The organism is Pararhizobium sp. IMCC3301, from assembly GCF_030758315.1.
Taxonomy (GTDB): Bacteria; Pseudomonadota; Alphaproteobacteria; order Rhizobiales.
The window spans coordinates 1,842,210-2,070,000 of the sequence record NZ_CP132336.1 but is presented as its reverse complement, the minus strand read 5'-3'; the positions used below and the strand labels follow the sequence as shown (position 1 = coordinate 2,070,000).

Annotated in this window: 223 protein-coding genes, 2 rRNA genes and 1 pseudogene (2 of these 226 only partly in view); 134 read left to right on the top strand and 92 right to left on the bottom strand. The window is 56.6% G+C overall.

Annotated elements, in window-relative coordinates; all coding sequences use genetic code 11:
* The 4 genes from RAL88_RS10035 to RAL88_RS10020 all read left to right on the top strand — a co-directional run.
* Positions 1 to 1,154, top strand: a 23S ribosomal RNA gene (locus RAL88_RS10035); it begins 1,599 nt to the left of the window's first position.
* Between the two features lie 121 nt (positions 1,155 to 1,275).
* A 5S ribosomal RNA gene (gene rrf / locus RAL88_RS10030) occupies positions 1,276 to 1,390 on the top strand.
* A 228-nt stretch (positions 1,391 to 1,618) separates the two neighbouring features.
* The gene (locus RAL88_RS10025) at positions 1,619 to 1,711 is read left to right on the top strand and encodes a transposase domain-containing protein (RefSeq protein ID WP_306269221.1); all 93 of its coding nucleotides are present in this window, start codon (positions 1,619 to 1,621) and stop codon (positions 1,709 to 1,711) included.
* Between the two features lie 248 nt (positions 1,712 to 1,959).
* Positions 1,960 to 2,901 (top strand): hypothetical protein, encoded by a 942-nt coding sequence (locus RAL88_RS10020; protein ID WP_306269219.1) that lies wholly within the window; start codon positions 1,960 to 1,962, stop codon positions 2,899 to 2,901.
* A 201-nt stretch (positions 2,902 to 3,102) separates the two neighbouring features.
* Here RAL88_RS10020 and RAL88_RS10015 read toward each other — a convergent pair.
* Positions 3,103 to 3,324, bottom strand: a pseudogene (locus tag RAL88_RS10015) (integrase core domain-containing protein); the annotation flags it as partial.
* A gap of 87 nt (positions 3,325 to 3,411) precedes the next feature.
* Here RAL88_RS10015 and RAL88_RS10010 point away from each other — a divergent pair.
* From RAL88_RS10010 to modC, 7 genes are all read left to right on the top strand, one after another.
* Positions 3,412 to 4,191, top strand: a complete 780-nt coding sequence (locus RAL88_RS10010) for an SDR family NAD(P)-dependent oxidoreductase (RefSeq protein ID WP_306269217.1) — start codon at positions 3,412 to 3,414, stop codon at positions 4,189 to 4,191.
* A gap of 79 nt (positions 4,192 to 4,270) precedes the next feature.
* A complete protein-coding gene (locus RAL88_RS10005) occupies positions 4,271 to 5,485 on the top strand; it encodes an acyl-CoA dehydrogenase (protein ID WP_306269215.1) in 1,215 nt (404 codons plus the stop codon).
* A gap of 35 nt (positions 5,486 to 5,520) precedes the next feature.
* Positions 5,521 to 6,672 (top strand): CaiB/BaiF CoA-transferase family protein, encoded by a 1,152-nt coding sequence (locus tag RAL88_RS10000; protein WP_306269213.1) that lies wholly within the window; start codon positions 5,521 to 5,523, stop codon positions 6,670 to 6,672.
* Between the two features lie 45 nt (positions 6,673 to 6,717).
* Positions 6,718 to 7,356, top strand: a complete 639-nt coding sequence (locus RAL88_RS09995; RefSeq protein WP_306269212.1) for a 2-dehydro-3-deoxy-phosphogluconate aldolase — start codon at positions 6,718 to 6,720, stop codon at positions 7,354 to 7,356.
* Positions 7,357 to 7,432: 76 nt separating this feature from the next.
* The gene (gene modA / locus RAL88_RS09990; RefSeq protein ID WP_306269211.1) at positions 7,433 to 8,167 is read left to right on the top strand and encodes a molybdate ABC transporter substrate-binding protein; all 735 of its coding nucleotides are present in this window, start codon (positions 7,433 to 7,435) and stop codon (positions 8,165 to 8,167) included.
* On the top strand, positions 8,164 to 8,868 hold the full coding sequence (gene modB, locus RAL88_RS09985) for a molybdate ABC transporter permease subunit (RefSeq protein WP_306269210.1): 705 nt from the start codon (positions 8,164 to 8,166) through the stop codon (positions 8,866 to 8,868). The genes modA and modB overlap by 4 nt, the downstream gene beginning before the upstream one ends.
* On the top strand, positions 8,861 to 10,453 hold the full coding sequence (gene modC / locus RAL88_RS09980; protein ID WP_306269208.1) for a molybdenum ABC transporter ATP-binding protein: 1,593 nt from the start codon (positions 8,861 to 8,863) through the stop codon (positions 10,451 to 10,453). Before modB ends, modC begins: the two co-directional genes overlap by 8 nt.
* Positions 10,454 to 10,478: 25 nt before the next feature.
* Here the strand turns inward: modC and RAL88_RS09975 are convergent, their stop codons facing one another.
* Complete coding sequence (locus RAL88_RS09975; RefSeq protein ID WP_306269206.1) at positions 10,479 to 11,666, bottom strand: pyridoxal phosphate-dependent aminotransferase; 1,188 nt, start codon at positions 11,664 to 11,666, stop codon at positions 10,479 to 10,481.
* A 166-nt stretch (positions 11,667 to 11,832) separates the two neighbouring features.
* Between RAL88_RS09975 and RAL88_RS09970 the strand changes: the two genes are divergently transcribed.
* Genes RAL88_RS09970 through RAL88_RS09960 form a run of 3 tightly spaced genes read left to right on the top strand, consistent with a single transcriptional unit; the run spans position 11,833 to position 14,957 of the window.
* Positions 11,833 to 13,635, top strand: a complete 1,803-nt coding sequence (locus RAL88_RS09970; RefSeq protein ID WP_306269204.1) for an IlvD/Edd family dehydratase — start codon at positions 11,833 to 11,835, stop codon at positions 13,633 to 13,635.
* A 10-nt stretch (positions 13,636 to 13,645) separates the two neighbouring features.
* The gene (locus tag RAL88_RS09965) at positions 13,646 to 14,395 is read left to right on the top strand and encodes an SDR family oxidoreductase (RefSeq protein ID WP_306269202.1); all 750 of its coding nucleotides are present in this window, start codon (positions 13,646 to 13,648) and stop codon (positions 14,393 to 14,395) included.
* Between the two features lie 43 nt (positions 14,396 to 14,438).
* Entirely contained in the window at positions 14,439 to 14,957 is a 519-nt protein-coding gene (locus RAL88_RS09960; RefSeq protein ID WP_306269200.1) for a hypothetical protein, read from the top strand.
* Between the two features lie 21 nt (positions 14,958 to 14,978).
* On the opposite strand, the gene RAL88_RS09955 is transcribed toward RAL88_RS09960, so the two are convergent.
* The 6 genes from RAL88_RS09955 to RAL88_RS09930 form a co-directional block, all read right to left on the bottom strand.
* The gene (locus tag RAL88_RS09955; RefSeq protein ID WP_306269198.1) at positions 14,979 to 15,947 is read right to left on the bottom strand and encodes a 2-hydroxyacid dehydrogenase; all 969 of its coding nucleotides are present in this window, start codon (positions 15,945 to 15,947) and stop codon (positions 14,979 to 14,981) included.
* A gap of 123 nt (positions 15,948 to 16,070) precedes the next feature.
* Positions 16,071 to 16,304, bottom strand: coding sequence for a hypothetical protein (locus tag RAL88_RS09950; RefSeq protein ID WP_306269196.1), 234 nt, complete (start codon positions 16,302 to 16,304; stop codon positions 16,071 to 16,073).
* A 182-nt stretch (positions 16,305 to 16,486) separates the two neighbouring features.
* Entirely contained in the window at positions 16,487 to 16,978 is a 492-nt protein-coding gene (locus tag RAL88_RS09945; protein ID WP_306269194.1) for a MarR family winged helix-turn-helix transcriptional regulator, read from the bottom strand.
* 199 nt (positions 16,979 to 17,177) lie between these two features.
* Positions 17,178 to 17,774, bottom strand: a complete 597-nt coding sequence (locus RAL88_RS09940; protein WP_306269192.1) for an NAD(P)H-dependent oxidoreductase — start codon at positions 17,772 to 17,774, stop codon at positions 17,178 to 17,180.
* Between the two features lie 95 nt (positions 17,775 to 17,869).
* Entirely contained in the window at positions 17,870 to 19,390 is a 1,521-nt protein-coding gene (locus tag RAL88_RS09935; RefSeq protein WP_306269191.1) for a malonyl-CoA synthase, read from the bottom strand.
* The gene (locus RAL88_RS09930; RefSeq protein ID WP_306269188.1) at positions 19,383 to 20,723 is read right to left on the bottom strand and encodes a malonyl-CoA decarboxylase; all 1,341 of its coding nucleotides are present in this window, start codon (positions 20,721 to 20,723) and stop codon (positions 19,383 to 19,385) included. The genes RAL88_RS09935 and RAL88_RS09930 overlap by 8 nt, the downstream gene beginning before the upstream one ends.
* 190 nt (positions 20,724 to 20,913) lie before the next feature.
* Between RAL88_RS09930 and RAL88_RS09925 the strand changes: the two genes are divergently transcribed.
* Positions 20,914 to 21,582, top strand: coding sequence for a GntR family transcriptional regulator (locus tag RAL88_RS09925; RefSeq protein ID WP_306269186.1), 669 nt, complete (start codon positions 20,914 to 20,916; stop codon positions 21,580 to 21,582).
* A gap of 26 nt (positions 21,583 to 21,608) precedes the next feature.
* On the opposite strand, the gene RAL88_RS09920 is transcribed toward RAL88_RS09925, so the two are convergent.
* On the bottom strand, positions 21,609 to 22,547 hold the full coding sequence (locus RAL88_RS09920; protein WP_306269184.1) for an HAD-IIA family hydrolase: 939 nt from the start codon (positions 22,545 to 22,547) through the stop codon (positions 21,609 to 21,611).
* A gap of 229 nt (positions 22,548 to 22,776) precedes the next feature.
* On the opposite strand from RAL88_RS09920, the gene RAL88_RS09915 reads away from it, so the two are divergent.
* Both RAL88_RS09915 and RAL88_RS09910 read left to right on the top strand, forming a co-directional pair.
* Positions 22,777 to 24,120 (top strand): 8-oxoguanine deaminase, encoded by a 1,344-nt coding sequence (locus tag RAL88_RS09915; RefSeq protein ID WP_306269182.1) that lies wholly within the window; start codon positions 22,777 to 22,779, stop codon positions 24,118 to 24,120.
* A 146-nt stretch (positions 24,121 to 24,266) separates the two neighbouring features.
* Entirely contained in the window at positions 24,267 to 24,560 is a 294-nt protein-coding gene (locus RAL88_RS09910) for a hypothetical protein (RefSeq protein ID WP_306269180.1), read from the top strand.
* A gap of 52 nt (positions 24,561 to 24,612) precedes the next feature.
* Here the strand turns inward: RAL88_RS09910 and RAL88_RS09905 are convergent, their stop codons facing one another.
* Together RAL88_RS09905 and RAL88_RS09900 are read right to left on the bottom strand one after the other, a co-directional pair.
* On the bottom strand, positions 24,613 to 25,224 hold the full coding sequence (locus RAL88_RS09905; RefSeq protein WP_306269179.1) for a MarR family winged helix-turn-helix transcriptional regulator: 612 nt from the start codon (positions 25,222 to 25,224) through the stop codon (positions 24,613 to 24,615).
* A gap of 128 nt (positions 25,225 to 25,352) precedes the next feature.
* Positions 25,353 to 26,339 (bottom strand): hypothetical protein, encoded by a 987-nt coding sequence (locus tag RAL88_RS09900; RefSeq protein ID WP_306269177.1) that lies wholly within the window; start codon positions 26,337 to 26,339, stop codon positions 25,353 to 25,355.
* A gap of 333 nt (positions 26,340 to 26,672) precedes the next feature.
* Between RAL88_RS09900 and RAL88_RS09895 the strand changes: the two genes are divergently transcribed.
* A complete protein-coding gene (locus tag RAL88_RS09895; protein ID WP_306269176.1) occupies positions 26,673 to 27,848 on the top strand; it encodes an MFS transporter in 1,176 nt (391 codons plus the stop codon).
* 52 nt (positions 27,849 to 27,900) lie between these two features.
* Here RAL88_RS09895 and RAL88_RS09890 read toward each other — a convergent pair whose 3' ends face one another.
* Together RAL88_RS09890 and RAL88_RS09885 are read right to left on the bottom strand one after the other, a co-directional pair.
* Positions 27,901 to 28,287: a DUF1761 domain-containing protein gene (locus RAL88_RS09890; RefSeq protein WP_306269174.1), complete on the bottom strand. Its 387-nt coding sequence runs from the start codon at positions 28,285 to 28,287 to the stop codon at positions 27,901 to 27,903.
* A 41-nt stretch (positions 28,288 to 28,328) separates the two neighbouring features.
* Positions 28,329 to 28,721 carry an SRPBCC domain-containing protein gene (locus RAL88_RS09885; protein WP_306269172.1) on the bottom strand — a complete coding sequence of 131 codons (393 nt, stop codon included), beginning with the start codon at positions 28,719 to 28,721 and terminating at the stop codon, positions 28,329 to 28,331.
* 78 nt (positions 28,722 to 28,799) lie between these two features.
* On the opposite strand from RAL88_RS09885, the gene RAL88_RS09880 reads away from it, so the two are divergent.
* Positions 28,800 to 29,195: a helix-turn-helix transcriptional regulator gene (locus RAL88_RS09880; protein ID WP_306269170.1), complete on the top strand. Its 396-nt coding sequence runs from the start codon at positions 28,800 to 28,802 to the stop codon at positions 29,193 to 29,195.
* The gene (locus tag RAL88_RS09875) at positions 29,192 to 29,671 is read left to right on the top strand and encodes an SRPBCC domain-containing protein (RefSeq protein WP_306269168.1); all 480 of its coding nucleotides are present in this window, start codon (positions 29,192 to 29,194) and stop codon (positions 29,669 to 29,671) included. The genes RAL88_RS09880 and RAL88_RS09875 overlap by 4 nt, the downstream gene beginning before the upstream one ends.
* A gap of 97 nt (positions 29,672 to 29,768) precedes the next feature.
* Here the strand turns inward: RAL88_RS09875 and RAL88_RS09870 are convergent, their stop codons facing one another.
* Positions 29,769 to 29,978 (bottom strand): cold-shock protein, encoded by a 210-nt coding sequence (locus RAL88_RS09870; protein ID WP_306269166.1) that lies wholly within the window; start codon positions 29,976 to 29,978, stop codon positions 29,769 to 29,771.
* 515 nt (positions 29,979 to 30,493) lie between these two features.
* Between RAL88_RS09870 and RAL88_RS09865 the strand changes: the two genes are divergently transcribed.
* The 5 genes from RAL88_RS09865 to RAL88_RS09845 all read left to right on the top strand — a co-directional run bounded on the left by RAL88_RS09865 (position 30,494) and on the right by RAL88_RS09845 (position 35,127).
* Positions 30,494 to 31,492, top strand: coding sequence for a Gfo/Idh/MocA family protein (locus tag RAL88_RS09865; protein ID WP_306269164.1), 999 nt, complete (start codon positions 30,494 to 30,496; stop codon positions 31,490 to 31,492).
* A 46-nt stretch (positions 31,493 to 31,538) separates the two neighbouring features.
* Positions 31,539 to 32,015, top strand: coding sequence for a YqaA family protein (locus RAL88_RS09860; RefSeq protein WP_306269162.1), 477 nt, complete (start codon positions 31,539 to 31,541; stop codon positions 32,013 to 32,015).
* 47 nt (positions 32,016 to 32,062) lie between these two features.
* Positions 32,063 to 33,376 (top strand): chromate efflux transporter, encoded by a 1,314-nt coding sequence (gene chrA / locus RAL88_RS09855; protein WP_306269160.1) that lies wholly within the window; start codon positions 32,063 to 32,065, stop codon positions 33,374 to 33,376.
* A gap of 63 nt (positions 33,377 to 33,439) precedes the next feature.
* Positions 33,440 to 34,252, top strand: coding sequence for a creatininase family protein (locus RAL88_RS09850; protein WP_306269158.1), 813 nt, complete (start codon positions 33,440 to 33,442; stop codon positions 34,250 to 34,252).
* Positions 34,249 to 35,127, top strand: a complete 879-nt coding sequence (locus tag RAL88_RS09845; protein ID WP_306269156.1) for an alpha/beta hydrolase — start codon at positions 34,249 to 34,251, stop codon at positions 35,125 to 35,127. The genes RAL88_RS09850 and RAL88_RS09845 overlap by 4 nt, the downstream gene beginning before the upstream one ends.
* A gap of 55 nt (positions 35,128 to 35,182) precedes the next feature.
* Here RAL88_RS09845 and RAL88_RS09840 read toward each other — a convergent pair whose 3' ends face one another.
* Positions 35,183 to 35,950: a GntR family transcriptional regulator gene (locus RAL88_RS09840; RefSeq protein ID WP_306269154.1), complete on the bottom strand. Its 768-nt coding sequence runs from the start codon at positions 35,948 to 35,950 to the stop codon at positions 35,183 to 35,185.
* Between the two features lie 164 nt (positions 35,951 to 36,114).
* Between RAL88_RS09840 and RAL88_RS09835 the strand changes: the two genes are divergently transcribed.
* The 7 genes from RAL88_RS09835 to RAL88_RS09805 all read left to right on the top strand — a co-directional run bounded on the left by RAL88_RS09835 (position 36,115) and on the right by RAL88_RS09805 (position 42,674).
* Positions 36,115 to 36,402, top strand: coding sequence for a UxaA family hydrolase (locus RAL88_RS09835; protein ID WP_306269152.1), 288 nt, complete (start codon positions 36,115 to 36,117; stop codon positions 36,400 to 36,402).
* A gap of 9 nt (positions 36,403 to 36,411) precedes the next feature.
* Entirely contained in the window at positions 36,412 to 37,581 is a 1,170-nt protein-coding gene (locus RAL88_RS09830) for a UxaA family hydrolase (RefSeq protein WP_306269150.1), read from the top strand.
* A gap of 15 nt (positions 37,582 to 37,596) precedes the next feature.
* Positions 37,597 to 38,523, top strand: coding sequence for a hydroxyacid dehydrogenase (locus RAL88_RS09825; RefSeq protein ID WP_306269148.1), 927 nt, complete (start codon positions 37,597 to 37,599; stop codon positions 38,521 to 38,523).
* Between the two features lie 11 nt (positions 38,524 to 38,534).
* Positions 38,535 to 39,530 (top strand): Ldh family oxidoreductase, encoded by a 996-nt coding sequence (locus tag RAL88_RS09820; RefSeq protein WP_306269147.1) that lies wholly within the window; start codon positions 38,535 to 38,537, stop codon positions 39,528 to 39,530.
* A gap of 590 nt (positions 39,531 to 40,120) precedes the next feature.
* Positions 40,121 to 41,014 (top strand): LysR family transcriptional regulator, encoded by an 894-nt coding sequence (locus RAL88_RS09815; protein ID WP_306269145.1) that lies wholly within the window; start codon positions 40,121 to 40,123, stop codon positions 41,012 to 41,014.
* A gap of 47 nt (positions 41,015 to 41,061) precedes the next feature.
* On the top strand, positions 41,062 to 41,694 hold the full coding sequence (locus RAL88_RS09810; protein ID WP_306269142.1) for a DUF1007 family protein: 633 nt from the start codon (positions 41,062 to 41,064) through the stop codon (positions 41,692 to 41,694).
* The gene (locus RAL88_RS09805) at positions 41,685 to 42,674 is read left to right on the top strand and encodes a nickel/cobalt transporter (protein ID WP_306269140.1); all 990 of its coding nucleotides are present in this window, start codon (positions 41,685 to 41,687) and stop codon (positions 42,672 to 42,674) included. The genes RAL88_RS09810 and RAL88_RS09805 overlap by 10 nt, the downstream gene beginning before the upstream one ends.
* 60 nt (positions 42,675 to 42,734) lie before the next feature.
* Here RAL88_RS09805 and RAL88_RS09800 read toward each other — a convergent pair whose 3' ends face one another.
* Positions 42,735 to 43,496, bottom strand: coding sequence for a gamma-glutamyl-gamma-aminobutyrate hydrolase family protein (locus tag RAL88_RS09800; protein ID WP_306269138.1), 762 nt, complete (start codon positions 43,494 to 43,496; stop codon positions 42,735 to 42,737).
* A gap of 117 nt (positions 43,497 to 43,613) precedes the next feature.
* On the opposite strand from RAL88_RS09800, the gene RAL88_RS09795 reads away from it, so the two are divergent.
* Positions 43,614 to 43,961, top strand: coding sequence for an ATPase inhibitor subunit zeta (locus RAL88_RS09795; RefSeq protein ID WP_306269136.1), 348 nt, complete (start codon positions 43,614 to 43,616; stop codon positions 43,959 to 43,961).
* A gap of 65 nt (positions 43,962 to 44,026) precedes the next feature.
* Here RAL88_RS09795 and RAL88_RS09790 read toward each other — a convergent pair whose 3' ends face one another.
* Positions 44,027 to 44,425, bottom strand: a complete 399-nt coding sequence (locus tag RAL88_RS09790; RefSeq protein WP_306269134.1) for a RidA family protein — start codon at positions 44,423 to 44,425, stop codon at positions 44,027 to 44,029.
* A gap of 185 nt (positions 44,426 to 44,610) precedes the next feature.
* On the opposite strand from RAL88_RS09790, the gene RAL88_RS09785 reads away from it, so the two are divergent.
* The 6 genes from RAL88_RS09785 (at position 44,611) to RAL88_RS09760 (ending at position 50,727) form a co-directional block, all read left to right on the top strand.
* Entirely contained in the window at positions 44,611 to 45,621 is a 1,011-nt protein-coding gene (locus RAL88_RS09785) for an ABC transporter substrate-binding protein (protein ID WP_306269132.1), read from the top strand.
* Between the two features lie 67 nt (positions 45,622 to 45,688).
* Positions 45,689 to 46,483 carry an ABC transporter ATP-binding protein gene (locus RAL88_RS09780; RefSeq protein ID WP_306269130.1) on the top strand — a complete coding sequence of 265 codons (795 nt, stop codon included), beginning with the start codon at positions 45,689 to 45,691 and terminating at the stop codon, positions 46,481 to 46,483.
* Positions 46,480 to 47,346, top strand: a complete 867-nt coding sequence (locus tag RAL88_RS09775; RefSeq protein WP_306269128.1) for an ABC transporter permease — start codon at positions 46,480 to 46,482, stop codon at positions 47,344 to 47,346. Before RAL88_RS09780 ends, RAL88_RS09775 begins: the two co-directional genes overlap by 4 nt.
* Positions 47,347 to 47,350: 4 nt before the next feature.
* Positions 47,351 to 48,697 (top strand): cytosine deaminase, encoded by a 1,347-nt coding sequence (locus tag RAL88_RS09770; protein ID WP_306269126.1) that lies wholly within the window; start codon positions 47,351 to 47,353, stop codon positions 48,695 to 48,697.
* 27 nt (positions 48,698 to 48,724) lie between these two features.
* Positions 48,725 to 50,146, top strand: coding sequence for an FAD-binding oxidoreductase (locus RAL88_RS09765; protein WP_306269124.1), 1,422 nt, complete (start codon positions 48,725 to 48,727; stop codon positions 50,144 to 50,146).
* Positions 50,146 to 50,727: an NAD(P)H-dependent oxidoreductase gene (locus RAL88_RS09760; RefSeq protein WP_306269637.1), complete on the top strand. Its 582-nt coding sequence runs from the start codon at positions 50,146 to 50,148 to the stop codon at positions 50,725 to 50,727. The genes RAL88_RS09765 and RAL88_RS09760 overlap by 1 nt, the downstream gene beginning before the upstream one ends.
* A 25-nt stretch (positions 50,728 to 50,752) precedes the next feature.
* Here the strand turns inward: RAL88_RS09760 and RAL88_RS09755 are convergent, their stop codons facing one another.
* The 12 genes from RAL88_RS09755 to RAL88_RS09700 all read right to left on the bottom strand — a co-directional run bounded on the left by RAL88_RS09755 (position 50,753) and on the right by RAL88_RS09700 (position 63,752).
* A complete protein-coding gene (locus tag RAL88_RS09755; RefSeq protein ID WP_306269122.1) occupies positions 50,753 to 51,568 on the bottom strand; it encodes a ferredoxin--NADP reductase in 816 nt (271 codons plus the stop codon).
* Positions 51,569 to 51,585: 17 nt separating this feature from the next.
* Positions 51,586 to 52,032 (bottom strand): DUF934 domain-containing protein, encoded by a 447-nt coding sequence (locus RAL88_RS09750; protein ID WP_306269120.1) that lies wholly within the window; start codon positions 52,030 to 52,032, stop codon positions 51,586 to 51,588.
* Positions 52,029 to 52,796, bottom strand: coding sequence for a phosphoadenylyl-sulfate reductase (locus tag RAL88_RS09745; RefSeq protein WP_306269119.1), 768 nt, complete (start codon positions 52,794 to 52,796; stop codon positions 52,029 to 52,031). Before RAL88_RS09745 ends, RAL88_RS09750 begins: the two co-directional genes overlap by 4 nt.
* Positions 52,780 to 54,453 carry a nitrite/sulfite reductase gene (locus RAL88_RS09740; RefSeq protein ID WP_306269117.1) on the bottom strand — a complete coding sequence of 558 codons (1,674 nt, stop codon included), beginning with the start codon at positions 54,451 to 54,453 and terminating at the stop codon, positions 52,780 to 52,782. The genes RAL88_RS09745 and RAL88_RS09740 overlap by 17 nt, the downstream gene beginning before the upstream one ends.
* Before the next feature lie 3 nt (positions 54,454 to 54,456).
* Complete coding sequence (locus RAL88_RS09735; RefSeq protein WP_306269115.1) at positions 54,457 to 54,819, bottom strand: DUF2849 domain-containing protein; 363 nt, start codon at positions 54,817 to 54,819, stop codon at positions 54,457 to 54,459.
* Positions 54,819 to 56,240 carry a siroheme synthase CysG gene (cysG, locus tag RAL88_RS09730; protein WP_306269114.1) on the bottom strand — a complete coding sequence of 474 codons (1,422 nt, stop codon included), beginning with the start codon at positions 56,238 to 56,240 and terminating at the stop codon, positions 54,819 to 54,821. The genes RAL88_RS09735 and cysG overlap by 1 nt, the downstream gene beginning before the upstream one ends.
* Before the next feature lie 304 nt (positions 56,241 to 56,544).
* Positions 56,545 to 57,774: a GNAT family N-acetyltransferase gene (locus RAL88_RS09725; RefSeq protein WP_306269112.1), complete on the bottom strand. Its 1,230-nt coding sequence runs from the start codon at positions 57,772 to 57,774 to the stop codon at positions 56,545 to 56,547.
* Between the two features lie 321 nt (positions 57,775 to 58,095).
* Complete coding sequence (locus RAL88_RS09720) at positions 58,096 to 59,151, bottom strand: ABC transporter ATP-binding protein (protein WP_306269110.1); 1,056 nt, start codon at positions 59,149 to 59,151, stop codon at positions 58,096 to 58,098.
* Positions 59,152 to 59,155: 4 nt separating this feature from the next.
* Positions 59,156 to 60,643, bottom strand: a complete 1,488-nt coding sequence (argH, locus tag RAL88_RS09715) for an argininosuccinate lyase (RefSeq protein ID WP_306269108.1) — start codon at positions 60,641 to 60,643, stop codon at positions 59,156 to 59,158.
* Complete coding sequence (locus RAL88_RS09710; RefSeq protein WP_306269106.1) at positions 60,640 to 61,533, bottom strand: carbohydrate ABC transporter permease; 894 nt, start codon at positions 61,531 to 61,533, stop codon at positions 60,640 to 60,642. Before RAL88_RS09710 ends, argH begins: the two co-directional genes overlap by 4 nt.
* 1 nt (position 61,534) lies before the next feature.
* Positions 61,535 to 62,428 carry a carbohydrate ABC transporter permease gene (locus RAL88_RS09705; RefSeq protein ID WP_306269104.1) on the bottom strand — a complete coding sequence of 298 codons (894 nt, stop codon included), beginning with the start codon at positions 62,426 to 62,428 and terminating at the stop codon, positions 61,535 to 61,537.
* Positions 62,429 to 62,498: 70 nt separating this feature from the next.
* Positions 62,499 to 63,752 carry an extracellular solute-binding protein gene (locus RAL88_RS09700; RefSeq protein ID WP_306269101.1) on the bottom strand — a complete coding sequence of 418 codons (1,254 nt, stop codon included), beginning with the start codon at positions 63,750 to 63,752 and terminating at the stop codon, positions 62,499 to 62,501.
* 149 nt (positions 63,753 to 63,901) lie between these two features.
* Between RAL88_RS09700 and RAL88_RS09695 the strand changes: the two genes are divergently transcribed.
* Genes RAL88_RS09695 through RAL88_RS09685 form a run of 3 tightly spaced genes read left to right on the top strand, consistent with a single transcriptional unit; the run spans position 63,902 to position 68,364 of the window.
* Positions 63,902 to 65,092 carry an ROK family transcriptional regulator gene (locus RAL88_RS09695; RefSeq protein ID WP_306269099.1) on the top strand — a complete coding sequence of 397 codons (1,191 nt, stop codon included), beginning with the start codon at positions 63,902 to 63,904 and terminating at the stop codon, positions 65,090 to 65,092.
* Between the two features lie 15 nt (positions 65,093 to 65,107).
* A complete protein-coding gene (locus tag RAL88_RS09690) occupies positions 65,108 to 67,498 on the top strand; it encodes a PIG-L family deacetylase (RefSeq protein ID WP_306269097.1) in 2,391 nt (796 codons plus the stop codon).
* Positions 67,495 to 68,364 carry a DMT family transporter gene (locus tag RAL88_RS09685; RefSeq protein WP_306269095.1) on the top strand — a complete coding sequence of 290 codons (870 nt, stop codon included), beginning with the start codon at positions 67,495 to 67,497 and terminating at the stop codon, positions 68,362 to 68,364. The genes RAL88_RS09690 and RAL88_RS09685 overlap by 4 nt, the downstream gene beginning before the upstream one ends.
* Here the strand turns inward: RAL88_RS09685 and RAL88_RS09680 are convergent.
* Genes RAL88_RS09680 through RAL88_RS09665 form a run of 4 tightly spaced genes read right to left on the bottom strand, consistent with a single transcriptional unit; the run spans position 68,353 to position 71,664 of the window.
* Positions 68,353 to 69,180, bottom strand: a complete 828-nt coding sequence (locus RAL88_RS09680) for a sulfite exporter TauE/SafE family protein (RefSeq protein ID WP_306269093.1) — start codon at positions 69,178 to 69,180, stop codon at positions 68,353 to 68,355. The genes RAL88_RS09685 and RAL88_RS09680 overlap by 12 nt on opposite strands.
* 53 nt (positions 69,181 to 69,233) lie before the next feature.
* Entirely contained in the window at positions 69,234 to 69,821 is a 588-nt protein-coding gene (gene phnN, locus RAL88_RS09675; protein WP_306269091.1) for a phosphonate metabolism protein/1,5-bisphosphokinase (PRPP-forming) PhnN, read from the bottom strand.
* The gene (locus RAL88_RS09670; protein ID WP_306269089.1) at positions 69,821 to 70,954 is read right to left on the bottom strand and encodes an alpha-D-ribose 1-methylphosphonate 5-triphosphate diphosphatase; all 1,134 of its coding nucleotides are present in this window, start codon (positions 70,952 to 70,954) and stop codon (positions 69,821 to 69,823) included. Before RAL88_RS09670 ends, phnN begins: the two co-directional genes overlap by 1 nt.
* The gene (locus RAL88_RS09665) at positions 70,951 to 71,664 is read right to left on the bottom strand and encodes a DUF1045 domain-containing protein (RefSeq protein WP_306269087.1); all 714 of its coding nucleotides are present in this window, start codon (positions 71,662 to 71,664) and stop codon (positions 70,951 to 70,953) included. Before RAL88_RS09665 ends, RAL88_RS09670 begins: the two co-directional genes overlap by 4 nt.
* Before the next feature lie 243 nt (positions 71,665 to 71,907).
* Here RAL88_RS09665 and RAL88_RS09660 point away from each other — a divergent pair, with 243 nt between their 5' ends.
* The 5 genes from RAL88_RS09660 to RAL88_RS09640 all read left to right on the top strand — a co-directional run bounded on the left by RAL88_RS09660 (position 71,908) and on the right by RAL88_RS09640 (position 77,963).
* Positions 71,908 to 72,705, top strand: coding sequence for an inositol monophosphatase family protein (locus tag RAL88_RS09660; protein WP_306269084.1), 798 nt, complete (start codon positions 71,908 to 71,910; stop codon positions 72,703 to 72,705).
* Between the two features lie 33 nt (positions 72,706 to 72,738).
* On the top strand, positions 72,739 to 73,413 hold the full coding sequence (locus RAL88_RS09655) for an HAD family phosphatase (protein WP_306269082.1): 675 nt from the start codon (positions 72,739 to 72,741) through the stop codon (positions 73,411 to 73,413).
* 213 nt (positions 73,414 to 73,626) lie between these two features.
* Positions 73,627 to 74,652: an ABC transporter substrate-binding protein gene (locus tag RAL88_RS09650; protein WP_306269080.1), complete on the top strand. Its 1,026-nt coding sequence runs from the start codon at positions 73,627 to 73,629 to the stop codon at positions 74,650 to 74,652.
* 9 nt (positions 74,653 to 74,661) lie between these two features.
* Positions 74,662 to 76,863 (top strand): ABC transporter permease subunit, encoded by a 2,202-nt coding sequence (locus RAL88_RS09645; RefSeq protein ID WP_306269078.1) that lies wholly within the window; start codon positions 74,662 to 74,664, stop codon positions 76,861 to 76,863.
* Between the two features lie 20 nt (positions 76,864 to 76,883).
* Complete coding sequence (locus RAL88_RS09640; protein ID WP_306269076.1) at positions 76,884 to 77,963, top strand: ABC transporter ATP-binding protein; 1,080 nt, start codon at positions 76,884 to 76,886, stop codon at positions 77,961 to 77,963.
* 14 nt (positions 77,964 to 77,977) lie between these two features.
* On the opposite strand, the gene RAL88_RS09635 is transcribed toward RAL88_RS09640, so the two are convergent.
* From RAL88_RS09635 to RAL88_RS09625, 3 genes are all read right to left on the bottom strand, one after another.
* Positions 77,978 to 78,313 carry a hypothetical protein gene (locus RAL88_RS09635; protein ID WP_306269074.1) on the bottom strand — a complete coding sequence of 112 codons (336 nt, stop codon included), beginning with the start codon at positions 78,311 to 78,313 and terminating at the stop codon, positions 77,978 to 77,980.
* Complete coding sequence (locus RAL88_RS09630; RefSeq protein ID WP_371932173.1) at positions 78,313 to 79,149, bottom strand: DUF6772 family protein; 837 nt, start codon at positions 79,147 to 79,149, stop codon at positions 78,313 to 78,315. The genes RAL88_RS09635 and RAL88_RS09630 overlap by 1 nt, the downstream gene beginning before the upstream one ends.
* Before the next feature lie 101 nt (positions 79,150 to 79,250).
* On the bottom strand, positions 79,251 to 80,414 hold the full coding sequence (locus RAL88_RS09625; protein ID WP_306269072.1) for a mandelate racemase/muconate lactonizing enzyme family protein: 1,164 nt from the start codon (positions 80,412 to 80,414) through the stop codon (positions 79,251 to 79,253).
* 185 nt (positions 80,415 to 80,599) lie between these two features.
* Between RAL88_RS09625 and RAL88_RS09620 the strand changes: the two genes are divergently transcribed.
* The 6 genes from RAL88_RS09620 (at position 80,600) to RAL88_RS09595 (ending at position 86,348) form a co-directional block, all read left to right on the top strand.
* Positions 80,600 to 81,340 (top strand): FadR/GntR family transcriptional regulator, encoded by a 741-nt coding sequence (locus tag RAL88_RS09620; protein ID WP_306269070.1) that lies wholly within the window; start codon positions 80,600 to 80,602, stop codon positions 81,338 to 81,340.
* On the top strand, positions 81,333 to 82,118 hold the full coding sequence (locus RAL88_RS09615; RefSeq protein WP_306269069.1) for an SDR family NAD(P)-dependent oxidoreductase: 786 nt from the start codon (positions 81,333 to 81,335) through the stop codon (positions 82,116 to 82,118). The genes RAL88_RS09620 and RAL88_RS09615 overlap by 8 nt, the downstream gene beginning before the upstream one ends.
* 105 nt (positions 82,119 to 82,223) lie before the next feature.
* Positions 82,224 to 83,474: a sugar ABC transporter substrate-binding protein gene (locus RAL88_RS09610; protein ID WP_306269068.1), complete on the top strand. Its 1,251-nt coding sequence runs from the start codon at positions 82,224 to 82,226 to the stop codon at positions 83,472 to 83,474.
* Positions 83,475 to 83,501: 27 nt separating this feature from the next.
* The gene (locus RAL88_RS09605; RefSeq protein WP_306269067.1) at positions 83,502 to 84,431 is read left to right on the top strand and encodes a carbohydrate ABC transporter permease; all 930 of its coding nucleotides are present in this window, start codon (positions 83,502 to 83,504) and stop codon (positions 84,429 to 84,431) included.
* Positions 84,432 to 84,448: 17 nt separating this feature from the next.
* A complete protein-coding gene (locus RAL88_RS09600; RefSeq protein ID WP_306269065.1) occupies positions 84,449 to 85,276 on the top strand; it encodes a carbohydrate ABC transporter permease in 828 nt (275 codons plus the stop codon).
* 34 nt (positions 85,277 to 85,310) lie between these two features.
* Positions 85,311 to 86,348 carry an ABC transporter ATP-binding protein gene (locus tag RAL88_RS09595; protein WP_306269063.1) on the top strand — a complete coding sequence of 346 codons (1,038 nt, stop codon included), beginning with the start codon at positions 85,311 to 85,313 and terminating at the stop codon, positions 86,346 to 86,348.
* Positions 86,349 to 86,356: 8 nt separating this feature from the next.
* Here the strand turns inward: RAL88_RS09595 and RAL88_RS09590 are convergent, their stop codons facing one another.
* The gene (locus RAL88_RS09590; protein ID WP_306269062.1) at positions 86,357 to 87,466 is read right to left on the bottom strand and encodes an ROK family transcriptional regulator; all 1,110 of its coding nucleotides are present in this window, start codon (positions 87,464 to 87,466) and stop codon (positions 86,357 to 86,359) included.
* Positions 87,459 to 88,106 (bottom strand): SGNH/GDSL hydrolase family protein, encoded by a 648-nt coding sequence (locus RAL88_RS09585; protein WP_306269060.1) that lies wholly within the window; start codon positions 88,104 to 88,106, stop codon positions 87,459 to 87,461. Before RAL88_RS09585 ends, RAL88_RS09590 begins: the two co-directional genes overlap by 8 nt.
* A 427-nt stretch (positions 88,107 to 88,533) precedes the next feature.
* Between RAL88_RS09585 and RAL88_RS09580 the strand changes: the two genes are divergently transcribed.
* The 6 genes from RAL88_RS09580 (at position 88,534) to RAL88_RS09555 (ending at position 95,092) form a co-directional block, all read left to right on the top strand.
* Positions 88,534 to 89,610, top strand: a complete 1,077-nt coding sequence (locus RAL88_RS09580; protein ID WP_306269058.1) for a substrate-binding domain-containing protein — start codon at positions 88,534 to 88,536, stop codon at positions 89,608 to 89,610.
* 80 nt (positions 89,611 to 89,690) lie between these two features.
* Positions 89,691 to 91,184 carry a sugar ABC transporter ATP-binding protein gene (locus tag RAL88_RS09575; RefSeq protein ID WP_306269057.1) on the top strand — a complete coding sequence of 498 codons (1,494 nt, stop codon included), beginning with the start codon at positions 89,691 to 89,693 and terminating at the stop codon, positions 91,182 to 91,184.
* Positions 91,185 to 91,219: 35 nt separating this feature from the next.
* The gene (locus tag RAL88_RS09570) at positions 91,220 to 92,182 is read left to right on the top strand and encodes an ABC transporter permease (protein WP_306269056.1); all 963 of its coding nucleotides are present in this window, start codon (positions 91,220 to 91,222) and stop codon (positions 92,180 to 92,182) included.
* Positions 92,183 to 92,184: 2 nt separating this feature from the next.
* Positions 92,185 to 93,138 (top strand): ABC transporter permease, encoded by a 954-nt coding sequence (locus tag RAL88_RS09565; RefSeq protein WP_306269054.1) that lies wholly within the window; start codon positions 92,185 to 92,187, stop codon positions 93,136 to 93,138.
* 29 nt (positions 93,139 to 93,167) lie between these two features.
* A complete protein-coding gene (locus RAL88_RS09560) occupies positions 93,168 to 93,839 on the top strand; it encodes an SGNH/GDSL hydrolase family protein (protein ID WP_306269052.1) in 672 nt (223 codons plus the stop codon).
* 74 nt (positions 93,840 to 93,913) lie between these two features.
* Entirely contained in the window at positions 93,914 to 95,092 is a 1,179-nt protein-coding gene (locus RAL88_RS09555) for an MFS transporter (protein ID WP_306269050.1), read from the top strand.
* A gap of 43 nt (positions 95,093 to 95,135) precedes the next feature.
* On the opposite strand, the gene nagA is transcribed toward RAL88_RS09555, so the two are convergent.
* Genes nagA through RAL88_RS09535 form a run of 4 tightly spaced genes read right to left on the bottom strand, consistent with a single transcriptional unit; the run spans position 95,136 to position 98,985 of the window.
* Positions 95,136 to 96,290 (bottom strand): N-acetylglucosamine-6-phosphate deacetylase, encoded by a 1,155-nt coding sequence (gene nagA / locus RAL88_RS09550; RefSeq protein WP_306269048.1) that lies wholly within the window; start codon positions 96,288 to 96,290, stop codon positions 95,136 to 95,138.
* Positions 96,287 to 97,318, bottom strand: coding sequence for an SIS domain-containing protein (locus tag RAL88_RS09545; RefSeq protein ID WP_306269046.1), 1,032 nt, complete (start codon positions 97,316 to 97,318; stop codon positions 96,287 to 96,289). Before RAL88_RS09545 ends, nagA begins: the two co-directional genes overlap by 4 nt.
* Complete coding sequence (locus RAL88_RS09540; protein ID WP_306269045.1) at positions 97,315 to 98,094, bottom strand: GntR family transcriptional regulator; 780 nt, start codon at positions 98,092 to 98,094, stop codon at positions 97,315 to 97,317. Before RAL88_RS09540 ends, RAL88_RS09545 begins: the two co-directional genes overlap by 4 nt.
* A complete protein-coding gene (locus RAL88_RS09535; protein WP_306269043.1) occupies positions 98,095 to 98,985 on the bottom strand; it encodes a BadF/BadG/BcrA/BcrD ATPase family protein in 891 nt (296 codons plus the stop codon). It lies immediately after the preceding gene.
* A 196-nt stretch (positions 98,986 to 99,181) separates the two neighbouring features.
* Between RAL88_RS09535 and RAL88_RS09530 the strand changes: the two genes are divergently transcribed.
* The 6 genes from RAL88_RS09530 to RAL88_RS09505 all read left to right on the top strand — a co-directional run bounded on the left by RAL88_RS09530 (position 99,182) and on the right by RAL88_RS09505 (position 105,361).
* Positions 99,182 to 100,081 (top strand): N-acetylmuramic acid 6-phosphate etherase, encoded by a 900-nt coding sequence (locus RAL88_RS09530; RefSeq protein WP_306269042.1) that lies wholly within the window; start codon positions 99,182 to 99,184, stop codon positions 100,079 to 100,081.
* Positions 100,082 to 100,132: 51 nt separating this feature from the next.
* Positions 100,133 to 101,392, top strand: coding sequence for an ABC transporter substrate-binding protein (locus RAL88_RS09525; protein ID WP_306269041.1), 1,260 nt, complete (start codon positions 100,133 to 100,135; stop codon positions 101,390 to 101,392).
* Between the two features lie 80 nt (positions 101,393 to 101,472).
* Positions 101,473 to 102,402: a carbohydrate ABC transporter permease gene (locus RAL88_RS09520; RefSeq protein WP_306269039.1), complete on the top strand. Its 930-nt coding sequence runs from the start codon at positions 101,473 to 101,475 to the stop codon at positions 102,400 to 102,402.
* A 12-nt stretch (positions 102,403 to 102,414) separates the two neighbouring features.
* A complete protein-coding gene (locus RAL88_RS09515) occupies positions 102,415 to 103,254 on the top strand; it encodes a carbohydrate ABC transporter permease (protein ID WP_306269038.1) in 840 nt (279 codons plus the stop codon).
* Positions 103,251 to 104,315, top strand: coding sequence for a Gfo/Idh/MocA family protein (locus RAL88_RS09510; protein ID WP_306269037.1), 1,065 nt, complete (start codon positions 103,251 to 103,253; stop codon positions 104,313 to 104,315). The genes RAL88_RS09515 and RAL88_RS09510 overlap by 4 nt, the downstream gene beginning before the upstream one ends.
* A gap of 41 nt (positions 104,316 to 104,356) precedes the next feature.
* Complete coding sequence (locus tag RAL88_RS09505) at positions 104,357 to 105,361, top strand: ABC transporter ATP-binding protein (RefSeq protein ID WP_306269035.1); 1,005 nt, start codon at positions 104,357 to 104,359, stop codon at positions 105,359 to 105,361.
* On the opposite strand, the gene RAL88_RS09500 is transcribed toward RAL88_RS09505, so the two are convergent.
* Genes RAL88_RS09500 through RAL88_RS09490 form a run of 3 tightly spaced genes read right to left on the bottom strand, consistent with a single transcriptional unit; the run spans position 105,348 to position 108,860 of the window.
* Complete coding sequence (locus RAL88_RS09500) at positions 105,348 to 106,679, bottom strand: mannitol dehydrogenase family protein (protein ID WP_306269034.1); 1,332 nt, start codon at positions 106,677 to 106,679, stop codon at positions 105,348 to 105,350. The genes RAL88_RS09505 and RAL88_RS09500 overlap by 14 nt on opposite strands.
* A gap of 1 nt (position 106,680) precedes the next feature.
* Positions 106,681 to 108,096, bottom strand: a complete 1,416-nt coding sequence (uxaC, locus tag RAL88_RS09495; RefSeq protein WP_306269033.1) for a glucuronate isomerase — start codon at positions 108,094 to 108,096, stop codon at positions 106,681 to 106,683.
* On the bottom strand, positions 108,093 to 108,860 hold the full coding sequence (locus RAL88_RS09490; RefSeq protein ID WP_306269032.1) for a GntR family transcriptional regulator: 768 nt from the start codon (positions 108,858 to 108,860) through the stop codon (positions 108,093 to 108,095). Before RAL88_RS09490 ends, uxaC begins: the two co-directional genes overlap by 4 nt.
* Positions 108,861 to 108,986: 126 nt before the next feature.
* Between RAL88_RS09490 and RAL88_RS09485 the strand changes: the two genes are divergently transcribed.
* The 18 genes from RAL88_RS09485 (at position 108,987) to RAL88_RS09400 (ending at position 126,464) form a co-directional block, all read left to right on the top strand.
* Positions 108,987 to 110,039 carry a Gfo/Idh/MocA family protein gene (locus RAL88_RS09485; protein ID WP_306269031.1) on the top strand — a complete coding sequence of 351 codons (1,053 nt, stop codon included), beginning with the start codon at positions 108,987 to 108,989 and terminating at the stop codon, positions 110,037 to 110,039.
* Positions 110,032 to 111,057, top strand: a complete 1,026-nt coding sequence (locus tag RAL88_RS09480; RefSeq protein WP_306269030.1) for a Gfo/Idh/MocA family protein — start codon at positions 110,032 to 110,034, stop codon at positions 111,055 to 111,057. Before RAL88_RS09485 ends, RAL88_RS09480 begins: the two co-directional genes overlap by 8 nt.
* Before the next feature lie 80 nt (positions 111,058 to 111,137).
* On the top strand, positions 111,138 to 112,349 hold the full coding sequence (gene uxuA, locus RAL88_RS09475) for a mannonate dehydratase (RefSeq protein WP_306269028.1): 1,212 nt from the start codon (positions 111,138 to 111,140) through the stop codon (positions 112,347 to 112,349).
* A gap of 352 nt (positions 112,350 to 112,701) precedes the next feature.
* Positions 112,702 to 113,133 (top strand): curlin, encoded by a 432-nt coding sequence (locus tag RAL88_RS09470; RefSeq protein ID WP_306269027.1) that lies wholly within the window; start codon positions 112,702 to 112,704, stop codon positions 113,131 to 113,133.
* Positions 113,134 to 113,219: 86 nt separating this feature from the next.
* Positions 113,220 to 113,618, top strand: a complete 399-nt coding sequence (gene csgH / locus RAL88_RS09465) for a curli-like amyloid fiber formation chaperone CsgH (protein WP_306269026.1) — start codon at positions 113,220 to 113,222, stop codon at positions 113,616 to 113,618.
* Positions 113,619 to 113,849: 231 nt separating this feature from the next.
* Positions 113,850 to 114,263, top strand: coding sequence for a curlin (locus tag RAL88_RS09460; protein ID WP_306269024.1), 414 nt, complete (start codon positions 113,850 to 113,852; stop codon positions 114,261 to 114,263).
* A 332-nt stretch (positions 114,264 to 114,595) separates the two neighbouring features.
* Complete coding sequence (locus RAL88_RS09455; RefSeq protein ID WP_306269022.1) at positions 114,596 to 115,837, top strand: ABC transporter substrate-binding protein; 1,242 nt, start codon at positions 114,596 to 114,598, stop codon at positions 115,835 to 115,837.
* Positions 115,838 to 115,932: 95 nt separating this feature from the next.
* Positions 115,933 to 116,955: a carbohydrate ABC transporter permease gene (locus RAL88_RS09450; protein ID WP_306269020.1), complete on the top strand. Its 1,023-nt coding sequence runs from the start codon at positions 115,933 to 115,935 to the stop codon at positions 116,953 to 116,955.
* 12 nt (positions 116,956 to 116,967) lie between these two features.
* A complete protein-coding gene (locus tag RAL88_RS09445) occupies positions 116,968 to 117,849 on the top strand; it encodes a carbohydrate ABC transporter permease (protein WP_306269019.1) in 882 nt (293 codons plus the stop codon).
* A gap of 5 nt (positions 117,850 to 117,854) precedes the next feature.
* Positions 117,855 to 118,907 carry an ABC transporter ATP-binding protein gene (locus RAL88_RS09440; RefSeq protein WP_306269018.1) on the top strand — a complete coding sequence of 351 codons (1,053 nt, stop codon included), beginning with the start codon at positions 117,855 to 117,857 and terminating at the stop codon, positions 118,905 to 118,907.
* A gap of 166 nt (positions 118,908 to 119,073) precedes the next feature.
* Positions 119,074 to 119,586 carry an ester cyclase gene (locus RAL88_RS09435; protein WP_306269017.1) on the top strand — a complete coding sequence of 171 codons (513 nt, stop codon included), beginning with the start codon at positions 119,074 to 119,076 and terminating at the stop codon, positions 119,584 to 119,586.
* The gene (hisD, locus tag RAL88_RS09430; RefSeq protein WP_306269016.1) at positions 119,583 to 120,890 is read left to right on the top strand and encodes a histidinol dehydrogenase; all 1,308 of its coding nucleotides are present in this window, start codon (positions 119,583 to 119,585) and stop codon (positions 120,888 to 120,890) included. The genes RAL88_RS09435 and hisD (RAL88_RS09430) overlap by 4 nt, the downstream gene beginning before the upstream one ends.
* Positions 120,891 to 120,947: 57 nt before the next feature.
* The gene (locus tag RAL88_RS09425) at positions 120,948 to 121,970 is read left to right on the top strand and encodes a LacI family DNA-binding transcriptional regulator (RefSeq protein WP_306269015.1); all 1,023 of its coding nucleotides are present in this window, start codon (positions 120,948 to 120,950) and stop codon (positions 121,968 to 121,970) included.
* Positions 121,967 to 122,935 carry a nuclear transport factor 2 family protein gene (locus RAL88_RS09420; RefSeq protein WP_306269014.1) on the top strand — a complete coding sequence of 323 codons (969 nt, stop codon included), beginning with the start codon at positions 121,967 to 121,969 and terminating at the stop codon, positions 122,933 to 122,935. The genes RAL88_RS09425 and RAL88_RS09420 overlap by 4 nt, the downstream gene beginning before the upstream one ends.
* 68 nt (positions 122,936 to 123,003) lie before the next feature.
* Complete coding sequence (locus RAL88_RS09415) at positions 123,004 to 123,969, top strand: cupin domain-containing protein (protein WP_306269012.1); 966 nt, start codon at positions 123,004 to 123,006, stop codon at positions 123,967 to 123,969.
* A gap of 24 nt (positions 123,970 to 123,993) precedes the next feature.
* Entirely contained in the window at positions 123,994 to 125,124 is a 1,131-nt protein-coding gene (locus tag RAL88_RS09410) for a cobalamin-independent methionine synthase II family protein (RefSeq protein ID WP_306269011.1), read from the top strand.
* 13 nt (positions 125,125 to 125,137) lie between these two features.
* Positions 125,138 to 125,848, top strand: coding sequence for an alpha/beta fold hydrolase (locus tag RAL88_RS09405; protein WP_306269010.1), 711 nt, complete (start codon positions 125,138 to 125,140; stop codon positions 125,846 to 125,848).
* Positions 125,849 to 125,903: 55 nt separating this feature from the next.
* Positions 125,904 to 126,464: a flavin reductase family protein gene (locus tag RAL88_RS09400; protein ID WP_306269009.1), complete on the top strand. Its 561-nt coding sequence runs from the start codon at positions 125,904 to 125,906 to the stop codon at positions 126,462 to 126,464.
* Positions 126,465 to 126,601: 137 nt separating this feature from the next.
* On the opposite strand, the gene RAL88_RS09395 is transcribed toward RAL88_RS09400, so the two are convergent.
* Positions 126,602 to 127,009 (bottom strand): cupin domain-containing protein, encoded by a 408-nt coding sequence (locus tag RAL88_RS09395; protein ID WP_306269008.1) that lies wholly within the window; start codon positions 127,007 to 127,009, stop codon positions 126,602 to 126,604.
* Between the two features lie 79 nt (positions 127,010 to 127,088).
* On the opposite strand from RAL88_RS09395, the gene RAL88_RS09390 reads away from it, so the two are divergent.
* Positions 127,089 to 128,285: an FAD-dependent monooxygenase gene (locus tag RAL88_RS09390; protein ID WP_306269007.1), complete on the top strand. Its 1,197-nt coding sequence runs from the start codon at positions 127,089 to 127,091 to the stop codon at positions 128,283 to 128,285.
* 28 nt (positions 128,286 to 128,313) lie between these two features.
* Here the strand turns inward: RAL88_RS09390 and RAL88_RS09385 are convergent, their stop codons facing one another.
* Positions 128,314 to 129,270, bottom strand: a complete 957-nt coding sequence (locus RAL88_RS09385) for a cyclase family protein (RefSeq protein WP_306269005.1) — start codon at positions 129,268 to 129,270, stop codon at positions 128,314 to 128,316.
* Between the two features lie 120 nt (positions 129,271 to 129,390).
* On the opposite strand from RAL88_RS09385, the gene RAL88_RS09380 reads away from it, so the two are divergent.
* Both RAL88_RS09380 and RAL88_RS09375 read left to right on the top strand, forming a co-directional pair.
* Positions 129,391 to 129,882, top strand: coding sequence for an OsmC family protein (locus RAL88_RS09380; protein ID WP_306269003.1), 492 nt, complete (start codon positions 129,391 to 129,393; stop codon positions 129,880 to 129,882).
* A gap of 2 nt (positions 129,883 to 129,884) precedes the next feature.
* Positions 129,885 to 130,571 carry a TetR/AcrR family transcriptional regulator gene (locus tag RAL88_RS09375; RefSeq protein ID WP_306269001.1) on the top strand — a complete coding sequence of 229 codons (687 nt, stop codon included), beginning with the start codon at positions 129,885 to 129,887 and terminating at the stop codon, positions 130,569 to 130,571.
* Between the two features lie 27 nt (positions 130,572 to 130,598).
* Here RAL88_RS09375 and RAL88_RS09370 read toward each other — a convergent pair whose 3' ends face one another.
* Positions 130,599 to 131,123, bottom strand: a complete 525-nt coding sequence (locus RAL88_RS09370) for a peroxiredoxin-like family protein (protein ID WP_306269000.1) — start codon at positions 131,121 to 131,123, stop codon at positions 130,599 to 130,601.
* Between the two features lie 250 nt (positions 131,124 to 131,373).
* Here RAL88_RS09370 and RAL88_RS09365 point away from each other — a divergent pair, with 250 nt between their 5' ends.
* Genes RAL88_RS09365 through RAL88_RS09355 form a run of 3 tightly spaced genes read left to right on the top strand, consistent with a single transcriptional unit; the run spans position 131,374 to position 135,132 of the window.
* Positions 131,374 to 132,273, top strand: a complete 900-nt coding sequence (locus RAL88_RS09365; RefSeq protein WP_306268999.1) for a xanthine dehydrogenase family protein subunit M — start codon at positions 131,374 to 131,376, stop codon at positions 132,271 to 132,273.
* 4 nt (positions 132,274 to 132,277) lie between these two features.
* Positions 132,278 to 132,757, top strand: a complete 480-nt coding sequence (locus RAL88_RS09360; RefSeq protein ID WP_306268997.1) for a (2Fe-2S)-binding protein — start codon at positions 132,278 to 132,280, stop codon at positions 132,755 to 132,757.
* A complete protein-coding gene (locus tag RAL88_RS09355) occupies positions 132,754 to 135,132 on the top strand; it encodes a xanthine dehydrogenase family protein molybdopterin-binding subunit (protein ID WP_306268995.1) in 2,379 nt (792 codons plus the stop codon). The genes RAL88_RS09360 and RAL88_RS09355 overlap by 4 nt, the downstream gene beginning before the upstream one ends.
* 75 nt (positions 135,133 to 135,207) lie before the next feature.
* Here RAL88_RS09355 and RAL88_RS09350 read toward each other — a convergent pair whose 3' ends face one another.
* Positions 135,208 to 136,284, bottom strand: coding sequence for a C4-dicarboxylate TRAP transporter substrate-binding protein (locus RAL88_RS09350; RefSeq protein WP_306268994.1), 1,077 nt, complete (start codon positions 136,282 to 136,284; stop codon positions 135,208 to 135,210).
* A gap of 260 nt (positions 136,285 to 136,544) precedes the next feature.
* On the opposite strand from RAL88_RS09350, the gene RAL88_RS09345 reads away from it, so the two are divergent.
* Together RAL88_RS09345 and RAL88_RS09340 are read left to right on the top strand one after the other, a co-directional pair.
* Positions 136,545 to 137,069: a TRAP transporter small permease gene (locus RAL88_RS09345; RefSeq protein ID WP_306268992.1), complete on the top strand. Its 525-nt coding sequence runs from the start codon at positions 136,545 to 136,547 to the stop codon at positions 137,067 to 137,069.
* Positions 137,070 to 137,088: 19 nt separating this feature from the next.
* Positions 137,089 to 138,405 carry a TRAP transporter large permease gene (locus RAL88_RS09340; protein ID WP_306268990.1) on the top strand — a complete coding sequence of 439 codons (1,317 nt, stop codon included), beginning with the start codon at positions 137,089 to 137,091 and terminating at the stop codon, positions 138,403 to 138,405.
* On the opposite strand, the gene RAL88_RS09335 is transcribed toward RAL88_RS09340, so the two are convergent.
* The gene (locus RAL88_RS09335) at positions 138,406 to 139,308 is read right to left on the bottom strand and encodes a LysR family transcriptional regulator (RefSeq protein ID WP_306269634.1); all 903 of its coding nucleotides are present in this window, start codon (positions 139,306 to 139,308) and stop codon (positions 138,406 to 138,408) included.
* Positions 139,309 to 139,457: 149 nt separating this feature from the next.
* Here RAL88_RS09335 and RAL88_RS09330 point away from each other — a divergent pair, with 149 nt between their 5' ends.
* Together RAL88_RS09330 and pcaD are read left to right on the top strand one after the other, a co-directional pair.
* Positions 139,458 to 140,567 carry an LLM class flavin-dependent oxidoreductase gene (locus RAL88_RS09330; protein WP_306268988.1) on the top strand — a complete coding sequence of 370 codons (1,110 nt, stop codon included), beginning with the start codon at positions 139,458 to 139,460 and terminating at the stop codon, positions 140,565 to 140,567.
* Positions 140,567 to 141,394 carry a 3-oxoadipate enol-lactonase gene (pcaD, locus tag RAL88_RS09325; RefSeq protein WP_306268987.1) on the top strand — a complete coding sequence of 276 codons (828 nt, stop codon included), beginning with the start codon at positions 140,567 to 140,569 and terminating at the stop codon, positions 141,392 to 141,394. The genes RAL88_RS09330 and pcaD overlap by 1 nt, the downstream gene beginning before the upstream one ends.
* Here the strand turns inward: pcaD and RAL88_RS09320 are convergent, their stop codons facing one another.
* The 4 genes from RAL88_RS09320 to RAL88_RS09305 are packed head-to-tail and all read right to left on the bottom strand — an operon-like array spanning position 141,395 to position 145,075.
* The gene (locus RAL88_RS09320; protein WP_306268986.1) at positions 141,395 to 142,516 is read right to left on the bottom strand and encodes a Gfo/Idh/MocA family protein; all 1,122 of its coding nucleotides are present in this window, start codon (positions 142,514 to 142,516) and stop codon (positions 141,395 to 141,397) included.
* Positions 142,513 to 143,589, bottom strand: coding sequence for a Gfo/Idh/MocA family protein (locus tag RAL88_RS09315; RefSeq protein ID WP_306268985.1), 1,077 nt, complete (start codon positions 143,587 to 143,589; stop codon positions 142,513 to 142,515). Before RAL88_RS09315 ends, RAL88_RS09320 begins: the two co-directional genes overlap by 4 nt.
* 51 nt (positions 143,590 to 143,640) lie before the next feature.
* Positions 143,641 to 143,958, bottom strand: a complete 318-nt coding sequence (locus tag RAL88_RS09310; RefSeq protein WP_306268983.1) for a MocE family 2Fe-2S type ferredoxin — start codon at positions 143,956 to 143,958, stop codon at positions 143,641 to 143,643.
* Positions 143,959 to 143,983: 25 nt separating this feature from the next.
* Positions 143,984 to 145,075, bottom strand: a complete 1,092-nt coding sequence (locus tag RAL88_RS09305; protein ID WP_306269632.1) for a fatty acid desaturase family protein — start codon at positions 145,073 to 145,075, stop codon at positions 143,984 to 143,986.
* A gap of 171 nt (positions 145,076 to 145,246) precedes the next feature.
* Between RAL88_RS09305 and RAL88_RS09300 the strand changes: the two genes are divergently transcribed.
* Together RAL88_RS09300 and RAL88_RS09295 are read left to right on the top strand one after the other, a co-directional pair.
* The gene (locus RAL88_RS09300) at positions 145,247 to 146,284 is read left to right on the top strand and encodes a LacI family DNA-binding transcriptional regulator (RefSeq protein WP_306268981.1); all 1,038 of its coding nucleotides are present in this window, start codon (positions 145,247 to 145,249) and stop codon (positions 146,282 to 146,284) included.
* On the top strand, positions 146,281 to 147,378 hold the full coding sequence (locus RAL88_RS09295; RefSeq protein WP_306268979.1) for a hypothetical protein: 1,098 nt from the start codon (positions 146,281 to 146,283) through the stop codon (positions 147,376 to 147,378). Before RAL88_RS09300 ends, RAL88_RS09295 begins: the two co-directional genes overlap by 4 nt.
* Here RAL88_RS09295 and RAL88_RS09290 read toward each other — a convergent pair whose 3' ends face one another.
* The 14 genes from RAL88_RS09290 to RAL88_RS09225 form a co-directional block, all read right to left on the bottom strand.
* Positions 147,379 to 148,359 (bottom strand): ABC transporter permease, encoded by a 981-nt coding sequence (locus tag RAL88_RS09290; RefSeq protein WP_371932154.1) that lies wholly within the window; start codon positions 148,357 to 148,359, stop codon positions 147,379 to 147,381.
* The gene (locus RAL88_RS09285) at positions 148,356 to 149,330 is read right to left on the bottom strand and encodes an ABC transporter permease (protein ID WP_306268977.1); all 975 of its coding nucleotides are present in this window, start codon (positions 149,328 to 149,330) and stop codon (positions 148,356 to 148,358) included. The genes RAL88_RS09290 and RAL88_RS09285 overlap by 4 nt, the downstream gene beginning before the upstream one ends.
* A 7-nt stretch (positions 149,331 to 149,337) precedes the next feature.
* Positions 149,338 to 150,855: a sugar ABC transporter ATP-binding protein gene (locus tag RAL88_RS09280; RefSeq protein WP_306268976.1), complete on the bottom strand. Its 1,518-nt coding sequence runs from the start codon at positions 150,853 to 150,855 to the stop codon at positions 149,338 to 149,340.
* Between the two features lie 83 nt (positions 150,856 to 150,938).
* Positions 150,939 to 151,967, bottom strand: a complete 1,029-nt coding sequence (locus RAL88_RS09275; RefSeq protein ID WP_306268974.1) for an ABC transporter substrate-binding protein — start codon at positions 151,965 to 151,967, stop codon at positions 150,939 to 150,941.
* 73 nt (positions 151,968 to 152,040) lie between these two features.
* Positions 152,041 to 152,955, bottom strand: coding sequence for a sugar phosphate isomerase/epimerase (locus tag RAL88_RS09270; RefSeq protein WP_306268972.1), 915 nt, complete (start codon positions 152,953 to 152,955; stop codon positions 152,041 to 152,043).
* 15 nt (positions 152,956 to 152,970) lie between these two features.
* Positions 152,971 to 154,170 carry a Gfo/Idh/MocA family protein gene (locus RAL88_RS09265; RefSeq protein ID WP_306268971.1) on the bottom strand — a complete coding sequence of 400 codons (1,200 nt, stop codon included), beginning with the start codon at positions 154,168 to 154,170 and terminating at the stop codon, positions 152,971 to 152,973.
* Complete coding sequence (locus RAL88_RS09260; protein ID WP_306268969.1) at positions 154,142 to 154,870, bottom strand: SDR family NAD(P)-dependent oxidoreductase; 729 nt, start codon at positions 154,868 to 154,870, stop codon at positions 154,142 to 154,144. The genes RAL88_RS09265 and RAL88_RS09260 overlap by 29 nt, the downstream gene beginning before the upstream one ends.
* Positions 154,871 to 155,002: 132 nt before the next feature.
* Positions 155,003 to 155,878 carry a MurR/RpiR family transcriptional regulator gene (locus RAL88_RS09255; protein ID WP_306268968.1) on the bottom strand — a complete coding sequence of 292 codons (876 nt, stop codon included), beginning with the start codon at positions 155,876 to 155,878 and terminating at the stop codon, positions 155,003 to 155,005.
* Positions 155,879 to 155,918: 40 nt separating this feature from the next.
* Positions 155,919 to 156,704 carry an SDR family oxidoreductase gene (locus RAL88_RS09250; RefSeq protein ID WP_306268965.1) on the bottom strand — a complete coding sequence of 262 codons (786 nt, stop codon included), beginning with the start codon at positions 156,702 to 156,704 and terminating at the stop codon, positions 155,919 to 155,921.
* Between the two features lie 107 nt (positions 156,705 to 156,811).
* A complete protein-coding gene (locus RAL88_RS09245; RefSeq protein WP_306268964.1) occupies positions 156,812 to 157,561 on the bottom strand; it encodes an ATP-binding cassette domain-containing protein in 750 nt (249 codons plus the stop codon).
* A 4-nt stretch (positions 157,562 to 157,565) separates the two neighbouring features.
* Positions 157,566 to 158,546, bottom strand: coding sequence for an ABC transporter permease (locus RAL88_RS09240; protein ID WP_306268962.1), 981 nt, complete (start codon positions 158,544 to 158,546; stop codon positions 157,566 to 157,568).
* A gap of 120 nt (positions 158,547 to 158,666) precedes the next feature.
* Positions 158,667 to 159,605 (bottom strand): substrate-binding domain-containing protein, encoded by a 939-nt coding sequence (locus RAL88_RS09235; RefSeq protein WP_306268961.1) that lies wholly within the window; start codon positions 159,603 to 159,605, stop codon positions 158,667 to 158,669.
* Between the two features lie 368 nt (positions 159,606 to 159,973).
* Positions 159,974 to 160,348: a rhodanese-like domain-containing protein gene (locus RAL88_RS09230; RefSeq protein WP_306268959.1), complete on the bottom strand. Its 375-nt coding sequence runs from the start codon at positions 160,346 to 160,348 to the stop codon at positions 159,974 to 159,976.
* A gap of 81 nt (positions 160,349 to 160,429) precedes the next feature.
* Positions 160,430 to 161,557, bottom strand: a complete 1,128-nt coding sequence (locus RAL88_RS09225; protein ID WP_306268958.1) for a LacI family DNA-binding transcriptional regulator — start codon at positions 161,555 to 161,557, stop codon at positions 160,430 to 160,432.
* A 369-nt stretch (positions 161,558 to 161,926) separates the two neighbouring features.
* Between RAL88_RS09225 and RAL88_RS09220 the strand changes: the two genes are divergently transcribed.
* From RAL88_RS09220 to RAL88_RS09190, 7 genes are all read left to right on the top strand, one after another.
* Positions 161,927 to 162,139, top strand: a complete 213-nt coding sequence (locus RAL88_RS09220) for a hypothetical protein (protein WP_306268956.1) — start codon at positions 161,927 to 161,929, stop codon at positions 162,137 to 162,139.
* A 22-nt stretch (positions 162,140 to 162,161) separates the two neighbouring features.
* Positions 162,162 to 163,316, top strand: coding sequence for a TRAP transporter substrate-binding protein (locus RAL88_RS09215; RefSeq protein ID WP_306268954.1), 1,155 nt, complete (start codon positions 162,162 to 162,164; stop codon positions 163,314 to 163,316).
* A gap of 112 nt (positions 163,317 to 163,428) precedes the next feature.
* Positions 163,429 to 163,935 carry a TRAP transporter small permease gene (locus RAL88_RS09210; protein WP_306268952.1) on the top strand — a complete coding sequence of 169 codons (507 nt, stop codon included), beginning with the start codon at positions 163,429 to 163,431 and terminating at the stop codon, positions 163,933 to 163,935.
* Positions 163,936 to 163,946: 11 nt separating this feature from the next.
* Entirely contained in the window at positions 163,947 to 165,278 is a 1,332-nt protein-coding gene (locus tag RAL88_RS09205; RefSeq protein ID WP_306268950.1) for a TRAP transporter large permease, read from the top strand.
* Between the two features lie 8 nt (positions 165,279 to 165,286).
* Positions 165,287 to 166,591 carry a histidinol dehydrogenase gene (hisD, locus tag RAL88_RS09200; RefSeq protein WP_306268948.1) on the top strand — a complete coding sequence of 435 codons (1,305 nt, stop codon included), beginning with the start codon at positions 165,287 to 165,289 and terminating at the stop codon, positions 166,589 to 166,591.
* 4 nt (positions 166,592 to 166,595) lie between these two features.
* Positions 166,596 to 167,348, top strand: coding sequence for an SDR family NAD(P)-dependent oxidoreductase (locus RAL88_RS09195; RefSeq protein WP_306268946.1), 753 nt, complete (start codon positions 166,596 to 166,598; stop codon positions 167,346 to 167,348).
* Entirely contained in the window at positions 167,345 to 168,334 is a 990-nt protein-coding gene (locus RAL88_RS09190; protein WP_306268945.1) for a zinc-binding dehydrogenase, read from the top strand. Before RAL88_RS09195 ends, RAL88_RS09190 begins: the two co-directional genes overlap by 4 nt.
* Before the next feature lie 49 nt (positions 168,335 to 168,383).
* On the opposite strand, the gene RAL88_RS09185 is transcribed toward RAL88_RS09190, so the two are convergent.
* Positions 168,384 to 169,808 carry a sensor histidine kinase gene (locus RAL88_RS09185; RefSeq protein ID WP_306268943.1) on the bottom strand — a complete coding sequence of 475 codons (1,425 nt, stop codon included), beginning with the start codon at positions 169,806 to 169,808 and terminating at the stop codon, positions 168,384 to 168,386.
* A 298-nt stretch (positions 169,809 to 170,106) separates the two neighbouring features.
* On the opposite strand from RAL88_RS09185, the gene RAL88_RS09180 reads away from it, so the two are divergent.
* Positions 170,107 to 171,906, top strand: a complete 1,800-nt coding sequence (locus RAL88_RS09180) for a tetratricopeptide repeat protein (RefSeq protein WP_306268941.1) — start codon at positions 170,107 to 170,109, stop codon at positions 171,904 to 171,906.
* A 278-nt stretch (positions 171,907 to 172,184) separates the two neighbouring features.
* On the opposite strand, the gene RAL88_RS09175 is transcribed toward RAL88_RS09180, so the two are convergent.
* Together RAL88_RS09175 and RAL88_RS09170 are read right to left on the bottom strand one after the other, a co-directional pair.
* Positions 172,185 to 172,955 carry an SDR family NAD(P)-dependent oxidoreductase gene (locus RAL88_RS09175; protein WP_306268939.1) on the bottom strand — a complete coding sequence of 257 codons (771 nt, stop codon included), beginning with the start codon at positions 172,953 to 172,955 and terminating at the stop codon, positions 172,185 to 172,187.
* Positions 172,956 to 173,007: 52 nt separating this feature from the next.
* Positions 173,008 to 174,096 (bottom strand): mandelate racemase/muconate lactonizing enzyme family protein, encoded by a 1,089-nt coding sequence (locus RAL88_RS09170; protein WP_306268938.1) that lies wholly within the window; start codon positions 174,094 to 174,096, stop codon positions 173,008 to 173,010.
* 573 nt (positions 174,097 to 174,669) lie between these two features.
* Between RAL88_RS09170 and RAL88_RS09165 the strand changes: the two genes are divergently transcribed.
* Entirely contained in the window at positions 174,670 to 175,752 is a 1,083-nt protein-coding gene (locus tag RAL88_RS09165; RefSeq protein ID WP_306269629.1) for an aldo/keto reductase, read from the top strand.
* 25 nt (positions 175,753 to 175,777) lie between these two features.
* On the opposite strand, the gene RAL88_RS09160 is transcribed toward RAL88_RS09165, so the two are convergent.
* The 6 genes from RAL88_RS09160 to RAL88_RS09135 all read right to left on the bottom strand — a co-directional run bounded on the left by RAL88_RS09160 (position 175,778) and on the right by RAL88_RS09135 (position 182,001).
* A complete protein-coding gene (locus tag RAL88_RS09160; protein WP_306268937.1) occupies positions 175,778 to 176,392 on the bottom strand; it encodes a dihydroxyacetone kinase subunit L in 615 nt (204 codons plus the stop codon).
* Positions 176,389 to 177,390, bottom strand: coding sequence for a dihydroxyacetone kinase subunit DhaK (locus RAL88_RS09155; protein ID WP_306268934.1), 1,002 nt, complete (start codon positions 177,388 to 177,390; stop codon positions 176,389 to 176,391). Before RAL88_RS09155 ends, RAL88_RS09160 begins: the two co-directional genes overlap by 4 nt.
* Positions 177,391 to 177,422: 32 nt before the next feature.
* Positions 177,423 to 178,442 carry an ABC transporter permease gene (locus RAL88_RS09150; protein WP_306268932.1) on the bottom strand — a complete coding sequence of 340 codons (1,020 nt, stop codon included), beginning with the start codon at positions 178,440 to 178,442 and terminating at the stop codon, positions 177,423 to 177,425.
* 9 nt (positions 178,443 to 178,451) lie between these two features.
* Positions 178,452 to 179,453, bottom strand: a complete 1,002-nt coding sequence (locus RAL88_RS09145; RefSeq protein ID WP_306268930.1) for an ABC transporter permease — start codon at positions 179,451 to 179,453, stop codon at positions 178,452 to 178,454.
* Positions 179,450 to 180,946, bottom strand: coding sequence for a sugar ABC transporter ATP-binding protein (locus tag RAL88_RS09140; protein ID WP_306268928.1), 1,497 nt, complete (start codon positions 180,944 to 180,946; stop codon positions 179,450 to 179,452). Before RAL88_RS09140 ends, RAL88_RS09145 begins: the two co-directional genes overlap by 4 nt.
* A gap of 65 nt (positions 180,947 to 181,011) precedes the next feature.
* Positions 181,012 to 182,001: an autoinducer 2 ABC transporter substrate-binding protein gene (locus RAL88_RS09135; protein ID WP_306268927.1), complete on the bottom strand. Its 990-nt coding sequence runs from the start codon at positions 181,999 to 182,001 to the stop codon at positions 181,012 to 181,014.
* Between the two features lie 320 nt (positions 182,002 to 182,321).
* Here RAL88_RS09135 and RAL88_RS09130 point away from each other — a divergent pair, with 320 nt between their 5' ends.
* The 12 genes from RAL88_RS09130 (at position 182,322) to RAL88_RS09075 (ending at position 194,964) form a co-directional block, all read left to right on the top strand.
* Complete coding sequence (locus tag RAL88_RS09130; protein WP_306268925.1) at positions 182,322 to 183,278, top strand: sugar-binding transcriptional regulator; 957 nt, start codon at positions 182,322 to 182,324, stop codon at positions 183,276 to 183,278.
* A gap of 14 nt (positions 183,279 to 183,292) precedes the next feature.
* Positions 183,293 to 184,141, top strand: a complete 849-nt coding sequence (locus RAL88_RS09125; protein WP_306269627.1) for a sugar phosphate isomerase/epimerase — start codon at positions 183,293 to 183,295, stop codon at positions 184,139 to 184,141.
* Complete coding sequence (locus RAL88_RS09120) at positions 184,138 to 185,175, top strand: thiamine pyrophosphate-dependent dehydrogenase E1 component subunit alpha (protein WP_306268923.1); 1,038 nt, start codon at positions 184,138 to 184,140, stop codon at positions 185,173 to 185,175. The genes RAL88_RS09125 and RAL88_RS09120 overlap by 4 nt, the downstream gene beginning before the upstream one ends.
* Positions 185,176 to 185,184: 9 nt before the next feature.
* The gene (locus RAL88_RS09115) at positions 185,185 to 186,159 is read left to right on the top strand and encodes an alpha-ketoacid dehydrogenase subunit beta (protein WP_306268921.1); all 975 of its coding nucleotides are present in this window, start codon (positions 185,185 to 185,187) and stop codon (positions 186,157 to 186,159) included.
* Positions 186,156 to 187,403 (top strand): acetoin dehydrogenase dihydrolipoyllysine-residue acetyltransferase subunit, encoded by a 1,248-nt coding sequence (locus RAL88_RS09110; protein ID WP_306268919.1) that lies wholly within the window; start codon positions 186,156 to 186,158, stop codon positions 187,401 to 187,403. Before RAL88_RS09115 ends, RAL88_RS09110 begins: the two co-directional genes overlap by 4 nt.
* Positions 187,404 to 187,424: 21 nt before the next feature.
* Positions 187,425 to 188,918 (top strand): ribulokinase, encoded by a 1,494-nt coding sequence (locus RAL88_RS09105; protein WP_306268917.1) that lies wholly within the window; start codon positions 187,425 to 187,427, stop codon positions 188,916 to 188,918.
* Between the two features lie 219 nt (positions 188,919 to 189,137).
* Positions 189,138 to 189,611, top strand: coding sequence for a DUF3830 family protein (locus RAL88_RS09100; RefSeq protein ID WP_306268915.1), 474 nt, complete (start codon positions 189,138 to 189,140; stop codon positions 189,609 to 189,611).
* Between the two features lie 73 nt (positions 189,612 to 189,684).
* Positions 189,685 to 190,728 carry an ABC transporter substrate-binding protein gene (locus RAL88_RS09095; protein WP_306268912.1) on the top strand — a complete coding sequence of 348 codons (1,044 nt, stop codon included), beginning with the start codon at positions 189,685 to 189,687 and terminating at the stop codon, positions 190,726 to 190,728.
* Positions 190,729 to 190,821: 93 nt separating this feature from the next.
* Positions 190,822 to 191,643 carry an ABC transporter permease gene (locus RAL88_RS09090; RefSeq protein ID WP_306268910.1) on the top strand — a complete coding sequence of 274 codons (822 nt, stop codon included), beginning with the start codon at positions 190,822 to 190,824 and terminating at the stop codon, positions 191,641 to 191,643.
* Positions 191,636 to 192,439 (top strand): ABC transporter permease, encoded by an 804-nt coding sequence (locus RAL88_RS09085; RefSeq protein WP_306268908.1) that lies wholly within the window; start codon positions 191,636 to 191,638, stop codon positions 192,437 to 192,439. Before RAL88_RS09090 ends, RAL88_RS09085 begins: the two co-directional genes overlap by 8 nt.
* Before the next feature lie 3 nt (positions 192,440 to 192,442).
* Positions 192,443 to 193,498 carry an ABC transporter ATP-binding protein gene (locus tag RAL88_RS09080; RefSeq protein WP_306268906.1) on the top strand — a complete coding sequence of 352 codons (1,056 nt, stop codon included), beginning with the start codon at positions 192,443 to 192,445 and terminating at the stop codon, positions 193,496 to 193,498.
* Positions 193,499 to 193,533: 35 nt separating this feature from the next.
* Entirely contained in the window at positions 193,534 to 194,964 is a 1,431-nt protein-coding gene (locus RAL88_RS09075; protein WP_306268904.1) for an aminobutyraldehyde dehydrogenase, read from the top strand.
* A 13-nt stretch (positions 194,965 to 194,977) separates the two neighbouring features.
* On the opposite strand, the gene RAL88_RS09070 is transcribed toward RAL88_RS09075, so the two are convergent.
* The 11 genes from RAL88_RS09070 to RAL88_RS09020 form a co-directional block, all read right to left on the bottom strand.
* Positions 194,978 to 195,898, bottom strand: a complete 921-nt coding sequence (locus RAL88_RS09070; protein ID WP_306268902.1) for a LysR family transcriptional regulator — start codon at positions 195,896 to 195,898, stop codon at positions 194,978 to 194,980.
* Positions 195,899 to 196,057: 159 nt separating this feature from the next.
* Positions 196,058 to 196,660, bottom strand: a complete 603-nt coding sequence (locus tag RAL88_RS09065) for an ANTAR domain-containing response regulator (RefSeq protein ID WP_306268900.1) — start codon at positions 196,658 to 196,660, stop codon at positions 196,058 to 196,060.
* A gap of 8 nt (positions 196,661 to 196,668) precedes the next feature.
* Positions 196,669 to 197,823, bottom strand: a complete 1,155-nt coding sequence (locus tag RAL88_RS09060; RefSeq protein ID WP_306268898.1) for a transporter substrate-binding domain-containing protein — start codon at positions 197,821 to 197,823, stop codon at positions 196,669 to 196,671.
* Complete coding sequence (locus tag RAL88_RS09055) at positions 197,816 to 198,943, bottom strand: AAA family ATPase (protein ID WP_306268896.1); 1,128 nt, start codon at positions 198,941 to 198,943, stop codon at positions 197,816 to 197,818. The genes RAL88_RS09060 and RAL88_RS09055 overlap by 8 nt, the downstream gene beginning before the upstream one ends.
* A 94-nt stretch (positions 198,944 to 199,037) precedes the next feature.
* Complete coding sequence (locus RAL88_RS09050; protein WP_306268894.1) at positions 199,038 to 200,081, bottom strand: aliphatic amidase; 1,044 nt, start codon at positions 200,079 to 200,081, stop codon at positions 199,038 to 199,040.
* Positions 200,082 to 200,136: 55 nt separating this feature from the next.
* Positions 200,137 to 200,832, bottom strand: a complete 696-nt coding sequence (gene urtE, locus RAL88_RS09045; RefSeq protein WP_306269625.1) for an urea ABC transporter ATP-binding subunit UrtE — start codon at positions 200,830 to 200,832, stop codon at positions 200,137 to 200,139.
* A gap of 9 nt (positions 200,833 to 200,841) precedes the next feature.
* Positions 200,842 to 201,570, bottom strand: coding sequence for an urea ABC transporter ATP-binding protein UrtD (gene urtD / locus RAL88_RS09040; protein ID WP_306268892.1), 729 nt, complete (start codon positions 201,568 to 201,570; stop codon positions 200,842 to 200,844).
* Positions 201,571 to 202,677: an urea ABC transporter permease subunit UrtC gene (urtC, locus tag RAL88_RS09035; protein WP_306268889.1), complete on the bottom strand. Its 1,107-nt coding sequence runs from the start codon at positions 202,675 to 202,677 to the stop codon at positions 201,571 to 201,573.
* A gap of 9 nt (positions 202,678 to 202,686) precedes the next feature.
* Positions 202,687 to 203,556, bottom strand: coding sequence for an urea ABC transporter permease subunit UrtB (gene urtB / locus RAL88_RS09030; protein ID WP_306268888.1), 870 nt, complete (start codon positions 203,554 to 203,556; stop codon positions 202,687 to 202,689).
* Between the two features lie 78 nt (positions 203,557 to 203,634).
* Entirely contained in the window at positions 203,635 to 204,879 is a 1,245-nt protein-coding gene (locus RAL88_RS09025) for a transporter substrate-binding domain-containing protein (RefSeq protein WP_306268887.1), read from the bottom strand.
* 648 nt (positions 204,880 to 205,527) lie between these two features.
* Positions 205,528 to 206,250, bottom strand: coding sequence for a DeoR/GlpR family DNA-binding transcription regulator (locus RAL88_RS09020; protein ID WP_306268886.1), 723 nt, complete (start codon positions 206,248 to 206,250; stop codon positions 205,528 to 205,530).
* A gap of 59 nt (positions 206,251 to 206,309) precedes the next feature.
* On the opposite strand from RAL88_RS09020, the gene RAL88_RS09015 reads away from it, so the two are divergent.
* The 5 genes from RAL88_RS09015 to RAL88_RS08995 all read left to right on the top strand — a co-directional run bounded on the left by RAL88_RS09015 (position 206,310) and on the right by RAL88_RS08995 (position 211,134).
* The gene (locus RAL88_RS09015) at positions 206,310 to 206,948 is read left to right on the top strand and encodes a TIGR00725 family protein (protein ID WP_306268884.1); all 639 of its coding nucleotides are present in this window, start codon (positions 206,310 to 206,312) and stop codon (positions 206,946 to 206,948) included.
* Between the two features lie 47 nt (positions 206,949 to 206,995).
* Positions 206,996 to 208,087, top strand: a complete 1,092-nt coding sequence (locus tag RAL88_RS09010; RefSeq protein WP_306268882.1) for an ABC transporter ATP-binding protein — start codon at positions 206,996 to 206,998, stop codon at positions 208,085 to 208,087.
* On the top strand, positions 208,087 to 208,986 hold the full coding sequence (locus RAL88_RS09005) for a carbohydrate ABC transporter permease (RefSeq protein WP_306268880.1): 900 nt from the start codon (positions 208,087 to 208,089) through the stop codon (positions 208,984 to 208,986). Before RAL88_RS09010 ends, RAL88_RS09005 begins: the two co-directional genes overlap by 1 nt.
* Positions 208,983 to 209,810 (top strand): carbohydrate ABC transporter permease, encoded by an 828-nt coding sequence (locus RAL88_RS09000; protein WP_306268878.1) that lies wholly within the window; start codon positions 208,983 to 208,985, stop codon positions 209,808 to 209,810. The genes RAL88_RS09005 and RAL88_RS09000 overlap by 4 nt, the downstream gene beginning before the upstream one ends.
* 73 nt (positions 209,811 to 209,883) lie before the next feature.
* Positions 209,884 to 211,134 carry an extracellular solute-binding protein gene (locus tag RAL88_RS08995; RefSeq protein ID WP_306268876.1) on the top strand — a complete coding sequence of 417 codons (1,251 nt, stop codon included), beginning with the start codon at positions 209,884 to 209,886 and terminating at the stop codon, positions 211,132 to 211,134.
* 179 nt (positions 211,135 to 211,313) lie between these two features.
* Here the strand turns inward: RAL88_RS08995 and RAL88_RS08990 are convergent, their stop codons facing one another.
* Positions 211,314 to 211,703, bottom strand: a complete 390-nt coding sequence (locus RAL88_RS08990) for a response regulator (protein ID WP_306268874.1) — start codon at positions 211,701 to 211,703, stop codon at positions 211,314 to 211,316.
* 11 nt (positions 211,704 to 211,714) lie between these two features.
* Entirely contained in the window at positions 211,715 to 214,270 is a 2,556-nt protein-coding gene (locus tag RAL88_RS08985) for a GAF domain-containing protein (RefSeq protein WP_306268873.1), read from the bottom strand.
* A gap of 420 nt (positions 214,271 to 214,690) precedes the next feature.
* On the opposite strand from RAL88_RS08985, the gene RAL88_RS08980 reads away from it, so the two are divergent.
* Positions 214,691 to 215,482, top strand: a complete 792-nt coding sequence (locus tag RAL88_RS08980) for an IclR family transcriptional regulator (RefSeq protein WP_306268871.1) — start codon at positions 214,691 to 214,693, stop codon at positions 215,480 to 215,482.
* Here the strand turns inward: RAL88_RS08980 and RAL88_RS08975 are convergent.
* Both RAL88_RS08975 and RAL88_RS08970 read right to left on the bottom strand, forming a co-directional pair.
* Entirely contained in the window at positions 215,479 to 216,369 is an 891-nt protein-coding gene (locus RAL88_RS08975; RefSeq protein ID WP_306268869.1) for a 3-keto-5-aminohexanoate cleavage protein, read from the bottom strand. The genes RAL88_RS08980 and RAL88_RS08975 overlap by 4 nt on opposite strands.
* Entirely contained in the window at positions 216,366 to 217,706 is a 1,341-nt protein-coding gene (locus RAL88_RS08970) for an aspartate aminotransferase family protein (RefSeq protein WP_306268868.1), read from the bottom strand. Before RAL88_RS08970 ends, RAL88_RS08975 begins: the two co-directional genes overlap by 4 nt.
* A 101-nt stretch (positions 217,707 to 217,807) precedes the next feature.
* On the opposite strand from RAL88_RS08970, the gene RAL88_RS08965 reads away from it, so the two are divergent.
* From RAL88_RS08965 to RAL88_RS08910, 12 genes are all read left to right on the top strand, one after another.
* Positions 217,808 to 218,971: a CaiB/BaiF CoA-transferase family protein gene (locus tag RAL88_RS08965; protein WP_306268867.1), complete on the top strand. Its 1,164-nt coding sequence runs from the start codon at positions 217,808 to 217,810 to the stop codon at positions 218,969 to 218,971.
* Positions 218,968 to 219,858, top strand: coding sequence for an SMP-30/gluconolactonase/LRE family protein (locus tag RAL88_RS08960; protein ID WP_306268866.1), 891 nt, complete (start codon positions 218,968 to 218,970; stop codon positions 219,856 to 219,858). Before RAL88_RS08965 ends, RAL88_RS08960 begins: the two co-directional genes overlap by 4 nt.
* Before the next feature lie 8 nt (positions 219,859 to 219,866).
* A complete protein-coding gene (locus tag RAL88_RS08955; protein ID WP_306268864.1) occupies positions 219,867 to 220,766 on the top strand; it encodes a dihydrodipicolinate synthase family protein in 900 nt (299 codons plus the stop codon).
* Positions 220,763 to 221,065, top strand: a complete 303-nt coding sequence (locus tag RAL88_RS08950; protein ID WP_306268862.1) for a (2Fe-2S)-binding protein — start codon at positions 220,763 to 220,765, stop codon at positions 221,063 to 221,065. Before RAL88_RS08955 ends, RAL88_RS08950 begins: the two co-directional genes overlap by 4 nt.
* Positions 221,058 to 222,479 carry an FAD-dependent oxidoreductase gene (locus RAL88_RS08945; RefSeq protein WP_306268860.1) on the top strand — a complete coding sequence of 474 codons (1,422 nt, stop codon included), beginning with the start codon at positions 221,058 to 221,060 and terminating at the stop codon, positions 222,477 to 222,479. Before RAL88_RS08950 ends, RAL88_RS08945 begins: the two co-directional genes overlap by 8 nt.
* Positions 222,476 to 223,576, top strand: a complete 1,101-nt coding sequence (locus tag RAL88_RS08940; RefSeq protein WP_306268858.1) for an FAD-binding oxidoreductase — start codon at positions 222,476 to 222,478, stop codon at positions 223,574 to 223,576. Before RAL88_RS08945 ends, RAL88_RS08940 begins: the two co-directional genes overlap by 4 nt.
* On the top strand, positions 223,573 to 224,358 hold the full coding sequence (locus RAL88_RS08935; protein ID WP_306268856.1) for an SDR family NAD(P)-dependent oxidoreductase: 786 nt from the start codon (positions 223,573 to 223,575) through the stop codon (positions 224,356 to 224,358). The genes RAL88_RS08940 and RAL88_RS08935 overlap by 4 nt, the downstream gene beginning before the upstream one ends.
* 33 nt (positions 224,359 to 224,391) lie before the next feature.
* A complete protein-coding gene (locus RAL88_RS08930) occupies positions 224,392 to 224,529 on the top strand; it encodes a hypothetical protein (protein ID WP_306268855.1) in 138 nt (45 codons plus the stop codon).
* 147 nt (positions 224,530 to 224,676) lie between these two features.
* Positions 224,677 to 225,645, top strand: a complete 969-nt coding sequence (locus RAL88_RS08925; RefSeq protein ID WP_306268853.1) for a tripartite tricarboxylate transporter substrate binding protein — start codon at positions 224,677 to 224,679, stop codon at positions 225,643 to 225,645.
* 6 nt (positions 225,646 to 225,651) lie between these two features.
* Positions 225,652 to 226,122 carry a tripartite tricarboxylate transporter TctB family protein gene (locus RAL88_RS08920; RefSeq protein WP_306268851.1) on the top strand — a complete coding sequence of 157 codons (471 nt, stop codon included), beginning with the start codon at positions 225,652 to 225,654 and terminating at the stop codon, positions 226,120 to 226,122.
* 4 nt (positions 226,123 to 226,126) lie between these two features.
* Positions 226,127 to 227,629 (top strand): tripartite tricarboxylate transporter permease, encoded by a 1,503-nt coding sequence (locus tag RAL88_RS08915; RefSeq protein WP_306268849.1) that lies wholly within the window; start codon positions 226,127 to 226,129, stop codon positions 227,627 to 227,629.
* An 8-nt stretch (positions 227,630 to 227,637) separates the two neighbouring features.
* Positions 227,638 to 227,791, top strand: the 5' end (the start) of a protein-coding gene (locus RAL88_RS08910) for an SDR family oxidoreductase (RefSeq protein WP_306268847.1). It continues 665 nt past the right edge of the window; 154 of the gene's 819 nt are visible here — the first part of the coding sequence; its start codon is at positions 227,638 to 227,640; its stop codon lies off the right edge, out of view.

Here is a 227,791-nt window from a genome sequence, read left to right as displayed (position 1 = left end):
CCGGTCTTTGGGCAACCAGAGGCCGGGGGCACAGACCAGGGGGTTGCGACTGTTTATCAAAAACACAGGGCTCTGCGAAGCCGCAAGGCGACGTATAGGGTCTGACGCCTGCCCGGTGCTGGAAGGTTAAAAGGAGAGGTGCAAGCCTTGAATTGAAGCCCCAGTAAACGGCGGCCGTAACTATGACGGTCCTAAGGTAGCGAAATTCCTTGTCGGGTAAGTTCCGACCTGCACGAATGGCGTAACGACTTCCCCGCTGTCTCCAGCATAGACTCAGTGAAATTGAATTCCCCGTGAAGATGCGGGGTAACTGCGGTTAGACGGAAAGACCCCGTGCACCTTTACTACAACTTTACACTGGCATTTGTAACGGCATGTGTAGGATAGGCGGTAGACTATGAACCTTGGGCGCTAGCTTAGGGGGAGTCATCCTTGAAATACCGCCCTTATCGTTATGACTGTCTAACCGCGGCCCGTTATCCGGGTCCGAGACATTGTATGGTGGGTAGTTTGACTGGGGCGGTCGCCTCCTAAAGAGTAACGGAGGCGCGCGATGGTGGGCTCAGACCGGTCGGAAATCGGTCGTTGAGTGCAATGGCATAAGCCTGCCTGACTGCGAGACTGACAAGTCGAGCAGAGACGAAAGTCGGTCATAGTGATCCGGTGGTCCCGAGTGGAAGGGCCATCGCTCAACGGATAAAAGGTACGCCGGGGATAACAGGCTGATGATGCCCAAGAGTCCATATCGACGGCATTGTTTGGCACCTCGATGTCGGCTCATCACATCCTGGGGCTGGAGCAGGTCCCAAGGGTTTGGCTGTTCGCCAATTAAAGTGGTACGTGAGCTGGGTTCAGAACGTCGTGAGACAGTTCGGTCCCTATCTGCCGTGGTCGTAGGAGAATTGATAGGATCTGCCCCTAGTACGAGAGGACCGGGGTGGACGTACCTCTGGTGGACCTGTTGTTGCGCCAGCAGCATTGCAGGGTAGCTATGTACGGTCGGGATAACCGCTGAAAGCATCTAAGCGGGAAACCCACCTAGAGATAAGTTCTCCCTTGAGAATCGTGGAAGACCACCACGTTGATAGGCTGGGTGTGGAAGTGCCGTAAGGCATGAAGCTTACCAGTACTAATAATTCGATTGGCTTGATTACTCTCATTAATCAATGCTCATCCCTGCCGGATTGATCTGGACTGATCCTGATTGATTTGGCACAGGATGCGACATACGCATCAAGACCAGTTTTCATACATCAAGTGACTGCATTTTGTCGGTCTGGTGGTTATGGCGTGGAGCCTAAACCCGATCCCATTCCGAACTCGGCCGTTAAACTCCACAGCGCCAATGGTACTTCGTCTTAAGGCGCGGGAGAGTAGGACGCTGCCAGACCTGCAAAATGCAGTCGCTTCATGAGATGTCTTCTTTTACAGTATCGAAAAACCCCGCGCCTTGCCTTTCCGGCAGGCGCGGGGTTTTTTGTGTTTTGAATTCCGGTTAGAGCATCAGGCAGGCGATGCTTGCCATTTTGTCGGCCGGGAAAACGATAACGTAAAGTATCTTGCGCAGATATGTCCTGGACGATTGCTTTCGCTCTCGGCAGGAAAAAACCATCGCTTCATGAGTTCGGAAGGCGGGGTCAAATCAGGCGCAATTGCCTATATTCTGATCGAAACCGCAAAACTGAATGGCGTTGAACCGCAAGCATGGTGAACTGGCACCCTCGCCAGCATCGTCGATCACAAAATTAGCCATATCGATGATCTGCTTCTTTGGCGTTAGGCTGGCAGTGCAACTGGCGAAGCCAACGCTACAGCCTTGGAGGGTTACGTCGCTCAGATATCACCAAACAGATAAAGCAGAATTACCGAAAACAACGGATAGCGGTAATTTTAACACATACAACTGAATTCGGGAATGATAGGCCTGAAGACTATCTGAAAACCCGATTCGGAGCATTTATGAACCGGTACGCCTTAAGCGGATTTTTAATCGCACTTTCGACCTCCCTGGCATTTTCTGAAGAAATGCCAAGCATGGATTATCAATTGACCGAGGATGCTCCTCACCAACGCGACATAAAGTGGGATGCTTATTTCACGACCTTTGGCGGCTACAATTGGTCGATATTTGAGGACGGTGGATATAATGAAAATTTTGAGGATTTCAGCTACGGCGCGCGTGCATCCGGTGCTTATAATTTTGAAAATGGTGTGAGTGTACAGAAGGACCTTGTCTACAATCGCGATGATTGGGGTATTGACGCTGACCTGGGCTTTTTCGGGAATGGGGGCGTAAGTTCAACGGATATGGATGCGGCAACCCACATTTATACCCAGACAGACACTTACCTGTTCGGCGCAATAGGACAGATTGGAAAGACAAACTTCGACTTTGGTGTGTTGAGCCAGGAGACAAATCGCTTCTATTTGGGCGGTGAGGCTCAAGGGTATTTTGGTGCCTTCACAATTTATGGCCAGGCTGGCTACGAGAAGACAAAGACAGATGGCATAGGTTTCTTTGGCTCCGGTGGTTTTTCCAGCGATGGTATCGTCGCGTCACTGGAAGGAAGGTACTTTTTTACCGACAACTGGCGTTTTGATGTAAAGGGTGCTTACACGTTTCAGAAATTTGATATTGCGGACCTGGAGTTGGATGCCTGGACCTTCTCAGCCGGTACTGAATACAAGTTTACTGACACGCCATTCAGCCTCACCAGTGATGTGTCCTGGTCGCTGCAGGACAATGAGGGTCTTGTATCAGAGCGCATGACGGCTCTCGTAGGCATTAAAATGAACCTTGGTGCCGAAACCCTCAAATCCCGTGATAGAAGTGGCGCAACTCTGGATCCTTTCGAAGCGCAACAACCGATTGAAGCATTTTTCGGTTTTGGTCCGATCTAGTCATAGTGCTCCCAGTGGGCTGCCCGGGCTGAAAATTGTCATCTCTGAACCGGACCCGCTACGGCGGGTCTTTTCGTATGAAAATACGGCAACCACAGACGCAGTTTTGGATGTATCATGCGCATCGCCGCAGCCAGAAAACGAAAACTGCCTCGAAAAGGTAATCATCCCAAGTTTCATGGGGTTTGTTTCCGGGCTTAACGCGGGCTGTTTCAGTTTCATGGCAGGGGTTTTACCGCCGATTGCCACGTTGGGTCGTTGGTTGCTGTATTTCCATCACCAGAGCGTGGCGGAGTTCTGCGTCTTCTTGAATGTCTGGAAGATGTATCGACCGCGCCACTCGTGGCGAACCATGCGATTGTAACACTTGATGTGAGCATTCTGCTGCGGCCTTCCCGGTTGGATGTAGCACAGCCCGACAGAGCCGTGACAGTCAGGAATACATTGACATCGCCTTGTTGTTGCCGCACCAGAATTTCATTCCAACGACACCACATCACGGATTCATTCATGACCTCATTGCCAAAAACACCCTCCTTTCGGCTTGATGGCCGCCGCGCGCTCGTAACGGGGGCTTCCCGTGGCATCGGACTGGGGGCGGCTGTGGCGCTGGCGGAAGCCGGGGCGCATGTGGTTCTGGCGGCGCGCGGTGCGCAGCAATTGCAGGATGTTCTGGCGGCGCTTCAGGCGGACGGTCGTTCAGTCAGCAGTCTTGTTCTTGATGTCGCTGATGCATCGGCGGCGCAATTGGCGATAGAGGCAGAAATGGCCGCTAACGGCCCGTTTGATGTACTAGTCAACAATGCCGGTCTTGCCAGGCATTCGCCCTTTCTGGAGACAAAGGCCGAGGATTTTGATGCTGTATTCGATGTGAATGTGCGCGGTACCTATTTTGTCGCTCAGACCATCGCCCGCGCTATGGTGGCGCATGGCATTGCCGGCTCTATCATCCAGACATCGTCGCAGATGGGGCTTGTCGGTGGCCAGGACCGGGCGGTTTATGCTGCCACCAAACACGCCATCGAAGGACTGACAAAATCCATGGCGATTGAACTGGGTCCGCATAATATCCGCGTCAACACGCTGGCCCCGACCTTTATCAAGACACCGCTGACGGAGCAGACCTTTTCCAATCCGGAGCGTGTCGCCTGGATTAAATCAAAGATCAAACTCGACCGCATCGGCGAAATCGAAGACATTATGGGCGCTGTGCTGTTTCTCGCCAGCGACGCCTCTGCCATGGTGACCGGGATTCCGCTGCTGGTGGATGGCGGATGGACTGCGGACTGAGCGCGCTTTGCGCTGCAGCAAAAGCAAGCTATACCAGCGCTCTCGATTTATGCTCCCGTCACCAGGTAACAGGTGCTTCATGAATGCTCCACTTTCCAAAAAGGACGCGCCGGCGCAGGCTGGGTTCACTTGGGAGGATCCCTTCCTGCTCAGCGAACAACTGAGCGAAGATGAACGGCTTATCAGCGAAGCGGCACGGGCTTTTGCCGCCGAAAAACTTCAACCGCGCATTGTCGATGCTTATGCACGCGAAGAGAGTGATCCGGCGATTTTCACCGAAATGGGCGCCATGGGGCTGCTTGGTCCGACCCTTCCGGAAGCTTATGGCGGCTCCGATGCGGGATATGTTAGCTATGGGCTGATAGCGCGCGAGGTGGAGCGGGTCGACAGCGGATACCGCTCGATGATGAGCGTGCAATCCTCTCTGGTGATGTATCCGATCTTTACCTATGGCTCGGAGCAGCAGAGGCAGAAATTTCTGCCAAAGCTGGCCAGCGGTGAGTGGATCGGCTGCTTCGGCCTTACCGAACCGGATGCCGGATCAGACCCCGGGGCGATGAAAAGCCGGGCCGTCCGGACGGCCGATGGCTATCGCCTCAACGGCACCAAAATGTGGATCTCCAATTCCCCGATTGCCGACGTGTTTGTGGTCTGGGCAAAGTCGGAAGCCCATGACAATGCAATCCGCGGATTTGTTCTGGAAAAGGGCATGGCCGGGCTGAGCGCACCCAGGATCGGCAATAAATTGTCGTTGCGCGCCTCAATTACCGGCGAAATCGTCATGGATAATGTCGAAGTGACAGAGGCAGCACTGCTGCCCAATGTGTCCGGTCTGAAAGGGCCGTTCGGCTGTCTCAACCGGGCGCGTTACGGCATTGGCTGGGGGGTGATGGGGGCAGCGGAAGATTGCTGGCACCGCGCCCGCAACTACGGGCTTGAGCGCAAGCAGTTCAACCGGCCTTTGGCGGCAACTCAATTGTTCCAGAAAAAACTGGCAGACATGCAGACCGAAATTGCTCTTGGACTGCAGGCTGCTTTGCGTGTTGGCCGGTTGATGGATGAGGGCCGCAGCACGCCGGAAATGATCTCGCTGATCAAGCGCAACAATTGCGGCAAGGCGCTGGACATTGCCCGTCAGGCGCGGGACATGCATGGCGGCAACGGAATTTCGGGCGAGTATCATGTCATGCGACACGCCCAGAATCTGGAAACCGTCAACACTTATGAAGGCACTCATGATGTGCATGCCCTGATTCTGGGACGCGCCCAGACAGGATTGCAGGCATTTTACTAGAGCCTGGCTTATACCCTCCCGAAAAAGGCTTCTGCATGTCTGAAAAACCGCTTTCCGGCCTGAAGGTCCTGGATCTGTCCCGCGTGCTGGCCGGACCGTTTGCTGGACAGTTGCTGGCCGATCTTGGTGCGATTGTCGTCAAGGTGGAAAGCCCGCAGGGCGATGATACGCGCGGCTGGGGACCGCCATTTATCGACCGGCAGGACGGTAGCCGGGATGCCGCCTATTTTCACAGCTGCAACCGCGGCAAACACTCACTGGTGGCGGATTTGCGTAACAGTGATGATCTTGCCAATGTTCATGCGCTTGCGGCCAAGGCCGATGTTGTCATTGAAAATTTTAAAGTTGGCGGGCTGAAGAAATTCGGTCTTGACCATGCGACGCTCTGCAACCGCCATCCGGCTCTGATTTACTGCTCGATTACCGGGTTCGGCCACAGCGGGCCTAAATCCCATCAGGCTGGTTATGACATCATGATTCAGGGCCTTTCGGGGATCATGTCGATTACCGGAGAAGCGTCCGGCCCGCCGCAGAAAATTGGTATGGCCTTTGCCGATATTTTCACCGGACTTTATTCTGTGATCGCCATCCAGGCTGGGCTGGCGGCGCGGGCGCGGTCCGGCAAGGGCGAGTTTATCGATATGGCGCTGTTCGATTGCATGACAGGTGTGCTGGCCAATCAGGCGATGAATTATCTGGCCTCTGGCATTGTCCCGGCGCGCATGGGCAACGCGCATCCGAATATCGTGCCGTATCAGGCGTTCGCGGTGGCCGATGGTTATGTCATTGTGGCCGTCGGCAATGACGGCCAGTTCAGACGTTTTTGCCGGGTTCTGGGACGGGACGAGCTTGCGCAGGATGCCCGGTTTGCGACCAATCCGGATCGTGTCCGCAACCGTGTCGAACTGATCGCGATGCTTGAAGCGGAATTGCAAAAATGTTCGCGCGATGACTTACTGGCAGCGCTTGAAACCGCGACAGTGCCGGCCGGCCCGATCCACGATGTCGGCGAGGCGCTGAATGATCCCCAGCTGTTGCATCGCGGAATGGTGGTGGAGCGACAGGGTATCCCCGGTGTTGCCAGTCCGATTCATCTGAGCGGTCAGGCGATGGCCGCTGATCTGGCGTCGCCGACCCTTGGCAATATCAGCTTCGAGGAGGCCGGCAAACTGTTCGCCGCGGTTTGAAAAACCCTCTCGACGGGTGGCGCCGGACTGCGCTAGAAGAAGCGCATGACACAAAATATTGATCTCCTTTGCCCGGTTCTGACCCGCGCTCCCGTCGTCCCGGTTCTCATTATTGAAGATGCGAACACGGCTGTTTCCCTTGCGCGTGCGCTTGTAGCCGGCGGTCTGACCGCGCTGGAAGTGACCCTGCGCACGCCAGCGGCACTGGATGCGATTCGCGCCATCGCCGATGAAGTCGAAGGCGCTGATATCGGCGCGGGCACGGTTCTGACGCCAAAGCAGCTGGAGGCTTGCGTCAAAGCCGGCGCCAGATTTCTGGTCAGCCCGGGTTGCGCGCCCAATTTGCTGGATGCTGCCAAAGACAGTCCTGCGCCGCTGCTGCCAGGGGTGGCAACCGCCAGCGAAGCGATGCAGATCATGGAACGCGGCTATACTTATATGAAATTTTTTCCCGCTGAGCAGGCGGGCGGGGCGCCCTATCTGAAAGCCCTGTCCTCACCATTGGCGGATCTGCGGTTTTGCCCGACCGGTGGTGTGTCGCTGAAGAATGCCAGCGATTATCTGGCCCTGCCGAATGTGATTTGTGTCGGTGGATCATGGGTTGCGCCGAAACAGTCCGTTATCGACGGTGACTGGCAGACGATTGAGAATCTGGCGCGGGAAGCAGCCAAGCTCGGACAGTAAGCGGTGCGGGGCAAAACAAATGGTCAAGACCTGGCAAACAGTGCTGCAGGCTGGTTTAAATGCCTTGCTGCCAGCAATGATTGCCGTCTTCGCAGCCGATGCCAGCGCGGCAATTGAGCCCCCGGTCCCGTTTACGGTTTTTGCCGCCTCCAGCCTGACCAATGTCCTGGAGGAGATTATTTCCGATTATCACAATGAGTATCACCCGGGCCTTGTCACCCTGTCTGTTGCAGGAACCGGCACTCTGGCGCGGCAAATCGAGGCCGGTGCCCCGGCGGACGTCTTTGTATCGGCGGACCGGGAATGGATTGATTATCTGATCAGCAAACAGCTGATCGAAAAGAGTGCAGCCACACTCGTTGCCAGTAACCGGCTGGTGCTGGTTACCAAGGCCGACAGGCAACTGACCGGAACGCTGGATGAGCGGCTTGTGCAACTGGCTCAAACCGGGCGTATCGCCATCGGCGATCCTGAGGGTGTGCCGGCGGGGCGCTATGCCAAAGCTGCGCTTCAATCGCTGCAGATATGGACGGATATGGAGCCAGCTCTTGTGCCGACCGATAATGTGCGGGTGGCACTGTCGCTTGTGCTTCGGGGGGAAGTTGAAGGCGCGATTGTCTATGCGACAGATGCCGCCCTCGTCCCGGAACTGGCTGTTCAGGCGGTGTTTCTGCCGGGCCTGCATCCGCCGATCAGTTACTGGGCGGTGGTGGTGGGAAATGCGCCCTGGAGCGCGTTTGATTTTGTCTCCAGCCTGCACAGTGCCCGGACTGCCGGTATCTGGACAGCGCACGGGTTTATCGCACCGTGACCGCTGCCGAACTCAGTGCCCTGCTTCTGTCTCTCAAAGTAGCCACGCTGGCGCTGGCCGTGATGCTGCCGATTGCGGTTTTTGTCGCCTATGTGTTGTCGCGCAAGCGATTCCGGGGACACGGACTGCTGAATGCGCTGGTGTTTCTGCCCCTTGTCATGCCCCCGGTTGTGACCGGTTATGTGCTGTTGCTGACTTTCGGCCGTAACGGTCCTGTCGGCCTGGTTCTGGAAAATCTATTCGGAGTTCGGCTGGCTTTCACCTGGATTGGCGCGGCAATCGCCGCCGGAGTCATGGCGTTTCCGCTGATGGTGCGGCCGCTGCGGCAGGCGTTTGATGCGGTTGATCCGGGTCTTGAAGTGGCTGCCATGACGCTGGGCGCAAAGCCGTTCCGGCGCTGGCTGACTGTGACGCTGCCATTGGCGGCCCCCGGCCTTGTGGCCGGTGCTGTGCTGGGATTTGCCAAGGCGCTGGGCGAATTTGGCGCAACGATTACGTTTGCCGCCAATATTCCCGGGGAAACCCGCACTCTGGCTCTGGCGATTTTTACAGAATTGCAACGGCCCGGCGGTGAGGCGGCAGCCTTTCGCCTGACACTGATTTCTCTGGTGATTGCGATTGCAGCCGTTGTGCTGTCGGAAATTTTCGTTGCGCGTATGGCACGCCGGGCGCGGCCTGTCGGGGAGGGCCGGCATGACTGACGCCGCCGCCCAGCCTGTTCTCGATGTTCAGATTCATGGTGTGATCGGAACATTCCAATTGCGGGCGAAATTTCGCTCGCAAGGTCTGGCCACCGCCGTATTCGGTCATTCGGGGGCGGGCAAGTCGTCGCTGATCCAGATGATGGCCGGACTGCAAACTCCGCAATCGGGACATATCCGTATCGGCGATACAATTGTGTTTGACAGCAATCAGAGGATCAATCTGCCGGTTGAGGAGCGCCGTGTCGGAATGGTGTTTCAGAACAGCCGCCTGTTTCCGCATCTGTCGGTTGAGCGCAATCTGAGCTATAGCCGGTGGGCGGGTGGACGCAAGCCGGGCGTTGAATTTTCCGATGTTGTCAAGCTGCTCTCGCTGGAGACTTTTCTCAACCGCAATCCGCTGACGCTGTCAGGTGGTGAACAGCAACGGGTTGCCATCGGCCGGGCGCTGCTCTCCGATCCGCGTATTCTGCTGCTTGACGAACCGCTGGCCTCACTCGACAATGCCAGAAAACAGGACATTCTGCCGTTCATCGAACGGGTGGCTCAGGAAAGCCGGATTCCGGTGTGTTATGTCAGTCACTCGATGGATGAAGTCACCCGCATTGCAGATGATCTGGTCGTGCTGTCCCGCGGCAAGACCATTGCCTTCGGGCCTTTGTCAGACATTCTGACCCGTCTGGATCTGGGTGGCGCGACCGGCCGTCATGAGGCTGGAGCCGTTGTGCCGGCGAAAGTGGCGCATCATGACGAAGCTCTGGGGCTGACGCGGCTGATGCTGCAGACCACTCCGCCATTGCAGTTCGAAATTGCCCTCAGCGAATTGCCGGTGGGCGCTGATTTGAGGTTGCGTATCCGGGCCAGGGACGTGTCGATTGCCCGCCAGCCGGTGACCGGGCTTTCGATCCGCAATCAGCTGCCGGCGCGGATCGAAACTGTCAGGACAGATGATAAGGGCTATGCCGAACTGGTGTTGCGGCTGGGGGAAGATGGCGCGGGTGCCGGGCTGCGCTCGCGCATCACTGCTGCATCAGCAAAGGATCTGGAATTAAGCCCCGGCAATCTGGTGTTTGCTTTGGTGAAATCCATCGCCATAGAACGCCGTCTGCTGCAGCCGATGGGCGATGTGTCGATTATTGCCGCCCCGAGACCGGATAACAGCCCCGATAACAATACAGATCATCAAGTCGACAGCGGAGCTGTTCTTGCACCTGAGAGCGCAGCAGAGCGCAAGCAGATGCTGCCGCCGGACCTTGCCACCGAGCCAGTTGATGTGGTTTTGCAGCGGTTCGTGCCGGTTACAGCACCGGACGGCGGGAATGCGGAGCTGGACAACGCATTGTCACAGGCCCTGGCACAGCTTCCACCGATTTCCACTGAGTTCACAACTGTGCCGGACGAGCCGGCCCAAATTGAAACCGAGGCTGAAACCGCCTCCCGGAGTGACCCGGATAGGCAAGCTGCGCCAGATCAGACGCCGGTGCTTTCGCCGGGGAGTGGAGCGGAGACCCCCGAACCGGAAGCAAAGCTGGACCCAGAACCAAACCCGTTCCTGATGAAATCTCCGACCATCAAACGAAGCTGACCGGTTCTGACAGGGCGGCGAACAATCAGCTAGAAACGGCGCTCGCCATGAACTGCGCCATGCGGTCGATTGCACGTTCAATATTCTCCGCTGAATTGGCATAGGACAGCCGAATGTAACCTTCGCCAAGAATACCGAAATCAGGACCGCCGATTACGGCGACACCTGCTTCCTCCAGCAATGCGCTTGCCAGTTTCTTGGCCGGCCAGCCGGTCTGTGTGATGTTGGGGAATGCATAGAACGCGCCTTTGGGGACAGCGCAGCTGACACCGGACAGCTGGTTCAGCCGGTCCACCACAATGCGGCGGCGCTGATCGAAGGCCGCCATCATTTCGGCAACGGCATCCTGCGGGCCGGTGAGGGCGGCAATTCCGGCATATTGCGATGGGGCATTGACGCAGGACCAGGCGTTTACGGCGAGCTTGCGCACCTTGTCATACAGCGCTTCCGGCCACACCGACCAGCCCATGCGCCAGCCTGTCATGGCATAGGTTTTTGACCAGCCATTGAGCACGATCAGCCGGTCTGCGATTTCGGGATAACTCATCAGGGACACATGCTGTTCGCCATCATAGATCATGCGGTCGTAGATTTCGTCTGACATGATGGCAATGTCGGGCCGGTCCGCCAGCCCGGCGACGAGGGCGTCAATCTCGGCTTTGGGCGTTACACCGCCGGTCGGATTGGCAGGTGAATTGATGATGATAAGCCGCGTGTCGGCGGTGATCAGCGACAGGGTTTCCTCGGCTGAAAAGGCAAAGTTGTTTTCTTCCCGAATCGGCACCGGGACCGGCTTTGCGCCAGTGAATTCGATCATCGAGCGGTAAATCGGAAAGCCGGGGTCGGGATACAGGATTTCTGCCCCGGGCTGGCCGAACATCAGGATAGCCGCATACATGGTGACCTTGCCGCCAGGCATGATCATGATCCGTTCGGGTGATATGTCCGCGCCGTAGCGGTGGTGAATGTCCGCGGCGACCGCTTCGCGCAGGGGCAGAATGCCGGTGGCCGGCGTGTAACCGTGATGACCATCCTTCAGCGCCCGGATGGCGGCTTCCACAATATGCGGCGGAGTGGCAAAATCCGGCTGACCGATGCCCAGATTGATAATGTCCTTGCCGCTGGCTGCCAAAGCTGTGGCGCGGGCCAGCACCGCAAAGGCATTTTCTTCGCCGATCCTGTCAAAGCCGGAATTTGTTGTCAGCGCGGTCATTGTTGAGGCGTCTCCCCTGTTGATTTTGGTGCGCATTTAGGCGCATGTATTGCCGGTAAGCAAATTCAAAAATAAAGTCGGCCTGCTGTCGGCTCGCTTGAGCGTCTGCCACAAAGCAGATGTCAATTCAAATACCGGTACGGGCGTGAATACAGACGGAGATTCCATGAGTTCTGGCAATGAAATGAAACCACCAAAACTGCGGTCGCAATTGTGGTTTGACAATCCCGATAATCCCGGCATGACGGCGCTTTATCTGGAACGCTATCTGAATTTCGGACTGACGCGCGAAGAATTGCAGTCAGGCAAGCCGATTATCGGAATTGCCCAGACCGGGTCTGATCTGTCGCCCTGCAACCGGCACCACCTCGAACTGGCGAAACGGGTGCGCTCCGGCATTGAAGCCTCCGGCGCGATTGCGTTTGAATTTCCGGTGCACCCGATTCAGGAAACCGGAAAGCGGCCAACGGCGACACTTGACCGCAACCTGGCTTATCTCGGTCTGGTGGAACTGCTTTTTGGCTATCCGCTGGACGGAGTGGTGCTGACGATTGGCTGCGACAAGACAACGCCTGCCTGCCTGATGGCCGCTGCCACAGTGAATATTCCGGCCATCGCCCTGTCAGTCGGTCCGATGCTGAATGGCTGGCACAAGGGTGAACGCACCGGGTCCGGCACCATTGTCTGGAAAGCCCGCGAACAGCTTGCGACCAAGGAAATCGATTATGAGGAATTCATGGAAATCGTGTCTTCCTCGGCGCCATCGGTTGGCTATTGCAACACGATGGGCACGGCGACAACGATGAATTCTCTGGCAGAGGTGCTGGGCATGCAATTGCCAGGCTCGGCTGCTATTCCCGCGCCCTACCGCGAACGCGGCCAAATGGCCTATCGCACCGGACAGCGGATTGTGGAAATGGTGGCCGAAGATCTGAAACCATCGGACATCATGACACGGGAAGCCTTTGAAAATGCCATCGTTGTCAACTCGGCCATTGGCGGCTCCACCAATGCGCCGATCCATCTGAACGCAATCGCCAGGCATCTGGGCGTTCCGCTTGAAAATGATGACTGGCAGAGCATTGGTCACGCTGTGCCGCTGCTGGTCAATCTGCAGCCGGCCGGAGCCTATCTGGGTGAAGATTATCACCGCGCCGGCGGCGTGCCTGCGGTGGTTGGCGAGTTGATGCGGGCCAATGCGCTGCCGCATCCGCAGGCGATCACGGCCAATGGCCGCAGTATCGGCGACAATTGCAAGTCGGCCATAATTGAAAATGAAGAGGTAATCTGGCGGTTCGACAAACCGATGGTCAGAGAAGCCGGGTTCATCAATCTGAAAGGCAATCTGTTCAATTCCGCGATCATGAAAACCAGCGTTATTTCAAAAGAATTCCGCGATCGCTATCTGTCCAACCCGGATGATCTGGAAGCCTTTGAAGGCCGCGCCTTTGTGTTTGAGGGGCCAGAGGATTATCATGACCGGATTGATGATCCAGCCAACAATATCGATGAGAACTGCGTGCTGTTCATTCGCGGCACCGGACCGATCGGCTATCCGGGCGGCGCCGAAGTGGTGAATATGCAGCCACCGGCCTATCTCATCAAAAAGGGCATTCATGCGCTGCCGTGTATCGGTGACGGGCGGCAGTCCGGAACGTCCGGTTCGCCGTCGATCCTGAATGCCTCACCGGAAGCTGCGGCAGGCGGTGGTCTGGCAATTGTCAGAACCGGCGACAGGGTGCGAGTGGATCTTAGAAAGGCTGAAGCCAATATTCTGATCAGCGAAGACGAGCTGGCCAAACGCTTTGCCGATCTGGAAGCGGCAGGGGGATTCAAATATCCTGAAAGCCAGACGCCGTGGCAGGAAATACAACGCGCCATTGTTGCGCAATTCGATGAAGGCATGGTGTTGAAGCCGGCTGTCAAATACCGCTCGGTGGCCAAACAGGTGCCGCGTGACAATCACTAAGGAGAAGAATATGGGCCGGCTTGCAGGCAAACGCGCGATCATTACGGCAGCAGCAAATGGGATTGGCAGGGCAACAGCCCTGGCATATGCCCGTGAGGGAGCGGAAATCATAGCGACCGACCTGAATGCAGCCGCTCTGGAAGGATTGACAGAAGAGGGCATTTCCCGGGCTGTGGCGCTGGATGTGCGTGACAGTGCTGCGGTCAAGGAGCTGGCCGCAGACATCGGCGCAGTGGATATTCTGTTCAATTGCGCCGGATTTGTGCATCACGGTTCGGTGCTGGAGTGTTCCGAAGACGACTGGGATTTCTCGTTTGATCTGAATGTCAAATCCATGCATCGGATGATTTCCGCCTTCCTGCCTTCGATGCTGGAACATGGCGGCGGTTCCATCATAAATATGTCTTCCGGCGCATCATCGCTGAAAGGCGCGCCGAACCGCTATGTTTACGGTGCGTCCAAGGCAGCGGTAATCGGGCTGACCAAAGCTGTTGCGATCGATTTCATCAAACAAGGCATCCGCTGTAATGCGATCTGTCCCGGCACCGTTCACTCGCCGTCCTGGGAGGCTCGTGTCGCGGCGCTGGGAGAGCAACTGGGGTCTTATGAAAAGGCGCTGGAACAATTCGTTGCGCGCCAGCCCATGGGCCGTGTGGCGAAGGCAGAGGAAATTGCCGCACTGGCGGTCTATCTGGGCGCGGATGAAAGCGGATTCACAACGGGCACAACCCATGTCATCGATGGCGGTTGGACATTGTGATCTGGGTAATCTGGCCATGTGAGCGAACCTGGAAAAGGCGATTATGATTTTCTCGAAAAGATGCCGAAAAACCTGCGTTGCAGCACTGGCTTTTGCAGTTGGTTCGCAGTTTCTGGCTTTGGCCGGTTTTGCCCAGGAACCCGCAGATCTGCGCGCGGAATGCCGCTCGCAGGCGCTGACCCGGTATGATCCGGGAGATGTCGGTCGACCACTGACATGGCGTGACAAAACCACGGAAACCTACGTGTTCCGCCTGCAGCCGAATGAGGCCGGGGATTTCGCAGGCCGCGCCACTTTCATTCCATCGAATGGCGAGGCCAGAGAATACGCGGCAAAATTCAACTGGCGAGCTGCCAGCCTGTTTCTGGATGAACCGGAAACCGGCTTTCCCCATCTGCTGATGCGGCTGGTCAATACCGGGGCTGGTCCGGTGTTTGATGCTCTGGCCATGAAACCGGCGCGCTCCGGCCCGCAGATCATCCGCTACAGCTGCTCATTCACCTGCAATGACCGGCCTTTGCGCAATCTGCTGGATACGTCCTGCCCGGTGACACGGCCCTGACATCAATTCACAAGACACGGTTCATGTCTTTGGAAATGGTGTTTCGGCAACCGGAGAAATGGGCTTGCCGGTCTCGAACCAATTGGTCAGATTGTCGACCAGCAACTGTCCCATGGCGTTTCGTGTGTATACCGAGCCGGAACCGACATGAGGCAGCAGCACTGCATTTGGCAGGGCGAGCAGAGCGTCCGGAACGTGAGGTTCTTTGGCAAATACATCCAGTCCGGCCGAACGGATCGTGCCGTTTTCAAGGGCGGCGATCAGGGCGGCTTCATCGACTGCGGAACCGCGACCGATATTGATGAAGGTGCCAGTAGGTCCGAGCGCTGAAAAAACCTCCGCATTGAAGGCCTTGTCGGTGGCGGCACCTCCCGGCAGCACGCTGATCAGAATGTCGACATGTTCGGCAAGGCCCTTCAGCGTGTCGTGATACTCATAGGCAATGTTCTGATTTGTCCGGCCGTAATAGGCAATGCTGAGGCCGAAGCTCTCGGCCCGCTCTGCAATTGCCTTGCCGATGCGTCCCAGACCGGCAATGCCGAGGCGCTTTTCCCGTAATGTATTCTGAGTCAGCGGATATTCGCCAGACTTCCACTTTCCGGCGCGCAGAAATTGTTCTGCCTGCGGCAGTTCACGAACCGCATTGATCATCAGGCCGATAGCGGTGTCGGCCACTTCATCGGAAAGCACATCCGGCGTGTTGGTGACGATGATACCTCTGGTACCGGCGGATTTCGCATCGACATTGTCATAGCCGACGCCGAAATTGGATACGATTTCCAGATTTGGCAACTTGTCCATCAGCGCAACATCGACATATTTATGGGCGCCGGTGGCGATAGCCCTGATGTCAGGAGCGATCCGGGCAAGCATCTCATCGGGGTCCGATGCTTCATACAATTTGTGAGCGCGGAATCTGGCTTCCAGCTGGTCCAGCACATATTCGCGCATTTGCGTCATTACCAGAAGATCTACATCAAGTTTTGTCATACGGCCTCTCGGTTCGCTTGTCATGCTGCCATGCTGTCACGGACAAGTCCTATTGCCCCAGCCATCCTGTGTCCAGTCGTATGGACTGTTCAAGCGAACCGCAAGCATGACAGCATGCCGGCTTTAGTGGCTTTTGCGCAGCGGCGTTGTGGCTGATCCGGTCATGACTATGGCGGCAATCAGGGCGGCGACAAGAATGCCAACCGTGCCGAGTGCGACAGCATGTCCGGCCAGAGTGTGGACGTGGGTTGCCGGTGCCGGCACCAGCCCGCCAAGGCTCAGCTCTGGATGGGCGCTGGCCATGGTGGCAAACAGAGGCAGCATGGCGGCTGAGAGAATTGCTGTTTTCAGTTTCATAGGTCTTTGTCCCTTGAAGTGGTCGACAACAGCGCCCGTGAATTCGGTTGCGCCGGTTCAATGAATCAATTTGGCAGAGGTGAGATTACCAGATGATTCAATGTAACCATGACAGGATTTAAAGCCTCGAGCGCATCAGTCAAGCAGGATATCGGCAGTCCAGGCCATCGATTTGAGACCGGTCAGATGTCGTCGACGATATCATCTTCCAGATCGTCTTCCAGATCCTCGGGTTCTGCGGCCTGGTCCGTGCGAAGATTGCTTTCAATCTGTTTCAGTAATTTGTTCAACCGCTTGCGGTCCTTGTCGTCAATATTCTTGAGCGACGCCCTGTCCAGAGCCTTCCATGCCCTGTCAACATCGCTGAGAAGGGCGACGCCGGAAGCGGACAGATAGACATGGGACTGCCTGCCGTCGGTGGCAGAGGGGCGGCGTTCCACATGGCCCTGCGACGTCAGACGGTTGATCATCTTGGTCACAGTGGGCGGGCGCACACCAAGTTCGGTGGCCAGTTTGCCCATGGTCTGGCCGTCTTCCCGGTTGAGCGCCTTGAGAACGGCTTCCTGACCGGGGTGAAGTCCCAGCTTGGCCAGTTTTTTCGCCGAAAAACTGCGCTGTGCACGCGCTGCTTTGGTAATCCGCAATGTGATGGATTTCTTGTGGTTGAATGCCATGAAGTCGCCCGCCGTAAAAGCCTGTTCAGCACAATCCGATCTGAGTCATACACCCGGATTGTTACCCGCCTTAGCTCTTTCCATAGAGTATATGCATGACAGTCCCGTGACACTGCAAATTGCTGAATGAAAACGGCTCTGCCGGTACTTTGCGAATTGCCTTCCGCTCGCCGGATTATCTGGCCGATCGATTGCCAGGTCAGTCGCGGGCGAATTTGCAGATCTTGCGCTCAATTCTGGACAGATAGGATTTCAGAGCGGATTCGCTGACTGTATCCATTTTGTAGTGGGCCAGATAAAGCGTCTTGCAGCCAGGTGCACACAGGGCCCGGATTCCCCGTAAAATAGTTTTCTTACCCGGCTCACCAACCAGTTTGGAAACGCTCCACGGTGCGCCGCAAGTGGTCACAGCAGCCAGACGGCGAATATGCTGCATGTTGGGGCGAATGGGTGATGTGGCGGTGGGCATGACAAAGGTCACATGAGGCACCCAGACCCGGTCAAGCCAGCCTTTCAGCATGGCCGGTAATCCATACCACCAGGTTGGATAGACAAACACCAGCGTATCGCACCAGCGGATTGCGGCGATGTGATCCCTGACGGGCTGCTCATTGGCACCGGCATCGTGGTAACGGCGGCGCTCCGGCGCGCTCATCACCGGGTCAAATTCTTCATCATACAGATCGATCAGCCGCACTTCATGGCCGCTTGCCGCCAGGGCTGCCATGATTGTCTGTTTCATGGCCGCCGAGAAACTGTCGGGGCAGGGATGACAGTAGACCACCAGTGATTTCATATTGCATGCCGGAAGAAATTGCGTTGCATTCCGGGGCACAGGCCCTTGGGCATCTTATGCGCCAGGATGCGGTTCCATGCAATTACCGGAGCGTATCAGGTTGCTTTGGAAAATACCGACTTGTAGCGCTCGCGGAGAATATTCTTCTGGACTTTGCCCATCGTGTTGCGCGGCAGCTCTGCCTCGGTGAACAGATGTTTGGGCTGTTTGAACCGGGCAATCTTGCCGCTGATTGCGGCCATGAGGGCAGCTGTGTCCGGCACGGCTTCGCTGTGCGCAACAATGACGCCGACCACCGCTTCGCCAAAATCTGGGTGAGGAACGCCGAAAACGGCGGATTCCTTTACACCGATTTGTTCATCGAGCAGCAATTCCACCTCTTTTGGATAAATATTGTAGCCGCCGGAAATAATCAGGTCCCTGGCGCGTCCGACGATCCGCAGGTAACCGGCTTCGTCAATCACCGCCAGATCGCCGGTGATGAAATAGCCATCGTCGCGGAATTCCGCCCGGGTTTTCTCCGGCATTTGCCAGTAGCCCTGAAACACATTCGGGCCTTTCAATTCAACCACCCCGATTTCGCCGTCGGGCAGGGGTGTGCCGCTTTCAGGATCGGCAATGCGCAGGTCAATTCCCGGCAGGGCAAAACCGACAGTTCCAGCGCGACGCTCGCCATGCAGGGGATTTGACGTGATCATATTGGTTTCCGTCATGCCATAACGCTCCAGAATGCGGTGGCCTGTACGCTCTTCAAATTCTTTGTGGGTGTCTGCCAGCAACGGTGCGGACCCCGAAATAAACACCCGCATATGCGCAGCCAGAGCTGTGTTGAAACGGGGATCACCCAGCAACCTTGTATAAAAAGTCGGCACGCCCATCATCGCTGTGCATTGCGGCAGAGCGGCAATGACATCATCCGTGTCGAACGATGGCAGAAAGACCATGCTGCTGCCGGCAAGCAGAGCGACATTGGTGGCAACGAACAGGCCGTGGGTGTGAAAAATCGGCAGCGCATGCAGCAGCCGGTCCCGATCGGTGAACTCCCAGATGTCTTTGAGAACCTGTGCGTTTGACAGCAGATTATCGTGGCTCAGCATCGCGCCTTTCGAACGGCCTGTGGTGCCTGAGGTGTAGAGGAAAGCGGCAAGATCTGTGCCGGCACGCGGGACGGTGGCAAAAGTTTCCGGGGCGCTTGATGCCGCATCGGCAAACGAACCGGTGCCATCTGCATCAAGGGTCATCAGACTGGCACCCGACACGGCAGCAATCGGTCGCACATCATCATAGGATGCGTCATCACACAGAATTAGTTGTGGCGTGGCGTCTTCAACAAAATAGGCAAGATCCGTCGGCGTGTAAGCAATATTCAGGGGCAGATAGACCGCGCCGCATTGAACGCAGGCGGCATACAGCGCCAGAGCCTCGGTTGATTTGGCGATCTGGAGAGCGACGCGGTCGCCAGGGCGCACACCCTGTGCGACCAGTGTGTGGGCAAAGCGCGCTGCCAGTTTCAGGAAGGCGTCATGCGTTACAATATCTCCGCTCCGGTTTATGAGAAACGGAGAGTGCCGGTCCTGATGTGGTGCAAAAAGACCATCATAGAGCGCATTACCCATTGGCCGGTCTCTGTTTGCTGGCGTCGTCTTCATCCAAGGATGCCGGTTCGGATTGAGCGATCAGCTTTTCTGCTTTCTGGGCCAGACCCGACACGGACGAACTCAGCGCAACGGTTCCGTTTTCTGCAAACGCCTGATGATTGGCTTCGACGCGGCTGAGCCGGTAGAGATAATTCACCATCACACCCAGACTTTGCTGCTTGCCTTTGGTGGATTGATCGGCAGCCGTCAGAATGGCATGCAGCTGAGCGCCGTTGCCAAGGTGGAACCGCGCCACCGGATCGACCGGTGCGGCATCGTCTCTTTTGACTTTAGCGAGATAATAGGCCGCAAGTTGTTCAGCCAGTTCCTGATCAGGTTCCGGGCCAAATAACTGCCGTCCGGGATGATCCGGATTGTCAATTGCCGCTTGCTTCAGCCATTTTGCGAAACCGGGAACAGGCGACAGGGTGACGAAGGTCTTCAGATTGGGAAGCGCGACGGACAGATCATCCACCACCTGTTTGATGAGCGAGTTGCCGAAGGAAATGCCGCGCAGGCCAGCCTGGCAATTTGAGATCGAATAAAACACCGCGGTATTGGCATCGTCGCTGGACTGGGAAGGGCGCGTTTTTGACAGGACCGACTGGATAGATTCCGGGATGCCCCTGGTCAAAGCGACTTCCACGAATACCAAGGGTTCATCGGGCATGGAGGGATGAAAAAAGGCAAAGCAGCGGCGGTCCTCCGGCTCCAGCCGGCCGCGCAGATCGGACCAGTCATTGATGGCGTGCACGGCTTCATATTCGATGATCTTTTCCAGAATATTGGCCGGCGTCTCCCACGAAATCTGCCTCAGAACCAGAAATCCGCGGTTGAACCAGGATGACAGAAGATGCTCAAAATCAAGATCAGACCGGCGCAGAACCGGTTTGTCACGCAGCATTGCCAGCAGGTCCCGCCGCATGCTGACAATGCGGCCGGTCGCATCCGAGACCTGGTTGAGCCGCCGCAGCAATATTTGGCGTTTGGGTTCCGACGCCCGCAACAAAGTTTGAAGATTGGCCGGGCTCTGATCCTCACCATAGGCTTGGGCGGCGGCTTGGATTGTCGCTACATCGACATCCAGATTGTCATTGAGATAGGTGAAGAATGCAGCTTTCTGATCAGTATCCAGACGCTCATAGCGGGCCAGTAAAGCTGTGCCGATCTTGCGGGCTGAGACTTCGCCGCGGTTAGAGAGCAGAGCAGCGCAAAGCTCATCAATCGGACGATTGTCATTTATCGAGCGCAACACCTTGCTGCGTTCGAACACGGAGCCGAGAAGATCCTGGAAAAAACCGGAACGGGGCATTAATTATCCTTTCGTGGATCGATGGCTTTGCCTCCCGGCAGAGCAGACACTGGTTTGGCTGCTTTGATATCTGTCGGTTTGGAGTGATAGGTAAGCCTGGCGGCAGGATATCGCGTATGCATGCGAAGTCAATATTTTTGTATACAACAATAATCTTGTTGCATAATTAGGAAACTGCTAAGCTTGCCGAATGTCAGTACGCGCAGCAGACCATGTCCGGGAAGAACTGGAGCAGGCTATTCTCACCGGTGCCTATGATGATGGCGCGCGGCTTGATGAAAACAGCCTCTCCACCCGGTTCGCAGTGTCGCGCACGCCAATCCGCGAAGCGCTTCAGATGCTGGCAGCTTCCGGCCTGGTGGAACTCATTGCGCGCCGCGGCGCGTTTGTCCGGCATCCCGGCTTTGTCGAACTTCTGGAAATGTTCGAAGTGATGGCGGAGCTTGAAGCGCTGTGCGGCCGTCTGGCGGCACGGCGTCTGACCGATGCAGCGCTGGACAGTCTGAAAGAGGCCGAGCGAACCTGCACCGACGCTCTTAAAACCGGCGATACAGATGCCTATTACAGGGCCAATGAGTCCTTTCATCATTTGCTCTATGAGGCCAGCGGAAACAGTTTTCTCATCAGTGAAGCCAAACGGCTGCACCGGCGGTTGCAACCGTTCCGCAGGCTGCAATTACGGGTTCGGGGACGGATGCGCCAGTCGATGGACGAACACCGCAACATCCTGTCGGCTCTGGAGGCTGGCGATGCGGAAACTGCCGGCCGCGTGCTGCGCGAACATGTCGCCATTCAGGGTGAAAAATTCCACGATCTGATGGCGAGCTACCAGACGCAGCCGGCAAGCCGCGCCGGGTAGCCGGATTCAAAGACTTTCACTGCGATCTAAATCGTCGGAATGATGAAATCAGGGACAATGCCGCTCTGTCGGATATAAGCTCCGGCATCCTCGCCAGCAAACAGGCCGTGATCGGTGACCAGGACCGTTTTCCAGCCAAACGCTGCCGCGCCCAATATGTCGGTATGTAAAGTGTCGCCCATCATGGCAATCCGTGAAGGGTCGATCCGCTCGGGCAGGCGTTCCATGACAATTTCAAAAACCGAGCGAAACGGTTTGCCGTGAAATTCCGGGTTGATGCCCAACTCATCGGCAAGCGTGTGGGAAAAGAATCCGGGCTCCAGAGAAAAGAAACCGGATTGCGGTGCCACAACATCCGGGTTGGCGACAATCAGCGGCCGTGCCTTCTTCGTCAAAGCCTGGCGCAGATATTTGAATTTATCCAGGGTGTAGCCGACGGCGCTGAGAAACAGGAACCCGTCGACAGCATCATAGACGTCCGGGTCTTCACCCAGCTTGCAGAAGCGCACCGGCAATTCGTCCTCTGCCACGGGAAATTCTGAAACCACACCCCAATTGGTAACTTCGGTATGGGCGAGCAGCGCGCGTTCCGCAGCCAGCCGGCTGGGCACAATTTCTTCAAGCTGAAACGGCATCTGCATGCGCTGGAATTTCTGCTGTGTCTTCGGCGCTGTCAGACTGGCCCCGTTGGTCAGGACAAAGGTCTTTTTGCCGGCTTCCTGCAGTGCTTCTATCCGTGCCGCTGCACCTGGCACGGCGTCAGCTCCCTTGTTGAGAACGCCGTAAGCATCAAACACGAAGACATCGAAATTGTCCGCCAACCCATCCAGATTGTCGGCAAATCCCGATCTGTCCGGGAAGCTGGCCTGCGGCAGACGATGCCGCACGCTCTGGTAAAAGCTGAAGGCCTGAGCAGTTGTAAGATCCGGGAACGCATCTTCGCGGGTGGATATAATCTGGGTCATGGCAAGCTGCTTTACAGGAGGGGCAGCAGTTTTCATAGGGCGGCAGAATTGAAAATTCAATTCATTCCAGTGCTCCGCTGCAGATATGACAGCTTATTGCCAAGACCTGCGGTATGCCGCATACATTTCCGGTACAGGCCTGCAGCGGAAATTTAAGACCGCATTTTCAATTCTTCTAGCGAAATGATTGGTCTGGACGGGTGTTTGCTGACACCAGGGAGTTTTGACCGTGGCACTTTGGATCCGAAATCCTCTGGCAATTCTGGCGGACCAGGCTGCGGCCGGAATCGTCGTTGATGGCGGCAGGATAACGGAGCTGGTGCCCGTCGGAGGCACGCCCGCCGATCCGGATGCGACAGTGTTCGACGCCTCCCGGCATGTGGTCATTCCCGGTCTGATCAACACGCATCATCATTTCTTCCAGACACTGACCCGCGCGCATCCTGCGGCGATCAACAAGGAATTGTTTCCCTGGCTGCAGGCGCTCTATCCGATATGGGCGCAAAACGTGAAGCCTGATGCCTTCCGTCTGGCAACGCGGCTGGCGCTGACCGAGTTGATGATGTCCGGTTGCAGCTGCGCGTCAGATCATCAGTACCTCTATCCGGGCGGGCTTGAAGACGCCATGGATATCCAGGTGGAAGAGGCGGAAAAGCTGGGTATCCGGATGACGCTGACACGCGGCTCGATGAATCTGAGTGTCAAGGATGGCGGTCTGCCGCCCGACAGTGTGGTGCAGGATGAAGATACCATCCTGAGTGATTGCGAGCGGGTCATCAATCGCTATCACGACACATCGCACGGGTCGCAGTTTCGCGTTGCCCTGGCACCCTGCGCGCCGTTCACCGTGTCGCGTCGGCTGATGACGGAAAGCGCTGCGCTGGCGGAACGGCATGATTGCCGGCTTCATACGCATCTGGCGGAAACACTGGATGAAGACGCCTATTGCGTGGCCAATTACGGCATGCGTCCGGTTGACTATCTGGAAGATGTCGGCTGGCTCAATCATCGCGTCTGGCTGGCTCACGGAATTCATTTCAATGATGAGGAAGTGCAGCGTCTGGGCAGGCACCGCGTTGGCGTGTGTCACTGCCCGACTTCAAATATGACGCTTGCTTCCGGGCAGTGCCGGACAAAGGAGTTAGAAGCCGCCGGATCGCCTGTGGGTCTCGGTGTCGACGGCTCGGCATCGAATGATAATTCCAATTTGATGGAAAGCCTGCGCCACGCGCTGATGATTAACCGCCTGACTTATGATGCGGCGTCGGTGACGCATCAGGATTGTTATCGCTGGGCAACAGAAGGTTCGGCCAGATGTCTCGGCCGTGAGGATATCGGCAAGATCGCTGTCGGCATGCAGGCCGATCTGGCGTTTTACAGCTTGGACGAATTGCGATTTTCCGGAGCGGGCGACCCGCTGGCCGGGCTGGTGCTGTGCGGTGCTCATACAGCCGAGCGTGTTATGATCGGTGGCTGCTGGACTGTCGAGGATGGCCTCCCCGTAGCGATAGACATTGACCGTTTGCGCCATGAGCACGGGGCTGCTGCCCGGGCCTTTCTGGAAACAATCTGAACCGTGCTCCACCTCCCTGTGTAGCAGAAGCTGGATGTATGCAGACTACATACATACTCATTTAATATTTGAATCGTTGTATTCCTGACCCCCACTATTTATAAATTCAACACCGCAGGATTTTAAGAATAGTTGGGGGCTTTCACGTGTTGCTTACAAAAATTGAGACGAGAGCTGACAGCCTTGGGGAATTGATAGAGGCATTTCGAAACTACCGGGTTTCGTTGCAAAACATGCTGAACTCAGACACTACCGAAAACAAAATGGGAGAGGCCGACAGGGCTGTCGGAAAGCTGTTCGACAAGATTGTCGGCTTTCAGGCGAAGAATGAGGATGACAGATCGGCGATGATCAAATTCTCGCTCAACATGATTGAGGAATTGTCTGAGGATGACAGCATGATCAATGTTCACACCGGCCTGATCAGGCAGTATATCTAGGAGACAGGACCGGTCGTGCGTTGCAGCCGCGATCGGTCAAACCACACAGTTGCTAGTTCACGACCGCAATTTTACAGGGACGTTTGCGTTTGAACGGTTCGGGGGGGAGTTCATAAAACTGCGGATGCGCGAGGTTGACAGGACATTTCTCCTGCGGGCAGATCTCCAGATCGCATAATCGGCAGACATAATGCTGATCATCGCCGCCGATGACAACCGCCGGCATCATTTTTCCGATCAGTTTGAGCATGATATGCTGTTCATCAGGGTCGAGCCGGCCGACAGCTTTTTTCAGGACGCTGCCGCGGGCTTCGAGAATTCTGGTGAAACAGATCTCACCTTCCTCTGTCAGAACCACGCTGACTTCACGACGGTCATGGGCCGTGCCACGGACGCGTTGCAGAAAACCCTTTTTTTCCAGTCCGGAAACGAGGCGCACCACCGAAGAATGCTCCAGCGCGAGCATCCGCCGCAGTGTTTCGATAGAACAATTGGGTTCCGATCCGACCTGAACAATTGAATAGCAGGCGGAACTGCTGAGTTTGACAGCGGCCTGGACAGCAGCATCCATCTTGTCGCAGAGCGCACGGGAGAAGACGCCGAAAACATTTTCGACGAATTTATCGGATGAATCCGAAATTACCCTTTTTTGCGCGACCTGCATTATACCCTGCTAGCGGTTGCTCTCGACGGCCCGGATTTTGCGGCCTGTGGGAGTTCAAGTAAAGAGCAGGTGTAGCAGAAATGCATGCGAAGGTAGTGAGTAACCGGTAAAACCATCTAATATGGTTATTAAATTGGTTCCCCGTCACGGGCCAGTCCACTGGCCACAAAGGCCATATCACCCTTGAAATAACGCAGCCAGCGGTCGGTTATTCTGGTGCCATAGCCTATCGGCAGTTCATGGCGGTGGATTTCTTTCTTCTGCTCGGCAAAGGCCGGATCCTTGTGAAAGGCAATCCAGTATTTCTCGTCATCCGTCACATGAACGGGACATATAGCCGTGTCGGTCAGGGCTTCATAATTACGGATGGTTGTGGTCGCCACCCTTTGCCAGCGGGCGACGCATTGGGCAAACAATTTTGCAACCCGGGCAAGATCAGTCTCCTGATAAACCGGTTTGCCCCAGGCGCTGATGGCGCTGTCAGCGACAAATTTCGAGAAGGCGTATACATCCGATGACATATTGACACTCGGATAGGGTGAAAACATCAACGGATCATACAACATGTCTGCCTTGACCCCGGACTGGGGGCAGAAGGCGATGCTTTCGAAATCATCATAAAGCGTACGCTGATTGGTTACCGGACAGCGCAACTCGATGGAATTCGTCAGGGCCGCGCCATGGGCCAGATCGTCTGCTGAGACATTGGTGATGCCCTGCATCTGATTGGCCAGAAAATGAAATACATCGGCCGTCTGGGAGCGGCCATCATAGAAACGCTCATCGTTGAACACATAAAGACAGGCGACTGCGCTGCCCTGTTCCAATTGCGTCCTGAAGTCGGCGAAGATGCCGGGAACGCTCGCTCGTGTCGCAGCGCGGACCATATAGCGGCCACGGTTCAATTCACGCCGGCCGGCGACACATGGCAATTGCCGCGTCATCCAGGCTTTGGTTTCTTCGACGATCTGAGCGTCAGTTTTGCGGCCATTGAGCGGCGCTTTGCGCCCATTGACTGGCGTTCTGCGATCGTGGGGGCAGGTTTTGGGCCGGTCCGGAACCGGTGAGTAGGCCACATCTGCTGCGGTACTCAACTCTACTAACGGCAGCGACATGGTTGTCCCTTTATACACACTTTTACATACAATTTACTGAACTGTTGCGCGGTGGTCGCACAATGTAACAATCTTCGGTTGTGCTAGTTTCAACGAAATTAATATAAAGTTGACTCAATTTGTACATAAATCCTGCGAAAAGCCAAGCTTTTACAACATCTGAACCGTTGATTTTCCGGAGAAATGCCGGTTTCCGGCTGTTTTGCGCACAAAATTAGTAGCTACAGGGACGGTGATGAGCGTAAACCTGCTGGAAAAGTGGCCCGAACCCGCAAATCGCCATACGGGATTTTCGAGTTTTCGCGCTCTAGTTGAGATCACAAAAGCCATATGATGCAAGCCAGAGGAACAAAGCCGCAAACCATCGCCCTGTTCTCCGGTTCGCTGCTGTTTCAGATCATTCAGGTCGGAACCTATCCAATCCTGATCTCGCAATTCCTGTCGCGAAGCTCTGTCAGCAATTTTGCAATCGGACTTTTCGTCTCAGTTGCCTGGATCGTGGTTTTTGCCGCTGGCCCCTTTGTGCCGCGCCTGCTTGCCAGCGTCGGCACAGGACGGGCAAACACCATTGCCTTCGGTTTTACCCTGATCAGTCTGGTGCTTCTGGTTCTGTCGTCAACACCGGTGGTGATACTGGTGTCCTCGGTTGCCATGGGGCTAGGTCTGATCATCCGCTGGATCGTTTGTGATACTCTGGTGGTGCATGTCAGTGAACCCGGCATACGCGGCCGCATGATCGGACTGCACGAAGCGCTGATGGGACTGGGAATTGGCCTCGGACCGCTGCTGTTTGTGGGCTCGCAACTGGAAACCGTTACCTGGATCTGCATCGGGATTGCGATTACCGGTCAACTGGCATTTCTGAATACAGCTTCCGGTCTTGTCAGGGAGGCGGCGGGAACTGACGCACAGCCACAAGCGCAGCAGCGTTTTCTGATCCAGGTCATTCTGACAGCGCTGGTGGCCGCTTTCTTTGCCGGTTTCATCGAAAATTCAGCGATTGCACTGCTGCCGCTTTACTTCGAAAACGTGCAGTTTTCATTGAACACAAGTGCAGTTCTGGTCAGTTCGTTCGGGTTTGGCGGCACGTTGCTGCAACCGGGTCTGGGCTATATCGCAGACCGCTGGAGCTATTATCTGGCTCAGATGATCTGTATCGCATCGATTGTCCTGAGTTGCGTGGCTATTTTCCTGTTTACGGACATGATGCTGGTCTCGCTGATTGGTCTTTTCTTTCTTGGCGGCGCTGCCGGCGGGCTCAACACATTGGCGGTGATCGAAGCGGGGCGCAGTCAAAGTGCGCGACAAATTCCGGCGGCCATGACGGCCATCGCGATGTTGTACACGCTGGGCGGCATAGCCGGCCCGGTTGCATCGGGGGCAACGCTCGATCTGTTCCAAAATCAGGGCATGATGCTGCTGTTCATAGCGTCAGGTGTGGTGCTTGCCGTGTTTCTGTTTTTATACCGCTACCGGATTTTCCTGCGCAGGGGCCGCGGCAGCCGGTAAATTTGCAGCCGGGGAGGCAGTGCAGATGAGCTTGTGCAAATAGCAAAGGGCTTCAAAAAATTCCCTGTATGAGGATCATCACTGCGCCCATTACCAGAATGAAGCCGCCATCTACCATGACTGCAAAACCTGATTTGCGGACGAACAGGCCGCCGGAGACAACGAACCCAGCCAGCGTCAGCAAAATCAGGATGATTGTCAAAAGAGCGTTTTGCGCCGCAGTTACGCCGACCAGCAATGCCAGGAAGAAGGTCGCAACAAGTTGCACAGCCATGGCAGCCACCGGCATAGAGGACGCGTCACCAAGTTGCACTCGCGATCCTTCCGCCCATTTTTTGCCGAACAGAAATGGGGAATACCAAAACCAGCCGAGCGCAAACCCGGCGATGGTTCCAACCAACACCGCAAGCCAGTTTATATTATCGGTCAATTCATTCATCATCGTCCCCTCAAGCCTTCACTGCGCTGGAATAGCAGATTTCAGCGATTTTCAAAAAAGGCGCGGAGCGGCGTCCAGTAGCGCGTCTCCCAACCCTTTGCCAGATGCGCGGTCATGTCTTCAGGACATCCGGTCTGATCAAGCACAATCCGGGTGCCGTTATTCTCGGCCGACAGCATGATGCGCAACAATGTGTAGCTGCCCTCTTCCCACGGGGCCACACGCCAGGCCTGAACGATCTTGCGGCCCGGTTCCAGTTCAATGTTTCGCGCCAGAATCTGGCCGTCATGCATGCTGGCCTCACCGCCAACCTGCGGGCTGATATGTGACTGGCCGCCGGTCAAGGCAGAATGCTGTTTTTCATCCATGAAGGCGGCATAGATTGCGGCAGGTTCTGCGGCGATGAACACCTCCTGGTGTATATGGCTGGTCATGCTGCACTCCTGACTGTTGATCCTGGTTCCGTGATCGGATATGGTTATATTCAACCAAATGGTTGAGGATATTGCAAGATGAAAATGAAGGCATCGGTTCCCTCTGTGAATGGGGATGATCATCTGAACCGGGTCTTTCACGCCCTGTCAGATCCGACGCGCCGCGCGATTGTGCAGCGCCTGTCACAGTCCAGCGGCACAGTGACGGCGCTTGCCGAACCGTTCGAAATGTCGCTGAATGCAGTGTCGAAACACCTGAAAACCCTGGAAAATGCCCAACTCATCACTCGGGAAAATATCGGTCGGACCAGCGTCTGTTCACTGAATTCAGAGGCTCTGCAAAATGCCTCCGAATGGATACTGCAATACACCGATTTCTGGAATGAAGTTCTGGATTCACTGGAAACTCATCTCGACATTGAGGCCGAAGCCGATGCGATGAATGCCGAAAATACCCAGGACAGGACATCATGACCATGAGCCGGAAGCCTTCCTCGCCATCCCTGTCGCTGTTGGTGCGCAGGCTGGTCAGTGGCGATGCGGAGCGGGCATTCAAGGCCTGGACGTCTGCAGCTCAGATTCTGCAATGGTGGGGCCCGTCCCATGTTACTTGTCCGCAATGCGACATCGACCTGCGTGTCGGCGGGCGCTACAGGATCGCCAATCTCCTGCCGGACGGTTCAATTATCTGGATTATCGGACAGTTCCTGCGGATCGACCGGCCCCGCCTTGTGGAATATTCCTGGCAGGCTGGCCCTGATCCTGAATTTGATCCCGATGCGGCCGAGCGCGTGACGGTGCGGTTCGTAGCAAAAGGCGCAAAAACCGAAATCATTGTCGAGCACAGCCATATTTCCGATCGCCAGACGCAGAGCAATCACAATATCGGCTGGCTGGGATGTCTCGACGGGCTGGAATTGTTTCTGGCTGACACGCGCGGTAAGCAATGAAATGAGAGCATTCCAGCGGCCAGCAAAAAACCGCCGCCCTGTTGAAAGAGCGGCGGTTCAAAAATATCAGAACAGGCCTCGAAAGGCCGGAGTCTGATTATGCAGCTTCGATGGTGCTGACGGCAGTTTTGCCGTTGCGCGCATCGATATCTGTTTCAAAACGTACTTTCTGACCTTCGGTCAGACCGGACATGCCGGAACGCTCTACAGCGGTGACATGTACGAATACGTCTTTGGAACCATCTTCTGGCTCGATGAAGCCGAAGCCCTTTTGGTCATTGAAGAATTTTACGGTGCCTGTGATCATAGTTTTGTCCTTTTCACTAACAGTTAGCACGTGGAGTTTGGATTAAAACACTCAACCCATTGTCCGGTTTGTCGAATTTGAAGAAAGTCTGAAACGTGCGCTTCCGTCAGTGGCGGAGCGGGTAACCCAGTTGATCGGCAAATTTCGATGCAGGTGAAATAGGCGGCAAATGTGGAAATAGCAAGGCACAATTGCAAAAGCAGGTGATTCGAAGCACTCTGGTTTATAAATGTTGAAGACCAGCGTTGGGCCGAAAAGTCCGGTTTTCTGCCGATAATGCCAAATCGCCAAACCGGGCCGTGGCAATCCGGCCTTCAACCGGGGGGTGACGAAAAGGGTGTGAGATGCGCCTTGTGGCACGGGGCCGCCGATCCTTTGGGTTGCGGACACGGTCCTACGGAATTGACGTGAGCCGATTTTATCAATACCGGGTCATTCCTCCGGGTTTATGGATAGATGACTGCAAATCAGCACGGCTGAGAGCGGAAACAGATATGAAGAGAAAAGGATAAATTATGCTGCGCTGGGGTATCTTATCGACCGCAAAAATCGGTCGGGATCATGTCATTCCCGCTATATTGAATGCCGACAATGGAATTGTCTCCGGCATCGCCAGCCGCGATGAAGGCCGTGCCAGAACCCTGGCAGAGCGGTTTGCCATTGCCAACGTGTTCGGCAGCTATGAAGCCATGCTGGCGAGCGATCAGATCGATGCAGTCTATATTCCCCTGCCGACCTCGCAGCATGTGGAATGGGCGATCAAAGCTGCCAATGCCGGCAAGCACGTGCTGTGCGAGAAACCGATTTCGCTGCATGCCGATGAAATCGACGACATCATCAAGGCACGTGACGCCAATGGCGTGCTGGTCTCAGAAGCCTTTATGGTGACCTATCATCCGCAATGGCACAAAGTGCGCGCGCTGATTGCCGAAGGCGCAATCGGCACGTTGCGCCATGTCCAGGCGGCTTTTACCTATTTCAACATGGATGCGGGAAATATGCGCAATATCGCTGCTCTTGGCGGCGGGGCGCTGCCTGATATCGGCGTGTATCCAACCGTGGCAACCCGTTTTGCTACGGGTGCGGAACCGCAGCGCGTATCGGCGAAAGTTGAACGTGATCCAACTTTTGGCACTGATATCTTCACAACATGCCGGGCCGATTTCGGCAGTTTCGAAATGACCATGTATGTCTCGACACAATTGGCCCTGCGCCAGGAAATTTCGTTTCACGGCGACAAGGGCTGGATCGAAGTTGCAGCGCCTTTCAATGCCGGGCTTTACGATGCTGATGTGGTGAGCTTGCACAATGCGGATCACAGCGAAGAGCGCAAATACCGCTTTGCCGGAGTGAATCAGTACCGCATGGAGGTGGAAGCCTTTGCAAGGGCCGTGGCCAGTGATGATCTGAAGGGCAATGAAGAGATTTTCACACTGGAAAGCTCGAAAAACAATCAGAAGCTGATCGACGCGATTTTCCGGGCCGGCGAAAGCGGTAACTGGGAAGATGTCTGACAGGGTGCAGTTGTTGCGGGCGCAATTTCGCTTCGCGCAGTTCTGAGTGGCCGGGCTGGCAGCGGGATTTGCGCTGTTTCTCAGCGCCTTTGTGGCGGCAACGATCATTCCGGCGCAATCGGAAAGCGTTCTGACCGGGCTGATCCTTGCCGATCAGCTGTCCACTGTCCTGCTGGTCACCATTGCAAGTGTCGGCAATATAGCCGGCTCTGTTGTCAATTGGGGCCTTGGCCGCGGTGTTGACCGCTTCAGCGAGGCACGCTGGTTTCCGGTCAAAAAGCCGATGCTGGACCGCGCCACCCGATGGTATCATCGTTATGGAAGATGGTCACTGCTGCTCAGCTGGGCACCGATTATCGGTGATCCTTTGACGGTGGTGGCCGGTGTGCTGCGCGAACCGTTGTGGCGGTTCCTGCTGCTGGTCAGCATCGCCAAGACCGGCCGCTATGTATTTCTGGCCTATGCGGTTTCGGTATGGGCCGGATACAATCTGGCGTCCGGCGCTGAAATCGGCAAACATTGAGAGCCAGACGGGAAAGTTGCCGACAGTGATGAAAAGACAGTGATGTGATGGCCCAGCAGATCGCCCCCGTGACTGACCTGCCGGGCCTGCCCGTCGAGCCGCCCGCTTTGCGTCAGGCTTTCATGGTATTCCTGAAAATCGGTCTGCTGTCATTTGGCGGGCCTGCGGCGCAGATCGCACTGATGCACCGGTTTCTGGTGGACGATTATCGCTGGCTCAGTGAACGGCAATTTCTCAATGCACTGAGCTTCTGCATGCTGCTGCCAGGGCCGGAAGCCATGCAATTGGCCACCTATGCGGGATGGCGGCTGCATGGGTTGAAAGGCGGGCTGATGGCAGGACTGCTGTTTGTACTGCCCGGTGCCGCAGTGATCCTGGTGCTGGCGGCTCTGTATGCCCAATTCGGCAATGTTCCTCTGGTCAACAGCCTGTTTCTGGGTATCAAGGCGGCCGTTCTGATTGTCGTGATCGAGGCGTTGCTGCGGGTGTCAAAGCGCGCTTTGAAGGGCCGGTCCCACTGGCTGATCGCGGGGCTTTCCTTCATCGGAATTTTCTTTCTGGCGCTGCCCTATCCGCTGATTGTGTTTGCCGCAGCGCTGTTCGGCTTCCTGACCAGTGCGCCAATCGCCGGGCAACAGCAGGACACGGCACCTGTCACGGTTTCGTGGCGCAGCAGCGCGTTGAAAATAATTGTCTGGCTGGCGGTCTGGTGGCTGCCGGTACTGGTCGTGGGGAGCGTTTCGGGCGAACCTGTTCTGCTGCAGATCGGCACATTCTTTTCAAAACTGGCAGTGGTGACATTTGGCGGTGCCTATGCGGTGCTGGCTTATATGGCGCAGGATGTGGTCTCGCAGTATGGCTGGCTGACTGCCGGCGAAATGCTGGACGGGCTGGGGCTGGCGGAAACCACACCCGGACCGTTGATTCTGGTAACCGAATTTGTCGGCTATATTGCCGCCTACCGGGAAGGGGGGGCGGGCCTTGGTGCCGCCGGGGCGTTGATGACCCTGTGGGTGACCTTTGTGCCCTGCTTTCTGTGGATATTTGTCGGGGCGCCTTATATTGACTGGATTTCCGCGCAACCAAGGCTGAACGGGGCACTGTCTGCCATCACGGCGGCTGTCGTCGGCGTGATTTTGAATCTGTCGCTGTGGTTCGGATTGCATGTCATGTTTGCAACCGTCACCGTGCAAACTTATGGTCCGGTGGTTGTCTGGCAACCGGATCTCGGTTCGATTGACTGGCGGGTGGTCGGGCTTGCAGCGGTATGCGGATTTTTGCTGCTGAAGCTGCACTGGAACCTGATCCTGGTTCTGCTCGGTGCCGCACTTGGGGGCTGGGGTCTTGCCGTCCTCCTCTGAAGCATGACAGTGTTTGCGGCGCGATGGACCGGCCGGACTGAGCGCGCGTGAAAAGGAGACTTTATGGCCAGAAACAAAATTCCGGCAGCTTACTGGCAGAATATGCCGACCACGGATTTTGACAAGGCGGTGACCGGTGACTGGATTGCGGTTCTGCCGGTGGCTGCAATTGAGCAGCATGGACCGCATCTGCCGGTGGCAACCGATACGACGATTGCCCAGGGCATGATAGAAGCATCGATAGCCCGCCTGCCAGAGGATTTGCCGGCGACGTTTCTGCCGCTGCAACAGGTTGGCAAATCCAATGAACATATTTCATCGCCCGGAACGCTGACCCATTCCTGGGAAACGGTGACAAGAAGCTGGATCGAACTGGGTGAAAGCGTGCACCGGGCCGGGATCAGAAAGCTGGTTCTGATCAATTCTCATGGCGGCAATGTGCCGATCATCGATATTGTCGCGCGCGAATTGCGGGTGCGGTTTGATATGCTGTGTGTCGCCACAGGGTGGATGCGCTTTGGCCTGCCGGATGGGAGTTACGATCCGCAAGAACGGATTTACGGGATTCATGGCTGCGCTGTTGAAACCTCCATCATGCTGCATCTGAGGCCGGATCTGGTGCGCATGGAAGAGGCAAGGGATTTCCGCTCAACTCAGCTGGATTTCATTGCCGAATTCAAACATTTGCGCGCCCACGGGCCAGCGCAGTTCGGCTGGAAGGCGCAGGATCTGAACCTGGCCGGAACCGTCGGCAATGCGGCGGCTGCAACAGCGGAAAAAGGCAAGGCCATTGTTGCCTATCAGGCAGAGCGGTTTGTGGAACTGCTGCATGATGTAAACCGTTTTAATCCGGACCGGTTGTGGAGGCCGCAATGAAAGCACTTGGTGTATCCCTGATTGTCATCTGGTTGGGCCTCAGCGCGGCTGCCGCGCAGTCGCTTGCTCCGTTCAAGGACAATTTGTTTGGCTATCCGGCGGTTCTGGAAAACAGCCAGGGCGGTGCTTTTCTGCGGCTCGATTACAGGGTCGAGCGTGACATTGACGAGCGCGATAAAATTCGTGGTGCCAAGGTCAAGGGGTATTTTGTCTCGATGCGCGGGCGCAAGGGACAGCAGGATCTATCGCTCAACGTTGGTAACCGGCGGATTGAATATGCCCGGACCGGACAGGTGCGCGGCGCGCGCTGGATTGTGGTCTATCTGCATGGCCGGGGCGGCGACCGCAGTCAGGGCATCAGCGATTATAATTTCGGCGGCAATTTTAACCGGCTGAAAAATCTGGCGGTGCGCAATAACGGGCTTTATGTGGCACCGAGCATCACCGATTTCGGCGAGCAGGGTGCGCGCGATGTGGCAGCACTGATCAGCCATTATGCCAATCAGGCACCTGGCGCGAAGCTTGTTCTTGCCTGTGGCTCGATGGGCGGGCAAATCTGCTGGCAATATCTCAAAGGGCAGGTTGCCGTGCCGCGCCTGTCCGGCGTGCTGATGCTGGCGACCTATGCTGACAGCGGCTTTCTTGGCAGTGCATATGTATCGCAGAATGCCAGACCGTTACCGGTGGTGTTTGGCCATGGCACACTTGATGGTGCGTTTGCCTGGGAAAAAACCAGAGCGCTGTTCGAGAGTATCAAAGCCGCCCGGCCGGATTACCCGGTGCGGATGCGCCTGTTCAATACCGGCAAGCACGGCACACCCATCCGGATGATTGACTGGCGTCAGGAACTCAACTGGATTTTTTCGAAAAGCTGAAAAACAGGCGCATATCAGCGGCTTTGTCCGAACGCCGTGGCTCTGTGCGTTCCGGCTATTTCAAGTTCGACATATAGTGAAAATTGTCGGTCAGGCTGTAGGAAATGCGCCATTCAACCGCGCGCCCTGACATGGCGTAGGCAATGCGGTCGATGCGCAGGACCGGAGTGCCGACGGCACAGCCAAGCCGTTTCGCATGGCTTTCCTCGACTGCGACAGCTTTGAGTTTTTCTCCGGCTCTGACAATGGATTGGCCGAAATTCTGATCGAACAGACCATAAAGATTGTTCGGCAAGGGGGTGATTTCATCAAGTCCTTCAAACAGTGGTCTTGGCAGCACGATCTTTTCGGCGATCAGCGGAGCGGTTTGAAATGAACGGTTGCGCTCCAGCCGCCAGACCTGCTCATTGGCCGGCAGATCCAGCGCCGCTCTCTCGCGATGGGTCGCAGGTCCGCTCTCAAGGCTGAGAAGCTGGCTCTGGGGAAAATGATTTTCGTCCTTTTTTCCTTCATCCGGCGACAGCATGAAATACTGGAACAGGGCGCGTTTTTCTGTGTGTTCAGCAACAAAGGTGCCGCGCCCCTGGCGGCGAACCACGATGTTCTCATCTGTCAGCTCATCAAGTGCCTTGCGCACGGTGCCCTGGCTGACGCCCAACTCGCCCGCCAGGTGCTGTTCGCTGGGCAGCACATCCCCCGGCATCCATGTCTTGTCGAGAAGCCGCTGCAGCAGTTGATGCTTGACCTGCGCATATAGCGGGCGAAAGCCAAGCGGACGTGCGTTCGGCACGCTGTTTTGCCGGTTCTGGTCTGCTTTGGCCATAAGAATCCTGTCGAAAAAATCGATGTTTGTGAAATAAGGTTAGCATCCACCGTTGACAGTGTCATCTGTCTTATGTCTTATATAAGACTTCACCGCGCTGATCCGGGATCGCGCAGGAAAACAAATTTTAAACAGGGGACGTCGGGTATTTCGACGCAATGATTATGGGTATTCCGCATCTGCTGGTGCATGATAAAAATGACAATGTCGGCGTTGTCGTGGTTGAAGGCCTGTCAGCTGGAACCGAAATGCTGTGCGTGGTCACGGAAGACAATTCGTCTTTTACGCTCACAGCAAAAGCTGACGTTCCAATCGGACACAAGGTTGCTCTGGCGGATTTGAGCGCTGGTGACACGGCTGTGAAATACGGTCAGGACATTGGCAAAATTGTCGGCCCTGCTGAAAAGGGCGGCCATGTTCACACGCACAATCTGAAAACAAAGCGCTGGTAGGAGAGCTTCATGAACACGGACACATTTTTTGGTTATCGGCGCGAAAACGGCCGCGTAGGCGTTCGCAACCAGGTTGTTATCCTGCCGGTCGATGACATTTCAAACGCAGCCTGCGAAGCGGTTGCCAACAATATCAAGGGCTCACAGGCTCTGCCGCATGCTTATGGGCGGCTGCAATTCGGTGAAGATCTGGATCTGCATTTCCGTACCATTATCGGGACCGGCGCAAACCCCAATGTGGCGGCATGTGTGGTTATCGGTATCGAACCGGGCTGGACCAAGAAAATTGCTGACGGAATTGCCGCAACCGGCAAACCGGTGGCTGCGTTTTCGATCGAACAGAATGGCGATCTGAAAACCATTATGGACGCCTCCCGCAAAGCCAAGGATTTCGTTCACTGGGCGACTGAGCTGCAACGCGAGGAATGCGATATTTCCGAGCTGTGGATTTCCACCAAATGCGGCGAGTCCGATACAACAACCGGCCTTGGATCTTGTCCGACGGTTGGCAACATGTATGACAAATTGCTGCCAAAAGGCATTTACGGCGTGTTCGGGGAAACCTCCGAAATCACCGGCGCAGAGCATCTGTGCAAGGCGCGGGCTGCTGACGATGATGTCGCCGAGCGCTGGTATGCGATGTGGAAAGCCTATCAGGATGATGTGATTTTTGCCCATCAGACCGATGATCTGTCCGACAGTCAGCCGACCAAGGGCAATATTGAAGGTGGCCTGACGACGATTGAGGAAAAGGCCCTCGGCAATCTGGAGAAAATCGGCCGGACGTCAAAGTTCATCGATATTCTCGAACCTGCCGAAGCCCCGCAAAAAGGTGCCGGCCTGTATTTCATGGACTCTTCTTCTGCTGCAGCTGAATGCGTGACGCTGATGGCGGCGGCAGGATATGTCATCCACACCTTCCCGACAGGGCAGGGCAATGTGGTTGGCAACGCCATTGTTCCGGTCATCAAGATCACCGCCAATCCGCGCACGGTGCGGACCATGTCGGAACATGTCGATGTCGATGTCAGCGGCATTCTGCGCCGTGAGATGACGATTGACCAGGCCGGCGATTCTCTGATCGAAATGATCGCACGCACTGCCAATGGCCGTAACACGGCGGCAGAGGCTCTGGGCCACCGCGAGTTCGTCATGACCAAACTGTACCGCAGCGCCTGATCCGGGAGTTCGCCTATGGCTGACATCATCGTCAGCGAATTCATGGACGAGGCCGCCCTTGAGGCGGCCCGTCTTGAATATGATGTGCTCTATGCACCTGATCTGGTCGACAAACCTGAGGCCCTGCTGGCAGAAATTGCCAGCGCCAAAGGGCTGATCGTGCGCAATCGGACCCAGGTCCGCGGCGCGCTGCTGGAAGCGGCTACCGGCCTGAAAGTTGTCGGCAGGCTGGGCGTCGGGCTGGACAATATCGATATCGCCGCTTGCGAGGCCAGGGGCATAGCCGTGCGTCCGGCAACCGGGGCCAATGATCTGTCCGTCGCGGAATATGTCATCACCAGCGCGCTGGTGCTGTTGCGCGGTGCCTACCATTCCGCCGCTGCAGTCGCCGGCGGGCAGTGGCCGCGCGGCCGTCTGATGGGCCGCGAGATCAGCGGCAAAATCCTGGGGCTTGTCGGTTATGGTGCGATCGCCCGCGAAACTGCGATGCGGGCCGAGGCGCTTGGGATGCAGATCATCGGTTTTGATCCGTTTCTGGAGGAAGGCGCGCCGCAATGGGGCCGCACGGCAAAGGTCACGCTGGAGACCTTGCTGCAGAGCGCTGATGTTGTCAGCCTGCATGTGCCCTTGACCGCAGAGACGCGCAATCTGATCGACGACAAGGCCCTTCAATCAATGAAGTCCGATGCCATCCTCATCAACGCCGCGCGCGGTGGTGTGGTTGATGAGGCGGCGCTGGCGGCATTATTGCGTCAGGGCCATCTTGGCGGCGCGGCGCTGGATGTGTTTCACACCGAACCGGTGAACGCACAGGATGGCGCCAAATTCGCCGATATTCCCAACCTCATTCTCACGCCGCATATTGCCGGGGTGACCGCAGAAAGCAATATTCGCGTCTCCCAGGTTACCGTCGCAAACGTTTTGTCGGTGCTTCAATCATAAGGCAGAAACATATGGAAGACCGCATTGTCAGCCTTGCAGAGGCGCGGAGCTTTGCAAGTGATACACTGACTGGATTCAACACATCACCGGAGAATGCGCACATTGTTGCCGAAGCGCTGGTGGCGGCAGAGGCTGATGGACTGAAGGGCCATGGTCTTTCACGGCTGCAAGGCTATGGCGCTCAGGCCAAAACCGGCAAGGCGGACGGCCATGCAGTGCCGGAGGTGTCGCGGCCTGCGCAGGCCGCCGTTCTGGTTGATGCCAAGGGCGGCTTTGCCTATCCAGCCCTGAAACTCGGTCTTGAAACATTGACCGGTGTGGCCCGAAGCCAGGGCATTGCAATGCTGGGGGTGCATCATTCCAACCATTGCGGCGTTGCCGGTCACCATGTTGAAAAACTGGCCGAACAGGGGCTGGTGGCTCTGATGTTTGCCAACGCACCCGCCTCGATTGCGCCCTGGGGCGGCAAGCGCGCGATTTACGGAACCAATCCTATCGCCTTTGCCAGCCCGCAACAGGACCGCGCCGCCCTGGTGATCGATCTGTCGGTCTCAAAAGTGGCGCGCGGCAACATCATGGCCGCGGCGCAACGCGGCGAGGCGATACCCGAAGGCTGGGCGCTGGATCCGCAAGGCAACCCCACTACCAATGCCAAGGACGGACTGGCGGGCACCATGCTGCCGATGGGCGATGCCAAAGGCACCGCACTTGCTTTGATGGTGGAGATATTATGTGCGACGCTGGTCGGGGCAAATCATTCCTGTGATGCAACCAGCTTCTTTGACGGCGAGGGCTCGCCCCCGGGTACTGGCCAATTGATTCTGGCGATTGATCCAGCGGCCTTCGGCACCGGCTATCTGCAGCGGTTGACCGCTCTGGTCCTGGCAATAGAAGAGCAGGACGGAACCCGGCTTCCCGGTGACCGGCGTCTGGCGAGCCGCAAAAAGGCCGAGGCTGAGGGCGTCACAATCCGGGCAAGTCTGCTGGCGGCTCTGGCAGCGATTTAGACTGGTTCATGATTACTTTGAAGAATTGGGCGATTTTTCAGTTTTGGCTTGAATCATCGACTTAATTCAGCCTGCCCGTCAGCCAAGTTCACATATTGAGATGATGCAACTTGATGTGTACCGCGCGCATTCAGCGCCCGGCTGCGATCAAAAACCCGTGATTGAACCGTTTGAAGTATCGCACTTCCGGCCGGTTTTGGCGCACTGCCGCAGGCGCTCCGGATAACCTGTCGATGCAACTAAAAACCGGAAAAACCTTGGCATAAACCCTGCGTTGCAGCCATTGTTTCGTGTGCGAAACAAGATAGAGGGTGCTGAGTCTAACTGCTTTTAATGCGCTTCGTGGGTGTTGGCTTGCGTCTGTCGTTGCGGAACCCGGGTTTTACCAATCGGCGGTTTGATCCTTGACTGCGCAAATTGCTACCCCAATTTCTCCTTCACATAAAGTGCAGGCGCCACCGGACATCGCACTCTGTCTGGTGGCTTTGTCTGTCGTGATGAGAGTGAACTCCTCATATTAGAGTATCCGGCACCCTTGGCAGTCTTGCCGGGCCGTCCATAGCTGAATGAATGAATGAAATGGGAAAAATATGGATACTCTGACGCGCATGCGCACTTTCATTGCTGTTGTCGATGAAGACGGCTTTTCCGCAGCTGGCCGGGCTTTGGGGCGGTCAAAAGCGCTGGTGTCGAAATATGTCAGTGAACTGGAAGATGAACTGGGCGTGCGGCTGCTCAATCGCACGACCCGCAAATTGTCGCTGACTGAAATCGGCCACTCCTATTTCCACGAGGCCCAGTCGATCATCCATCAGGTCGATATGCTGCAGGAAACGGTCCAGGACAAAAGCGGCAAGCCGCGTGGATTATTGCGGCTTTCAGCGCCCCGGTCACTAGCGGATTCGCCGCTGATGCAAACCGTTATGGGATTTGCCGAGAGCCAGCCGGATGTATCTCTGGAACTGGTTCTGGAAGACCGCTTCGTCGATCTCATCCAGGAAGCGTTCGATGTCGCCATCCGGATTACCTCACTGGAAGATTCCAGCCTTATTGCCCGGCGGCTTGGCTCTTTCAGAATTGTGACATGCGCGTCGCCCGAAGTTCTCAGCCAATATGGCGAGGTGAAGACACCCGCCGATCTGATTGACCGGCCCTGCCTTATCGACAGCAATCAGAAATCGCGGCAGAGCTGGACCTATGTCGATCAGGGCAAACGTCTGACAATTCCGGTCAAAGGCCGGGTAGAGACCAATTCGCCGCAGGCAGTCCGGCTGGCCGCGCTGGCGAGTCTTGGCTTCGCCCGCACCCTGCATATGCTGGTTGAGGAGGATCTGAAACAAGGGCGCCTGGTCAAGGTTCTGGATGAGTTCGAGGCCGAGGATAGGGGAATATTCGTGGTTTATGCCAATCGCCGTCATCTTTCTTCCAAAATTCGGGCCTTTGTGGATTATATGAGTAAGAACTATCAGCGAAATGGGGATTGATTCGTTTGACGCGCCCTGGATTGTCCGGCCTTTTCTTCAGTGCCCTCATGCTTTCTGCAGCCGGCCAGATCCGGAGCGCCGAAGCGCATCCCCACATATGGATCGACACCCGGGCTGAAGTTGAGTTCGATGCGCAGAAACGTGTCTCCGCTATCCGCCATTCCTGGACCTTTGACGATGCTTTCTCGGTCTTTGTCATTCAGGGCCTGGATGAAAACCAGGATGGTGTTTACACCCGCCAGGAACTGGAATCGCTGGCAAAGGTCAATGTCGAAAGCCTTTCGGAATATGATTTCTTCACCTTTATGGGGGAGGAGGTCGCGGATGTGGATTTCAACGATCCGACGGATTACTGGCTCGACTATAATGCAGAATTGAGCCGCCTTACGCTGAATTTTACCCTGTCGTTGAAGCGCCCTGTTGCAGTAAATGAAAAACTCATTCTGGAAGTGTTTGACCCGGAATCCTATGTCTCATTTGCAGTCAATGCGCAGGATTCCATTAAACTGGCCGCCAGTGCGCCGGACAATTGCAGCATTGAGGTCAAACCGGCAGAGGACATGGGGGAGGAATTTGCCGCAGCTCTTGCTGAATTGCCTGCCGACCAGCGCGAGGTCCCACCGGAATTTTACGCGGTGACGTCCCAACTCTCCAATTCTGCGATCATCCGGTGTTCCTGAAAGCGCTCTGGGCCGGACTGATCATGCTGTGCCTTAGCACTGCTCTGGTAGTGGCGCAGGGCCCGTTCGGGGTCGGTGCGCCAGAGGCGGCCCCGATGCCGGCGAACGGTATGCTGTCCGATTTCTTTCGCTGGGTTGCCGCTGAGCAGAGCGCTTTCTACAAGCAGTTGACCGGCACGGTGCGCGACATGAAACAGAACGGCAGCGCGGTCTGGACGCTGATCAGTCTGAGCTTTCTGTACGGGGTATTTCATGCCGCCGGCCCCGGCCACGGCAAGGTTGTGATGTCCTCCTATGTGCTGGCAAACCACGAGACAGCACGCCGCGGTGCGGTGTTGTGCCTGCTATCATCCCTGCTGCAAGCCCTGGTCGCTATCGGCGTCATCAGCATTCTGGCGATCATGTTCAACGCCACCAGTCTGGTCATTTCGGATGCCACAAGGGCGCTGGAAGTCGGCAGCTATGTGCTGGTGGCCGTGCTTGGCTTCTATCTGATTGTCAAATCCGTGCGCCGCATTGTGGCAGCACCGTTGGGCACCCCCGGTGCAGGCCCGTTGCATACTGAACACCGGGTTGCCGACCACCACCATCATGACGAGCATTGCGGTTGCAATCATGCTCATGCGCCCAGTCCGGCGCTGGCGGATCAGGCCGGCCGCAGCGTCAGAGCCGCAGCGACGGCAGTTTTATCGGTCGGGCTGCGGCCCTGCACCGGCGCGCTGATTGTTCTTGTGTTTGCGCTGGCGCAGGGGCTGTTCTGGGCTGGGATCCTGTCGGCATTTGCGATGGGCCTTGGAACCGCAATAACCGTGAGCGCTCTGATGTTCTTAGCTGTGGGAACGCGGCGCGCCACACTGCTGCTGGCAGGCGGCAACACACGCGGTGCCGGCATTGTGCTGAACGGCGTGCAACTGCTCGGTGCTGTCGCGGTTTTCACGCTGGGTGCCGTGCTGCTGACCGCATCACTTCGCTTGTTTTAAATCGGTTTCCTATTCGATTGCTACGATCTCAATGTGCTTTGGAAAGGTCCGGTCCGGGCTTTATTCCGCAGCCTTGATTGTGTCGGACACGGTGCCGCGCATGACATTGCCGAAATACTCGAAAATGCTGCGCGATACCGCATCACTTGCCGCCCAGTATTCCGGGTGCCACTGCACGCCCAGCGCAAATGCTTTTGCATCCTTGACCGAGACGGCTTCGATGATGCCGTCATCAGCGGTGGCTTCGATACGCAACCCATCGGCGAGGCGAGCGATGGCCTGGCGATGCAGGGAATTGATGGTGATCGTATCATTGCCCACAATACGCGCGAGTAATCCGCCCGGCACCGGCTTTACGCTCTGGGCAATCCTGTAGCGCTTGTCCTGGTCCGGCAGATCGGGCGCGCGATGATCGATGCGGCCGTGCTGCTCCTGGATTTCCGTATCCAGGGTTCCACCGAGCGCAACATTGAGTTCCTGAAGTCCCCGGCAAATCGCCAGAAGCGGCGTGCCGCTTTCTATGGTCTGGCGAATGAGCGGCAGGGTCGTGGCATCGCGATCATGATCATAGGGTTCGTGTTGGGCGGTTGGCGTTGCGCCATAAAGCTGCGGGAAGACATTGCTTTTCGAGCCCGTCAGCAAGACGCCATCCACCCGCGCCAGCAGGGTCTCATAATCGCCGTCTGCGGCAAGATCCGGCAGAATGACCGGTTGCACATCGGCGACATTGAACAGCGCCTTGAGATAGGTGTCGATGGCGGCGTGCCAATTGTATCCGGCTGTTGAAATGACGTCGGCTGTAACTAAAACGAGGGGCTTCATGACTATATACCGCGAAAATATAAAAGTTTACTGATTGTCTTGTAAATCATCGCATTTCCAACACATTTCAAGACCAAATGCTGCGGCGTAAATAGAACTTGAATTTGGCCGCGATTATTGGCCGGATTTTTCGATTTAGATGACACAGAAGAGACCTTGTTAACCATGCAAAACATTGAACCTCAAGAGGTAGAAATTTCAACTGATGGCTGCATCAATGCGAGGCGCGACTACATTCTCGGCTTGTGGGCAGGACGCCAGCTGGGCTTGCGGGATGATGAGCTGCAGCACTATGTCCGGGACGTCATGCATACCGATCAGATGACACCGGGATTTGATCCGATGATCAATAAGGTTGCAACCGATTTTTCGAAGAACGGCATTGCTCTGGCCAATACGCAGATCCGCGTGGCGTTTCTGCACGCCGAACGCACTGCGCGTGCCGAGATGCTGGCGACGGACTGATCCGCACGGATCGGAGGATCAGAGTCTGGTCCGTGTTGCTGCTTGTCAACTGAGGGAAGTCGGTTTTATCCGGCTCTGGCTGCCAGTACTTCAATTTCCACGACGAATTCCGGCCGCGCAAAACCGGATACGATCATCAGTGTTGAGGCCGGTGGCGGGTCGCAGACATAACGGTCCCGCGCGCACATATATCCGGCCAGATGATCTCTGTCGCTGACATAGGCATTGATCCGGACAATGTCGGACAGCTCCATGTCCGCACTTGCCAGGATTTCGGAAATATTGCTGAAGATCAGGTCGCTCTGTGCCTCGGACCCTTCTGGAACAGAATCCTCGGCAGTAACCCCCAACTGGCCTGAACAGACGATGATGCGGGCACCGGGCGGCAGTTCCACACCGTGGCTGTAATTGGCGAAAGGCGCCCGGATGGTGCCGGGCGTATGATGCACAAACCGGTTTACCATGCGCGCTGAGTCCCGTTGTTTATGGGTCCGGTCATTAAGTGCTGAATTCCGTCAGTTTTGCCAGTGATTAAATTACTCCAGCTGCTTGCTTTTTGTGTGCAGTGCATCACAAACTGTCGCCGGGCCAGTTCAGGCTGGCTGTAAATTTTTGCAATCAAGGGAATCCTGCGATGGTATCCGGCGACATGAAAACACTCACAGCTTTCGGGGCGCTCGCTTTGAGTGCCGCTTTCACAACCCCTTCCAGCGCGCTCGAAAAGGTGACTTTCGGAACCAACTGGCTGGCCCAGGCGGAACATGGCGGGTTCTATCAAGCCGTGGCCGACGGGACCTATGAAGCCTGCGGACTTGAGGTCTCGATCGTGTCCGGCGGCCCACAGGTCAACAACAGGGCGCTGATGCTGGCAGGCAAAATGGAGTTCATAATGGGGGGCAATATGCTGCAGCCATTTTCGGCAGCTGAGCAGAATATCCCCATTGTCGTGGTCGCTTCGCTGTTCCAGAAGGAACCGCAGGTGATCATCAGCCATCCTGACCAGGGGTTTGATACCTGGGAAAGCCTGAAGGGCGCGAAACTGTTTCTGGGAGAGAACGGCTTCCAGAGCTTCTATAAATGGATGATGGGCGAATATGGCTTCACCGCCGAACAACGTCAGCCTTATACCTTCAATCCTGCACCGTTTCTGGCTGACAAGAAATCCGCGCAGCAAGGCTATATCACCTCCGAGCCATTTGCCATTGAACGGGAAGGCGGCTTCAAGCCCAACCTGTTCCTGCTGGCGGATTACGGTTTCGATACCTATTCCACCACGATTGAAACCATGCAGGCGACAATTGATACCAGTCCGGAACTGGTGCAGTGTTTCGTCGACGGTTCAATTCTTGGCTGGGTGAATTATCTGTATGGCGATAATTCCGCTGCCAATGCGCTGATCCGGACAGACAATCCGGATATGACTGACGCACAGATCGCGTTTTCGATTGAGCAACTGAAAAAGTTCGGAATTGTCGATAGTGGAGATTCCGAAACCCTGGGCATCGGTGCCATGACCGATGCGCGGCACACAAGCTTTTACGACAAAATGGTGGCAGCGGGTGTGGCGCCCGGAGGTCTTGATATTTCCAAAATCTACACCCTCGACTTCGTCAACAAGGGCGTTGGCCTTGAGTTGAAGAAAAAACTGACCGGCCTGTAACTCAGATTGACATCCGGCCGCTGCAACTGATCTGCGGCGGCCGGAAGCATTTTCAAGGCAGTTTCCCGTGGCGCAATCACCGCTGATTTCTCTCGACAACATTACCAAGTCGTTTTCCAATGGAACTGTGGCGCTGCGCGACATGGCACTGGATGTTCAGCCAGGCGAGTTTGTCAGTCTGCTCGGCCCCTCCGGCTGCGGCAAGTCCACAGCACTGCGGATTATCGCCGGACTTGCACCGGCAACCAAAGGAACTGTGTCCTGGGGCGGCAGCGCAACTGCGCAGGCCGAAGAGGCCTCACATGATGTCAGCTTTGTTTTTCAGGAGCCGACTTTGATGCCCTGGGCCAATGTGTTTGGAAATGTCTATCTGCCACTTAAACTGAAGGGCCAGAGCAAAGCCGATGCGCGTGAGGCGGTAATGGAGGCGCTGACGCTGGTCGGGCTTGAGCAGTTTGCAAATTCCTATCCGCGCGAGCTGTCCGGCGGGATGAAAATGCGGGTGTCGATTGCCCGCGCTCTGGTGACACGACCAAGGCTGCTGTTGATGGACGAACCTTTTGCCGCTCTGGATGAAATTACCCGCTTCAAATTGAATAATGATCTTCTGGATCTGTGGCAGCGCTTCAACTGGACTGTGATTTTCGTCACACATTCGGTGTTTGAATCGGTTTATCTGTCCAACCGGATCGTGGTCATGGCGTCCCGTCCGGGCCGGGTGGTTGACGATATGGCGATTGATGCGCTCTATCCCCGGGATGAAGCGTTTCGCACCAGTGATGTCTACAGCCAGTATTGCCGCGAAGTTTCGAAGGCGTTGCACAAGGCAATGGATCCGTTTCCCGCCGGAGCAGCGGCATGAGCCAGGCAGACCTGCAACTCAGCGGCAGCGAGGCCGTACTGATTGATCCGGTCGAACTGGCGCGGGCGCGGGCTCATCGCCGCGACCGGGTGCTGAAATGGGTTCTGCCACTGATCATCTTCGCGCTTGCGATCCTGTTGTGGGACCGGCTCTGCGTGTGGAATGACATTCCATCCTATATTCTGCCGCGGCCGGGCCTGGTGTGGGAAACGCTGATTGCGGATTGGGGGCTTTTGTCGTTCTCTTTGCTCAACACGCTGAAGATTACATTTCTCAGTCTGGCGCTGGCGATTGCCGGTGGCGTCGGCCTTGCGGTGTTGTTTACGGTGTCGCGACAGGTGGAAATGTCACTGTTTCCCTTCGCCATCATTCTGCAGGTTACACCCATTGTCGCAGTGTTTCCGCTGATCAATATCTATGTCGATGACCAGACCACAAAATTGCTGCTTTGTGCCTGGATTGTCGCATTTTTTCCGATCCTGTCGAATACTACGCTGGGTCTTAATTCTGTCGATCACAATCTGCGCGATCTGTACCGCCTGTATGGTGCCTCGCGCTGGCAGACGCTGTGGCATCTGCAACTGCCGGCGGCAATGCCGTTTTTTCTAGGCGGCCTGAAGATCGCAGGAGGACTGGCGCTGATCGGAGCGGTGGTGGCAGAATTTGTTGCCGGTGCTTCGGGGCAGAGTTCCGGTCTTGCCTCGCGCATCATCGAAGCCGGATACCGGCTCAATGCGCCCAGATTGTTTGCCGCCCTGCTGTTGATTTCGCTGACCGGCATTCTGATCTTTTTTGCGACCTCACTGGTATCGCATCTGATGTTACGCAAATGGCACGAAAGTGCCCTGAAACGGGAGATCTGAAGCAATGGCATCCCTGCCTGGATTTATCACAATTCCCAAATTTGAACGTTATGCCCTGTCCCACGGGCGCGTCCCTGCAGCACTTGTTGCGCATCTGTCACGTTCTCAACTGCCGAAGGCAGTATTTCCGCCGGATGATGATCTGGTCTGTGCGGATTTCCTGATCGAGGAAGGGCAGCTTGCAGCCATCGGCGCACCGGGCGCATTTGACGGGGAAGTGGCGCTGCTCAATCTGGATGACGCAATAGTGCTGCCGGCTTTTACCGAATTGCACACCCATCTGGACAAGGGCCACATCTGGCCGCGACAAGCAAACCCGGACGGATCGTTTGGCGGTGCGCTTGACGGTGTCAGCGCTGACAGAACGGCGCATTGGAGCGCTGAGGATGTGCGCGCCCGGATGGAGTTTTCATTGCGCTGCGCCTATGCGCACGGCACGCGGTCCATCCGCACGCATCTGGATTCCATAGCGCCGCAACATCAAATTTCTTGGCCGATATTTGCCGAACTGCGGTCACAATGGCAGGGACGCATTGCGCTGCAGGCGGTTTCACTGGTTGGCATTGACGGGCTGGCAGATGATGCGGTGCGCCGCGATCTGCTGAACCTGGTTCTGGCCAGCGGCGGCATCGCCGGGGCAGTTACCTACATGGTGCCCGAGCTGGAAGCAACGCTCGACAAGATGATCCGCGAGGCGATTGATGCGGGCATCGACATCGACTTTCATGTCGATGAAACCCTGGACCCGGCTGCACGATCACTCGCCATCATTGCCGAGCGGGCCATTGCGCTGGGTTATGAAGGCAAGATCACCTGCGGCCATTGCTGCTCACTGTCGCGCCAGACACCGGACGAGGTCGACCGAACCCTCGATCTGGTGGCCAGGGCCAACATTACAGTGGTCAGTCTGCCGCTGTGCAATCTGTATCTGCAGGATCGCGGGCAAGCCGGTGCGGCTCCACGGACGCCGCGCTTTCGCGGCGTCACCCTGCTGCATGAAATGAAAGCAAGGGGCATTCCCGTCGCAGTGTCGTCGGACAATACGCGCGATCCGTTTTATGCTTATGGCGATCTGGATGCTCTTGAAGTCTATCGCGAAGCAACCCGCATCGCGCATCTGGATCATCCGGTTGGCGAGTGGATCAAAACCATCACCGAAACTCCGGCGGCGGCAATGCGACTGGAAGGCGGATTTAGCATCGGCGGTGCGGCGGACATGGTGCTGGTCAGGGCGCGCAGCTTCAATGAATTGCTGTCGCGCCCGCAAACCGACCGGGTGGTTCTGCGCAGCGGTGCCGCAATTGAGCGGGTGCTACCGGACTACCGCGAGCTTGACGGTTTGCTTTCTTGAAACTGGCTCGAACAGGAGTGTTGAGGTATGGATTTTGCCAGGCTGAAAGCTGAACTGGCTCCGGTCAGGTGCGAAGACAATGCTGCGATCGTCAGACAGAAAAGCCGCGATTTTTTCTGGTATTCGCCGGTGCTGAAACGCCAGCTGCAAGAGGTCACGGCCGATCTGATTGCCGCGCCGGTCAACGAAGCGGAAGTCATTCATGTTCTGAAAACCTGCTTTGCCCATGATGTGCCGGTGACGCCGCGCGGCACCGGCACCGGCAATTATGGCCAGGCGATGCCTTTGTCCGGGGGCGTCTTGCTGGACCTGTCGCGGTTCAACAAAATACGGGAGATTTCCACCGGACGTTTCATTGCCGAGCCAGGCGCTGTGATCGCCGAGATCGACCGCAAGGCGCGGCAGAGCGGGCAAGAGGTGCGGATGTATCCGTCAACCTACTCCACTGCTTCAATCGGCGGCTTTATTGCCGGCGGCTCGGGAGGTGTCGGCTCGATCAATTTCGGTGGCCTGCGTGATCTGGGCAATGTCATCCGCCTGCGGGTGGTAACCATGGAGGCCGAGCCGCGCATTCTGGAACTGGGCGGCGAGGATCTGCAGAAGGTCAGCCATGCCTATGGCACCAATGGCATCATCACCGAAGTCGAGATGCCGCTGGGGCCGGCCTATGACTGGGTTGATGTGCTGGTCGGGTTTGAGCCGGGGGACGCCGAGGGGTTCTCCGGATGGATGGATGCTGTGCGCTTCGGCAATGAGCTTGGCCTGCAGGACGGCATTTTGAAGAAGAATATCGCACCTGTGCAGGCCCCTGTTCCGCAACGCTATTTCCGGCGCCACAGCAAATTCATTGAGGACGGCCAGTCCGTATGCATCTGCATGGTCGCGCCTTTCGCAATGGATGCATTTTCTACCTTTGTGGCGCGCGGCAATGGCGCCATTCTGTACCGCTCGGATACGGCCTCGGCTGAGGAAAAGAAGGGTCTGCCACCGGCCTATGAACTGGCCTGGAACCACACCACCCTGCGCGGCCTGCGGGTTGACCCGGAGATCACCTATCTTCAGGTACTGTATCCGTTTCCGCATCAGATCGAGCGTGTGGAAGCGGTGTCAAAACTGTTCCCGGGCGAGGTTACAGGCCATCTGGAATATGTCCGCTTTGATGGCCATGTGACGTGTTTCGGACTGCCGATTGTGAACTTCACGACAGAAGATCGGCTTGAGGAGATTATCCGCATCCATGAGGAAGAGGGCTGCCCGATCTTCAATCCGCACCGCTACACACTGGAAGAAGGCGGCATGAAGCAGACCGACGCGGTGCAACTGGATTTCAAGCGCGAGGCCGATCCGAAGGGGCTTCTCAACCCTGGCAAGATGGTGGCCTGGGATCATCCTGAATTCGACTTTTCCGGGCAGACCTATCTGTTTCCCGGCCTGGAGCGAAAAGCGTGATGCGGGTTCTGGTGCTGTACGCCCATCCGGTGGAAACCAGTTTTACCGCAGCCATGCACAATATGGTGGTGCAAACGCTGGGGCAGGCCGGTCATGAGGTGGATGATTGCGATCTCTATGCGGAAGGCTTCGATGCGGTGCTGTCACGGCAGGAGCGGTTGAGCTATCATGACACCGATGTAAACCGGCAACCCGTCGCGTCCTATGTGGACAGGGTTTTGAACACCGATGCCATTGTCATGGTTCATCCGATCTGGAATTTCGGCCCCCCGGCCATCCTGAAAGGCTTTCTGGACCGGGTGTTCCTGCCGGGGGTGTCGTTTGACATGTGCGATGGCAAAGTGACGCCGGGTCTCACCCATATCAAGAAGCTGGCCTGTGTGGTGAGCTACGGAGCGCCGTGGTATCGGGCGCTGATACTGGGCGATCCGCCCCGCAAACTGGCCACACGCATGCTGCGAGCCATGATCAAGCCGGGTGCGCCGGTGCTGTATCTTGCCAGGTATGACATGAACAACGTGACCGACACACAGCTTCAAAGCCATCTTCAGAATGTGCGTGACAAGTTGCTGAAATTCTGACGGCAGGACTGATTTAGTTGATTAACTAAACCAGCTCTTCACCGACAAAAGCCTTTTCCACGACGAATTGTCCCGGGCGGCTGTTGGAGCCCTCTGCAAGGCCTGCGGCGACACTGATCGTCTTGACATCCTGGTTCAACGCCATTGATCCGCAGATCATGACCCGGTCATTGCTGTTCAAAGGAGCAATGCCAAGGTCGGTATAGAAACTGCCATTGCGCATCAGATCGGTGATGCGGCCCTCATGGACCGAAGCCTCGCGCGTGGTGGTCGCATAATGTCGCAATTTGCGGGCTGCATCTTCCCCGACCAGCGGATCGGCCAAGGTGCGTTTCATTAATTCAAAGCCATAGCTGAGCTCTGCATTGGTCCGGCAGGTATGGGCCAGAATGATTTCATCATAGGCGGCGTAGGTGTCCGGGTCGCGGATGATCGAGGCGAAAGGCGCAATACCGGTGCCGGTTGCAATCAGGAACAGGCGCTTTCCGGGCAACAGCGCATCCAGTACCAATGTGCCGGTCGGCTTGGGGCGAACGATCACCTGATCGCCGATCTGTATGTTCTGCAAGCGTGATGTCAACGGGCCGTCGGGCACTTTGATTGAGTAAAACTCCAGTTCTTCATCCCATATGGGAGATGCAATGGAATAGGCCCGCAGGATCGGTTTTCCGTTATCGCCGGGCAGACCAATCATGACGAATTCACCGGACCGGAAACGCAGGCTTCTGGGTCGGGTCACGCGGAATGAAAACAGCTGGTCCGTCCAATGCCGGACAGAGGTTACGGTTTCGCCATACGGCAGAGTTTCGACAGTCTGGGAGGGAGAGAAAAAATCTGACATAAAAGCTCTTTCAACGCTTAGCCGGCAAGGCCAAGCCGTGATCGGTAGGATTCAAGTTTCGGCAGGCGGTCACGCCATTGCGCTTCGGGCTGGCGTTGTGCCATTTGCGGGCTGATTTCCAACTCGTCAAAGCCGGTTCTGATTGCCATTGGATACTGATCGGATATCAGATCGCCGTGGGCGCGCAAAGTGCCTTTGAAGCCCAGTCTGCGCAGGCGCTGTCCAAGGCTGAAGCCACGTCCGTCCGCACTGGAGGGAAAGGCAATGCGGATCAGCGCAATGGCACTGAAATGCGGAACCAGAGCCTGCGGGTCTTCATCATTTTTCATATCGACGAACAGGCCGCCAAGGGCGGCAATCGATTGCAGTTCCTCGACATCGAGAAATTTGCAGGGCTCAATCGGCGAGGGCGAAAACTTGCCCTGCCGGACGAGGATGCTGCGGGTTGTTTCTTCGACACTCATTGACTTGCCTCCGTTACCGGCTTGCCCTGAACCAGTTTACCCTGAACCAGTTTGCCATCGACCAGATGGATACCGCATTCAGTCTTGTCCTGTCCTTGCCAGCGGCCGCTGCGCGGATCATCATTCTTGCCCACCGGCAAAGTGCAGGGTGAGCAGCCGATCGACCGGAACCCACGATAGAACAGCGGATTGCGCGGCAGTTCATGGCGTTCAAAATAGGCCTTGATATCGCCCGCCTGCCACTCGGCCAGGGGGTTGAATTTGTGTCTGCCCTGATCATCCAGTTCCTGCACGGCCAATTGTGCCCGCGCTTCGCCGTGAAAGCGTTTGCGGCCACTGACCCAAGCATTGTACTGGCACAGAATTTTCTCCAGCGGTTTGATCTTGCGCAAACTGCAGCACGAATCCGGGTCGGTCAGATGCAGGCGGCCGAACGGATCGGTATCCCGCGCTTCATGAAGATCCGGCAGCACGCGGATGACATTGCGTAGACCAAGCGACTGGGCCAGTTCCAGCTGATATTGCAGAGTTTCCTCAAACAGCATCAGCGTATCTATGAACAGCACAGGTACATCGGGATCAATCCGCGAGGCAAGATGCAGCAACACGGCGGATTCTGATCCGAAGGACGACACCAGAGCAGCCTTGCCATGGATTTTATCGCCGAAAACCCTGGTCAGCAGAGCCAGGGCTTCCTGCTCGAGCTGGTCAAAATTTGCAGATGGTGCAAGCTGGTCGGTCGGGCGTTCAGGCAGCACGCGCATCATCAGCCTCCTCAGGGTAAAGAGCCGCCAGGAACGGCCCGGCTCCAAGACGTTTATAAGTGTCGATGAACGGCTCCTCATCAAAGGCCCGGCATTCCAGATAGGCATCAATCAGGCGGTCGAGGGCCGCCATCAGGGCATCAGCGGAAAAGCCGGGGCCGGCGCGTTCGCCGACAGACATGTTTTCCCGGCCGTCGCCTCCCAGAGTGATCTGGTAAAGCTCTTCGCCTTTTCTCTCCAGACCGAGGATTCCGATGTGTCCGACATGGTGGTGGCCGCAGGCATTGATGCAGCCCGAAATCTTGATTTTCATATATCCGATTTCACGTTCCAGGCCGCGCGCTTCAAAATGCGTCGCGATTTCCTGGGCAATGGGAATCGAGCGCGCGGTTGCCAGCGCGCAGTAATCCATTCCGGGGCAGGCGATGATATCGGAGATAAGTCCGATATTTGCGGTTGCCAGGCCGGCTTCGAGCAGGCGCTGATAGACCAGCGGAATATCGCTCTGGCGGACATGCGGCAGGATCAGGTTCTGTTCGTGGCTGACCCGGATTTCATCATGGCCATAGAGTTGCGCCAGTTCGGCTACCAGCCGCATCTGGTCGGCAGTGGCATCGCCCGGCGCACCGCCCACCGGCTTCAGCGATATGGTGACGATGCCATAGGCAGGGTTCTTGTGTTCGGCAATATTTGTCTCGACAAAGGCGCGGAAGGCGGGATTGGCCTGCTGCGCATCTTCAAAGGCCAGCGAGCGTGTATTGTTGAATGGCGGCGGCGCAAAGGCGGCCTCCATATCGGCAATCAGCTGTGCCGACGGACTGACAAAGGTCTCGTGAATGGATGCAAAAGCCGCTTCAATATCGGCCTTGAGCGGCTCCAGGCCGGTTTCGTGGACGAGGATCTTGAGCCGCGCCTTGTATTTGTTGTCGCGGCGGCCATGCAGATTGTAAACCTGCAGAATGGCTTCAAGATAAGGCAGCAGTTCCTGTTTCGGCAGAAACTCGCGCACGGTCTTGGCGATCATCGGGGTGCGGCCAAGACCGCCGCCAACCATGACCTCATAACCCGGATCACCGGCCTCGTTGCGCACCATCCGCAGACCGATGTCGTGGGAGCGGATCACGGCGCGGTCGTTCGGCGCGCCGGTAATGGCAATCTTGAATTTGCGCGGCAGATACTGAAACTCGGGATGGTCGGTTGACCATTGCCGCAGCAATTCTGCGGTCGGGCGCGGATCTTCAATCTCATCGGCAGCGGCACCGGCAAAATGGTCCGATGTGACATTGCGGATGCAATTGCCAGAGGTTTGGATGGCATGCATCTCGACCTTGGCCAGTGCTTCCAGAATGTCCGGCACATCGCCCAGTTTCGGCCAGTTATACTGGATGTTCTGACGCGTGGTAAAATGGCCGTAGCCCTTGTCCCAGCGCTCTGCAATATAGGCCAGCTGCCGCATCTGGACGCTGTTCAGTGTGCCGTAGGGCACCGCAACGCGCAGCATATAGGCGTGCAATTGCAGATAAAGACCGTTGCGCAGGCGCAGTGGCTTGAACTCGTCCTCCGTCAGAGAGCCGTCGATCCGCCGCGCCACCTGGCTGCGGAATTCCGCGGTACGGCTGTTGACGAATTCGAGGTCAAAATCATTGTAGTGATACATGATCTAGGCGCCTTTTGAATGTGTGATTGGGGCGACTGTCTGTTCGCCCGCCAGATCGATTTTCTGCGCTGTTCTTTGCGGTGCCAGATAATCGATGCTGGGACCGTTGAGGCGGTATTTTTCCCGGAAATGGGTTGGTACCGGAGTGCCGTCACTGCCAATCGCAACGTCAAGCAGATAGGCGCCGACGATCAGATCCTGGCGGGCATCGCCAGTTGCCAGCAGGGCCTCGGCGGATGCTTCATTTCGGGCAATTGCGGCATCGGCAATGTGACGCGACCAGCTGTTGCCAGTCGTCAGATAAACCACATCACCCTGCATCAGGTCATTTGCCGAGACGATTTTCGAATTAAACGGTTTTGCCATCACGCAGCTCCAGCTTGATGTTTGGGTGGCAGGGCGGCAAGGGCTGCCTGTGCGGATCTGGGAGCAAGGCCGAACATGATGACGGCCGGGCCGGGCAGATCTGCATCACTCAGCGTTCCAGGCAGGGACTGAAGATCGGTTACCAGCAGGGTTTCATCCGGCCGCGATACATTGAAGGCCACCGTCACCGGGGTTTTGGCATCTGCGCCATGCATCATCAGCCGACCGGTGACAAAGCGCGCCGAGCGTTTCGCCATATAAAAGGCGGCTGCCGTGCCGGGACGCGCCAGAGACTGCCAGTCCTGCTCAGCAAAACCTTTGACATCATGGCCGGTGAGAATGCGCAATTCCGAATTGCGCCCGCGCCGAGTCAGAGAAACACCCATTCTGGCAGCGGCTGCGGATGCGGAAGTTATGCCGGGAACAATGCTCCACGCAATTCCAGCCGCATCGAGCGCCTCGGTTTCTTCATCGAGCCGACCGAACACGGCTGGATCGCCGGATTTCAGACGCACAACATGATGGCCACGGGCGGCATGATCGATCATCAATGCATGGATGGCATCCTGGCTCATGGCCGTGCCGAATCCGGTTTTGCCGGTTTCCTGCAGCACCGCTTCACGGCGCGCCAGTTCCAGAATATTGCCGGACACCAGCCTGTCATACAGAACTACATCCGCCTCATGCAGCACGCGGCGAGCTTTCAGGGTGAGCAGTTCCGGATCGCCAGGACCGGCTCCGACAAGGCTGACATGGCCCGGCCGGCCGGTGGCGTTGGAATCAGCATTTTGCAGGGTCTCGGTAAAAAGCGTTTCAAGCCGCTCCACCACCGCGGTCATACCGCCATGATTGAGCGCCTTATCGCCTTCCCCGTCATAGAATCTGGCCCAGAAGGCGCGCCGTGGTCGGCCGGGCGGCAGCAATTCGGCGCGCGCCCTGAAGGCCTGTGCTATCCGTGCCAGCACACCAAGCCTGGCCGGAAGCATGGCTTCAATTTCGGCCTTGATCTTGCGCGCCAGAACCGGAGCGGCGCCTTCCGTGCCAATGGCAATCGTCACCGGGTCGCGGTCGACCAGAGCAGGTGTGATAAAGGCGCTGGCTTCCAGATTATCCACCACATTGACAAGCGCGCCTTCCTGGCGGGCTAGGTCTGCAACGCGGCGATCCTCGCCGACTTCATCATTTGCCGCGTAAAACAGCGCTGCAGCAGCGACATCACCCGGCGTCAAAGCCCGTTCATGCAAAACAATTTGTCCCGCTGTGGCGAGTGCAACAATGGCTGAAACCGGCAGCGCACCAAAAACCTCAATGCGGGCTTCTGTCTTGATCAACAGCCTCAGCTTTGCCAATGCAGTTTCGCCGGCACCGGAGACCACAATGCGGCGGCCGCGCAGATCGAGAAAGACGGGATAATGGCGCATAATCCACCTGTGAAAGAATATTTTACTAAATTTGGGGGATTAGAGTCGGTATTTCTAGGAATTGGTTTCCGTTTTCACCCGATAAAGAAACAAATTCCTCTTCATATTCGCCAAACGACAAAAATCTTCCGCGACTCCAGGCGGATTTCCCGACTGAACCCTTTGTGCATGCTGTTTGAAGATTTGTTTTCCGCGGCATTCTGGCGGCCTGCCGGAGTGCGTGCACAGGCCTCATTGCAATCGTGCAAATGCTGATTCCCGGCACCTGTCGTCGGCTTCAGGGGCGCTTACGAGTGATCTGTTTCTAGCGGCCTGACAACGCAGCGATCAGCGATTTTCTGATGGCGCCCGGAAGTCGTCTGAAAGCGACTTTGGCACCAGGTTTCAGGTGGCGATCCCACAGGCCGATATACAATCTGCCCTTTCGCGTTAGCGCGGCCCGGTAGCTGGCCATGGCGACCGTGTCATTCGACCAGTCGCCCTGATAGGCTTCGTAATTTCCAAGATAGTCGATCATCGGTAACTGATGTTCAATCGCCCATTTCAGACTTTGTTCCATTTGCACCTTGCCAGCTGAATAGTTGCGGTGATCCCAGTCAAATGATCCGAGGAAGCAGTAATAATGCCGCTGCTGGATAAACCCCAGTTCAATGGCGATCGGTTTTCCGCCGGCTGTCAGGATATAGACCAATGCGCCTTCGCGCGCGGCGCTGTCGCCTTGCAGGGCCATCAGAAATTCGGCAACGTTGGGGCCGGAAAAGGCCGCCATGTTGCGGCCGCTTTCTTTCAACCATTTGCGCTTGAAATCCAGGGCCTGCGGAATCGCTTTGCGATAGGCGTCGGTGCCGCCAAAATGCACCTCAAGTTTGACTTCACCCAGTTCCCGCTCAATTTTCTGAAAGCGGCGGCGACGGCCCCGGCGGACAGATTTGCTGAACGAATCCTGGAACGGTTTCCAGCTTTCAATTGTGTCAAGCTTCATCACCAGTGAGACTTCTTCGGTCTCCCGGTCAATGTTGTCTTCGTCGAGAATGGCGGCGATCTGGCTGGCTTGAGGAAAGCGTTTGAGCAGGATTGCATCGGAGTCGAAACGCTGGCACAGGTCTTTCCAGCACAGCCGCATTTCCGCGATCGGCAGCACAGCCGTATCCAGCAGAATATTGCTGTATTGGGTTAAGGGAGCCCCGATGCTGCGATGAAGTTTGAGGCCCAGGGCCCTGTTCTCCTGCATCAGCGGAATAATACATGCCAGCTGACCGGTGCGGCGAATGGTCACCAGTTGCAGTTTCCGGGCGGATATATCTCCAGCGCCTTCAAGGTAGAAGCTGCACCAGCTGGCGCACCAGTCATAGGTCTGGAAATATCCAAGGCCGTCTGCAACCCTGGTTTCCAATGCGCGCCATTCCGCCTCCAGGGCACGCAAGGCGTCCGGTGTGTCATGAATTTCAATATGCACCGGTTCGTCAGCCATCACGGGACCATTGGGCAAATCGACCGTTTTCGCGGTCAGCTCAGGGTTGCTCGGAAAGTCCATAATTCTCCTGATTGTGCGTCAGGACAGCTTCAGAGCGCTCTGGCGCAAAAAGACTTCCTTTTTTTCGAAATTACAGGCTTTGAGTTACTTCACCGTTAAATACAACTTGGGATTCTTTTCACCATATTGCGTAGCTTCAAATTCAAGTCATTGATAAACAAATGGAAATAGTTGATGACTTTACAAATTGTTAACCATGCTGAAGGTGAAAGGCCAACAGGCGATCACGTAGCCGGGAAAGGCCAATTCCGCCTCCTTGCCTGACGTGACTGAAGCATTCTTACCAAAAGCCGTCAGAGGGCCCGGCTAGTGCCCGCTGCATCAACGCAAAGCATTCCCGGTCAAAGTGTCGAACAGATGCATGTTGTCCGGTTCAGCACTGAGCTTGACAGTGGCCCCGAGCTTCGGCGGCGTTCTGCCGGAAGCTCGTGCGATCAGCTCCTGTTTGCCGATAGACACATAGACCAGAGTTTCAGAGCCGAGCGGCTCCAGAATGCTGACCTGACCTTCAAACTGGCCATCCTCTTCGCTGACCCGCAGATCATCGGGGCGCAACCCAAGTGTCACCGGTCCGGCCTGCTGCGAACCGGCTGCGACCGGCACCTGCCAACCGCCTTCCAGATGCACCACACTGTGTTGCAGATTTCCCTGCATCATATTCATCGATGGCGCGCCGATGAACTGGGCGACGAACATGTTGGCGGGCCTGTGAAACACGTCAAACGGCGTCCCGATCTGCTGAATATGACCATCTTTCATGATCACGATGCGGTCAGCCATGGTCATCGCTTCAACCTGATCATGGGTGACGAAGATGATGGTGTTGCCGACGCGCTGGTGCAGTTTCTTGATTTCCAGCCGCATCTGGGTGCGCAATTGGGCATCCAGATTTGACAGCGGTTCATCAAACAGGAACGCTGCCGGATCCCGCACCATGGCGCGGCCAATGGCGACGCGCTGGCGCTGACCGCCGGACAATTCATTGGGGCGCCGGTCGAGCAGTTCGGTCATGCCGAGAATTTGCGCGACCTCAGCAATACGCGCCTCTTTCTGCGGCTTTGATACCTTTGAGGTGCGCAGGCCAAAGCCGATATTCTTGCGAACCGACATATGCGGATAAATGGCGTAATTCTGAAATACCATCGCAATGTTGCGTTCTTTCGGCTCGCGGTTATTAACCAGTTCGCCGCCGATGTAGACTTCCCCTGCGGTGATATCTTCAAGACCGGCAATCATGCGCAAAGTGGTGGATTTTCCACAGCCCGAGGGTCCCACCAGCACGACGAATTCGCCATCGGCCACATCCAGGCTGATGCCGTGCAGGACCTTGGTCTTGCCGTAGGTTTTTTCAAGATTCTTGATTGAGACCGTGGCCAAATTACTACTCCTGCGTCAATGCGTTGAAAGCGCGTTGCAGGGCATCGCCCGCCGCCGCTTCACGGCTTGCAATAAAGGCCGTCCTGTTTTGAAGATCAGCCAGAGTGGCCGTGTAATGGGCGAATGCGTCGTCCATCGCTTCGGGTGCCGGTCCGCCGGTGCGGTTGCGCCGGGCGACAAAAGTCCGCGCGCTGACGGCAGACACGAAATCATCTTCGCCAAGGGCAGGTGCGCGGTCAGCATGAGCCAGGAAAGCCCGGAAGAAGGCGGGGAACCCATCTCCCAGGGGCTTTCCCGCTGCGATCACCGCGCGGGCGGTCGTTGCGGCTATTTCGTGAGCCTGGCGGAAGGACAGGCCTTCGTTGCGCACCAGCGTGTCGGCCAACTCTGTGATCGTTATGCAGGCAGCATCACTGTTGGACTGGACCTTTGCACTGTTGATGGAACAGGCATCGATCACCGCAGCCAGCAGCTTCAGCATCCGGCCGCCGCTGTCAAAGGCGGCATAGCCGGCCTGCTGCACCTCGCCCTCGCTGTCATTCATGTCGGTAAAGGGCGTATTGTGCATGGTGTTGACGATCATGTCACAGCGCCCGCAGGTGACAGAAGCCATGTGGCGCATATGTTCGATCGGCACCGGATTGCGTTTTTGCGGCATGATTGAACTGATCTGGACCAGGGCGTCAGGCACATGGAGCTGCCCGACTTCAAACGCGGTCCAGAACTGAAAATCCTGCACCAGCCGTCCCAGATGCAGGAAAACCAGTTTGATCGCTGAATAGAGGGCGGTGATGTAATCCACAGAGGCAATGCAGCCATAGGAATTGCGCAGCGGTTCTGAAAATCCCAACAAATCCGCCATGCGCTCGCGGTCAATCGGAAAGCCCGATGTTGTGATCGCCGCTGCCCCCATCGGGCAGTGATCGAGGCCGTCGCGGGCGGTCTGCAGCCGCTGCAGATCGCGCAACAGTACTTCCAGCGCAGCGCTGAGATAATGGCCGAATGTGGTCGGCTGTGCCGGCTGGCCATGGGTATAGGCAACAATCAGTGTATCGCGCTCAGTGCGGGCTTTTTGCAGCACCACATCAGCAAGGCCGTAGCCCGCCCCGATTAACTTATCAACACGCTGTTTCAATGCCAGTTTGAAGATGGTGTGGTCCATGTCGTTGCGCGAGCGCGCAGTGTGCAACATTCCGGCCACATCGGGCCCAAGGCGCTGTTTCAGTTCTGCTTCCACGAGAAAGAAATAATCTTCATATTCGCCGCTATAGCTGAGGGCCGGAACATCCACGGTGCGGTCGATGTCGACAAGCGCGTTGGCAATTGCTACGGCCACGTCGCGTTGTAAAATGCCGGTCTCGGTGAGCATCACCAGATGCGCCCGGTTGATGCTGCGAACTGCCTCGACATAATGCGCCTTGGTGGTTTCAAACAAGGGCGCCAGAACCGTGTCCTTATAGACCGGATGGGGAAAGCTGGACAGATCGGTCATCCCTTCAGGCCTGCCATCACCACGCCGCGAATGATAAAGCGCTGGAAAATCAGGAACACGATCAGGGTTGGCAAGGTCGACAGCGCGGCTCCGGTCATGATCAACTCCCATTCCACCTGCTGCTCGACGCTGAACGTCGTCAGCCCGACCGGCAGGGTATACAGCTCCTGGCTGTTGGTGACGATGAGGGGCCAGATAAAGGCGGTCCAGTTGCCGAGAAAGACAAAGATGGCGAGCGCCGCAAGCGCCGGTTTGACCAGCGGCATGGCAACGCTCCACCAGATCTGAAATTCATTGAGCCCGTCAATGCGCGCGGCTTCGAGAAAATCATCGGGAACGGTTTCAAAAAACTGCTTCATCAGGAAGACCCCGAAAGCGGTCATCATGCCGGGAAACATGATGCCCCAATAGGTGTCGAGCCAGCCCAGCTTGGTGCTCATCAAATACCAGGGAATGACCAGCATTTCGGTGGGGATCATCAGCGTCGAAAGGATCGCGATGAAGACAATGTAGCGGCCCGGAAAGCGGAATTTGCACAGCGCATAGCCAACCAGACTGTCGAAGAACACATTCGACACCGTGGTCAGCGTGGCAATGATCAACGAATTGTTGAACCAGTTGAAAAAGCGGCCATCCTCCAGAACCAGCTGATAGTTCTCAAGCGTCGGCTCTTCAGGAATCAAATTGAGATTATAGACCTCGAACGGAAATTTGAACGAGGTGGAGAGCATGTAGATAATCGGGGTGATCATCAGAATACCGCCGGCAAACAGCAGCAGCCAGCGAATGAACTGGGCATAATTGCGGGGCGGACGCACGCTTGCCGTACTGCTGCGTTCTTTCAGCAGCGCCTGGGACGTGGGTCTGACGGACAGATCGGTTGTGGTCATGTCAGCGGTCCCTCAGAATGCGCAATTGCAGCAGGCTGACGGCGAGCAGAACCAGAAACAGCACCACGGTTTGGGCGGCGGCATAACCCATATCATACCGGGTAAAGGCGGTTTCATAGATCATCAGCACCAGGGGTTTGGTGGAATTGAGCGGGCCGCCGGGATTGTTGGTGGTCATGTTGAAGACCTGATCGAATATCCGGAGAAATCCGATCGAGGAAAACACCACCAGAAACACGATGGTCGGCTTCAACAGCGGCAGGGTAATTTCCCACAATGTTGCCATCGGCGAGACGCCGTCAATGCGCGCAGCCTCATAGTAGGTTTGCGGAATGGCGCGCAGCCCGGCCATGAAAATGATGATCTGAAACCCCAGTCCGGCCCAGACCGCAGGCGCCAGAATGGCGGGCAGTGCATTGGTGGTGGAATTCAGAAACTCGATCTGCGGAATGCCGAATGTGGCCAGCGCATTGTTGAACACGCCGATGGGTACCGGCTGATAGAACCAGCGCCAGACCCAGGCCATGGCAACGGCGCTGGTCATGAATGGCAGAAAGTAAAGCGCGCGGATGGTGCCGTGCATGAACCGCACCTTGTCGATCTGATAGGCAATCAGAAAGGCTATGACGAGGCTCAGCGGCGTGCCGATGATGAGATACAGAAAGGTGTTTTTGAACACCTTCCAGAACACCGGATCGTTGAACAATTTGATGTAATTGTCGAGCCCGGTCCAGGTCCGTGCGCCGAGCAGGTTCCAGTCCTGAAACGACACCAGTATGGCATTGGCGGTGGGGTAGAACCGCACCACCACATAGAACACGGTGGGGACGGCCAGAAAACACCAAGCCCAGACGATCTGTTTCTGCGATATCGAGAGGTTTTTGTAAAATGCCACGCGACGTGCCGCCTGAATTCAATGCAATGAAGGACGCTGCCCCGGCGCGCTGCAGCGCCGGGGCCAGAGGCTAGTTGTAATATTCATCGAGCAGTTTCTGCTCGGCTTTGGCCCCTTCCGCCAGACTGTCTTCCAGCGACTGGTCTTCCAGATCCGTGCGGCTGATCATATCGACAATGATCTGACGCTGTCCGCTTTCATTGGCAAAAACCGTGGTGTGGGCATATTCCAGGCCTTTGATAAACGGCCCGAAGACAGGATCAGCAGCATTGGCCTCGGTCAGAGCTGCAGAGGGCTTGGCGGGCAGTTCCCCGACCGTATCAAGCCAGATCTGCATGGCTTCATCAGAGGTGACATAGGCCATGAACTTGACCGCTGCTTCGTATTTTTCGTCCTTTGCCTTGGTGGTGATGGCGTTCACCCAATAAGATGCATAATTGGATTTCGTGCCATCGGCTGCAGCGGGCAGTTCCGCCACACCCCATTTCAGGCCGCGGACCTTGTCGAGCGCTCCGATGCGGAATGATCCGTCGATATGCATGCCGGCGCGGCCCGCCTTGAAGGCGGCCTGTGGTTCATCCATGAAGCCGACCTTGGTGACGCCGTGCAGATCTTCCAGATCGGTATAAAATTTCAGCGCGGCCAGCCCGGCCTCGTTGTTGTAGTTCACCGTGGTGTAATTCTCCGTATAAGGGTCACCACCGAATTGGCGTATCAGACCCTCGCGGAACCAGTGGTGGTCCTGCGCCGTCATGCCGGTGGTAATGCCAACTGTTGTCAGGTTGCCGGCCCCATCGCGCTTGGTGAGTTTCTTGGCTGATTCAACCAGTTCATCCAGCGTGGCAGGCGGTCCTTCAATGCCGGCTTCTTCAAACAGTCTTTTGTTGTAGAACAGGGCCAGCGAACGGACCGCTGTTGGCAGTGCCATATAATTGTCACCGCTCCTCATGGCCTTCACCATGGGGAAGAATTCAGCTTCAATTCTGTCCGGTGGAAACTGATCGGCCGGCAGAGGCTGAATCAGATCTGCCTCGACATAATCGTTGAGCCAGCCGTAAAACAGCTGGACGACATCGGGGCCTTCGCCGGCGGGAATTGCCGCTGCGACTTTGGTGCGATAATCGGCATAGGGAAAATGGGTTGTCTTGACGGTGATGTCAGGATTTGCCTTTTCGAAATTTGCGATCAGCGTTTCCATGGCCGTTATGCGCGCTTCAAAGAAATACTGCCAGTATTCGATTTCAACCGCTTGCGCAGCAACGCTGCCGCCGGTTGCCATCGCGGCGGTTGCTGCACCTAATATCCATTTGCTAAACTGTCTCATTGATTCACTCCGTTTTATCCATCCACCCTGCGGTCCTGTATGCCGCAAATTGCTGGCACGCAGACTCACCCGGAGGCGAGCCGGCGCGCATTCACCACCATTAAGTCAAGTAAGTTGAGTATTCAAGTTTATTGACTTAATAGAGGTGTATGAGACTGGAGCGCAGCAGACCCATCATTGGCTCGAACGCAGAAAGAACCCGCCTGCATAATCGCCAGGTGGTGCTTGGTCTTGTGCGCCGCCATCAACCGGTGGGCCGCGCCGAAATTGCACGGCAGTCGGGTTTGTCGACCCAGGCGATCAGCAATATTATCGCCGAACTGGAAGACGAGGCCTTTCTCCATACAGCGGGCCGCCAGACCAGGGGCCGAGGCCTGCCGGCGGTGCAATATATGCTGAACAAGGAGGGCGGCTTTGCGCTGGGTATCGAGGTCAGGCCGGACGCGATGTTTGCGGCCCTGGTCAATCTTGCCGGAGAGCCCCGGTTCACACAGCGTGTCGCGCTGGGCTGCAGTGCACCGGCGAGCGTAACCGCCCTTGCCAATGATCTGATGCAGCAAGCTACAGCGCAAATCGGCCTGTCCGCCTCTGCGCTTCTGGGCGTGGGTGTGGTGATGCCTGGCCCATTCGGCCAGATCGGCCAGATCGGCGAATCTGCTCCGGTGCGCTCGGAACTGGAAGGCTGGGAGGGGGTGGATCCGGTGGGATTGTTCGAGCAGGCTCTGGGAACTCAGGTGGTGGTGGAAAATGATGCCACTGCGGCTGCGGTCGCGGAGCGCATTGGCGGTGTCGCCCAGAATTTGAAATCCTATTGCTATATTTATTTCGGGGCCGGTCTGGGGCTTGGCGTCGTGGCTGATGGCCAGGTGATGCGCGGCGCTTACGGCAATGCCGGTGAGATCGGCCATGTCACAGTCCAGTCGGGGACGCGCAGTGGCCACCTGGAAAGCTTTGCCAGCCGGATTGCGGTCCGCGATCATCTGGCCGCTGCAGGGCTTGCAGTTGAAAATGTGGATGATCTGAACCGGCTGCACCGGCAGGGTAACCCGCATCTGTTGGCGTGGATCAGAGAGGCCGCTGCACCTCTGTCGCAAGCCATCGGCATGGTTGAAAATCTGTTTGATCCGGAGGCGGTGATCCTCGGCGGCGCGATGCCGGATGCCTTGCTGGATGATCTGATTGCCATTCTGGAGTTGCCCGATGCCTCGGTTGCCCGCCGCGAAGGCCGGGCCTTGCCGCGCGTGCTGCGGGGCGCTTCGGGGCGTATGACAGCGGCACTTGGCGGCGCTGCCCTCGTCATTCATGATGCCTTTACCCCGCGCATTGTTGCGCGCGTCTGATCCGGGAGCCGTGTGATGCCGAAGACTGAATCTCAACGCATTGTGGAGCAGATGCAGGCACCGCGCATCACCGCCCTGTGGCGCGCCCTGCAGCCGTTGAAAAGTGTCGTGTCATTTATGAATAGCGGCGCGCATCCCGATGATGAAACGTCCGCCATGCTGGCGGCTCTGGCGTATCGGGACGGGTTGTCGCTGTCCTATGCCTGCGCCAACAGGGGCGAAGGTGGGCAGAATGATATCGGCACCGAGACCACGCGGGATCTCGGTGTGCTGCGCAGTGCCGAAATGGAGCGCGCTGCAGAGGTGCTCAATCTGCGTCTTTACTGGTTGTCGGAGACGCCGCAAGACAGCATTTTCGATTTCGGGTTTTCCAAAAGCGGCGCGGAAACCCTGGCGAAATGGGGCGCTGAACGGACGCTGAAACGGTTTGTCGAAATTATCCGCAGCGAACGCCCCGATATTCTTTGCCCGACCTTCCTGGATATTCCCGGGCAGCACGGCCATCACCGGGCCATGACGCAATTGGCGCATCAGGTTATGGACGCTGCCGCTGACCCAGATTTTCCGGATGTCGCCCAGGCCCCCTGGCAGGTAAAAAAACTCTATCTGCCGGCCTGGTCCGGCGCAGGCGATGCCTATGATGATGATCTGCCGCCGCCGCCCGCTACCTTGACTATCAATGCCAATGGGGATGACCCGGTGACCGGCTGGAGCTGGGCTCAGATCGGCCAGCAATCACGGGTGTTTCACCGTACCCAGGGGATGGGCCGATGGGTGCCACACGGCACGGAGAACAACTGGCCGCTGCATCTGGCACGCAGTTTTGTCAGCGGCGGCGACGACACGCTGAGCGCTGGCTTGCCGGCGGATCTTCAGGAGCTGGCGGACTTTACGGATGCTGGGGCCGTTTCCGGGGCCTTGCAACAGGCTCACGCTGCCTGTCTGGCGGCACTGGAAAGCTTCCCGCATTTCAGCGCGGTTTTGAAGGCTGCAACAGATGCGTTGAAAGCAATTCGTATCGCCTATCAGTCCTGTCCGGAGAGCTGTCAGGATAACGTGCTGCACCGCCTGTTGCTGAAAGAGGCGCAATTATCTCATGTGATCCGGATCGCCGCCGGTGTTGAATTGCGTCCCGGGCTGGAAAAGGATGCTCTGCGGCCGGGCGAAGCGGTGGGCATGGCCATCGAGACCAAACTCAGCGCCAACCGGAATGTCGAAGTGAAGCACGAAGCGGTGCTGGCAGAGGGCTGGCGGGTTGAGGGTGACATGCTCTCGGTCTCCTCGCTGGCACCGGTATCCGACCCCTATCCCTCGCGCTATATTCCAGCTCATGCAACTGCCCCGGCGATGCGGTTGCTCATCACCTATGATGGCGTCACATCGCAGACCAGCATCGGCTTTGAAACACCGCCTCTGGTGCTGCCTGACAGAAGCGCGACCCTGGTGCCGGATTGCGCGGTGATTAATCTTGCATCCCCGGCAAGACAGCTTGCCCTGACAATTGGCGAGATATACCCCGATACCGCAAAACTGGAACTGGTGTTGCCTGATCACTCGGGGGATCACTCGGGAGATTGGCAAGCCGCGCCGTCAGCGACAGGTTTTGCGCTGACAGTGCCGCAGGATGTCGAGGCCGGTCTTTACGACATTCCGCTGCAACTGGACGGACAAACAGCGCTGAGTGTGCGCCATTTTGCCTATCCTCATATTGCATCGCGAATCCGCACATTTCCGGCCAGTCTGGAATTGCGTGTGATTGATGCAAATTTGCCGGATGTGTCGATTGCCTATGTCGGTGGCGGCAATGACCGTGTCCCGCACTGGCTGCGCGCCATGGGCCTGACCGTCACCGAGTTGACTGATGAGCAACTGAGCGCATCCGAGTTGAAGCGGTTTGACACGTTGTTGATCGGAATTTTCGCCATGCGCACGCGTCCGGCACTCCGCAACGCAATGACGATGGTGCATGCCTGGGTCGAGCGGGGCGGGCATCTTGTCACCCTCTATCATCGGCCCTGGGATGGCTGGGACCCGGACAAGGTGCCGCCGCTGCATCTGGAAATTGGCAAGCCGTCGTTGCGCTGGCGCGTCACCGATGAAAATGCCGAGGTCACACATCTGCTGCCACATCACAAGCTGCTGACTACGCCGAACCACATCGGCGTCGCAGACTGGGCCGGGTGGCACAAGGAACGCGGGCTGTATTTCGCTAAATCATGGGCCAGTGACTACAAGGCCCTGTTGTCGATGTCTGATCCGGGCGAAGAGCCGCATAGCGGCGCGTTGCTGTCTGCAAGGTTTGGTTATGGCCGGCACACACATACGTCTCTCATTCTGCATCATCAGATGGAGAAGCTGACACCGGGCGCATTCAGGCTGATGGCGAATCTCGTCGCCAAAGCATGAAGCAGCGGCTGGCCGGCGCATCCAGTCACGACAATCTGCAGGCAGGCCTCTGGCTGATTGCCGATATGAGCCTGAACATCTGGGCGATTTCCATCGTCAAGGCGCTGGGCGGCCTCTACCCTCCCTGGCAGATCGTGTTTTTGCGTGCGCTGGTGGGGCTGGTGCTGCTGACGCCGTGGATCTGGCGGGGCCGGGCGGCGTTCGCGAGGGTGGACCGTCCTGGCCTGCAGATGCTGCGTGTGGCTTTGTCCACCATTACCCTGACTGCCAGCTTTTTCGCGGTGGCGCGCCTGCCGCTGGCGCTGTTCATGACTATGAGTTTCACCCGCCCTTTATTGCTGATCGCAATGGCGGCACTGCTGCTGGGAGAAAAAGTGCCGCTGACACGCTGGCTGGCGGGCGGCGTCGGACTTGGCGGAATTGTTGTGGCGCTGACGCCGGACAATGTGGCCTGGTCCTGGGGTCTGCTGGCGGTGATGGTCAGTGTTGTCTGTGGCACGGCGGCGATCATTGTCACGCGCCGGCTGAAAGGCACTCCGATGGTGGTGATGATGGTCTTTTATACGGCTGGGCTGGCGGTGCTGACCGCGCTTCCGGCGGTGCAGACATGGGTGACTATCGACCCCGGACATTTGCCGTTTCTTCTGTCGGTCGGAGTGTTTTCGCAAAGCGCCCAGTTCTGCTTTTTACAGGCGCACTGGAAAGGCGATGCCGGTTTTCTGGGTCCGCTTGGCTACAGTAGTCTGATCATTTCCGGCGCTGTGGGATTTCTGGTGTTCAGTGAAATCCCGACACTCAACACGATTGTGGGGGCGGGTATCATTGTGCTGGCGACGGCGCTGCTGTCAGTGCGCTCAAAACACTGAAGCGAAAAACCGCACCGACACCACAACCAGAAATACACCAAATGCAAGTTCCATCTGACGTTTCGACAATCCGTGGGCGAATTTAACGCCAAGCGGGGCGACCAACATGCTGATCGGCATGATCATGCCGAACGCCAGAAGGTTGACATAGCCCAGCGAAAAGGGCGGCAATTGCGGGTTGCCCCAGCCATTGATGATGTAACTCAGCGTTCCGGGAACCGCGATCAGCACGCCAAGGCCGGCAGAAGTGGCAACAGCCTGATGGATAGGACGTCCATAAGAAGTCATGAAGACATTGTTCAGATTACCGCCGCCGATCCCCATGAAGGTGGAAATGAAACCAATGGTGAATCCGACTGCGCCTTTGGTCGGCTGGGCCGGCAGGTCCGTTCCCAAGCTCCAGCTTGCCCGGTTGAACAGCATTTTGATAGCCATTAGCATGGCAACAACGGCAAAGATGATTTTGAGCGCTTCGCCTGAGGCAAAAGCGACGATGACGGACGCAACCATCACCCCGAGCGGCGTCAGAATCAGCCAGTTGCGCAACAGCTCTTCGTCAGGTGCGCCGCGTTTTTGATGTGCCCGGAAGGACCGGATCGACGTTGGAACAATAATGGCCAGCGATGTACCGACCGCAATATGGGCCTGAACAGCAGGCGCCACGCCTTGAAAATTCATGAATTCCACCAGAATTGGCACCAGAACAGCACCGCCGCCAATGCCGAACAATCCGGCCAGAATGCCGGTCACACCGCCGGCAAGTGCCATGGTCAACACCATGATCAGCAAAGTGCCTGTATCAAAAGAAGAAAGCATATAATTTCACCCGACCCGATTGTGACGTACCGATAGACTATTGCCGTTCAAACTCAACGGTTAATTCTCGCCGGCCCGCCGGGGCGACGGGATTCGATGAGATCCAGAATATGCCGGCCTGCGATCTCGACCGGACCATTATTGCTGACATGAATGACAGGCGTCCGGGCTTTGAATTTCAGCGCGCCCTGAGCCAGTCTGGCTGTCAGGCTGGTGTCACTGTCGCGGCGGCGATGGGCAAGGCGTTCTGCCAGAACTGCCGTATCGACGTCGAGATGAATGATCTGCAGATCAGCGAACACAGCTTCCATTTTGGTGAGGGTCCGGCGCGAGCCATTGACGATGGCAAGACCGCCTGTGTCGAGATGATCGATGACCGAAACGGGAATGGCGTAGTGCAGATCATGAGCCCGCCAGTTGAGCGCAAATGCGCCGCTGTCGCGGGACTGGTGGAAGGCTTCTTCGCTCATGGTTTCGTGATCTTCATGGTGCGCGTCGGATATCCGCGTCACAATCCGGCGCACGAACAGGATGTCGGCCTGGCCGGCCAGACGGGTTCGGAGCCAGTTCAGCACCGTGTCCTTGCCGGAGCCGCTGGGTCCGACCAGCACAAAGATCATGCCGGCTGCGGTCTGCTGCATCAGATGACCCGGTTGCCCTGACGCCAGACCGAGCGGACCACTGGCACTCCGCCGTTTTGGCGAACGCGGACCAGATCGGCACGCAGGCCGGCCGCAATGCGCCCGCGATCCTCCAGACCCACGGCCCTGGCCGGATTTGCTGTCACCATGGCTATCGCATCGGGCAGGTTGATCCCGCCCTCGGCCAGAATGAACGGTGCATGTATGATGCTGAACGGCACATAGTCGGAGGACAGAACATCCAGAACGCCGAGCCTCGCCAGATCGATGGCGGCAATATTGCCGGAATGGGAACTGCCGCGGACAATGTTCGGTGCACCCATCAGCACGCTCAGCCCGGCTTGATGAGAGGCGCGCGCCGCTTCCAGACTGGTGGGAAATTCCGCCAGCCGCACACCACAGGCGATGGATTCGCGGACATGATCGAGATTGGCGTCATCATGACTGGCGAGTGGAATGTTGCGCGCATTGCAGATGGCGGCGAGCAGTTTGCGATGCTTTTGCGAATAGCGCTCGGAGCTGGCAATGCGTTGCTTCAGCAAAGTGTCGAAGGCCGCATCAGACAGGCCCTTCATGGTCTTATAGTACAAAATGTACTGCTCCATGTTCTGAAACTGCCTTTGACCCGGCGCATGATCCATCAGCGACACGAGGCGGACTTCCGGAACATCATCGAACAGTTCAAACTGCTCGACTACGTCCGCGGCGGAGACTTCGCAGCGCAGATGCAGCAGATGTTCGGCACGCAGCCGGTTGTCGCGCCCGGCCTGCTGCAGAACCTCTGCAAGCTGGCGCATCTCGCCGCTTTCATGATCGTCGGCAGCGTGCGTTCCCATGCGCAGACAATCAAAAACCGTGGTAATGCCGGACGCGGCAATCTGCGCGTCATGGGACTGGATCGCAGCCGTTATATCCCAGCGCAGACCCGGCCGCGGCGCGTAGTGAGTTTCCAGATGATCGGTGTGCAATTCGACAAGGCCGGGCAGCAGATAATCCTCGTCAAGATCGTCGCCGATAGACGAATGTCCTGGGGCGACATCGCTAATATATCCGTCGCGGATCTGAATCGAACCATGGATGATCTCACGTTCAAGAATGATGCTGGCATTGCGGAAGACGGTTTCAGAACTCACGACGTGGCGGCCTTTGCAGACAAAGATGATTTGAGTGGGATCGATGTATGTACCATGAATGGACCACCTGTCTGACGCTCGCAGAACAGCGTCAAATGATCGCAGATCAGGGGTGCGCTCAACAAAGGCTGAAACAGCGATGTCAGCGCCTCTTCCATTTTGTTGACCTCCGCGTCCGGCACCGGGCCGGTCAAGGTCATGTGAAAGCGGAATGCATCGAACACGTAAGGGTAGCCCCATTGTTGCAGATAGGCGCGGTGTTGCGCGCTCAATTGCTCCGGCTTGCGTCTGGCATAATCGGCGGCAGCCAGAGGCGCGCGAAAAGCCTCAAACCCATCAACAATGTCGGCGGCAAACTGATTGAGTTCGGCACCATCGCGCTCCGGCACCAGCGCGAAAAACGGGCCAAGGCGTCCAACCTTCAATTTTGGCATGGCAAAGGCCGTCCGGTCGCGGGCGAAATTCTGCAGCGCGCTGACCAGCTGTGTGCCATCAACTCCCTCTGCCAGATGGAACGGCGCTTTCAACGTTGCGTGAAACCCGTAGCGGCGCGGCGCTTTGGCCAGTTCAGACAGGCGTGCTGCGGAGAAAGCGGGAATCACAGGCCGGCTTTGCGGCTCGCCGCCAAAGGCGTCGCGCCCAAGCCATGCTGCCGCCAAGCGCGTGATCGCATGGTCGACAGGCGGTGTATAGAAAATGGCATATCGCATGGGGCAGGACGGCCTTTTTGAGAATGCGCCGGGGTGACGAGCGGTTTGCCGGGATGCCGTATCATGGACGAATGATTGCGCCCAGCAGTCTTATGATGGCTGCACCTTACAGTGTTGCTGAAAGTTTTGAATGCTTGCCCTCAATTTTCAAATGGAACAATGTCCCGCAGTGCCCTAAAAGCGGTTCATCTCAGATCATCCGCGCGCTGCTTTGCGCATTCCATTGCCCTAAAGGACCATGCCATGACCACCGAAATCGATTCCCGGCTTGAAATTGCCAAGTCAATTGCAACACAGGCAGGAGAGCTGGCGCTTGGCTTTTTTCAGGATATCGGTGCGTTGGTCATCGAGAGCAAAGGTGTGCAGGACATGGTGTCAAATGCGGACAAGGATGTTGAAACCTTCGTGCGCGCGCAGTTGAACAAACACTTTCCCGATGATGGCATTGTCGGCGAAGAACATGCCAGTGTCACCGGAACTTCCGGTTACACATGGGTGATTGACCCGATCGACGGAACGGCGAATTTTGTCAACAATATTCCGGCATGGTGTGTGATTCTGGCCTGTGTCCATGATGATGAAACGAAAATCGGTGTGATTTTCGAACCCTGCCATAAAGAGTTGTTCTGGTGCGCGAAAGGGGCTGGATCATTCGTCAATGAGCGGGCGATGAAAGTGGCGCAAAGCGCGGGATTTCATGATGGCAATTTCGGTGTCGGCATGAGTGGCCGCACTGAATCCTCCATGGTGGTGGATTTCATTGCAAAGCTGGCGGAAAAGGGCGGCCTGTTTTTCCGCAATGCTTCCGGCGGCCTGAGCCTTGCCTACGTGGCCGCCGGCCGGCTGATCGGATATGCCGAGCCGCATATGAACGCCTGGGATTGTCTGGCCGGGCAATTGCTGATTGCCGAAGCCGGTGGCAGTGTGGAACAGCAAAGCGCCGATGACATGCTGGTGAATGGCGGCCGCGTGGTAACCTCCATGCCGCTGATCTTTGACGATCTGGTTGCCATGAGCGACGCGGCCTTTCCGGTCAAATAGAGGTTTTTGATTATTGTCTATATTCCAGCAGCCATGATGCAAACCGAAACCCGGCCGGAAGTCGACTTTTCCCGATATCGCGCAGCGATCTTCGATCTGGACGGGACGTTGGTTCATTCTGAACATGCCTGGGAGGCGGCAAAGATAGAAGTCCTTGGCCAATACGGGCATGTGCCGTCGCGAGCGCTGCTTGATGCTTATATCGGGCGCGGGCTGGCGGGGTTTCTCGATGAGTTTTTCGGCCCGTCGCTGGGCCCGGACAGGCGTCGCGAAATCGGTGACGAGATCGGAGCGGTAGCGGACCGGCTGCTGCCGGGGATGCGCGAAGCGGTGCCGGGGGCATCTGAGCTGCTATGCAGCCTGCATGACGCCGGACTTCGAATTGCGATATGTTCGTCCTCACCGCGCCGCCATATTGTAAGCGCGCTGGACATGCTTGGCATTGCCGGCCGGGTTGAAACCATTGTCTCGGCTGCCGAACTGCCACGCGGGAAACCTGACCCGCTGCCGTTTACTGCAACGCTTGAGGCGCTTGATCTGAGCCCCAGGGAGGCCTGCGCATTTGAAGATTCATTGCCTGGCGCAACGTCTGCTTTTGCTGCCGGACTGGAAGTTTTGGCTATCGGCAAGGGGTGTACAGGCCCGGATTTCGCATTCTGCCAGTTCAAGGCGGAGCATTTTGCAGAGCTGACGCAAAATGGCCGGTAATCCGACCCGCTGACACTTAGTCAGGGGGCCGGAACCATATAAAATATTTGCGATCATCCGGCAGTGCCGGACCCCAGTCGTTCCGCCTGATTGCCGCGTCTGTTGCCACGTTTTCAGGCGGAATTATTGCTTAGCCGCTTAAAGAATTGATTGTCCGTGACAAATTCTTGTCCTAGGTTGTCACCGAGACGACAAGATCTCTTGGAGGACATTATGAAACACACATTTACAATGATTTCTGCAGGCCTGTTTGCCGCGCTGATGGCGGGGCCTGCGATGGCAGCTGAAAAACTGACTTACTACTGCAGTGCCCAGGAAGACTGGTGCCAATTAATGGCAAACGGTTTTCAGGATGCAAGCGGCATTGACGTCAACATGACACGCAAGAGTTCCGGTGAAACTTTCGCCCAGATCAAGGCCGAAGCATCGAATCCAAAGGGTGATGTCTGGTGGGGCGGTACCGGTGACCCGCATCTTCAGGCGGCTGAAGAAGGGCTGACCGAACCGTATGTTTCGCCGATGCGCGAGGAACTGCAGGACTGGTCGATTTCCCAGGCCACATCTGCTGGCGACAAGACCATCGGAATTTATTCAGGTGCGCTGGGATATGGCTATAATTCGGAACTCCTGGCCAAGAACAACCTGCCTGTTCCGGCCTGCTGGAAAGATCTGCTGAAGCCTGAATATAAAGGCCATGTGCAGATGGCAAATCCGAATTCTTCCGGCACCGCCTACACCACGCTTGCCACCATTGTGCAGCTGTTTGGTGAAGAGGAAGGCTTTGAATTCATGAAAGGCCTGCACAAGAATATCAACCAGTATACCAAGTCCGGATCGGCTCCGATCAAGGCTGCGGCGCGCGGCGAATCCATAATCGGCATCGTGTTCATGCATGATGCGGTGGCCCAGGCTGTGGCCGGCTTCCCGATCAAGGTTGTCGCGCCCTGCGAGGGCACCGGCTATGAAATCGGCTCGATGTCAATCATCAAGGGTGCTCGCAATATGGAAAACGCCAAGAAATTCTACGACTGGGCGTTGTCGAAGGAAGCTCAGGCCCTGGCGCTTCAAGTGAATGCCTTCCAGGTGCCGTCCAACAAAATGGCACCGACATCTGACAAGGCACCGGATCTGGCCTCCATCAAGCTGATTGATTATGATTTCGGCAAATATGGCTCCAGTGACGAGCGCAAACGGCTGCTGAAGAAATGGGATGAAGAGGTTTCCACGCTTCCGCAATAAGCCAGATATATGTCATCACCGCAAAAAAAGACCTTCCCGGTTCTGATCTTCTGGATCGTGATCGGGTGGGTCGGCTTTCTGCTTCTGCCATGGTACGGGATCGAGGATTTCTGGACATTTGCGTGGCTGGTCGATGGATATCCCTGGGACAGCGACTATGCTCCGGGGATCTTTCTGATAGCGCAGGGCGAAAAGCTCTGGCTGGCGCCGCTGCTGATTCCGCTGATCCTGTCGTTGTTCGCGATTCGGCTCGATAAAACACATAAACACTACGCTCGACTTCTGATCCTCGCCGGTTCGCTGGGGTTTGCCTGGTTGATCGCCCAGGGCTTCGGCATAGGGCTGCGCGGCTGGTCCTATGGCTGGCTGGAGGCGGCATTCGGTCCGCTGGATGACCGCCAGTTCGGCATGGGTTACGGGGCGATGTTGCTGTCCGCCTGTTTTCTGTTTCTGCTGACCCAGGGCATCGCTGCGCGCGGTGCCATCAACGGCGATGTGTTTGTCGTGTCTTCCATCGGTTTCGTTATCGCGGTGGTCGGTGTGTTCGTGTTTTTCCCGATTGCCAGAATGCTGATTGCCGCCTTCATCACCGAGGAAGGCGGTTATTCCGTCTCGGTGTTTTTTGCCAAATTCCTCAGCAACCGGTTGTGGGGGCTTGGCTGCCTGTCGGGGGCGAAATGCGGTGCGGCATGGAATTCACTGCTGCTGGCCGTTCTTGTCGGATTTCTGACAACCGGTCTGGGACTGGTGTTTGCGCTTGTGGTGACGCGCTCCGGGTTCCGTTACAAGCGCCTGCTGCGGGCGCTGACCGTGTTGCCGATCATCACACCACCGTTTGTGATCGGGCTTGCCCTGATTCTCCTGTTCGGTCTTTCCGGCTCTGCCACGGTGTTCGTATCCGATCTGTTCGGCTTTCAACCGACGCGCTGGATCTATGGCATGCCGGGCGTGCTGATCGCTCAGCTTCTGGCTTTCACGCCGATTGCGTTTCTGGTTCTGATCGGTGTGGTAGAGGGGGTCAGCCCGTCAATGGAAGAAGCGGCGCAAACCCTGCGCGCCAGCAAATGGCAGGTTTTCAAAACCGTTTCGCTGCCGCTGATGCGCCCCGGCCTTGCCAATGCGTTTTTGCTCGGCTTCATCGAAAGCATGGCGGATTTTGGCAATCCGCTGGTTTTGGGGGGCAATTTCGACGTGCTCTCGACGGAGATTTTCTTTGCCATTGTCGGCGCGCAATATGATCAGGGCCGCGCCGCTGTGTTGGCCATTGTGCTGCTGGCCTTCACCCTGTCGGCGTTTTATGCGCAGCGTTTCTGGCTTGGCAAGAAATCCTACACCACCGTGTCCGGCAAGGGCGATGCGGGGATTCATCCGCATATGCCGGACGGGCTTGCCATCCCGGTCTATATCTCGGCTGCCATCTGGGCACTATTCACCATCGTCGTCTATGTGATGATCATCTACGGTTCGTTTGTCGAATTGTGGGGGGTTAATAATGCGCTGACCTTCAAACATTACATCACCGCCTTTTCGGTGCGGTTCGATGTCGAGGGTGTGCGCTGGACCGGCTCTGCCTGGAACAGTTTCTGGACCACAGTGCAGATCGCAGCACTTGCGGCACCGTTGACAGCGGGCATCGGATTGCTCACGGCCTATCTGCTGACGCGGCAGACTTTCGTTGGCAAGAATGCCTTTGAATTTGGCACGATGCTGAGTTTTGCAATTCCCGGCACCGTGATCGGGGTCAGCTACATTCTGGCCTTCAATGTACCGCCGATTGAACTTACCGGCACGGGGATCATACTGATTGTCAGCTTTATCTTCCGCAACATGCCGGTGGGTGTGCGGGCCGGCATCGCCTCGATGAGCCAGTTGGACAAGAGCCTTGATGAAAGCTCTCTAACCTTGGGCGCAAACAGCGCGCAGACCTTCCGCCGGGTGATTCTGCCGCTGCTGCGTCCGGCAATTCTGGCAGCACTGGTCTATTCATTCGTGCGCGCGATGACCGCGATCTCGGCGGTGATCTTTCTGGTCAGCGCCGAGTATGACATGGCGACCAGCTATATTATCGGGCGTGTCGAAAATAATGATTACGGTCTCGCCATCGCCTATTCGACAACACTTATCTTTGTCATGCTGGGGGCCATCGGCATTCTGCAACTGGCGGTTGGCAAGACGGATATCGGCCGCCGCATGAGCCAGCCAAAGCAGTAAACCGGAATGAGGATCGACCCATGACAATTGCGAAAAGCAGCAAGGCGGCATCCGTTTCCTTTCGGAATGTCAAGAAAGTCTATGGCAAGGACGTGCTGGCGGTTGATGATATTTCGCTGGAAATCGCGCCGGGGCAATTGGTGACGCTGCTTGGCCCGTCGGGCTGCGGCAAGACCACCACACTGCGCATGATTGCCGGTCTGGAAATGGCAACACAGGGCCAAATTCTGATTGGCGATCAGGATGTCACCAAACTGCCGGCGACCGACCGGGATGTCTCCATGGTGTTTCAGTCCTATGCGCTGTTCCCGCATATGAATGTGCTGGAAAATGTATCCTACGGACTGAAATTCTCCGGTTTCAACAAAGTGGAAACACGCGAGAGGGCGCTGGCCGGGCTGGATCTGGTGGGGCTCAACGGCTACGCCGACCGGCTGCCCTCGGAGTTGTCCGGTGGTCAGCAACAACGGGTTGCGGTCGCGCGCGCTCTGGTACTGGAACCTCAGGTGCTGCTGTTTGATGAGCCGCTGTCCAATCTGGACGCTAAATTGCGCCGTCAGGTGCGCGAGGAAATCCGCGAAATTCAACAAAATCTGGGGCTGACCGTGGTGTATGTCACCCATGATCAGGAAGAGGCGCTGGCTGTCTCGGACCGTATTGTGGTAATGCGCAACGCTCAGATTGCCCAGGAGGGCAGCCCGCGTGATCTTTATGAATTACCCATTGATGCCTTTGTCGCCGACTTTATCGGCGAAGCCAACCTAGTTCCCTGCACAGTCGAGGCCGTGGAAGGCGATGTGGCAACCGTCAGCGTCGGCACGTACCAGCACAAGCTACCGGCCCGTGGCATGGCGCCGGGTCCAGGAACTCTGGCGGTGCGGCCAAGCCGGGTGGAGCTGACGGACGAAGCTTTGGAAAACGCTATCGAAGCGACGATTACCAAGGCAACCTATGTTGGCAGCCATATGGAATATACGGTGGAAACCAGCTTCGGCACTCTGTTTGCAGTGTCCGGCAATGTCAGTTCGATATTCGAAACCGGCGCGTCAGTGGCGATGAACTTCGCCAGGTCCGGCCCGGTGCTTTTGCCGAAGAGCTGAGGCAGCCGGTATTTTCAAGCTTTGAGGTGTAATGTCACCAGAACGGTGCTGGACGCGCCGTCTTCAAACCTGGCGCGTACGCGCAACCAGTTGCCGAATTGCGACAGGCGGGCAACGGCAATGTCATCTGTGTGTTGCGGCATGGCGAAACTGGTGCCTTCCGCAATCCAGTGCATGCCGTCCGCTGAAATCTCGACAATGCCTGTCGGCTGGGGTCCGGCGGAGGGCTTCAGCGCACGGATGAAGAACACCGCCTCGCGGGCCCAGCCGCACTCATACGGTTGCGTGGCGGCATCGGCGGTCCACCGCTCATTGCGGGCAACAATCGCTGTGTGGCTCTCAGGAAGCATCAGAAATCCCCCGAAATACAGACTGAATCGACATAGAGGAAAGCGCGTTTGGCCACATCGGTTTCGGCGAACAGGGCAAAGTTCAGCATGCACCACAGATTTTTCATTGCCGGGATGCGAATGGATTCAAATTCCGAAAGGTCAAAATTGCGGTCATTGCATTGGAAGGACAGGGCCTTCATGTCCTCAAGATCAAAATCAAACCGCAGATAGGTCCAGTTCACCTTGGTGGGTATTTCATTGTAACACAGGTTCTGCGCGCCGCCGGGCAAATCAAGCCAGCCTTCCGGTTGCAGATGATAATGACTTGCGGTTTTGGTGCCATCGCCAATCGGCGTGAAGTCAGTGGTGCGCGGCTTGAACTGCCATTTTTGCGCGTGCTGGCCGTTTTCGGCATTGAGAAAGCGTATATGTGGCATCACTCGTTCGGCGTTGGTTTTGTCCTGATCTCCACCCTGCAAATCAAACAGAAAACCGACCGAGCGGACGTCGGTTTCGCTCAATTGCAATTCTGTCGCTTCCGGTTTGAAGGTGAAATAAAGCTCGAAACGGATCGGGCCGCGTTTGCGGAACGTATGGCGCTTGATGGCGACATTCTGCGCTCCGACGACCGGGCGGGTGGCAATTTTCAGCGCATAGGAACTGGTTGCAGCGCCATGCGAGCCGGCATCCCAATGGGACAGCGTCGACAGCATCGGGCTGGTGTGCTGAGCGTAGCCGGGCAGCATGGTGTCGAGGCTGTCCTCGTAATTGCCGACCAGTTGAGACCAGCCGGAATAGCCGTTTGCAAAGGTGTCGAAACTGATGATGCGGCGCAGCGGATCGAACCGGCTCATTGCCGGGTCACTCAGGCGCAAGGCGCGCAGCAATGTGGTTTCCAGCTCCTGTCCGGCGGATTCCTGTATCACCTGGCTCGTCTCCTTTTCAGCGCAATTCACTAGGGGGTCCGCAATCGTTCGACCACGTCCCAATTGATCTCAAGGCCGAGGCCGGGGCCGGTTGGCACACTCAGCTGACCGTCTTTCTGGCGCATGCTGGCGGATGCCAGATCGGCAAGTTCGGTCTTGAAGGGGCTGAGATCGCTGTGACATTCCATCATCCGCAGGTTCGGCATGGCGGATGCGACATGAATGCTGGCGGTTTCACAGACAATCCCAGACATGCCGATATGGGGGGCATAGCCAACATCACAGGCATGGGCGAAATCTGCCATGCGCCGCGTTTCAGTGACGCCGCCGGAGCGCGCAATATCGGGCTGCAGCACTGACAATGTGCGGTTTTGCACCAAACGCCGTGCCTGATCGACGGTGAAATTGCTTTCGCCTGCTGCCAGAGGAACAGTGCAGCGCTGGCGCAATTCCTCATAGCCGGCTTCATCTTCCGGTTTAAGCGGCTCTTCAAACCAGAAATAGCCATTAGCTTCCAGGGCTCTGGCCACTTCAACAGCTTCGTCCAGCTCATAAGCCCAATTGGAATCGATACACAGTTCAATCGCATCGCCAGCCCTGCGGCGCAGCCTTTCGATCCGGCGGCAGGATTCGCCGACCGGACTGGCGGTCTTGACTTTGATGCGGGGAAACCCGGCTTCCAGATAGGCATCTAGTTCTGCGTCGGCCTGGGCGTCGTCCACCCAGTTGATCGAAGCGGCATAGACCGGAATGGAGGTTCGGCCTTCGCCGCCGAGCAGCTTCCACAACGGCATGTTGGCGGCCTTGCCAAGAATGTCCCAAAGCGCAATATCGACGCCGGCTATGGCTTCAAACAGCATGCCGCCGCTGCGGCCGGACAGCGCCCGGCGCATGGACTGCCAGTGCGCACTGATCTGATGCGCCGGCTGCCCGACGAGACGCGGCTTAAGCGTGGTGTTGATCAGTTCGGCATAGGCTTTGGGGGCAAACCGCGCCAGAGTTTCGCCGATGCCTGAAATCCCGGCATCGGTGCGAATTTCCACCAGAACAATCGAGACATGTTCATAGGTGCCCCAGGAGGTCACCGTGGATTTGGGAAGTTTTTGCGTCAATGGATGGGCGATCACATCGGTGATGGTGATATCCGGTGCAATCAGGCCTATTCCCTGAGGTGTGATGTCAGGCGCGTTCATTGGCAGATCCCTTTTTCCGCACGAATTTCAATGGCTGCGGATTGGTGGAAAAGCTGTCTCATTGATCTGTAACTCCATCTGGATTGGCCGGTTTTAACGCAAACAACTCAACATAGCAAATAAATAACATAGTTGCTATGTTGGCAGCAGCTGTGCTAGAAACGGTTGAAATGCGAGGAGCTGGCATGGCGAAAGCCACTACAGACAATCTGACCTTCAATACGCAGCGCGCAGCGCCGCTGCGTCTGGCCGACACAGTGTCCGACGAAATCGCGGCCGCTCTGTTTGACGGGCGCATTGCGCCGGGCGATGCGCTGCCGTCCGAAGGCGAGATTGCGCGCCAATTTGAAGTCAGCAAACCGATTGCCCGCGAGGCGCTGCGACTTCTGGCCGGAGCCGGACTGATCCATACCCAACAGGGCAAGGTGGCGCGCGCCAAGGCGATGACCGGGGAGCCGCTGGACCGGATTTACGGCTATGCGGTGCGCTCCAGCCTGAAACGCCTGCAGGAAGCCAATGAAATGCGGCTGGTTCTGGAGTCAGGCATTGCCGGCCTCGCGGCCCGGCGCAGGGCCAAAAACGGCCTGACAGTAATGCAGAAAGCAGTTGAGAAAATGAGGACCTCGATTGGTCAGCCTGAAGATTTCACCGAAGCGGATATCGACTTTCATCACGGCATGGCGCTGGCCACCGGCAACACCATGATCCGGATCCAGGTCGAGGGCATGCGCTCGGTGCAGCGCGAAGTGTCCGAGTTGTTTTCCCGGCGCAGCAACCGCACCACTGCGGATTGGAAGGCCACCGTTCTGCGGCATCAGGCGATTTACGATGCCATTTCAGCCGGCGATGAGAGCGCCGCCCAGAAGGCTCTGGCCGAACATTATGATGCCGCCAATATTGCTTCCTTCGAGGTAGCCAATGGCTGATCGGACAGGCCCTCTTTCTGGGAAACGTGCCTTCGTGACCGGTGCCAATTCGGGTATTGGCTATGCAATTGCCAGCGCGCTGGCGGCCGACGGGGCCGATCTGGTGCTGCATTGCCATGGCAGTGCACGGCCCAGCGATGATATTGCGCATCTGTTTGATACCTGCCCGGTGCTTGAGGCTGATTTTCTGCACCATCAGGCCGTGTCTGATCTGGCGCAAGCTGTGCTGGAAACCGGCCCGGTGGACATTCTGATCGCCAACGCAGCGATTGAGGAAAGACGCCCCTGGCAGAATATCGACGCTGCTGCGATCAACGCCCATGTGGCAGCAAATTTCACCTCCCTGCTGTTGCTGATCAGCCATCTGGTGCCTCCCATGGTTGAGCGCAACTGGGGCCGCGTCATCGCCATCGGCAGCATTCTGGCCACCAGGCCGCGCGCCGAAACGGTTGTATATGCAGCCCTGAAGTCGGCACAATTGACAGCCTTGCGCGCCATCGCCCGGGATGTGGCACCGGGTGGCGTCACCATGAATGTGGTTTCCCCCGGCGCAATTGAAACCGAGCGGATGGCGGATCTTTATGCCGATGCAACATTTCGCCAGGTGGTCGCCGCCAAGATTCCCATGGGCCGACCCGGCCGTCCTGCGGACTGCGTTGCGCCGGTGTCGATGCTGTGCAGTGAGGCGGCCGCCTATATTACCGGCGCGGATATTCCCGTCGATGGCGGCTGGGGCATCGGCGATGCACCCGGAAATCTGCCGGAGTCCGGCAGATGACACGGTCTCCGGGTGACCCCTTATTTTCATCTTCAACCGAACCTGGTTTCGGAGCGTTCATTTGTGCATCCGGTCCGGACAGACATCACTTAAAGGAGGAGTATAATGACCATGATCAGAACTAAACTCACCGCAGCAGCGTTGCTTGGCGCCAGTTTTCTGGTGTCCCCGGCAGTGGCGCAGGAACTGCGCTTTACAGTGTGGACGGGCAATGACGCCCATCTCAATATGCTGAACAGCATTGGCACGAGTTTTCAGGAAACCCATCCGGGCGTGACGGTCAAGTTTGAGACCATTCCCGCTGGCGATTATATCCAGAAACTGACATTCCAGTTGGCTGGCGGAACGCCGCCGGATCTGGGCTGGATGTTCGAAAACTCCATGCCGGCCTTCGTTGAGGCCGGTGTTCTTGAAGAACTGACTGACGTGCTGAAAAATGCCGATGGCTATGATCTGGCGGATTTTTCCGCGCCTGCCATGGAATTGTGGAAGCAAGGCGAAGCCATTTACGGCGTGCCTTTCTCAACCTCGCCCTTCATGATGTTTTACAACAAGGACATGTTCGATGCGGCCGGATTGGAAGATCCGCTGACACTGGCCAATAAGGGCGAGTGGGACATGGACAAGTTCCGTGAAGTCTCGGCCGCGCTGACCCAGGCAAATGACGGCAAGTGGGGTTTTGAATTCAAGGATGGTCAGGGTTACGACAGCCGTATCATGCACGCCATCATGCCGCCGATCCGGGTTTATGGCGGCAACGCCTTTGACGCTGGCGAATGCGGCTTTGACAATCCTGAAGCCGTCGCCGCTGTGACCCAATTGCATGAGATGGTGTTCAAGGACCGCTCGATTGTGCCACCGGGCGAACAGGGCGATTTCTTCTCAGGAAGCTCTGCGATGACCATCAACCAGATTTCCCGGGCCTCAAAAATGCCGGATGCTGGTTTCAACTGGGGTATTGCACCTTTGCCAACCGGTCCGGCAGGCGCATCGCCCGTCATCGGTCAGGCGGGTCTGGTGGTGTTTTCCCAGAGCAAGAATGCGCAACTGGCGAAAGAGTTTATCGTCCATATGACCAATGCGGAAAATGTCGCCGTGATGGCGCAGTTCTTCCCGCCGGCCCGTGTGTCCGTGCTCGACAGTGAAGCGTTCATCAATGCCAATGCGCTGATCCCCAGCGAGCAGATGGCGAACGTCAAGGCTGCGATTTCGGAAGGCCGGGTTCTGCCAAGCCATGTGCGTACGCCGCAGATCGAAGCTGCCATGAAGCCACGCTTTGATGCGTTGTGGAAAGAAGATGCCAATGTCGAAGACGCTTTGAAGGCGGTTTGCGCCGCAATTCAGTCCGAGCTCTAGGCTGGAACGCGCGGTGGGATCGGGGCAATGACACCGAGCAAACAGACAGCAGCCATGGCGCGCGGCCAACGCGCGCCATGGTTGACACTGCGCCGACAGGAGACGCTGGAAGCCTGGCTGTTTGTCAGTCCCACCCTGATCGGATTTCTGATTTTCTTTCTGGGGCCGCTTGTTGCGGTCGGTTTTTTCAGTCTGACGGAGTGGAACCTGCTGAGCCAGCGCTCGACTTTTGTCGGGCTTGAAAATTTCAACGATGCGCTGACGCAGAATCCGAATTTCTGGCACGTGGTGCGTAATTCAGCGGTGTTTGCCCTCGGGCTCGTGCCTCTCAACATGGCTTTGGCTCTGACCCTTGCGCTAGCGCTGTCGCGGCCGTTTTTCGGCGTGGTGTTTTTCCGCACGATCTTTTTCGCGCCGGTCATCACTTCGGCTGTCGCCTGGGCGATTGTCTGGAAATTTCTGCTTCAGGGCGAGGCGGGTGCCGTCAACCAGATGCTTGCGGTGATCGGCATTGATGGCCCCAACTGGCTGCGCGAACCGGACTGGGCGATGCTTGCGGTGATCGTTACCCGTGTCATCAAAATGGTCGGGCTCAACATGATCCTCTATATAGCCGCGCTGCAGGCGATCCCGCGCGATTATGAACAGGCCGCAAGGCTGGAAGGCGCCTCGCGCTGGCAAATTTTCCGGATGGTGATCTGGCCGCTGCTGGCGCCGACCACGCTGATCATCATGGTCATTACCACCATCGGGTCCTTCAAGGTGTTCGACCATATCTATCTGATGACCGGCGGGGGGCCGGAAAACGGCACTCTGGTGCTGGCCTATTACATTTACCAGCAAGGCTTTGAATTCTTCAATGTGGGTTACGCCTCTGCGCTTGCCATCATCATGTTCGTGATCGTGCTTTCGCTGACCATAGTGCAGTTGATGCTGCGCCAGAAAGGGTCAGGATGAACCTTTCGCAACCCCAGATGGATCGTATCAAGCGCGTGCTCTGGACGGTGTCGCTGCTGGTCGTCGCTGTGCCCTTTGTATTTCCGTTTCTGTGGATGGTTTCATCGGGCTTTAAGAACGCGGCAGAAATTTTCGGCCAGCCCTCACTGTTCCCTGCAGTGTGGCGCTGGCAGAACTTTCTCGATGTGTTCGATCATCAGCCCTTTGCCCGGCAATATTTCAATTCACTGTATATTTCCGGCTGCGTCACGCTGCTGACACTGGTGATCTCGTCTCTGGCGGGCTATGCGCTGGCACGCTTGCGCTTTGCCGGTGCCGGCCTGCTGATGCTGTTTCTGATTTCCGCGCTGATGGTGCCGGAAGAGGTCACGATCATTCCCAATTTCTTCCTGATCCGCTGGATGGGGTTGATGGATACCCATGTCCCGCTGGTGCTGCTGCCGGTGTTCGGTGCTCATGGTGTGATGGCGACCTTTCTGATGCGGCAGTATTTTGTCGCCCTGCCGAAAGAGCTTGAAGAGGCTGGCAAGATGGACGGTCTGTCGCGGATCGGCATCTGGTGGAAAATCGCCATTCCGATGTCCCGTCCCGCACTGGCGGCGGTCGCGATCATCACATTCCTGCATTCCTGGAACCTGTTTCTGGAGCCGCTGGTGTTCCTGTCGAGCCTGGAAAAATTCACCCTGCCTCTGGCGCTGTCCAATTTCACCGACGCCTATGGTTTGCCGCTGTGGCATCTGCAACTTGCCGCCACCAGCCTGGCAGTGGTTCCGATACTGGGGGTCTATCTGATCGCCCAGCGCCAGATCATCGAAAGTTTTGCCATGTCGGGGGTCAAAGGATGATCCTTTCAACCGACAGACAGCCGGATACCAGCACATGACCAGTCTTGCCCTGAAAAACCTGAAAAAATCCTTCGGTCCCGTCGAGGTCATCCGTGATGTTGATCTGACGATCGAGGATGGTGAATTCATCGTGTTTGTCGGCCCGTCAGGCTGCGGCAAATCCACACTTCTGCGCATGATTGCCGGACTGGAAGACATCACCTCCGGGGAACTGGTGATTGACGGGCGCACCATGAACGACGTGCCAGCATCCAAGCGCGGCGTGGCAATGGTGTTCCAGTCCTATGCGCTTTATCCCCACCTCACCGTGCGGGATAATATGGGGTTCGGCCTGAAGGTGCGGAAAGTGAAACCTGACGAAATGCGCCAGCGCGTCGACGAGGCAGCGGCCACACTGAAACTGGATGCGCTGATGCAGCGTTATCCGCGCGAATTGTCCGGCGGACAACGCCAGCGCGTCGCCATTGGCCGGGCCATTGTCGGACATCCGCAGGTGTTCCTGTTTGACGAGCCGCTGTCCAATCTGGATGCGGAATTGCGGGTGCATATGCGGGCGGAAATCGCGTCGCTGCATAACCGCCTGTCAAACACCATGATCTATGTCACCCATGACCAGATCGAGGCGATGACCCTGGCTGACCGCATTGTGGTGCTGCGCGACGGGCGTATCGAGCAGGTCGGCACGCCGCGTGAATTATATGCAAGTCCGGCCAATGTGTTTGTCGCCCAGTTCATTGGCAGCCCGAAAATGAATATCTTTCCGGCCTCCGGACTGGCTGCAAATTTGTCTGGACAGGATTTTGATTTGAAGGCGGCTGATCAACTCGGCATCAGGCCGGAACATCTGCAAATTGTGCCGCAAGGCGAGGGGCTGTTGCAGGGCCGCGTTTCTGTCAGCGAATATACCGGAGCCGGATCCCTGTTGCATATCGACGTCGAAGGTGCCGGAACATTTCTGGTTGTGCAGGAAGGGCAGGTAGCCGCTGACCATGGCGAGCCCATCGGATTGTCATTTTCAAACGAAAACCTGCATTTGTTCGATGCGGCAGGACTCGCAATCCAGAATCTCTGAAAGCAGCGTCAACTGACCATAAATCTGGAGCTGAAGGGCAGGCTTGCCGCGCCCACAGCTTTGGGTGCCGGATAGAGATTGCCTGCAATGGCGGTGATGCCCGGCAGACCGTCTTGCAGCTGGCGGCAAACCGTCTGGCAGATATCAGGGGGTGCGCTGGATGACAGGATGATTGTATCAACTTCCACGAATTGTGTCAGCGACAGGCATGATTGGCTCAGACGCTCATTCAATGTCTGTTGCCAGATTTTCAGGGTCTGGCCATAATCCGGCCAGTTGGAAGAATGGTCCCAAAGCGGTGCGGTGGGAACCCCCTGTTGGTGCAGGGCCCGTTCCAGATTCAGAATCCCGACATCAAAGCTTAAGGCAGAATTGCCGTTATAAATCTGATGGTTGAGAACCAGCCGTGTGTGAAGTTCGGCACCCAGATAGAAAAACAGATAATCAGTCAGGGGTTTTGCCGCACCAAACATGCTTTCACCGCCAGCCGTCGCGGTGATGTCATTTTGAACAAAAACAGGAAAGCCGATTTCGCTTTCAATCTCGTCCTGCAGGGCGGCATATTTCTGCTCGATTGCCTGTTCCTCACTGTCGACAACAGAGCCGGTTTCCGGCAGCGCCAAGCCAACTCCGGCAAGCCGGTCATACGTACCCTTCGGCAGCATCGCGATGGCTTTCTGGATGGTCTCCAGAAACTGCGGATGGTTGTTGTTCTGGCTCCGTGAAGGGTTAGGCAAAGCGGCGTGAAAACGCACTTCGCCTACGAAATTCACCAGCACGATTTCCGTATTCTTGTGGCCGATGCTGATGCCAACCGAATAGGCGCCATCGGGATTCAGCGCCACCGGAATGGTGGGCGGGCCGACCCGGCCCTGTTCGCGCAAGGCTTTGCCTTTCGAGACCAGCCCTTCCTGTTCCAGCGAGCGCAGCAGAACAGAAATTGTCTGCGCTGAAAGGCCGGTTTTCTCGCCGATTTCCAAACGGGTAATGCCTTCATTCTGGAGCAGCAGCGACAGCAGCAATCGTTCATTGTAGCTGCGCACACTGACCGCGTTCAGTCCGGTGGCCCGGTCTGCGATGCGCAACGGATTAGGCGGGGCAAATCTCATATCAGGCATGGGACCACCCGATGGATTCCACTTCGCGGGCAAGCGCCACGCCAAGGGTTTCATGCGCTGCCTGGTTGATGTGAAATCCGTCAACCGGATCGCAGTCGACTACGGAGCCGGCATCGAAGAAATGAACTTCCAGGGAATCGGCCACAATTTCGAATTGCAGGGCCAGTTCATGAGATTTCTTCTGGGCGCCGGAAAAGATCGATTCCCATTCCATGATGTCATCGCGCATCGGCGGTGGCGCGACAATCATGATTTCGGGAACCGCTCCCCCGGGGCCCGGTGCCAGTTCCTTGATGTCATAGATCAGACAGCCAATGCCCATGGCAACTTCCGAAGCCGGCTGATTGAATCTGACTTTCAGATCATTGGTCCCGAGCATGATGATGACCAAGTCCAGAATCGTATGGCTCTGGATACAGGGCCACATATAGGTCCGCCCGTTTTTATGCGGGCCTTCAATGGGATCATCGCGCACCGTGGTGCGCCCGCTCAAGCCTTCTTCGACAATATGCCAATTTGGGCCCAGCTCGCGCGCCATTACGCCCGGCCATCTTTGTTTCGGGCCGTAGCGCTGCAGCGGAGTTCCTCCGGGAACCTGGCCGTGTGTGTTGGAATCTCCAAAGCACAATACGGAACGCATTAATTTATCCTGTCGATAATAGTCTTATATATTCAATATGTTACCCGCTAATTATCGGGTAGACGCATCGTGGAAAGATGGCACTCCTTTGGTAAAAAGGCAAGAGAGTTTAATATTCATTCAATCTGAATAACTATTGACATTTTAAAACGAGCGGTGCTTTTTAAGTGCCGGGAGGACGTCCTGAAAATTTGAATCCGGCGCATAATACCGGATCAACACGGTTCCATTGCGCTACCGGGCAGGCCTGCATTTGCAGCTGCGTGACCTCAGGACAGATCCTTCCAGAACAGAGCCGGTTGAGCAGTTTTCGCGTTTGGCGGAACGGTGATCCGGCTTTCGGTAGGCAGGGGATTTCGGTCGTTCCGGTCCTGTGACTCCCGATCTCGGGAATTGGAATTCTGAGCCCATTATGGAGGAAAGCTCAATGAAATATACTCTCAGATCTCTGGCCGCAGCAACCTTGCTGACAACGACAATTCTGGCCGCTCCGGCATTCGCCCAGGAGGCGATTCTGATGGACGGCGTGACGGCACGCGCTGAAAACAACCCGACCGTGGAAGCCGGCAAATTCAAGAAGGATGGCCCGTGGGTCATCGGCATGAGCCATTTCGGCGTAAACGCCAATACCTGGACCGTTCAGGTGGCCCATGAAACACAGGGTGCTGCCGATGCGGATGAGCGCATCTCCAAGATAATCATCCTGGATGCGGGTTTTGATCAGAAGAAGCAGGTGTCCGATATTGAGGATCTGATTGCGCAGAAAGTGGATGCCATTATCGTCCAGCCTGTAACGTCCACCTCAGCAGATGCCAGCATCGCCAAGGCGGTGGCTGCGGGCATTCCCGTGGTGCTGCATACAGGCCGCATTGAATCGGACGCCTTCACCACTGAAATTCAGGGTGGCGCGGAGCATTTCGGCAAGGTGATGGGCGATTTCCTGGTTAAGGAACTCGGCGGCAAGGGTAATATCTGGGTGTTGCGCGGTCTCGCCGGTCATCCGGAAGATACCAATCGCTACAATGGTCTGGTGCAGGCGCTTGAAGGCTCAGACATCAAGATCATCTCCGAGGATCACGGAGACTGGCAATATGACAAGTCCAAGAAGCTCTGTGAAACGCTTTATCTGAACAATCCGCAGGTCGATGGCATCTGGTCATCGGGCGCAGACATGACCCGAGCCTGTGTTGATGTGTTCAAGCAGTTCGGTGCCGAAATTCCGCCGATTTCCGGGGAAGGCAATAATGGCTTCTTTGGTCAGTGGATCAAGGACGGATTCAAATCCGTCTCAGCGGAATACAGCCCAGCCCAGGGCGCAGCCGGCGTTCGTGCCGCAGTTGCCCTTCTGGAGGGCAAAGAGCTGAAGAAGCATTATGACTACAATCCGGACGGATGGGATGTGGAAAAAGCCGCAACCTATTATCGCGATGATCTGTCAGCGAATGTCTGGTGGCCAACCGAATTGCCGGAAGAAAAACTCCAGGAACTCTACGGTAAGAAGTAACTCCCAAGACCGCGACTTGTCGGAAGGCGGCGCAACTGCCTTCCGATTCTGCCGGTCCTGTCATGTCTCGTGGGGGTCATGTGCCAAATCTGATTGACATGTCGAATATCTCCAAGGCGTTTGGCGGCAGTGTTGCGCTTGATCGCGTGTCGCTGGAATTGAAGCCGGGAACTGTTCATGCGCTGATGGGCGAAAACGGTGCCGGCAAATCAACCCTGATGAAAATTCTCGCAGGGGTTCACCAGCCCGATAGCGGCGAAATTTTTAGAAATGGTGAAAAATTGATTATCCCGAGCCCGAAAGACGCCCTGGATTTCGGTATTTCCACGGTGTTCCAGGAATTGTCGCTGCTGCCGAACCTGAGCATTGCGGAAAACATGTTTCTGGGCCGGGAACCGGTGAGCGTGTTTGGCAGCATTAATTATGCAGCGATGGAGCGGCAGACCATTGATGCGCTGAAGGAGCTTGGGCTCACGCTTGATCCCTCGACACTGGTGTCAGAGCTGAGCATTGCGGAACGGCAATTTGTCGAAATAGCCCACGGCATCAAGGCCGATGCCGCTGTGTTCATCCTTGATGAGCCGACCGCGGCGCTCAATGCCGCAGATGTGGCGGTCCTCAACAAACACATTGCGCGGCTGCGTGATGCAAGCAAGGCGATTGTCTACATCTCGCATCGCATGGACGAAATTTTTGAAAATTGCGACACGGTCACGGTTTTGAAGGATGGCCAGCTGGTCGGCACCAGACCCCTGTCGGAGATGACCCCGGATTCGCTGATTGCGATGATGGTCGGCCGTGAACTGGCGCATCTGTTTCCGGGCCGCAGCACTGCGATCGGAGAGGCTGTACTTGATGTGAAGGACTTCCGGCTGGAATCCGGATCGCAGCCCTTTTCGCTGACGCTTCACCGAGGAGAAATCGTGGCGCTGGCCGGACTGGAAGGGCAGGGCCAGCAGAAGTTTCTGCGCTCTCTGATCGGGCAATATGTGCCTGCCGGCGGCCATGTGGCGATCAAGGGCAAAACCCTGAAGCTGCCGGTCGCAGCATCAACAGGCGTGCGGCAGTTGCAGGCGCTGGGGGTTGGTTTTGTGCCCGAGGATCGCAAGGAAGAAGGCCTGTTCCTGAATTTGCCGATCAGCCACAATATTGCCATCGGCATGCATGCGGCACGGTGGGCGCTGTCCTTTGCCAAAGACTACCGCAAGATCATCAGCGACACGATGGCCAGCATGAATGTCAAGGCCGCCGGGACCGCAGCACCGGTCCAGTCCCTGTCCGGCGGCAATCAGCAGAAAATTCTGCTGGGGCGCTATCTGGCGGCAGATGTTGATGTGCTTCTCATCGAGGAGCCGACACGGGGCGTCGATATCGGAGCGAAATCGGAAATCTACAAATTGCTGCGCAGCTTTACCGGGCGCGGCGGTGCGGTGCTGGTTCTTTCTCGCGAAACAATTGAACTGATTGGCCTTTGTGACCGGATTTATGTGGTCCATGACAACACGATTGTCAGTGAAATGCCGGCCGGTGAGGCAACCGAACACAAGATTCTGGATGCGGCCCTGAGCGCATGAATGATGGACAGAAGAGTGCAGGCAACGGACCGAATATGAGACTGACCATCAGACAAATGCTCACCGGGCAGAACTCACGCCAGGGAATGTGGTTGCTGCCGCTGCTTGGCTTTATCGTATTTGCCGTGGTTCTGAGTATTCAGACACAACAGTTCTTCAGCGCCGAGAACCTTTACAATCTGGTGGCTCAGGCGATGCCGCTGATCATCGCCGCGATCGGGCAGATGTTTGTGATCCTGCTCGGTGGCCTGGATCTGTCAGTCGGATCGGTGATCAGTTTTACCACCGCAATTCTGGCCCTGGAGGGACCAGGCTTTATCCTGATCCCGGCGGTGTTCCTGCTCGCCGCGCTGATCGGCTTTACCAATGGCTTTGTCGTCACACGGTTCAATGTGCACCCGATCATTGCCACCCTGTCGATGCAATATATTCTCCTCGGCATCACCCGAACGCTGCGTCCGGTTTCCGGCGGCACAGTACCCGATATCGTGATTTCCGCTGTGGCGGGCAGTTTTCTTGGTGTGCCGCTGCCGGTGTTCTGGGGCCTGTTTGTCATTCTGGTTGCCTGGAAGATTTTGCACGGCTCGCGTTATGGTTTGCATCTGTTTGCCATCGGCGGCGGAATTGCCTCAGGGACAACGGATGCGGCACATAATTTCGGCATTGCCGACAAGCGCAATATTCTGCTGGCCTATATGGCCTGTTCCTGTTTCGCCGCTCTGGCAGGCGTGTTTCTGGCCGGGCGGATTGTCTCTGGAGATCCCAATGTCGGTCTTGGCTTTGAGATTGATGCCATCACCGCTGTCGCCATTGGCGGTACGCAATTGTCCGGCGGTGTGGGAAGTCTGCATGGCACGGTGATCGGGGCTATGGTTATGGCTCTGCTCGCCAATGGCATGAACCTGGCCAATATCTCGCCCTTTGTTCAGACGGCCATCAAGGGGGCCATTCTGGTCTTCGTTGTTGCCTTCCAGTCGCGCAAACGGATGGGGCTTTGAAGATGGCCAATGCAATTTACGCAGGCTCTCTGCAGCGCCTTTTACGCGTGCCACCGGCAATTTATGTGTTTCTCATTCTGCTGATCATTCTGTGGATTTCCCGTCCGCATATGCTGAATGTCAACATCATGGGCATCTTTATCCGGCAGGTCGCCCCACTCGGCATATTGGTGCTGGCCCAGCAACTGGTGATGCGGGTCAACTCGATTGATCTGTCCGGCGGCGGCGTCATTCTGCTGATCAATTATCTGATTTCATCAAGCGTGTTTCCCGGCGCATCGCTGTGGTTTTTCGTGCCGATGGCCCTGGTGATCGGGACGGGTATCGGCCTGTTCAACGGCTATATGGTCGCCATGCGCCGCGTCTCTGCGGTGATTGTAACGCTTGCCGTCAGCATCATTCTCATCGGGCTGGTGCAATTCCTGTCGAGCGGCAAGCCGCCTGGTGATGTGCCATCGATCTTCAGTGATATTTACAACACCAAATTCTGGTCGGTCCCAACCCCGGTGCTGTTCTGGGTTTTCCTCAGCGTGCTGATGGCTGTGTTTCTGACGCGGACGGTGTTTGGTCGCTATGTCAGTTCGGTTGGCGAGAATGCGCAGGCCGCGCATTTTTCCGGCGTGCCGGTGGAGCGAACCGTTATTCTGGCGCATACACTGGCCGGGCTGATTGCCGGTATTGCAGCCCTTGTACAAACCGCCTCCATTGCTGTGGGCAGTGTGCGTGTCGGGCTTGATCTGCCAATTCTGGCGGTGGCCGCAACCATTCTCGGCGGTGTTGTTTTCGGGCGCGGTGAGGGCGGTGTCTCCGGCCCGTTCTTTGGCGTGCTGTCGTTTGCTCTGCTGTTCGTGGTGATGACCACCTTCGGGATCGATGATCCGGGCAAACTGGTGGCACAGGGGATGATCATCCTGCTGGCCGCGATCTTCTACGGCGTTCGATCCGCCAAATCCTGACCAATCAAACCTGTACCAAGGAACCTGCCATGTCCGACAAAAAGTCTATCCTGTGTTACGGCGATTCTCTGACCTGGGGCTGGATCCCGGTCGCAGAGGGAGCACCCACCTACCGCTATCCGTTAGAACAGCGCTGGGCCGGTGTCATGGCCTCTCATCTGGGGGACGGCTTTCACATCATTGAGGAAGGTTTGAGCGCGCGCACCACCAGTCTTGATGATCCCAATGATCCGCGCCTCAATGGCAGTCATTATCTGCCGGCGGCGCTTGCCAGCCATCTGCCGCTTGATCTTGTGATTGTCATGCTCGGCACCAATGACACGAAATCCTTCTTCCGCCGCACGCCTTATGAAATTGCCAATGGCATGGCCAAACTTGTCGGCCAGATTGCCACCAGCGCCGGCGGCGTCGGCACGCCCTATCCGGCACCCAAAACACTGATCGTCGCACCGCCGCCATTAACGCCGATGCCGCATCCCTTCTTTCAGGGCATGTTTGGCGGTGGCCATGAAAAAACCGCGGAGCTTGGCGAGCAATACCGGCATATGGCGGATTTCATGAAGGTAGACTTCCTCAATGCCGGTGATTTCATTACCACTGATGGTGTTGATGGCATTCACTTCACGGCGCAGAATAATGCCGATCTTGGCAAAGCCATTGCCGGCAAAGTGCAAGAGATTCTGCAGCAGGTTCCTGCCTGACTTGCTGCATTGCTATCCGGTCGCGCTTCGATAAGATCAGGGTCTGATTGTCTGCAGACCCTGAAAGTTCTCATTTGCCGAATTCCCGATTTCGCTCGCTGAGCCTGTTGCTGCTTGCCGAAGTGGCGGGCATGTCGCTGTGGTTCGTGTCCTCGGCGATTCTGCCGGACATGATCCGGGAAGCCGATATTTCCAGCCTCAGACAGGCCGCTCTGTCAAGCGGAGTGCAAGCCGGCTTTGTAGTGGGCGCGCTGGTGGTGGCGTTTTTCGGACTGGCGGACCGGTTTGACCCGAGACGGATTTTCGCGCTCTCGGCAGTGCTGGCCGGACTGGTCAATCTGAGCCTTGTGGTGTCCGCGCCTGGAAGCACATCGGCCATTATGGCGCGGTTTTTCACTGGTGCCCTGTTGGCCGGGGTCTATCCGGTGGGCATGAAAATCGTCGTCGGATGGGGCCGGAAGGACCGCGGCTTTCTGGTCGGAGCGCTGATTGCGGCGCTGACGCTGGGTTCGGCCTTTCCGCATCTTCTGGCTCTGGCCGGCGGGGCGAACTGGCACGGCACGGTGGTGGCGGTATCTTTGGCGGCAGTGCTGGGCGGGCTGCTCTGTCTGCTGGTCTCGCTGGGACCGTATCACGCGGTTGCGCCGCGCTTCAATCCGCAGGTCATCGCCACGGCTTGGACCAACCGGCGAGTGCGTCTGGCCTATGCCGGCTATCTTGGCCATATGTGGGAATTGTATGCGATGTGGGCCTGGATCGGGCTGGCGAGCGCCACCTCTTATGCGCTGACCATGCCTGAAGACCAGGCCGTCAGGCTTGCCACAATCACCGCGTTTACAGCGATTGCCGCCGGGGGCCTCGCCAGCGTGCTGACCGGGCTGGTGGCAGACCGGATCGGCAAGGCCGAGGTCGCGCTGATTGCGATGCTGGTCAGCGGCAGTTCCGCGCTGGCGGCGGCGCTGACCTTTGGCGGCCCGGCCTGGCTGACCTTTGTCATCGTCGTGATCTGGGGCATCAGCATCATCCCGGATTCCGCCCAGTTCTCCGCGCTGGTCGCCGATCACTCAGCTCCGGAACAGGCCGGCAGTCTGATGACCTTTCAAACCGCCCTCGGCTTTGCCCTGACGATTGTCACCGTGCAGGTGACGCCGATGCTGGCGACGGCATTCGGCTGGCCGCTTGTGCTGGCAGGGCTGGCGCTCGGCCCGCTGTTCGGCTGCGTGGCAATGTTGCGGCTGCGGTCGATACTTTAAAGCTTGGTGCAGGCAGGTTTCGGTGCGCTGCATCTGCATGCAATCAGTCCAGCGGACGGCCACGCAACCAGACGGATCTGATATCCAGCGCTTCATCCAGATGGATCATATCGGCTGCCGCGCCCGGCTTCAGATGGCCGTGCAGCGTATCGGCACCAAGACATGCCGCCGGATAAAGAGATGCCATGCGCAGGGCTTCGTCGAGTTCCACCCCGACGGTGTGAACCATGAAGCGGACAGCGGAGATCATATCCAGATCGGCACCTGCCAGGGTGCCGTCCTCCAGCACCAGCCTGCCGCCTTCGCGGCGGATGGTGCGCCCGTTGAGGCTAAAGGATTGCAGGTCAGTGCCAATCGTCGACATGGCGTCGGTAATGAGGAATATCCGCCCCGGTCCGCGCTTTGCCGCCAGTGCAATTGAAATTGCCGCAGGATGAACATGAATGCCGTCGGCTATGAGACCAACAGAAAGACTTTCCGTGTGAAGCGCTGCACCCACCAGACCGGGTTCGCGGTGGCCCAGCGGACTCATGGCATTAAACAGATGAGTCACAGCGCCCGCGCCGGCGATGGCGGCAGCAGCGGCGGTGTCGAAACTGGCTTCAGTGTGGCCAAGACTGACCAGTATACCGGCTGACGAAAGCGCGGCAATCTGTGCATTGGTGACAGATTCTGGCGCGACCGTGGTCATCAGAAAGGGCAATGATTGACGGGCCTGTTTGATACAGGTCAGATCTGTGTCATTCATCGGGCGGATCAGTGCTGGATCATGAGCGCCTTTGCGGGCAACCGACAAATGCGGCCCTTCAAGGTGAAGTCCGAGAAAGCCCGGTTGTTCCGCCCTTGCCGCTGCAATACCGGCCTGCAGTGCCGCGTCGCGGATTTCCGGCGTATCGGTGATCAGTGTCGGCAGCAGCGCGGTTGTGCCGAACGGAGCATGGGCGGCACATATCGTGGCGATCGCCTCAACATCCGGGTGCTCATTAAACAGCACGCCGCCGCCGCCATTGACCTGCAGATCGACAAAACCGGGTGCCAGCAGGCCGCCATCCAGGATATGCTGGGTGCAGTCCGGCGGAATCCCGGCCTCGGGAACCACGCCGAGAACCTGTCCGTTCTGCACAAGAAGAACAGCGCCTTCGCGGCGTTGTTCACCGTCAAAGATGGATGCTCCGGAATAGGCGTCGATGCGGCTCATATGGTTTCCGTGACCTTCCTCAGATTGCGCGGAACATCTGGATCAAGACCGCGTTGGCGTGCCAGTTTTTCGATGAAGGCGTAAAAACTGACGATCAACAGCATCGGGTCTGTCAGCGGATGGCCGGTGGCGATACTTGGCAATGATACGGCTTGCCGTGCCTGGGCGGAGGTGAGAAACACACTGGCGCCTTGACCGGCCAATGCTTCGCAGACATCCACAACCGGCTGTTCGGCGGCATCCCGCGCTGCCAGGCCGAGCAGCGGGAAACCCGATCCGACGATTGAAACCGGACCATGCATGACTTCGGCTGCACTATAGGCCTCGGCATGTATCTGGCAGGTTTCCTTGAATTTCAGGGCAACTTCACTGGCAATTGCCAGCGCCGGGCCGCGTCCCAGAATGAACAAGGATGTTTCGTTGTAAAGCCGGTCATTCAGGGCTGTCCAGTCACAGAAGATAGCTTCTTCCGCCTGGTCCGGCAAGCGGTCAAGGGCTTCCAGAAGCGCATCATTTCGCTGCCAGTAGGCCAACAGGAGAAGGCCTGCAGTGATCGACGAGACAAAGGTCTTGGTGGCGGCAACGCTGAGTTCCGGGCCGGCCGCGATATCGATGGCATGGGCGCTGACATCGGCCAGCGGCGAGTGCGGCGTATTGGTCATCGCGATCGAAACAGCACCTGACTGCCTGGCGCTCTTTGCCATCTGCACGATATCCGGCGATTTTCCCGATTGCGAAATGGCGATAGTGGCGGCGTTCTGAAGTTTGAGCCGGGCCTGATAAATTGAAGCAATCGAGGGGCCTATTGAGGCGACCGGCACACCTGCGAGCAATTCAATGGCATATTTCAGATAGGTGGCGGCATGGTCGGACGAGCCGCGGGCAACCGTTGTTATGACCTGGGGATCGGCGCGGCGCAATTCGTCGGCAGCCGCCTCAATGCGGGCTCTCGAGCCGCCGAGCAGACGCCGCAACGCATCCGGGATTTCCTGGATTTCCAGGGCCATTTTAGTCGGTGCTGTGGTCATGCATTCTCTCCGGTATCATCGCCGATGGTCAGTTCGGCTACAAAATCATAGGCATCGCCGCGATAGACCGACCGGGTAAACTCGACGGTTTTGCCGCTGGCGAGATAAGATACGCGTTCGATGTTGAGCGCAGCGGTGCGGGCCGGAACCTGCAGCAGTTCCGCATCCTCGCCTTCCAGTATACTGGCGGAAATCCGCTGGATGGCACGCACCGGCTTGTTGCCGGACCGTGCCAGATGTTCATACAGGGAATGGCCTATCCGCTGCGGTTCGGGCAGAAAATCGGGTGCCAGAGCCGCCCGTTCAATGGCAAGCGGAACGTCGCCGGCAATGCGCAACCGCGACACCCGCGAGACAAGGCTGTTGGCCGACAGGCCAAGCACCATGGTTTCCTTTGGCGAGGGTGAAAACAGACCGCGTTCCAGCCAGGTCGAGCGCACGGTCAGACCACGCCGCGCCATGTCCTCGCTGAAGCTGGTGAGTTGCGACAGGGATTGCTGAACCCGCTCGCCAAGCGGCGCGACCGATGTGCCGGACCCCTGTTTTTGCACCACCAGCCCATCACGTGCCAACTCCTGAACCGCCTTGCGCACGGTGACGCGGGAGACATCGGTGATCTGGGCAATTTCCCGTTCCGAGGGCAGCGGATGCCCGGCATCCAGTTTGCCGGAGCGGATTGCCTCTTCAAGATGCTGGCGAAGTTGCAGATAGAGCGGGCCGCCGCGTTCGCGCACCCAGTTTTCACGCTGCAACAAAGCGGCGACAGAGGTTTCCATTCAACCGGCTCCGCCCTGATCTGGTGGTGGTCCGGCAAAATGGCGAACCGCAAGTGCGGCAGCACCCTCGACGGCACTGGCAAGCGGCGGCCGGACCATTTTGCGGTAGTGCGGGCTGAGATAGGGCGTATAATTCGGGCCGACCCCACCCAGCATGCAAAACGGGTAATCGCGCGCCAGCTCCATGGATTGCAGAACAGCTTCAATGGCGTTGACCGCTCTGCCGATGATCGCAATTGCGTTGCGGTCTTTCTGGCCGGCAAGTTCAAACACTAGCGGTGCGAATGTGCCGAACCCGGCCGGGCTTGCGGCCTGGGCAAATTCCACAAGCGTTTGTGGATTGCCGGCAAAGCGCTCCATGATCGTCCTTGTGGCGGTGGAAGCGGGGCGGATGCGTTCATGGGCAAGCAGCGATGTTTCCAGCAGAGACCTGCCAAGCCTCGCGCCGCTCGCCAGATCGCTGACGGCAAATCCCCAACCGCCCTTGGTTGATATAACTCCGGACTTGCGCTGAATAAATACCGATCCGGTGCCGATGATCGCTGCCGCCCCGTCGCCTTCACCAACCGCGCCGTCCAGGGCAATCACTGCATCGGATGCGATATGGCTCTGCCGGAACGGCAGTTGGGCTTTGAACCGGGCTGCGGCATTGTCGACATTGGCACCGGCAAGACCGAGATAGGCCGACAAGTTGGGAATGATAGAGGCGGACAATCCGGCGTCTTCGATTGCCGACTGCGTCGCCTGCAGAATATGCTCGCGCGCAGCAATGGGATCGGACACGATGTTTGCCGAACCGGCCTTGCCGCTGCCAAGTTGAGCGCCGGATGCATCGCACAGCAGAGCCCGGCACCCGGTCCCACCTCCGTCAATTCCAACAAAAAGCGCCACCCGATCCTCCTGTAGAGATATCATACCAATATAATACCATTAACCAAGTGGTTTTTTCATATTTTATTTGTAACATCTAAATATCTGAAAACATTTGATAAAAATTTTATCGAAACTTTATGGTTAACGGCTTCGAGAAAGTCGCTATGGACAATTGGTATTATTTTGGCATTATACGAGGCGGGAGGATTCAGATATGCCGCTGCAGGCGACAGAACATTCAAGCAATCAGGCTGAGGCGCTGGATTTGCGCGCGCCGCTTGAGGTTCTGTCCATTCTGCATCGCGGGCAACTTGATGCGGCCCGGTGTGTCAGCACTTGTTTTCCCGCTTTATGCCGTGCTGCCGAGGCAGCAGCCACAGCGCTGTCATCCGGTGGCCGGCTGATCTACGCCGGGGCCGGAAGTTCCGGCCTGATGGCGATGGCCGATGCTCTGGAGCTGCCGGGAACGTTCGGCATTGCGCCGGACCGTGTGGTGATCTTGCTGGCCGGTGGCATGAATAATCTCCCCGCTCTTGCCGGCGCGCCGGAAGATGATACGGATCAGGCACGACGTGATGTCGCGGCGGCAGGTGTGGGACCGGATGATTGCATCATCGCCGTTTCCGCCAGCGGCACGACGCCCTATGCGCTGGCAGCTCTGCGCACCGCCCGCGCATCCGGCGCGGCCACAATCGCCGTTGCCAACAATGCACCAGCGCCGCTGCTTGATGAAGCGGACATTGCTATCCACCTCTCGACGCCGCCGGAAATTATCGCCGGCTCCACAAGGATGGGCGCGGGCAGCGCCCAGAAAATCGCGCTCAACATGATTTCGACCCTGATGGCCATCCGGCTCGGCCATGTCCATGATGGCGAGATGGTCAATCTGAAAGCGGATAATGCCAAGCTGAAGCAGCGCGCAAACCGGATCGTGTGTGCAATTTCACAATGCACTCATGAGCAGGCGGAACGCTATCTGGAAGCAGCGGACGGATCGGTGAAAGTTGCCATTCTGCTGGCGGCAGGGGCACCTGATCCAGAGCAGGCGCGGCAAATGCTGGCCGCGTCCGCTGAGATGTTGCGGCCGGCGCTGCAGCATCTGAAGCAGTCTTGAAAATCTTAACAGCAAGGCGCGCATCAGCGTCGACACAGAGGAGACGACACAATGACACAGAAATTATTGAAACGGATGCTGCTGGCATCCTGCGTGGCGGTAACGGCGGGATCTGCCTTTGCCCAGGACGTGACGCTGACGATTGAAAGCTGGCGCAATGACGATCTGTCGATCTGGCAGGACAAGATCATCCCGGCGTTTGAAGCGGAAAATCCCGGTATCAAGATCAATTTCACGCCATCGGCACCGGCGGAATACAACGCGGTTTTGAACTCCAAACTGGAAGCAGGATCAGCGGGCGATCTGATTACTTGCCGGCCATTCGATGCGTCCTTGAGCCTTTATGAAAAAGGCCAACTGGCCGCGCTTCAGGATCTGGAAGGCATGGCAAATTTCAGTGACGTCGCCAAATCCGGCTGGAGCACCGATGATGGTTCGGTGACGTTCTGTGTGCCCATGGCATCGGTGATTCACGGCTTCATCTACAATAAGGACGCCTTTGCTGAAGTCGGCGTGGACGTGCCGAAAACGGAAGCTGAATTCTTCGCCGCGCTCGAGAAAATCAAGCAAGACGGCAATTATATTCCGCTGGCCATGGGCACCAATGATCAGTGGGAAGCCGCAACCATGGGCTACAACAATGTCGGTCCGAATTACTGGAAAGGCGAAGAAGGCCGACTGGCGCTGATCAAGGGCGATCAGAAGCTGACCGATGAAGACTGGATCGGCCCGTTCCGCCAACTGGCGAAATGGAAGGATTATCTGGGCGATGGCTTTGAAGCACAGACCTATCCCGACAGTCAGAACCTGTTTACCCTCGGCCGTGCCGCGATCTATCCTGCCGGATCGTGGGAAATCTCCGGTTTCAACGAACTTGCCGAATTTGAAATGGGAGCGTTCTATCCGCCGGTGCAGAAAGCTGGCGACGAATGCTATATTTCCGATCACACAGACATTGCTATCGGCATGAATCCAAAAACACCAAATCCGGAAGCGGCAAAAACCTTCCTCAACTGGGTTGCGTCGTCGGAGTTTGCCGATCTGTATGCGAATTCACTGCCGGGCTTCTTCTCGCTGTCCAAACATGATGTGGCGATGGACGATGCGCTGGCTCAGGAATTTGTGTCCTGGCGTGGCGAATGCAACTCCACGATCCGTTCAACCTACCAGATCCTGTCGCGTGGCACGCCAAACCTGGAGAATGAAACCTGGAATGCATCAGCCAATGTGATCAAGGGCACCGAAACACCTGAAGATGCCGCTGCGCGGCTTCAGGACGGTCTTGCCAGCTGGTACAAGCCGCAAATGTAACTGACCACTGATGATCTGGTCCGGGCCGCTGATGCGGCCCGGATTTTTGCAACACGGCAAGCGGCACAGAGACAGGCGACATGACACAGGCAACTTACCCAGGAAGGCCGTTTCGCTGGCATATAGCGGTGTTCTTGGCGCCTGCCGTTCTGGTCTATACCGCGATCATGATCCTGCCGCTGTTCAGCACGTTGCAATTGTCGCTGTTTCGCGATGTCGAGCAGCAGCAGGTGTTTGTCGGCCTGGAGAATTTCACCACCTTGTTCGGCGATCAGCGCTGGTCCGATAGTTTCTGGAACGCGCTCCAGAACAATGCCTGGTTTTTCGTCATCCACATGCTGGTGCAAAATCCGATTGGTATCCTGCTGGCAGCGCTGCTGAGCAGCCCGCGTCTGCGGATGAGCGGATTTTACCGCACATCAATATTCATTCCAACGATTCTGTCATTCGTAATTGTCGGTTTTGCCTGGAAACTTATACTCAGCCCGATCTGGGGCATTGCCCCCAACATGCTGGATGCGGTGGGTCTGAAAAGCCTGTTCCAGCCATGGCTTGGCAAGGAGGCCTATGCTCTGACCACTCTGGCGCTGATCTCGGTCTGGCAGTTTGTCGGAATTCCGATGATGCTGATCTATGCAGCTCTGCTGTCGATCCCCGATGAAATTCTGGAAGCGGCGGAATGCGATGGCATCACCGGCATGGCGCAGTTCTGGAAAATCAAGCTGCCGCTTATTCTGCCCTCGATCGGCATTATTTCGGTGCTGACCTTTGTCGGCAATTTCAATGCCTTCGATCTGATTTATGCGGCGCAAGGTGCGTTGGCGGGACCGAATTACGCCACCGATATTCTCGGCACTTTCCTGTACCGCACTTTTTTTGGCTTTCAGCTACAACTGGGCGATCCGAATATGGGGGCGACGATCGCCTCGGCCATGTTCGTGATTATTCTGATCGGCGTGTGCATTTATCTGTTCGGCATTCAGACGCGGCTTCGCCGCTATCAGTTTTAGGAGCGCTGCGCGATGCAATCAGCCAGAAGCTCTGTTGGGAAATCCGTCGCAGCTCATGTCATTTTGATGAGTTATACGCTGATCGCGCTGTTTCCGGTGTTTGTCATCGTCATCAATTCCTTCAAGTCGCGCAAAGCGATTTTCCGTGAACCTCTGGCGCTGCCCAACGAAAGCAGCTTCAGCCTTGTCGGCTATGAAACGGTTCTGAAACAGGGCGATTTTCTGCTGTATTTCCAGAACAGTTTCGTCGTCACGGTGTTGTCCTTGAGCTTTGTGTTGCTGTTCGGTGCGATGGCCGCCTTTGCGCTGTCTGAATACCGCTTCCGCGGCAACCGGATGATGGGGCTCTATCTGGCGCTTGGCATCATGATCCCGATCCGGCTTGGCACAGTGGCGATCCTGCAATTGATGGTCGCCAGCGGGCTGGTCAATACGCTGACCGCCCTGGTGCTGGTCTACACCGCGCAGGGCTTGCCGCTTGCAGTGTTTATCCTGTCGGAATTCATGCAGCAGGTGTCGGACGATCTGAAAAATGCCGGCCGTATTGACGGGCTCAGCGAATACCGGATTTTCTTCCGCCTTGTGTTGCCGCTGGTGCGCCCGGCAATGGCAACGGTTGCGGTGTTCACCATGATTCCGATCTGGAACGATCTTTGGTTTCCGCTGATTCTGGCGCCGGCCGAGGAAACCAAGACGATCACGCTCGGGGCCCAGGTGTTCATCGGTCAGTTTGTGACCAACTGGAACGCCATCCTATCGGCGCTGTCACTGGCCATTGTTCCGGTGCTGCTGCTGTATCTGATTTTCTCCCGGCAACTGATCCGGGGCATTACTGCAGGAGCGGTCAAATGAACACTAGCGGAAAACCGGTCCGGGTGCTGGTCGCCGGGCTTGGCAATATGGGAAAAAGCCATGCGCTGGCCTATCACAGCAATCCGGGATTTGAGATCATCGGACTTGTGAACCGGTCGAAAGTCGATTTACCGGAAGACCTGACAGCCTATCCGTTTTATGAGGATTTTGCGGCAGCGCTTGCCGCGTTGAAACCGGATCTGGTGTCGATCAATACCTATTCCGACAGCCATGCCGACTATGCGATTGCGGCGATGGAGGCGGGCGCTCATGTGTTTCTGGAAAAGCCGATTGCAACCACGGTGGACGATGCCATCCGGGTGACGGACACAGCAAAGGCCACCGGCCGCAAACTGGTGATTGGCTATATTCTGCGGCACCATCCATCGTGGATGACCTTGATCGCAGAAGCTCGGGCGCTGGGTGGGCCGTTCGTGTTCCGCCTCAACCTCAACCAGCAATCTTCCGGCGCGACCTGGCAGACCCATAAGCAATTGATGCAGACGATGTCGCCGATTGTTGATTGCGGTGTGCATTATGTCGATGTGATGTGCCAGATCACCGATGCAAAGCCGGTGCAGGTGCGCGGCATGGGCCTGCGGCTGTCAGAGGAAATCGCCCCCGACATGTATAATTACGGGCATTTTCAGGTGATGTTCGATGATGGGTCCGTGGGCTGGTATGAAGCCGGATGGGGGCCAATGATGTCGGAAACCGCATTTTTCGTGAAAGACATCATTTCGCCGAATGGCAGCATCTCGATTGTCATGGATGAAGGCGCCAGATCCGATGATATCGACACCCATACAAGAACTTCGAAAATCCGCATTCACAGCGGCCAAACCGACGCTGACGGGCGGTTTTCTGCCCCTGACCGGCTTCTTTCCATGGAAGATGAGCCGGATCATCAGGGGCTCTGCGACCGGGAGCAAGCCTTTGTGCTGAAAGCGATTTGTGAAGATATCGATCTGTCCCGGCATATGCAGGACGCGGTGCAGTCGCTGCGGATCTGCATGGCGGCGGATGAAAGCATCCGCAGTGGCCGGGAAATCCGGTTGTAGGTCCACGCAAACCAAATGATCCAAGGGGTGAAAGCAAGATATTGGGCTCATTACAGTTAAACGACATTTCCAAGAAATTCGGCTCGGTCGAGGTTCTCAACGGCATCGATCTTGAAGTTGCGGATGGCGAATTCGTGGTCTTTGTCGGCCCGTCAGGCTGCGGAAAATCGACGCTGCTGCGCACCATCGCCGGACTGGAGGATGCCAGCGGCGGGACGATCAGAATCGACGATGAAGTGGTCAATGGCAAACCGCCGACGGATCGCGGAATTGCGATGGTGTTCCAGACCTATGCGCTGTATCCGCATCTGTCGGTGCGGGACAATATGAGCCTTGGCCTGAAACAGACCAAAACCCCCAGAGACGAGATTGTCCAGCGGGTCGATCTGGCAACGCGGATGCTGTCGCTGGAAGATTATCTGGAGCGGAGGCCTGCCGAATTGTCCGGTGGCCAGCGCCAGCGCGTTGCCATTGGCCGCGCGATTGTGCGCAAGCCGAAACTGTTTTTGTTTGATGAGCCGCTGTCCAATCTGGATGCGGCGCTGCGGGTCAATACCCGGCTGGAGATTGCCCGGCTGCACCGGGAACTGGGCGCGACCATGGTTTATGTGACCCATGACCAGACCGAAGCCATGACCCTGGCCGACCGGATTGTGGTGCTGAATGCAGGAAAGGTGGAGCAGATCGGTTCACCGATGGAATTATATAATCATCCGGCCAACAGATTTGTCGCCGGTTTCATCGGCTCGCCGCAAATGAATTTCATTGATGCGGCTGTTGTAGGAGATACGAGCGCGGCCACGCTCGGCATCCGTCCAGAGCATATTTCGGTCGGCTCCGAGGGGGGCGATGTGGAAGGTGTGGTGTCCCATGTCGAGCATCTGGGTGCAGACACCAATCTGTTCCTCGATTGCGGTGCTGCGGGTCTGCTGGCGGTTCGGTTGTTCGGCGAGCATGATTTTGCCATCGACGCAAAACTTGCTGCCAGATTTCAGCCGGACCGGGTGTACCGCTTCGACCGCGATGGCATTGTCATGCGTCGATAATTTCCCCGGCACGATCGAGGATTCTTGTCTGATCAATATCCGGACCGGGCGAAAGCGTATTCAAGATCGCTGCAAATATCTCGTGCCTGTCGGAGGTGGATTGCAGCATGGCGGCGAATTTCTGCGCCAGCGGATCAACAATCTTCGTCCCGGCGCTGCTGCGTTGGTAAATGTGAACCAGCCAGTGCGAGATGGCGTCGCAGGCGCGCGGCGAGTCAAAGCCTTTTTTGCTGCGTTCGGAAATTACCGGAAGAATGCGTACCGGCAGTTTCTGACTGCCATCCCCGGCAATTTGCGCCAGTTCATGCTTGAGAGCGGGATTGGCAAAGCGTGCAATGAGTTTGCGGCAATAATCCGGCGCATCGGCTTGCATGCGGGCCGGCAGTGTGGCTGTGGCTTCCAGCATCAACTCTTCCACGGCCTGGCGCAACACTGCATCGTCAATTGCCTCATGAACATAAATGTGGCCAGTCAACAGGCCGGCATATGCGAGGAAGGAATGCGGCCCGTTCAGCAGGCGCAGTTTGCGTAGCTCATAAGGGGAGACATCTTCGACAAATTCTGCGCCCACCTTGTTCCATGCGGGTTTGGCGGCGGCGAAATTGTCTTCGATAATCCACTCCGAAAAGGCTTCCGTGGCGACAGGGGACCGATCCGCCCAGCCGGTTTCCCGCAATACCTCGGCGCGCAAACCGTCCGTGGTGGCCGGGGTAATGCGGTCGACCATGGTGCCGGGAAATCTCACCGATGAGTCCAGATAGGATGCAAGGCCAAGATCTGCATGGCGGTCAAATTCGCGGACCATTTGTTGCAGGGTATCACCGTTTGAAGACAGATTGTCGCAACTGATGATCGTCAGCGGTGCCGCGCCGTTCTGCTTTCGTCGTTGCAGTCCGAACGCAAGAAAGCCTATCGCTGTAGTGGGGTTGCCGCCCGCCAGCTCAGCGGCGATGTCTGGATCCTCTGTGTTGAGATGGCCTGTTGGGCCGTCAATATGATAGCCCTTTTCCGTCACTGTCAAAGTGACAATTGTTGTCTGGGGATCGGCGATCAGATCGAGCACGGAATCCGGGCTTTCCGGGGCAACCAGAATCCTGTCATGCACTGAAATACGCTGAAAGTCGGTGGGCCCTTCGCCGTTGATCACCAGCGTATATGCAAAATCCTGGTGAGCGAGTTGATCGCGCGCCGTGCTGCTTTGCAGGGAAACTGCGATGATCCGCCATTGCGTGTCAGTCTGCTGGTTGGCCAGATGAGTGTACCAGGCCTGATGGGCCCGGTGAAAATTACCGGGGCCGAAATGCACGATTTGTTTCATGTCAGAGATCCTTCAGTCTGTAGGCGTCCACCGCCAGATCGCGGGCCAGTAACCGGGCGATATCCAATGCGTCCGACAGGCCGAACAGGCCCCGCGAAATCTGTCCGCCAAGATGAAGCGCCGCGCCGCGCCGCCACAAATCGTGGCGCGCGGGAATGGACAGCAGGGCCCTTGTATCATCATTGAACCCGGCCAGATTCCAGTACCCGGCGGTTTCGACCACTGTGTCGAAATAGCGCGCGATGCCGTTCAGACTGTCATGGAACCACCAGGGTGGTCCGAGGCGCAGGGCCGGCCAGTGACCGGCCATCGGTGCCAGTTCGCGGCTATAGGTTGTTTCATCGAGTGTGAACAGGATGAGGCTCAGAGCGGGATCGTTGCCAACCCGGTTGAGCAGGGCCGACAGACCATTGACCCAATCGACCGCAATGGGAATATCCGCGCCCATATCGTTGCCGAAACGCTGGTACAGCGCCGCATTGGTGGACCGGCTGCTGCCGCCATGAATCTGCATGACAAGACCATCATCGACGGACATCTGCGCCATTTCAATCAGCATCCGGCCGTAAAACCGGGTGGCGTCGGCATGGCTCAAAGGACCTTGCAGCGCCTGACGCAGCAGCGTTGCCATCTCGGTATCCGGGACATCACAGGTGTGAATGGTGGTAATGGCATGGTCGGTGGCGGTGGCACCTTCCGACTTGAAGAAGGCACGGCGCTGACGCAGCGCATTTAGATAAGATGCAAAAGAAGCTGTATCCTCTCCGGTCAATTCGCCCAGCTGGCGGATATGGGCGGCAAAATCGGGGGCCGCTGGATTGAGCACTGTATCGGGACGGAATGTCGGGATAATGCGGCCCTGCCAGCCGCTGGCGCGGATCTTTTGATGGTGCGACAGGGTGTCGAGCGCGGCATCGGTGGTGGCGAGAAGCTCCAGGCCGAAGCGCTCGAACAAGGCTCTTGGCCGGAACTGCGGTGTTTTAAGCTGTGCGTCAATGAGATCGTAATAATAGTCGGCGGTTTGGGCTGTCAGCGGCTCTGAAATCTGAAACACATGGGTAAATGTGTGTTCAAGCCATTGCCGGCTGGGGGTGCCGAGAAAGCGGTCCCAATGCTGCGCGAAAATCTGGAAAATGCGTCGCGGATCGCGGATGTCCGGATCAACTCCAATGCCAAGATCCTGCAGCGGCACGCCCTGGCTGTAAAGCATGCGAAACACATAGTGATCGGGAATGATAAGCAGTTCCGCCGGATCGCGAAAGGCGCTGTTTTCGGCGAACCAGGCCGGATCGCAATGGCCATGGGGCGAGACAATCGGCAGATCGCGAATATGCTGATAGATCGTATCGGCAGTCGGAGGCAGGTGAACGGTGCCGGAGGGGTTGCCAGAGGAGTTGCCGGTGGGGTTGCTGGTCATGAATGTTCCATTGTTACGGCGTCATGGTCAAAATACTCTTTATGCATTGCCGCCAGATCGGACAAGGTGTCGAGCACCGAACTGAGATGTATTCTGGTAATGTTGACAGCCGTTGTCTTGTCCTTTGCGATGATCGCATCCAGCATGCTGTGATGCTCACTCAGCAATTGTTTCTGGTGGGATTTGCTGCGCAGCGCCAGCACCCGCAGACGATCGAGAAGCATCTTTTCGCGGCTCAGAACAACAGCGATACGCGGAAACAGCGTGGCCCGTGCCAGGCTCAGGTGGAACTCATCATCAAGATGGCGAAATTCTGCAGTGGTGCGCTTCTTGATTGCCTTTTTCTGCTGTTTCAGATTGTCTTTTAATAGTGTTGCAAAACGGTTGGGCAAGCCGGCCTCACACAACCGGCCGACAGTCGCGACTTCCAGCGCCTCGCGCAAAAAACGGGCCTCGAGGATCTTGCCGGTATTCAGTTTGGTGACGAAATGGCCTCGGCTCGGCCGGGTGGTGACCAGTCCGCTCTGGCGCAATTGCTGCAAAGCCTCGCGCACCGGGGTCCGGCTGGCACCAAATCTGGCACCGATATCAGCTTCCGGCAGGGCTTGGCCGGGCGGCAGTTCCATGGACAGGATCATGGTCTGCAAGGCCACGAATATCTGAACTCCGGCCGGCCGTTCCGGGTCGATTTCGGGAAATTTGATCGCGCGCGCCGGTGCTTCCGGCGACTGGCTTTGCGCAGGCATTAATTTGTCATCTTTCATGGCCCCGACCCTCTTGTCATTCTAGAGTATACCGGTATACAAAGATTGCACAACCGGTTTGCTGGCGATATATTCTGCCGCTTGAGACGGAGTATCGGGCGCGGCAATTGTGTGGGAGGATTTGCGATGAATATTGCGCTGATCGGTCTGGGGATGGTGGCTGCCACCCATGTGAAGGCGATACAGGCCAGTACAGCAGGCCTGAATCTGCGCGGTGTCTATGGCCGCTCGGAAACAAAAGTCGCCGCATTCGTAGCCGAATATTTGCCCGAGGATGATGGGTCCCTGCGCCGCTACAAGTCTGTCGAGGAGATTGCAGAGGATAGCGAGATCGCCTTTGCAATTGTCGCGACACCGCCCAATGCCAGAGACACGATCCTTCACCAGCTTGTGGCGGGCGGCAAACACATTCTTCTGGAAAAACCGATTGAGCGCAGCTCGAGAGCAGCTTCCCGGTTCGTCAAGGTCTGCGAAGAGGCCGGGATAACGCTCGGAATTGTATTCCAGCACCGCGCCAGAGCTGTAGCCAGAGAACTGAAAGCGCTGATCGATTCAGGCGCAACCGGCCCCATCCGGGTGGTGGAGATTGCGGTGCCGTGGTGGCGTCCTCAATCCTATTATGATGAACCGGGACGCGGCACTTACAAGCGCGACGGCGGCGGCGTGCTGATTTCCCAGGCTATTCATACCCTGGATTTGGCGCTGTCTTTTACCGGTCCGGTGATCACTGTCCATGCCATGACCCGCCGCAGTAAATTCCACGACATGGAAGCGGAAGATTTCGTTTCCGCCGGACTGGACTTTGGCAATGGCGCGATCGGGTCCCTGATGGCCAGCACAGCGAGCTATCCCGGACGCGCTGAATCGATCACCTTGCATTGCGACGAGGTGTCCGCCCGGCTGCAATCCGGCAAACTGGAGCTGGATTGGCGCGATGGGCGGCACGAGGTCTCGGGCGAGGATATGGCCACCGGCGGTGGAGCCGACCCGATGGCTTTTACCCATGAATGGCATCAGACAATGATTGAGGATTTCGCCAACGCAATACGCAGCGGGCGGCCGCCACTGGCGCCGGGCCGCGAGGCTCTGGCCGTGCATTACCTGATTGATGCCATCAACCGGTCAGCAGACACCGAATCCGCATGTATTCTCATGGAAGCGGGGTTGATCGATGACTGACGCCATCCGAATGGCCGCAATCGGCATTGATCACCGGCATATTTACGGCCAGATCGAGAACATGCTTGCGGTCGGCGGCGAGTTGGCGGGCTGGTGGACAAAGGGAGAGCCGGAAACGCTGGATGGATTTGTCAAACGCTTTCCAGCAGCACCGCGTGTGCCCGATCGAAGATCGCTGCTTGAGGACCCCACCATTGATCTGGTTCTGATCGCTGCCATTCCCGTGGACAGGGCCGCGCTTGCCATTGAAGCCATGCGCCACGGCAAAGACGTCATGCTTGACAAGCCCGGCTGCACCACACTCGGCCAGCTGGCTGACATCAAACAAACAGTGGCCGACACCGGCCAAATCTGGTCGGTCGATTTTTCCGAACGCTTCGAGGTTGCCAGTGTCACCAAGGCTGCCGAACTGGTGCAGCAGGGGGCCATCGGCAAGGTTGTTCAGACCGTGGGGCTGGGTCCGCACCGGCTCAACCGCGCAACACGCCCCGGCTGGTTTTTTGAACGCGACAAATATGGCGGCATTCTGTGCGACATCGCCTCTCACCAGATCGACCAGTTTTTATATTTCACCAATTCCGATGATGCCGAAATCACGCTGGCGTCAGCTGCCAATTATGCCAATCCGGATGATCCGGGTCTGCAGGATTTTGGCGAAATCGCTTTGCGCAGCCCGAACGGCCACGGCTATATCCGGGTTGACTGGTATACGCCCGACGCGCTGCCGACATGGGGTGACGGACGGCTGACCATTCTGGGGACGGAAGGCTATATCGAATTGCGCAAATATGTCGATATCGCGCAGGATGAGGGCATTGATCACCTTTATCTCGTCAATGGCTCACGTTGCGAGAAAATCGACTGTTCGAAGGCCGGCTATCCGTATTTTCAGAACCTTGCCAATGATATCCGTCAGCGCAGCGAAAGTGCCATGCCGCAGGCCCATGCCTTCAAGGTGACAGAACTGGGCATTAAAGCACAGATGTTGGCCGATGAAGCGATGGATCCCTCGCTATGACACGGCGCTGAAATCACTGTGGTAGGTGATCTAATTTACAATGGCTGGTTGCCAGCCTGAAACTGATGAAAGGCACAAACATGCTGCAAACCTGGCGCTGGTTCGGACCGCTGGACCCGATTTCGATGGATGATCTGTTACAGGCAGGTGTCGAGGGCGTTGTCTCCGCCCTGCATCATCTGCCGCCCGGAACGGTGTGGCCGGTGGCGGAGATCGAAAAACGCCAGGGCGAGATTGCGTCACGGCGCAATGGCGCGGCGTCCGGTCTGCGCTGGGAAGTGGTGGAGAGCCTGCCGGTCTCGGAAGCCATCAAGACCCGCAGCGGAGATTTCCGTGCCCATCTGCAAGCTTACCGCCAGAGCATGCGCAACCTTGCAGAGTGTGGCCTGCAGATCGTGTGTTACAATTTCATGCCGATCCTCGACTGGACGCGTACCGATCTGCGCGCACCGATGGCCCATGGCGGCACCGCGATGCGGTTCGATCTGCTTGAATTTGCCGTGTTTGATCTGTTTATTCTGTGCCGATCAGGCGCTGCACAGGACTATCCGGTGGCCTTTGCCGAACAGGCGGAAGGTCTGTTCAAAACCATGAATGACGCGCAGAAAACCGCTTTGCAGAACAATATTGTTGCCGGACTGCCCGGTGCCAATGATAATTGGACGCTGGATGATATCGCTGCATTGCTGCAGACATATCACGGCGTCACTGCCGAAAAGCTGCGCGCCAATCTGATTGATTTTCTCAATGACATCATCCCGCTGGCGGAAGAGCTTGGCCTGCGCTTCTGCTGTCATCCGGATGATCCGCCGTTTTCGCTGCTCGGCCTGCCGCGCATCATGTCGTCGGAGGCCGATTATGCCCATGTCATGGATGCGGTGGACAGTCCTGCCAACGGCATCACCTTCTGCACCGGCTCTCTGGGCGTTGCAGAAGGTTTTGATGCAGCCGGCTTCGTCGAGCGGCTCGGCAGCCGGATCCATTTTGCGCATCTGCGCAATACCAGTCGAACACAGCCGTCACTGCCGAAGCGCAGCAGCTTTTATGAAGCAGCACATCTGGAAGGCAATACGGATATGGCCGGCGTGGTTGCTGCGCTGATGCGTGAACAGGATAAGCGCAAGGCCGCCGGGCGGGCCGACTGGAGCATTGCCATGCGGCCGGATCATGGTCAGGAATTGCTGCAGGATATCGGCAGTGGCGGCATGCCCGGGTATCCGCTGATCGGCCGGATGCGGGGGCTGGCGGAACTGCGCGGCCTTATGGCGGCACATCATACACCCGATAATTAGCCACAGCTGCCAATTTGCGCAAAATTTGTGCAGGACAAGATCCGTGGCGTTTACTCTGACGACACGGATATTTCCGGCAAGAAAGAGCCGCCGGACCTAGTCATTTGACCAAAAAAAACAAACCGAAGTCCGGCCAGTGTCAAAAAACGTGCAGTTAACGCAAAAAAATCACGTGCGAGAAACCCAGTATTTCCGCCGCTTTCTCAGCCATGATGTGTCAAAAGACACATTTTCTTCCAGATGAACCATTTCTGAACGAGTGGTTCAGGGAGGGTTCCGGAGCGACCTTCTAGATTTTTTTCAACGTCAAGCAAATGGCGTTGCCAAAAAACTTAAATCTAGGAGAGAAACCATGAAACGCCTCACACTTATCACAACAGCAGTTGCAATCGTCACCAGCCTTTCAGCCCCTGTTATGGCAAATGGCATCAACATCGAACAATTCGGCTTCGGCAATTCTGCCGGGGGCGGCCAGAGCGGATTTGGCAATTTGATCGGTGTTTTCCAGGATGGCGCCTTCAACGATTCCATCTCCCAACAGTTCGGCAATGGCAATGTTGCAGCGACCGGCCAGAGCGGCGTCAACAATTCCGCAGACACGCTGCAGATCGGACACGGCAATCAGGCCGGCGTTGGTCAGTTCGGAGCTGATCATAACTCTGTGCTGACCCAGGACGGCAATGGCAACATCGCAGCGGGTGTTCAGGTCGGCCACAATTGCGATGCGAATGTCTCCCAGGCCGGCAGCGGAAACGTGGCAGCGTTTGTCCAGACCTGCCCATAGGCCTCGTTGGATCAATTGAAACAGTTCGATGCGCCGGGCAGTCTTCAGACACCCGGCCATCCTGCTTTTTGAAGAAGGAAAATTCCATGACCAGATTAACAAAACATCTTGCCACCGGCTCGGCTGCGCTTCTGGCTCTCAGCCTGACCGGCATCGCCCTGGCCAGCGCGCATACAGCGGCGCTGTCTGATGAACCGATCAGTTGTGAAATCCGCAGCACGGAAAATCGCGGCATGATCACGCTGGAAAGCCTGATCCACAGCGACACCGCGATCAGCGGCCAGTACCGTTTCAAGGTGCAAAGCGCCGGCCAATCCGGCAACAGCAATATTTCACAGGGCAGCAACTTTACCGCAGAAGCCGGAGAACCGGTTGAGATCGGCCGGATGATGCTGTCGGCGGGAAGCGTCTATGATGCAAGCTTGGAAGTCACTGTCAGCGGTGTCACATTCAGCTGCGCGGAACGCATTGGCGGTGCCATCTGAAACTGTGGAACTTCGACCTTCCAAACGTGAAAGGGCTCCAATTCGGCGGAGCCCTTTTTTGTGTCCGGAATGGCACAATTCCTTGTTTTTCCCTCGTCTGAACGCGTGAACCGAACATGAATGGCGGGTTCCAAAACCGTTCATTTGCGGCGTTGCATGGTGTGATTATCGAAACCCAACCGGTGAGTTTCGAGCTTTAAAAAAATAAACCGGATGAGAGGAAACAGACCCATGAAACGCTCAACACTGAAAACTGCAATGGCAGCCCTGACCATCGCCTCCGCTGCCGCTCTGACATCCGCCCCGGCTTTGGCCGGAGGCTCGATATCGATCTCGCTCAGCCCCCATGATGCCAAACAGGAACAGGCCATGCGTGCCGGATTGCTGGTCTTCGGCATTGCAAACGGCATCAAAAATGGCGGCCATATCGGCCAGAACGGAAATGGCAATACAGCCGGCCTCGCCCAGACTGGAAGCGGCAATCTGGGAATTGTGCACCAGAAAGGCAACGGCAATAACGGAACGGTTCAACAGACCGGCAACAACAACGCTTACGGCCTGTTCCAGTTCGGTGAAAACAACAATGGCAATGTCGCGCAGAACGGCAATGGCGGCACCGGCGCAACCTTCCAGTTCGGATGGTGAACCGCGCCTTCCGCCGCCGGTGAGCGGCTGGTATATCAGGACAATTATTCAAGCGGGTGCCGTGGAGAGTCTCGGCGGCCCGCTTTTTGTTTTTCCCCACAGCGCGTGCGCACGGACGTCTTTCATAGCCTGTAAAGGCGCAGAATACCGCCGTTTCGGAGAGATTTTATTTTTCTCATTCGGCATTCTTGCATTCGTATGCAAAATGAGTCACACTTCTTTTAGCTAAGGTATCTTTTTGTATTCTGCCTTCTGCCGGGAGGGCGGGCATTGATACACCAGTCAGATACCGGCGCATTCAAATACAGCCAGGTTTTGGGAGGAACTACCATATGAATATGATTTTGAAAGGCGCAGTGATTGGCGCATTGATGCTTGCAGGCTCGACGGCGGCCTATGCCGGATGCGGCGTGAGCGAAGGCCGTGTCAGCATTGTCGGCAACGAATTTCCGGCCATTCAGACCATCGCAAAGAATGCCATGAAATGCGCCGATGACGGCGTTGCGGTGAAAGCGAATCTGACCGCCGATCACCAGAAGATCAATGTTGCCGGCATGCAGGGTAATCCGGCTGAATACACAACGGCCATTATCGCCAATTCTTCCATCGTGGCGCTGATCAATGAAGATGTCATTCGCCCGCTCAACGATCTGGTGGCAGAATACGGCCAGGACATTGCCAAGAACCGGCTGATCACCATTGACGGCAAAATCATGGCCGTTGCCTTTATGGCGAACGCGCAGACCCTGGCCTATCGCCAGGACATTATGGAAAAAATCGGCATGGAGCCGCCCAAGACCTACGAGGATATGCTGACAGCTGCCGAGAAAATCCGCGAAATGGGCATCATGCAATATCCCATCGGCGGGGCCTACAAGGCAGGCTGGAACCTGGCCCAGGAATTCATCAATATGTATATCGGCCATGGCGGTGAATTCTACAAACCCGGTACTGCACAAGTATCGGTCAACAATGAAAAGGGCGTCGCCACGCTTGAGATGATGAAAGCGCTGAGCGCGTATATGAATCCGGATTTCCTGACCCATGATTCCAACGCGACCAATGCCGAAATGGAAGCCGGCAATATGGCGATGATGAATATGTGGGGCTCGCGGATGGGCGTGCTGATGGATGCCGAAGGTGCCACCGAAGAGGTTTATAGCAATATCAAGGTTGGCCCGCCTCTGACTGTCGGTGGAGGAACCGCCCCGGCCTCGACCCTGTGGTGGGACGGCTGGACTGTCGCCAAAAACATTTCCGAGGAAGATGCGGTTGCCACATTCCTTGCCATGAAAACCGGCAGCAGCCCTGAAATCCTGAACGAGGAAACCATGGGCCAGGCAGTCTGGATGCTGGATGGCTATCAGCCGGCTCCAGTGAATGACGGCGTGTTTGCGGCGATGAAAATGGGCACGGATTCGTATCCGATGCTGCCCTATCACGGCCTGTTGCATACTGCGCTCGGCGATAATATCGCCGATTTCCTGCAGGGCAATGAAAGCGCGGAGCAGACACTGGCGGATATCGAGGCTGCCTATTCGTCCGCTGCGAAAGAAAAAGGCTTTCTGAACTAGGAATTGCAGACAGGGGAGGACTTGCTCCTCCCCTGTCTGATTTTGCCCGTCCAGACCAGTTCAACAGGTGCGCATTGATTGCCGCAATTTGACCCATGAAACACAAGACATTTCTGCTGTTTTTCCTGCCTTCGCTGACGGCGATGTTTCTGTTCATTGCCCTGCCGGTGGTATCGGTTCTGATTCAGTCGCTCTATGTCAGCCACGATCAGGTCATCGTGGAAGTGGAAAACTGCGATATTTTCGGCTGCAAGAAGGCAACGACGATTGATCAGGAAGCCACGCGGGAATTGTGGGAGGAAGCGCCATTGGGACGGTTCTCCGGGGCGGAGACCTATCTCAACCGGGGCCACCTTGCGACAAACGAAGTCAGCGCGGCCTGGAGCGGATCGGAAACATGGTCGGAGTTTTTCAGCCGGCTGCTGAATCTGCCGCTGTATGGGGCGCTGGCCTTTACCCTGACATATACTGCAATTGTGACGCCAGGTGCGATCATACTCGGCTTTGGCATTGCGGTAGCGGTGAATACGCTGCCGAAGATGCTGCGCGGGCCGATGATCTTTTTCTCGCTTCTGCCGATGATCATCACGCCGCTGATCGGAGCGCTGATCCTGTTCTGGATGATCGATGCGCGCGGTATCATCGGGACTTTCCTGCAATATCTGGCCGGTGATCCGAATCTGTCGCTGAAAGCGTCAACCACGCTGACCTGGGTGATGCTGATGGTCTATGGCATCTGGAGCACGGCACCATTTGCCTTTGTGGTTTATTATGCCGGTCTGCAGACCGTGCCCAGGGATACGCTGGAATCAGCGATGATTGACGGTGCGTCGAACTGGGAGCGCATCCGCTATGTGGTTCTGCCGCATCTGCTGCCGCTGACCACCTTTCTGGCACTGATCAAAATCATGGATAATTTCCGAGTGTTCGAGCCGATTGTCAGTTTCAACGCCGAAGCCCACGCCCAATCGCTGTCCTATTTCATATATCAGGATCTGGGCGGCGAAACCCGGCTGCTGTCTTCGGCCGCCGCGACCTCGGTTCTGACCATTGTTGGTGTTGTCATTCTTCTGTCGCCGGTGCTGATCCGCACCTGGCGTGATTTCCAGCGCAAATAGGGAGAGTGAGCGATGAGTTCAGTTGCAGACAGAAAGCCGCCCATTCTGCGCATTGTGGCAATCACGTTTCTTGTGGTCTGGTTCATTATCGCAGCATTTCCATTTTTCTGGACCTTCTGGGGCTCTTTCAAGGTGGAGGGGGATTTCTTCTCCAAAGCCGATTGGAGCTGGGCCATTTTCGGCCACCTGACCCAGATTGAAACGGGAGGTGCCTTTACCGGTCAGGGTTATGAGGGGGCATGGGTCCAGGAGGAATTCTGGAAAGCTGCCCTGAATACGGTGATTGTGGTGGTGTTTGTGGTCAGCATTTCCCTGACATTCGGAACCCTTGGCGGCTATGCCCTGTCGCGGTCCGGCAAAGATTATGCCTTCTGGCTGCTGCTGCTGGCGCTGGTGTTCCGCGCGATGCCGCCAATCGCACTGGTGTCGGGCTATCTGCTGCCGTTTTATCAGTGGAACCTGTGGGGCCATCTGCCGACCGCAATCATTGTTCTTGTGGCGATCAATCAGCCCTTCACCCTGTGGATGCTGACAGCGTTCTTTCGCAACATTCCCAAAGATCTGGATGAAAGCGCAATGGTCGATGGCTGCACTCATTTTCAGGCCTTCCGCCATGTCATCATTCCGGTGATGTGGCCGGGAGTGATCACCACGGGGCTGTTTTCACTGCTGCTGGCCTACAATGATTTCGCCGTGACGGCGATGCTGCTGTCGAAGGATAACCAGACGATGGTGCCCAAGATCGCCAGTTTCCTCGGCACCACTCAGACCAAGGGAAATGTGATGTTTGCAGTGGCTTCAGTTGTGTCGGTGACGGCGCCACTATTCGTGCTGGTTATGTTCTTCCAGCGACAGATTGTCAGCGGCCTGACCGCTGGCGCCGTGAAGGGGTGAAGTAAATGGCGGGAATTACGCTCAAAAATGTCAACAAGCGCTGGGGCTCCTTCGTCGGCGTCAAGAATTTCAATCTGGACATCGCTGACCGTGAATTTCTGGTTCTGCTGGGGCCGTCCGGCTGCGGCAAGACAACGACGATGCGGATGATTGCCGGGCTGGAGGATGTCACGGAAGGCGAGATTTTTATCGGCGATCGCAAGGTCAATAATCTGGAGCCGAAAGACCGCGACATTGCGATGGTGTTCCAGTCCTACGGGCTGTATCCGAATATGACCGTGTGGGAGAATATCCGCTTTCCGCTAAAAATCCGAAAAGTCGATCCGGCCACCCATCAGGAGCGGGTGCAGCGCGCCGTCGACATGGTGGAGTTGCAGGATTTCGTGCATCGCCGTCCGGCGGATCTGTCCGGCGGTCAGCGCCAGCGTGTTGCGCTGGCCCGCGCCATTGTGCGCGAGCCAACGGTGTTTTTGATGGATGAACCGCTGTCAAATCTCGACGCCAAGCTGCGTGTCTCAACCCGGGCGCAGATCAAGAACCTGCAGCACGAACTGAAAACCACCACAATCTATGTGACCCACGATCAGATCGAGGCGATGACGCTGGCAGACCGGGTTGTGGTGATGAACAATGGTGTTGTGCAACAATTGGGAACCCCCAAAGAGATTTATAACAATCCTGCCAACACCTTCGTCGCCGGATTTATGGGAACGCCGGCGATGAATTTGATGGACGGCACCATGAGCAATGGCGTGTTCAGCGCCGACCATGTTGAAATCAGTGGTCTGCCAACCAGCCATTCCGGCAGGATCACTCTGGGCTTTCGAGCGGAGGATGCAGCGCTGACGAATGACAAAGCGCAGATCAATGCTCCGGTCTATTCCATGGAGTTGCTCGGCGAAGCTTCGATGGTGACGATGCGGGCCGGGGGCGCGATTGTGGCAATCAAGGCGGACAAGGACTTTACCGCCGAGATCGGAGATCCGATGAGCGCGTCGGTGCCGGCTGGCATCTGTCATTTGTTTGATGCGGAGAGCGGCGAACGCCTGACAGCATGAAGTCCGGCTTGATCTGCAGGATGGCCTTGCCGGCAATGAGGAAAAAATGACTTCAGTTACTCAACAGCGATCCGATGACCGAGCGAATTACCACGCTTTTCTGAGTGCTTTTTCACATCCCCAACCTGGCTACGATCTGTTCGGCAAGCTGGAAAGGACGCATTGAATGTCAGCTGAAGACCACGATATCCGATCACAACAGACCCTGGCTGTGATTCAGCGGATGGAGCAGGCGCTGGGCGATAATGAAAGCGACATGACGCCGTATTTCCATGATGATTTTCGCTGGATGGGCAATCGCGGCTGCGGCACCAAACACGGTGTCGAGGCGTTTCGCGAGCATTGGCAATTGCCGCTGCGTGCCGCCTTTACCGAGCGGGCCTACAGAACCGAAAAATTTCTGGCTGACGGGGAGTGGGCTTCCTGTTTCGGCCATATCGAGGCAACCCATTCCGGGCCGTTCATGAGCATTGCGCCGACCGGGAAGCGGGTCAAAATTCCCTATATGGATTTCTGGAAAGTGCGTGAGGGCAAGATTGCGGATAATTGGGTCTCGGTTGATTACCCGCAGGTGCTTGCGCAACTCGGTGTCGATGTTTTCAACGGCGAAGGCTGGGAAGCCTTCGACGACGGCAGCAGAATCCCACCGCACAGTTTAGCGCAAGGAACAGGCTCGTGATTGAACGCATAAAACAAGGTAAAGCTCAGGCAGACCGGGCCAAGGATGATGCCAAGGTGCGCAGTGTGGTTGAGGCGGCGCTGAGCGATATCGAGCAACGCGGCGATGTGGCGGTGCGGGAGATGAGCGAGCAGTTTGATTCCTATTCGCCGGCCTCCTTCAAGCTGAGCCAGTCGGAGATCGAAGCGCTGATGGCGCGGGTCAGTGCACGCGATATGGAAGATCTCAAATTTGCCCAGGCCCAGGTGCGCAATTTCGCCCAGGCGCAGCGCGATTCAATGCTTGATATCGAGATCGAAACCCTGCCGGGCGTCATTCTGGGACACAAGAACATCCCGGTGCAGTCGGTGGGCTGCTATGTGCCGGGCGGCAAGTTTCCGATGGTTGCCTCTGCGCATATGTCGGTGGCGACGGCATCGGTTGCCGGTGTGCCGCGGATCATTGCCGCCACGCCGCCTTTCAAGGGCGAGCCTAACCCGGCGGTGATTGCGGCGATGCATCTGGGCGGGGCCCATGAGATTTATGTGATGGGCGGCATTCAGGCGGTCGGGGCGATGGCCATCGGCACGCAAACCATTGAGCCGGTGCACATGCTGGTCGGGCCGGGCAATGCCTTTGTCGCTGAAGCCAAGCGGCAGCTTTACGGCCGTGTCGGAATTGATCTGTTTGCCGGTCCCACGGAAACCATGGTGATTGCCGATGAAACGGTGGATGCGGAAATCTGCGCTACCGATCTGCTGGGTCAGGCCGAGCACGGCTATAATTCCCCGGCAATTCTGGTGACCAATTCACGCAAGCTGGCGGACGAGACACTGGCGGAAATCGAGCGGCTGCTGCAGATCCTGCCAACCGCCGATACCGCCTCTGTCAGCTGGCAGGATTATGGCGAGGTGATTGTCTGCGACAGCTATGAGGAAATGCTGGATGTGGCCAATGATATTGCCTCTGAACATGTTCAGGTGATGACGGATCGCGATGACTGGTTCCTCGATAATATGCAGTCCTATGGCGCGCTGTTTCTGGGGGTGCGCACCAATGTTGCCAATGGCGACAAGGTGATCGGCACCAATCACACCCTGCCGACCAAAAAGGCGGGGCGCTATACCGGCGGTCTTTGGGTCGGCAAGTTTCTGAAAACCCATTCCTATCAGAAGATCACCACCGATGAGGCTGCCGCCAGCATTGGCTCGTATTGCTCGCGGCTCTGCCTGCTGGAAGGCTTTGTCGGCCATGCCGAACAGGCCAATGTCAGGGTCAGGCGCTATGGCGGCCAGAATGTAGGCTATGGAGAGGCGGCGAAATAAAGCGGATGCATATCAGACAATGCTGCCGCAAAGCGGTTGCAGAACAGAGCGGAATTGATGGCTAGAGAAGCAGCAACATCGCTGGATGTGGCCAAACTGGCGGGCGTCAGCCAGTCGGCGGTAAGCCGCGTTTTTACGCCGGGCGCTAGCGTGTCTCCGCGCATGGCCGACAAGGTGCGGGTAGCGGCTGACGCGCTGGGCTACCGGCCGAATATCCTGGCGCGTTCACTGATTACCGGGCGCTCCAAAATTATCGGCCTGGTGGTCGCCTATTTTGAAAACCAGTTCTATCCCGAAGCGGTGGAGAAACTGTCTCATGCGCTGCAGGCCGAAGGCTACCATGTGCTGATTTTCATGGCGACGCTGACCGCAGATAATGTCGATCAGCTGCTGGAGGAATTGCTGGATTATCAGGTCGATGGAATTGTCATGGCCTCGGTTTCGATGTCATCGGAGCTGACAACTCGGTGCTGCAATGCCGGGATTCCGGTTGTGCTGTTCAACCGCAGCCAGGACGATGAGAGACTGTCGGCGGTGACTTCGGAAAACCACACCGGCGGGCGCAGGGTGGCGGAATTTCTGCTGGCCGGCGGGCATCAGCGCATCGGCTATATTGCCGGCTGGGAAGGCGCTTCGACCCAGCGTGACCGGGAGCAGGGATTTCTCGACGGTCTGGCCGATGCGGGAGTGAGCTTGTTTGCCCGCGAGGTTGGCAATTTTCATTTTGATCTGACCCAGCAGGCCGCCCGCCGGATGTTTGAAAAGCCGGTACTGCCGGACGCGGTGTTTGTCGCCAATGACCATATGGCGCTGGCGGTGATGGAAACCGTGCGCTCCGAGTTCGGTCTGTCGGTGCCGGAGGATGTCTCTGTGGTTGGCTATGATGATGTCGGCCTGGCAAGCTGGCCGAGTTTTGCTCTGACCACTGTGCGCCAGCCCTCCAACCGGATGGTGGATGAAACAGTGAAAATTCTGATGACGCAAATTTCAACCGGCAAATTCAAGCCGCGCAGGGTCGCCATTGACGGACCTCTGATCGTGCGAAAATCAGCCAGAATTCCCGAAGGATGGCCACTATGAAGGGTTTTTCAAACCGCTGGAAAGACTTGCCGGATTATATTATCGGGGTCACCAAGGAAATCTGGGAAGACCGCGGCATCGCGACCCTCAACCACACCTATGGTGAGAGGATACCGGTGCGGATGCCATCGGGGATTTCGATTGGCAATCAGGCGACCATCAATGGCACGCTGGCGACACTGGCGGAGTTTCCCGACCGTGAACTGCTTGGCGAGGATGTGATCTGGTCGGGTAATGAGAAGGACGGCTTCCTGTCGTCTCACCGGCTGATGACCACCGGGACGCATAGCGGCTACGGCTATTTCGGAAAACCGACGGGGAAATCCTTTGCGGTGCGGGCCATTGCCGATTGCGCCGCCAAAGATGATGTCATCTATGATGAATGGCTGACACGGGACAATGCCGCGCTGGTGCGCCAGCTTGGCATGAAGCCGAAAGCCTTTGCCCGTCAGCTGATTGCACGGGAAGGTGGTGCCGAGACTTGTGTGCGGCCTTTCACTCCGGATCAGGATGTCGATGGCGGCTACCATGGCAAGGGTAACGACAATGAATGGGGTGCCCGGTTCGGCGAGATTTTGAACGCCATCATGGACAAGGATATGACGGTGATCCGCGCCCGCTATGACCGTGCCTGCCAAATCGAACATCCCAGCGGCGTCACCGGCCATTCCTGGGCCGATGCGGAATGGCTGTGGATGAGCCTGCGCTCTTCGTTTCCCAATGCCAAATTCAGCATTGATCATCAGATCGGCCGGGAAGATGCGATGCTGTCGCCGCGGGCGGCGATCCGCTGGAGCCTGCATGGCAGCCATGAGGGCACCGGCATGTTCGGCAAGCCAACCGGGGCAAATGTCTATGTGATGGGCTTCAGCCATGCCGAGTTCGGACCTTATGGGCTGCGCCGTGAATTTACCCTGTTTGATGAAGTTTCGATCTGGAAGCAGATCCTGATGCAAACCGGCTGAACGGCTTTACCTTCCTTCAATGCCTCGATGCCGCCCTTCGACACAGCCAAATTTTGAAAGATACTGACATGACACCGCAAGATTTTGAGTCCCGCATTGTTCGGTATGGAGAACTGAAACCCTGCAAGACAGCTTTCATCGATGCCCATACGCCCGGCTCGGACCAGAAAGAGAATTTCACCATTATCGGCGGCGGCGTGTCGGAAAGTGCGGATCAGCATGTTCACATCACCGAAACACCGGGCTTCAATATCGGCGCGGCTGGGCAACCGCCGAAATGTCGCAACTCGCTGCATTCGCACCACACCGCAGAAGTGTTCTATGTGCTGAAGGGCCGCTGGCGGTTTTTCTGGGGGCGCTGGGGTACGGCCGGCGAGGTGATTCTGGAAGAGGGCGATATCTTCAATATTCCGACCGGCATTTTCCGTGGCTTTGAGAATATCGGCACCGACTACGGAATGATCATGGCGATACTGGGCGGTGACGATGCCGGTGGCGGTGTGCTCTGGGCGCCCCAGGTAATCGAGGACGCAAAAGCACATGGTCTGGTGCTGGGGGATAATGGCAAACTATATGATTCCAAAAAAGGCCAGAGCCTGCCCAAGGGCGTCAAACCGATGACGGTTCTGAGCGCGGCGGATCTGAAAGAATTCAAGGAATACAAGACCAGTGAAGTGGTGCCGGATTTCGTCGCGCGCTATCAGGACATGATGGCGATGGCGGATCATCAGCCGGCAGAAGTGATCGGTGGCAACGGGCTGCTGAAAGACCGGCCGGGTTTTGAAGTTGATCTGATTGCACGCAATTCCATTTCAGCGGATTTTTACAGCATTGATCGCCATGAAGTGCTGATGGTCATGCGCGGCCACTGGCGGGTGGCCATGGAAGGCTTTGAAACAGTGCTTGCACCTGGCGACACCTTCGCTGTGCCGCCCGGCTTGAAGCGCAGCATTACTCCTTCCATGACTGGTGAAGCCAGTCTGTTCCGGGTGCGCAATACAGATGATGCGGCAGGTTCCACTCACGGGCTTTAACCGGTTCAAGCAAGGACATTCAAGATGACGAAAATTCTGACTACGCATGTCGGGTCACTGCCGCGCAGCCAGAAAGTCGTGGATTTCATTTTTGCCAGAGAACATGGAGAACCGTTTGATGAAGCCGCGTTCGACGCTGCCATGGCTGAAGCGGTTGTGGCAACGGTGGGACGGCAGGTGGAGGCCGGGATTGACATTGTATCCGATGGCGAGACTTCGAAAATCTCTTACGCGACCTATGTGAAGGACCGCTATAGCGGGTTTTCCGGCGACAGCGAGCGCAATGCGCCGGGCGATTTGAAACTGTTTCCTTCATTCCTGAAGCGGCTCGCGGATGATGGCGGCACCCCCAAATATGCCCGGCCGAAATGCACCGGTCCGGTGGTGTCGAAGGGGCAGGGCGAGTTGCAGAAAGACATCGCCAATCTGAAGGTGGCAATGGCGCAACATGGTGTTGCCAGAGGTTTCATGAATGCCGCTTCGCCGGGGGTGATTTCGCTGTTTCTGCAAAATGCCCATTATCCGACACGGGAAGCCTATCTGGCGGCACTCGCCGACACCATGAAGACGGAATATGAAACCATCGTCGCCTCGGGTCTGGAGCTGCAACTGGATTGTCCGGATCTTGCGCTGTCGCGGCATATGCTGTTCAGCGATCTGTCGGATGCGGAATTCATCAGCATTGCCGAAAGCCATGTGGAAGCGCTCAATCATGCGCTGCAGGATGTGCCGGAAGACAAGGTCCGGATTCATATCTGCTGGGGCAATTATGAAGGGCCCCATGTCTGCGACATCGATATGGCAAAGGTTTTCGGCACATTGATGAAGGCGAAAGCGCGCTATGTGCTGTTTGAGACTTCCAATCCGCGGCATGCCCATGAATGGACCGTGTTCCGCGACCGCGAATCGGACATACCCGACAGCAAGATTCTGGTGCCGGGTGTGGTTGATACGACGACGAATTTTGTCGAGCATCCGGAACTGGTGGCGCAGCGCATTGGCAGGTTTGCCGATATTGTAGGAGCGGACCGGGTGATCGCCGGATCTGATTGCGGCTTTGGCACCTTTGCCGGATTTGGCGCGGTTGATTCTGATATTGCCTATGCCAAGCTGAAGGCGCTGTCAGAGGGCGCAGCTCTGGCCTCGCGCGGATGATGAACCGGATAAAATGACCAGAGAAATTTTGCTGTTTCTGCCGGGGATGATGTGTGATGCCAGATTGTTTGCACCACAGCTTGCAGCGTTTGAGCCGGTCTGTGATGTCCGCGTCGCCGCGCTGACCGGGGCTGCCTCGGTCACGCAATTGGCAGATCAAATTCTGCAGGATTTGCCAGATCGCAACCTTAATCTAGCCGGATTGTCGATGGGCGGGATCGTGGCGATGGAAATGGCGCGCCTTGCGCCGCAGCGGATTGCCCGGCTGGCGCTGCTCGACACCAATCACCTGGCCGATGCGCCGGAGCGGCGACAAATCCGCGACACCCAAATCGCGGCCGTGCGCGGCGGCGCTCTGCGGCAGGTGATTGTCGAGGAAATGAAACCGAATTATCTGGCAGCGCGGCACCGCGACAACAAGCAATTGCTGGCGCTGTTGATTGATATGGCGATGGGGCTTGGCCGTGATGTGTTTGTCGATCAGTCGCTGGCGCTGCGCGACCGCCCTGACCAGACCGGAACCCTGATGGCGGTTTTGGCGCCCACACTGATTCTTCACGGTGTTGAGGATACGCTGTGCACGCCGCAACGCCACCTTGAGATGGCAGCGCTGGTGAAGACTGCGCAACTGGTGCCTGTACCGGATGCCGGTCACATCACGCCGCTGGAAAATCCCGGTGCTGTTAATGCGGCGCTGAGTGATTGGCTGGCCCGGTCGGTTTGAGACCATGCGCATTCAATTTATTAATGGCAAAAATCATTTATTATAATTTGATCTTATGGAGGTCCGCATTATTGTCAGTGACAGCAAAGAGGGCAATGTGATGAATGCGATGACAGGACATATGCAAGGTGAAGTCGATCCGCTGGAACTGCGCAAGGCGCTGTCCTGCTTTCCCACGGGCGTGGCCATTGTCACGACGCTTGGCCGCAACGGCGCTCCAGTCGGTCTGACCATCAGTTCCTTCAACTCGGTATCGATGGCACCGCCTCTGGTGCTGTGGAGTCTGGCGCTGTCGGCCGGCAGTCTGCCCGATTTCAGAGCACATCGCGGTTTCGCCATCAACATTCTGTCAGCCGAACAAGAGGGTCTGTGCAAGATTTTCTCTGCACCGGTGGCCGAGCGGTTTGACGGATTGAACTGGGAGCAGGGTTTTGCAGGCGTCCCGGTGATCAGCGATTGTGCAGCCACGCTGGAATGCTCCACCTATCGCACTTATGAAGGCGGTGACCACGAGATTATTCTTGGCGAAGTCCGGGCCCACCGGCACAGCGATCATGCGCCACTGGTTTACGGCAAGGGCAAACTGGCCTCGTTCTCCACAACGGCCACAGAATGATCAGAAATGCCCTGGCCGGCGATGGCTGGGGCTTCTGACAGCAGCCAGTGCGGCGCGGATCGTTGCGGCCTGTGCCTTAGTGGGCGATGTGCTTGCGGTCGACCATGAGCGGCGCTTTGAACCGGCGAAGCAGGCTGCTACAAAAGCGGCTCCTTGCCTTCATCGAGATATTCAACTGTGGTGAATGTCAGCACCGTATCGCCGATATTTTCCAGATCATGGGTCATCGATTCACCGGCACCAAAGTGGAAGTGCTTGGTGTCTCCCACATCATAGCTGACTTCGGCCACCTTGCCGTCGGCATAGCGCGAGCGCGCTTGTCCCCGTGATGTCGCGACCCAGAAATAATCCAGCACATGGGTGTGGAACGGCAGCCGCTCACCAGGCTGCATCTCAATCAACCAGACTCTGGCACGATCACTTTCGCTGACAAGTCGTGATCCGACATTGCCGTTGCGGGCTGCGCTTTTGAGCTCGCTAACAAGTTCCGGCGTCCAGTGCGGAGACGAAAATCCATCCTGTGGTTTTGGTTTGGGTGTGGCCATTATGATGTCCTTCGGTTAGCTTGCATTATTTATAGATCGATAAATAATAAATTTCCAGCCCCTGATGAAAGGTGGTTCTGTGACACGAACGGCGATAATCTGTGGTGGTTCCATCGGCGGGCTGTTTGCCGCTGCCGCTCTGCGTGCGCATGGATGGCAGGTTGACGTTTTTGAACGCAGTTCGGTTGAATTGGCCGGCAGGGGTGCAGGAATTGTCACACATGACATCCTGATCGATGCCTTGAACAATGTTGGTGCCGGCAGTGAAGCTCTGGGCGTGGATGTGCATGAGCGTGTGGCGTTTGATCTGCAAGGCGGCGAGGTGGCCAGCCTGCCCTATTTCCAGACTGTCACCTCATGGGACCGCATTCATCAGTTGCTGCGCCGTATTTTGCCGGATGAACATCATCATCTTGGCTGCGCCGTGACCGGCTACAGCCAGTCAGAAGACGGAGTGGAAGTCCGGTTTGAAAATGGTGAGACCGCGCAGGCCGACATTCTAGTCGGCTGTGATGGTTTCCGCTCGGTGGTGCGCAGCTGGATGCTGCCTCAGATCACGCCGCAATATTCCGGCTATGTGGTGTGGCGCGCGCTGGCAGATGAAGCCGATTTCAGCACCGGTCTGCTCAAACTGATTTTTGATAAATTCGGGTTTTTTCTACCCACCGGCACACAGATTGTGGGCTATCCGATCGCCGGTGCTGGCAATGATCTGCGTCCCGGTCACAGACGGTATAATTTTGTCTGGTATGCGCCTGTATCTGCGCAGCAGCTGGCGGACATGCTGACTGACGAGAGCGGCCGGCACCATGCACTCTCGATTCCACCGCCGCTTATTCGCGAAGCGGTGCTGCAGCGAATGGAACGCGAAGCGGGTGAAATTCTGCCACAGGCTTTCGTCGAGGTGCTGGCGCAAAGCGAGCGTCCGTTCTTTACGCCGATCTATGATCATCACTCTCCCCGCATGGCGGAAGGCCGGGTTGCGCTTGCCGGGGATGCAGCATGTGTAGCCCGACCCCATGTCGGGATGGGGGTGACAAAGGCTGCCAGTGATGCGCTCTGCCTTGCCCGCCAGCTTGAGCAGGGCTCAGTGGAAGACGCACTGGAGGCCTATTCTGCCGAGCGGGTACCGGCGGCAAAAGCGGCGTTTGAACGCTCACGCAAACTCGGCCGCTTCATTTTTGAAGACCCTGCCACCGGGACAAACCGCGATGGCAGGTCAAACCCCAATCTTGAAGAAATCATGCGGAAAACCGCTATCGCCGATTTCGGCTGATTTCAGGTGCTCAAGCCCGCATCGCGCACTATTTGATCGCCTGCGGATTTATCGGAGATCCGGCAGCGCCGGGAACATGCAGCGGTGGTGCGGTGAAGAAAAACTCATACACACCATCTTCGGCGCAGTCCTCGGCCAAGTCCTTAAGATAGAAGATTTCCCCCATGGAAATGCCAATTGCCGGGATCACAACCCAGTGCCAGGGCTGATTTGCCTCATCGGTCTCATTGGGGCGCACTTCACATCCCCAGGTATCAGCACAGATCGCCGCAATATCGTAGTTTTTGATCCAGTGGGCGGTCTCAAAGGCCAGCCCCGGAGCATCTCCGCCAGCATATCCGGTCCAGTCGCCGGAGGCCAGGCAACGCTCCTGATGTCCGGTGCGGACAATTACAAAGTCACCTTTGCGCACCTCCACGCCCTGTGCCTTTGCGCATTCATCCAGATCCGCATTGGTGATGGGATAGCCGTCATCAAGTGAGGACACGCCTTTCCAGCGGGCGATATCAAGCAACACGCCGCGCCCGACCATTTTGTCGCGGACATTCTCGATGCCCAGTTTGCCTGCGCCGTTGACCGTTACTTCAGTTGCGGCAAAACCATTATACATTTTGTCATCGAGAAAAATGTGACACAGCGCATCCCACTGGGTCGAACCCTGGCAGGGCACATTTATGGCGTCGTCAGCATACCGCAGATAGGCCTTGCCGTCGCCATCCTGAACGCCCGCTACCGCATCGGTGCCAGTGGCCAGCATTTGATGAATGAGGTTCCAGCGGCCCCCGAACAGGCCGCTCTGGATTTTTTCTTTCAGCGACAATCCAAGCGCAAAGGTCTTGCCCTTGCGGATCAGTCCGGCTGCATCGACGATGTCCTGCGGCGAGATATTGTTCAACGTGCCGATCTGGTCATCATCGCCCCAGCGCCCCCAATTTGAGAGCTGTTTGGCCGTGTCGTAAATGTCCTGTCTGGTAAGTTTCGTCATGATTGGACTCCCGCCTTGGTGCTGAAGGAATTTCAACGAATCCCTTTCATGTGTTTATCAGACGATAAATAAAGAATAAGGTAAATACTAACGCCAGCATTTTTTGATCAGGAGTATTGTATGAGCGAAACCGGAAAGAAGCGATTTGACGTGGTATTCGAGGGAACAGGGCGCAGCAGCGGCAAAATGCGCAATGATATTTCAGTGGAATGGCCCATGATGAAAGAGAGCTTTGAACTGGCTACCGATGAAGGGCCGTTTCATGGTGGAGATGGCACGGCACCGCCGCCTCTGGCGCTGTTTACAGCCGCTCTGACCGGCTGCCTGATGACCCAGATCAGGGCGTTTGCTAAACGGCTGCGGATTGAACTCGTTTCAGTTGAGGTCCATGCAAAGCTGCACTGGAAGGGCGAGCAGGAAGGGTCTGAGCCTTATGTGACCGCCCCGGTCGGTTTTGATCTGGATGTGGATATAGATAGCCCTGCGAGCGAAGCAGAGTTAAAGACCTTACTCAATCATGCCAAGAAAGGTTGCTTCATCGAGCAAACACTGGCGCAGGGCCTGGCAGTGGGCCACCGGTTAAAAATTGACGGTGAATGGAAGGAGGCCTGAAAGTGACAAGCAGTGCGGATGAAACGGCCACGAACCTGCCGGCCAACAAATCGTCCGAGGGGCAAAAACCGCCCAAGCGGCGCCGGCTTTCATCTGAAGCCAGACGGCAGGAGTTTATTTCCAAGGCCGTCGAGTTTTTTGCCGAGGAAGGGTTTCAGAGTTCGACCCGGGAACTGGCGCGTCGTCTGGGAGTGACCCAGCCGTTGCTGTACCGGTATTTCCCCAGCAAGGATGATCTGATTTTAGAGGTCTACAATCTGGTTTATCTGAACCGCTGGCGCAGCGAATGGGAAAACCTGCTTGCGGACCGGTCGCGTCCGGTGCGGGACCGGGTGGTGGAATTCTACCACGCCTATACGGATGTGGTGTTCAACCGTGACTGGATGCGGATTTTTATGTTTTCCGGTCTGAAAGGCGTTGATATCAACGCCCGCTATCTGAAACTTGTGCGCCAGCGCATTCTGGAACCGATTGTCCGGGAATGCCGCCACGAGGCAGGTTTTGCGCCACGCGACGCGACAGAGCGCGAGATCGATTATGCCTGGGTGATGCATGGCGGCATATTCTATTTCGGTGTTTTAAAGCTGGTCTATGAACGTGCTCCGAGCCTCGAGGATAGATCCTTCATGATCGAGGCGGCGCTGGATGGGTTTATTGCTCAACTGGCACGGTTGGGCGAAGGGGCCTGATCTGTATCAGGCCCCTTGTCATGTGCTTTAACCGGTATAGGTGCCGCGTGCAGGATAACCCTTTTCAATCACAAACGGGAGTTTGGAGTGAAGGAACTCCAGATCCGGCCGCGCCCATGGCATATTTGAAATATCGATCAGATAGAGCCGGCCGTCCGGGCGCACCCAGAACAGGCCGGGCTCGCAGAAAATATTGGCCTCATTTTCATTGATGGATTTTGAAATCCACAGACCCCAATCCCTGGCAGTTTCAACACTCAGCCCGTAGGCAACGGGAAATCCGCTGAGACCCCATTCAGCAACGGATTTGGCAGCGCGTTCTTCGTTGTCCATGGATACGGCCACGACCGAGAAACCGGCCTCCGCGTAGGCTGTGGCGATTTTGGCGAGTTTGTCGAGATAGGCCTTGCAGACCGGACAATGATAGCCCCGGTAAAACACAACCATGGTGAAAGTCTCAGGCGTCTGGTCGGCCAGCGACCAGTTGCCGCCATCCACTGTGGGCAGCGACAAGGCAGGGGCCTGTTGTTCAGGTGTCAGTTTCTTGCTCATCATTTCGTCTCCAATAAAAATTCAAAAAGGCCGGTTTGGCAGTGGCCGGTTTGGCAGGGCAGTGCCGCTGCCCCGTATGAGGCGGTCAAATTGGCGGTTTGTCACTGAATCGGATCTGCCAACCGCAATGCGTATGATGTCAACAGACAGGAATTGTCCGGGTGCGAGTGATGTTGATCCCTTCCCTTCCTTGCATTTCTTATTTATAGATTGATAAATAAGAAATGGGGTCTCAAGTCAAGAGGCCGCTATGAGCTTCCGTGTTGTTGCACGGCCTGGCTCGGTGCTGGACGGGGAACGCTGCATGAAAGCATCTGATTTCAGATATGAACGCCCGCAATCGCTGGAAGAGGCTTTGGCATTACTGTGTGACAACGGAGATGAGGCCATGGTTCTGGCCGGTGGCCAGAGCCTGATGCCGATGATGAATTTCCGTATGGCCGAGCCGGGACTGCTGGTTGATCTGAATGATATCGAGACGCTTAAGGGCATCCGGCTGGACGGCGATGATGTCATCATTGGTGCGATGACACGCTATGCCGAATTGCAGGTCTCGCAGGATGTCGCGCAGCACATTCCACTGATGGCGATGGCGCTGCCACATATCGCCCATGCCGCGATCCGCAACCGGGGTACCATCGGAGGCAGTGTCTCGCTGGCCGATCCGGCCGCAGAAATGCCGGCCTTGCTGATGGTACTGGATGCCAGGATCAAGGTGCTCGGGCAAAGCGGCGAAAAGATTTTCAGTGCCGATGATTTTTTTCTCGGCATTTATGAAACCGCCCTGGAAGAGGGCGAACTGGTCACCGAAATTGTGATTCCGAAAGCCCGGCCGGAGCAGCGGTTTGCGTTTTATGAACTGGCGCGGCGTCATGGCGATTATGCCATGTCCGGCGTCGCCGTGGCGGCGCGCGGGAAAGCAGATATTGAGAGCTGCCGGATTGCCTTTTTCGCGGTCAGCGACAGGGCGGTGCGTGCTGCGGGCGCGGAAGCGGCAATGTGCGGAAGCAGATCCGACGATGCCGCCTCGATCGACAGGGCAGTGGCAAGCCTTGCCGAAATCGATTTCATGGGCGATCTCAATGCCCGGCCGGAAACCAAGAAACATTTGTCCGGCGTGGTCTTAAGACGCGCTTTAGCGGAGTTGTGAGACGATGACACAAACCAACAACATCACCCTGTTGGTGAATGGTGAGCAGATTACAGCGAATGTTCCGGTGCGTCTCAACCTGGTGGATTTTCTGCGCAATGAGGTTGGACTGACAGGTTCCCATGTGGGATGTGAACATGGTGTCTGCGGTGCCTGCACACTTGAAGTCAATGGCAGCATGGTGCGGGGATGCCTGATGCTGGCGGTACAGGCCGATGGCGCTACGGTGACCACTGTGGAAGGTCTGGCCGACAGCGGGCGTGGCGATGAACTGCGCACTGCATTTCAGATGCGCAATGCCCTGCAATGCGGTTATTGCACGCCGGGCATGCTGGCCAGTGCTCTGGAATATATCGAGGCCGGCGGTTCTGCCGACCGGGTTGCAATCCGCGATCATATCTCCGGAAATTACTGTCGCTGCACCGGCTATCAATCGATTGTCGACGCCATTTGCGACGTTATTGAACAACGAGGTGCAGCATGAGTGGTCCGCTTTCCATATTCGACAAGCCGAACTCCTATATCGGGCGCGCCGTGCCGCGCGCCGATGCGCGCCGTCTTCTGGAAGGCCGCGGCAGGTATGTCGACGATCTGCAACTGCCGAGGATGGTTCATGCCGCCTTTGTGCGCTCGCCCTATGCGCATGCCAGAATCATCGATATTGATTTGACTGCCGCACAGGAATTGCCCGGCGTTATCGCGGTCTATCGCGGCACCGATCTGGTGCCGCACGTCAAGCCCTATGTCGGCACGCTGACCCATATGGCCGGTCTGCGTTCACCGCCGCAAATGCCGCTTGCGCTGGATGTGGCGCGCTGGCAGGGCGAGCCGCTGGTGATGGTGGTGGCGCAAAGCCGGGCGATAGCAGAGGATGCGGCGGCGCTCGTCGAGCTGGATCTCGATCCATTGCCGACGGCCTGTGACATGGAGGCCGCCCTGGGACCCGATGCGGTTGTGATCCACGAAGAACTGGGCAGTAATCTTGCCTGGGAGCGGACCGTCACGGCCGGCGATGTCGAGGCCGCCTTTGCACGTGATGATGTGACCATTGTGGAACGCAAATTCCGCTTCGGCCGTCACACCGGTGTGACGCTGGAACCGCGTGTCGCGGTGGTGGATTACGACCCCTCGGAAAACCGGATGAGCTTTTGGTATTCCGGCCAGGCGCCGCACATGATGCAGTTTATTCTGTCGAATCATCTCGATCTGCCGGAGGAGAATGTCCGGGTGATGTCACATGATGTCGGCGGCTCATTCGGCATCAAGATTCATACCTATGGCGACGAGATTGCGACTGCGGCCGCAGCCAGGCTACTGAAGCGTCCGGTCAAATTTATCGCCGACCGCAATGAGAGTTTTGTCACCGACATTCACGCCCGCGACCATGTGGTAACGGCGAAAATGGCGGTCCAAGCAGACGGCACCATCGTGGCTCTGGATTTTCTTGATCTGACCGGGATCGGGCCGTATTCGATGTATCCCAGAACCAGCGCCATTGAGTGCAATCAGGTCCTCAACCTGACCGGTGCGCCTTATCGGATCGCGCATTACCGCGCCCATGGCCAGGTGGTGTTCCAGAACAAGAATCTGACCTGCCAGTACCGGGCTGTGGGCCACCCCATCGCGATGGCAGTGGCTGATGGCCTGCTGGAAGATGCGGCGCGGAAAATCGGGATGGATGTGGTGGAGATGCGGCGTCACAATCTGATTTTCGATGACGCCTATCCCTGCACCTCAACCTCCGGCATGAAACTCGATGATCTGTCACATCACAAGACGCTGGAAAAACTCGTTGAGACGATGGGCTATGACGAGTTGCGGGCGGAACAGCAATGTTTGCGTGCGCAAGGCATCTATCGTGGAATCGGTCTGGTATCGATGGTCGAAGTGACCAATCCAAGCCCGATGTTCTATGGCGCTGGCGGTGCTGCGATTGCCAGTCAGGACGGTGCCACTGTGCGGCTGGATGCCGGCGGTGCGCTGCATGTTTCCTCCTCCATCACCGAACAGGGCCAGGGCACCAATGCCATTATGGCGCAGATTGCAGCCGGCGTGTTCGGCGTCGATATTGAGCGGGTCAGGGTGACCACGGGTGACACGGCGACCGTGCCTTATGGTGGTGGAACCTGGGCGTCGCGCGGTGCCGGCATTGGCGGTGAAGCCATGTTGCAGGCCGCCTATGCGCTGAAGCAGCAGGTGCTGGATGTGGCCGCTGTGATTCTGCAGAGCGAGGCTGCAAAACTCGACATTCAGGCCGGCGAAATTGTCGATCTTGGCACAGAGACTTCACGCATGGCGCTGAGCGATCTGGGGCGGATGGTGTATTATCGCGGCAATGAACTGCCATCTGATCTGAAGCCGGAACTTGTGGCGACTCGGCATTACCGGGTGACGGATTTTCCCTTTGTGTTCACCAATGGGGCGATGGCGGCCCATGTCGAAGTCGACATTGAAACCGGCTTTGTCAAAGTGCTGAAATTCTGGGCGGTGGAAGATTGCGGCCGGGTGATCAATCCGCAACTGGTTGACGAACAGGTGCGCGGCGGCGTGGTGCAGGGCATTGGCGGGGCACTGTATGAAGAATGCATCTATTCTGAAGACGGTCAGATGCTGAATGCAACAATGGCGGACTATCTGGTGCCGATGGCGGCCGAAATGCCGGATATCGTCGTCGGCCATGTCGAGACACCGACGAAAACCTCGACCCTTGGTGCGAAAGGGGCCGGTGAGGCAGGAACCGGTGGTGCGCCGGCTGCGATTCTGAACGCGGTCAATGATGCGCTGCGCCCGCTTGATGCCAGCCTGTACCAGATGCCGATGACGCCGGAACGGGTGTTGAAGGCGCTGGGCCGGATCTGATTTTCCGGTCGCACGGTTGTTTATAAAAAAGGGCGATCCTGCCGGATCGCCCTTTTTGCGTTTGCTCGCTAAAGCCTATTCCAGAGAATAGGTGAACGGCCAGTCATATCCGGTTGCATCGACCGCATCGATGTAGGATTGCATCACTGCTGTGCCCGGCATGCCGCGTCCGTCGGCATCTTCAGCCTGGCGTTTGGGGAATTCTGCCAGCGATTTCGCCCATCCGGCGCGGGCTTCAGGACCCAGTTTCTTGATGTTGGCTCCGACTTTCTCCAGACCTTCCAGTCCGGATTTCTGCCGCGCATTGTTGGAGATGCCGGATTGGGTCTCATAGCCCCGGCCAACTTCAGTGATGATCTTTTGAACATCTTCCGGCAGTTTTGCATAGGATTTGCTGTTGATGGTCAGGCCATTGACGCCCATGGCACCAAAGCCGATCAAGGTGTAATTCGGTGCGGGCTCGTAGAATTTAAAGCCGAGATAGGCCGACGGGAACATCAGCCAGCCATTGTAGACGCCGGTCGACAGGGACAGATAGCCATCCGGCAATGTCGATTGGACGGGCACGGCACCGGCATATTCCAGCCATGGCAGATTGGGCCCGGCTCCGCCGATTTTAACACCTTTGAGATCTTCTGCCGTATCCCAGGGATCGGTAGTGCCAAGGTGATAATTGTCCCAGCCATGGAGGCCAAGCAGCTTTTGGTCATACTCTTTTTCAAAGACTTCGGTGAGCCAGGGATTGGCATCATAGACCGCACGAACAGCAGTCATTTCCTGCTCGGAATCCTGCGGGCCGAAGGGCGCGTAATAAGGGAAATTGTGCAGGAACAGTTTGGCCGGCTCAAAGCAGAAACAATAGGCGCCGATGTCGAGAATGCCGTTCTGCACGGATTCAAGGGTTTCGGCTACACCAGCAATGGCACCGCCATAGGCTTCGACAAATTCTATCGTGTGGTCGGTTTCCTCAGCGACGCGGCGTTTGACTTCAGGGACAAAATAATCTGCCACATCTGCTACATAGACTGCAGGTCCGTTTGGATGGCCGGCACCAATGCGCAGTGTGATCGTATCACTGGCGCTGGCGGCTGTGGCTGCAAACGCGAACGCTGTGGCCAGGATGCCCGTGGCCAGTTCTGATTTTTTTAACAACACTCTTTTCCTCCCGAGTTGTTTTGGTACGATCCCCGTTGGCTGACGCTGTTGGACGCGCCATTGCGGGGTGAGACGCAGCCTCTTATTTATCGACTGCTAAACTAACTGCATTTCCCCACAGTTTTTGATCGCAGTCAAGCGGCAGCTTGTCTGATTTAATTTCCTTATTTATCGATTGCTAACTTTCTCGCTTGACTTGCCCTCGCCAGAAGTTAGCTTGCGGGCGCAATTGCAATTCCATGGGTTTGGGAGGACTTATGAGCGGCCCGATTAAATTTGCCAGAACGGTCCATCTCGTATCGGCATTCTGGACTTTGGGTCTGGCGCTGCTCATCTTTGGTGATGTGACCGGTCGCAGCCTGCTGTCACAACCGATTCCCGGAACCAAGGAAATCCTCCAGAATTCCGTGGTCGCCATTACATTTCTGCAATTGCCGCTGGCGATTTATTCCGGCTCGATGCTGAGGACGTCCATCTTTGCCGACGCGCTGCCGGCAGGAGGGCGCAGAATTTTGCGTACCATTGGCGCAGTGCTCGGCTTTGCCGTGTTTCTCGGGCTGGTGTGGAGCACCTGGCCGGCGTTCCAGGATGCCTATCGCATCGGAGAATATGAAGGTGAAGGCTCGTTGCGGGTGCCGACATGGCCGGTGCGCGGCACAGTTTTGCTGATGTCCGTATTCGGAGCATGGGCCTATGTGACAATGATCTATTACGACTGGACCGGTCGTCTTCTTGCCGAAACGGAAGCGCCGCACGCATTGACAAGCGGCCAATTCAAGTAACCAGAGGAGTATCTGAACCATGGGTGGAGATATTGCGCTCTGGATGTTAGGCCTGCTGATTTTTCTGATTCTGCTGGGCGTGCATATCGGCATTTCGCTTGCCCTGTGCTCGGCGCTGGGCGTGTATCTGATGCTGGGCAGTACCGAGGCCGCACTCTCCATTCTTGGCAATACGGCATATGAAGCCATTCGAAAGGATGTGTTTGCTGTTATTCCGCTGTTTGTGCTGATGGGGGATTTCATTTCGCGATCAGGGGCCGCGTCGGACCTTTACCGGGTTTGTGACCGCGCCCTGCGGCGGCTTCCGGGACGCCTTGCGATTGCAACTATCGCCGGAAACACGGTGTTTGCAGCGGTCACCGGTGTATCCATCGCTGCGGCTGCGGCCTTTTCCCGGATCGCCTATCCTGAAATGAAAAAAGTCGGATACAAACAGACCTTTGCGCTGGGGGCAGTAGCCGGTTCTGCCTGTCTGGGAATGCTGATACCGCCCAGCGTGCTGCTGATCGTGTGGGCTATTCTGACGGAAATGAGTGTCGGAGCGCTGTTCATTGCCGGGATTGTGCCGGGTATCATTCTGGCAATTCTGTTTTCCGCCTATGTCATTATTGCCGCCATCCGCAACCCGGAGATTGCGCCTGCCTTCGAGGGCGATACGGTGGAAATGACACCGGCTGAGATCAAGTCGGAGCTGATCGGTGGCATTGGAATTCTGTTCCTCATTCTGCTCGTCATTGGCGGCATCTGGACCGGTGTTTTCACACCTACCGAGGCCGCCGGATTTGGCGCCATCGGCGCGCTGCTGATTGGTATCGTCAAAGGCATGCGCTGGCGCGAGATTGTCGACGCCATCTTCCAGGCCGGGCGCACCACCGCGCCGATCATGTTTCTGCTGATCACGGCGCAGATGTATTCGCGGCTGCTGGCCATTGGCGGCGCCGTGAATTACATCAAGGCGCTGTTTCTGGGCATGGGTGTCGATCCGTTCCTGGTGATCGGTCTGATGATGGTAATCTGGATCATTCTCGGCATGCTGATTGATTCGGTGTCGATCATCCTGTTGACAGTGCCGATTTTCGCGCCAATTGCAGCGACCTTCGGGATTGATCCGATTGCCTTTGCAATCTTTGGCATTCTGGTGATCGAAGCAGGATTGCTGACGCCGCCTTTTGGTCTTCTGGTTTATACGGTGAAGGGTGCGGTGCCTGACCCGACCGTGACCCTTGCACAGATTTTCAAAGGTTCGACACCCTATTTCCTGCTGATTCTGGTTGCCGCCCTGCTGGTGCTGTTCATACCGGCGCTGGCGACATGGCTGCCGAAATTGATGCTGTGATTAACTGGCGACCAGACTGTTGATTTCCTCACGCAGTTCGCGAAGAAACACCAGACCCTGTTGCGAAATCGGCTTGCGGGCCGGCTCAATGACGACAAAATCGGAATATAGCGGCGGATCGACAATCGGGCTGATGCGGCGTATGTCGCCGGTCTGATCGGGGACGCAGATCAGGCCCGGCAGGACTGCCACCCACTCGGTCCGGGCGACCAGGCCGAGGGTTCCGTTCATGGCATCCATTTCCAGCAGCCGTTCAATCCGGCCGCCATGGCTTTCGAAATATTCTTCAAGCTTGCCACGCCGCACATTGCTGATGGAGGGCACAATGACTTTCAGCGGCGGCAGATCGGCAAGCCGGATCGGCTGGCCATGCTGCAGACCCATTTGCGGACCGGACACCAGCATTTCGCGGTCTCTTGCGAGTGGGTTGACGGTCAGGCCGACGCCTCCGGAAAACGCCGGCACAAGAGCAAAATCCAGTTGTCCGGCACGCACCATTTCAGTCAGCGTGCCGCTGTAGCCCTCAATGATATGAATATTGATCTGCGGGTGTTCTGCGATGACGCGCTGCAGCGGCGGCACCAGGGCAGCACGGGTGAAGGCAGGCATCAACCCGGCCCGGACATCTCCGGAAATGCCGGTTCCGGCAGCGCGCGCCTCGCCGGCCGCGGTTTCCAGATTGCGCAGCACGTCAATGGCGTGGCGGTAATAGCGCCGCCCGGCAGGAGTCATCTGCACACCGTCGCTGGTGCGTTCAAACAACGCCACGCCGAGTAAATGTTCAACCGCAGCAATGTGCTGTGAAATACCGGACTGGGTGGCATTCTCTCGGACAGCCGCCCGGGTGAAAGAGCCTTCTTCGGCAACCGCCACAACCGATCTGATCTGCCGCAAAGTCACCATCGCCAAAGACGCTCCATTACAAAAAATAATGGGAAACGTTATCCATTATTATTATGCTTAAGGCAATCCGCAGCTTACACTGCAGTGTAATAACGGCAAAACACGCGCTCACAACCTGTCAGGACGCGACAAATTCTGGGGATTTCATCATGGAACTTGGCTTTTTCACAATGCCGATACATCCGGTCGAAAAGGACTGGCGCACATCATTGCAGGAGGACCGCGAGGCGTTCCTGCTGGCCGATGAGCTGGGGTTCACAGAAGCCTATGTCGGCGAGCATGTCACCGACAAGGCGGAAAATATCACCAGTTGCACGATGTTTATCGCATCGCTGGCGGCGGCGACAAAACAGATTCGCCTGGGCACCGGAACGGTGAATATGCCGAACAGCCATCCGGCCACGGTTGCAGCGCAAGTGGCGATGCTGGATCACATGCTCGACGGGCGGTTCAATTTCGGGATTTCTCCAGGAGGTCTGGCTTCGGATGCGGAAGTGTTCGGCAATCTGGATGCCAACCGCAACGAGATGTTTCTGGAAGCCATCGATATGGTTCTGGAAATCTGGAAGCGCGATTCGCCCTACAAGCTTGAAGGTAAATACTGGACGGTTTCCACCGAGCGTACGAGCCTGACCGATATCGGCCAGGGCATCATGCCGAAACCACTGCAGCGCCCGCACCCGCCGATTATCGTCACCGCCGTAGCGCCGTTTTCCAAAGGCGTGACGGAAGCCGCCGCGCGCGGTTGGGATCCGATCAGCGCGAATTTCCTGATGCCGCAATGGGTCGCAAGCCACTGGCCGAAATATGTCGAGGGTTGTGAGCGGGTCGGCCGCGAGGTTTCCACCGCCAACTGGCGCGTCGCCAAAAGCGTTTTCGTTGCCGAGGATCTGGCGACCGCACGGGAATATGCGCTCGGGCCGGACAGCCCCTATGTCTATTATTACAGCCAGCTGCTGACGAAAATGCGCAAGCATAACCGGCTGGAACTGTTCAAAGCCTATCGCGACCAGCCCGATGACGACGTGACGCTGGAAGATATCTGCAACCGGCTGATCATCTGGGGTACGCCCGACAAGGTTGTCGACGATCTGCTGGCATTCCGCGAAGAGGTCGGTGATTTCGGCACATTGCTGTATGCCGGAAAGGACTGGGCTGACCCGGAACTGGGACGGCGCTCGATGATACTGCTGGCGGAGAAGGTCAAGGCGCAGGTCAATGACGCCATCGCTGCGGAAACCACAATGGCGGCTGAATAATGCTGCAGCCCTCGCGCAGCGGTCGCGCCGGCCGCACAGGCCCTGGCGCGTCCCGGCTAAATTACCGGATCGACGGCCCAGATGTGGGCCCGTGGATCGTGCTGTCCAACAGTCTGGGTGCAACACTGGAGATGTGGGCACCGCAAATGGAGATGCTCACTGCAACATTTCAGGTGCTGCGCTATGATACGCGCGGACATGGCGGCAGCGATGCCCCGACAGGGCCTTATGATTTTGATGATCTGACTGGCGATGTCATTGCATTGCTGGATCATCTGGAGATTGAAACCGCCGCTTTCATGGGATTGTCGATGGGCGGAATGACCGGGCTTGGACTTGCGCTTGATCACAGCCAGCGGATTGAGCGGCTGGTCTGTGCCGATGCCAGAGCCGACGCACCGGAAGGATTTCGGACGTCGTGGGACGAGCGCATTGCCAAGGTGGAACGCGGCGGTCTTGAAGCAATTGTCGAGGGCACACTTTCCAGCTGGCTGACCCCGGATTGGCATGCTGCCAATCCGCAAGCCGCGCGGAACATCGCCGACATGGTGCTTTGCAATGACAGGAATGGATATATTGCCTGCTGCCGGGCCTTGCAGGGGCTGGATTATTTGCGCCGGCTGCCGGAGATCTCTGTGCCGGTGCTGTTTGTCGGCGGGGCGCTGGACAAGGGCGCGGCCCCGGAGGTGATGCAGGCCATGGCGGACGCCACACCGGATGCCCGCTACCACAGCATCGAAGGCGCGGCTCATGTGGCCAATATCAATGCGCCCGAGGCATTCAACAGCGCAATAGAACCTTTCCTCAAGGGCGCGGAAAGGCTCTGATTATCCGGCCTGCGGCAATGTTCTGACAGTGCCGATATCAACTGCAATTCCGTCCTGAGCGGATTTCAGCGCGGCAAAGGTCAGGGCCAGACTGTGAAGATTGGCGGCGGCGCTGTGACCGGGTTCGCGGTCCTCTTCGATGGCGCAGAGCAATTCTCCCATGGCACCGCGAAACCCGTCATTGAACCAGGTGCCGGTGAGGTGCGGTGTGGCGCGGCCCTCCTGCGTCGTCAATGTGACCTGCTGCTCCGCCAGATCGGGACCGCTGCTGGAGATGCTGCCGCGCGTGCCGCTGATATAGGTGGTGTTGAGGGGCCCGAACGCCGCTGATCCGTCAAAGACGAGGGAGGCTTGGCCGCCCTCAAGGCTGACCAGCGCCTGAGACAGCAGCGGCGGGCGCACCGACTGGCCTTCGGCTCGGGCTTTTGTTGCGAATACCGATTGCGCTCTCGTGCCGACCAGACTGGCGAGAAAATCGAACCAGTGGACGCCGAAGTCGAACAGGATCAGATCTTCAATGTCTTCAAATGGCGTGCCGCCGATCCAGCTGTGATCCCAGTGGATGGCCGTATGGCAACTTGTCAGATCACCGATCAGTCCGCTGCGCACCGCTTCGCGCATATAAGCCATATGCGGCGACCAGCGGCCGTTCTGATTGACCGCCAATCTGACGTTGTTGTCGCGCGCCAGTTGCACCAGATCCTCGCCCTTTGACAGATTGGTCACGAAGGGCTTTTGCGACAGAACGTGTTTGCCGGCTGCCAACGCCTTTTCAATCAGTTCGAACCGGTCCGCGGGATGCGGCGTAATGTCCAGAACCTCGATGGAAGGATCTGCCAGAACCGATTCAAAGTCATCGGTTGCCTCTGCCTTGGGGAAAAATTCGTCGCGCCGTGCCTCGGCCTTTGTAAGGGTTCGGTTGCAGATCACAGCGACATCAAAATCGGCTGTCCTATAGGCATCCAGATGCGCTGCGGCAATTCCGCCGGCGCCAATCAGCGCGATGCGCGGAGTGTAGCTCTTTGGTACTGGTGGCTGATAGGCAAGATCCGGTGCCTCTACGTTCCTCACAGGCGCAGCCGACAGCGCATAGGTGTCGGTATCGGGCATATCGTTGCTCACGGGATCAGTTCCAGGGTCCGCTTCTGCCGGGCCGACAGATAGGCGGTATCGACAATACGCTGTCCGATGAGGCTGAGCGCGGGCGACAGTGGCCCGGCGATGTCTTCATTGCGCCCGATGCAGCCAAGAACATATTCAATCGGATTGGTCCGGCCGACAGCCAATTCATCTGCGGGCACTGCGACCGGTTCCGGCCGGTCCCTGGTTTGCAGAGTGACGAAATCATCATAATCATAGCTTGAAATGCTGCCATCGCGGCCGACCACGACAAATCCGCATCTTGGTTGTGGCTGTATGGTCCAGGGGTCGGTCAGTGTGCCCCACCGGGTTTCCAGTTTTGAAAGACCCGTTTTGTACCGGCATATGGTGATCGAGTGCTGATCGACTTCGATGCCGGGCGTCTCGTCGATGACGCAGGTCACTTCCAGAGGCGCTTCGCCATTCATGAACCAGGTGCCCAATGTGGCACCATAGCCGAGATAATCCAGCAGGCTGCCGCCACCGGCGGATTTTTTATACCACCACGAATCCGGTTTCTGGCGCTCAACCTCCTGCGGCGTGACCTCTACCTTGTCAGCCAGATGAAACAGCGGCCCGCGATTGCCATCATAGAAGTGGACTTCAATCAGTTCACCGATCGCGCCTTCATCGATCAGCCTTTTGCAGGTGTTGTGGCTGCGATACCAGGCCAGTGGCCAGTTGATTGCCATTTGCCTGCCAGTACCTGCCATGGCATCGATCATCCGTCTGGCGTCGGCGAGGGAAGCGGCGAACGGTTTTTCAACCAGCACATGGATATTGTGCCGTGCCAGCGCTTCGACATGATCGACATGTTCCGCAGTTGCTGCACAAACGATTGCCAGATCAGGCGCAGCTGTCCGGATGCAGGCGTCAAGATCGGTAAATACGGCCGAATCGGGTAGCGCAAAATCAGCTATGGCCCCGGCCATACGGTCGCGCGAGCGGTCGTAAACGCCAACGATCTCCGCATCGGGATGCTGATCCACCATGCGCAACAGATCGCCCATATGCATATGATCGAAATTAATTCCGGCGACACGCCACTTTGCCATGATTTTCTCCCTCCCGGATCATTGCGTGATTCTGTCCTGGCGAAAGCTGACTCAGGCCAGTTTTATAAACAGATGTTCACCGCGTATCCGGGTTTCATAGGTTTTCAGATTTACGCAGACCGGCGCGCCCTTGGCATGTCCCGTTATAAAATCAAACCGACCCTGATGCTTCGGGCATTCGATGATCGTGCCCATCACTAGCCCGTTTGCAAGGGGCACCCGTTCATGGGTGCACAGACCATCGGTCGCGAAATAGCGATCATCATCGGTACGGTACAGGGCGAAATAGCGGCCTTCATGTTTGAAGGTTATCGCATCTTCCGGATCAATGTCCTCCAGCAGGCAGGCCTCAATCCACTGGGCTTCCATAGTCATGTTCCTTGATTTTATGAGATCATTCAGCGGGCCGGAAAACGGCGCCATGATTGTGCGGCACCGGGTCAAGTCCCAAGGGTAATTGCCGGGCAACGAAATAGGCTGGTTCGCGCACCTGACGCAGCAGTGTCGGGATGATTTCACGATATGCGGCGATAGAACTTGGGTAAGGCTTGGGACAATCGTGTTTGATGATCTCATGAAGCTTGGGCAGGGCGTGATAGGGCACCATCGGAAACATATGATGTTCGATATGATAATTCATGTTCCAGTAGAGAAAGCGAAACAGCGGGTTCATGTAAATCGTGCGGGAATTAAGCCTGTGGTCCAGTACATCCTCGGCCAGACCGGCATGTTGGGTCAGGCCGAAATAAATCGTCATGAAGCCGCCATAGATGGTCGGCAGGCCGATCAGCATTGCGGGCAGAATAGACCCGCTCACAACACATGTGAGCGCGACCGCGACCAGGATTGCAAGATAAATACGTGCGATCAGATAGACTTTTGGCCGCTCGGTCTGCGGCACGAAACTGGCTTCATCAGGCGTCAGCCTGCCACTGGCATGTTGCACCAGAGAGCGCAGTGTTTTCCAGGTGCTGGCCAATGCAAAAATATTGAGCAGAAGGGCTTTGATATCCGGCGGCCGGGGCGCGGCAATTTCCGGGTCCCGGCCGACTATAATCGTGTCGGTATGATGCCGCGTATGGCTCCACAACCAGATGGTCGGTTCGCGCAGAATCATGAAACTGGCGAGATAATACAGCGCGTTGTTCATCCAGCGTGTCTTGAACGCTGTGCCATGCCCGCTTTCATGCCAGCGGCTGTCGGAGGACGACCCGTACAGAACACCGTAGACCAGAAAGAACGGTGCCGACCACCAGGTGCCCCAGAAATAAACCGCGCCAGTAGCTGAGCCCAGCAGCGCTGCCAGCCAGATCAAGGTGTCGCGTATGGCCGGTCCATCGGAGCGTCGCATCAGGCCTTTCAGAACTTTGCGGTCGATCCTCACCGAATACCATTCCGCCGCGGCCAGACCATTGTGTTCCGCCAGCACACTGTCACGGCCTACCAGACTGTAGTCACGGGGTGTCGGTTCCACTGGAAAATCCATCATTTTGATGTAATTACCACAGTTTCCGATGCAATCTGCGCACTCGTCAAGCCGTAATACGGATAAACAGCTCTGAAAAGACTGGAATCGCGATAATTTTTGGGCCTCTGTATCCAAACGCCTCAAAATGATGTATTTATGACAATGCTGTTTTAACCTGGAATGGATCTTATGGGTCTGGTAAACCGCCGCCTGCCGAAAGTCAGAGAGATATCCGAGCATGCAGGTGTCTCCAGGGCAACTGTTGACCGGGTTATCAACAAGCGTTCGGGCGTTCAGGCGCATACGCGCCGGCATGTCCTGTCCGTGATTGACGAGATGAGCCGCCAGGTGCCCGGTGCTACGCCTGATACCGCAGATGATCTGTTGCATCTTGACTTCATCATTCCCGATCATGGCAATGCTTTTCTGCTGGAGCAGGCCCATCAGTTGCAGTCTTGCGCGCAACAGCTTGGCACCGTCTCCCTGTCGATCCACCATCCCGATACGGCAAGCGAGGACGAAATCGTCGCGGCGCTGCAGCGCATTGCACCGACGGCCCAGGCGGTTGGCCTTATCGGCCTCGACAGCCGGAAAGTCCGGGAGGCGGTGCGTGAACTTTGCAGCCGGAATATTCCCGTGGTGACGCTGGCGTCCGACATCCGCAATGTGCCGCGGACCGCTTATGTGGGGATCGACAATCATGCGGCCGGCCGGCTGGCTGGATATCTGACTGGCCGAATGCTGAAACCGCCGAAGGGAAAAATCGGACTGGTGCTGGGATCAAGAGCCTATTTCGGACATGAAGAGCGCGAAATGGGATTCCGCAGCGTCTTGCGCGAGCAGTTTCCAACGCTGCGGATTGTCGAGGAATGTGAAGTCCATGAAAATGCCGATCATGCCTACAGGGAAGTCAGCAAAATTCTGTCGGTGCATCCGGATCTTGACGCAATTTATTGCATTGGTGCCGGCCAGTCCGGCGTTGCAAAAGCCCTGATCGATTGCGGATGCGAAACATCGGTGACGTTTATCGGCCACGGGCTTTCGACAGATACACGAAACCATCTGGTCAATGGCGTGATGGATGTGATCATCGAAGAAAGCGCGGCAGAGGAAGCCCGCCTTGCCATTGAATGCCTGGTGGCGGCCGTGCGCCGCAGCGGTGAAATACGTCCCGCAGCAATCCCCATCCATGCTATCTTTCGTGAGAACCTACCGGCAGAAACATGAGTAGACATCTTGACCATATCAGCAGCGGCAGCGTTGCCTTTGACTTCAACCGTTCGGGCGGAAATATAGAGAATTTTGCCGTCACGACAGCGGATGGAACGGTCACAAGGCCGCTGCATACAGCGCCATGGGCGAGCGAAGCTGCTACACTGCCTGATGACATTGCCTTGGTTGAACGACAACTTTCCGGAGACTTTTTCTGTGCCCCTTTCGGCGTGAACCCCGGCGGGCCAATCCATGGCGCGACAGCCAATGGGACCTGGCAGCCCACAGACAGAGTGGAAAGCGTCGATGGGGCGGTGCGTCACACCTACCTGTTGGAAGACCGCGTCCATGGTGCGGTCGTCACCAAAACGCTGACTGTGCGGCCCGGCCATCCAGTGCTCTATCAATGCCACAGATTTGAGGGAGGTTCAGGACATCTGCCGGTTGCGCATCACGCGATGATCAGGGTGCCCGGTGGGGCACAACTAAGTTTCTCGAAAAAGCAGTTCGGCATAACCCCGAACGCGCCGCCTGAAAGCGATCCGCAACGCGGCTTTTCGATGCTGGCCTATCCGCAAAAATTTGAAGGGCTGGACGCGGTCAGGACTGCGGCGGACCAGAGCGTTGACGCAAGTTTCTATCCCTTTTCAAAGCGGCACGAGGACATTGTGGTGATGGCTGAAGCGACAGGCAGTGAGATTGGCTGGTCTGCCGCGCTGGCCGACCAAGACGGGTTCTTGTTTTTTGCCGTCAAAGACGCCAGGGCTCTGCCGGAAACCCTTTTGTGGATGAGCAATGGCGGGCGAAATTACGCCCCATGGTCAGGCCGTCATACATGCGTTCTGGGGATAGAAGAAGCGGCGACCGCCTGTCACGCCAGCGGTGCATTTGCCAGCAGCGACACCAGATCGCCGAGCGGACTGGTTCAGGCGCTTGCTCTCAAAGCCTCGACGGTCCGTGAAATCCGCTATGGGTTCGGCGCCATTCCGGCACCGCCGCATTGGCGTGAAGTGGCAGATATCCGTGTCAGTGCTTCAGAGTTGACGCTGGTTGATGTCAGCGGTGCTGAAATTACGCTGCCCTTTGACGGCACGCATTTCGGACTGTAGTCAACTTTCTTCGGTGATGCGCACATAGATGGCGGTGACGACCAGAATGATCATGCCGAAGAAAATCCGGCGCGTGCCTTCCGGGATTTGCATGACCGTCAGCATGGTGGCCAGCACGGTCAGAATGAGAGCACCGATGATGGTGCCGGAATAGCTGCCACGCCCGCCGAAAATGGAGGTGCCGCCGATCACCGCTGCAGCCACAGAGGGCAGAACGCGCGGCTCCACCAGCGACAGGGACGGGGCCTTGATAAGGCCGAGATAAATCAACCCGGTCAGTCCTGCGATCAGTCCCGACAAAATGTAAAGCGCCATGAGAACCTGCCAGGTGCGGACACCGGCAAGGCGCGCGGCATTTTCATTTTCACCGATTGCATATAACAGCCGGCCAAAGCCAGTGCGCCGCAGACCGACGATGATGAGAATGGCGAGGGGCAGAAACACCAGCAGGGAATTGGGCACACCATAGCTCAGACCGGTGCCAAGCCATGACAGAATATCGGGAACGGACGAACCCGATGCGATCACCGTGCGCTGATAGACCTGCAGACAGCCGGTGCCGATCAGGCCGGTTCCCAGCGTCATGATCAGCGGGTGAACCCTGAACAAGCCGACGCCAATGCCGTTGGCAAGGCCGATCAGCACGGGCGGTATCAATGCCACGAGAATGGCTCCGGTCGGTCCCAATACGGAGAGTTGGCTGGCCGCCACAAAAGCGCTGACGGTCGCGGCCACGCCAACCGACAGATCTATCCCCCCGGTGAGCATGGTCAGGGATTGGCAGGCTGCCAGCATGGCCAGCGGAACGGCAAATTTGATGGTATTGGCGAGCCACCGCTGATTGACGATCCCGGGGACCATAATCTCCAGCGCGACCACCAGCCCGATGAGCAGAACGATCAGCGGCACCAGCGGATAATCACGCATCACGACACGGAATGATCCGGCAAAGCGGGAGGCTCTGGGTGCGGATGGGTTCATCTCTTGCGCGCCTTTGCTGCCAGCAATCCGCCAGCCATGACGACAATCACCATGATTGTACCCTCAACAATCGTTGTGATATTGGGGTCAATCGACATCAGCGTCAGGTCTGTGCGCACCAGCCGCAATATGAATACAGCAATGATCGGACCCAACAAACCGCCTCGGCCGCCACCCAGAGTGACACCGCCCAGCACCACAGCTGCGACGCTTGCCAGCAGATAAGGACCCGGAATAGGTGCGCCGATGCCGGTGGTAGCAGTCAGCACCAGGCCGCCCATGGCAGCAAACAGTCCGGCCATCGCATAGGCCGCAACTTTGGTCCGGTTGACTGCAACACCAGAGCGGAACGCGGCCAGGCTGGAAGAGCCGATGGCATAAACAGAAAGGCCGAAGCGTGACCGTCTGAACGGCCACCAGACAATGCCGAGGCTGACAATCAAAAGGATCAGGGCTTGCGGCACCCATCTGGTCAGATCTTCGGGCACAGCCGGAATGGAAATTGACCCGACCAGCAGATTTTTGAACCATTCGGCAGCTCCACCGCCGGGCGCGTTGAGAATGATCAGCGCTACGCCTTCCCAGACAAACAGCATGGCCAGCGTCACAACGATATCGGGAACTCTGGTCAATACAATCAGCAGGCCATTGATCGCGCCCATGCTGGCGCCGACGAGCAGCACAAAGGGCACGACAAACAAGGCGTATTGTTCGCTGGCTCCATCCATCATCACGGCAGCGGTGACGCTGGTGACAGCCATCATCGATGCAATGGACAAATCGATGCCCCCGGCGATGACGACAACGACCTGGGCCGCGGTTGCAAATGCAAAGGTCAGCGCGGCGCGCGACAGGGATTCAAATCCGGAGGCGCCATAGTTGGGCTGGATGGTCCGTGTGAAGACAAGCAACGCAATGAAGATCGTCGCCAGGCCGATGTTCCAGTAGTGATTGCGCAGAAATTTCATCATGGCAGCTTCACAATCCCGCTTGCTGAGCTTGAGTAGCTGAGCGGTCAGTCAGGCCATAGGCCGCGCGCATCAGAGTCGGTTCATCGGCGTTGTCGGCGCTGATTTCGTCCACCACCCGTCCGCCGAAAATCACTACGGCGCGATCGCAGGCCAGTTGAATTTCCTCAAGTTCGGATGTGTAGAGCAGCACCGAAGAGCCCTGATCGGCCAATTCACGCAGCAGTGGATAGATTTCGCGTTTGGTGCGGATATCAATTCCCCGCGTTGGATCGAAACACAGTAGTGTCTTGACACCCAGCGCAAGCCAGCGGGCAATCGTCACCTTCTGCTGGTTGCCTCCGGACAGCCGCTGCACTTCGCCCTGGGCACGTGTATCGATCTGCAGCCGCTTGATCGCCGCATCGACCTTCTGCTTTTCAGCTCCCATGTTGATCAGGCCCCATTGCGAGGGGCGGGTGTGGAACGGGATCGCTATGTTCTCGCGGACAGAGCGCTGCATCAGCAAAGCGTCGGCACGGTCGCCGGGCACATAGACATGACCGGCGGAGATCGCGTCGGCAGGATGATGAAAATCCTGCTTTCTTCCATCAATCTCGATGGTCCCGCTGTCCGGGCGCATAAAGCCGGCCAGCACTTCGAACAATTCATCCTGGCCCTGGCCTTCCAATGCGGCGATGCCGAGGACTTCACCGGCATGCAGCTCGAATGACACATTTGTCAGCTTGCTGCCGGCGGCGAGGTTTTGCACCTTGAGCCGTGGGATCGAAGCGGCGGTTGTGGCTGCAACTGTGGTTTTCTTCGTGCTGACCGATTTGCGCACGGCGCGCATGCTTTCTCCGAGCATCAATTCGACGATGTGATCCTCGATACCGGGCTCAATGGCGACATCGCCGACGGTTTCGCCGTCTCTCAGAACATTGGCGCGATCACAGACGGCGGCAATTTCCGCAAAACGGTGAGAAATATAGATCACCGAACGATCCAGCTGCTTCTGCTTGCGGACCACGTCGAGCACTTTTTCAACAAGGTTGGTCGGCAGCGCCGCCGTCATTTCATCCAGCAGCAGAATGTCAGGCTCGCTCGCCAATGCACGGGCAAGGTCAACGACACGTTGGATGGCCAGGGGCAGGCGCTGTGCGGTTTCGCTGAAATCGAGATTTTCGATACCCAGCTCATTAAGCCAGTCGCGGAAAGGCTCGATCGGCGTGTTGCCGAGGCGCAAATTGTCATACACATCGAGATCTGGAATCAGAGATGGTTCCTGATAGACCGGAACCAGTCCGGCACGTCGGGCATCGGCTGGCGAACGGATGCGCCTGTGTTCCCCGCGAATGAGGATTTCACCTGCGCTTGCAGAAATCGCACCGGTCAGTATTTTAACCAGAGTGGATTTTCCCGCACCATTGGCGCCCATCAAGGCGATGACTTCACCACTGGCCACTTCCAGCGAAGCGTTGCGCAACGCCGCCACAGCACCGTAGTTTTTGGCAACGCCGGTGGCGCTCAATAAGGAGCTATTCGCCATAAAACAGGATGTCCTTGTTGCGGGCGAAAATGGCGAGAAGGGCCAGCGGCTGAAACCGCCGCCGGCCCATAGTCAGGACAGATTTATTCACCCGGACCTTTACAGGCGATGATCTGTTCTTTGGTGTAATTGGTCCAGCCCGGAATAAAGATGGACACGGGCCATTCCGGATCAAGCGAGGGGTCGGCGGCAACTTTCAGCTTCGCCTTGCCTTCCGCCGTTCCGTTTTCCCACAATTCCGGATCAACCAGAACGACGCGCTGGTCAGGCTTTTCGCCTTCCAGCAGCTTGATTGCCAGGGCGACGCCGGCACCGCCGACGGAACCGGGATTGGTGACCGCCGCACCGACCAGACCATCGACGCTGTTCAACTGGCCGACAAAGCCCGCATTGTCAGCACCGACAATCGGCACCAGCGGCGTGTCGGATTCTACGAAAGCGTCGACAATGACGTTGTCGATGCCCGAGGTCCAGACGCCGCTAAACGGAATTCCGGTGGCGATATAGTCGAGAATCTGCTGCTTGCCCTGATCCTGCTGCCAGCCGGTGAAGACTTCCTGTGCAACTTTGACATCGGGATATTCAGCGAGGGCGCGTTTGAAGCCCTTGTCGCGATCATCATCAGCGGACGCCCCTGCAGCACCGCGCATGTAAATTACTGAGCCGTTGCCACCGATTTGTTCGAACAGCCATTTGGCACCAAGATAGGCGTATTGTTCCTGGTTGTTTGACAGAATATAGGCGGACTCTTCATTGACGCCCTGATCAACCGCAACCACCACAATACCCTTGTCCGTCGCGGCCTTGACTGCGGATTTGATGCCGTCCGGGTTTGATGGATTGACAACGATGGCATCAACACCGGCCTGGATGAGATTGTTGATATCCTCGATCTGACCGGCAGCATCGGTGTTACGATGGGCGATGTTGAGCGACTTCACTTTGCCCGATGCAAGGGCTTCGGCTTTCATGGCGCAGACCATTTCTTCGCGCCAGCCATTGCCCTGCACAGTATTGGAAATTCCGATTGTATATTCCTGGGCCATCGCTGAGCCCATGAAGCCCATGGTCAGAGCGCCTAAAACAGCGCCGGTCACTAAAGTTTTCTTCATGCCAGTTTCCTCCGTTGGATGGATCCGCACTTTTCGGATCTGTTTGAATAGATAACCGCCTTCGCGGCTATTGCTATTTTATGTAAGGGCGCAAAATATCCCGCGCCAAGGCAAATCCTCGTTTTATTTTTTCGTCGCTTCCTTCAAAATCGCTATCTTCATGCTCAATGATGACAGGGCCGTCATACCCAGCGCGATAAAGTCCGGAGAAGAATTCATTCCAATCGACATCACCAAGGCCCGGCATTCTGGGTATCTGCCAACCCATGCCGGCCGACATGATGCCGCGGTCGTAAAGTCCGTCATGATCGATCATCAGGTCCTTGGCATGAACATGGAACATTCGGCCGCCGAACTCGCGGATGAAGCGGCTCTGATCAATCATCTGCCAGATCAGATGGCTCGGGTCGAAATTCATTCCCACATCCCCCTCCCAGGTGTCGAAGATACGACGCCAGATAACTGGCGAGTAGGCAATGTTATGGCCACCCGGCCATTCGTCATAGCTGAAAATCATCGGGCAGTTTTCAAAGGCAAGGCGAACATCGTGATCGCGCGCATAGGCGATGATCTCGGGCCAGATTTTGAGGGCGCGCTGCCAGTTTTCATCGAGGTTTTCGGCGGCATCACCGCCACAAAATGTATTGACCAGGGGAACACCCATTTTCGCCGCAGCGGAGATCACCTGTTTGAGATGCCCGATCACCATATCGCGGTGCGCCGCGTCAGGATGCAGCGGGTTGGGATAGTAGCCAAGGGCGGAGACAGAGAGGTTCTTGCCGGTCAGTTGATCAACGATCTCGCGGCCCTGCGCCTCGGACATCCCGGTGACATCAATATGGGTCGTGCCAGCATAGCGCCGCACCGGCCCGTCGGCCACCGGCCAGCAGGCGATTTCCAGTGCCTCAAATCCTGACGCAGCAGCCCATTCGGCTAGATCCATCAAGGGTGTATCGGGAAAAGGCGCTGTCAGAATTCCAAGTTGCATATTTCCTCCCTTTTTTCAGCGCTGATTGGGCGAAATATCGACCCAGCAACCTTGTTCGGCGCTGCGCAGAACCGCGTCACACACCAGCATTTCATAATGTCCGTCAGCAAAGCTGGCATATCCCGGATGTGACGACGCTTTGCCGTTGCTGACATCCGCATAGATTTCGCGGAACAAGGCAAAAAACGAATCTGCAAATCCTTCGACATGTCCGCCGGGCAGGGCAGCGGCTGCGGCTCCGCGCGCATTCATCAAGGCCGCATCGCGTTGCAGGATTTGATTGGCGCGGTCGCGGTGCCCGATCCACAGATGATCAGGTATTTCGGAATCCCAGGAGGCACCGGATTTTGACCCGTCGATCTGCCATTGCATCGAGTTCTTCCGGCCGGGACTGACCTGACTGATGACAACCGAGCCGCGCGCGCCGTTTTCATAGCGCAGCAACAAAAGGGCAGTGTCGTCGGTGGTGATTTTTCTGGCGATGGTTTCCCCCGACCCGGCTTGCGAGAAAGTTTCCACCGGTCCGACCGGCTGTTGCCTGGTTTTTACGAAGGTTGAAAGTTCGGCCATCACCGAGGTCACTTTCAGGCCGGTGATATAGCTGGTCAGATCGATCCAGTGGGTGCCGATGTCGCCGACAGCGCGCAAGGGGCCGCCCTTGTCGGCTTCAAGCCGCCAGTTCCAGTCGGTGTCAAACAGCAGCCAGTCCTGCATGTAGTGACCGGAGATCAGACGAATGTCGCCAAGCTCATCTTCCGTGACCATCTGGCGGGCATGCTGGTTCAGCGGATAAAACCGGGTATTGTAATTAACCGCAGTGATGAGATTGCTCTTTGCCGCCAATTCCACCAATTCAGCAGATTCCTGCGAAGTCATTGTCAATGGTTTTTCGCAGACCACATGGCGGTCCGAAGCCAGAATCTGTTTGACCTGCTCAAAGTGAAACTGGTTTGGCGAGGTGACATGCACGATTTGAACCGCTGGATCGCTGAGCAGCGTGTCGAGCGTATCATAGGCTCTGGAAACCCCCAGCGCCTGTGCCGCCTGCTCGCCGCGCTGCAGGCTGGAACCCAGAACGCCGACAACATTGATGCCCAAACGGCGCAACGCCTGAACATGAACTGTGCCGATAAAGCCTGTGCCAATCACGGCGGCGCCAATGGATCCGGGACCTGAACCGATAGCTTCACGCAACAGAGTAACCTCCGTCAACATTCAAACAGGCACCGGTAATGAACTTTGCGGCGGGCGATGCCAGGAACAGCGCCGGTCCGGCAATATCCTGCGGATCGCCCCATCGACCCATCGGGGTTCGCTTGTTGACAGCTTCAACATGGGCAGGGTTGGCGCGGCTTTTGGCCGATTGTTCCGTGAGGATGAAGCCCGGGGCGATGCAGTTGACGCGGATTTGGTGTTCAGCCCAGGCAATCGCCAGAGATTTGGTCAATTGGCTGACAGCAGCTTTCGAAGCGCCATAAGCAGGGTTCAGCGGGCTGCCAAAAGACGCGTACATGGATGAAATGTTGATCACGCACCCCTTGCTTTGTTTGAGATGGTCGAGGAACGCCAATGACACCCGAAAGCTGCCTTGCAAATTGACATCGATCACCCTGGCGAAAAAGTCCGGATCCATTTCTTCGCCGCGCGACGTGATTGCGGCGCAATTCACCAGGATGTCGAGGCGATCCGTCGCCGCAGCCAGATCAGCAATTTCCTGGCTGTTGGTGACGTCAAACCGGACATAGTTGAATTCGCCTTGATCTGCTTCCGCCGGGCCAGCTTCTATGCCGGTAATCGTGACATCAGCAGATGCCGCCTTGAAGGCGGCGGCTATCGCAGAACCGATTCCCGCCCGGCTTGCGCCGACGACCAGAACTTTGCGGCCTGAGAAATCAAAATATGCCTGCGGGTCCATTCAAAACCTGCCTCCCGAGCCTTAGCTTTTCACGAGGAAAAGAGAAATACAAGAATATTTTCATTTTTTCCATTTTAGAAATTTTGGTGCATTTTCAGGGAGAGAGGCTGCTGTGTAGACCTGCTGTCGCTGTCAATTTGACGCACTGCCGCGCCGCCCGAGGCTGACAATAATGGATTGGCAGAGCACAAGAGCGGGAACCTGGGAGCGGAAATGCCCGAGGCTGGCTTCCTTCACATAAAGTACGTGATCGGCCAGTTTCACGACTGGGCTCAACTCATTGTCGGTGATGGCCAGCAAAGTGCAATTGCTCTTCGCGGCCATTTCAGCAATCGCCACGGTTTCAGGGGTATAATCGTCAAAGGTCAGGACCAGCAGCGCATCCTTGTTGCGGATCGCACCAACCTGTTCGTTGCGCATGGCGCCGAGATTATCGATCATATGCGCAGGTTTGCCGACTTGTGACAGGCCGTAAAAACAATAGGCGCCAATTCCAAATGCACCCCTTGCGGCCGCGATGTAAACGGAATCGCACTCGGCCAGACTGTCGACAAACGCCTCCAGCGCCTGATCCTGAATGTCTTCGCGTAGGCGCAGCAGTGAATCAACAGCGGTCTGAACAAATGTGTCAAACAGCGCGCGCGGATGGTCAAGATCGAGGCCACGTTCAGCATTCTGGTCACCGGCGTCACCCAGCGCCTTGATGCGGTCGGCATAGGTCATGCGCGGACCAACAAGGCGCTGGCGAAACACATCCTGCAACTCGGCAAAACCGGCGAAACCCAATTCCTTGGCAAAACGGGTGATGTTGGCGGCCGGAACATCGGCCAGCTTGGACAGACCGACGATATTGTAGATTGCAACATCTTCCGGATTGTTGAGGCAAAATTGCGCCAGCTGGCTGAGCCGCCTGGGCAGGCTGTCCTGCCGCGCAATCAACAGCGCCACCAGACTCTGGAAATCGACGATGGGCTGCGGTTTGGCTTGCGGGTTTTTCTTCTCTGGCATTGGATTTATGGTTCGCCCCTTTTGAGAATCTGAATGCAGCCTAACTATCGATGCCGCCGGCGACCGATTGTTCCTGATCTATGATCGATCCGGTCATCGGGGTGGACGCATCGCTGAGCAGATAGACCGCCAGCCGCGCGATGTCTTCCGGCACCAGCAAACGGCCAAAGGGTTGCTGGCTGATGGCGTCATCCAGCCAGCCTTCGCCCTTGCCAAGGATGTGCGCCTGCATGTTCCGTTCTGCCGGCGTGTCTGTCCAGCCAACATTGATGCCATTGATGCGAATGCGATCAAAGCGGTGTTGATGGGCAGAATTTTTGGTGATGAGCGATAGCGCTGCCTTGGTGGCGGAGTAGACAGTCAGATCAGCGGCCCCTCCATGAGCATTGATCGACAGAATATTGACAATTTCACCGGGCCGTTTTTCCGCCTTCAGGTGATTGATGAGGTGTTGTGAGAGGAAGAACGGCTCCTCGGCATTGACCTTAAACAGTGATTGCCAGACTTCGCGGCTGGCATTGTTGGCCGAAGCGCGGGTGGTCAAACCTGCCGAATTAACCAGCGCGTCGATGCGACCGAAACACGAAATGGCTTTGGAAAACAAGCGCTCTGCGGCCCCCGGCGTAGCCAGATCTTCGCTGATCATCAGCGCATCTGCGCCAAGCGTTTTCAACTCTGCCACCACAGCTTCACCGGCTTTCGCGTTCCGGCCGGACACGATAATGGCTTTTGCACCGCTGTTCGCCGCCTCGATGGCTATGGCCCGGCCGATGCCCTGGGTAGAGCCAGTAATCAAAATGATCTTTCCGTCGAGGCGTGCTTGCATGATCGATTAGGTCCCAATGCGGCCGCTTGTGTTCAAAACAGATCAAGCTCACGCGGTTCGCGTGCGCAGATGATCAGCGGTTTTGATGCATTCGTCGCTCTCCTCCCTCAGTGCTCCATACCGGTGATGATGCGCTCGACAGCATCGACGCTGGTCTGTTTGGGATCAATATCGTCAGCCACAATGCGGCCGCGGCGCATCACAACAATGCGGTCGACCACCTGAAAGACATGGTGGATGTTGTGGGCGATAAAGATGCAGGAGTGGCCGGAACTGCGGGCATTTCTGACGAACTGCAGAACGCCCTGTGTTTCCGCAACACCGAGATTGTTGGTAGGTTCATCAAGGATGATCAGGTCGCTTTCAAAATACATCGCCCGGGCGATGGCGACGGCCTGACGTTCACCACCGGACAGGGAACTGATGGGTGTCGCCGGGGGAATGTCTTTTGAGATCCCGACCTCCTTCAGCAGGGTTGAAGCGACGTCCTCCATCTTTGCGATATCGAGCCGGCTGAAAAGCCGTGGCCCCTTGACCGGCTCGCGGCCAAGGAACAAATTGCGCGCGATCGACAGCTGCGTGACCAGGGCGGAGTCCTGATAGATTGTCTCGATGCCGTTTTCGATTGCATCGGTGGTGCTGCGCATATCCACCGGTTTGCCCTTGATGCTGATCGCACCGCTGGTTGCCTGAACGGCCCCGGAGAGAACCTTGATGAGGGTAGATTTGCCGGCTCCATTGTCACCCAGCAAGCCGACCACTTCGCCGCGGCTGACGGATAGAGTGACGTCTTCGAGGGCTTTGACGGGACCGTAATGCTTGGTGATCCGGTCCATCTGAATAAGGGTTTCGGCCATGATCTCAGTCTCCCGAATGGTTCTGGCGATCAAGCCACGAATGCAACGCCATCATGCCCAGAATGATGGCGCCGATGAAAATATTGTAGGCCAGTCCCGGAACACCGATCATAACAATTCCGTTGCGCATCAGCCTGAGGATAAAGATTCCCAGAACCGTGCCGATGATGGTGCCGCGGCCACCCAATAGCGATGTGCCGCCGATCACCACCATGGCGATCACTTCCAGCTCATACCCTGTGCCACTGTTGGGATTTGCCGCTGATGTGCGTATTGAACTTATGATCCCGGCAAAGCCCGCCAACGCCGAACTGAGGACAAATAATCTGACTTTGGTGGCGATCACTTTGACGCCCCGGGCGCGCGCTGCCTGGGCGTTGCCGCCGGACGCCTGAATCCAGTTGCCGCCCTTGGTCTTGGTCAGCACATAATGCAACAGCAGGGCGATCACGATGAACCAGAACAGCGACATGTAGAGCCGCAACGAGCCGATATAAAAATCACCCACCAGAGCCTGCGCCAGCCATTCGCCACTGGCGTTCCAGGTGCGCTGGGGAAAGCCGTTGGTGATGTAGAGCGCGGTGCCGCGCGCCATCAGCAACATGCCCAGAGTGACAAGGAATGACGGTATTTTCAGATAGGTGACAAACCATCCATTGGTGAGACCGATCGCCACCGCGATCACGAGAGAGGCCAGGAATGATAATTCCAGCGGGAGAATGCCTCCGTTGAACAGAGCCCACATAATGACAGGCGTCAGCCCGAATACGGAACCCACGGACAGGTCAAATTCGCCTGACGTCATCAGCAGTGTCATGGCCAGTGCGATCATGCCCAGCTCAACTGTGAATGCCAGCGTATTGCCGATGTTCAGAATCGACAGAAAGCTTGGATTGATCGATGTGAAGACAATGATGAGTATGACAAGCAGGATGGCCGGGCCGATTTCAGGCCGTGTGCGCAAGGTCTGGGAAATGGAGTGCATTGCCGGTTTTACCCTCTTGCTGTTGGGGCCAAAGCACAGGCACGCAACTTTGGATCGGCTGTAAAGATCTGTCGTATCGGCAAACCGGGCACAGCGCTGCGAAGTGCTGTGCCCGCTCGGTTATTTTCCGCTCAGGACATCGTCATAGATTTGTGCCGTGTCTTTTTCGTAGAGCGCGCCGGTGATGACATCAAAACCGGTGGGGATGCCACTGGCGGCCATGGCCGCAAGCGAAAGCGCGACATAGCTGGTGGCCTGGGGGTCCTGCCATTGCGCCGCGTTGACATAACCCTCAAGCACGGATTGGGTGGTGTCCAGAGAATTGCCCCAACCAACGACGGGGATGTCGCCGGCTTTGACACCAACCTGATCGAACACCCGTTTCACCGAACCTGTGACCAGATCGCCCAGGCCGATGATGGCGTTAATCTTGTCGCCATTGGCGGTCATGTAATCGGACATCCGCGTTATGATTTCCGCCTGATCAAGCGTAGCGTCGGTGACTTCCCAAGTGATGTTGAGAGGTTCGAACACACTGGCAATGCCCTGCTCTTCCTGAACACCGTAAGTGGCGCCCGGGACTTCAACTGGCATCCAGACAAAGTCACCCTCTTTGACGAGGCCTTTGTCGACCAGATATTGCGCCCAATTGCGGCCGTAGGTGACAAGTTCACCGCCGACATAGGCGTCGAAGCTGGCGGTTGGATCCGGAGTGTTCATATTGATGATGGGGATGCCGGCGGCATTGGCTTCTTTCGCCACTTCCACCAGACTGCCCGGATCAGGGCTTGAGGTCACAATACCGTCCGCGCCGGAGGCGATTGCCGCGCGGATGGCTTCCTGATGCGACGGCACGTCGCCGCTGTGAAATGAGGTATTCACCGTATTGCCGGTATCTTCGCCCCATTGTTTGGCCCCATCCAGAAAATAGGTCCAGACCGGGTCCGCCGGCGAGCCATGCGAGACCCAGTAAAATGTCTTTTGCGCCTGCGCGGCGCCCATCGGCAGCGCAATCGCCAGTGCCAGCCCGGCGGCAAGCATTTTCAATTTCCCAAGCATGTCATTCACTCCCTGGTTTTATGGAATTATTCGAGCGGATCTGCTGTCTGAAAAGAAGCAGCCAGCTGACCCTCCGGGCAAAGTATGAAAAATAAAATCCAAATATGCAATATTGAAAAATATTGACCGAAACGATTTGGCGCAATGTGTCCTGCAACAGCGCAGTTGCGTTGCTGAATAGATGGACGCCGGTAAAACTTAGGAAGCTGGAGTCGCAGTACCTTTCGCAATAAATCCCCAATCTCGTTCAAACCAGAAAAATCTGCGGTGCGGTTCCTGATTCAAAAATCAGCAAAAGGCAGTCTCCGGACTGGTTGCCAGTCCGGAGTATTTTTCCGGAGTATTTTTTTCGGGAGCGCTTAAGCGCCTCAGTTTTCCATCGGTCCGCCGGCTTTTTTCCAGTCGCCGATGCCGCCGACATTCACCACCGCAGTATAGCCCATATCCTGCAGGGTTTTTCCGGTCAGGGCAGCCTGGCCGCCAAGACCGCAGACCAGGGCAATTTTGGCGTCTTTTTTCAGGGCTTTATTGTGATGGGGTGTCGCCTCGTCAGCGGCAAATTCAATAAAGCCGCGTGGAATACACAGTGCACCGGCAATCGTGCCACTTTCGGCAATGTCCTTTGAATCGCGCACATCGACAAACACTGTGTCTCCGGCTTTGTGAATTGCAATCCCCTGTTCGCAAGGGACGCGGGTGACGGCTTGGTTGGCTTCGTCCAGATATTGCTGTGCAGTTTTCACAAGACCATTCCTTCAGTTGTTTTTGGAGGTTATCTCAATCGTACCACATAGGGCGGGTTCGGCGCGAAACCAATCACCGGCTCAGGAAATATCGGCCAGTGACGCGCGCTCGACAATGCTGGTGGCAATGCGGATGCTTTCAACCGGCTGTTCATTCCGCACCATGCGCATGATGAGATGGGCGGCCTCCCGGCCCATGCGGCGATGCGGCACATGGACCGTGGTCAGGCCAGGCTCCACCGCTTCGGCCAGGTCGATATCATCAAAGCCGACGATTGACATGTCCTGCGGGACCCTCAGCCCGGCCTGATGCGCTGCTTTCAGTGCGCCAGCCGCCTGAACATCATTGCCGCAGATGATGGCTGTCGGCCTCTCGTCAAGCGCAAGAAACTGCTGGGCTGCCAGCTTGCCATGTTCCACGGAGTAATGTGTTTCGATCAGCATCGGTGGCGCTAACAGCAGGCCGTGGTTGCGCATGGCATGAGAGACGCCTTCAACACGCTCGCGGGCGCGATCATTGCCTGCCGTGGTGCCGGCAATCATGGCAATGCGGCTGTGGCCGCGGCTGATGACATGCTGCGTCATATCATAGGCCGCGCGATGGTTGTCGAAGCCGACCTGACTATAAGTCAAATCGTCGGAATAGGTCCACATCAGGACGAAAGGGATCTGCCTGTCGGCCAGCAACCGGTAGGTTTCCTGCGGACGTTCCCGTCCGATCAGGATCAGGCCATCGACACCGCGGCCAAGCAGGGCACGAATCTGCCGGGCTTCCTTTTCGGGGTCATAAAGCGAGGACGCCACCAGCAAGGTGATGCCGACCAGAGACAATTCTTCCTGAAGAACCTGCACGCCACGGGCGAAAATCGCATTATCCATGGTCGGAATGACAGCGCCGATGGTATTGGTGCGGTTGGAGGCCAGCGCCATGCCGCCGAAATGCGGCGTGTAGCCCAACTCGGCGATGGCTGCCTCCACCCGGTTTTTAGTGCTCTGGCGGACACGATCCGGCAGATTGACGCAGCGCGACACTGTTGCGGTGGAGACGCCCGCGAGGCGGGCAACGTCATCGAGCGTCGGAAGGGTTCGTGTGCTCATAGGACAGGCACCCGGGCCGATGATCGGGTGATAGCGGCGCGTCTGGCAACCGCGTTGCCGGGACCGGACATGCCGCTCCACAACGCCCGATGCCAGATCAGCAATGCGCAATCTTTTCTGCTTGATGTCATCGGTCGCAGCATCTTTTTGCTATTGATCCTATCGTCAGCACTCTAGTTGCGCCATGCGGACATTGAAAGCCGAATGCCGGATGTGTTGAACACCTGTTTTCGCGCAACTCACTCTGACACACGCCGTACCATAACAACTGGCCATACTGAGCCATGTTTGAGTGAGGCCAATCGAAAAACCAACTTTCGCGTCAAAAAACGGATATGGCACCGAGAGTTCCCGCAATTGCGAACAGATCGCACCACCAATTTATATTGCATCCATAATGTAAGCGCTTGCATTTCTGTTTGCAAGCGCTTACAAGAGTTCCTAGACAGGTGCTTGCACGTTTGGGAGGACGTTCAAAATATGACCGCTTTCGCTAAGCCAATTTTGATCGCGTCGCTGATACTGTTCGTGATTTTCTTCACGAATGTCGGAATTGGCGCGGCTGGCAATACCGAGTTTCTCGGTGATGTTCCGCAAATGCTTCTGCTGCTCGCATCCGTCTTTCTATTCGTCGTCGGCATCTTGCGATGCGAAGCGCGGTCCATGGAGCAGGACGATGCGGACCGCATCTAAATTTCAACCGGGAGGAAACAGAATGAAATCCAAGAACCCAAACACCGAAATTGCGTCGCTGGAGCGGCGGAACTTTATGAAACTGGCTGCTGCTGGCAGCTTTACCGTGGCCGCTGTGGCTGGTGCTGCCGGAACCCTGTGGTCGTCCGAGGCGATTGCCCAGACGGCAAAAGAAGAATCCGACCGTGAGCGGGCTGCAGACCACATCATGACGATTGCGACAGCCTATGCGATGACCGCCGATCGCAGCTATCCGATCATGCAGCTTGATTTCAAGGAAAACATTCAGAACGCCACAAATGGCAAAGTCTATGTCAAGCTGGCCCCTGGCGGTCAGCTTGGTGCCGGTGGTGCTCTGGTCCAGAAAGTTCAGGGCGGTACTATTCAGGCGGCGCAGCACTCGTTGTCCAATTTTGCGCCGTTTGCCCCGGTGGTCGATCTGATCAACTTGCCTTATCTGTGCGGCGCCAACCAGCGCTTCGTCAATCTGGTGAGTTCCGATCACTGGAAGAACACCGTCAATCCGCTGGTTGAAGCAAAAGGCTTCAAGCCGCTGTACTATGTGGTGATTGATCCACGGGTTGTGGCTGTGCGCAAAGGCGGCGCAGGTCCGGTTAAAACACCAGCCGATCTTCAGGGTGTTAAATTCCGCGTTCCCGGCTCCAAAATGTTGCAGCAATATTACCGCATGGTTGGTGCCAATCCAACGCCGGTTGCCTGGGGTGAAACACCTTCCGCGATCAAGCAGGGCGTGGCCGATGCGCTCGATCCTGCCGTTGGCGCGCTGCATGTTTTCGGCTTCAAGGACATTTTGAGCTACATCACCTTCACCCGCGCCGTTCCTGATAGTCAGGTCTATTCCTGCAACGCGGAATGGTTCAACGCACTGCCGGCCGATGTTCAGGAAGGCATTGAATTCGCCTCTGAGATCACCTCCCAGCAAAATCTGGCGAAAGTTCCGGCAGCGCGAAACTATGCCATGGCTGAATTGTCGAAATCCGGCGTTGAGTTCTACACGCCGACCGCCGATGAACTGGCCGAATGGGAAGCGACCGGCGGCTATCAGCGCAGCGAATGGGACAGCTACAAGACCGAACTTGCAGGCTCGATGGATGCCTTCGACAAGATGGTCGAAGCCGCCGGCACACAAAGCCGGAAATACGTCCACGACGCCTGACCAAATGAACACTGGGCGGAGCCATGCGCGCTCCGCCCATTTTTACAACTCTGCCCGACATCATAAAGATCGCCTGTAAGGCGGCGTGAGCGCGCGGCAGGAGGGGGAAGAAATGCTTAAGGCGCTGAATAAAAACGCGGAACGGTGGGCCCTGCTTGTCTTCTACACCTTGCTTGTGGTGACGATGGCTGTTGAGGTCATTCGCCGCGAGGTGTTCTCCTACTCCTCAATCTGGGGTGAGGAGATCGTGCGGTACTCATTCATCTATCTGGCCTGGATCGGAGCCGCAGCCGCAGTACGAGAGCGAGGCCATATCCGCATCGATGTGATCTTCAACTATGTCTCTCCCCGGGTCAAAAGCCTGCTTTATATTTTCGGCGACCTGGTGATGCTGTTAATCGCGGTGCTGGCGTTCTGGTGGTCGTTTGAAACCGTCTCCGTCTCCTGGAAATTCGGCTCTGTCAGCCACGGTCTGCGTGTCTCGATGGTCTGGTTCCTGATGGCTGTGCCACTGGGCTTCGGCCTGATGATGCTGCGCCTTGTTCAATCCCTCATTCGAGATGTCGCTGACCTGCGGTCAGGACGTCCCGTTTATGAGGGTGAACGTCTGTTTGATTAGGAGAACGCGACATGCTCTGGAACCAGATTCAACAGGAAGCAACGGTCATTGGCTGGGATTTTTATGGCCCCGTCCTGATTTTTGTGGCCCTGATTGCCCTCGGCGTGCCGGTCTGGGCTTCGATCGGCGCCGGTGCGGTGTCGATGTTGTTGATCTCCCAAGTGCTGCCCTTGTCACTGCTCGGTGAAAGCCTGTTTGACGGGATTGATCATTTTGCCCTGACCGCAGTGCCGCTGTTCATTCTGACCGGCGATGTGCTGGTGCGCACTAAGCTCAGTCGAAAGTTTCTCGATGTTGCTGAAGCGCTGACTTGCTGGGCGCGTGGCGGTTTCGGATCGGCGACCGTGCTGGTGTGCGGCATGTTTTCAGCGATTTCCGGATCCGATGCGGCGGGCGCTGCAGCTGTCGGCCGGATGACCATCGACCGGCTGGTGGAGTCTGGCTATCCGCGCCCCTATGCCTGCGCACTGGTCGCGGCGGGTGCCTGTACCGGTATTCTCATTCCGCCCTCGATTGCCTATATCGTGATTGGCTTGGTGCTGGGGATTTCAGCTTCCACCCTGTTTCAGGCGGCGCTGATTCCCGGAATCCTGATCCTCATTTCAATTCTGGTGACCAACATCGTCGTCAACCGCAGACATGCCTATGAAGGCGGCGGGTTAATTTCGTTCCGCGACTGGCTTGCCAATGTGGGCCGGGCTCTGGCCCGCGGCTGGTACGCGTTTCTGGTGCCGGGTGTGATCTTCTGGGGAATCTTTTCCGGCCGCCTGACACCGACTGAAGCGGGTGCCACCGCAGTGATGATTACCATTCTGCTTGGTTTCATTCTGGGAACCCTCAAACTATCCGACTTTCCGGCCATGATGGTCAGTTCCGCCAAGGTCAATGGCATCATTCTGCCGATTGTGGCGATGTCGCTTCCGCTGGCGCAGGCAATGGCTGCAATGGGCGTGCCGCAGGGTTTCGTGTTTGCTGTCACATCGATCACCGATAATCCGTATATTCTAATCTTGCTGATGATCGCCATCCTGATCGCCGCCGGCTGCGTCATGGAGACGACGCCGAACATCGTCATACTGGCGCCACTTTTGAAACCGCTTGCCGACCAGATCGGGATGAACGAAATTCAGTTCAGCATCATGATGATCACGGCTCTGGGGGTCGGTTTCATAACGCCGCCGCTGGGACTGAACCTGTTTGTCGTGTCAGGCCTGACCGGGGAATCGATCCTCAAGATTGCCGCCCGCGCAGTGCCATTTGTTTTCTTCATGCTGCTGGTCGTGTTGCTGATTGCCTACGTCCCTGTGGTTTCCACCATACTCCTACCTGATATCTATAAGTGAGAGCTGTCATGACTGTTGAATATCTCAAGAAAGCTGATCGAAAATCCACCGACGATGCGGGCGACGTGCATGCCGTTGTCAAAACCATTCTGGATGACATCGAAGCCGGTGGTGATGAGGCTGCGCGGCGCTATGCTGCCCAGTTTGATAAATATGACGGCAACATCATTCTCACGCCGGAAGAGATCGAGAAAGCCTCCGATCTGGTGCCGCAGCGGCTCAAGGATGATATCCGTTTTTCCTGGGACAATGTGCGGCTGTTTGCCGAGGTGCAGAAAGAAACCATCAAGGACACAGAGGTGGAATTGCGACCCGGACTGATCGCCGGGCAAAAAGCCATTCCCTGCCAGGCTGCGGGTTGTTATGCGCCGGGGGGGCGCTACAGCCACATTGCCTCAGCATTGATGACGGTGACGACGGCGAAGGTGGCAGGGTGCGGACATATCACAGCCTGCTCTCCGCCGCGGCCCGATATCGGTATCGCGCCGGCGATTGTCTATACAGCCAATCTGTGCGGAGCCGACAGGATTCTCGCGCTGGGCGGTGTTCAGGGTATCGCCGCGATGGCGTTCGGCCTGTTCGGGTTGCCGAAGGCCGATATTCTGGTCGGTCCGGGCAATCAGTTCGTCGCTGAAGCCAAGCGCATCCTGTTCGGCCGGGTCGGCATCGACATGTTCGCCGGACCGACCGACAGCCTTATTCTGGCAGATGAAACCGCCGATCCGCACATTGTCGCATGGGATCTGGTAGGGCAGGCGGAGCACGGTTACAATTCTCCGGTCTGGCTGGCCACGACCCACCGGCCACTGGCGGAGAAAGTCATGGAATTGGTGCCGCAATATATCAGTAAGTTGCCTGACTTAAACGCACAGAATGCGGCTGCTGCTTGGAAGGATATGGCGGAAGTCATGCTGGTTTCGGACCGGGAAGGGCTGGCGCAAATCGCCGATGAATATGCGCCGGAGCATCTGCATGTGCAGGCGGCAGACACGGATTGGTTTCTGGAGCGGCTGAATTGTTATGGCTCGCTGTTTCTCGGCGAAGAAACCACGGTCGCATTTGGCGATAAATCCGCCGGGCCGAACCATGTTCTGCCGACTTCCGGGGCGGCGCGTTATACCGGCGGCCTGTCAGTGCATAAATATATGAAACTGGTGACCTGGCAAAAAGTCACCCGTGAGGGTTCCAGGGCGGTTGCGGAAGCCACTGCGCGGATATCGCGGCTGGAAGGGATGGAAGGCCATGCCCGCACAGCCGACATAAGGCTTGAAAAATACTTTCCCGATGAACGCTTCGATCTGACAGCAGGTTGATCCGATGCAGGACATGTTCAGCGTAAAGGGAAAAATCGCCTGCGTGACGGGTGCCAGTTCCGGCCTTGGCCGGGCTTTGGCCTCGGCACTGAGTGAGGCCGGCGCCATCGTGGTCGGCCTGGCACGGCGGCAGCAGGCTTTGCAGGCCTGGCAATCTGAATCCCGTGGCGAAACCGCCTTTGTCGTCTGTGACCTGTCTGATCCGGGGCAGATGGCGGCGGTGGCAAGGCGTGCCGCCGAGCCGTTCGGGCCACCGGATATCCTGATCAATGCCGCTGGTGTCAACACCCGGCAGGTAGCCGATGACGTCACGCTGGAGGGCTGGCAGCAGACTCTGGATCTTAATCTCTCGACGCCGTTTTTCCTGGCCCAGGCGCTGGTCCCTTCAATGCGCGAAAAGCAATGGGGCCGGATTGTCAATTTCGCCTCGCTGCAGACAGAACGTGCCTTTGCCGGCGGCATTTCCTATGGCGCGTCGAAGGGCGGGGTCGGACAGATGACCCGCGCCATGGCGGAAGCGTGGTCGAAATTCGGCATTACCGCCAATGCGCTTGCGCCGGGGTTTTTCCCGACCGAACTGACCGGGCCGGTCTTCGACAATCCGGAGTTGGCGGCACGTAATGCGGCCCAGACCTGTATCGGCCGCAACGGCACGATGGCAGATCTTGTCGGGCCGGCCTTGTTCCTGTGCTCGGAGGCAAGTGCCTATGTCACCGGCCAGATCCTGTTTGTTGATGGGGGCTACACCGCCAAATGAAAGCGCTGGTTTATACAGGCCCCGAAGCTCTGGTGGTTCAGGATATGCCTGATCCGGTCGCTACCGGTGATGAGTGTCTGATTGAGATCCGCCATGCCGGGATTTGCGGATCGGACATGCATGCCTGGGCCGGCCATGACGAACGCCGTCCCGCGCCCCTGATTCTGGGACATGAGGCCGCCGGTCTGGTGATTGAAGGCCCGTTGCAGGGCCAGCATGTCACCATCAACCCACTGGTGTCCTGCGGCAGCTGTGAGGTGTGTCTGACAGGGCGGGAAAATCTGTGTGCGCGGCGCGAGATCATATCGATGCCGCCGCGTCAGGGCGCTTTTGCCGAATTCGTCACCATGCCGTCGGCAAATCTGGTGACGATTCCCGACGGATTTCCAACCTGGAAAGCGGCGCTCGCCGAACCGATAGCCTGCGGCTGGCATGCGGTGCGGCTGGGCAGCCGGATTCTCGACCGGCCGGTTTCGCAGGCCAGTTGTCTTGTCCTTGGCGGCGGGGCCATTGGTCTGGGGGCGGCACTGGTTCTGGCGGAAAAGCACGCTGGCGAAATATGGATTGCCGAGACAAACCCGGCACGGCGTCAACTCATTGCCCAATGCGGGCCGTTCAAAACCTATGATCCGTCCAATGATACCGGTCCGGATCAGGTGGATCTTGTCATCGACGGGGTCGGATTTGAAGCCACCCGTAGCGCCGCCTTTGCCAAAGTCAAGCCGGGCGGCGTGATTGCCCATATCGGGCTGGGGTCAGCCAGCGGCGGCGTCGATGTGCGCCGCGCGACATTGCAGGAAATTTGCTTTATCGGCACCTATACGTACACGCAGCAGGATTTCAGAGATACAGCCCAGGCGATTTTCGAAGGGCATCTGGGAGCGCTGGACTGGCCCGATATCCGCGCCCTGAGCGAGGGGCCTGACGCGTTTCGCGATATCAAATCCGGCCGGGCGGCTGCACCGAAGATTATTCTGGTTCCGTAGGCTTGCTTCGGGCCCAGATTGTCAATCCAGCCGATACTAAAAACCAGCGTCAGGAGTGTTTGTTGCTGGACAGTTCAATTACAGGAATTTTCAGAACGTGCCGCGTTCCTGTCGGACCGCTGCTTACACTCAATTCTCCGTCCAATTGCTCGACGAATGCCTGAACCAGTTTTTGGCCAATCCCGGAATCCACACGGGCATTTCCGTCAATGCCGGGACCATCGTCCCAAAGATTTATCTCGATACGGTCCGTCCTGACTTCAAGCTTGAAACCCAGCAACCCCTTGTCGCGGTTCTTGAACGCGTATTTCAGACTGTTTGTCGCCAGTTCATTGACAATCAGCCCAAGCGGCACGGCTGTCCGGGTTGAAAGCGGAATGGCCTCAATCGAAAGATCAAGCTCTACCGCTCCGATATTGTCTTCGAACGAACTGATGGTATCTTTGAGAATCGAGCCCAGATAGATATCCGCATTTACTGTATCAACAGCTGCGGTCTGGGAGAGGTGGCGGTAGAGTTTTCCGACAGAGTTGATGCGATTGCGCATGTGCGAAAACGCAGTCCGGCATTCCTGATCGCTCAGCGTCCGTCCTTCCATCGTGATGACAGCCCCGATCATCGAAAGCGAGTTCATGACGCGGTGATTCAATTCTTCCATGAGCCGATAAGACTGATCCAATGCCTCTCGCCGCTCGTCCTCAAGACGACGCTGGTCGGTAATGTCCTCCATCGCAAGAAGCAGAGTTTTTGTGTTGTTGCCTTCCCGGAATATCTTGCGTGCGTTCAGCAGGATCAATCGCCTGCCGATATTCGGGAAGTCGTGATCTATTTCAAAATCTTCGACAGTCGTGTGTTCGGGTATGATTTCTGTCAGCAGCCGGACCAACTCTGCGTTCGCCCATTGTCCGTCGCCCAGATCGACGAGCTGTTCGCCGATGGTATGTTGAGCTTCAACCTTGAACGTTCGATAGAATGCACGGCTGGCTTCGATGATGCGCAATTGACTGTCCAGCACAAGCAACGGTTCGCGCAAGGTGTCGACGATCCCTTCAGACAGTCGGCGCAAACGACCGAGTTCGCGCGCGTCATCGGCGGCTTTGGTCACATCTTCGATGGCAACAAGGATCAGTTTCGACTGGTTACCCAGCCGCACGGTTTTACGCGCATTAAGGCGCATGACTTTGCGACCGATATGCTCGAACTCATGCTCAATCTCAAAATCCTCAAGTGTATCATTATGAGCGATGATCTCACTCAGCGGTTCCAGCAAGGCAGGAATATTCCACTGGCCATTACCCAGATCTGCAAGCGCATGACCGAGGGTTTCTGTCTTATCAACCCCAAAGGTCTGCAGAAATCGGTCACTGGCGTATTCGACGATAAGATCCTCTGTCAGGACAAGAAGACCCTCCCGCAGTGTCGCAATGATTTCTGCAGGGTCGATCGCCAGTGCTGTCGAGGAGATATCCTTCACAGTTGTGGGCCTTTTTGTCACGGAAAGATAGGGAAGGGAGTTGTTATAGCAGTCTCAAGCGGGTTTGTCAGCGCTATCGCGAATGTCTGGATCGAGTCAACGTGAACTTGTTATTTAACGCGAACCGGCATGAATTGCGGTTGCTGTTAAGTAATACCCTTACCATGAAGAAATGATAATCAGGCGCTGAGCGCGCCGCACCCGGAGGCCGAAGTTTGGGCCGATGATGACAGTGTCGTAAAGATTTTGATCCTGCAGGGTGAAACGATTTCTTTGCTGTCAGCTCACGCCGGGTTTCATGACGCTGGAAACTATTGTTACTATCTGCCACGATATCATCATTGATCCGGCGAAAATCGCCGCCGATTTGAACTGGCTCAACATCCTGCCGCAGTACAATTCATTCCACGTCTCGACACCTTGTTGGCAATCAGAGAAGGAGACATATGCGATGGCTTACTACGATTTGGGCCCATATTCCCGACCGGTTTCCACCAAATCGCGGAAAGCTCAAAAATGGTTCGACCGTGGATTGGCATGGACCTATGCATACCACCATGAAGAAGCCATAGAGTGTTTTCGAAAAGCACTGAGCGCAGACCCCGGATGCGCGATGGCCCATTGGGGCATCGCATATTGTATTGGCCCCAATTATAACAAGCCGTGGGAAGCATTCGAGGATGATGAAAAACCGGATTGTATCGACCTCGCCCAATCCTCAATCAGTGCCGCCAATGAATTGCTGGATCAGATTACACCCCTGGAACGTGCGTTGATCGAGACGCTGCCAGCACGTTACCCCGAAACGTCGGAGGTTGAGGACTTCAGCCCATGGAACGACGGATTTGCCGTTGCAATGCGCAAGGTCCATGCCGAGCATAGTGACGATCTGGACGTTTGCGCCCTTTTCGCCGAGGCGATCATGAACCGCACACCGTGGCAGTTGTGGGATTTGGCGAGCGGCCAGCCGGCGAAGGGAGCAGACACGCTTGAAGCAATCGCTGTGCTGGACAACGCGTTGCAGTCTCTGCCTGGGGCTTGGCAGCACTCAGGCCTGCTGCACATGTATATTCATCTTATGGAGATGTCGCCTCATCCGGAAAAGGCACTGCGCCACGGCGACATTCTGTGCACCCTTGTACCCGATGCGGGACATTTGCTTCACATGCCAAGCCACATCGATGTGTTGTGCGGTGACTACATGAATGTTGTCTTACGCAATGAAACAGCGATCATCGCGGATCGGAAGTATCTGCTTCGAGAAGGCGCAGACAACTTTTATTCGATCTATCGGTGCCACAATTATCACTTCAAGATTTACGGTGCGATGTTCCTGGGCCAGCCGACCGTTGCGCTGGAAGCAGCTGACGCGCTGATTGCCAACCTGCCAACCGACACTCTGCGTCCTATGGCCGACTGGTTTGAGGGTTTCGTTCCGATGAAACAACATGTCCTCATCCGGTTCGGGCGCTGGTCGGACATCCTGGCTCAAAAACTGCCCGAAGACGAAGGCTTGTATTGTGTAACCATTGCCATGATGCGCTACGCCCGCACAGTCGCATTGGCAAACATGCATCGGATCGACGAAGCGGAAGCAGAAAAAGCCAAGTTCTATGAGGCGCTGGACCGTGTCCCGGAAAGTCGGATGTTGTTCAACAATACATGCAAAGACATTCTCAAAGTCGCCGAACAAATGATGCTGGGAGAGCTCGCCTATCACAAGGGCAACCACGAAGCTGCCTTCGATCACCTTCGCCAATCGGTAGAAATTGATGACAATTTGCCCTACGATGAACCCTGGGGCTGGATGCAGCCGACACGCCACGCATTGGGTGCGCTGCTGTTGGAACAAGACAGGATTGATGAAGCTGAAGCGGTTTATCGGGCCGATCTGGGACTTGACGCGACCTTAAGCCGGGCCTGCCAGCATCCCGGAAATGTCTGGTCTCTCCATGGCCTGCACGAGTGCCTCACCCGGCGCGGAGAAACCACCGAAGCGATGCATATCAAGCTTCAGTTCGACAAGGCAGCTGCACGTGCTGAAGTGCCCATCAGAGCCTCATGTTACTGCCGCCAACAACGTGTTGCTGCGCAGTAAGTACGGTATGATTTGTCAATACCGCGCCGGATGTGGAGTATTACTGATTTGATTTCAATGGCAATTTCGGCGATGCCGGCGTTGCCGAAACACAGGTCCTGAGGCAGGCCAGGATATGTTTACAAATCACAGGGTATCAGCAGAGCCACATGCCCTGGACCGAAATCACCCGTCCTGATTATGACCGCAGTTTCCGGCGCCATGCAAGCAAAGTGACAGATGGTCATTGAGCCCTGTTTCAACCCTGTCTGCCTCCAGTCCAGGGCAGGACAGCTGGATCAGCGCCCCATCCAGCCGCCATCCACGGTGACAATCGTGCCATGCACATAATCCGACGCTGCGGAGGCTAAAAACACCACCGGGCCGGCAAAGTCCTCCGGCACACCCCACCTGCCGGCCGGAATACGCTCCAGAATGGAATCGTGGCGGTCCTTGTTGTCCTGCAGCGCCTTTGTGTTGTCGGTGCGGACATAGCCGGGCGCTATGGCATTGACGTTGACGCCTTTGGACGCCCATTCATTGGCCAGCGCCTTGGTCAGTTGGGCAATGCCGCCCTTGCTTGCCGAATAGCCGGGAACGGTAATGCCGCCCTGATAACTCAGCAGCGAAGCGGTAAAGATGATCTTGCCGCCGCCGGCCTCGATCATTTGGCTGCCGATTTCCCGGGACAGGATGAATTGCGCCGACAGATTGACCGCAATCACTTCGTCCCAATCGGCATCTGAATGCTCGGCTGCCGGTGCCCGTTTGATGGTGCCGGCATTGTTGACGAGAATGTCAATCCGGGGATGTGCCTTCTTGACCCGGAATGCGAAATCCTTCAATGCGGCGCGGTCGGAAAAATCGCAAGCATAACCGGTAAAAGAGCGGCCCAGCGCCTCCACTTCGGCACCGATCTGACTGCCCTTGGCTTCAAGGCTGTTGCTGACACCGATAATATCCGCACCGGCCCCGGCCAGCGCCAGCGCCATGGCCTTGCCGATGCCGCGTTTGCATCCGGTTACCAGGGCGGTTTTTCCGGATAGATCAAATGTTGCTGGATTGGTCATGTCAGGCTCCCTGCGCAAGTGTTTCATTGCAGCGGCTGGATTTTATAGTTTTTCAGACCTCATAAGGTGTCAGTGTGTCCCAGTTGAAGATGACGCCGGTTCCCGGCGTATCAGGGGCAATGGCAAGACTGTCTTCCACGACCAGAGGCCGGGTGGTGTAGGCGTCAATCGGAAAGGAATGAACTTCGAGCCAGCCGGCATTGGGCTGGGCCGACACTAGGCTGACATGTAGCTCCTGCATGCCGTGGCTACAGACCGGTATACCGTGTTGACGCGACAAGGCTGCGACCTGAAGCCATCCGGTGATGCCACCGCAATTCGAGGCATCGGGCTGGATATAGGACAGCTCCGCCTGCCGGAAGGCATATTCAAATTCATGGATTGTGTGCAGGTTTTCGCCCATGGCGAGCGACATGCCGCTCGCTTTGGCGATTTTGGCAAAGCCCTGATAATCATCGGGGATGGTCGGTTCTTCGAACCACAGCAAGTTGAAGGGCGCAAACGCCTTGGCGGCAATGATCGCCTCATCAACGCTCAGTGCATAATTGGCATCGACCATGAACTGAATATCAGGTCCGATCAACTCGCGCACGGCGGCAATGCGCTTCAGATCTTCTGCCAGATCCGGCAGGCCGATCTTGATCTTGACCGCATTGAAGCCGCTTTCCAGATAGGAACGGATATTCGCCAGCAGCTTTTCCAGGGGAAAGCCCAGATCGATGCCGCCGCAATAGGCCTTGCAGCGGTCCGAAGCGCCGCCGGCCATTTGCCGCAATGACTGGCCGGTCTGCCGGCCCCTGATATCCCACAGCGCAATATCAATCACGGAAATGGCAAATGAGGCGATGCCGCCGCGTCCGACATAGTGAATGTGCCACTGCATGGCTTCGTAAAGTTGCTCGATCTGCGACCCGTCCCGGCCAAGCAGCATCGGCGCAAGATCATGGTCGATCATTGCGACAATGGCGTGGCCACCCTTGCCGCCGGTATAGCTGTAGCCGACACCTTCAGTGCCATCAGCCAGGGTGATGGTGACGGTAATCAGTTCGAAAAACGTATGGTCACCATGTTTGGCATCGACCAGGACTTCGGCCAGGGGGACATGAAAAAGCCGCGCTTTGATACCGGATATGTCGACCAAGTGCGGACCCGCCTGTTGCCGGAGTGTTGAAACCAGATGTGTTATCGGACAGGGAAACGACAACCCGCCGCTATGGGACAGACCCCCGGCACAATGCGGTTACCTGTCTCATGTCCCCGCAAGCAGTATGTTCAAATTGTGCGGCTGGCGCAAGATGGTAGCCGAAGGCAGCATTTATTCAACGCCGCCGCTTTGGTCCAAAGATTGCCATGCTGCCATGCGAACAAAACGCGGTCTGAAAATGGGCTCCTGCCATGGCTCTCTGATTGCGCCACAAGGAGCCGGGGCGTGCCCCGCTTTTTGTGCCCTGAGGGGCACAATCGGGTTGAAATAATGGTCTCGCCATAATACCAGTTAGTTGTTACCGGCACTTAAGGAGTCGGCTGCCGAAAAATTCTATTCCCGCACTGATGATCAGGTCGACGCAACGTCTTCTGCCGGTGTGTGGTGCATGTGGCTGCCGGGTTGATTATCGCCGGTTCTCTGCGAAAATCGCCGCTGCCTTTGCGACAGCGCTTTGACGCTCCCTGCGGGTGTCCCACTATCAGTTAGTTTCAACAGGAAGGAAGCATGATGCAGTACAGAACGCTTGGCCGCACTGGCTTGAAAGTATCCGCGATCACGATGGGGACATTCACCTTTGGTGGCGAAGGCGCTTTCGGTATGGCCGCCAATCAGGGTGTCCCCGAAGCGCGCAAGCTGGTGGATCTTTGCATCGATAATGGCGTCAATCTGTTTGACACCTCCAACATGTATTCAACCGGGCGCGCGGAAGAGATTCTCGGTGAGGTTCTGGAAGGGCGATATGACAATATTCTCGTCACCTCCAAGGCCCGGATGCGCATTGGCGAGGGACCGAATGATGAAGGCGTGTCCCGCTGGCATCTGATCCGCGAATGCGAACGCACGCTGAAGCGACTGCGCACCGATCATATCGACATTTACTACATGCATGAATGGGACGGCACGACGCCGGTTGAAGAGAAAATGGCGGCGCTCGATACTCTGGTTCAGCAGGGCAAGATCCGCTATGCCGGGTGCTCCAACTATTCGGCTTGGCATATCATGAAGTCACTTGCTGCCGCCGATGCCCGCCACGCTACTCGGTTTGTCACCCAGCAGATTCACTACACGCTTGAAGCGCGTGAAGCGGAGTATGAATTGCTGCCGCTTTCGGTCGATCAGGGCCTCGGCGTGCTGGTCTGGAGTCCGCTTGCGGCCGGCCTTTTGAGCGGCAAACACCGGCGCGGCCAAAAAGCGCCGGACGGCTCGCGTCAGGCCGCCGGTTGGAACGAGCCGCCGATCCGCGACAAGGAACGGTTGTGGAAAATTGTCGATTGTCTTGTGGACATCGGCGAAGCGCACAATGTGTCAGCGGCGCAGATTGCGTTGGCATGGCTGCTGAGCCGCCCTGCGATCAGTTCCCTTGTGGTCGGCGGTCGCAATGAGGCGCAGTTCCGGGAGAATTTCAAAGCGGTGGATATCACGCTCAATGAGGAAGAATTGCAGCGGCTCAATGATGTCAGCCGCCTGCCGCTGATCTATCCTTACTGGCATCAGCACAATTTCGCACAGGCGCGGTTCAGTGAGGCTGACCGGGCGCTGCACAATGATTATCCGGACCGCCATTTCGGCGGAGAAGATTCTCTCATCTGAGATGTTGCTTTGACGCGAGGGCTTATCAGCCCTCGCGGTTCGCCAGAGCCTTGACGATACGGTTCATGGCAAGCATGCCCGGATCATCCATACCAACGCTTTTTTCGCCGAATATGCGTGCCCGGCCAATTGTCGCCTTCTTGTCCTTGAAAGCCGCCAAGGCGTCATCAACGGACCGCGCCGCCGCATCGGCAATCGCGGCTTCGCCGGTCTTGCCATTGGTGGCGTCGGCAACGGCGTCCAGACTGTCCAGCACGGTCTTGCCGCCGAGCTCCGCTTTGCCGCGCGCCTGCATCTGATCCCGCGCCAGGGCGACAAGTTCCGAGGTACGCTCTGCCGGAGTTACAGTTTCGCCCTTGAGCGTTTTGGCAATCGCCATCAAACCGGTTGCCAGCAATGTGCCATAAGAGGACCCGGATGATTTGGTGAAGGCCTGCGCACATTGCAGCAACGCCATGCCGAGATCTTCCGGCAGATTTTCGGCATTTTCGCTGATCGCCGTCATGCCGCGCGTCATGGTAATGCCAAGATCACCATCACCCAGGGCACCATCGGCCGTATTGAGCAGGTCAAAATCCCGCTGCATGGCAGCGTTGAGGCGGCCGATGCCGGCTATCAATGAGGCGCGATCAATGCTCATCCGACTCTCCAGAACTCACAATCACACGGTGCCTTGAGCAGCGTCTCCAGCTCATCATCGAGTTTGCACAGGGTAAAGGAGACGCCGGACATTTCCATCGAGGTTGCATAGCGGCCCACCAGTGGCATGACGATTGTTGCGCCGGCCGCGTCCAGTCGCTGTTTGACAATGCGGTAGAGGATATAAAGCTCTTCCGGCGGCGTCGCGCCAAGACTGTTGACCATTATCGAGACATGATCGCCGGACGACAGAGGCATATCGTCCAGAAGCCGATCCATCATTTCCCCGGCAATCTCATCAGCGGGGCGCATTTTCCCGCGCCAGACGCCGGGCTCACCGTGGATGCCCATTCCCATTTCGATTTCATCATCGGCAATTTCAAATGTCGGCTTACCGGCCTGCGGCACAGTGCACGGGCTCAGCGCAACGCCGACCGAGCGGCAGGCATCGGCAGCTTTCTGTGCGACAGCAGTCACTGCGTCCAGATCGCGGCCTTCTTCAGCTGCGGCTCCGGCCATCTTGAAGGCGTAGACCATGCCGGCCACGCCGCGGCGCTTCTCGCGTTCCTGCGGTGGCGCCGAGGCGACATCATCTGCCAGCACAACCGTGCTGCATGTGATATCGTCGAATTCCACCAGATCACCGGCCATGTCGAAATTCATCACGTCGCCGCCATAATTGCCGTAGAGTCGTAAAACACCGGCACCCTGATCGGCGGCGCGAATGGCGTCGGCCATCTGTTCGGCGGAGGGCGATGCAAACACGTCGCCAATGGCACAGGCATCCAGTAGCCCCTCGCCGACATAACCGGTGAACACCGGCAGATGGCCGGAGCCGCCTCCGGTCACAATGCCGACCTTGCCGTCATTTGCTTTGCTGGCCCGCGCGACAACTTTTCCGCTGTCGCCGTGAAGCCGGTAATATTGCGGATGGGCGGCGACAAAACCGGCCAGCATCTCATCGACATAGTCATTTGGATTGTTGAGAATCTTTTTCATGGTTTCCTTTCAGATCAACTAGATTTGTCAGATCAGCCAGTTTTAGCCGGGCCGGGGCGGAACATTCTGAACGCGGCCCAATTTGTGGTGTTGATCACCATAACGAAGATCAGCAATGCGCCCCAGATCAGTTCACGGGCGAAATTCGACACCTGCAGCATATTGAGACCGCTGGACAGGAACTGCATGGACAGCACAGCCAGCACCACGCCCACGACGCGGCCATAACCGCCATAGGGATTGACGCCGCCCAGCACGGCAATCAGCACCGCCAACAGCAGATAGCTTGAGCCGTAATCGGCTTTCGCGGAATTCGCCCGGCTCATGATGACCAGTCCGGCGACGGCCGAAAACATGCCGGACATGATGTAAACCTTGAGCAGCATGCGGTTGATATCGATCGCGGCAAACAGGGCGGCCATCGGGTTGGCGCCATACATGGTGACTTTCAGGCCGAAGCTTGTGCGCGTCAGCCCAATATGCAGCCCGATTGCCATCACCGCAAAGACGATCAGCGGAACCGGAATACTGAACAGGCGTTCGTTGCCGAGCCATGCCACCACTTCGGGAAAACCCATAACCGCGCTGCCGCCGGTCATGGCGACGGCAAAACCAGTGAACACCAGACCGGAGCCGACTGTGGCAAGGATCGGCGGCAAGCCGAAATAGGCCACCAGTGCGCCATTGATGTAGCCGCAAATAGCACCGATCACCAGAGAAACGAAAATGGCGATTCCGAACCACAGCAGTGCCAGGCTGATGCTCATTTCAGGGCCGGAGAAACGGGTCAGAATGGTAGCGGCAATCACTGCGGTAAAATTGGCGATGCCAACGACGGACAGATCGATGCCGCCGGTCATCATGGTGATCGTCATGGCCAGCGCAAGGATTGCAAATTCGGGAAACTGAAACGCCATTGAAGTCAGGTTCTGGGTAGACAAAAACCGCTCCGGCGACAGAAACGACATCAGCGCGAAGACGCCGACCGCAATCATCGCCAGGCGGAATTCCGGTGACTGCATCAGGTTCGCATTGGTGGGCGGTGTGTTCATGAGTTTCCCTCAGGCGGCTTTGGCTGCGGTGCGTTTTGCCTCGTAAGCAGGCAGGCCGGTTCCGATCAGGATCAGCAGGCCAATGGTGACCGACTGCCAGGTTGATGGAATTCCGATGACGATCAGGCTGTTCTGCACCAGCACAATCAGCGCGACACCAAGCAAGGTGCCGGTCAAAGTGCCATAGCCGCCAACCAGGCGCGCGCCGCCGAGCACCACTGCGGCGATCACCGACAATTCCAGACCGACCAGCGAGAACGGGTCAGCCATGCGGCCCATGGCACCGAAAATAATGCCTGCAAGACCGGCAAGTGCGCCGACATAGACATAGATGAAGAATTGCGTCGCCCGAACATTGATACCAATGCGGCGGGCGCTTTCGACCGAGCCGCCAATGGCGAAAATCGACCGGCCCAGCATGGTTTTCTGCAGTATGAACCAGGTCAGAACGACGACGAATACCAGCGCCGCCAAAGCCCAGGGCAGGGCATAGAAATTGCCGGCTTCCGTGGTGCCACGGGCAATCATCATGCGAGAAAAGTTCCGCATTTCCGGAGGCAGGGCGGAAATCCGCTCAGAGCCGACAAAGGTCAGCAGAAAGCCGCGAAACACAGAAAGCGTTCCCAGCGTGACAATCAGCGTCGGCAGGCCGAACCCGGCGATGAATATGCCATTGATCGCACCCAGCAACGCCCCGATTCCCATGGAGATGGCAAAAATCAGATACCAGGGCATCTCCGGCCACAGGCCAAGGGTGAGGATGGTCGTCGTGTACATGGCGAATACTGCGACAGCGGTGAAGCTGACATCGATACCGCCTGATACCAGCACCAGCATGGCCGCCACGGCGAGGATGCCAAGCACGATTGATGCGCGCAACAGATCGCTCAGGGTCGTCACCGAGAAAAACAGCGGATCGGACAGGGTTGCGATGATGCAAAAGCCGATAATGACAACGGCAACCAGCGTTTCATTGCGAATGAAAAACCCTTTTGGCAGCCAGTTGGTCATGATGCGAGCCTGTGGGCGAGTTCAGTTTCGTTGACCGACATGCCTTCGATTTCGTCGACGATGCGGCCCGCCTTCATCACCAGAATGCGATGGCAGGTGGCCAGCAGTTCCGGCAGATCGTCGGAAATCACGATGATGCCGATGCCGGAGCGGGCCAGATCGCGGATAATGTCATGAATTTCCGCTTTGGAGCCGACATCGACACCGACGCTGGGACCGTTGAGGATCAGAACGCCGGGTCGGCGAGACAGCCAGCGGGCGAGGGCCACACGTTGCTGATTTCCGCCTGACAGGGATTTGACAGGTGCCTCGATATCGGGCGCCTTGACCTTCAGCCGCTTGAGCCAGTCAGCGGCTTCAGCCACCAGCGAGGACAGATTCAGAAATCCGTGCTTTTCATGGGCTTCAAGGCGGCCCACCGCAACGTTGCGCACGATCGACTGAGTCAGAAACAAGCCTTCGGTGAGGCGGTCTTCCGGCACATAACCGATTCCGCCGATAGCTGCGGCAATGGGATCGCCCAGCGGGATGGATTTTCCATTGAGTATAATTTCACCCTGATCGGGATTGGCCAAACCAAACAGCGCTTTGGCGAGCGATGTGCGGCCGCTGCCGAGCAGGCCGGTGATGCCCAGCACTTCTCCTGCCTTCAGATCGAAATTGACATCGCTGAAGGCATCTTCCTTGCCAAGCGCGGTCACTTTCATCAGGGTTCGTGCGCCCGGATCAATTGCGGAGGGCGGCACTTCAGCGACGTCGCGGCCCGTCATATGGCGGGTCAGGGAGGCGGCGTCAAATTCTCCGGCCGGACCTTCGGCGACTTTCTTGCCATTGCGCAGGACAAATACTCTTTCGCTGACTTCCAGCATTTCGGCCAGCTTGTGACTGACAAAGACAACAGCGACACCATCCTTCTTCAAGCGGCGGATGATCTCCAGAAGAGACCGCACTTCACGTTCAGTCAGTGCTGTTGTCGGCTCATCCATGATAATCAGGCGCGCATTGGAGGCGAGGGCGCGGCAGATTCCAACCAGTTGCTTGTGAGCTACAGGCAGATTTTCCACCCTTGCGTCGAGCGGAATGTCAACGCCAACGCGCTGCAGAACCTCTTTTGCCAATTGGCGTGTTCTGGCGCGCTGGAAAAACCGGCGATGGCTGCTGAGCTGGGTAGAAAATGCGATATTCTCGGCGACGGAGAGATTGGGGAACAGCGAGAAATCCTGGAAAATCAACATCACGCCCGCTGCAGAAGAGATGCGCGGGTTCAAATTCACTCTGCGCTGGCCGTTGATATAAATTTCACCGGAGGTCGGCTGTTCGACGCCGGCCAGTATTTTAATCAGGGTGGACTTTCCCGAGCCGTTTTCACCGGCGAGGCAAACGGCCTCGCCCGGACTGACGGTAAAATCCACATCATCCAGAGCGGTGACGCCTGCATAGCGTTTTGTGACGCCGTGCATCTTGATAAAGGCGTCAGGCGTTGCCTCGGGCATAAGCAATCTTCAGGTCATGAGAAAGGAAAGGGCGGCGGATAAGACCGCCGCCCGCATTGTATGGATCAGAACGGATAATCTGCCATATTTTCCTTGTTCACATTCACCCAAGCCTGGCCATAAATGACCTTGCCGTCCAGAGTGATTTTCTCATAACCCGGCAGGCCGAGATCCATGCCGTCGGTTACGGCTACGCCATCAATGACCATCGCGGCCAGTTTGTTCATGGCATAACCGGCAATCGATGGATCCCAGAAGCCGATGCCGTCAACAGCGCCGGTGTCGAGATATTGTCCGGCAATCGAGGGCAGTGATGTTCCGAAGACGCAGGTTGCATCTTCCATGCCGCGTTCTTCAACGGCAAGTCCGATGCCGGCAACGTCTGTGGAGGCGGAACCCTGCATACCCTTGATGTTGGGGAATGCGCGCAGAACTTCCTGAGCCTTCTCATATGCCTTCTGGGAATCGTCAAAGGTTTCGTTCTTGTCGCCAACCAGCGTCATGCCGGGGTATTTTTCCTTCTGGTAGGCGATGGCGCCGTCAACCCACTGATTATGGGTCTGTGATGTCAGCGAACCGACAAAAACAGCATATTCGCCGGTGCCATCCATGCAGGTGGCCAATTGTTCCATCAGGTTGGCACCGAAATCTTCATTAACGAAAGCTTCGATGTCATAATTGATGTTCTGCTGGCTCGCCGCTTCATGGGTGATGACGGTGATGCCCGCGTCCATTGCGCGTTTGAGAACCGGCTCCAATGCTTCCGGTGACATGGGCACAACTGCGAGGGCATCAACGCCCTGGGCAATCATATCTTCAATCAGCGCAGCCTGCTGCTGCGGATCGGCCTGTGCCGGGCCAACCTGAAATGCGTTGTCGGAGGTGGCTGCAGCATATTCCTTGACGCCTTCTTCCATCCGGTTGAACCACTGAATTCCGGCGATCTTGACCACGGTCGCGATGGATTTGCCTTCAGCCATCACCGCAGTTGAACCAGCGGTGAGTGCCGTACCGGCAAGCAATACTCCGGCAAGTAGAGTTGTACGTTTTTTCATTTATTCCTCCATGATGCCCTGGGGGGCGTTTACTCCGGACTTCCTATTCTGGACGTTTCCGGCCGAATTTTTCTGTGGCAGCCGGTTGCTATTCCAGCAAAAAACCGGAACCAGCGCAAGTCTGCAAACGCCGAATCCTGTTGGGACTGCGGCGGTGCTTAGCGACGCTTCGCAACACTTGTGCATTGACTGCACGTATGTGACTATATAACGATAAGGATGTTGGTCAAGGCGTTTTGAAAAAATTACAATACGCCGGCAAGAGTCTGGCGAAAGGACCCGAAGCGAGTCAAAACCGAGTCGGGGAGGAGTTGATCTGAATGCTGGCTGTCACGCGCCAAGATGACGAGATCGCGCATGCGGCGTGGCTGTATTATGTAGGCAAATTAAGTCAACAGGAAGTCAGCGACCGCCTGGGTATTTCGCGTTTCAAGGTGCTGCGTCTGCTGGCAGATGCGCGCGACCGGGGGATGGTCCGCATATCGCTTGAGCACCGCACCTCGCGGACATTGGCGCTGGCGGACAAACTAGCAGAACGGTTCAATCTCAAGGAAGTGAGGGTGGCACCTGTCCCCGTGGCCGCTGACGATTATGAGTATGCGCGGCTTGCTGTGGGCATTCTGGCTGCGTCCTATCTGACGCGTGTTGCCGGCAATGATCAGCGTTTTACCATCGGCATTGGCTGGGGGCGCACCCTGTCGGCAATGGCGGATAATCTTGCCGGTCTGAAAAACCAGAATCTGACTTTCGTGTCGCTGATGGGGTCGGTGACCCATGCAATCCATACAGCACCGGTTGATGTGTGTGTGCGCCTCGCCGCGCAAACCGGTGGCAGAGCAATGCTGATGCCAGCGCCGTTTGTCGCGGATGATGCTGCGGCATGTGAGTTGATCATGAGCCAGCGGCTGGTGCGCGAGACGATGAAAGTGGCACGCAGTTCGACCCACGCCATCATGAGTGTTGGCGAATGCCGAGATGGTGCCATTTTGTTTGAAAGCGGGCTGTTCAGTCCGCAGCAACTTGATGAGTTGCGCGACAATGATGTGGTCGGTGATTGTTGCGGCGTGTTTTTCAAAGCGGATGGCTCGATTGCCGATATGCCGCTGAATAAATGCACACCCTGTGTGAAACCCGATGAAATGAGCGCCATGGATGTGGTGATAACAGCAGGTGGTGCCACCAAGGCGACCGCCACTGTGGCAGTGTTGCGGGCCGGTTTCGTCGACCGGCTGTTTTTGGACGAAATACTTGCGGAAGCGATTTTGCAGAACAGTTGAAAAAAGAGGATGCGATGGAAGGCTTTGGTGTTCATACCAGTATGTGGACAATGTCCTGGGACAGGGCAGGATGCGAGCGGGCGGTGGCGAAAGCGGCCGCTTATAAAATGGATTTTCTCGAGATAGCGCTGCTTGATCCGCCTTCGGTTGATGCGGAACACAGCCGCAAAACCCTTGAGGCTCACAATATGCGCTCGGTGTGTTCTCTGGGACTGCCGGAAGCGGTCTGGGCTTCGCGCAATCCCGATGGTGCCGTGGACTTTCTCAAGCAGGCGCTTGATAAGGCGGCTGCGATGGGAAGTGAGGCGCTGTCAGGCGTCACCTATGGCGGCATTGGAGAGCGCAGCGGCATGCCGCCAACAGACGCGGAACTGGATAATGTTGCCAAAGCACTTGAGGCCACGGCAAAACATGCCAAATCGCTTGGTCTGCTGTTCGGCATCGAACCGGTCAACCGCTATGAAACCCATCTGCTCAACACCGGCTGGCAGGCGGTTGCGATGATCGAACGGATCGGCGCGGACAATATGTTTGTGCATCTTGATACCTACCACATGAACATCGAGGAAAAGGGCATTGCGCAAGGCATTCTCGATGCCCGTGATCACCTGCGCTACATCCATCTGTCTGAATCCGATCGCGGCACACCTGGTGCCGGAACGGTCGGATGGGATGAAATTTTCGCCACCTTGCGGGCGGTCGATTTCAAGGGCGGACTGGCGATGGAGAGCTTTATCAACATGCCGCCGGAGCTGGCCTTCGGGCTTTCAGTGTGGCGGCCGGTGGCCAGCGGAGAGCTTGAAGTCATGGAAAACGGGCTGCCATTTTTGCGCAACAAAGCCAGACAATACGGATTGATATGACAGCGATTGAGACACAGATGGGCAGCAATTCGGAATTGGCTGCCCATTACGCCATGATGCAACGGGTGCGTCTGTTTGAAGAACGCGTGGGGGAACTGTTTGTGCGCGGCCAGTCGGCCGGCTCAATGCTGCATTTGTCGATTGGCGAGGAAAGTGCCGCGGTTGGCGTCTGCTCGCAGATGCGCGATGGCGACAGCTTTACGACCCACCATCGCGGCCATGGCATTTTTCTGGCGCGTGGCGCCGATCCGGCGCGGATGATGGCGGAAATTGCCGGCAAGCAGGCCGGCTATTGTTCCGGCAAGGGCGGCTCGATGCACATCGCCGATATGAGCCTTGGCCATCTGGGTGCCAATGCGATTGTCGGTGGCGGCATTCCGGCTGTGGTCGGTGCCGGTCTGGCGGCGCGGCACAAGAAATCTGATGCGGTCAGCGTTGCATTCTTCGGTGATGGCGCAACCGGACAGGGCATCCTGTACGAGAGCATGAATATGGCCGCATTGTGGGGTCTGCCGGTGCTGTTTGTCTGCATCAACAACCAGTATGGCATGGGAACACGGATTGATCAGGCAACGGCCAACACGGTGTTGCATGAGCGGGCGAGCGCCTTTGGCCTTGCCGCTGAAACCGTCGACGGTCTGGACGTGCTGAATGTTGTTGCTGCCGCCAAAAGGCTGATCAGCGGCGCGCGGCGCGGCAGACCGGGTTTCCTGGCGATTGATTGCTACCGCTTTTACGGTCATGCCCGCAAGGACAAGTCGCCTTACCGCGCTGAGGATGAAGAAGCTGCAGGCCGGGAAAAGGATCCGGTGCTGCAGGCTCGTGAAAATCTTCTCAGTTCCGGAGAAATGGATGACGCCGCACTGGACGCGCTGGATGCCAGAATTGCCGATGAAATGGATGCGACAATCGATTTTGCCATAGCCCAGGAAGAGCCGCCGCTGAGCTCGATGTTCCGCGATGTCTACGACCCTTCGCAGCCGGAACCGGAACCGGTCCGCACCCGGCTTGAACGTATATTGGCACGAGATTGAGGGGCGATCATGGTTGAAACAACTTACAGAGACGCATTGCGCCAGGCACTGATCGACGAGATGACCAGCAACCCTGATGTCATCATCATGGGAGAGGAAGTCGGCCGCTATGGCGGTGCCTATGGTGTGACCAAGGATCTGATCAGCCAGTTCGGCAGCGAAAGGGTGATCGACACGCCGATTTCCGAAGCCGCCATTGTCGGTGCGGCGGTGGGCGCGGCGATGGCCGGGCTGCGGCCGGTGGCCGAACTGATGTATGTCGATTTCATCGGCATGACGATGGATCAGCTGGCTAATCAGGCTGCCAAGATCCGCTATATGTTCGGCGGTCAGATCGGAGTACCGATGGTGCTGCGCACCCAGGGCGGCACAGGCCGCTCCGCCGGGGCACAGCACAGCCAGAGCCTTGAATCCTACGTCATGCATACGCCCGGTCTGCGGCTTGCCATGCCGGCAACCGTGTCCGATGCGTATCATCTGTTGCGCCAGGCAATGCGTCAGCCGGACCCGGTTGTGTTTATCGAGCACAAGGGGCTCTACACGATGAAGGGCGAGTTGGATGTGGAGGCAAAGGCGGCCCCGTGGGGCCAGGCAAACATCATGCGCGAAGGTGATGATCTGGTGATCGTCAGCTATTCGCGGCAGTTGCACTACGCGCTGGCAGCGGCGGAGACGCTGGCCGAATCCGGCGTCGAGGCCTGCGTCATCGACCTGCGCACGCTGAATCCGCTTGATTTCGAAACCATCCGCCCGCAAGTCGAGCGCGCTGGCAGGGCGATGGTGGTGGCGGAAAGCGTCATGACCTGCGGCGTCGCGGCGGAACTGGCGAGCCGGATTTCGGAGGAATGCTTTGACTTTCTGGAAGATCCCGTGATCCGGGTTGCCGGCGAGGATATTCCGATTTCCGTGTCGCCCCTGCTGGAAAAAAATTCTGTTCCCACGCCGCAGCTGATCGTTGATGCGGCAAAGATGCTGCTGGCATGACGATGATCACCCTTGCGATGCCGCGCCTTGGCGAAACCATGGAGCAGGGCACCATCACCAGCTGGCTCGTCGAGCCGGGGCAGAGTTTCAAGCGCGGCGATCCGCTGCTTGAGCTGGAAACCGACAAGACGCTTGTTGAATATCCCGCCCTTGGTGCGGGCACGCTGGTGAAGATACTAGCCGCGCCAGGCGATGTGGTTGATGTCGGTGAGCCGATTGCGCAAATCGAGAGCGATGATCCCGCCATGAGCACTGAGGCAGAAGCGCCAGTGCCGGAGCAGAAGCCCGAATCGGCTGGCAAAGTCCCGACCGCGAGTTCCGGACCCAAAATCCAGACCGTCTCCAACGGCGGCAGCATCAGAGCCACGCCGCTGGCCCGCCGCAAAGCGCGGCAGGCAGGCCTTGCCCTGGCTGATATTTCCGGCACCGGCCGGCGCGGGCGGATTGAAGCCGGTGACGTTGAGGCGGCGCGTGGTGGCGATAGCGTCGCTGCCTCTGTTCGCCCCGGGCCTGATGCGTCTGCGGATGCCACAGGCGGGTTTGTGCTGGTCCATGGTTTTGCCGGCGATCAGACTGGCTGGGCCGCTCTGGCAGGCGCGCTGCGCCGCGCCGGACATAAGGTGGATGCGGTTGATCTGCCTGGCCATGGTGGCAATGAAGGCGTTGCCAACCATCCGGAAGATTTGGTCGCCTGGCTGTCGGCATATTTAAACAGGGCCGCAAAACCGGTGCATCTGGTCGGTCATTCGCTGGGCGCTTTTGTGGCGGCGCGCGCCGCCGCTGAGATGCCGCAGGCCGTTGCCCGGCTGACACTGATTGCGCCCGCAGGCTGCGGCCTGGAGATCAACGGGGCATTTGTGTCCGGCATGGCGGATGCGCAATCTGTCGGTGAAGTGTCGCATCTGCTGCGGCTGCTGGGGCCGAAAGCTGCAACCCTGTCAGCGGAGGGCGTGTCGGCCATGGCAGCGCAACTGGCCAAAGGCCGGCTGACGGCGCTGGCCGCCGCCATGGCACGGGGCAATACGCAATGTATCGATACGATTTCCGCCATTGCTGCGCTGCCGGAAAGTCTGCCGGTATCGGCGCTGTTCGGCGTGGCCGATGCGATCATTCCCCGCGACCAGATCTTCAACATGCCGCCGCGCGTTGCGCTCCATGTGCTGCGCGCCGGCCACATGCCGCAATGGGATGCGCCTTCTCAGGTCGAACGCCTGTTGACGCAGGGCATGGATGCCGCAGTATGATGGCTCGGGAGGAGCAGAATCATGGCCTATATTCTTACCGCTGACGGCGGCACGGAAAGCCTTCGCGCCCGCCTTTACACTCTGGAAGGCAAATGCGTCGCATCCCATGCGGAAGCCTATGAAACCGTGTTTCTTACTGGTGCGCGGGCCGAGCAGCGGCCACAGGACTGGTGGGACTGTCTTGTCAAGGCCACCCGGGCCTGTCTGGCTGCCGCCAATGTCAGTGGCGATCAGGTTGAGGCCATGGCCTATGCCACAACCTGTTGCACGGTTGTGGCGCTGGATCATAATGGCGATGCCCTGCGTCCTGCCTTGATGTGGATGGATGTACGCGCCGATGCGGAAGCGGCTAAGGTTCTGGCCACCGGTGATGAGCGTCTCGTTCTCAATGGCAATGGCACCGGGCCGGTTTCGGCGGAATGGATGATCCCGAAAGCGTTGTGGCTGAAACGCAATGAGCCCGGCATCTTCGATGAGGCCACCACGATTTGCGAATATCAGGACTATCTGACGCTGAAACTGACCGGGGAGCGTTGCGCATCGCTGAACAATGTCGGCCTGCGCTGGCATTATGACAACCGCGGCAGCGGCTGGGCAAGCACGCTGGTCGATGCGCTTGGCATGCCCGAACTGGTGCAAAAATGGCCCTCGCGAGTGGCAGCGCCCGGCGAAGTGGTCGGCACGCTGACGCCGAAATCCGCCGAGGCGCTGGGCCTGACCACTGCCACCAAAGTGGTGCAGGGCGGCGCGGATGCGCTGATCGGCATGATCGGTCTTGGCGTCGCAAAGCCCGGGCAATTGTGCCTGATCACCGGCTCGTCGCATCTGCAGTTTGGCGTTACCGAAGCGCCATTTCATGCCAAGGGCGTGTGGGGCGCTTATGCCGATATCGTCTATCCGAAGCGTTTTATTGTGGAAGGCGGCCAGACTTCGACCGGATCGATCATCAACTGGCTGAAGCGGTTTGTCGGTGGATCGCTGGATTTCGACGCGATGAATGAAAAGGCGGCGGCGCTGCCGCCTGGCTCGGAAGGACTGATCGTGCAGGATCATTTTCAGGGCAACCGCACGCCCTATACCGACGCCCAGTCGCGTGGCGCGATTACCGGGCTGACGCTGGCCCATGAACCGCATCACGTGTTCCGCGCCGTCATGGAGGGCATTTCCTTCGGCACCCGTGCGATCCTCGATGCATTCCGCGATGGCGGCTATGAAGGCACTGAAATCACCGTCGGCGGCGGCGCCACTGCCTCGCGGCTGTGGATGCAGATCCATGCCGATACGGCTGGCCTGCCAGTGCGTATTCCAGCCTCCCCCGATGCCCCTTCCATGGGATCAGCCATTCTGGCAGCCCACGGCGCCGGCCATTTCACCACTATCGATGAAGGCATCGAGGCAATGGTGAAACCGGGAGTCGTGATTGAGCCGGATCCCAAGGCGATGGCGCAATATGAAGAGGTCTATCGCAAATATCTGGCGCTTTATCCGGCATTGAAGGGCGCGCTGTCGGCCTGACCGGCAACCTTACAACCAGCATATTGCACTGGTCAAAATCCGCATGATGATATCTTAGGACCAGCAGCGGAGCGGCTATCCCTCACAATTTCGCACCAATCTGCAGGCAGAAACATGGAATTTCGATAAAAAATATTTATCGATCAAATACCAAAATGCGATTAGACAGGCGGCTCCGTTCACGACACGATGCCAGTCTGTACAAAGGATTTTTGGAATATGACCGACAAGAACATCTATCTGAAATTCGTTGAAGCCGATGTGACGGGTATCATTTCCCTTTATTGGGAAACGGCACCGGAGACATGCAAAGCAATCTGGGGCGCGCTGGAAAAACCAATCCAGGTGCCCGCCAGCCATGCTATTTTCTCGGGTCCCGAAATCATGATGGGATTGCCGGAAGAGGCGCGCAATTTCGACCCCAAAAAATTGCCACCGGAAAATCAAACCGTGCTGCCGCAACCTGGTGACATGCTGTGGTTCTACCAGCCGAAAAATTTCTTCAAGATCGACCCTGAAGAATTCTGGGAGGTCGGCATGTTCTATGGTGTTGGCGGCCGGACCTTCGGGCCTACCGGATGGATACCATGCACCTATTTCGGAACCATGACCGAAGGCCTCGACGCGATTGCCGAACAGTGCCGGCTGATCCGCAAGGATGGTATCAAAACAGTCGAAATTGGCCGGAAATAATCGATCCACCAAACGGTCCGGCGATTCGGCAGCGGACCATCCGTTTAAATAAATAAACGAAAAGGGACAGGACATGAAAAACATCAAAACGAAAGTCACAGTCAGTATTATTGGCGTTTCCGCGCTGCTGGCCAGCACGGCGCTTGCGCAGGCTCAAACCATCGTCATCAACTCTTTTGGTGGTGCCTATGAGGAGGCGCACCGGGAATGCATCATTAGCCCGTTTGAAGCAAAGACCGGTGCGGATGTGCAGATCGTCACCGCCTATTCCGCAGATGCCTTTGCCCAGTTGCGGGCGCAGAAGGATGCACCCCAGTTTGACGTTATTCACTTCTCAGGCGGACAGGAAATTGTCGCTGCAAGTGAGGGTCTGTTATCGCCGATTGATGCGTCGAAACTGACAAATGCAGCCGATGTTTATGATTTTGCCAAAGCCAATCTGGCCAAGGGCGAAGGGCCGGCCTATTCGATTGCCGCGATCGGTTTGCTTTACAATACACAGAGCGCCGATCCCAAGCCGACCAAGTGGATAGACCTGATGAATGAGGCCTATTCCGACCACATCGTGCTAACAGATATTTCCAACGGCTACGGGATGCTGGGCTTTTTGATGCTGAATCAGGTGAATGGCGGGGATCTGGACAATATTCAGCCGGGTCTGGATGCCGTCAAAACCCTTTTGGATAATGGCGCGATCATCGTTTCCACCTCGCCGGAGATCCAGCAGGAGTTCGCCCAGAACGATGCCTGGATTGCTGCCTATGCGTCGGATTATGCGTTTACGCTGCGCAAGGCCGGTCTGCCAACGGCTTTCGTGCAGGGCAGCGAGGGCACACCGGCAAGCCTGATCACCGCCAATGTGGTGGCTGGCCGTCCGAACCAGGATCTTGCCATGGAGTTCGTCGATATGTCGATTTCTCCGGAGGCGCAGGCCTGTTTTGCTGAAAAGCTGCGTTATTCGCCGACCAATGCCAAAGCGGAACTGTCTGACGAGGCCGCCGCCGATGTGGCTTATGGCGAAGCAGGGGTGAGTGGCCTGATCCGGTTTGATCCGGTAAAGATCGAGGCCAACCGGTCGGCATGGGTTGATGCCTGGAACCGGACCATTGCACGCTAGAACAACCGCCTGATCTGCGCCGCCGCCGGACAGACCTGTGGCGGCGCAGATCAAAGCGCCTTTATCCCTGTGTGAAACCAGAACAGGATGACAATGACGGATCGGGCGGAAAACACGCTGCTGATTTTGCCGGGCCTGCTGTTGCTGGCACTGGCATTTTTCGTGCCAATCGCGCAAATGCTGGTGTTGTCGATCTCTGGCGAAGACGGGCCGACACTGGCGCATTTCACGCGTTTTCTGTCCGATCCCTATTATCTGAATGTGCTGTGGCGCACCGTGCGTCTGGCGGCGATCATCACGCTGATCTGCGCTTTGATCGGCTTCCCGCTGGCCTATATCATGGCCCATGTCGGCGCGCGTGCGCGGCTGTGGCTGGTGATCCTCATCATCTTGCCGCTGATGACCAGCGTTGTGGTGCGGACCTTTGGCTGGATGGTGCTGCTGAGCCGAAGCGGGCTCGTCCCCGAGATGCTGCGCGATCTGGGCTTTGCCGGGCGCAATTTCAGCCTGATGCAGACCGAGACCGCCATCGTGATCGGCATGGTGCAGGTGCTTCTGCCGTTTATGACATTGTCCATTCTGGGTGTTGTCAGCCGTATAGATACAAAGCTGGAAGAGGCGGCGCGCACCATGGGCTGCAGCTTTCTGCAGACCCTGCGCACCGTGGTGCTGCCATTGTCGACACCGGGGATTGTGGCCGGATCATTGCTGGTTTTTACGCTGTCCGCGAGTTCTTTCGTCACCCCCAACCTGCTGGGCGGATCGCGCATTCAGGTGCTGGCGGCTTCCATCTACCGCTCGGTCACACAAACACTGGACTGGCCATTTGCCGCAGCCCAGGCGGTTATATTGTTCCTGGGTATTCTGGTCCTGCTGATCCCCTATGCAAGGTTGTCGGGCCGGTCCCATGGTTAGAGGTGTTTCAACGCGGATTCGCATCGGGGCCATGGTCTTTGTGGTGCTGACCGGGATTTTTCTGCTGGCCCCACTGGTTGTGATTGTCGGCGTGTCAGTGTCCGACAATCAGTTCATCAGCTTTCCGCCGAGCGGATTTTCGACGCGCTGGTATGAGGCGGTGTTGACGTCTGACGCTTATGTCAATGCAGCCTGGATCAGCCTCCAGGTAGCGCTGCTGGTGACCGTCACTTCCTGTCTGGTCGGCGGCGCGGCGGCCATCGCGCTGCATCGGCGCAACCTGCCCTTCACATCTGCGCTTTCGACGGTGTTTCTGTCGCCGCTTGTGCTGCCGACGATCATCTATGCCATTGGCATGCTGATGTTGTGGAGTGCCTTGTTTGGCCCGGTCTCGATCATAACGCTGTGGATCAGTCATACGGTCATCACCACGCCCTATGTGATCCGCACTACGCTGGCGGTGTTGTCAGAATCAGATCCGCATCTGGAAGAAGCAGCGCAGACCATGGGTGCCAATCGCTTTCAGCGGCTGCGGCTGGTGGTGTTGCCGCAATGTCTGCCAGGGCTGGCAGCCGGCACCTTTTTTGCTTTCAACATTTCTTTCGACGAGGCTGTGCTGGCCTTATTCCTGCGCAAACCCGGCACAACCACGCTGCCGGTGCAGATTTACGGCCAGCTGGAGTTCAGCCCGGACCCTTCGGTCGCCGCCGTCTCTTCGATCATGATCGGCCTGACCATTGTTCTGATTTTCATCATCGACCGAATGCTCGGTCTGCACCGTTTTGCGAGTACCTGACTCATGGCAGAAGTTCGCCTCACCACCATCAAAAAAGCCTTTGGACAGGTCGACGTGCTGCACGGTATTTCGCTGGATATTGCCTCGGGTGAATTTGTCAGCCTGCTGGGTGCATCGGGCTGTGGCAAGACCACGCTGCTGCGCATCGTTGCGGGACTGGAAAGCGTCACCTCGGGGAGCGTTGATATTGGCGGCCGCGATGTAACACATCTGCCGCCCGAGCAGCGTGACATTTCCATGATGTTCCAATCATACGCGCTGCTGCCGCATCTGAGCGTCGCTGAAAATGTGCGCTTTCCGCTGCGCATGCGACGCATCGGGAATCTTGAGGAACAGCAGGAAAGAGTGCGCTCCACACTCGACATTGTGCAACTTGGCGCTCTGGCAGAGCGTAAGCCAAATCAACTCTCCGGGGGCCAGCAACAGCGGGTGGCCCTGGCGCGGGCAATTGTTTCCCGGCCAAAAATATTGTTGCTGGACGAGCCGCTCTCCAATCTGGATGCCAGGCTGCGCGAGGATATGCAGGTCGAACTGATTGAAATCCATAAAGGGCTCGGCCTGACCACGCTGTTCGTGACCCATGACCAGGAAGAGGCCTTAAGCCTGTCCGACCGGATTATCCTGATCAATGAGGGCAGGATTGAACAGGAAGGCAGTCCGCGCGAGATATATGCCAGACCCGCCACTGGCTATGCCTCAAATTTCCTCGGCGCGGCCAATCTGATTCCGGCGACGATCGCTGAAACAGAAAACGGCCCGGTTGCCAGTCTGGCCGACGGTCAGACATTGCCGCTTGATGCCGCAGAGGCCACGCGCGGCCCCGCCACTTTGGCGCTGCGCCAGGAAGACATCGTGTTGAAGCCGGTAGAGCCCGCGGAGTTGAAGGGCCATGTTCGTACCCGCGTCTATCTGGGAGCCCGGAACCGCTATGTCATCAAACTGGGTGGAGACGAGATTCGCGTGTTGGCACGTCACGATCTGGATTTTGAGCGCGGCGATGAGGTCGGCCTGTCGATTGATCCGCACCGGATTCGTGTCCTGCCGGACAGCGCTACGTAGAGCACTTTCAACTCGACAACAAAATGAGTTTAGCCATGAACCAATATGAGAACCGGCTTTTTATAAATGGCGGATATGTCGCTGGGGAGGGGCGCGAGGAGGCGGCGTTCGATCCGGCACGCGGCGTTGAACTGGCACGGGTTGCTTCGGCTAGTGACGGGCAGATCGATGCGGCTGTGGAGACCGCGAGCCGGGCCTTTGCGGGCTGGCGCAACACGACGCCGAAAGAACGCAGCCGCGCCTTGTGGGCCATTGCGGACGCGGTTGAGACCAATGCTGCGGCGCTGGCCAAAATTGAATCGCTGAATGCGGGCAAACCGTATCGTTTTGTTGAAGCCGCCGAGCTTGCCAATGTGGCCGATGTGTTCCGGTTTTTTGCCACAGCCGTGCGCAATGTTCCCGCAATTGCCGCTGATGACTATCGCGCCCATGGCAAGACCAGTATGATGCGGCGCAGTCCGATCGGTGTGGTTGCGTCGATTGCACCGTGGAACTATCCGTTGCTGATGGCGGCGTGGAAAATTGCTCCGGCCATCGCAGCGGGCAATACGATTGTCATCAAACCATCGGAGAACACGCCGCTCAGCCTGCTGCTCCTGGCGCCGATCCTCAACAAAGTGCTGCCGGATGGTGTCGTCAATGTCGTTTGCGGAAACGGTGCGGAGGTCGGGCAAGCGCTGATTTCACATCCGTTAGTGCGGATGATTTCTCTGACCGGCGATATCCGCACCGGGCGCGCTGTGCTGAAGGCCGCCGCCGGCGAGCGCATCAAACGCACCCATCTGGAACTGGGCGGCAAGGCGCCGGTGATCGTTCTGGAAGATGCTGATCTGGACAGCCTTGTCGCAACAATGCGCGAAGCCAGTTTTTATAATGCCGGACAGGACTGCACCGCGGCCTGCCGCGTGTTTGCGGCAAAGTCCGTGGCCGATGAGTTGACGGATAGGCTGAGCGACATGATCGGCAATTTGATCTATGGCGCGCCGGAGCGCGACGATGTCGAGTTCGGCCCGCTGATCAGTGCCACCCAGCGCGACCGGGTGGCTGGCTTTGTCGAGCGCGCCCGTGATGGCGGACATGATATCATCGCAGGTGGCAATACGCCCTCCGGCCCGGGCTATTTCTTTGAGCCAACCCTTGTGCGCGCCCCGATTGAAGCCGAAATCGTGCAAAAAGAGGTGTTCGGACCTGTCGTCACGGTGACAGAATTTGACGAGGTGCAGACGGCGCTTCGCTGGGCCAGCGACTCTGAATATGGACTGGCATCGTCGGTCTGGTCACGCGATACGGCCGCTGCGCTACGCATTGCCAAAGATCTTGAATACGGGGTGACATGGATCAATACCCATGGCGTATTTGCGACGGAAATGCCTCATGGCGGGATGAAAAACTCAGGATATGGGTCTGATCTGTCAATGCAGTCGCTGCTCGACTACACACAGGTCCGCCATATCATGGTGGCCTGACCGATCTGGCGTTCTAATCGATCCAGGCCATGTCCGGTTCGACATCGGCGCAGTAATCGGCCGCGCTGAGACGCGCCAGATCGACTACCTTGCGAATGAAATCCTGATGTGTCGAGGCCTGATAAGACGCGATGATCGGAATCGGCGGGAAGCGTTTGGCCACCTTGACCTGTTGCAGCAATCCCATATCCAGCTCGCGTCGAATGGTCACGGTAGGAATGGCACCTACACCAAACCCGTCGATGATCAGATTGATGATGGCATACAGCGAGTTGCAGCTTGTCAGCTTTGACGCCAGCGCCTGTTCGTCGTGAAAATACGGCGCAATCATCTGGTAGGGCGGGGAATTTTTGGGAAAGCTGATAATCGGCAGATCGGCCAGGGCGGCCACCGTGTAGGTTCTGTCCGGTTCAATCAGTTTCGGTGACCCGGCCCAGACCATCTGCAGCACACAGGAAGTGAAACTGCGAAACCCGTCACCCAGAACCGGATAAAGCGAAAAGATTAGATCGAATTCTCCCTTGTTCATCCCCGCAACAAGATTTTTTGTGCCGTCAACGGTCAGTTCAATTTTGAGACTTGGAAAGTTGCGGTGCAACGATTCAATGAAATGCGGCATCCAGGTAGATGATATGGAATCGATGGCGCCGATCTTCAGCGGCTCCAAGGCCGGTATCATATCGCCCTGAAGGTCGCCTTTCAGCCGGTCTATGCCGCTGAGAACAGCTTCAAAACTGTGCAGTACCCGCTCGCCATCCGGGGTCAGCGCGAAAGAGCCGTCGCCGCGATTGATCAACCGGCTTTCCAGCTCGGCCTCGATTGCAGCAAGCCGGCTGGAAACCGCTGGCTGCGTGGTGTTGAGTTCGCGCGCGGTACGGCCGAAATGCCGATTGCGCGCCAGAGCGACGAAGGTTTTGATGTCGAGAATTCGCATGGGGGAAGTGTATAGATCGCATGAGGGATTGGACAGTGGTAGCGCTGCCACACCGGACGGTTACGTATTGCCGGAATTTGCGCGCTTTTTTGAGGTAACCCTCTCAAAACACCGACGTGCTCCCCTGAAACCTCCCAGAATTGCAGGTCGTCTTTTTTCTCAATCATTTCCGAGTTCGCTGAGGATCCCGTCGGCGTTTATGATCGATTGAGCGATCTCCAATGTCGTCGCCCGTTTGGCCATCGCCTGTTTGCGAATGATCGCGTAAGCTTCCTTATCGTTGAGGCCGTGGTGACGCATCAGGATGGACTTTGCTTCATTCACTTTTTGAACGTTTTCCAGTTTAGACTTGAGTTTGACGATATCTTTTTCGAATTTCCGGCTCTCCGACCAATAACGACGCGCCATGAGTATTGAACTCATAACACCGGCGGCTCTGACCGGCTTGGTGATAACCGCATGAGCCCCAATTTCGAACAGGCCCTGAAGAACGGAGGGGTTCTCGTACTCAATGATCGCAATGATCGCCGGAAGATTGTCCTTGGACCTTAAAAAAAGTGGCTTGATCTCGGAGGGGCTCGTCGCGTCCACATCGACAAAGAGCACATCAATGCCTTTGGGTAGCGAGGAGGGGATGGGCCAAATAGCCTCAAATGGACAACCAATACGATGAATCTGTCGTAGCAGTTCTTCAGCCGGTTTGTCTCTGGGGTGCATGACGCCGACATTCAGATCGCGCAGGCTGTTTATAAAGCTGCCCATCTGGTGGTTTAATCCCCACCAATCTTCTGAGCACGCAAGCTCCAATCGTTTATCTCTGGATTAACCAAATAGGGATCAGGCTTGATCATATGCCTGACCTTCGTCTTGATCTTGAACTCGCCCTGGCTGTCCACAACCCCAATCCGGGATTGCAGGTAAGTGTGGTTGTTGTCGGGATCGATCTTGATTTCGCCTTGTGGCGCTTGAAAGGTCATCCCCAGCAGAGCCTCGCGCAAGGCATCTGTATCGGACTCGCCACATTCGGCCAATGCTCGTGCGAACATATGAACCTGGCAGTAGGCCGCTTCGCAACAGGAGGTTACGTCCACGATTGTCCCGAATTTCGCTTTGTAGCTCTCCAGGAATCTTTTGTTGGATTCTGAGCGGATCGAACGGAAGTAAGGTGCTGCTGTAATATGTCCCTCTGCCGCTTCCACACCGATTTCGGCAATCTCAGCTTCATTCGTAGTCAGGCTCGAGATAGGTCGTTCGATGCCGTTGCCTAAAGTTTTATGATAGGCCGAATAAAAGTTTATGCAGCTTTGGCCGACGACTGTCGAGAAAATAGCGTCAGGCTTCGTACGCTCAATGTTCGCAATGATGCTCTTGAATCTCGCAATTCCGGCATTCAGCGGCACATATTCCTCACCAACCACTTCTCCACCTCCCTGACGAAGAACGTTGCGCATGACGCGATTGGATTCCCTTGGATAGATGTAGTCAGAGCCGACGAAATATATGCGCTTTCCGTACGTCTCCATCAGGTAGTTCGCCAGAGGCACACTATTCTGATTTGGCGTTGCGCCGCCATACATGACATTCGGCGAATACTCGAAGCCTTCGTAAAGCGTGGGATAGAAAAACAAGGCGTTCCTGCGTTCAACGATCGGGAGAACCTCCTTGCGGCTTGAGGACATGTAGCATCCAAAGATCACGAGAATTTTGTCTTCCACGATCAGCTTTTCAGCGAGTTCCCCGTACTTCTTGACCACTGAACCGGGGTCGTAGGAGACAGGTTCAATCGCTTTGCCGTGAACCCCGCCTTTTGCATTGATTTCATCGATCGCGAGCAAGGCACCATTCAGTTGAGACTGCTCGATGATCGATGTAACGCCCGACGTCGAGAACAGAATTCCAACTCTCCAAGTGTCTTTTTTATTCACTGACGGCACCTTTTTTTATTTTCTCGAAATTTATTGTCTGACCGCACAGTCTGGCAACAATGCGCTGAGCTTCAGGCGAGCTTTCACTATCACTACTGATCGCCAGCAAGAAGTTCGAAAGTGGAAATTCCAAGTGCTTGCGTATTTTCCGTCGAATGTCGCGCGCGCCGAAGCGCTCATCATATCCTTGACGCGCGATGTAGCTGACAACTTCAGGTTCAAGCTCCAGATGATAGTTGTGTTTGCGAAGTCGTGCGTTCAGATGCTCTATTTCCACCGCGACTATTTCTGGTAGGCGCGTCACGTCAATTTTGTTGAAAATTTCGATGTGATCTATCCGATTGACGAACTCCGGTGGAAATCGTGCAAGAAGGCTGCTCATCATGGCATCCATCGCTGCATTTTCATTTGTGCCCTGCCGTGTCTTCAATCGCGCGCTGATGCGCGACCACAATGTGTCAAGTTGCTGAGTACCAAGGTTGCTAGTCATAAAGATGATTGCATTGCGAAACGAAATCGTTCGTTCGCCCGACGCGACGGTCAGGATACCATTGTCAAACACGTTCAGCAGCGCCATGACAACTTCGTCGCTGGCCTTTTCCAACTCGTCAAACAACACGATCCCTGGAAGGTTGCGGCTGCCCTCGATCTTGGTCTGATCGAGGATGGTAGTTCCCTCTTTGGAGCCAACATATCCAGGTGGCGCGCCAGTCAGGGCGGCTGCATAATGTTCCTGCGCAAGCGTGTTCATGTCGATCCGGCAAACTGCATCAGCATCTCCGTACATGGCACGCGCGAGCAGCCGAACGGTTTCAGTTTTCCCCACACCTGTCGGACCGGTGAAAAGCATGGAAACCAAGGGCTTGCGTGGATCTCCGATATCCGCGCAGATTGTTCTGAGATACTGCATGAGGTTATCGATGGCGTGATCTTGCCCGATGATATGATCGCGCAGCTCAAGCTCGATCCTGACCAGATCAAAATTGAAACGTGAGTTTGCCAGACCGTCAGAATGTCCCGATACAGCACTCAAACTCGAGATGCGGTTTTCATCCGCCAAAGCGCGCTTTAAACGATCCTCGCGCTGCGTACTCTGCATCTTGTCCGTCAGAAATGGCATATTTGTACCTGATCATCTGTGAAACCACAGACCAAAAACAGTGGCGGTGCGGCCAGGGTGTGGAGAACCCCGAGACGCCGCACCGCCATGAAAGTCAGCTCGCTTCTTTTTCTTTTGCGCCTGTGGGTAGATTGCCGACCGGACACTGCGCGACGCCAATTGTTGAACGCGTCAACTTTTGAACGTCTTCGCGTGTTTTCTCCGCATCGTTGACCCAGTTGCGGTAGAACTCGAACGGGCAATCAGCCACGCCCTGGTCTCCATCTCCAGACGCCAGAACTCCGGTATAGCCACGGTGCAGCAGTTTGAAGAGGTGGTTCTGAGACTGGTCGTTGGCGCGCGCATCCCGGATTTCGGGAATCGAAAGCTGGCCATACTGGATACCCATCTCTTCTTCGCCGCACTCGCCAAGTGTGCGACCATCGAAGCCGATAATCGCGGAGTGGCCAAAATAGCTGTACACACCGTCAAATCCGGTCGCGTTGGCCACAGCTACATATGAGTTATTCGCCCAGGCCATGGCTTTGGCCATGAGGACCTGCTGATCCTTCGCGGGATACATGTAGCCCTGGCAACGAACAATGAGCTCTGCCCCCTTCATCGCGCAATCACGCCAGATTTCAGGGTAGTTCCCATCATCACAGATGATCATGCTGATTTTCATCCCCTTCGGCCCTTCCGTAACGAAGGTCTCGCCACCCGGACACCATCCCTCGATGGGACACCAAGGCAGAATCTTGCGATACTTCTGCACGATCTCACCCTTGTTGTTCATCAGGATAAGGGTGTTGTAGGGATTTTTGCGCGGATGTTCCTCGTGACGCTCGCCGGTAAGCGAGAAGATGCCCCACGTGTTTGCCTTGCGACACGCACGCGCGAAGATTTCGGTTTCATCACCCGGGATGACGGCGGCCGTTTCCATCATCTCATCGGGATCATACATGATGCCCTGGGTGCTGTATTCCGGGAAGACGACAAGGTCCATTCCTGGCAGGCCTTGCTTCATTCCAACGACCATCTCGCCAATTTTCTCGGCGTTCTCCAAGACCTCAGCCCTGGTGTGCAATCGTGGCATTTTGTAGTTTACGACAGCCACTCCAACTGTTGTGTCGCTGCTGGAAATATCACCGTGTCTCATGAAGTAGTTCCTCTCTAGGTGCTGGGTTGGTTTGCTTTGTAAACAACAGGATTCCTCAAAATGTCAGATGCCGTTCAACGATCTCGTCAGTGAGATCGTTCTTCCCCCCGGACATGGCTATTCTGCCCTTGTCCATGACGAAAAAGCTGTCAGAAGCCTGACGCGCGAAGGGGATGCTCTGTTCGACTAAAATGATGCTGATCCGGCGATCTCGATTGAGATGAACGATGGCCTCCTGGATCTGCTTGACCATGTTAGGCTGAATACCTTCGGTAGGCTCGTCGAGGATCAGGATTTTAGGGTCCATTGCAAGCGCGCGCGCAATAGCGAGCTGCTGCTGCTGACCACCGGAAAGATCGCCGCCCCGGCGGTTGAGAAATTCGCGTAGAATGGGAAAAAGGTCGAACAGGTAGTCGGGGATGTCCCGTTTGCCATCCGCTCGCGCATATGTGCCCATTATAATGTTTTCACGCACTGAAAAGCGCGGAATAATTTCGCGACCTTGGGGAATATAGCCAATGCCAAGCCGGGCCCTTTCGAAGGGCTTGCTTCCCTGAAGTTCATTTCCGTTGAATGACAATCTGCCAGTAGATCTGTCAGTGAGACCCATGATCGTCTTGAGCAAAGTGGTTTTGCCGACACCATTGCGGCCCAGAATGGAGACGAACTCGCCTTCTTCTATCTTGAACGACAAATCCCGGATCACAGGACTTTTGCCGTAATAGGAATAGAGGTTTTCAGCTTGAAGGATGCTCATGGATCAGTGTCCCAAATAGGCGGATTTGACAGCCTCGTTGTTCTCAATTTCTGCAATCGATCCTTCGGCAAGTTTCTTGCCTTGCGCCATGACAGTGATCCGATCTGCCACCTGGCGAACAAACGACATGTCATGCTCGACAACGATCAAGGCATGCGCCGCGCGCAATGTTGCAAAGATCGCGGCGGTTTTGTCTGTCTCCTGGATAGTCATGCCAGCCGTGGGTTCATCCATCAGGATCAGCTTGCTGTCCTGCGCGATGAGCATGGCGATTTCCAACCATTGTGTTTCACCGTGAGACAGATTGCCGGCCATCTCGTCCCGCTTGGCGGCCAGTTCGACCAGTTCCAGAATACGTTCAATTTCCGCACTTTTTTTGCGGCCGAAGCTCAGAAGGGTTTGGGAAAGCCGGTGCCGCTTTGATCGCGCAACCTGGAGATTTTCGTCGACCGTCAGCTCCTTGAAAACCGTGGGAACTTGAAACTTGCGACCGATGCCGCGCCGCGCACGTTGGAATTCGAGCATGCTCGAGATCTCTTGACCATCAAAGCAGATCGAGCCTCCCGTCGGCTGGGTCTTGCCGCAGATTAAATCCAGCGTCGTCGACTTTCCCGCTCCATTGGGGCCAAGCAGACACAGGATTTCGCCCTTACTGACCGAAAGATCCAAGCCGTCTACGGCCCTCAGACCTCCAAACTCGACGCGCAGATCGGTGATTTCCAATAGTGCCATTCAACGCCCTCCTTCTGTTTCACCGACTTTGGTGGGAACGATGAGCGGCTGTGCGGAGCTCTCTTTCTTTCCTTGGCGAGCAATCCATTGCCATCCGGAAACGATGAGCCCGTGCAACCCGGTCGGCATGAACAGAACGACAAATACGAAAGTCGCGCCAAGCATCATGTGCCAAACTTCGACGAAGACGTCCGACAAGCGCCCTTCGAGGATATTGACCAGGATAGCTCCAACAGCCGCGGCGATGACTGAATTGCGGCCGCCAACTGCGCACCAGATAACGATGGCAAGGCTGAAAGACACACTCATATAAGTTGGGGAAGCGAATTCGAGGACGAGCGTATAGAGCATGCCTGACCATCCGGCGAGGGCGGCAGAAATACAAAAGATCAACGTCTCGTATGACGCCACGTTGTAGCCAAAAAACCGCGTGCGGGTGGAATCTTCGCGGATGGCGCGCAGGATTAATCCGAATTTGCTGTGAACCAGGTAAAGACCGACCAGCAACGCGGCGATCAGGCATCCGGCAATCAGATAGTAGAATTGCAGACTGTAGGTATCGACTGTCCAGCCCAGCAAAGTGAGAGGTGCAAGACCTGTCAAACCATTCTGACCGCCGGTGAATCCCTGTTGCTCGATAACCAACAGCTGAAGCGCGACCAGAAAGGCTAGCGTGATCACCGCAACAAACACTCCGGAAATCCTGGCGCGGAACATGAAGACGGCAATGAGCGCACCGACAAGTGCGGGGACCAGAAGGCCTGCAATAAGGGTAAACGGCAGAGAGTGAAACGGGACCCAGAACCAAGGCAGGCTTTCAACATTGTTCCAGCCCATGAAATCAGGCAGGCCATCGCTTGCCTTCAATTTCAGATGCATCGCCATGATATAGGAGCCAATGCCAAAGGTGGCCGCCTGTCCAAGGTTCAAAAGCCCGGCCGTTCCCCAGGACAGCGCAAGCGCCATGGAGACGATGCCAAGGCTCAGATAGCGTGAATATGTGTTGAGCTCGTAGCCATCGAAGCTGAGCAATATGGGAAAACCCAGAACAACCACTGCGGCAAAAATCACCAGTGCCATGAAGTCATATTTGAATTTCTTGCTCATGGCGCGCCCTCAACCACGGGTATTTTCTGGGAACAGGCCGCGCGGACGCAGACGGATAAGAAGGATGACGCAGGCGAGAACGGCAATGCGACCAAGCGTGTCGTTCATCACTAGCGAGAACAATGCGGTCGCTTCACCAATCATGACAGCCGCTGTGGCGGCTCCGATCAAACTGCCCAGACCACCGATAATCACCACCAGGAATGCATCGACGACAAGGCTTGTACCCATGGTTGGAATTGTGCTGAAAAGGGGAGTGATGAGCGCTCCTGCAATTCCGGCCAACCCCGCCCCATAAGCAAAAGTCAGTGAGAATATGCGCCCTGACTCAATTCCGTAGCACTCTGAGATTTTACGGTTCTGAATGATCGCGCGCAGCTTCGTGCCGAATTCGGTTCGCGTGAGTAATGCCCATGTTACTAGCAAGACGGCAACGGAGAACAGGATGATGAAGATCCGATAATTCGACATCACAACATTGCCGATCTCGATGTTTCCGCGCAGAAAATCCGGACCTTTGACGAACAGGGATTCCGGGCCAATTATAATCCGAACCGCCTGCTGTAACATGATGCCGATCCCCCAAGTTGCCAGGATCGTGTCCAGTGGTCGTTTATAGAGCCGCTGCACGATGGCCCGCTCGATGATCCAGCCAATGGCTGCCACCGCCAAGAAGACCAACGGCAAAGAAACAATAATTCCGAAGCCCAAATAGTTTTGCAGAGCCCAAGTCGTGTACGCGCCCAGCATTACGAATTCACCGTGCGCCAGATTGATCACCCCCATCGAGCCGTAAATTATTGCAAGTCCAAGTGCTATGATCAGTAGGATCGAGGCCATGCTGAGGCCCGAAAACAACTGATTGAAAACGACATCCATACTCTCTCCCCGTCGACGCGAACTGCATGTCCCCCTCAGTTTATAGAGCTCCCGGCGCGTCGCGCCGGGAGCAACCATTCAACCCTTGACTAAACCTTCGCCCGTGCAGGTTTGTCCCGGGTAGGCAGCATAGGGCTTGGGAGCCACCCGCTCTGCGGAGTCCAGGATCACCTTGGCTTGACCGTCCGACTGCCATTGCGCCACTTTTGGCCACAGATGGGTGTGAAGGTTTTCATCGATAAGCACTTTGCCCTGGGGTGCGGCCAATTCAGTGCCAACAGCTGCAGCTCGGATGGCCTCAGTCGTGACATTGTCCGGATCCAGTTTCTCAAGTGCTGCCTTAAACTGATAGACTTGGAAATAGGCTGCTTCACTGACGAAGTGCGTGACCTCATCGGCGCCATAGCGGCTCTTGTATGCCTCTACGAAACGCTCATTCTCTGGCGTGGAATGGCCCATGAAATAGGGTGCAGATGAGTAGTGCCCTGCAGCGGCTTCACCGCCAATCGCTTTCACCTCGACTTCCGAACGCGTCAGGCTGATGACCGGCATCGCTTCCGCATCCAGTTCGGCAGCATGGTACTGACGCGCAAAGGCAACGTCGGAGTCGCCGACAACGGTCGCGAAAATGACATCCGGCTTCTCCGTACGGATACGATTGATGACCGAACTGAAGTCGGAATGGCCCAATGGCACATATTCTTCATGCACGACTTCGCCTCCAAGCTCGGAGAGCAGCTTCTTGCAATAGTTGTTCTCTTCTTTCGGATAGACGTAGTTGTTGCCGATCAGATAAAAGCGCGGACCGAAGTTCTCGATCGCCCAGCCGATCACATTGTCCTGCTGTTGGTTTGGCACCGCGCCGCCATACATGACATTGCGCGAACATTCACGCCCCTCATAAAGAGTGGGATACCAGTAAAGATTGTTGCGCTGCTCGACGACCGGCAGAACTGCTTGCCGGCTGGCAGAGGTGTAAGAGCCAAAGACACTTATGCATTTGTCGCGGATCATAAGACGACGTGCGCGGTCCGCGTAGGTGGCCGGATCAGATGCCGGGTCCTCAATAATCGGCCGCAGCTGGCGACCATGAATTCCGCCCTGTTTGTTGATTTCTTCCATTGCCATCAATGCGGCGTCATGCAGCGTATGTTCCACCACAGCCACAGCGCCGGTGAGCGAAAACAGCAGTCCCACAGGAATATCTGTACCCAAAGCGAGTGCCGGTCTGGTGCCTAACAGCAGCGCGGGCGCGGATAAGGCACCGGACGCTCCAATGACGCCCAAGGCTCCAACTCTTCCTAAAAAATCACGTCTTTTCATTTCTTTCTCCCTTGTTAACTCGAACAGAAGCACAAAAAAATGGCCCCTTAAACGACCAGATTCCGGTGGTCGTTTAAGGGGCCATTTTGCCCATATGTTTGAGCTCGCATTTGAACTCGTTCATTCACCGTTGCATTAAGAATAGGAAAAAATCAAGAAAATTTTTTACCTAATATGTTAGTATATTAAGCACATTTTTCGCAAGGGATCGCGCCCGTCGGGTGACTTCTTTTAATGTTGGCGGTGGAAGCGGAGTGGTTGGAGGAATCTCGCCGAGGCAATGAAGGTGGTCCCGGCGGGGCAGGCAGAGGCGCACCTGATCTGGCAGCGGCGGCAGAGCAACTAGGCGCAAGCGCGGCCGCTTTGGCAGAAGCGCTCGGCCACGATATGCCACCCGAATTTCACAGCCTGCTGAAAAACTTGCGATCGCCATAACGACCGAGTAGCGCCTTGAAAGGTTCCTTCAACATCCACCGCTAACGGGCAGCAATTTGCGCATCATCAAGAATGCAAACTGCCCCATGGGTAAATAGCCCAATGGGGGTTTGAAGCGCTGCAAAATTCCCAGTCGGTTTATCGCCATAGTTTCGCATGTGTCTAAAAACGGACCTGTGGGATCGACGTCGCACGTCATAGATTAGACTGACGTCAGGTTCCGTCCACCACTTTGTCAAAATCAGTGACGTTCGCAAATGCAGCGAGCGCTGAACGTCCAAATTTCGAGGGGCTCGCCAGGAGAAATTTTTCGCTGGCTGACGCAATAGCGACCTTTTTCACTGCGATTTTTGACAAGTCATAATCCATGACGCGACCCGCATCATCAATTGCTGAGCATCCAAGAAACGCTACATCGATTTTGAGGTTTGACAGAGTCAACACGATCTCTTCGCCGACCAGCGATCCGTCACGTCCGGCCAGACGACCTCCCAGCACCATAATTTCGTGCCGATGCGGGTCAAAATGCAGCGCAGCGCGCGTACTGTTGGTGAACACGCGAAATCCTGGCCTGTTGTTCAGTTCTTGCGCCAGCGCCTCCACAGTCGTGCCGACATCAAGAAACACAGTGGCGTGATCTCCAACGAGAAGAGCCGCCGCCCGGGCTACGCGAGACTTGTCATCCCGAGAAATCTCAGTCTTTCTGTCGTAATCAAGGCGCAGCGCTTCATCCGACCCGATGATCCCAGCACCTCCGTGAAAGCGCTGCAATAGACCTGCCTCGGATAGCATTATGATGTCGCGTCGCACGGTCTGAGCTGAAACGTCGAACTCCTTAGCCAGATTTTCAATGGTGACAAAGCCTTGGCTGGCCGTCTGTTCAAGGATGCGTTCTTGTCTGCCGTTCAAGGACGAAGGCCCCAGAGTGTCCATCATCATATTGCCTTTCGCTTTAACATATGTAAAGTATCTTACATTTAGTGAGGCAATGCAACATGGATCGGCTATCTCTTCATATCTCAGACGGAAACGTTTTCAGCAGCAAGGGGCGTCTTGATCCCTGGATGTGGACGTGGCGCCAAACTGAAACACCTGAAGACGCAGTGCCGGCATCTGCTGAGCAGGCACTGGCATTGGTCGCAGCAAGTGGCAATATGCGCCGTATTCCTGTTGGCGTTATTGGCCCGCGCGATGCGAGCGAAAGTCAGTTGGCCACTGCGGAGGCTATTGGTGCTGCGGTCGGACGACTGGGATTGACCATGATCTGCGGAGGGCGGGGCGGCGTTATGGAAGCTGCATCAAAGGGTTGTATGCATTCCGGGGGTCTGACGGTCGGTCTGTTGCCTGATCATGAATGGCACAGCGCAAACGACTTTATTGCACTCCCCATCGCAACAGGATTAAGCGAAGCTCGCAACATGATTATTGCCAAATCATGCGCCGTTTTGATTGCAGTTGGCGGCTCGTATGGCACACTATCGGAGATTGCCTATGGGCTGCACTTTTCGAAACTTGTAATTGGTCTGGACGGTGCTCATGAGATCGAAGGCCTTGTGGTTGCGCAAAGCGCGCACGAGGCGATGGTGCGGCTTGCAGAACATTTCATGGGTTCTCTGGTTTTGTCAGATAATTGATATTTTGTTTTATCGATGGTAGATAATGTACAAATTTGGAGCAGGTCTTGAGTACACCACACGTCCTTGATCTAAAAAATGTTACAAAAAAATTCGGCACGCAAATTGTGCTGGATGACATATCGCTTTCTATCGCTGCTGGAAGTTTCACCTCGCTTCTGGGTGCATCCGGTTGCGGAAAATCAACCACGCTCAGGATTATGGCGGGTCTTGATCGACCTTCTGAGGGCGAAGTCATGCTGGACGGACGCGTCGTCACTGAAATGACGGCCCACGAGCGGAATATCGCAATGGTGTTCCAGTCCTATGCGCTCTATCCACATTTGACAGTCGCCCAGAATGTTGCATTGCCGCTGACGATGCGCCATCTGACGGCTCTCGGACGATTGCCTGGGGTCGGTCGGTTCTATCCGGGTGCAGCAGGGGCTCGCAGCGATATCAGACGCAAAGTCGAGCAGGTCGCCGAGTCGCTTGAGATCAGTGCGTTGCTGAATCGCAAACCTGCACAAATTTCAGGTGGACAACGGCAAAGAGTTGCGTTGGCACGGGCCCTGGTGCGTGATCCGGTTCTATTTCTACTGGATGAACCACTGTCAAATCTTGATGCCCGGCTACGCGTTCAGACACGCGCTGAGCTGGTTAATCTGCACAAACGCACCGGCCGCGCATTCATCTATGTCACTCATGATCAGGCTGAAGCTATGGCCATGTCTGATCAGGTGATTGTCATGATGGATGGCGCAATTGCACAAGTCGGCTCGCCACGAGATCTCTATGAACGTCCTGCCTCATGCGCCGTTGCGGCGTTTGTCGGCGCCCATCAGATCAATTTCCTTCCTGCCAATTCGCTTGGCGATGGAGTGCTTCCAGGTACGGCCGGGAAAACAATCGGATTGCGTCCTGAACACCTTGTTCCAACGGTCGACGGTCAGATCCAGGTGCATCTAGAGTCAGCTGAATATCTCGGCTCGGAAATCATCCTGACCGCACGCAATTCCAAAGGCGAAATCATCCGTTCGATTGCGCCTGGAAACTACAATTTGCCCGCACCGAATTCCGAAATCCGGCTCGGGTTTGAAACAACGGCAGCCCATATTTTTGATCCAGATACCGGGCTCCGTTCCCGGGGAGCGATCTGATGGGCATCCAAAGAGACCATCGAGAGACCATCACAAATATCTGGCTCACAGGTCCGGCGACGCTTGCACTGGTTCTGTTCATATTCGTTCCGGTTGCCATTGTCGCGGTTCTGTCATTCTCAGATTATCAGTTCGGTGCAAAGTCGCTCAACTGGATCGGATTGGACAATTACATAGTTCTGTTCACATCATCGATCGGCAGGCGGGCGATCACAAACACCCTGACCTACGTCGCAATCGTCATCCCATTCTCGGTCTTCCTGGCACTGTGCGTCGCTATCGGGTTGCATCGCATGCTGGATTGGGCGCCAAATATGTCTCGCTTCCTGCGCGCAGTTTACTTCCTTCCGGTCGCGGCCACGCTCGTGGCCATGGCAGTCGCGTGGCAGATGCTTCTGCACCCGTCGCTCGGATTGGTAAATCAGATGCTGTCGGCCATAGGTTTAACGCCGCAGAACTGGCTGAGTGACCGTGGGCTTGTTCTGTATACGCTTTCTGTGATCGGCATATGGCAAAGTGTCGGATACAATATGGTGCTTTTTTTGGCCGGGCTCACCGCCATACCCTCAGAGCTTTATGAAGCAGCCGAGGTTGATGGGGCTGACGGCATCTGGTCGCGTTTCTGGACTGTGACCTGGCCGATGCTTGGACCCACGACATTATTCGTTCTTGTGGTCACGGCGACAAACGCCTTTCGGGTCTTCGAAACGGTGGCGACGTTGACGAAAGGCGGTCCGGCCTTTGCGTCTGACACCCTGATTTACGCGTTATACCGCGAAGGTTTCATCTACTTTAAAGCCGGCTATGCGAGCGCTATCACCATTGTGTTTTTCGCTTTCATCCTGATCCTCACCCTTGCTCAAATACTGGTGGTCGAGCGGAAGGTGCATTACCGATGAAAAATCGTACAATCTCTCGTATTGTCTCAACATCGCTTTTGATGGTGGGTGGTGCATTCGTCCTGTTGCCCTTTGCCTGGATGGTTTCTCTTTCGCTCAAGCCTCGCGACGAGATATTCACCTCACAGGTGCAATTTTTGCCGACACGGCTGGAGTTCTCGAACTACTGGGTGGCACTGACGGAAACGGACATTCTGCTCTATCTGTGGAACGGCACGATTGTCGTGGCTGGCATCCTGTTCTTTCAAATCCTGTTCGCGCTGCCATGTGCTTATGCCCTCGCACAACGTACGTTCTGGGCTCGCAACCTGATTTTCGGACTGGTCCTGGCAGCTCTTCTTATCCCGTTTCCTGTGACGGCAATTCCAGTTTTCCTTGCTTTTGCTGAATTCGGCATTCTCGACAGCTATACAGCGCTCATCCTGCCATTCATCGCCACTGCTTTTGGGATATTCCTGTTCCGGCAGTTCATCTCTCAGATGCCGGCAGAATTGTTTGATGCAGCCCGTGTCGATGGCTTGAGCGAAACCGCAATTGTCTGGCGGATTGTCTTTCCGATGGCGCTTCCCGCAGCGACAGCTTTTGCCATTTTCTCGGTCACGACACACTGGAATGACCTCTTCTGGCCGCTGATCGCAACGGTCGATCCAGATATCGCAACTCCGCCAAAAGGCATCGTTTATTTTCGTGATCAGGAAAGCGGCGACGATGTTGGTCCGCTCATGGCCGCAGCAATCATTGTCATCGCGCCGCTGGTCATCGGATTTCTCATGGCACAACGCAAATTCGTGCAGGGTCTCGCAGCTGGTGGTGTCAAAGGGTGAGGAGATGAGACGAAACAGGACAGAGTGCGAACAATAACTAAAACAAGTAACCTGAAAATGAGGAGTGACAATCATGAAAACAATATTCGCAGCCGCCTTTATGGCGACAATTGCCAGTGTAGCTTCGGCGCAAGAAACAGAGATCCGCGTCCACTACGCTATCCCAACCATCTGGGCGGAAACACAAGCCGCTCTGGCTGAAGCATTCATGGCCGAAAACCCGGATGTAAAAATCGTAATTGACGGAGCTGCTGAAGGTTATCCTGAAGGCGTACAGCGCTTGTTACGTGAATCAATAGCTGGAAACAGCCCGGATGTCGCTTACGTCGGTCTGAACCGCTGGCGGATTCTGGAAGACCGTGACCTCCTGCAGCCCCTGGACGCGTTTCTGGGCGAAGATCCCGCTGCGCTGGGGTTTACGCCCGCCCTCCTTTCGTTAGGCCGTTATGAGGACACACAATTTGCCCTGGCGACATCAGCATCAACGTTGGTCATGTATGTGAACCCGAAACTCGTTGAACAGGCTGGTGGCTCAATGGGCGATTTTCCAACGACATTTGATGGAGTGATCGCGCTCGGTGCGAAGATCAACGAGTTGGGTGACAACATTGACGGTGTCTGGATCGACCGCCATGACTGGCGGTTTCAGTCCCTGCTTGGCTCCTACGGGGGACGCCCGATGAATACTGAGGAGACTAAAATCACCTTCGACAGCCCCGAAGGTATCTCCGCAGCAACGCTCTATCAGAGATTTGCAGCTGAAGGCGGCATGAAATCATATGCCGATTCAGCCGCACGTCAGGCCTTCCCGGCCGGTACACTTGGAATCATGTTTGAAAGCTCATCGCTTCAAACAAGATTTGAAGCGGGAGCTGGCGACGGATTTGAAGTCACAGTAAAGCCACTTCCAATCGCTGCTGAAGACCACAGCAAGGTCTACTTTCCGACAGGTGGATCGGGTATTGTCATGCTGACCGAAGACCCGGAGAAACAAAAAGCTGCCTGGCGCTATATCTCATTCGTTACCGGACCTTCGGGCCAGAAAACAATTGTCGAGAACACCGGATACGCGCCGGCCAACTCGATTGTCATCGAGGACAAAGACTACCTTGGCAGCTACTACGCTGGCAATGAAAACGCCCGCGTTGCCCATTCGCAAGTGGCCAATTATGCCGGACCCTGGTACGCATTTCCCGGAGCTGAAGGCGTAGCAGTTACTGACCTCATTGCCGCAGCACTCGTGGAAATTACGGAAGGTGCGGACGTCTCAAAAACGATGGGCGAACTAGCCGAGACAGTGTCCATGCAGCTTGGTTTCAAGTAGGCGGACGCTTCCATAATCAGTCACCGCCCAACAAATCCAGATCGGTTTCGTTGGGCGGTGACAATCTGAATTCAAGTCTCATCGCAATGAGAAGCTGCCAATTGGCTCCCTGCACAATATTTCGCGCCCAAATACTGCCCAAACTGGTGGGGCTTTGTAAGTCGAAGTTCTGAGAAACTTTAGCCACGAGATCGGTCAGTCAGCCCAAGACGGAGCACCAGAAAGTCCGGCGATGTCGGCTTGTTGAAGACCTCAAGATTTGGATGAGCCTGGCGCATTATATCGGGAAGTCCAACGCCGGTGTGTACGACGACTGGCACTGCGGGGCACAGAGCGTTTAAAACCGGTTCGATTGTACCGTCTGGAAGATCCACATCAACGATCGCCCCATCGGGCCATTCTGTTTTGAGAATTTTAAGAGCTTCGGCAACAGTCGTCGCCGGACCGAGCGGTACGCCTCCAGCCTGCTCGACGCTGTATGAGATGTCGAGCGCAATGAAGGGTTCATCCTCGACGATCAGAACTTTGGCGCCTTTAAGAATATCTGTCGGTACTGCCAATTCCTCCATCTTCGTGTCCCTTAGTCTCCAAGCCTGTCAGGCGCCACTGTCAGCAGAATTTCCAAGCCCTCGGGGTGCCAGACATAGTCAATCCCGCCTCCCAACTGGCCCCTTGCGCTGAGCCGAGCAAGCTGGCTTCCAAAGCCATCACGTTCCGGAGGGCCGGCAACGGGAGGGCCACCGGATTCCTTCCAGGTCACAGACAGTCCTGTCTCATCCAACGACCAGGAGATTGCCACTGTTCCGTTCGACGTGGACAGTGCACCATACTTGGCCGCATTGGTGGCAAGCTCATGCAATATCAGCGCAAGGCTGGTGGTTGCGGTGGGGCCTACGTCGACGTCAGGGCCAGCAAGACGCAGCGCATCCTGATGCATACCAGTATGCGGTTCCATTACGGCTTCGATGAGCAGGCAAAGCTGAGTTGGGGCCGTTGATTTCTGTTGAGATTCGATAGAAGAAGTGACGAGTTCGTGTGCGCGCGCCAACGACATTAGGCGGCCACCGAGAGCCTTGGCCATCTCGTTAACGTCTTTGCTGTGCCGCGCTGTCATCTGGATCATGCCGGAGGTGACAGCGAACAGGTTCTTGACCCGGTGATTGAGTTCACGCAGCAACAGCTGCCTGACCTCCTCGGCCCGCTTGCGCTCGCTGATGTCAATGATGTTGCAGACCGCCCCTTGCAGCTCTCCCTGCCAGATGACGGGACGTACCCAGTATTCCACATGGAAGGACGTGCCATCGGTCCGGAAAAACACCTCGTCATCGACATGGGCCATCTCTCCAGTCTTGGCGACGTGGTAGATTGGACATTCGTCGTGCGGGTAATGGGTGCCGTCAGCATGGGAATGGTGGATAATCGCGTGGAGTTGCTTGCCCACGACATCATCCTCTGTTTCGAAGCCCAACATACGCAAAAATGAGGAATTGCAACGCGTGGTCTTGCCCTCGGTATCGACGGCGTAAAAGCCATCTGCTGTTGCATCTAGCAAAAGCGCTAGATCTGCCTCACGACGTTCAAGATCAGTCTCGATCCGACGGCGTTGCTCGATGTCTATGAGGATGCCCGGAAAGCGCAGCGCCTGCCCGTTCGCGTCGTGTTCGCAGCGGCCGTTCGCCTCGACCCAGCGATAATTGCCGTCGGCATGGCGAACGCGATACTCGGCACGAAAATGGCCGGCCGTCTGGAGTGCCTTCTCGATCGTCTCATTCACCCGATGCAGGTCGTTCGGGTGAATGGACGGGGTCGCGTCGGCAAGGGACAGTCCTGCATGACACCGTTCAGGGTCGAGACCAAAGGCCCGCGCGAATCGCTCGTCTGCAGTGATGGTGTCCGAAGGGATATGCCAAATCCAGGTTCCGATGATCGCACCCGCCTCGAGGGCCAGTTCGATACGTTCCCGCGCAGTCGCCAGATCGCGTTGCGTCTTGATGAGCTGGCTTTCGGTGCGGCGACGCACCTCGATCTCGCGATTTGCTGCCTGATAAAGTCGGGCATTGTCGATGGAAATTGCGGCCTGACCGGCGATACCGTGCATCAGCATTTCATGATGCTCGGAAAACCGCCCGACCTCCTCGTGACCGAAAAACAGCCCCCCGATGACCTCTCCCGAGCGCGAAATGACCGGCACGGCAAGGTAGCTGTGCACAGGCAAATGTCCTTCAGGCATGCCGTTGCTGGGTCGGTTCTTCCCATAGCGTGGGTCCTGGGTGATGTCATCAGAGCGGACAATGCCTTTCCCCTCAAACGTAGGCGCGAAGATCTGTGTATTCCGGGGCATCGGAAAGTCCGCGAAGGCTGCACGCTCTACGCCTGAGAGCGCATAGAGCATGTAACTTTCGTCACTTTCATCGGTGACGTTGTAAAAAAACGCTCCGAATTGCGCGCCGGTCAGTTCCACTCCGGCGTCAGTTACCATCTGAACAATAACGTTCAGATCAAGTTCAGCAGCGACGCCTGTGCCGATCCGGTTCAGGGTTTCCAAAAGGCGCTTTTGATCCGACAACATCTCCTGCGCGCCATAGCGTTCCAGGATCAGGGCCGTGGTCCGCGATACCAATTCAAGAAAGCTCTTTTCCTGCGCGCCAGGAAGCCCTGTTCTGGGGCTGTAAATCGCGAAGGTGCCAAGCACGTCGCCATTCGAATCGATGATGGGGTTAGACCAGCAAGCCTTCATTCCGAGCGGAAGCGCCAAATGCTTGAAATCCGCCCAGACAGGGTCTTGTGCAATGTCCTGAACATAGACTGCCTCTTTGCGAAACGCGGCTGTTCCGCATGATCCGGCACTTGGGCCAATCGCGACCCCGTCCACGGCCTGGGTGTAATTCTTCGGCAGCCCGACTGCCGCTCCGTGAAAGAGATGCTTTCCCTGATCATCTAGAATGAGGATCGAACAGGCGAGATCTTCGCCTGTAAATTCCTGAAGCGCACGAACGAGTTCATCGAGGATCATATCGAGAGGCTTTTCCTGAAGCGTCAGCTCGAGCAACTTATGATGGAGTGACTTGATGCCCTCCTTTGCATTGAGCATGACAGGAGCCGCAAGATAGTCGCTGGCGTTCTCGTTCCGGTCCATAATCTAATCCTTCATCGTCAACATTCTGCCAGCGATTTACCCAGTTATCGTGGGGCATGTCGAGAGGTTTGCCCGAACATAATTTGCTTTTTCCGAGGAGTTTTAGACCGAGCAAAGCACCGGAAAACTCCGGGAGATGTTCTGAGTGACTTACGACACTCAGAACATGCATCGCCTTGTCCTCTTTGCTGCGCGCCGGACCCAGTTTCGCAAGACACGATACCGGTATCCACTCGGGCAAGGTCTTTGGCGCTTTACGTTCGAAGTTAGTTTGAAATTTTCGGAAGCAGGTAACTTCTTTGGTGGGCAAAACTTCATTGCGCCCAAGATCTTACGTGATCTGAGGACCTCCATTGTAATTCGTCCGTTTTGCAGATAAAACGCTCGGAGTTGCAGGCATGACAGGCAATCAAGCGACATATGGCTGAGTCTTCCAATCACAAAGTGTACTTCGTGCCAGGCCTTCATCGCGGGCTGCGAGTGCTTGAGATATTGGGGGCTGCCGACAAGCCCATGTCGATCAGTGATATCGGGCGGGCCATGAGCCTCAGCCGGTCATCGACGTTCCGCCTCATCTATACGTTAAACCAGATGGGCTTTCTCAAAGGCGGTGATCAAAATAATACCTACACACTTGGTGCGCGGGTTCTCAACCTTGGCTTTGCCTATCTCAATCAACAGCCAATCACGAGCATCGCCCGCTCTTATCTGTCCGAGTTGCGGGACAAGACAGGCGTTAGCGCGCATTTGAGCGTTCTGGAGGGCTACGACGTTCTCTACCTGGGCAGTCATCAGGCGAGAACAGGATATGTATCCAACATGGTGACCGGCACGCGCACACACGCCTATGCTACAGCCGTGGGGTGGTGCCTTCTGGGCTCCTCTACTGATGAAGAATTGCAGGCGCTTTGTGACACCACTGATATGGTCAGATTTACGGAGCAAACGCCAACCAGCTACGAGGAATTGCGCCAGCGCGTACAATCCGCGCGTGATCAGGGATACGTATTTTCACAGGGTTTTCAAGAGCCTGGCGGATCGAGCGTTGCTGTTCAGGTTCGTGATAGCTCGGGGCAGGTTGTGGCCTGCGTCAATATTTCGGGGCCTGACAGCGGCTTTGATTTTGATAAAATTGACAGTTTCTATATTCCGGAGACAAGGGCGGTCGCGCTGCAAATCTCTCGCGAATTGGGATATGGGGGGCCAGCCTAGGCCACTCGGCTTGCAGGTATACCAAGAATAGAACGGGCTTCATTCGGAGTGGCGATTGCTCCCCCGAGGCTGTCTATGATGGAGATGCCCTTTTCGACCAGTTGCGCATTTGACGTGCAGTGCTCGCCTTTGCGGATATAGGCTGTATCTTCCATGCCGATCCGAACATGGCCACCGAGCAAGAAGGCCTGGGCAAGCATCGGAAATGCCGTTTTGCCGATACCAAAAGCTGCCCACTGTGTTCCAGTTGGCAACTGGCTTACGAGATAGACCATGGTCTGTGAGTTTGCGACGGCTCCAAAACGCACTCCCAGGACAATTTGAACCATCAAGGGCTTTTTGATAATGCCACGCGCAAGGAAATCCTTGGCCATATGCAGATCGCCGCTGTCAAAGATTTCTATTTCTGGTTTTACGTTCGCGCCATAAATAAGTCCGGCCATTTTTTCCAGGTTCCAAGGCGCATTGATGACACTCGCCTGACCCGACCACATTGTGTTGAAATCCAATGTACAAATCTCTGGACGCAATTCCTCAATATGAGCCACGCGCTTTTCCGGGGCGCAGAGCGTTGATCCCGGCGCTGCCACCTTCGGGTCATCCAGCGATGGCACAAAACGACCGCCTTCCCCGGTTGTCAGGTTGAGGATGATATCTTCATTCTTATCGCGAATCCGGCCCACCATTTCGCGATAGAATTCCAAATCCATGGATCCTTTCGCTGTCTTTGGATCACGGACATGCAAATGCACAATCGACGCACCTGCCTTTGCCGCATCGAGTGCCTGTTCGGCGATCTGAGTGGGCGTGACAGGCAAATGCGGGTTGAGTTCGGGCGTCATCAAATTTCCGGTGACCGCGCATGTCAGAATGGTCTTGCTGGTCATGAACCAACCTGATCCAATGCGTTTTCAATCGCCCGGGCAATTGTTGCAACGATCAATTCGATCTCTGCTTCGGATGATGTGTAAGAAGGGGCCAACAGAACATGATCCCCATTGATCCCATCGGCGCATCCTTGTGATGGATAGCTCATCAAGCCAAGCTCTAGCGCGGCTTTCTGTATTTTAGGCGCCAGCTTTTGTGCTGCCGGGAAGGGCTCTTTGGTGGTCTTGTTACTGACCAGTTCAACCGACCAGAACAGGCCACGGCCGCGTATGTTTCCAACATTGGGAACCTGTCCAAAGGTCTGGTTTAAGGCATTCTCCAATTGAGCTCCGCGCGCGCGCACATTATCCAGAAGGTTTTCGTTTTCGATAAATTTTTGGACTGCAAGTGCCCCGGCAGTGGCAACGGCATGAGACATGTAAGTGTGCCCGTTCCACAGTTGGCCGCTGCCGGATTCGATTGCTGAAATTATGGGCTCGCTCGCCATTACGGCAGCGATTGGCTGATATCCGGCACCCAGTCCCTTCGCCATGGTGGTGATGTCAGCGTGAATGCCTTCCTGCTCCAGTGCGAACAATGACCCGGTTCGGCCCATGCCGCACATCACTTCATCTGCAATGTAAAGGACACCATATGTATCGCAAATCTCTCGAATGCGTCTGAAGTAACCTGCGGGAGCAGATTGGGTGCCCAGAGAGGCACCGACAACCGGTTCTGCAACAAAGGCCATTACATTTTGAGGGCCAAGCGCCTGAATCCGGTCTTCAAGCTGGTTCGCCATCCTGAGGCCGAAGTGTTCTTCGCTCTCGTCATGCTTGCGCATGCGGTAGTCATAAGCGGCTTCTATATGATCGACGTCGATCAGGATTGGCCGGTAAGGTGCGCTGCGACTTGCGTGCGCGCCCGTTGCCAGAGCGCCCAGCGTGTTCCCATGATAGCTGGGCCTGCGCGCAATAATTTTGGTGCGCGACGCCTCGCCACGCTCCAGGTGATATTGACGGGCCAGCTTCAGCGCTGCTTCCATTGCTTCCGATCCGCTCCCCACGAACATCACCCGGCCATTGCCAATGCCTCGCGGGGCGCGTTTGATGAGAAACTCGGCCAGTTCTTCAGCAGGTTCGTTCGTAAAGAAGCTTGTATGTGCAAACGCGATCTTATCTATTTGCTGTTTTACAGCTTCGCGAACCGCTGCGTTGCTATGGCCCAGGCAGGATACTGCGGCGCCACCACAGGCATCGAGATATCTGCGCCCTTCGGCGTCGATCAAATAGTTGCCATCCCCGCCAACAACCGTTGGAAGATCGGTATTCAGCGTGCGATGAAGGACATATGTCATGCGGTTTCCGTATTGCATCTGGAACACTGTTTTGTATATTAGACACATTCGTGGAATGCAATAGCGATTCAGCGTCATCACTTGGCTCACAGGAGAAATCATTGAGCGCCCTGAAAAATACAAAAGTCATTGATGTGACGCATGTTTTGGCAGGGCCTTTTTGTACCTACCAGCTGGCGCTGCTTGGCGCTGATGTGCTGAAAATCGAGTCCCCGAGCGAGCCGGATTGCGTTAGGGGACGGGGACCGGATGATGCGGCCAATGCTGCGGGTCTGGGGCTGAATTATCAGGTTCAGGGTGGCAACAAGCGCGCGCTTGCTCTTGATCTGGCAGATCAGGAGGGACGCGATATCTTTCTGACTCTGGTGCGGGATGCGGATGTGCTGGTCGAGAACTATACGACCGGGGCGTTGGCAAGACTTGGACTTGGTTATGAAATTCTGTCCGACATAAACCCTGCATTAGTTCATTGCTCGGTAACCGGATATGGGGACACAGGGCCCGATGCCGAGACCGGCGCTTACGACAATGTCATTCAGGCAGCCAGCGGCACCATAGCCCAATGCGCGGGCAGGAAGCCGGATGTTTCATTTATAGACTACAGTACCGGATATTCTGCTGCCTTTGCGATCACATCAGCGCTGTTGCAACGGGTGCAAACGGGTCGAGGCTGCCATATCAGCGTGTCTATGCTGGAAGTTGCCATGCAAATGATGTCGCCGGAGGTTGCAGCAGCGCAGCATCCCTGTGACACCAGGCGCGACAAAGAGGCAGGCATTTTGACCTATCAAACACTGGATGGGCGATTGACCCTTGGCGTGTTTCGCCCGCCGCAATACCGAAAATTTGCGACCGTTTTGGCGGGACTCGGAACGGCTATCCCGCTGTTGGGCCAGATCCGAACATGGCAGGATGTCTGGTCAATCCCGAGCGAGACCAAGGTTCAGTTGGAAGATATTTTCAAAGCCCAATCAAACGCATTCTGGATTGAACGCCTGCGTGCTGCAGATTTGCCGGCGGAACCTGTCAAGACGCTGGCAGAAGCTGTCGCGTCACCCCAATTATTCGCCCGCGCATATTTTCAGCCAAATCCTGATAATTCAAAAGCGACCCTCCCGTTGACGGCTTTTCGGATGAGTGAAGGTGGCCCGGCATTGTCAACGGCACCTCCGCGACATGGACAACACAGTGCCGAGGTTCTGCGTGAGATCGGATTAAGCGACGATCAGATCGAAGCCCTGCTGGAAAAGGGCACCGTTCGATGAGGCGTGAACCTTTCAAGCTGACGGCATGCTTGTTCACGAAACTGCCGGATGCGCTGCACCACAAGGGCGTGCCATCGGCCTGGGCCAGGATGACCCGTCCTGGACAGGACATGCATTCCTTTCTTGAAGGGGCATTTTTTGACGCTGCACGCAATCTTTGGCTGTCAGATGTACCCTATGGGCGTGTGTTTCGTGTGTCACCCGGTGGCGATTGGGACGTCATGCATCAATTCGCCGGGGAGCCGCACTGCATGCGCATTTCTCCGGATGGGCGGCACATTGCCGTGGACTATGAGCATGGTCTGATAGAACTCACAGGCCATGACAGCTTCTCCACTCTCAGCACCGGCATCACCGATCAGCCATTCATGGGGCTGTCTGACATGTGTTACGGACCGGACGACACGCTTTGGTTTACCGATAGTGGGCGCTCGTCCTTGAGTGACCCAAGCGGGCGGGTCTACAGTTTGCCTGCGGCTGGCGAATTGCGACTGGTGCTGGATTGCGTGCCATATTCCAATGGTATCTGTCTGTCGCCAGATGGGGCATGGGTCTATGTCGCCGCGACGCGATCCAACCAGATCTGGCGCTTTTCATCGAGGCTCCCTGAGAGCGGGCCACCAATGGTGGGTACCTTCTTGCAGCTCAATGGCGGGCTGGGCCCGGATGGCCTTGGAACAAACAGCGCAGGCTGGCTTGCCGTCGCACAAGCACAGGCTGGACGCGCTTACGTTTTTGATGGGCTTGGTGATCCCATAGCAGAGATTCGGCTGCCAGATGGTCTCTGGACAACATCTGTCACCTTCCATCCAGACAATCCCACAGAATTATACATCATCGATGCGCAATTTGGCGCGGTGTTCACCTGCACCATTCCCACCCCATGAGGACCATCATGAATAAAGACGACCTGCACGGTTACGTCCCTGCCATTGCCACACCTTTCAACGCTGCTGGCGAGATCATGGAGGATGCGTTTGTCGACCTCTTTGAGTTCCTGATCAGCAGGGGCGCGAGCTGTGTTTGCATCGCCGGAGACAATGGCGAAAGCTGGGCTTTGTCAGCAGCAGAACGCGGGCGACTTGTCCGTGTGGCGAAAGATGCATCCAAGGGGAGGGTGCCAATCATGATGGGCATCTCGGCACCCACGATTGACGCCTCTCTTGCCTATGTGCGCGCGGCTGAAGAAAATGGTGCTGACGTTTTGCTGTCCATGCCGCAGACCTACGTTTTGAAAGCCTCAGATGCTGAACTGATGGCCCGTTTTGAAAAAGTTTCGGCTGCAACGGACAAGCCGCTGGTTCTTTACAACTCGCCTCGCCGAATGGGGTTTTCTCTGACCATCGACCAGACCGAGACCTTGCTGAACAATCACAATGTCATTGGCATCAAGGAAAGCCAGCGCGATTTCTTCTATCATACGCATTTGCTGGCGCGTCTTGGCGACAAGATGTCTGTGATGACGGGCCCTTGCCACTATATCCTGCCAGCCTTCGCTCTTGGCGCGAAGGGGTTCATTGCCACCGGGCCGGAATTTACCGAATTGCTGCCATCAGACATGGCAGCCGTCGGGACGCGAGCGCCCGATGCAACCTATCGTAAAACCCACTACCAGCTCACCGTGCTGTACGAGTTGTTGATGAGTGTTGGAACATGGCCTGCATCATTCAAAGCTGCTTTGAACCTGATTGGCCAGCCTGCCGGCGTTCCCCGTGACCCGGTTCTTCCGGCTACTCAGGCAGATATCAACACGATCAAACGCTGCTTTGATGATTTGGGGATCAAATACGGATGATCCGACTTGTGCCCGACCATTCCGGCTCAATTCAACGCGCGCCGTTCGTCGAGTTTACATTCAATGGACGGGCCATATCCGGGCATATGGGTGAAACCGTCTTTACCGCTTTGACCCGTGCCGGCGTCCTGTATTTGCGGAATGCACCGCAAGATGGCGCGCCGCGCGGTGCATTTTGCTGTATGGGACTGTGCCAGGAATGTGTGGTCGATGTTGCTGGTGTCAGTGTTGAGAGTTGCCGCCAGCTTGTATCGGACGGGCTGGTGGTGCTGTCTGTAACGCGTGACAAAGATGGCTGAGCAATACGATATTGCAGTTCTGGGCGCAGGGCCAGCGGGTGCCAATGCAGCGTTGGAGGCCACGAAACTGGGCAGCCGCGTGGTGATGATTGATGAACAACCGCAAGCGGGTGGACAGGTTTGGCGAGCCAAAAGCGCGGCAATCATTTCCGCACCAAAGACGCCAGAAACCAGCGCCGGCAATCAGCTGAGGGGAGCCGTGCGTGAGAGCGACATAGCGCATCTGGGCGATGCAAGGGTCTGGCAGATCGAACAGGTGCCTGAAGGCTGGAGCCTGCATTTACTCGTGGATGGACGATCTGAAACAATCACCGCCAAAGCGCTCGCGCTGGCCACTGGTGCGCGCGAATTTGTGCAACCCATTCCGGGATGGACGCTGCCGGGCGTAATTGGGCTGGCCGGTGCAACAGCTTTGATGAAACAAGCACTGATGCCTCCTGGGCACTGCACGGTGGTCGCAGGGTCCGGACCGTTGGTGTTTTTTGTGGCCAGCGAAATCCGGCGGCTTGGCGGCAAGGTTGCGGCTGTCGTTACGCCGAACAGCCGATCGGACTGGATGCGCTCGTTGCCGTCCATGTGCCGACGGCCTGATTTGATGTGGCGCGGGATGGTCTGGATTGCTGATCTGATGCTGGCGCGTGTTCCGATTTTCTGGCGCCATGCGGTCAGCGAAGTGCGTGGCGAGGCGGCCGTTTCGTCCGTACACATTTCACAGCTCGGACCGGATTGGACGCCAGTGCGGACCGTCAAAACGATCACTGCAGATAGTGTGTGTCTTGGCAACGGACTGATCCCAGCCCTGGAGGCCGCCCAATTGGCAGGAATCGAGATCACCCATGAGCCAAAATTGGGCGGCTGGATTCCAAGGGCAGCGGAAGATGGCAGCACGAAAGTCCGTGGTGTCTTTATTTGCGGGGATGGCGCGGGAATTCGCGGGGCCTCTGCTGCAGAAATACATGGCAAGCTCGCGGGCCTCAGCGCCGCAGAATTTACCGGCAAGAAAGTCGGATTGCAGAAAAAGCGGCTGCATCGCAGCTACGCCGGTGCATCCAGGTTTGGACTTGCGATGACGGCCCTGAGTGTGCCGCGGCCCGGTCTTGAGAAGCTGACAACGCCACAAACCATCATGTGTCGTTGCGAAAGCCTGAGCCGGGATCAGCTTCTGCTTGAAATACAGGCGGGGGCCTCCAGCACCAACGCTGTCAAATCCGGTTTGCGCGCAGGCATGGGCCCTTGCGGGGGCAAGTTCTGTCAAACAGCAATTGCGCGGCTTGTGGCTTCAACGCAAGGTTTGGAGGACGGCGATGTGCCACCTCACACGGCCCGCCCTCCGTTGCGCCCCGTCCCAGTTTCCGCATTGGCTGGCGACTTTGCCTATTCAGATCTGCCGATTCCTAAGCCTGCGCCGCTGTGACCCGGACCTATGACATTGCGATTATTGGCGGCGGCATTATGGGGTGCGCTACGGCTTTGCGTGTCGCCCAGGGTGGAATGCGCCCAATAGTGCTCGACCAGAGCGATCTGGGGCAGGGCGCCTCTGGCGTGAACGCCGGCACCCTGTCATTGCAGATCAAGCGGGTGAAATTGATGCCTTACGCGCTCAAAGGGCATGCTGAATGGCAAGCCATGGGTGATGCGGTTGGTTTCCGGAAAACCGGCGGATATACAGTGGCCTTTACCGAGCAGGAAGCAGAGTTGCTGCATGAGCGTCAATCTTTGAAAGCCGAAGCAGGCGCGGCAATCTCATTTGTATCAAACAACGTATTGCGAGCCGCTGAGCCTCACTTGAGCCATAAGGTGATGGCGGCGAGTTATTGCCCCGACGATGGATATGCGAATTCCTCTTTGACGGGTCAGTATTATCGCGCGCAATTGCGTGCCAATGGGATTGACTACAAAGAGCACGCCGCTGTTGCTACGATTGCCAGAACGGCCCTGGGCTTTGAACTGGGCACCTCGCAGGGCGTCATCTGCGCCACACGCGTGCTGCTGGCTGCAGGAGCGTGGCTCAAACCACTTGCCTCGCTGCTTGATGTCGATTTACCGGTTCAGGCGCGCATCAACACTGTGTCTGTCACTGAACGTCTGCCCTCCCTGATTTCAACCGTGATTGGGCATGCGACCGGCTTGCTGACCATGAAGCAAAAGGCCAATGGCACGGTTCTGGTCGGCGGCGGCTGGCAGGGCAGAGGCACGCCGCAAAGTGGCCGAGGTGAGGTGCAGGCAAGCTCAGTCGCGCCCAATCTGGCCCTTGCACAATACGCGCTCCCCGAATTGGCCAAGGCGCGCGTTTTGCGCAGTTGGACCGGGTTTGAAGCCAATGTGCCCGATTTCTATCCTCTCGCCGGTGCGCTGCCAGGCGTTGAGAATGCGTTTGTGCTGGGCTGCGTGCGCGGCGGTTACACCATTGGTCCTTACATCGGAAAACTGATGGGCGATTTTATTCTTGGGCGCGAGCCTGAACTGCCTCTGTTCGATCCGGGGCGTGACTTCACAAAGGATACCATATGAGCTCGATTTCAACAGATACGTGCCGCCTGGACGGGAAACTTGCCATCATCACCGGTGGTGGCAGTGGAATTGGTGAGGCAACAGCCAAAGTCTTTGCAGATGCAGGTGCGACGGTGGTTGTCACCGGGCGACGTCTGGAGCCGCTGGAAAAGGTTGCCAGCGAGATTGGTGGCCATGCGATCGCCTGTGACGTTTCAGACCAGACTGAGGTGAAAGCCATGTTCGCCAAAGCTGTGAAGATTACCGGCAAAGTCGATGTTCTGCTGAACAATGCCGGTGGACCCGGGCCCATCGCATCGGTGGCTGAGGTTGATATGGACGCCTGGATCGGCTGTATGAACATCAATCTCGTTGGCGCGATGTATTGTCTTCAGGAAGCCGCCAAAATCATGAGCGCGCAAAAATTCGGATCAATCATCAACATGTCGTCGCTGATGGGCATTCAGGGTTACCCAATGCGGTCTGCCTATGTTGCCTCGAAATTCGCGCTGATTGGCATTACCGAAACCATGGCCCGTGAACTGGGGCCTTTGAACGTTCGGGTGAATGCGCTTATGCCCGGAGCGGTGTCTGGCGAGAACATGGATCGCATCCTGCAACGCCGGTCTGAAGCAGAAGGCCGCCCAGTCGATGAGATCGAACGGGAAAACTACACCGATGTTGCAGCGTTGAAACGCTGGGTCGCACCCGAAGAAGTGGGCCGTGCCGCACTTTTCTACGCCTCAGACCTGTCCTCGGCGATCACCGGCGATAAAATGAGAGTTGATTGCGGTCGGTTCTAGACACCGCAGTCCTTCGCCCTCCAGGGAAATCTGATGTTTGAAAATATGCTCTTCGCGGCAATAAAAGCGATGGCGACCAATGCCAGAGTGATCAATCAACTGGCCTGCGCCAATCGACGCTGGCGGAGGTGGTGCATGACAGGACCAACCGGCGAAAGCCAACCGCAGTGACATCAGCGCTGTTATGTGAATCCCAAAAAATGAGCCGCAATCCACGGACGTAGCTATTCCTGAACGGTGACACTTGACATATGACTTATGTCATGTGTACGTTTCTTGTGCCGGGATGCCCTTTGTCGCCGGCTTAGGAGGATTACAATGAGAAGTTTGACTATCGCCGCTGCCGCGGCAGCTTTCGCTTGGGTGGGATTTGCCGGAGCAGCTCATGCAGAATGGCCGGAACGGGCCGTTACCGTCATCGTGCCGTGGTCCGCTGGCGGCGGAACCGATGCAACCGCCCGCGCGGTAGCAGCTGAACTCCAGAAACGGCTCGGCCAGCCCTTCAATGTCGTCAACAGAACCGGTGGCGGCGGTCTTGTCGGCCATATCACCATAGCAAATGCCCCGAATGATGGCTACACGTTGGGTGTGATTACAATCGAGACAACGATGTATAATGCACAGGGAATCCCCGGAGCAGAACCGGAGAATTTCACGCTGATTGGCCGCTTCAATGCTGACCCCATTGCAGTAAACGTGCGCGCTGATGCGCCCTATTCAACAGTGGCCGAACTGATTGATGCCGTGAAAGCTGCTCCGGGAACCATCAAGGCTTCAGGTGCAAATACAGGCGGCTTGTCCCATCTCGCCTGGGCTGGGTTGCTGAACAAACTGGGTGTCGACCCGACTGCCAGTCCCTGGATTGCCTCCGACGGTTCAGCCCCTGCGATGCAGCAACTTGCTGCCGATGCCATTCAGGTCGTGGCCACGTCCCCTGCAGAAGCACGGGCATTGGTGGAAGCCGGAGAGGCCAAGACACTTGCGCTTCTTTCTGGCGAACGTAGCACGGTATACCCCAATCTTCCGACCACGGACGAGACATTCTCCATCAAGTGGTCACCTTTGCCTTTCCGTGGCCTGGCCGGACCTGCCGATCTTCCAGCGGAAGCCACGGCAACACTTGCTGCGCAGTTGAAAGAAATTACTGAAGATCCTGAATTCAAAAAATTCATGGATAGTCGCGGGTTCTCCGTCGCCTACCAGAATTCTGAGGACTTTACCAAGACCGTTTCGGACAGCCGCACTGGTCTGGTCGAATCAATGAAGGTCCTGGGCCTGGCAAAGTGATCGAACATGAGGATCGATGATCGACTCATCGGCGGCGCGCTCGCGTTGCTCTCAATGGCAATCATTCTCGGCGCGCGGGGGCTTCCCTCCGTGCCGGGAACGACTTTCGGCCCTGAGCTGATGCCAACACTGATTGGAACCGCGATGGGAGTACTGTCGATCCGCATCTTTGTAACCGGACTGCTGCAAAATGGCGCTACTGGCTGGGTTGATATAAGCGAGTGGAAGGGTGCTAAGCGTCCAGTTTATTGCGCAATTTGGACAATTGCTGGCATCGCGCTCGGCATCGCGCTGCTGCCGATAATCGGCTTTCCTCTTTACGGACTGGGTTTTGCACTGCCCTTAATGCTGCTGATGGGCGCGCGGGCTGTCTCCGCCGTTTTGACCAGTGTGTGTCTGGTGCTTGTCGCTCAATTCGTTTTCGCCCGCCTGCTTTTCGTGCCGCTGCCCGCCGGGCCGCTGCCGTTGCCTTGGTGATGCGATGACAATTGACGCGTTCATTGGTGCGTTGGGAATCGTGTTCCAGCCGGCCGTTCTTGTGGCGATCCTTGGCGGAGCCATATATGGGCTGTTCATCGGTGCCATTCCGGGATTGACGGCGACCATGGCAACAGCGTTGCTGGTGCCATTAACCTTTTACATGGACCCTATCCCCGCCATCGCGATCATCGTTTCGACCACGGCCGTGGCCATCACAGCGGGCGATATCCCCGGCGCCTTGATGCGCATACCGGGCACCCCGGCTTCTGCGGCCTATGTCGAAGAAAGCTATTCCATGACATTGAAAGGGCGTGCTGAGACAGCACTGTCCATCGGCATTTTCTTTTCCGCAATCGGCGGCATCGTGGGGGCTATGGTGCTGATGATCAGTGGTCCGATACTGGCACGCTTTGCACTGAAATTCTCCAGTTTCGAGTTCTTCTGGCTGGCATTGCTTGGTCTGATGACATCTGCCCTTGTCAGCGCAAAGGATCCGGCGCGTGGTTTCATATCGCTATTGCTCGGGCTTCTGATCTCGACCGTCGGGCTGGATGTCACGTCTGGTCAGCCGCGATTTACCTTTGGCTCGATCGAATTGATGGGCGGGATAAGTTTCATCCCGACCATGATCGGCATGTTCGCACTGGCTGAGGTGTTGCGCGGATTTTCATCTTCAGTCAGTTTTCCACCCGCCTTTGCCACCTCACGCGTCCGACCCTTTCGCGGCATGGGCAGGTTGCTGATGCGTTATCCCTTGAGCCTGCTTCGCGGCGCTTCGCTTGGCACGGCGATCGGAGCGCTGCCTGGCGTTGGCGGCGACGTCTCCGCCTGGATCGCCTATGGTGTCAGCCGCCGATTTTCACGTACACCGGAAAAATTCGGGACCGGTCACGAAGAGGGGCTGATTGAAGCAACATCATCGAATAATGCGGGCCTGTCAGCCGCTTGGATCCCGGCCCTGGTTTTCGGTATCCCCGGCGATGCGGTAACCGCGATTGCGGTGGGTGTTCTTTTTATGAAGGGCCTGAATCCCGGCCCGCGCCTGTTTCTGGAAAATCCGACGATGCCAATGTCGATCATCCTGACATTCTTCATGGCCAATCTGTTGCTCTTTCCACTTGGCTGGCTGGCCATCAAGGGATCCCGGCATATCCTGGCCGTACCACGCAGCTTGATCGTTCCTGTTATTCTCATCTTTTGCATTTTGGGTTCCTTTGCCATCAACAACACGATGTTTGGCGTGGGCATCATGTTGATCGCCGGAATCGTCGGTTATATACTTGAAAGCAACGGATTCCCGATCGCACCGGTCATTCTGGGCCTTGTTCTCGGCCCGATACTGGAACGGAATTTTATCATGTCCATGCAGATTGCCGATGGCAACTTGCTGGAATTTTTCGAGCGCCCCATCGCCGCCGGTCTTGGAATCGTGGTCTGCGGTGTGGCGCTTGCGCCGCTGCTCAGCCGCGTGATCCGCCACCTCCCAATTGTTTACAAGAAGTGAGAACCAAAATGGATGAAATGTTCAGTGTCAAAGATCGAATTGCAGTGGTCACCGGGGGGCTTGGGCAACTTGGCACGCAGTTTTCGACCTCGTTGGCGCAGGCTGGCGCAAATGTCGCCATTTTCAGTCGGCGTCCGTTTTCTGATGCACAACTGGCAGAAA

Bases quoted from the DNA above. Each gene is read 5' to 3' on its own strand.
- RAL88_RS09920 (WP_306269184.1), bottom strand. From the start codon at position 22,547: ATGACCCAGATTATATCCACCCGCGAAGATGCGTTCCCGGATCTTACA.
- RAL88_RS09545 (WP_306269046.1), bottom strand. From the start codon at position 97,318: ATGACCACAGCACCGACTAAAATGGCCCTGGAAATCCAGGAAATCCCG.
- RAL88_RS08955 (WP_306268864.1), top strand. From the start codon at position 219,867: ATGAATAAAGACGACCTGCACGGTTACGTCCCTGCCATTGCCACACCT.
- RAL88_RS09385 (WP_306269005.1), bottom strand. From the start codon at position 129,270: ATGACGAAACTTACCAGACAGGACATTTACGACACGGCCAAACAGCTC.
- RAL88_RS09165 (WP_306269629.1), top strand. From the start codon at position 174,670: ATGCAGTACAGAACGCTTGGCCGCACTGGCTTGAAAGTATCCGCGATC.
- RAL88_RS09905 (WP_306269179.1), bottom strand. From the start codon at position 25,224: ATGCAGGTCGCGCAAAAAAGGGTAATTTCGGATTCATCCGATAAATTC.
- RAL88_RS09020 (WP_306268886.1), bottom strand. From the start codon at position 206,250: ATGATGGACACTCTGGGGCCTTCGTCCTTGAACGGCAGACAAGAACGC.
- RAL88_RS10020 (WP_306269219.1), top strand. From the start codon at position 1,960: ATGAACCGGTACGCCTTAAGCGGATTTTTAATCGCACTTTCGACCTCC.
- RAL88_RS09695 (WP_306269099.1), top strand. From the start codon at position 63,902: ATGAGACTGGAGCGCAGCAGACCCATCATTGGCTCGAACGCAGAAAGA.
- RAL88_RS09835 (WP_306269152.1), top strand. From the start codon at position 36,115: ATGGGTATTCCGCATCTGCTGGTGCATGATAAAAATGACAATGTCGGC.
- RAL88_RS09685 (WP_306269095.1), top strand. From the start codon at position 67,495: ATGAAGCAGCGGCTGGCCGGCGCATCCAGTCACGACAATCTGCAGGCA.
- RAL88_RS09120 (WP_306268923.1), top strand. From the start codon at position 184,138: ATGACAGCGATTGAGACACAGATGGGCAGCAATTCGGAATTGGCTGCC.
- RAL88_RS09700 (WP_306269101.1), bottom strand. From the start codon at position 63,752: ATGAGACAGTTTAGCAAATGGATATTAGGTGCAGCAACCGCCGCGATG.
- RAL88_RS09220 (WP_306268956.1), top strand. From the start codon at position 161,927: ATGACCGCTTTCGCTAAGCCAATTTTGATCGCGTCGCTGATACTGTTC.
- RAL88_RS09655 (WP_306269082.1), top strand. From the start codon at position 72,739: ATGATGCAAACCGAAACCCGGCCGGAAGTCGACTTTTCCCGATATCGC.
- RAL88_RS09485 (WP_306269031.1), top strand. From the start codon at position 108,987: ATGAATATTGCGCTGATCGGTCTGGGGATGGTGGCTGCCACCCATGTG.
- RAL88_RS09435 (WP_306269017.1), top strand. From the start codon at position 119,074: ATGTCAGCTGAAGACCACGATATCCGATCACAACAGACCCTGGCTGTG.
- RAL88_RS08945 (WP_306268860.1), top strand. From the start codon at position 221,058: ATGGCTGAGCAATACGATATTGCAGTTCTGGGCGCAGGGCCAGCGGGT.
- RAL88_RS09290 (WP_371932154.1), bottom strand. From the start codon at position 148,359: ATGAACCCATCCGCACCCAGAGCCTCCCGCTTTGCCGGATCATTCCGT.
- RAL88_RS09620 (WP_306269070.1), top strand. From the start codon at position 80,600: ATGGCGAAAGCCACTACAGACAATCTGACCTTCAATACGCAGCGCGCA.
- RAL88_RS09570 (WP_306269056.1), top strand. From the start codon at position 91,220: ATGAGACTGACCATCAGACAAATGCTCACCGGGCAGAACTCACGCCAG.
- RAL88_RS09095 (WP_306268912.1), top strand. From the start codon at position 189,685: ATGAAAAACATCAAAACGAAAGTCACAGTCAGTATTATTGGCGTTTCC.
- modC (WP_306269208.1), top strand. From the start codon at position 8,861: ATGACTGACGCCGCCGCCCAGCCTGTTCTCGATGTTCAGATTCATGGT.
- RAL88_RS09000 (WP_306268878.1), top strand. From the start codon at position 208,983: ATGAAAAATCGTACAATCTCTCGTATTGTCTCAACATCGCTTTTGATG.
- RAL88_RS09125 (WP_306269627.1), top strand. From the start codon at position 183,293: ATGGAAGGCTTTGGTGTTCATACCAGTATGTGGACAATGTCCTGGGAC.
- RAL88_RS09340 (WP_306268990.1), top strand. From the start codon at position 137,089: ATGGGTGGAGATATTGCGCTCTGGATGTTAGGCCTGCTGATTTTTCTG.
- urtB (WP_306268888.1), bottom strand. From the start codon at position 203,556: ATGGATGTCGTTTTCAATCAGTTGTTTTCGGGCCTCAGCATGGCCTCG.
- argH (WP_306269108.1), bottom strand. From the start codon at position 60,643: ATGACCGATCTGTCCAGCTTTCCCCATCCGGTCTATAAGGACACGGTT.
- RAL88_RS09810 (WP_306269142.1), top strand. From the start codon at position 41,062: ATGCTTTCTGCAGCCGGCCAGATCCGGAGCGCCGAAGCGCATCCCCAC.
- RAL88_RS09870 (WP_306269166.1), bottom strand. From the start codon at position 29,978: ATGATCACAGGCACCGTAAAATTCTTCAATGACCAAAAGGGCTTCGGC.
- RAL88_RS09520 (WP_306269039.1), top strand. From the start codon at position 101,473: ATGACACAGGCAACTTACCCAGGAAGGCCGTTTCGCTGGCATATAGCG.
- RAL88_RS09135 (WP_306268927.1), bottom strand. From the start codon at position 182,001: ATGAAAAAACGTACAACTCTACTTGCCGGAGTATTGCTTGCCGGTACG.
- RAL88_RS09275 (WP_306268974.1), bottom strand. From the start codon at position 151,967: ATGAAGAAAACTTTAGTGACCGGCGCTGTTTTAGGCGCTCTGACCATG.
- RAL88_RS09440 (WP_306269018.1), top strand. From the start codon at position 117,855: ATGGCGGGAATTACGCTCAAAAATGTCAACAAGCGCTGGGGCTCCTTC.
- RAL88_RS10005 (WP_306269215.1), top strand. From the start codon at position 4,271: ATGAATGCTCCACTTTCCAAAAAGGACGCGCCGGCGCAGGCTGGGTTC.
- RAL88_RS09270 (WP_306268972.1), bottom strand. From the start codon at position 152,955: ATGCAACTTGGAATTCTGACAGCGCCTTTTCCCGATACACCCTTGATG.
- RAL88_RS09840 (WP_306269154.1), bottom strand. From the start codon at position 35,950: ATGGCCAAAGCAGACCAGAACCGGCAAAACAGCGTGCCGAACGCACGT.
- RAL88_RS09890 (WP_306269174.1), bottom strand. From the start codon at position 28,287: ATGAATGAATTGACCGATAATATAAACTGGCTTGCGGTGTTGGTTGGA.
- RAL88_RS09530 (WP_306269042.1), top strand. From the start codon at position 99,182: ATGCCGCTGCAGGCGACAGAACATTCAAGCAATCAGGCTGAGGCGCTG.
- RAL88_RS09005 (WP_306268880.1), top strand. From the start codon at position 208,087: ATGGGCATCCAAAGAGACCATCGAGAGACCATCACAAATATCTGGCTC.
- RAL88_RS09845 (WP_306269156.1), top strand. From the start codon at position 34,249: ATGAAAGCACTTGGTGTATCCCTGATTGTCATCTGGTTGGGCCTCAGC.
- RAL88_RS09395 (WP_306269008.1), bottom strand. From the start codon at position 127,009: ATGGCCACACCCAAACCAAAACCACAGGATGGATTTTCGTCTCCGCAC.
- RAL88_RS09205 (WP_306268950.1), top strand. From the start codon at position 163,947: ATGCTCTGGAACCAGATTCAACAGGAAGCAACGGTCATTGGCTGGGAT.
- RAL88_RS08960 (WP_306268866.1), top strand. From the start codon at position 218,968: ATGAGGCGTGAACCTTTCAAGCTGACGGCATGCTTGTTCACGAAACTG.
- RAL88_RS08970 (WP_306268868.1), bottom strand. From the start codon at position 217,706: ATGACATATGTCCTTCATCGCACGCTGAATACCGATCTTCCAACGGTT.
- RAL88_RS09680 (WP_306269093.1), bottom strand. From the start codon at position 69,180: ATGCTTTCTTCTTTTGATACAGGCACTTTGCTGATCATGGTGTTGACC.
- RAL88_RS09600 (WP_306269065.1), top strand. From the start codon at position 84,449: ATGGATCGTATCAAGCGCGTGCTCTGGACGGTGTCGCTGCTGGTCGTC.
- csgH (WP_306269026.1), top strand. From the start codon at position 113,220: ATGACCAGATTAACAAAACATCTTGCCACCGGCTCGGCTGCGCTTCTG.
- RAL88_RS09110 (WP_306268919.1), top strand. From the start codon at position 186,156: ATGACGATGATCACCCTTGCGATGCCGCGCCTTGGCGAAACCATGGAG.
- RAL88_RS09725 (WP_306269112.1), bottom strand. From the start codon at position 57,774: ATGGACTTTCCGAGCAACCCTGAGCTGACCGCGAAAACGGTCGATTTG.
- RAL88_RS09245 (WP_306268964.1), bottom strand. From the start codon at position 157,561: ATGGCCGAAACCCTTATTCAGATGGACCGGATCACCAAGCATTACGGT.
- RAL88_RS08925 (WP_306268853.1), top strand. From the start codon at position 224,677: ATGAGAAGTTTGACTATCGCCGCTGCCGCGGCAGCTTTCGCTTGGGTG.
- RAL88_RS09500 (WP_306269034.1), bottom strand. From the start codon at position 106,679: ATGAAACAAATCGTGCATTTCGGCCCCGGTAATTTTCACCGGGCCCAT.
- RAL88_RS09400 (WP_306269009.1), top strand. From the start codon at position 125,904: ATGGAGGTCCGCATTATTGTCAGTGACAGCAAAGAGGGCAATGTGATG.
- RAL88_RS09760 (WP_306269637.1), top strand. From the start codon at position 50,146: ATGCGGGTTCTGGTGCTGTACGCCCATCCGGTGGAAACCAGTTTTACC.
- RAL88_RS09925 (WP_306269186.1), top strand. From the start codon at position 20,914: ATGTCAGTACGCGCAGCAGACCATGTCCGGGAAGAACTGGAGCAGGCT.
- RAL88_RS09635 (WP_306269074.1), bottom strand. From the start codon at position 78,313: ATGCTTCCTGAGAGCCACACAGCGATTGTTGCCCGCAATGAGCGGTGG.
- RAL88_RS08930 (WP_306268855.1), top strand. From the start codon at position 224,392: ATGTTTGAAAATATGCTCTTCGCGGCAATAAAAGCGATGGCGACCAAT.
- RAL88_RS09130 (WP_306268925.1), top strand. From the start codon at position 182,322: ATGCTGGCTGTCACGCGCCAAGATGACGAGATCGCGCATGCGGCGTGG.
- RAL88_RS09740 (WP_306269117.1), bottom strand. From the start codon at position 54,453: ATGTATCACTACAATGATTTTGACCTCGAATTCGTCAACAGCCGTACC.
- uxaC (WP_306269033.1), bottom strand. From the start codon at position 108,096: ATGACCAGCAACCCCACCGGCAACTCCTCTGGCAACCCCTCCGGCACC.
- RAL88_RS09590 (WP_306269062.1), bottom strand. From the start codon at position 87,466: ATGCCTGATATGAGATTTGCCCCGCCTAATCCGTTGCGCATCGCAGAC.
- RAL88_RS09240 (WP_306268962.1), bottom strand. From the start codon at position 158,546: ATGCACTCCATTTCCCAGACCTTGCGCACACGGCCTGAAATCGGCCCG.
- RAL88_RS09280 (WP_306268976.1), bottom strand. From the start codon at position 150,855: ATGGCGAATAGCTCCTTATTGAGCGCCACCGGCGTTGCCAAAAACTAC.
- RAL88_RS10000 (WP_306269213.1), top strand. From the start codon at position 5,521: ATGTCTGAAAAACCGCTTTCCGGCCTGAAGGTCCTGGATCTGTCCCGC.
- RAL88_RS09660 (WP_306269084.1), top strand. From the start codon at position 71,908: ATGACCACCGAAATCGATTCCCGGCTTGAAATTGCCAAGTCAATTGCA.
- RAL88_RS09075 (WP_306268904.1), top strand. From the start codon at position 193,534: ATGAACCAATATGAGAACCGGCTTTTTATAAATGGCGGATATGTCGCT.
- RAL88_RS09315 (WP_306268985.1), bottom strand. From the start codon at position 143,589: ATGGCAAAGTGGCGTGTCGCCGGAATTAATTTCGATCATATGCATATG.
- RAL88_RS09945 (WP_306269194.1), bottom strand. From the start codon at position 16,978: ATGGCATTCAACCACAAGAAATCCATCACATTGCGGATTACCAAAGCA.
- RAL88_RS09180 (WP_306268941.1), top strand. From the start codon at position 170,107: ATGACGCTGGAAACTATTGTTACTATCTGCCACGATATCATCATTGAT.
- RAL88_RS09065 (WP_306268900.1), bottom strand. From the start codon at position 196,660: ATGGGCAGCTTTATAAACAGCCTGCGCGATCTGAATGTCGGCGTCATG.
- RAL88_RS09630 (WP_371932173.1), bottom strand. From the start codon at position 79,149: ATGAGCCGGTTCGATCCGCTGCGCCGCATCATCAGTTTCGACACCTTT.
- RAL88_RS09450 (WP_306269020.1), top strand. From the start codon at position 115,933: ATGAAACACAAGACATTTCTGCTGTTTTTCCTGCCTTCGCTGACGGCG.
- RAL88_RS09420 (WP_306269014.1), top strand. From the start codon at position 121,967: ATGAAGGGTTTTTCAAACCGCTGGAAAGACTTGCCGGATTATATTATC.
- RAL88_RS09410 (WP_306269011.1), top strand. From the start codon at position 123,994: ATGACGAAAATTCTGACTACGCATGTCGGGTCACTGCCGCGCAGCCAG.
- RAL88_RS09235 (WP_306268961.1), bottom strand. From the start codon at position 159,605: ATGCTTGGGAAATTGAAAATGCTTGCCGCCGGGCTGGCACTGGCGATT.
- hisD (WP_306268948.1), top strand. From the start codon at position 165,287: ATGACTGTTGAATATCTCAAGAAAGCTGATCGAAAATCCACCGACGAT.
- RAL88_RS09330 (WP_306268988.1), top strand. From the start codon at position 139,458: ATGGAACTTGGCTTTTTCACAATGCCGATACATCCGGTCGAAAAGGAC.
- RAL88_RS09360 (WP_306268997.1), top strand. From the start codon at position 132,278: ATGACACAAACCAACAACATCACCCTGTTGGTGAATGGTGAGCAGATT.
- RAL88_RS09115 (WP_306268921.1), top strand. From the start codon at position 185,185: ATGGTTGAAACAACTTACAGAGACGCATTGCGCCAGGCACTGATCGAC.
- RAL88_RS09960 (WP_306269200.1), top strand. From the start codon at position 14,439: ATGATTTTCTCGAAAAGATGCCGAAAAACCTGCGTTGCAGCACTGGCT.
- RAL88_RS09085 (WP_306268908.1), top strand. From the start codon at position 191,636: ATGGTTAGAGGTGTTTCAACGCGGATTCGCATCGGGGCCATGGTCTTT.
- RAL88_RS09445 (WP_306269019.1), top strand. From the start codon at position 116,968: ATGAGTTCAGTTGCAGACAGAAAGCCGCCCATTCTGCGCATTGTGGCA.
- RAL88_RS08920 (WP_306268851.1), top strand. From the start codon at position 225,652: ATGAGGATCGATGATCGACTCATCGGCGGCGCGCTCGCGTTGCTCTCA.
- RAL88_RS09305 (WP_306269632.1), bottom strand. From the start codon at position 145,075: ATGGATTTTCCAGTGGAACCGACACCCCGTGACTACAGTCTGGTAGGC.
- RAL88_RS09610 (WP_306269068.1), top strand. From the start codon at position 82,224: ATGACCATGATCAGAACTAAACTCACCGCAGCAGCGTTGCTTGGCGCC.
- RAL88_RS09955 (WP_306269198.1), bottom strand. From the start codon at position 15,947: ATGACAAAACTTGATGTAGATCTTCTGGTAATGACGCAAATGCGCGAA.
- RAL88_RS09100 (WP_306268915.1), top strand. From the start codon at position 189,138: ATGACCGACAAGAACATCTATCTGAAATTCGTTGAAGCCGATGTGACG.
- RAL88_RS09310 (WP_306268983.1), bottom strand. From the start codon at position 143,958: ATGGAAGCCCAGTGGATTGAGGCCTGCCTGCTGGAGGACATTGATCCG.
- RAL88_RS09490 (WP_306269032.1), bottom strand. From the start codon at position 108,860: ATGAAAGATGACAAATTAATGCCTGCGCAAAGCCAGTCGCCGGAAGCA.
- RAL88_RS09455 (WP_306269022.1), top strand. From the start codon at position 114,596: ATGAATATGATTTTGAAAGGCGCAGTGATTGGCGCATTGATGCTTGCA.
- RAL88_RS09515 (WP_306269038.1), top strand. From the start codon at position 102,415: ATGCAATCAGCCAGAAGCTCTGTTGGGAAATCCGTCGCAGCTCATGTC.
- RAL88_RS09195 (WP_306268946.1), top strand. From the start codon at position 166,596: ATGCAGGACATGTTCAGCGTAAAGGGAAAAATCGCCTGCGTGACGGGT.
- RAL88_RS08935 (WP_306268856.1), top strand. From the start codon at position 223,573: ATGAGCTCGATTTCAACAGATACGTGCCGCCTGGACGGGAAACTTGCC.
- RAL88_RS09580 (WP_306269058.1), top strand. From the start codon at position 88,534: ATGAAATATACTCTCAGATCTCTGGCCGCAGCAACCTTGCTGACAACG.
- RAL88_RS09080 (WP_306268906.1), top strand. From the start codon at position 192,443: ATGGCAGAAGTTCGCCTCACCACCATCAAAAAAGCCTTTGGACAGGTC.
- RAL88_RS09215 (WP_306268954.1), top strand. From the start codon at position 162,162: ATGAAATCCAAGAACCCAAACACCGAAATTGCGTCGCTGGAGCGGCGG.
- RAL88_RS09415 (WP_306269012.1), top strand. From the start codon at position 123,004: ATGACACCGCAAGATTTTGAGTCCCGCATTGTTCGGTATGGAGAACTG.
- RAL88_RS09255 (WP_306268968.1), bottom strand. From the start codon at position 155,878: ATGCCAGAGAAGAAAAACCCGCAAGCCAAACCGCAGCCCATCGTCGAT.
- modA (WP_306269211.1), top strand. From the start codon at position 7,433: ATGATTGCCGTCTTCGCAGCCGATGCCAGCGCGGCAATTGAGCCCCCG.
- RAL88_RS09875 (WP_306269168.1), top strand. From the start codon at position 29,192: ATGACCATGAGCCGGAAGCCTTCCTCGCCATCCCTGTCGCTGTTGGTG.
- chrA (WP_306269160.1), top strand. From the start codon at position 32,063: ATGGCCCAGCAGATCGCCCCCGTGACTGACCTGCCGGGCCTGCCCGTC.
- RAL88_RS09070 (WP_306268902.1), bottom strand. From the start codon at position 195,898: ATGCGAATTCTCGACATCAAAACCTTCGTCGCTCTGGCGCGCAATCGG.
- RAL88_RS09090 (WP_306268910.1), top strand. From the start codon at position 190,822: ATGACGGATCGGGCGGAAAACACGCTGCTGATTTTGCCGGGCCTGCTG.
- RAL88_RS09790 (WP_306269134.1), bottom strand. From the start codon at position 44,425: ATGGTAAACCGGTTTGTGCATCATACGCCCGGCACCATCCGGGCGCCT.
- RAL88_RS09365 (WP_306268999.1), top strand. From the start codon at position 131,374: ATGAGCTTCCGTGTTGTTGCACGGCCTGGCTCGGTGCTGGACGGGGAA.
- RAL88_RS09940 (WP_306269192.1), bottom strand. From the start codon at position 17,774: ATGAAATCACTGGTGGTCTACTGTCATCCCTGCCCCGACAGTTTCTCG.
- RAL88_RS08915 (WP_306268849.1), top strand. From the start codon at position 226,127: ATGACAATTGACGCGTTCATTGGTGCGTTGGGAATCGTGTTCCAGCCG.
- RAL88_RS09645 (WP_306269078.1), top strand. From the start codon at position 74,662: ATGTCATCACCGCAAAAAAAGACCTTCCCGGTTCTGATCTTCTGGATC.
- RAL88_RS09755 (WP_306269122.1), bottom strand. From the start codon at position 51,568: ATGTCAGATTTTTTCTCTCCCTCCCAGACTGTCGAAACTCTGCCGTAT.
- RAL88_RS09470 (WP_306269027.1), top strand. From the start codon at position 112,702: ATGAAACGCCTCACACTTATCACAACAGCAGTTGCAATCGTCACCAGC.
- RAL88_RS09285 (WP_306268977.1), bottom strand. From the start codon at position 149,330: ATGATGAAATTTCTGCGCAATCACTACTGGAACATCGGCCTGGCGACG.
- RAL88_RS10025 (WP_306269221.1), top strand. From the start codon at position 1,619: ATGAGTTCGGAAGGCGGGGTCAAATCAGGCGCAATTGCCTATATTCTG.
- RAL88_RS09155 (WP_306268934.1), bottom strand. From the start codon at position 177,390: ATGAAAAAGATTCTCAACAATCCAAATGACTATGTCGATGAGATGCTG.
- RAL88_RS09260 (WP_306268969.1), bottom strand. From the start codon at position 154,870: ATGGACCCGCAGGCATATTTTGATTTCTCAGGCCGCAAAGTTCTGGTC.
- urtC (WP_306268889.1), bottom strand. From the start codon at position 202,677: ATGAGCAAGAAATTCAAATATGACTTCATGGCACTGGTGATTTTTGCC.
- RAL88_RS09995 (WP_306269212.1), top strand. From the start codon at position 6,718: ATGACACAAAATATTGATCTCCTTTGCCCGGTTCTGACCCGCGCTCCC.
- RAL88_RS08975 (WP_306268869.1), bottom strand. From the start codon at position 216,369: ATGACCAGCAAGACCATTCTGACATGCGCGGTCACCGGAAATTTGATG.
- RAL88_RS09210 (WP_306268952.1), top strand. From the start codon at position 163,429: ATGCTTAAGGCGCTGAATAAAAACGCGGAACGGTGGGCCCTGCTTGTC.
- RAL88_RS09540 (WP_306269045.1), bottom strand. From the start codon at position 98,094: ATGGAAACCTCTGTCGCCGCTTTGTTGCAGCGTGAAAACTGGGTGCGC.
- RAL88_RS09150 (WP_306268932.1), bottom strand. From the start codon at position 178,442: ATGAACACACCGCCCACCAATGCGAACCTGATGCAGTCACCGGAATTC.
- RAL88_RS09265 (WP_306268971.1), bottom strand. From the start codon at position 154,170: ATGTTGACGGAGGTTACTCTGTTGCGTGAAGCTATCGGTTCAGGTCCC.
- RAL88_RS09250 (WP_306268965.1), bottom strand. From the start codon at position 156,704: ATGCAAGCACGCCTCGACGGAAAGATCATTTTGATTACTGGCTCTACC.
- RAL88_RS09745 (WP_306269119.1), bottom strand. From the start codon at position 52,796: ATGCGCGTGCTGCCTGAACGCCCGACCGACCAGCTTGCACCATCTGCA.
- RAL88_RS09970 (WP_306269204.1), top strand. From the start codon at position 11,833: ATGAGTTCTGGCAATGAAATGAAACCACCAAAACTGCGGTCGCAATTG.
- RAL88_RS09735 (WP_306269115.1), bottom strand. From the start codon at position 54,819: ATGGCAAAACCGTTTAATTCGAAAATCGTCTCGGCAAATGACCTGATG.
- RAL88_RS09830 (WP_306269150.1), top strand. From the start codon at position 36,412: ATGAACACGGACACATTTTTTGGTTATCGGCGCGAAAACGGCCGCGTA.
- RAL88_RS09935 (WP_306269191.1), bottom strand. From the start codon at position 19,390: ATGGGTAATGCGCTCTATGATGGTCTTTTTGCACCACATCAGGACCGG.
- RAL88_RS09650 (WP_306269080.1), top strand. From the start codon at position 73,627: ATGAAACACACATTTACAATGATTTCTGCAGGCCTGTTTGCCGCGCTG.
- RAL88_RS09565 (WP_306269054.1), top strand. From the start codon at position 92,185: ATGGCCAATGCAATTTACGCAGGCTCTCTGCAGCGCCTTTTACGCGTG.
- RAL88_RS09585 (WP_306269060.1), bottom strand. From the start codon at position 88,106: ATGCGTTCCGTATTGTGCTTTGGAGATTCCAACACACACGGCCAGGTT.
- RAL88_RS09145 (WP_306268930.1), bottom strand. From the start codon at position 179,453: ATGACCAACTGGCTGCCAAAAGGGTTTTTCATTCGCAATGAAACGCTG.
- RAL88_RS09355 (WP_306268995.1), top strand. From the start codon at position 132,754: ATGAGTGGTCCGCTTTCCATATTCGACAAGCCGAACTCCTATATCGGG.
- RAL88_RS10010 (WP_306269217.1), top strand. From the start codon at position 3,412: ATGACCTCATTGCCAAAAACACCCTCCTTTCGGCTTGATGGCCGCCGC.
- RAL88_RS09900 (WP_306269177.1), bottom strand. From the start codon at position 26,339: ATGTCGCTGCCGTTAGTAGAGTTGAGTACCGCAGCAGATGTGGCCTAC.
- RAL88_RS09850 (WP_306269158.1), top strand. From the start codon at position 33,440: ATGGCCAGAAACAAAATTCCGGCAGCTTACTGGCAGAATATGCCGACC.
- pcaD (WP_306268987.1), top strand. From the start codon at position 140,567: ATGCTGCAGCCCTCGCGCAGCGGTCGCGCCGGCCGCACAGGCCCTGGC.
- RAL88_RS09510 (WP_306269037.1), top strand. From the start codon at position 103,251: ATGAACACTAGCGGAAAACCGGTCCGGGTGCTGGTCGCCGGGCTTGGC.
- RAL88_RS09335 (WP_306269634.1), bottom strand. From the start codon at position 139,308: ATGGTGACTTTGCGGCAGATCAGATCGGTTGTGGCGGTTGCCGAAGAA.
- RAL88_RS09480 (WP_306269030.1), top strand. From the start codon at position 110,032: ATGACTGACGCCATCCGAATGGCCGCAATCGGCATTGATCACCGGCAT.
- RAL88_RS09615 (WP_306269069.1), top strand. From the start codon at position 81,333: ATGGCTGATCGGACAGGCCCTCTTTCTGGGAAACGTGCCTTCGTGACC.
- phnN (WP_306269091.1), bottom strand. From the start codon at position 69,821: ATGCAGCAGACCGCAGCCGGCATGATCTTTGTGCTGGTCGGACCCAGC.
- RAL88_RS09965 (WP_306269202.1), top strand. From the start codon at position 13,646: ATGGGCCGGCTTGCAGGCAAACGCGCGATCATTACGGCAGCAGCAAAT.
- RAL88_RS09765 (WP_306269124.1), top strand. From the start codon at position 48,725: ATGGATTTTGCCAGGCTGAAAGCTGAACTGGCTCCGGTCAGGTGCGAA.
- RAL88_RS09405 (WP_306269010.1), top strand. From the start codon at position 125,138: ATGACCAGAGAAATTTTGCTGTTTCTGCCGGGGATGATGTGTGATGCC.
- RAL88_RS09050 (WP_306268894.1), bottom strand. From the start codon at position 200,081: ATGAGACACGGTGATATTTCCAGCAGCGACACAACAGTTGGAGTGGCT.
- RAL88_RS09785 (WP_306269132.1), top strand. From the start codon at position 44,611: ATGAAAACACTCACAGCTTTCGGGGCGCTCGCTTTGAGTGCCGCTTTC.
- RAL88_RS09425 (WP_306269015.1), top strand. From the start codon at position 120,948: ATGGCTAGAGAAGCAGCAACATCGCTGGATGTGGCCAAACTGGCGGGC.
- RAL88_RS09025 (WP_306268887.1), bottom strand. From the start codon at position 204,879: ATGAAAAGACGTGATTTTTTAGGAAGAGTTGGAGCCTTGGGCGTCATT.
- RAL88_RS09625 (WP_306269072.1), bottom strand. From the start codon at position 80,414: ATGAACGCGCCTGACATCACACCTCAGGGAATAGGCCTGATTGCACCG.
- RAL88_RS09525 (WP_306269041.1), top strand. From the start codon at position 100,133: ATGACACAGAAATTATTGAAACGGATGCTGCTGGCATCCTGCGTGGCG.
- nagA (WP_306269048.1), bottom strand. From the start codon at position 96,290: ATGAGCCGCATCGACGCCTATTCCGGAGCATCCATCTTTGACGGTGAA.
- RAL88_RS09770 (WP_306269126.1), top strand. From the start codon at position 47,351: ATGGCATCCCTGCCTGGATTTATCACAATTCCCAAATTTGAACGTTAT.
- RAL88_RS09880 (WP_306269170.1), top strand. From the start codon at position 28,800: ATGAAAATGAAGGCATCGGTTCCCTCTGTGAATGGGGATGATCATCTG.
- RAL88_RS08995 (WP_306268876.1), top strand. From the start codon at position 209,884: ATGAAAACAATATTCGCAGCCGCCTTTATGGCGACAATTGCCAGTGTA.
- cysG (WP_306269114.1), bottom strand. From the start codon at position 56,240: ATGCGCCATTATCCCGTCTTTCTCGATCTGCGCGGCCGCCGCATTGTG.
- RAL88_RS09640 (WP_306269076.1), top strand. From the start codon at position 76,884: ATGACAATTGCGAAAAGCAGCAAGGCGGCATCCGTTTCCTTTCGGAAT.
- RAL88_RS09380 (WP_306269003.1), top strand. From the start codon at position 129,391: ATGAGCGAAACCGGAAAGAAGCGATTTGACGTGGTATTCGAGGGAACA.
- RAL88_RS09800 (WP_306269138.1), bottom strand. From the start codon at position 43,496: ATGAAGCCCCTCGTTTTAGTTACAGCCGACGTCATTTCAACAGCCGGA.
- RAL88_RS09370 (WP_306269000.1), bottom strand. From the start codon at position 131,123: ATGAGCAAGAAACTGACACCTGAACAACAGGCCCCTGCCTTGTCGCTG.
- RAL88_RS09015 (WP_306268884.1), top strand. From the start codon at position 206,310: ATGGATCGGCTATCTCTTCATATCTCAGACGGAAACGTTTTCAGCAGC.
- RAL88_RS09560 (WP_306269052.1), top strand. From the start codon at position 93,168: ATGTCCGACAAAAAGTCTATCCTGTGTTACGGCGATTCTCTGACCTGG.
- RAL88_RS09105 (WP_306268917.1), top strand. From the start codon at position 187,425: ATGGCCTATATTCTTACCGCTGACGGCGGCACGGAAAGCCTTCGCGCC.
- RAL88_RS09825 (WP_306269148.1), top strand. From the start codon at position 37,597: ATGGCTGACATCATCGTCAGCGAATTCATGGACGAGGCCGCCCTTGAG.
- RAL88_RS09160 (WP_306268937.1), bottom strand. From the start codon at position 176,392: ATGAGCATTGATCGCGCCTCATTGATAGCCGGCATCGGCCGCCTCAAC.
- RAL88_RS09190 (WP_306268945.1), top strand. From the start codon at position 167,345: ATGAAAGCGCTGGTTTATACAGGCCCCGAAGCTCTGGTGGTTCAGGAT.
- RAL88_RS09750 (WP_306269120.1), bottom strand. From the start codon at position 52,032: ATGAGTGTCGAAGAAACAACCCGCAGCATCCTCGTCCGGCAGGGCAAG.
- RAL88_RS09975 (WP_306269206.1), bottom strand. From the start codon at position 11,666: ATGACCGCGCTGACAACAAATTCCGGCTTTGACAGGATCGGCGAAGAA.
- RAL88_RS09295 (WP_306268979.1), top strand. From the start codon at position 146,281: ATGAGTAGACATCTTGACCATATCAGCAGCGGCAGCGTTGCCTTTGAC.
- RAL88_RS09895 (WP_306269176.1), top strand. From the start codon at position 26,673: ATGCAAGCCAGAGGAACAAAGCCGCAAACCATCGCCCTGTTCTCCGGT.
- RAL88_RS09055 (WP_306268896.1), bottom strand. From the start codon at position 198,943: ATGCCATTTCTGACGGACAAGATGCAGAGTACGCAGCGCGAGGATCGT.
- RAL88_RS09820 (WP_306269147.1), top strand. From the start codon at position 38,535: ATGGAAGACCGCATTGTCAGCCTTGCAGAGGCGCGGAGCTTTGCAAGT.
- RAL88_RS09665 (WP_306269087.1), bottom strand. From the start codon at position 71,664: ATGCGATATGCCATTTTCTATACACCGCCTGTCGACCATGCGATCACG.
- RAL88_RS09690 (WP_306269097.1), top strand. From the start codon at position 65,108: ATGCCGAAGACTGAATCTCAACGCATTGTGGAGCAGATGCAGGCACCG.
- RAL88_RS09930 (WP_306269188.1), bottom strand. From the start codon at position 20,723: ATGCCCCGTTCCGGTTTTTTCCAGGATCTTCTCGGCTCCGTGTTCGAA.
- urtD (WP_306268892.1), bottom strand. From the start codon at position 201,570: ATGGCACTATTGGAAATCACCGATCTGCGCGTCGAGTTTGGAGGTCTG.
- RAL88_RS09950 (WP_306269196.1), bottom strand. From the start codon at position 16,304: ATGAAACTGAAAACAGCAATTCTCTCAGCCGCCATGCTGCCTCTGTTT.
- RAL88_RS08980 (WP_306268871.1), top strand. From the start codon at position 214,691: ATGGCTGAGTCTTCCAATCACAAAGTGTACTTCGTGCCAGGCCTTCAT.
- RAL88_RS09710 (WP_306269106.1), bottom strand. From the start codon at position 61,533: ATGACCACAACCGATCTGTCCGTCAGACCCACGTCCCAGGCGCTGCTG.
- RAL88_RS09175 (WP_306268939.1), bottom strand. From the start codon at position 172,955: ATGACCAATCCAGCAACATTTGATCTATCCGGAAAAACCGCCCTGGTA.
- RAL88_RS09775 (WP_306269128.1), top strand. From the start codon at position 46,480: ATGAGCCAGGCAGACCTGCAACTCAGCGGCAGCGAGGCCGTACTGATT.
- RAL88_RS09140 (WP_306268928.1), bottom strand. From the start codon at position 180,946: ATGCCCGAGGCAACGCCTGACGCCTTTATCAAGATGCACGGCGTCACA.
- RAL88_RS09605 (WP_306269067.1), top strand. From the start codon at position 83,502: ATGACACCGAGCAAACAGACAGCAGCCATGGCGCGCGGCCAACGCGCG.
- RAL88_RS09460 (WP_306269024.1), top strand. From the start codon at position 113,850: ATGAAACGCTCAACACTGAAAACTGCAATGGCAGCCCTGACCATCGCC.
- uxuA (WP_306269028.1), top strand. From the start codon at position 111,138: ATGCTGCAAACCTGGCGCTGGTTCGGACCGCTGGACCCGATTTCGATG.
- RAL88_RS08950 (WP_306268862.1), top strand. From the start codon at position 220,763: ATGATCCGACTTGTGCCCGACCATTCCGGCTCAATTCAACGCGCGCCG.
- RAL88_RS08985 (WP_306268873.1), bottom strand. From the start codon at position 214,270: ATGGACCGGAACGAGAACGCCAGCGACTATCTTGCGGCTCCTGTCATG.
- RAL88_RS09865 (WP_306269164.1), top strand. From the start codon at position 30,494: ATGCTGCGCTGGGGTATCTTATCGACCGCAAAAATCGGTCGGGATCAT.
- RAL88_RS09595 (WP_306269063.1), top strand. From the start codon at position 85,311: ATGACCAGTCTTGCCCTGAAAAACCTGAAAAAATCCTTCGGTCCCGTC.
- RAL88_RS09885 (WP_306269172.1), bottom strand. From the start codon at position 28,721: ATGACCAGCCATATACACCAGGAGGTGTTCATCGCCGCAGAACCTGCC.
- RAL88_RS09345 (WP_306268992.1), top strand. From the start codon at position 136,545: ATGAGCGGCCCGATTAAATTTGCCAGAACGGTCCATCTCGTATCGGCA.
- RAL88_RS08990 (WP_306268874.1), bottom strand. From the start codon at position 211,703: ATGGAGGAATTGGCAGTACCGACAGATATTCTTAAAGGCGCCAAAGTT.
- RAL88_RS09815 (WP_306269145.1), top strand. From the start codon at position 40,121: ATGGATACTCTGACGCGCATGCGCACTTTCATTGCTGTTGTCGATGAA.
- RAL88_RS09300 (WP_306268981.1), top strand. From the start codon at position 145,247: ATGGGTCTGGTAAACCGCCGCCTGCCGAAAGTCAGAGAGATATCCGAG.